Origin of the sequence: Pseudomonas sp. 58 R 12 (genome assembly GCF_900005865.1) — a bacterium.
Classification (GTDB): domain Bacteria; phylum Pseudomonadota; class Gammaproteobacteria; order Pseudomonadales; family Pseudomonadaceae; genus Aquipseudomonas; species Aquipseudomonas tritici.
In genome coordinates, this window is sequence record NZ_CVTP01000017.1 from 168850 (window position 1) to 397642 (window position 228793).

Genomic DNA, 228793 nt, shown 5'->3' on the forward strand with positions numbered 1-228793 from the left:
CCCTCAAATAAAAAAATCAAAGTGGAAAACAAGCATGAGCCACGACTATTCGAACATTGCCCGCGAGATCCTCGAAAACCTCGGGGGCCGTGACAACCTTGAGCAAGCTGCCCACTGCGTGACCCGCCTGCGCCTGGCGCTCAAGGACCCGAGCCTGGTCAATAGCGGCGCGCTGAACCAGGTCGATCTGGTCAAGGGTTCGTTCTTCACCGGCGGCCTGTTCCAGGTGGTGATCGGTCCCGGCGAAGTGGAAAAGGTCTACGCCGCCCTGCGCGAACAGACCGGTCTCGCCGCCGCCACCATCGCCGATGTGAAGAAGAAGGGCGCCGACAAGACCAACGCTATGCAGCGCCTGGTGCGGGTGTTTTCCGATGTGTTCATGCCGATCCTGCCCGCGCTGATCATCGCCGGCCTGTTGATGGGCGTGAACAACCTGATGGGCGCCAAGGGCATGTTCATCGAGGGCAAGACGCTGCTGGAGGCCTATCCGAACCTGGATGGGCTGTGGAGCTTGATCAACCTGATGGCCAACACCTCGTTCATGTTCCTGCCGGCGCTGGTCGGCTGGTCGGCGGCCAAGCGCTTCGGCGGCAGTGAAATCCTTGGCATTGTGCTTGGCCTGATGCTGGTGCACCCGGACCTGCTCAACGCTTGGAACTACGGCAAAGCCGTGGCCGGGCTCGACGGCCAGAGCCTGCCGTACTTCGATATTTTCGGCTGGTTCCAGATCGAAAAAGTCGGCTACCAAGGGCAAATCCTGCCGATCCTGATGGCGGCGTATGTGATGAGCGTGATCGAGAAATGGTTGCGGGCGCGGGTGCCCAATGCGATTCAACTGCTCGTCGTGCCGATCACCACCATCGTCGTTACCGGTGTGCTGGCCCTGGCGATTATCGGCCCGGTGACCCGTCACCTCGGCATCCTGATCACCGAAGGCGTGGTCACCCTGTTTGACCTGGCGCCGATGGTCGGCGGGGCGATTTTCGGCCTGCTGTATGCGCCGCTGGTGATCACCGGCATGCACCACATGTTCCTTGCCGTGGACCTGCAACTGATCTCCACCCAGGGCGGCACCTTTATCTGGCCGATGATCGTCATGTCCAACCTGGCCCAGGGCAGCGCCGCGCTCGCGGTGTTCTACATGAGCCGCAATGCGCGGGACAAAAGCATGGCTTCGACTTCGGCAATTTCGGCGTATTTCGGCATCACTGAACCGGCGATGTTCGGGGTGAATTTGCGCTTCAAGTTTCCGTTTTATGCGGCCCTTGTTGGCTCGGCGCTGGGCAGCATTTTCCTCGCGCTGAACAAGGTGCAGGCCTCGGCCATTGGGGTGGGGGGCTTGCCTGGATTTATCTCGATCGTGCCGCAATCCATCGCGGTGTTTGTGATCGGCATGGTCATCGCGATGGTGGTGCCGTTTGTTTTGACCTGTGCGTTGAGCATGAAGATTGTTCGGCCCGGATACAGGGTCGCCTGAACTACCTCCTTCGCGAGCAAGCCCGCTCCCACATTTGAAATGCGTTCCCCCTTGTGGGAGCGGGCTTGCTCGCGAAGAGGCCCTCAAGGCCAGCACAAAAATCAACTGAAGGAACCCACCATGCAAAACTGGCAACACTCGGTGATCTACCAGATCTACCCCAAAAGCTTCCACAGCCACGCGGGTAACGCCACCGGTGACCTGCTGGGCATCGTGGACAAACTCGATTACCTGAAATGGCTGGGCGTGGACTGCCTGTGGATCACCCCGTTCCTGCGCTCGCCGCAACGCGACAACGGCTATGACATCAGCGACTACTACGCCATCGACCCGAGCTACGGGACCATGGCCGACTGCGACCTGCTGATCAGCGAAGCGGCCAAACGTGGCATCAAGCTGATGCTGGATATCGTGGTCAACCACACCTCCATCGAGCACGAGTGGTTCCAGCAAGCGCGCAGCAGCCTCGACAACCCGTACCGGGACTTCTACATCTGGCGCGACCAGCCGAACAACTGGGAATCCAAGTTCGGCGGATCGGCCTGGGAATACGAGGCGCAAACCGGCCAGTACTTCCTGCACCTGTTCGACCACACCCAGGCCGACCTCAATTGGGACAACCCGCAGGTGCGCACCGAGGTGTTCAAGCTTATGCGCTTCTGGCGTGACAAGGGCGTGGGCGGTTTCCGCCTGGACGTGATCAACCTGATCTCCAAGCCCGTCGACTTTCCCGAAGACAACAGCGACGGCCGCCGTTTCTACACCGACGGCCCGAATGTGCACGAATACCTGCAGGAAATGCACCGCGAAGTCTTCGAAGGGCATGACCTGATCAATGTCGGCGAGATGTCATCCACCAGCCTCGAACACTGCATTCGCTACTCGCGGCCGGAGTCGAAAGAGCTGTCGATGACCTTCAACTTTCATCACCTGAAAGTGGATTACCCGAACCTGCAGAAGTGGGTGAAAGCTGACTTCGATTTCCTGCAACTCAAGCAGATCCTCTCCGACTGGCAAATGGGCATGCAAGCCGGTGGCGGCTGGAACGCGCTGTTCTGGTGTAACCACGACCAGCCACGGGTGGTTTCGCGTTTTGGCGATGACGGCGAGCATCGCGTGGTCTCTGCCAAGATGCTCGCCACCGCGCTGCACTTCCTCCAGGGCACGCCGTTCGTGTACCAGGGCGAAGAGCTGGGCATGACCAATCCGGGCTTCGACAGGATCGAGCAGTACCGCGATGTGGAGACGCTGAATATCTTCCGCCTCAAGCGCGATGCCGGCGAGTCCGAGGCGTCGAGCATGGCGGCGATTATGCAGAAGTCGCGGGACAACGGTCGCACGCCGATGCAATGGAATGCCGAGGAAAATGCGGGTTTCAGCGCCGGCGAGCCCTGGATCGGTATTCCGGCAAATGCTTCAACGATCAATGTCGAAAGCCAGCAGGATGACCCGGATTCAGTGCTGCATCACTACCGTGCGCTGATTGCCTTGCGGCGGCATGAGCCTCTGATCCAGGAAGGTGTTTACCGTCAACTGCTGCAAGACCACTTGCACGTCTGGGCGTACCTGCGCGAAGGCCATGGCGAGCGCCTGCTGGTGCTGAATAACTTCTACGGCACGCCCTGCGAAATCCAACTGCCGGACACCGTGATCAATCCGGCAAGTGAGCAACGCCTGCTGATCAGCAACTACCCCGACTGCCCGCAACGTACCGCCACGGTGACGCTGCGCCCTTACGAATCGTTTGTGCTGCACCTCAAGGACTGAGACCCGTTGTAACCCCGTGTGGGAGCACGGGGCGCTTTGAAAAAACATAATAAAAATATCGGAGTGCTTTATGAAAACAACAATAAAGCTGGGCCTCGTTGCGTCCTGTTTAAGCCTGCCTATTGGCGCTCAAGCTTTGGAATTTGCCGGTTACGTGCGCAGTGGCGCGGGGACTTCAACGGGCAGCGGCCCACAGCAGTGTTTCCAACTGCCGGGGGCGCAAACCAAATACCGCCTGGGTAACGAATGCGAGCAGTACGGCGAACTGGAGTTGCGCCAGGATCTGGTCACCCTCGACGACGGCTCGGTGCTCAGCGTCGATGCCATGGCGTCGCTCTACAACAAGTACGACCGTGAACTGAAGTTCCAGGGCGAGAACAACGGCACCGCGCGCATGCCGCAGATGTATGCGCAATGGTCCAACCTGCCCAGCCTCAATGGCGGCTCGCTGTGGGCCGGTCGGCGTTACTACAAGCGTAACGACATCCATATCTCCGACTTCTACTACTGGAACCAGAGCGCCACGGGCGGGGGCATCGAGGACGTGCTGATCGGCGACCTCAAGTACAGCTACGCGATTTCCCGCAAGGACAACCTGTACCAGAAGGAATACGCCACCCGTCACGACTTCAACGTCGCGGGCTTCAAGACCAACCCCGGCGGCGAGCTGGAACTGGGCTTGAGCTACATCGAAAAAGCGGGCGGGCGTGACACCAACAGCGGCTGGGCGATCACCGCGCAGCACGTGCAAAAGCCTTTCCTGGGCGGCAAGAACAAGTTTGCCTTGCAGTACGGCGAAGGCCCCGGTACTGGCTTGGGTTACACCGGCAATACCTTCCTGAATAAGAGCAGCAAAAGTTACCGCGCCGTCGAGTTTTTCGACTGGCAGGTGACTCCGCGTTTCGGTGGGCAGATCGAGGCGGTGTACCAGAAGGACATTCGTCCCGGCAGCCAGGATCAGACCTGGATGTCCCTCGGTGTGCGCCCGGCGTACGCCATCAGCGAGCAGTTCAAGCTGGTCACCGAGCTTGGGCATGATCAGGTCGACGCCAGCGGCGGCACGCGCAAGCTGAGCAAATTTACCTTCGCCCCAACCTGGTCGCCCAAAGGCCCGGATTTCTGGGCGCGGCCGGAAGTGCGCTTGTACTACACCTATGCAACGTGGAACGAAGCGGCCAAGCGCGCGGCGAATGAATGGGCGGCGGGGTCGGCGTTGTCCGATACCGGCTCCTACGGCACGGCACGGCATGGGTCGAACGTTGGTGTGCAAGTTGAATACTGGTGGAAATAGCGCGAACTCATGTGAATGCGCTTTGTGTGGGAGCTGGCTTGCCTGCGATGCGGGCGACTCGGTCTTTCAGGAAACTGAGGCGATGCTAGCGCAGGCAAGCCAGCTCCCACTTTGGAACGTCGTCGTCCTGGGGTTTGCATTAATCCAATGATTTTTACAGAACAAAACAGCAGGTGAAGCCATGACCACAACTCAACCCCTGGAACTGCTGGCGCCCTTGTCGGGTGTGCTGCTGGCGTTGGACAAGGTGCCCGACCCGGTATTCTCCAGTCGCCTGATCGGCGACGGCCTATGCATCGACCCCACGTCGCAGACCCTCTGCGCGCCACTAGCCGGGGTGATCAGCAATATCCAAGACAGTGGGCATGCCATCAGCGTCACCGACGACAACGGCGTCCAGGTGCTGATGCATATCGGCCTGGACACCGTGAACCTGGCGGGCCAGGGCTTCACCCGGCGGGTGCAGGAAGGCCAGCGGGTGGAGGCCGGGCAAGCGCTGATCGAATTCGATGCCGATTATGTGGCGCTCAATGCGCGCAGTTTGCTGACCTTGATGCTGGTGGTCAGCGGCGAGCCGTTTACCCTGTTGGCGAACGGTCTTGTGGAGGTCGGCCAGCCGTTGTTGCAGTTATCCCCAAGTGAAACGGTTGAAGCGCTGGACGAGGAGGCGGGCGATGCGCTGTTCTCCAAACCGCTGACCTTGCCCAACGCCAACGGTTTGCACGCCCGCCCTGCGGCGGTGTTCGCCCAGGCGGCGAAGGGTTTCAATGCGAGCATCTACCTGCACAAGCAAACCCAGAGCGCCAATGCGAAGTCGCTGGTGGCGATCATGGCGTTGCAAACCGTGCAGGGCGACACCTTGCAAGTGAGCGCGGCAGGGGAGGAGGCCGAGGCGGCGATCAACGCGCTGGTGGCCTTGTTGGCTGAAGGCTGTGGCGAGGCGGTTGCGACCGTTGCTGAGCCGGTTACGGCGGAATTGTCGGCAACGTTGTTGCTGGGCGTGTGTGCATCACCGGGTTCGGCGTTTGGCCAGGTCGTTCAAGTGACCGAGCCTGAGCTGGCTATCATTGAACAAGGCACGGGTGAAACGGCTGAGCATGCCGCTTTGGCGCGCGGCCTCCAGGCTGCAAACGAAGCGCTGCAAGCTCTGCAAGACAAGGCCGCCGGCAGTGCCCAGGCAGAGATCTTCCGCGCTCATCAGGAACTGCTCGAAGACCCGACCTTGCTGGAACAAGCCCACAGCCTGTTGGCTGACGGCAAGAGCGCCGCATTTGCCTGGAACAGTGCCACCGTCGCGACGGCCCAACTGTTCCAGGGCTCAGGCAATGCCCTGCTTGCCGAACGTGCGGCAGACCTGGCCGACGTCGGCCAGCGCGTGCTGAAACTGATCCTCGGCATTCAAGACAGCGCGTGGGACTTGCCGGAACGCGCGATCCTGATCGCTGAACAACTGACGCCGTCGCAGACCGCCAGCCTGGATACACGCAAGGTGTTGGGTTTTGTCACGGTCGGCGGCGGCGCGACCAGCCACGTCGCCATCCTCGCCCGCGCCCTGGGTATACCGGCGATTTGCGGCGTGTCGGCCCAAGTGCTGGCGTTGGCCAATGGCAAACAGGTCCTGCTCGACGCCGACAAAGGCGAGCTGCACCTGAACCCCAACCCGGCCGAGATCGAACACCTGGAAGTAACGCGCAAACAACAGGCTCTGCGCCATCAGCGCGACGTGGCGCACGCGTCTCTACCGGCAACCACTCGCGATGGCCATCACGTCGAAGTCACCGCTAACGTGGCTTCGTTGACGGAGGTGGAACAGTCCTTGAGCCTCGGCGGGGAAGGCGTCGGCCTGTTGCGCTCGGAATTTCTCTACCTGGGCCGCAACCGCGCACCGAGCCCCGACGAACAAGCGGCGACCTACACCGCGATCGCCCGTGCCCTGGGCCCCGAGCGCAACCTGGTGGTGCGCACCCTCGACGTTGGTGGCGACAAACCGTTGGCCTATGTGCCCATGGATGCCGAGACCAACCCTTTCCTTGGTTTGCGCGGCATCCGCCTGTGCCTGGAGCGCCCGGAGCTGCTGCGCGAACAGTTCCGCGCGATCCTCGCCAGTGCCGGTTTTGCGCGGCTGCATATCATGTTGCCGATGGTCAGCCTGCTGTCGGAACTGCACCTGGCGCGCGCAATCCTTAAAGAGGAAGCGCTGGCGCTCGGGCTCACTGAACTGCCGAAGCTGGGGATCATGATTGAAGTACCGTCCGCCGCGCTGATGGCGGATGTCTTCGCGCCCCATGTGGATTTTTTCTCCATTGGCACCAACGACCTGACTCAATACACCCTCGCCATGGACCGCGACCACCCGCGCCTGGCCAGTCAGGCCGACAGTCTCCACCCGGCGGTATTGCGCTTGATCGTCACCACGGTCAAGGCCGCGCATGCCCATGGCAAGTGGGTCGGCGTGTGCGGTGCGTTGGCGTCCGAAGCGCTGGCGGTGCCGGTGCTGATCGGGCTGGGTGTGGATGAGTTGTCGGTCAGCGTGCCGTTGATCCCCACCATCAAGGCCACCGTGCGTGAGCTGGACCTGGCTGACTGTCAGGCCATCGCCCGCCAGGTGTTGGGGCTGGAGGACGCCGTCCAAGTGCGTGAGGCCCTGCGCCAGTATCACGCGGCTACCGTTGAAACCTCACCTGTCGTGGAGCTTTGAGCATGTTCGAGAAATTGCAGCAGGCGTTCTGGAAGGCCCTGACGCCGGATTTGATTGCCGAGACGGTAGCGCCGCCGGGTTTGTTGTCGGCTGATGTGCTGAGGGCATTGGGTGGCGCGGATAATCTCAAGTCGCAGCAGCGGATGGCACTGACGCGGGTGCGGGTGCAGTTGCAGGATGCGGCGAAGCTTGATGCGCAGGCGCTGAAGGTGGCGGGTGTGCCGGGCGTGATGGTGTTGGCCGGTGGGGTTGTGCACCTGCTCACTGGCCTGAACTCGGTCTAGAGATCAAAGGAGATCAATGTGGGAGCCGGGCTTGCCCGCGATAGCGGTGTGTCAGGCGGCGGATATTTCGACTGACGGGCCGCCATCGCGGGCAAGCCCGGCTCCCACAGGATTTTGTGGCGTTTGGGAGAGTGTATTTACAACGGCTGGTTATCTTCCGGCGGCTTGGTCTTGTCCACACCCGGCACATGCAAATTGCCTTCGACCACCTGGTTGCCTTCCAGCTGCGGCTGGGTCACCCAGGTAAGAATGTCGTAATACCGCCGGATGTTCGCCACGAAATGCACCGGCTCACCGCCGCGCGCATAACCATAGCGCGTCTTGCTGTACCACTGCTTCTGCGACAGGCGCGGCAGCATCTTCTTCACATCCAGCCACTTGTTGGGGTTCAAACCTTCGCGCTTGGCCAGCGTGCGTGCGTCTTCCAGATGGCCGGTGCCGACGTTGTAGGCGGCGAGGGCGAACCAGGTGCGATCCGGCTCGGCGATGCTGTCGTCCAGTTCATCCTTGATCTTGGCCAGGTACTTGGCGCCGCCCATGATGCTTTGCTTGGGGTCCAGGCGGTTGGACACGCCCATCGCCTGGGCGGTGTTCTGGGTCAGCATCATCAGGCCGCGCACGCCAGTCTTGGAGGTGACGGCCGGTTGCCACAGCGATTCCTGATAGCCAATGGCTGCCAACAGGCGCCAATCGACCTTTTCTTCCTTGGCATAGGCCCGGAAGTGTTTCTCATACTTGGGTAAACGCTGCTGCAGATGCTGGGCAAAGGTGTAGGCGCCCACATAGCCGAGTACATCGACGTGCCCGTAATAGCGGTCTTTGAGACGCTGCAGGGTGCCGTTCTTCTCGACCTTGTCCAGGTAACTGTTGATCTCGTTGAGCAGGCTGTTGTCTTCACCCGCCGCCACGGCCCAGCTCTGATTGCTGGCATTGCCCAGGTCGAAGGCCACGCGCACGTTGGGGAAGTACACCTGGTTCATGGCGACTTCGTTGGAGTCCACCAGGGTCAGGTCGATCTGCCCCTCGTCCACCATGCGCAGCAGGTCGACGACTTCAACGGCGTCGGACTCTTCGTATTCAATCGCAGGGTTCTGTTTCTTGAGCGCCGCCAGTTGTTCGGCGTGGGTGCTGCCCTTGAGCACCATGATCTTCTTGCCCACCAGGTCTGCCGCGTTTGTCGGGCGGGACTGGCCATTGCGGTAGATGATCTGCGGGGTGACTTCTAAATAAGGGTGGGAGAAACGCACCTGCGTCTGGCGCTGTTCGCTGCTGACCAGGCCGGCCGCCGCGAGGACCGGGCCGTTGGGCTTGCCCAGTTGGCCGAACAGGTCATCGAGGTTGTCAGCGGTCTCGATCTCCAGCTTCACGCCCAGGTCGTCGGCAAAGCGCTTGACCAGTTCGTACTCGAAACCGGTTTCACCGTTGCGGTCCTGGAAATACGTGGCCGGACTGTTTCGGGTGATCACCCGCAATACGCCATCCTCCTTGATTCGCTCGAGCGTGCTGGGTTTATCAACACAGGCGCTGAGCATCAGGAAGAGTCCGGTTGCGATGAGCCATTTGGCGCATCGCGGGCGCAAAGCAGTTGGGGAGAACATCTGCGCAGTATACGCAAACGGCCCACGGCGCCATATCTCGACAGCGCGGGACTTGTCTGCTAGCGCTTGCAAAACTGTGCTGCAGCCCGCAGAAATGCGGCTTGGCGAGGGATTGTGACGGTTAAAATAACTGCGCGGAATACCCCGGATGGCCCCTCAAAAGCGGTGCAATCCGGGCAACTGACGTCTGGCAGCAGCCACCGGTAGCGTTTCGGGTGCCGTTGGCGGCGGTTTACGCTAGAATGCACGGCCTCAAAGCACACCCCTTCCCGAGGCTGTCCCGAAGATGTTGATCCTGCGCGGCGCTCCTGCCCTTTCTGCCTTTCGCCACAGCAAACTCCTTGAGCAACTGAGCCAGAAGGTTCCAGCGGTTACAGGCCTGTATGCTGAATTTGCTCACTTCGCCGACGTTACCGGCGTGTTGGCCGCCGACGAACAGCAAGTGCTCGCACGCCTTCTGAAGTACGGCCCAAGCGTCCCCGTTCAAGAGCCTAATGGCCGCTTGTTCCTGGTACTGCCACGGTTTGGCACCATTTCGCCCTGGTCGAGCAAGGCCAGCGATATCGCCCGCAACTGTGGCCTGGAAAAAATCCAGCGCCTGGAGCGCGGTATCGCCTTCTACGTCGCGGGCCAGTTCAGCGATGCCGACGCCGAGTTGATCGCCAGCAGCCTGCACGACCGCATGACCCAGATCATCGTCAGCCAGCTGGAACAGGCTGCCGGCCTGTTCAGCCACGCCGAGCCCAGGCCGCTGACCGCGATTGACGTGCTGGGCGGCGGCCGCGCCGCCCTCGAGAAGGCCAACACCGAGTTGGGCCTGGCCCTGGCCGAAGACGAGATCGACTACCTGGTCAACGCCTTCAACGGCTTGAAGCGCAACCCGCACGACATCGAACTGATGATGTTTGCCCAGGCCAACTCCGAGCACTGCCGTCACAAGATCTTCAACGCCAGTTGGGACATCGACGGCGAGAGCCAGGAAAAAAGCCTGTTCGGCATGATCAAGAACACCTACGTGATGCACAGTGAAGGCGTTCTGTCGGCTTATAAGGACAACGCCTCGGTCATCGTCGGCTCTGTTGCCGGCCGTTTCTTCCCGGACCCTGAGACCCGCCAGTACGGCGCGGTGCAGGAGCCGGTGCATATCCTGATGAAGGTTGAAACCCACAACCACCCGACCGCGATTGCCCCGTTCCCGGGCGCAGCCACCGGTTCCGGCGGCGAAATCCGCGACGAAGGTGCTACCGGCCGTGGCGCCAAGCCAAAGGCTGGCCTCACCGGTTTCACCGTGTCCAACCTGCAGATCCCCGGCTTCGAACAGCCGTGGGAAGTGCCGTACGGCAAGCCTGAGCGCATCGTGACCGCGCTGGACATCATGATCGAAGGCCCGCTGGGCGGCGCCGCGTTCAACAACGAATTCGGTCGTCCGGCGTTGACCGGTTATTTCCGTACCTTCGAACAGTCCATCACCACCCCGCGTGGCGATGAAGTGCGCGGCTACCACAAGCCAATCATGTTGGCCGGCGGCATGGGCAACATCCGTGAAGAACACGTCAAGAAAGGCGAGATCCTGGTCGGCTCCAAGCTGATCGTACTCGGCGGCCCGGCGATGTTGATCGGCCTGGGCGGCGGCGCCGCTTCCTCCATGGCCACCGGCACCAGCTCGGCGGACCTCGACTTCGCTTCGGTACAGCGCGAAAACCCAGAGATGGAGCGCCGCTGCCAGGAAGTCATCGACCGTTGCTGGCAGCTGGGTGACAAGAACCCGATCAGCTTCATCCACGACGTCGGCGCCGGCGGTTTGTCCAACGCCTTCCCGGAACTGGTCAACGATGGCGACCGCGGTGGCCGTTTCGAACTGCGCAACATTCCAAACGACGAGCCGGGCATGGCCCCGCACGAAATCTGGAGCAACGAATCCCAGGAACGCTACGTTCTGGCCGTTGGCCCTGAAGACTTCGCGCGCTTCCAGGCCATCTGCGAACGTGAGCGTTGCCCGTTTGCCGTGGTCGGCGAAGCCACGGCCGAGCCGCAGCTTACTGTTACAGATAGCCACTTCGGCAACAGCCCGGTGGACATGCCACTCGAAGTGCTGCTGGGCAAAGCCCCGCGCATGCACCGTTCGGCCGTGCGTGAAGCCGAGCTGGGCGATGATTTCGACCCAAGCGCGCTGGAACTGGCCGATAGCATCGAACGCGTGCTACACCACCCGGCCGTGGCGAGCAAAAGCTTCCTGATCACCATCGGCGACCGCACCATCACCGGCCTGGTTGCTCGTGACCAAATGGTCGGCCCGTGGCAGGTTCCAGTGGCTGACGTTGCCGTCACCGCCACCAGCTTCGACGTCTACACCGGTGAAGCCATGGCCATGGGCGAGCGCACGCCGCTGGCCCTGCTGGACGCTCCGGCGTCGGGCCGCATGGCGATTGGTGAAACCCTCACCAACATCGCTGCTTCGCGCATCGGTAAATTGTCCGACATCAAATTGTCGGCCAACTGGATGTCCGCTGCCGGTCACCCAGGTGAAGATGCACGCCTGTACGACACGGTTAAAGCAGTCGGCATGGAACTGTGCCCGGAGCTGGGCATTACCATTCCGGTAGGCAAGGACTCCATGTCCATGGCCACCCGCTGGAACGAAGACGGCACCGACAAGAGCGTCACCTCGCCGCTGTCGCTGATCGTTACCGGTTTTGCACCGGTCACCGACATCCGCCAGACCCTGACCCCGCAACTGCGCATGGACAAGGGCACCACCGACCTGATCCTGATCGACCTGGGCCGTGGCCAGAACCGCATGGGCGCGTCGATCCTGGCACAGACCCATGGCAAGCTCGGCAAGCACGCGCCGGACGTCGACGACGCCGAAGACCTCAAAGCCTTCTTCGCCGTGATCCAGGGCCTGAATGCCGACGGCCACCTGCTGGCTTACCACGACCGTTCCGATGGCGGCTTGCTGACCAGCGTCGTGGAAATGGCTTTCGCCGGTCACTGCGGCCTGAACATCGTGCTCGACAGCGTTGCCGAGGATGCGTCTGAAATCAACGGCATCCTGTTCAACGAAGAGCTGGGCGCCGTGATCCAGGTGCGCCAGGACGCGACCCCGGACGTACTCGCCCAATTCAGCGCCGCCGGCCTGGACGACTGCGTGGCGGTGATCGGCCAGCCGATCAACAACGGCGAGATCAACATCTCTTTCAATGGCGACACCGTGTTTGCCGGCCAGCGCCGCTTGCTGCAACGCCAGTGGGCCGAGACCAGCTTCCAGATCCAGCGTCTGCGCGACAACGTTGAATGCGCCGAGCAGGAATTCGACGTGATCCTGGAAGAAGACAACCCTGGCCTGAGCACCAAGCTCAGCTTCGACGTCAACCAGGACATCGCCGCGCCTTACATCAAGAAAGGCATCCGCCCACAAGTTGCGGTACTGCGTGAGCAGGGCGTCAACGGCCAGGTGGAAATGGCGGCCGCGTTCGACCGCGCCGGCTTCAATGCGATCGACGTGCACATGAGCGACATCCTCGCCGGTCGCGTTGACCTCAATGAGTTCAAAGGCCTCGTCGCCTGCGGCGGTTTCTCCTACGGCGACGTGCTGGGTGCCGGTGAAGGCTGGGCCAAATCGGCCCTGTTCAACAGCCGTGCCCGCGACGCGTTCCAGGGCTTCTTCGAACGCACCGACAGCTTCACCCTGGGTGTGTGCAACGGTTGCCAGATGATGTCCAACCTCAGCGAACTGATCCCGGGCAGCGAGTTCTGGCCGCACTTTGTGCGCAACCGTTCCGAGCAGTTCGAAGCCCGTGTTGCCATGGTGCAGGTGCAGGAGTCCAACTCGATCTTCCTGCAAGGCATGGCCGGTTCGCGCATGCCAATCGCCATCGCACACGGTGAAGGCCATGCCGAGTTCGCCAGCGAAGAAGCCCTGCTCGAAGCCGACCTGTCCGGCACGGTGGCGCTGCGCTTCGTCGACAACCACGGCAAGGTCACCGAGACCTACCCGGCCAACCCGAACGGCTCGCCGCGCGGGATCACCGGTCTCACCAGCCGCGACGGTCGCGTCACCATCATGATGCCGCACCCGGAGCGTGTATTCCGCGCCGTGCAGAACTCGTGGCGCCCGGAAGAGTGGAACGAAGACGGCGCCTGGATGCGCATGTTCCGCAACGCGCGCGTGTGGGTGAACTAAGACGGTGTACAAGCTCGCCTTCTTCGTGCCCGACAGCCATGTGGAGACGGTGAAAACCGCCGTCTTCGCCGCCGGCGGCGGACGCATCGGCAGCTACGATAGCTGCGCCTGGCAAGTGCTGGGCCAGGGCCAATTCCGCGCGATGGACGGCAGCCAGCCGTTTATTGGGCAGGTGGGCCAGGTTGAAGTGGTTGAGGAATGGAAGGTTGAGTTGGTGGTGGCGGATGAGTTGATTGTGGCTGTTGTGGCTGCACTCAAGCTTAGCCATCCGTATGAGACACCGGCGTATGAGGTGTGGCAGTTGGCGGATTTTTAACTCGCACGCTGCAAAAACAAGAAACCCGCTGAGCCAGTTTGGTCAGCGGGTTTTTTTTTGCTTCTAAATGCCTCATTTTGGGAGGATTTTTAATGGTCCGTACTAATAGATACTTCTGGTTCGACGGAGAGGGATATTAGATTGGCAATCTCTGTATATAGTTGTACGTCTTCTTCAGTTGATGAAATCGAAACTACAAGGCTATAGCGACTACGACTGTTACACCTCCCTAAATGAGGTCTATAACGCCACCAGCCAGCTACGGGATATATAGCAATTTTGTCTCGTGCGGCTAAATCAATAGCTGGGCCAGTCCAAACGTCGCTATGTATCGATCCAGCAGCGACATGTTTTGAACCAAAGGTCCAATTATTGTCTGATTCGGCAGGCGGAGGATTTTTCTCTAGGCGCTCCAGCTTATTTATACGGTGCCTGAAGGCTGCCTCAGTCTCAGATTTTCTTTTTAGGTCGAATCGTAGACCGAATGATTGATATCTGGCGGGAACAACTTGCGCCATCTCTCCTGGGCTCGGCTCTACAAAGTAAGATAACGTGATTTTAAGCTGAACTTCACTATTCTCTAAACGCTCCAGTTCAGCCTTTGGCCAGGGAAGATCGTAATAATGGACTTCGTTGAAATGTGGCTCACCCTTTTCTCGACCGTTATCATCACAATCCCTGATAAAAGGTTGTATATATGTTTCGGAAATTAGTGCTAGATCATTTTGCGCAGAGGCAAGGGCGCGTTGCAATTGTGGAACGCCGTATCCAAAGTGCCTGGCGAGTAACACACGATCCTTTTTGCTCTTTCCCTTCAGTCGGCTAAGCATTACAGGAGTCCATTGAGCACTATGAATAATTAGCGCTCGTATAGTCTCCGGCCAGAGTTTTGGATGATGGGCCATTATAGCAGCAGCCAGACCCGCTGCTTGGGCAGTAGCTGAGCTAGTCGCCCAAAACTCTTCCACAGGATTATTAGTAAAATCCTTTCCTGTAGTAAGGATAGATAGGGAAGGTATGCCTGAAATTATTTGTCGTCCATCAGGACTTATAGCTTTGTTCCCCGCTTCAAAAACTACTTCCGGTTTGATTGGCGTTTTGGAGTGCTCCCAGTCAATTGAGGCACGGCTATATGGGCTGTGATCGCCAACGTTAGCTACTGGGTGCCAATCTTCATATCCGGGTTGGCTTTGCAAATCTACTTTGTCTGTGAATCCGCCTACAGCTAAAGCATTCCAGGCTTGCGCGGGATCTTCAATTGGAAATTCGTATAGATCTGATACATCCTCAGGATTTGAAGAGTCAGGAATGTTTCCTGCCGAGAGAATGAACAGGCGCCTAGGTCCCAATTCTCCATCATCATCAAAATCGCCAACCATAGAACCGGAGCAAATTTGGTCGATTGAAGAGCTCCACGTCGTAGGTCTTATACCTGAAACATGCTCGTTGGATACTGCCATACAGTAAACGCGATTTCGTGTCGGTGCTCTTGTTTCAGCAAGGCTTACTGCGGACTGGGTAATCACTCCGTAGCTTGAGGGACTGTTTCGCTCCCATCCTCGTGGAGGTAGAAACTTAACAGACTCGATCTTTGCGTTTAGGTTAACGCTTCTCTGGTCCGCAAGCGAGTAAGTCAGATCCCCAAATAGCACCGCTCCTGCCATGTTGGTCCCATGACCATGGTGATCATCGCTGCCCCAGTCAAGATTAACAGACTGACAATCCTCAAGTGAGATCGCTGGTTGTAAAAGAGGATGTGCGTGATTTACTCCGTTATCGAGAATGCAGACCGAAGGGCTGTCAGCTGCTGGAGGTTTAATGCGTCCTGAGAGATCGGAGGTCCAATGAAATTTATCTTTGGGAGGTAACCGAGTAAAAAAATATGGGTTGTCAGTAGCTCCTCTAAGCTCCTCAACTCCATCAGAGTTATTTGTAAGAAGTGATATTTCCAATGTATTTGCGTAAATAAGTAGTACTTCTGTGTCTGGAAAGCTGAGATGGTTTTCACTTACTCGTAATTTGAGAGTTTGACAGATGCGACGTAGCTGGTCGACTCTTGTAGGAATGCACCAGCACTCCCACCACAATTGTTTAGAAAGCCCGGCTGGAAAGGGGCGCGAGTCTGTCCATAAAGTTTCAAGATTTCCAAGGGTAAATTCGTTTACTGATGAGAATTTGCTATCGTTTTTTGCGTTTCCTTTAGGTGTCTTTTCCTCCGCATATTCTCTTAGTTTTTCACCTAGGAAATCAACTGCATCTATTGGGACGTATAAGGCACCTATGGCGCCGCCATCCTCGGAAACTCTTAGCGCGGAAAGTCTAATGTTTTGAGTTTTCCAGTTAAGGTCTGAAGGTACGCTACCCGACTCAAAGATAACTTCAAGGTACAACCCAGGCGAGCCCTCACAAATATCGGAACTGAAATACCCGTTCTGCCCAGAAAACGCAGTTATTGCTAATTCGAATTTTTCCCTGAGACGGCTCCCATGACCCTCTCCGCGCTCTGAAGATAGGCCACTCATGTCCTTCTGTGGGCGTTGATAAGGACGACCACTTTGGAATTTTTCAAATCGGAAATGCGGAAGCTCGTACGACGCCATTTGGAATTTTCCATAAATCCATGGCTCTGCTCGCTTACTTCTGCTAGCTAGAGCTCAAGCCTGACAAAGTATTCTTAAGTGTGCGGCGTTGTTGTAGTGCGTTCGATATTTGTTCGGTAGACGCATTTTTAGCGTCATGAAGAACCAAGTCTTTAATGACTTCTGCTGCCGCTTGGCTTAACTCAGCCTGACTAAGCCCCGCTGCAGCGGATGCGATTTTTGCCCATGATATTCTTTTGGGTAGAAAAGCGTGCATACGCATTTCGAGAACTGCTTTAATACCATCTGAGTTGGGTAGCGCATATTCGATAATGTCATCAAATCTACGAAATAGCGCTTTGTCGAGTAGCTCTGGGTGATTGGTTGTTGCTAGTACTAAACTATCAGTGCTATTTGACTCTTCTAGAAACTGTAGAAAAGAGTTTAGTACTCTGCGCATCTCTCCGACGTCGTTATCAGCATTTCGACGACCGCCGATGGCATCAAATTCGTCAAATAAGTAAACGGCACGCACTGTTGCAATATGATCGAAGATTAACCGAAGCTTTGACGCGGTTTCACCCATGAATCGGGTGATTACCGACTCTAATCTGATAGTGAACAATGGTAACCGTAACTCTCCCGCTAAAACGGATGCAGTAAGCGTTTTACCTGAACCCGGAGGCCCAACTAGCAGTAGTTTTGAACTGGGGACTAAGCCGTGACTTCGAAGTTTGTCCCGTTGACGCTGCTGGTGTATAAGCCGGTCGAGGCGTGCTCGTTTCGGATCATCCAGAATCAAATCCTGAATTTGTGTTTTGGGATAAGCTACTGACAGTAAGTTTTCCAGATCTCCTCTCGGTTTGGAGATAGGAATCGCTACCTTCTGGTTTTGCAATGACTGAGCAGCCTTAGCGGGGCTGCGCTTTCGAGCCGTATCAACAAGTGTTTTCAACTCGTCCGCGACGTCTTTTCGTCCACGGCGCGCCTCTGCAGCAGCAACCTGTAGAGCGATAGATAGGAACTGCTCCTCGTCACCTTGATTATGGCTGCTTAGCAGAGCAATGATTTGTTGGGCCGTAGCCATTGGAGCGCCTTCCCTGTCTGGACGATGGGCTACTGGTTCTGGTTGGCATTCTAGTCCATCAATCAAATCTGGCCTACCTACGGTCGTCCGATTGCGATCGTTCCAGAGTCTTCCGACAAAATGGCGGGATTGCGGTTAGGAAACCAGTTCAATAGTCTCTTTACCTCATCTTAAAGTCGAGAAAGGCAATGGCGAAGTTTCTCAATAGCTCTCCCTGCCTTCACTCCGCCTTGAGGATTTTGGTCAAAAAGCCCCTGGACCATGCTGACGACGTTGCCCTGATCAGTGCGGCGAAAGCGGTGTGGTACTCCGACGAGGATCTTGTGGGTGAAGTGAAAATATTTCTGAAAGGGTGCTCCAGTGAATTGGAAGTGCGTCGCGCAGGCTATTTGCTTGAGCGCTTCACACGCTTTTCTTGTGCGACAGATAGTCGGGTAAAGGAAGCGTTGAAAGCGCTTGAACTGTTTTCAGCGTCCAAGCAATACGTGAAACCACAAGGTGCTGTTGCGTTACGTAGTCGTCGTGACGAACTGGCAATGTCCTGGGGGGTGAGTGAGGGACTGGGTTTGAAGGTTCAGACCTTAATGCCGTTTCAGACCCGCCACTACGCAGCCGAACAGCGGGTGGCGTCTGCCTAGGTATCGACAGCTATCAAAGAACCCGGCTTAGCCGGTTTTTTGCTGTCTGCGATGTCTTCAGCTCTAGGAGATTTCCGATAAGCCTTTCAGGTTGTCCGTCGGAACTCGCACAACTAACCTTCGTCAGTCGCTGCCAATTCAGTGACCGGGACTGCAAGCCCGAGTTAGTTACAAGCGCCTTTATAATTGCGGCGCTTTTTCATGGTCGCCATTTATGGCGGCTGTGTGCGGGAGACCTTCGGGTCTACCGAGACTTGCTGGTGACTCTCGGTCTTGCAGGCCCGCACACAGCTGCCACCCATCATCTGCAAGTGATGCTGGTAGTCCTTACTTCACACCAGAGGTTTACCATGATCAAAGACAGCCCAAACCCCCCGTCAGATTCCCAACCCACCGACCAAATTTTCACCGTCCTAACCAACCTGAACAGCGAAACCCTGCTCGCCAATGCTTCCCAAGACCTGGCATCCGTGCAGGCACTGGCGGGCAATCTGGCTTTTGACGTCGACGGCCCGCAGCGAGATGCAGTGCTGGGGATTCATCGGATGGTGGAAGGTATCCAGTTGATGGTCGATCGGGTGTTGGACCTACAGGAAGTACCGATCAGCAACTGACCTCACCCACTCTGTGGCGAGGGAGCTTGCTCCCGTTGGGGTGCGAAGCGCCCCCAAAACCTGCCACAGAGTTCTTCTGAAAGAATGGGTGTTCTGAGCGAAGGGCTGCTGCGCAGCCCAACGGGAGCAAGCTCCCTCGCCACAGGGTGGTCAGGCGTTGATTGGACGGGTAACCAACCGCTCTAACGCCTCACCCAATCCTGACGCCTTGTCACCAATCAACAAGTGCCAAACACCGCTTTCCAGCTGGCTGACACCCTGGCAGCCGAGTGCAGTAAGTTGAGCTTCGGACAATACAGAATCATCCCCCAACTCCACCCGCAACCGCGTCATCGCCACCGCTTCCAACTGCCGCACATTCCCCCGGCCGCCCAAGGCATTCAGCCATTTCTCAGCTTCCTGCATATTCACCGCCACCGGCTTATCCACAGGCGCAACCGTCGCCGGTGCATTGGCAACAAACGACGGCATCGCCAAGCGAATCTCATCAGCAATGCTATCTGCCATCGGCCCCACCACCACCTGCAAACTCCCGCCATTCCCCGGCCGGACAACAGCCATGGCGCCCAGCGCTTTCAACTCCGCATCCACCGCCTTGTTGCGATCCACCATGTCCAACCGCAGGCGCGTCGTACAGGCACCGACGCTCAGCAAATTCTCTGCACCACCCAAGGCCTGGATGTAGGCCGTGGCACGCTGGTTATCCGTCATTACCTCAGCCTGCACCACCTGAATATCTTCACGCCCCGGCGTCTTCAGGTTGAAGCGACGAATGCAGTAATTGAACACGCTGTAATAGATCACCGCGTAAGCCAACCCCACCGGGAACACCAACCAACCATTGGTGGACTTGCCCCAACCCAGCACCATGTCGATAAACCCACCGGAGAAGGTAAAGCCCAGGTGGATATTCAGCATATTGGTGACAGCCATCGACAGGCCTGTCAGCACGGCGTGAATCAGGTACAGAAACGGCGCGAGGAACATGAACGCAAATTCAATCGGCTCAGTCACCCCGGTCAAAAACGAGGTCAGCGCCATCGACAGGAAAATCCCGCCCATCACTTTACGGCGTTCCGGCAACGCGTTGCGGTACATCGCCAAACACGCCGCCGGCAGGCCAAACAGCATCACCGGGAACATGCCGGTCATGAACTGGCCGCCTTTCGGGTCGCCAGCGAAGTAGCGGGTGAGGTCGCCAGTGACCACGGCGCCGGTCACCGGATCGGTAAAGGTGCCAAACACAAACCACGCCATATTGTTGAGGATATGGTGCAGGCCTGTGACGATCAGCAGGCGGTTGAACACGCCGAACACAAACGCGCCGAGGCTGCCGCTCTCCATCAGCAACACGCCGAAACTGTTGATGCCGTGCTGGATCGGCGGCCAGATCAAACCAAAGATCACGCCCAATCCGACCGCGCTGAACCCCGTGACAATCGGCACAAACCTTCGCCCGCCAAAGAACGCGAGGTACTCCGGCAGCTTGATGTCCTTGAAGCGGTTGTACAGCCCGCCCGCCATCAAGCCGCTGGCGATACCGGCGAGCATGCCCATGTTGATAGAGGTGTCCATCACCTTGAGCGTGGAGACCATCACCAGGTAACCAATGGCGCCAGCCAACCCGGCTGTGCCGTTGTTGTCGCGGGCGAAACCCACGGCGATGCCGATGGCGAAGATCAGTGCCAGGTTGGCGAAGATCGCCTGCCCGGCGTCGTGCATCACCGCGATGTTCAGCAGGTCGGTGTCGCCCAGGCGCAGCAGCAGGCCGGCGATCGGCAGGATCGCAATCGGCAGCATGAGTGCACGGCCCAGGCGTTGCAGGCCTTCGATGAAATGTTGGTACATGGCGTGTCTCCTTTTGTTGTTGTTATCAGCTCAACGGCCAGTGGTGTTGACAGGCTTGGCGAACGGCCTTTGCGCTGCTCAGGTCGAGCAGGCCTTGGCTCAATTGCCGGCATTGCGCCGCGTCCAGGTGGCGGACGCGGTCCTTGATTTCGCCGATCTGCGGCGGGCTCACCGACAGTTCACTGACGCCCAGGCCGACCAGCACCGGCGTGGCGAGCGGGTCGGAGGCGAGGGCGCCACAGACGCCGACCCAACGGCCGTGCTTGGCTGCACCGGCACAGGTCTGGGCGATCAGCCGCAACAGCGCCGGGTGCAACGCGTCGACCCGCGCGGCGAGCCCGGCGTGGTCGCGGTCCATGGCCAGGGTGTACTGGGACAGGTCATTGGTGCCGATGGACAGGAAGTCTGCGTGCTTGGCCAACTGGTCGGCCATCAGCGCGGCGGCAGGCACTTCGATCATCACACCGAGTTCGGGGCGTTGGGTCAGCTTCAGCTCTACGCACAGCTCATCCAGGCGCTGGCGGATCTGCAGCAGTTCGTCGACTTCGCTGACCATCGGCAGCAGGATGCGGCAACGCGCCAGAGGGCTTACTTGCAGCAGGGCACGCAATTGTTGGTCGAGCACGTCAGGGCGCACTTGGGCCAGGCGAATACCGCGCAGGCCCAGCACTGGGTTGGCTTCGACAGGCAGTGGCAAGTAGTCGAGCTGCTTGTCGCCACCCACATCAATGGTGCGGATGATCACGGACTTGTCGCCCATGGCATCCAGCACTGCCTGGTAGGCGTGACGCTGTTCCTGCTCATCCGGCGCGGTGCGGCGGTCGACGAAGAGAAATTCGGTGCGCAGCAGGCCGACGCCATCAGCGCCGTTTTCAAAGGCCACCTGGGCTTCGGCACTGGAGGCGACATTGGCCGCGACTTCAATGGTCACGCCATCGCTGGTGCGCGCCGGCTCCTGGGCTTGGGCCTGTTGCTGTTGGCGACGCAGGTTCTGTGCGTCACGAATCTGGTGCACTTCGGCGTGACGCGCTTCGGTGGGCTCCAATTCCAGACGGCCGTTGACGGCGTCGAGTACCACGCGCTGGCCTTGGGGCACGTCGAGTACTTCGGCACCCAGCGCCACCACACACGGCAAGCCTTTGCCGCGGGCCAGGATCGCTACATGGGACGTCGCGCCGCCTTCGGCCATGCAGATGCCGGCAGCCTCCTGGGCACTCAATTGCAGCAGGTCAGACGGCGTCAACTCGTGGGCGCTGACGATCGCACCGGCAGGCAATTCGAAGTGCCAGGCTTCACCCAGCAACGCTCGTAATACGCGTTGTTGCAAATCCCGTAGATCATTTGAACGCTCGGCGAACAGGGGTTTGCCCAAGGCCAGCAGCACCGCGCATTGCGCCTGGATCGCATTGCGCCAGGCGTGGGTAGCGGCGCTGCCGTTTTCGATGGCGCCGGTAGCCGATTCCAGCAGTGTTGGGTCTTCCAGCAAGGCGAGATGCGCCGCGAAGATGTCCTCTTCCTCGACGTTCTTACGCTGGCGGGCGTGGTCCAGTGTCGTGCGGATTTCGCTGCGCACTTGCTCCAGCGCAGTGTCCAGGCGTTGCAGTTGTTCGTCGGCAGAATGGTTGCCGGTGTCGGCTGGCAGTTCGATACCGGTCAGGCGGAACAGTGGCCCGCAGACCAATCCCGGCGCAGCACACACGCCTTGCAATACGCCGACTTCGGTATTTGTCCGGCGTGGCGCGACGATGGCAGGGGCGTGGTGTTCTTCTTTGATAGCCGCGGACAAGGCCGCGACCAGCGCCTGCAATGCTGCCTCAGCATCCTTGCCGCGACAGCTCACACGGACTTCGTCACCCTCGCCAATGCCCAAACCCATCAAGCCAATCAGGCTGTCGCACGACGCCGACTTATCGCCGAACTGCAGCTGTGCCTGGCTGCTGAAACCCTGGGCGGCCTTGCGTACTAATGCCGCCGGGCGCGCGTGCAAACCGCCCCGGTGGGTAATGCGCACGTTGGCGCTGGTTTCAGCGTCCGAGTTATCCACAGGCGCTTGAGCCGACGCCGCCGAACGCGCCACGATCTGTACCAGCGGCTCGCCGACCTTGACCGTTTTCCCCGCTACCGCGCGCAATTCGAAGCGCTCGCCATTGGTCAGGATGATCAGGCTGACCAGGCTTTTGCACTGGCGCGCAATGCGGTCCAGGTCAAACTGCACCAACGCCTGGCCCTTGCTGACCCGCGCGCCGTCCTTCACCAACAAGGCAAAGCCTTCGCCATTCAGCTCGACCGTGTCGATGCCCACATGCATCAATACTTCGGCGCCGTTATCGGCGCGAAGGGTCAGCGCATGCCCGGTGCGGGCGACATGGATGATCACCCCGTCACACGGTGCGTGCAGGCAATCGTTCAACGGGTCGATGGCAATGCCGTCGCCCATCGCGCCGCTGGCGAACACTTCGTCGGGGACGTTGCCCAGGGCCAGCACCGGCCCACTGAGGGGAGCGCTGAGGGTCAGATCATTATTGTTGTTGGACATCGGCACGGTACTCATCAGGAAAACACGGCAATCGACTCAGTGAGTGCGAGTGACTTTGCTCAGGTGGCGTGGCTGGTCGGGATTCATGCCCCGGGCTTCGGCCAAACCTGCAGCCATGACGTAAAAACTCTGGATCGCCAGGATCGGGTCCAGGCTTGGGTGTTCGGCGCGGCTCAGGGTCAGGTCGCGTTCAGCGATATCGTCCGGCGCGGCCAGCAGCACACGGGCGCCGCGCTGGCGCATGTCGGCGGCCAGGCTCAATAGGCCGGCTTGTTCGGCACCGCGCGGGGCGAAGACCAGCAGGGGGTAGTTGTCGCCAATCAGGGCCATCGGGCCGTGACGCACCTCGGCGCTGCTGAAGGCTTCGGCCTGGATCGCCGAGGTTTCCTTGAGCTTGAGCGCGGCTTCCTGGGCGATGGCAAAACCGGCGCCGCGGCCGATGACCATCAGTTGCTGGCAGTCGCGCAGGGCGTCAATGGCAACCGTCCAATCTTGTTTGGCGGCGGCACGCAGGTCATCGGGCAGCGCACGACAGGCTTGCAGCAGCTCGGTTTCCTGATTCCAGTGGCCGATCAACTGCGCGCTGGCGCTGAGGGTGGCGATAAAACTCTTGGTCGCGGCCACGCTGTGTTCCGGCCCGGCGCACAGCGGTATATGAAACTCGCAGGCGGCTTCCAGCGGCGAGTCTTCGGCGTTGACCAGCGAAATGCTCAGGGCACCGCGCTTGCGCAGCAGGCGCAGGCTGTTCACCAAGTCTGGACTTTGTCCCGACTGGGAAAACCCAAACACCACCTGGCCGCTGACTTTCATCGGCGCTTGCAACAGGGTCACCACCGACATCGGCAGCGACGCCACCGGGATGCCCACGTGTTGCATGGCCAAATACGAAAAATAGCTGGCAGCGTGGTCCGAGCTGCCCCGTGCAATGGTCATCGCCACTTGTGGCGGCTGGCGGCGCAGGCGGCCGGCGATTTCTTCCAGCGGCGGATCCAGGCGTTGCAGTTGGGCGGCGACGGCGTCGCAGGAGGCCAGGGCCTCTTCAAGCATTTTTGAAGTCAATGGTTTCTCCTTCGACCATTACGTCGGTGAGTGTCAGGGAGCGGTCCAGGCGCACGCAGTCGGCAAAGCTGCCGGGTTGCAGGCGGCCGCGTTCTTCCAGGCCCAGGTAGTCCGCGGGAAATTGCGACAGGCGTTGTGAGGCTTCGCTGATGGGCAGGCCGATTTTCACCAGGTTGCGCAGCGCCTGGTCCATGGTCAGCGTGCTGCCGGCCAGGGTGCCGTCGGCCAGGCGTACGCCGCCCAGGCATTTGGTCACGGTGTGGCTGCCCAGCTTGTACTCGCCATCGGGCATGCCGGCGGCGGCGGTGGAATCGGTGACGCAATACAGGCATGGGATCGCACGCAGCGCCACGCGCATGGCGCCGGGGTGCACGTGGAGCAGATCCGGGATCAGTTCTGCATATTTCGCGTGAGCCAGGGCCGCGCCGACGATGCCGGGCTCGCGGTGATGCAGTGGGCTCATGGCGTTGTATAAATGGGTGAAGCTGGTGGCACCGGCGGCGAGGGCGGCGACGCCTTCTTCATAGCTGCCGAGGGTGTGGCCTATCTGCATGCGCACGCCGCGTTCGCTGAGGGCGCGGATCAGGGCGTCATGGCCGGCAATTTCAGGCGCGATGGTGATCACGCGGATCGGCGCCAAACGCAGGTAGGCTTCCACTTCCGCCATCAGCGCGGTGTGGGCGAAATTGGGTTGGGCACCGAGTTTTCCCGGATTGATGTAAGGCCCTTCCAGGTGCACGCCGAGTACGCGGGCACTGCCTGTCGGACGCTGTTCGCAGAAGCTGCCGAGCTGGCCGAGTACGCTGGAAATCTCGTCGACCGGCGCAGTCATGGTGGTAGCCAGCAGCGAGGTCGTACCAAAGCGCACGTGTGTGCGGGTAATCGTCTCGAAGGCCTCCAAGCCTTCCATGATGTCTTTGCCGCCACCGCCGTGCACGTGCAGGTCGATAAAGCCGGGCAGCAAGTAAGGCAGGTCGTTTTCCGCCGGGTCGCAGGGCACGCCTTCAATGGCGGTCACCTTGCCGTGTTCGTGCGCCAGGCGGCCGCGAATCCAGCCGCTGGGCGTGAGGATGTTGTCTTCGGACATGGGCAGTTCTCTAAATTCGCAGTTCAGCGGAATAGTCATGGCGGCGCAGTTCTGCGACGAAGTCGTAGTAGTCGTTGCGGCAGTAGGTGTCGGTGATTTCGATCGGGGTGTTGTCGGCGGTGTAGCCGACCCGGGTCATCAGCAACATGGCGGTGCCGGGCGCGATGCCCACCAGCTTGGCGAACTCATCCGAGGCGTTGATTGCCTGGATGTGCTGCAGGGCACGCACCACGGGTTTGCCGATGCCTTCCAGGTATTCGTACAGCGAGTTGCCAATGGCTTGCGGATGCGGCAGCACCGAGGCGGGCAGGGTGGTCATTTCAATTGCCATCACCGTGTCATCGGCCTTACGCAAACGCTTGAGGCGCGCCACTTTGTCGGCGGGCGACAACCCCAGGCGAATCAGCTCTTCGTGGGTCGGCTGGGTAATTTCACGCTCCAACCATTGGGAGCTGGGCACAAAGCCCTTGAGCCGCAACATCTCGCTGAACCCCGACAAGCGTGACAGCGGCTGTTCCAAGCGTGGCGAGATATAGGTGCCGGAGCCTTGATTGCGGCGAATCAGTCCTTGGGCAAACAACACTTCCAGCGCTTTGCGAGCGGTGACTCGCGAGATGCCCAATTGCTCGCTGAGCACGCGTTCCGACGGCAGTGCCTGTTCGGACGTCCACTGGCCGGCATGGATTGCCGCTTCCAGCTTGCGCGCCAATTGCAGGTACAGCGGCGTGGATTGTTTGTCGTCAGGGCGCAGGGCCAGGATGGGATTCATCTGTCAGGTTTCCGATGCGTTATTGGAGTGTTGTCGCCCGGTAATGGCCGGAAATTAATACCACTTAAATACCATGTCAATGCAACCAAAACGGTGCAAGCAATGGTTTATAGGCCCTGTAATGGGGCCTGGTATCAAGTGGTATTAGAGAGGTCTGTATCGCACGCAGAACCGCGCAGCCCGGCGCAGTGAACTGGTATTCACCGGCAGGCGCTGCCTGGGGCAGGAATTTTTTTTGAATTATTTTACGAACGGTACGAGATTACGGACGAATCTCGATCAGGGTGCCGTCTTTGACCAGGTTCCAGACCTCGCGCATATCCACGTTGCGCATGCCGATGCAGCCGTCGGTCCAGTCCAGGGTATGGAACCACTGTTCCGGGTAGTCCTCGGTGTCGGGGGTGCCGTGGATCATGATCATGCTGCCCGGCTTCACGCCTTCGCGGCGGGCACGGGCGGCGTCGCTGATATTCGGGTAGGAAATGTGCATGGCCAGGTTGAAGCGGTCGCTGGTCTTGCGCCAGTCGAGCCAGTAGAGGCCTTCTGGCGTGCGGCGGTCGCCTTCGATCAGCTTGTGGCCCTTGGGGTTCTTGCCCAGGGAAATGCGGTAGGTCTTGATGGGCTTGCCGTCGTTGATCAACTGCAATTGGTGGGCAGATTTGAGCACCAGGACTTTTTCGACGGTTTTGCCGCCCAGGGTTTCCACCGTGGAGGCCGACGACAGGGTCGCGAACGACAGGCAGATAAGCGCAAGCAACCAACGCATTGAAACGGGTATCCCTAGTGTCATGGGGCGGGCTTGCCCAGCGGCGGTACAGCCTCGCTGCGCACCGGGAAGGATTGCTGCCGGCGGTCAGCGAAAAAGTATTCCAGGGTCCGCCCGACCGTGCGGAAAGCCAGCTCTGACCATGGGATGTCGGCTTCGTCGAACAACTGCACTTCCAGGCTTTCGGGGCCTGCGGCAAAGTCCAGGTCGAGCAGGTCGGCGCGATAGAAGATATGCACCTGGTTGATGTGCGGCACGTCGATCAGGGTGTAGATGCTCATGTTGTGCACGCGCGCGCAGGCTTCTTCCAGGGTTTCGCGGGCGGCGGCCTGTTCCACCGTCTCGCCGTTCTCCATAAACCCTGCGGGCAGGGTCCAGTAACCCAGGCGCGGCTCGATGGCGCGGCGGCACAGCAGCACTTTTTCGCCCCACACTGGCACCGTGCCGGCAACGATGTTGGGGTTCTGATAGTGAATGGTCGAGCAGTGATCACACACAAAGCGCAGGCGGCCGTCGCCTTCGGGGATGCGCTGGGTAACCGGTTTACCGCACTGGCTGCAGAAGTTCATGCTGGGGTTCCTGGAAAGTGCGTCTATCTTGGCGTGACGGGCAGGGCGCTGCAAGTTGTCGTTTAGCGACACCACGCGGGTTTTGGGGTTGGGCACCCGCGAGCTTTGGTGCATGATGCAAGGTAGCCAACAGACCGAGATGACTCATGCTGGACGAGCTACTTCGCCGGGTAAGCAATCACACCCCCCATTCGCTGGAGACCGACGGGCGTTTCCCCGAGGCCGCGGTGCTGGTACCGATTACCCGCAGTGACGAACCTGAGCTGATCCTGACCCTGCGCGCCAGTGGCCTGTCGACCCATGGTGGCGAAGTGGCCTTTCCCGGCGGGCGCCGCGACCCCGAAGACCCGGACTTGATCTTCACCGCGTTGCGCGAGGCCGAAGAAGAAATCGGCCTGCCGCCCGGACTGGTCGAAGTGATCGGCCCGCTGAGCCCTTTGATCTCCCTGCACGGCATTCGGGTCACGCCTTACGTTGGTGTGATTCCCGATTACGTCGAATACCTGGCCAATGATGCCGAGATTGCCGCTGTTTTCAGCGTGCCTTTGGACTTTTTCCGACAGGACCCGCGCGAACATACCCACCGAATCGATTACCAGGGCCGCAGTTGGTACGTGCCCAGCTATCGGTTTGGTGAATACAAGATCTGGGGGCTGACGGCGATCATGATCGTCGAATTGATCAATTTGCTCTATGACGACGCCAACATCAGCCTGCATCAGCCACCCAAGAGCTTCATCAACATCTAAGCCATCGCTTGAATGGCAACGCCGTGAGGGAAAACCATGAAATACCGCCTGGGCGACGCCCGCGTCGAGACTCATCCACAGAGCTGGGTGGCACCGAATGCCACGCTGGTGGGCAAGGTCAAGCTGGAGGAGGGCGCCAACGTCTGGTTTAACGCGGTGTTGCGTGGCGACAACGAACTGATCCTGATCGGCAAGAACAGCAATGTGCAGGATGGCAGCGTAATGCACACCGACATGGGCTACCCGCTGACGCTGGGCACCGGCGTGACCATTGGTCATAACGCCATGCTGCACGGCTGCACGGTGGATGATTACAGCCTGATCGGTATCAACGCGGTGATCCTAAATGGCGCGAAGATCGGCAAGCACTGCATCATCGGCGCCAATTCGCTGATCGGTGAGGGCAAGGAAATTCCGGATGGTTCGCTGGTGGTGGGTTCACCGGGCAAGGTGGTGCGTGAGCTGACCGACGCGCAGAAACGCATGCTTGAAGCCAGCGCTGCGCACTATGTGCATAACTCGCAGCGTTATGCGCGGGATCTGGTTGAGCAGGAAGAATGAACCCGAGTGAACGCCCCGTTGCTTCGCCGTGCGTGAGCATTTGTGCGCTGGATGATGATGATATTTGCACCGGCTGTCAGCGCACCGTGGATGAGATTACGCGGTGGAGCCGCATGGACAATGCCGAGCGCCGGGTGGTGTTGGGGTTGTGCCATGAGCGGGCGGTGGCGGGTGGGTTGGTGTTTATGGTTTCTGGGAAACCTGGCGGCTGATAGACCGCTATCGCAGGCAAGCCAGCTCCCACATTTTGACCGCGTTCCAACAGGTTAAACGCGTTCAAAATGTGGGAGCTGGCTTGCCTGCGATGAGGCCCTCCCAGACGACATCTTTCTAATTGTGAAGTACGCTGTGCGCCATCATCCACAGGCCCATCCCCCATGCTCTTCCTGATCGCCTACATCAGCAGCGTCGTGCTGATCAACTTCGCCTTCTCCACCGCGCCGCACCTGGATGTCATCTGGTCCGCCTGGGGCGGCCTGGTATTTATCCTGCGCGACATGGTGCAAACCCGTTTTGGCCATGGTGCGATCATCGCCATGCTGGCGGCGCTGGTGCTGTCGTATATCACCTCCGACCCTTCTATCGCACTGGCCAGTGCCACAGCGTTTGCGGTCTCCGAGTGCATCGACTGGCTGGTGTTCAGCATCACCAAGCGCCCGCTCCACGATCGCCTGTGGATAAGTTCGGCGCTGAGCATTCCCCTCGATACCTTTATCTTTTTCGGCCTGATCGGCGCGCTCACTCCAGCGGTGGCGGGTACCGCACTGGTGTCGAAATTTGCCGGCGTCACGGTGGTGTGGCTGATCATGGCGTGGCGTATCCGCAAGCGTGCCGTCGCCAACTGAGGCCAATTTTTACAGTTCATGTAAAATGCCGGCCTTTCTCCCCCTGATCCGCTCCCCTGAGGACCTGAGATGACCCGAATCGGAACTCCATTGTCGCCAACCGCGACCCGCGTTTTGCTGTGTGGCTGCGGTGAGCTGGGCAAGGAAGTGGTAATCGAACTGCAGCGCCTGGGCGTTGAAGTGATTGCCGTGGATCGCTACGCCAACGCACCGGCCATGCAGGTGGCGCACCGTAGCCACGTGATCAACATGCTCGACGGCGCAGCCCTGCGCGCGGTGATCGAGGCCGAAAAGCCGCACTTCATCGTGCCGGAAATCGAAGCCATCGCCACCGCCACCCTGGTCGAGCTGGAAGCCGAAGGCTTCACCGTGATCCCGACCGCGCGCGCCACCTCGCTGACCATGAACCGTGAAGGCATCCGTCGCCTGGCCGCCGAAGAGCTGGACCTGCCGACTTCGCCGTACCACTTTGCCGACACCTTCGAAGACTACAGCAAGGCCGTGCAGGACCTGGGCTTCCCGTGTGTGGTCAAGCCGGTGATGAGTTCGTCGGGCAAGGGCCAGAGCCTGTTGCGCAGCGCTGACGACGTGCAGAAAGCCTGGGATTACGCCCAGGAAGGCGGGCGTGCCGGTAAGGGCCGGGTGATCATCGAAGGCTTTATCGACTTCGACTACGAAATCACCTTGCTGACGGTGCGTCACGTCGGTGGCACCACGTTCTGTGCACCGGTTGGCCATCGTCAGGAGAAGGGCGACTACCAGGAATCCTGGCAGCCGCAGGCCATGAGCCCGATTGCGCTGGCCGAATCCGAGCGCGTTGCAAAGGCCGTGACCGAGTCCCTTGGGGGCCGTGGCCTGTTTGGCGTGGAGTTGTTCATCAAGGGTGATCAGGTGTGGTTCAGCGAAGTATCGCCGCGTCCGCATGACACGGGCTTGGTGACCCTGATTTCTCAGGACTTGTCGCAGTTCGCGCTGCACGCTCGCGCAATCCTGGGCTTGCCGATTCCGTTGATCCGTCAGTTCGGGCCTTCGGCTTCGGCGGTGATCCTAGTGGAAGGGCAGTCGACCCAGACGGCGTTTGCCAACCTCGGTGCGGCGTTGAGCGAACCGGATACGGCGTTGCGTCTGTTTGGTAAGCCAGAAGTGAATGGCCAGCGCCGCATGGGCGTGGCGTTGGCGCGGGATGAGTCGATTGAAGCGGCTCGAGCCAAGGCTACCCGTGCTTCCAAGGCTGTTGTGGTAGAGCTGTAACCGAGGCGCGCCCTTCGCAGGCAAGCCAGTTCCCACATTGGAATGCATTTCCCTGTGGGAGCCGGGCTTGCCTGCGATAGCGGTCTATCAGGCGACCTTATTCAGATCATTATCCCGCGTCTCTTTCAGGCACAGCACAGCAATCAAGCTGAGCAACGCCGCCGCCGACACATACCCACCGACATAACTCAGCCCACCCATCGCCACCAGCTTGGTCGCGAAGAACGGTGCCGCTGAAGCCCCCACGATCCCACCCAGGTTATACGCCGCCGACGCGCCGGTATAACGCACGCGCGTCGGGAACAACTCCGGCAGCATGGCGCCCATCGGCGCGAAGGTCACGCCCATCAGGAACAGCTCCAGGGCCAGGAACAGCGCCACCGCCCAGGTCGAGCCGTGGGTCAGCAGCGGCTCCATGGTGAAGCCCGACAGGATCGCCAGGATCGCACCGACGATCAGCACGGGCCGGCGCCCGTAACGGTCACTCGCCAGGGCTGCCAGCGGCGTGGCCAGGCCCATGAACAGCACTGCGAAGCACAACAAGCCAAGGAAGGTCTCGCGGCTGTAGCCCAAGGTCGAAACGCCGTAGCTCAGCGAAAACGCGGTGGTGATGTAGAACAGCGCATAACACACCACCATCGATGCAGCGCCGAGCAAGACGGGCAGCCAATGCTGGCTGAACAGTTCCACCAACGGCACTTTTACCGGCGCTTCTTTGGCAACGGCGTTGGCGAAGACCGGCGTTTCATGCAGCTTCAGGCGCGCATACAGGCCGACCATCACCAGCGCGGCGCTGAGGATGAACGGGATGCGCCAGCCCCAGCTGCGGAACTGCTCGTCGTTCAGGCTCATGGCCAGGATCAGGAACAAGCCGTTAGCCGCGAGGAAGCCAATCGAAGGGCCCAGTTGCGGGAACATGCCGAACCAGGCGCGCTTGCCCTTGGGCGCATTCTCGGTGGCCAGCAGTGCCGCGCCGCCCCATTCCCCGCCAAGCCCCAGGCCCTGCCCAAAGCGCAGCACACACAACAGGATCGGGGCCCAGGCGCCAATGCTGTCGTAACCGGGCAGTAAGCCGATCAGCGTGGTGCACACGCCCATCAGCAGCAAGGACGCCACCAGTGTGGATTTGCGGCCGATGCGGTCGCCGAAGTGGCCGAACAGTGCCGAGCCCAGCGGGCGGGCGATAAAGGCGATGCCAAAGGTCAGGAACGACGCCAGCATCTGCGCGGTGCCGGAGGTCTGCGGGAAGAACACCGGGCCGATCACCAGCGCAGCAGCCGTGGCGTAGATATAGAAGTCGTAGAACTCGATGGCGGTGCCGACAATGCTCGCGGTGGCAACCCGTGCAGTCGAGTTGGTCGGGGCGGCGGGCGCGGCCTCGTTATAGGTGGTGCTCATGGCGGTATCCCTGACGGTCGTTGCGCGTTTGGACGCGGATTATTATTGGTCGAACACCCATGGATCAGGGTAGTGCGCGGGGCGGCTCGGGATGGGAGCGAACACCGGTCAGACAGGATGAAGCGGTGCCTTGACGCGTTGGGTGCGGGTAGCACACGGTCGGGCGGGGCTCTGGTAAGCCGCAGGGATTATAGGAAGGGGTTTGGAGATACAACAAGTGTGCTGACACGCCGCAAATCAAAATGTGGGAGCTTGAGTAGTATCAGGGATAGGTTAGGCAGCCACCGGCATCCTGCTGGTATGCCAGATCAGCACCTTGCTCACGCGGTTGTCCTCGGTCTCGAGGATTTCCAGGCGGTAGCGCCCGATTTTCAGGCACACCGCGCAGTCCGGGATGGTCTCCAGTGCTTCGGTGACCAGGCCATTGAGGGTCTTTGGACCGTCGCTGGGCAGGTGCCAGTTCAGGCTCTTATTCAGGTCGCGGATCGAGGCGGCACCGTCGATGATATAGCGGCCATCCGGTTGCGCGTCGATATGCGGGTTGTCGGCACTCTGTTCGCTCTCAAACTCACCGACGATTTCTTCGAGGATATCTTCCAGGGTGACAATGCCCAGCACTTCGCCGTACTCGTCCACCACCATGCCGAGGCGTCGCTGTTGCTTGTGGAAGTTCAGCAGTTGCAGTTGCAGCGGCGTACTTTCGGGGACGAAGTAGGGTTCGTGGCAGGCGGCGAGTAACGCTTCCTTGGTCAGGCTGGCGTCGGGCAGCAGGTGCTGGATCTGTCGCGTGTTCAGCACCGCCTGGACCTGGTTGATATCACTGTGGAACACCGGCAGGCGCGTGCGCTCGGAGGTGCGCAGTTGCTCGATGATCTCTTCGACTGAGTCATCCAGGTTGATGCCGTCCACTTCACTGCGCGGTACCAGGATGTCGTTGACCGTGATGTTGTCCAGGGCGTGGATGCCGGGCATCCCGGGGGTGCGGTCTTCGTCGGCTTCCGGTTCCGGTTCGTCGTCGTGGTCGGGCAGCGGTTCATCGCTCTTTTTCACCACGCCGGATTGACGTGCGAATGGACGCAACAGCAACAGGCTGATGCCATTGAGCAGCCAGGCAAGGGGGTAGAGGATTTTCAGCGGCACGCCCAAAAGCGTATTGCCGAAGCCCAACACCGCTTGCGGATAACGAACGGCGAGGGCACGAGGCAGGTAGTCGGCGAATATCAGCAGGAGCGCGCAGGCAATCATCCAGCCCAGCCAAGGTCCGTTCTGCGCCCAGGCGTAGATCGCCAGCAAGGTGCAGAGAATGACTACCGCGGCGCGACACAGGCTGTTGCACAGGATCAGGCTGTTACGCGGGAAGCTCAGGCGGGCAGCAGCCTTGTCACCCTGGCGTGTACCAGGGCGCAAGGCCAGCAAGTGCTGTTGCGCGGCTTCGATGGCGGTAAACAGCGCGGCCCATAACACCAGCAAGGCGATTACTGCGAGCATCGGCTCCAGCGGCAAGTTGTCCATGATCACGGCCCGTCAGATGTGCAGGATGTATTCGCGGACCAGCTTGCTGCCGAAATAGGCCAGCATCAGCAGGCAGAAACCGGCCAGGGTCCAGCGGATCGCCTTGTGCCCACGCCAGCCGAGGCGGTTGCGGCCCCACAGCAATACGCTGAACACTACCCATGCCAGGCACGCCAGCAACGTCTTGTGCACCAGGTGCTGGGCGAACAGGTTTTCGACGAATAGCCAGCCGGAAATCAGCGACAATGACAACAGCGTCCAGCCAGCCCAGAGGAAGCCGAACAGCAGGCTTTCCATGGTTTGCAGCGGCGGGAAGTTCTTGATCAGCCCTGAGGGGTGCTTGTGCTTGAGCTGGTGGTCCTGCAGCAGCAGGAGCAGGGATTGGAAGACGGCAATGGTGAACATGCCGTAGGCCAGGATGGAAAGCAGGATATGCGCGAGGATGCCCGGCTCTTCATCAATCACCTGCACCGTACCCGTGGGCGCGAATTGCGCCAGCAGCACCGTCAGCACGCCCAATGGGAATAGCAGCACCAGCAGGTTCTCGACGGGAATCCGATAACAGGCCAGCAGGGTCAGCGCGATGACGGCCGCCGCAATCAGGCTGGCGGCGCTGAAAAAATCCAGGCCCAGGCCGACTGGGGTCATCAGGTGGGTAAACAGGCTGGCAGCGTGAGCCAGCAGGGCTAGGACGCCAAGGCCGACCAGCAGGCGTTTGTCCGCCTTGGTGCCTTGGGCCAGACGAGTGCCCTGATAGAGAGTCGCAGCGGCATACAAAATGGCGGCGGCGAGGCTGGGTAGCAAACTGGGTGACAAAGGGAGCATAAATCCTGATAGGCAAGCCCGAAAGGCGCTGAGTTTGGCATACCCCCGCGTAACACGAAAGACTCTCAGGCCAGACAGCGGGTGTGCATGGCCGCAGTCTTCGCTATAATCCGCGACCTGCCCACGCCGCAGGCTCGCCGAGCGCTGTTTTTAATAGCGATTTACCACAGCCTCGGTCGCCACTACCTCGGTCTACCAATGCATTTTGTTGAATAGGGCCTGAAAGGATCGCGCATGTTTGAAAACCTGACTGACCGTCTCTCGCAGACGCTGCGCCATGTCACCGGCAAGGCCAAGCTGACCGAGGACAATATTAAAGACACCCTGCGTGAAGTGCGCATGGCGTTGCTGGAAGCCGACGTGGCTTTGCCGGTGGTGAAGGACTTCGTCAACTCGGTCAAAGAGCGCGCGGTAGGCACCGAAGTGTCCCGCAGCCTCACGCCGGGCCAGGCCTTTGTGAAGATCGTCCAGGCCGAGCTCGAAAGCCTGATGGGCGCGGCCAACGAAGACTTGAACCTGAGCGCCGTGCCGCCGGCCGTCGTATTGATGGCCGGTTTGCAGGGCGCGGGTAAAACCACCACCGCCGGCAAGCTGGCGCGCTTCCTTAAAGAGCGCAAGAAGAAGTCCGTCATGGTGGTGTCGGCCGACGTGTACCGTCCGGCGGCCATCAAGCAGTTGGAAATGCTCGCCGGCGAAGTCGGTGTGACCTTCTTCCCGTCCGACCTGAGCCAGAAGCCGGTCGACATCGCCAACGCAGCTATTAAAGAAGCCAAGCTGAAGTTCATCGACGTGGTCATCGTCGATACCGCCGGTCGCCTGCACATCGATGAAGAGATGATGGGCGAGATCAAGGCGTTGCACGCCGCGATCAACCCGGTCGAGACGCTGTTCGTGGTCGATGCCATGACCGGCCAGGATGCGGCCAACACCGCCAAGGCATTTGGTGACGCACTGCCGCTGACCGGCGTGATCCTGACCAAGGTCGACGGCGATGCCCGTGGCGGTGCTGCGCTGTCAGTACGTGCCATCACCGGCAAGCCGATCAAGTTCATCGGTATGGGCGAGAAGAGCGAAGCGCTCGAGCCGTTCCACCCCGAGCGTATTGCCTCGCGAATCCTCGGCATGGGCGACGTGCTCAGCCTGATCGAGCAGGCCGAAGCCACGCTCGACAAGGACAAGGCCGATAAACTGGCCAAGAAGCTGAAGAAGGGCAAGGGCTTCGACCTCGAAGACTTCCGCGACCAGCTGCAACAGATGAAGAACATGGGCGGCCTCGGCGGCCTGATGGACAAGCTGCCAAACATCGGCGGTGTGAACCTGGCGCAAATGGGCAATGCCCAGGGCGCGGCAGAGAAGCAGTTCAAGCAGATGGAAGCCATCATCAACTCCATGACCCCGGCCGAGCGCCGCGACCCTGAGCTGATCAGCGGTTCGCGCAAGCGTCGGATCGCCATGGGGTCCGGCACCCAGGTGCAGGACATCGGTCGCTTGATCAAGCAACACAAGCAGATGCAGAAGATGATGAAGAAATTCTCCGCCAAGGGCGGTATGGCCAAGATGATGCGCGGCATGGGCGGCATGTTGCCCGGCGGCGGCATGCCTAAAATGTAAAGTATTCGAGCGGGAGCCCAGCTCCTGCTCCGACCCACAGGGATGTGGGATCTCCAGCAAACCCGCTATTGGCGGGGGCTGACCTGCCGTTTTAACCGACGGCTCTATAGCAGATCTGAATGGCACACTGATAGGCGCCAAAAAAAGACATTTGCAAAAGTCCGGATATTCCTTAGAATATGCGGCCTTTCGGGCACCTATGCCCGCTGTGCATTTAGATTTGCAGCACCGACTACAGGAACGATGTTCACATGCTAACAATCCGTCTTGCCCTTGGCGGCTCCAAAAAGCGCCCGTTTTACCACTTGACCGTAACCGACAGCCGCAACCCGCGCGACGGTTCGCACAAGGAACAGGTTGGCTTCTTCAACCCTGTTGCTCGTGGTCAAGAAGTTCGTCTGTCCGTGAACCAAGAGCGCGTAGCCTACTGGCTGAGCGTGGGTGCACAGCCATCCGAGCGCGTTGCAAAGTTGTTGAAGGACTCGGCTAAGGCCGCAGCCTGAGCAATATGAACGCGACGCCAGCTGTTGCTGATGATTTGATCGTTATCGGCAAGATTTACTCTGTTCATGGCGTTCGCGGCGAAGTGAAGGTGTATTCCTTTACTGATCCGACTGAAAACCTGTTGCAGTACAAAACCTGGACGCTCAAGCGCGAAGGTAGTGTGAAACAGGTCGAGCTGGTCAGTGGACGCGGGAGCGATAAGTTCCTGGTCGCAAAGCTCAAGGGTCTTGATGACCGTGAAGAAGCTCGTCTTCTGGCCGGTTATGAGATCTGCGTGCCGCGCAACCTGTTCCCTGAATTGACCGACGGCGAGTACTACTGGTACCAGCTGGAAGGTCTGAAGGTTATTGATCAACTCGGGCAATTGTTCGGGAAAATCGATCATCTTCTGGAAACCGGCGCCAATGATGTAATGGTGGTCAAGCCTTGCGCTGGCAGCCTGGATGATCGCGAACGCTTGTTGCCCTATACAGAGCAATGCGTGTTGGCCATCGACCTGGCCGCGGGCGAGATGAAGGTGGAATGGGATGCGGACTTCTAAGCGTGGCTAATCTGCGCATTGAAGTGATCAGTTTGTTTCCCGAGATGTTTTCCGCTATCAGCGAGTACGGCATCACCAGTCGGGCGGTGAAACAGGGGCTGTTGCAGCTTACCTGTTGGAACCCGCGAGACTACACGACGGATCGACATCACACTGTGGATGACCGCCCATTTGGCGGTGGCCCGGGCATGGTGATGAAGATCAAGCCCCTGGAAGACGCGTTGGCTCAGGCCAAGGCCGCCGCCGGGGAGAAGGCGAAGGTAATTTACCTGTCCCCTCAAGGCCGTCAGCTGAAACAGGCTGGGGTCCGCGAACTGGCGAATGAGGAAGCACTGATCCTGATTGCCGGTCGCTATGAAGGCATTGACGAGCGTTTTATTGAAGCTCATGTCGATGAAGAGTGGTCGATTGGGGACTATGTGCTGTCTGGCGGCGAGCTGCCGGCGATGGTCCTGATAGATGCGGTTACACGACTGCTGCCTGGAGCTTTAGGGCATGCGGACTCCGCGGAGGAAGATTCCTTCACGGATGGTTTGCTGGATTGCCCGCACTACACCCGACCGGAGGTGTATGCGGATCAGCGTGTTCCCGACGTATTGCTAAGTGGCAATCACGCACACATCCGGCGTTGGCGTTTACAGCAGTCCCTTGGTCGGACCTATGAACGACGCGCCGATCTTCTGGATAGCCGCTCGCTTTCTGGAGAAGAGAAGAAGCTGCTCGAGGAATACATCCTCGCGCGGGACGATAGTTAACAACGTATCGATGGTAGGTCCATTGACTTACCTTAGGAGCACAGCATGACTAACAAAATCATCCTTGCACTCGAAGCAGAGCAGATGACCAAAGAGATCCCTACCTTTGCCCCGGGCGACACTATTGTCGTTCAGGTGAAAGTGAAGGAAGGCGACCGTTCGCGTCTGCAAGCGTTCGAAGGCGTGGTAATTGCCAAGCGTAACCGTGGTGTGAACAGTGCTTTCACTGTTCGTAAAATCTCCAACGGTGTTGGCGTAGAGCGTACTTTCCAGACCTACAGCCCGCAAATCGACAGCATGGCCGTCAAGCGTCGCGGTGACGTACGTAAAGCCAAGCTGTACTACCTGCGTGACCTGTCCGGTAAAGCAGCTCGCATCAAGGAAAAACTGGCTTAAGCCCAGCTTCCCGATGCAGAAAAAAGCAGCCTACGGGCTGCTTTTTTGTGCCTGCGATTTGTGCGGATCGCAGGGTGGCAGTTGTGGCTAGGACTGCCCTGGCTGGATGACTGCCAATAACGCCCACCCCGCCACTGGTTTCAAGCCGCTCTCTGGTGTTACCACATGCACCCAGCCACTGTTGTCACGGGCAAACAACAGGATCGCCCGTTCACCATGCAGTGCCTGATAGTCGTTCCAGCCAAACCCATCGGTCAGGTGGGTGGTGTACAGCTCGGCGCCTTGCCCCAGCAGGCTGGCGAGCTTGGAATAACTCAAGGGTTGGCTGCCCAGCAAGTGCCCGCGGTGTTCATGGCTGGCCCGGTGCTTGTCCGTGCGACGGCTCTCCTGGCTGCTGGTCAAGGTAAACAGGCGATGCCCGAAGTCGTGGCGAAAGCGCATGGCGGCCAGCGTGTTCAGTTCGCCCGAGGGCGACAGTGCCAGCAAATGTCCGAGCCCCACCAGGTCCAGGTGCGATTCGGCATGCTGCGAGGCCGGGTTGCCGAAGTAGGTTGGTAGCCCCTCCATACGGCTGGCGCGGATGTTCTCCCAGCTGGAGTCGGTCAACAGCACGCGGCTGCCCAGTTGCTGCAGGGCCTTGCCCAAGATGCGCGCCGGGCCATTTGCACCGACGATCAGAAAGCCACTGGGCGCAGGCTCGGCGACTTTCAGCAGGCGGGCCAGGGGGCGGGCGGTGGCGCTTTGCAGCACCACGGTGCCGATAATTACCGCAAAGGTCAGCGGCACCAGCAGCAATGCACCTTCGTGACCGGCTTCATCCAGGCGAATCGCAAATATCGCCGACACCGCTGCGGCCACAATGCCGCGTGGGGCGATCCACGCCAGCAGCGCACGTTCTCGCCAGTTCAGCTTCGAACCAACGGTCGACAGCGCGACATTGAGGGGGCGGGCAATAAACTGAATGATCAGCAACAGGATCAGGACGAAGGGCCCCAGGGCAATCAAGGCATTCAGGTCCAGGCGCGCCGCCAGCAGGATAAACAGACCGGAAATCAGCAGTACGCTGAGGTTTTCCTTGAAGTGCAGGATGTGTCGCACATCCACGCCTTTCATGTTGGCCATCCACATGCCCATCAGCGTCACCGCCAACAGGCCGGACTCGTGCATGACTTCATTGGCGGCGATGAACACGCCCAGCACCCCGGCCAGGGTCGCCAGGTTGTGCAGGTATTCCGGCAACCACTGTCGCCGCATGATCTGCCCCAGCAGCCAGCCGCCGGCAACCCCGAACAGGCTACCGCAGGCAATCACGCCGCCGAAAGTCAGCAGGCTATGGCTCAAGCCATCTCCGGAGGCGCGGCTGATGATGAAGCTGTAGACCACCACGGCCAGCAGTGCGCCAATCGGGTCTATGACGATACCTTCCCAGCGCAGGATGTTGGCGATGGAGGCTTTGGGGCGCACCACGCGTAGCATCGGGACGATCACCGTGGGGCCCGTCACCAGCGTCAGCGTGCCGAACAGCAGCGCCAGCATCCAGTCGAAACCCAGCAGCCAGTGGGTTGCCAGCGTGATCACCGCCCAGGTCGAAAGCGCGCCGAGGGTCACCAGGCGGTGGACCACGCTGCCAATCTCCTTCCATTCCGATAGGTGCAGCGTCAGGCTGCCCTCAAACAGGATCAGCGCCACCGCCAACGACACAAGTGGCATCAGCAAGGGGCCGAACATTTCTTGCGGGTCGAGCCAGCCCAGTACCGGTCCGGCCAGAATCCCGCTCAGCAAAAGAAACAGAATTGCTGGCAGTTTCAGGCGCCAGGCCAGCCATTGGCAGCCGAGTGCGGCCACACCAATGCCGCCAAAGGCCAACAAAATCTGTTGTTCGTTCATTAAAGCTCCCTGTTCCTTGAAGTAGCGGGCTATGAAAGACTAGTGACCCTAATCACAGTTCACTAATTAATTGCCGCAAAGCCCCGTGCCGCGTCGCTTGAGTGCCCATGCCCGCCATTGACCACCCCCTTATCGACCGTTTTCTCGACGCCCTTTGGCTGGAAAAAGGCCTGTCGGACAACACGCGCCAGGCTTACCGCAGTGACCTGGCCCTGTTCAACGGTTGGCTGCAGGAGAAAAACCTCGAGCTGATCAATGCTGGACGTGAGCTGATCCTCGATCACTTGGCCTGGCGTCTGGAGCAACACTACAAGCCACGTTCCACTGCGAGATTTCTCTCCGGCGTGCGTGGCTTTTATCGCTATTTGCTGCGCGAAAAGCTGATCGCAGTCGATCCGACTCTACAAGTCGACATGCCACAATTAGGTAGGCCTCTTCCTAAGTCTTTGTCGGAAAGCGACGTGGAGGCTTTGCTTGCTGCTCCCGATCTCAGTGAAGCCATCGGCCAGCGCGACCGCGCCATGCTCGAGGTTCTGTACGCGTGCGGCCTGCGGGTCACCGAGTTGATCAGCCTGACCCTGGAACAAGTGAACCTGCGCCAGGGTGTATTGCGGGTGATGGGCAAGGGCAGTAAGGAGCGGTTGGTACCGATGGGGGAGGAGGCAATAGTGTGGGTCGAGCGCTATATGCGTGATGCCCGCGGCGAACTGCTTGGCGGACGCCCCAGTGATGTGTTGTTCCCCAGCCTGCGCGGTGAGCAGATGACCCGCCAGACCTTCTGGCACCGCATCAAGCATCAGGCCAAGGTCGCCGGGATCAGCAAGTCCCTGTCGCCCCACACGTTGCGCCATGCCTTCGCCACCCATTTGCTCAACCACGGTGCGGATTTGCGCGTGGTGCAAATGCTGCTCGGCCACAGCGACTTATCCACCACCCAGATCTACACCCACGTGGCGCGCGCGCGTTTGCAGGAAATGCACGCCAAGCACCACCCGAGAGGCTGAAAACCGCCAATTTATTCCGCCGCGGGCTGCCCTGCGGCCCAACTGTGGTAGGCTTTGCCGGTTAGCAAAGGGGACGGCTCAGACCTGTATTAACAGACCCATGTCTTGCCCCCGTCCCTGCATCTGCCTTCAGGAGTTCCCATGCGCTTGACCCAGATTATTGCCGCCGCAGCCATTGCGTTGGTTTCCACCTTTGTTGTCGCCGACGACGCCGCCGAGCAGACCATCCGCAAGAGCCTGGCCAACCTGCAGCTCGACACCCCGATCGAAAGTATCAGTGCCAGCCCGATGGCCGGCCTGTACGAAGTCAAGCTCAAGGGCAGCCGCGTGCTGTACGCCAGTGCCGACGGCCAGTACATCGTCCAGGGTTACCTGTTCCAATTGAAGGACGGCAAACCGGTCAACCTGACCGAGAAAGCCGAGCGCCTGGGCGTGTCCAAGCTGATCAATGGCATCCCTGTGGCTGAAACCGTGGTCTACCCGGCGATCGGCGAGACCAAGACCCACATCACGGTGTTCACCGACACCACGTGCCCGTACTGCCACAAGTTGCACGCTGAAGTGCCTGCGCTGAACAAGCTGGGCGTGGAAGTGCGCTACGTAGCGTTCCCGCGCCAGGGCCTGGGTTCGCCGGGTGACGAGCAGTTGCAAGCCGTATGGTGCTCGGCCGACAAAAAAGCGGCCATGGACAAGATGGTCGATGGCAAGGAAATCAAGGCCGCCAAGTGCGCCAACCCGGTTTCCAAGCAGTTCGCGCTGGGCCAGTCCATTGGCGTGAACGGTACACCGGCCATCGTTTTGGCTGACGGCCAAGTGATTCCGGGCTACCAGCCGGCGCCACAAGTTGCCAAACTGGCGCTGAGTGCCAAATAAACCAGCATCGTCGAACCTTTGACGATCATGGCCCGTGGATAAGTCGGCGGGCCATTAATTGAAAGCCGCAGTTATGCGGCTGTTTTCCACGGCCGACCTCGCGTCGGCCGTTTCATGGGGAGTTCTTCAGTGAAACCGGTCAAAGTAGGCATCTGTGGGTTAGGGACCGTCGGTGGCGGCACCTTTAACGTACTTCAGCGTAACGCTGAGGAAATTTCCCGCCGCGCAGGCCGTGGGATTGAAGTGGCGCAAATTGCCACGCGTTCGCCGAAGCCTCAGTTCGAAACGACCGGTATTGCGATTACCAACGATGTCTTCGCCGTTGCCACCAACCCTGAAATCGATATCGTCATCGAGCTGGTCGGCGGCTACACCGTGGCCCGCGAGCTGGTGCTCAAGGCCATCGAGAACGGCAAGCACGTGGTCACCGCCAACAAGGCGCTGATCGCCGTGCACGGCAACGAGATCTTCGCCAAGGCGCGTGAAAAGGGCGTGATCGTTGCGTTCGAAGCCGCTGTGGCCGGTGGCATCCCGGTGATCAAGGCGATCCGTGAAGGCCTGTCCGCCAACCGCATCAATTGGGTCGCCGGCATCATCAACGGCACCGGTAACTTCATCCTCACCGAAATGCGCGAGAAGGGCCGTACCTTCGAAGACGTGCTGGCCGAAGCCCAGGCCCTGGGTTACGCCGAAGCCGACCCGACCTTTGATGTGGAAGGTATCGACGCAGCACACAAGCTGACCATCCTGGCGTCCATCGCCTTTGGTATCCCGCTGCAGTTCGACAAGGCCTACACCGAAGGCATCACCAAGCTGACCACTGCTGACGTGAACTACGCCGAAGCCCTGGGCTACCGCATCAAGCACCTGGGCGTAGCGCGCAGCACGCCGGCCGGTATCGAGCTGCGTGTGCACCCGACGCTGATCCCGGCCGACCGCTTGATCGCCAACGTCAATGGCGTGATGAACGCTGTGATGGTCAACGGTGACGCCGCCGGTTCGACCCTGTTCTACGGCGCCGGCGCCGGCATGGAGCCAACGGCTTCGTCGGTGATCGCCGACCTGGTGGACGTGGTCCGCGCCATGACCAGCGACCCGGAGAACCGCGTGCCGCACCTGGCGTTCCAGCCGGACTCGCTGTCGGCCCACCCGATCTTGCCGATCGAAGCCTGCGAAAGTGCCTACTACCTGCGTATCCAGGCCCAGGACCATCCGGGCGTGTTGGCCCAGGTCGCCAGCATCCTGTCGGAGCGCGGGATCAACATCGAGTCGATCATGCAGAAGGAAGTCGAGGAGCAAAACGGCCAGGTGCCGATGATCCTGCTGACCCACCGGGTGCTCGAACAGCACATGAACGACGCGATCGCCGCCCTCGAAGCCTTGCAAGGCGTGGTTGGCCCGGTAGTCCGGATCCGCGTTGAGCACTTGAACTAACCGATATGTTCCGGGGGCCCCGTGCAGTCGGCGGCCTCTGGTCAAGAATGTTTTAGAGGAGCCAGTCATGCGCTACATCAGCACCCGCGGCCAGGCACCGGCCCTGAATTTCGAAGACGTTTTGCTGGCAGGTCTTGCCACTGACGGTGGCCTGTACGTGCCGGAAAACCTGCCATGCTTCACCCAGGAAGAAATCGCTTCCTGGGCCGGCCTGCCGTACCACGAATTGGCCTTCCGGGTGATGCGCCCGTTTGTCACCGGCAGCATTCCGGATGCGGACTTTAAGAAGATTCTGGAAGAGACGTACGGCGTGTTTTCCCACAGCGCCATCGCCCCGTTGCGTCAATTGAACGGCAACGAATGGGTGCTGGAGCTGTTCCACGGCCCAACGCTGGCGTTCAAAGACTTTGCCCTGCAATTGCTGGGTCGTCTGCTCGATTACGTATTGGAGAAGCGCGGCGAACGCGTGGTGATCATCGGCGCTACCTCCGGTGATACCGGCTCGGCCGCCATTGAAGGCTGCAAACACTGCGAAAACGTCGACATCTTCATCCTGCACCCGCACAAGCGCGTGTCGGAAGTGCAGCGTCGCCAGATGACCACCATTTTTGGTGAGAACATCCACAACATCGCCATTGAAGGCAACTTCGATGACTGCCAGGAAATGGTCAAGAACAGCTTTGCTGACCAGAGCTTCCTGAAAGGCACGCGTCTGGTGGCAGTGAACTCGATCAACTGGGCGCGGATCATGGCCCAGATCGTCTACTACTTCCACGCCTCCCTGCAGTTGGGCGGCCCGGCGCGTTCGGTGTCGTTCTCGGTGCCGACCGGCAACTTCGGCGACATTTTTGCCGGTTACCTGGCACGCAACATGGGCCTGCCGATCAACCAGTTGATCGTCGCCACCAATCGCAACGACATCCTGCACCGCTTCATGAGCGGCAACCAGTACGTCAAGGAAACCCTGCACGCCACGCTGTCGCCGTCGATGGACATCATGGTTTCTTCGAACTTCGAGCGCCTGCTGTTCGACATGCACGGTCGCAACGGTGCGGCCATCGCGGGCTTGATGGACACCTTCAAGAGCGGCGGCGGTTTCAGCGTTGACGAAGAGCGCTGGACCGAAACCCGCAAGCTCTTCGACTCCCTGGCTGTGGACGATGCGCAGACCTGCGAAACCATCGCAGAAGTCTATGCCCAGACCGGCGAGCTGCTCGACCCGCACACTGCCATTGGTGTGAAGGCCGCCCGCGAATGCCGTCGCAGCCTGGATATCCCGATGGTGATCCTGGGCACCGCGCACCCGGTGAAATTCCCGGAAGCGGTGGAGAAGGCCGGCGTTGGCAAGGCGCTGGAATTGCCGGTGCACTTGGCTGACCTGTTCAAGCGCGAAGAGCGTTGCACCGTATTGGCCAATGACCTGAAGGCTGTGCAGGCGTTTGTCAGCCAGCATGGCAATCGTGGTAAGCCGTTGTAAGGCAAACCGTGCAGGCAAAAACGCCGCTTTCCCTTCCTTGGGTCAGCGGCGTTTTTGTTTCTGGCAGGCCCGGTCTAGTGTTACGAGAATAGTTTCTGCGCGACGACTATGACGGTGCCTACGGCGGCATAGAACCCTGTCGCGATACCCACCGGGTACCAGAAAGTCTCACAGGTTATCTTCAGGGATTCTTTGTTGAGTTTGTTCTGCTCTGCGTTCATACGTGCGATTTCAGCAAAAATACGTGAGACCTCGGCGTGCATTCTGTCTGTCGATGTTTGCTGTTCATTGTGTTCCGCCATCATCTTCATCCTTCGCAATAAGGGCCTTTTGACATGCGCTTTTACCTGGGTAGCAGCGTGACCTGCGCTCAACGAGTATAGGATTCACCACCAGCCTCAGCCCCCGGCAACCCCCAAATCAGCCACCCATTGCGTAAGCAGTTATGTGCGGCCGTTTTTTCGTTGTCATGTTGCAAGCGCATGCTGGAATCCGTCACCCCCTGACGGCCCCATAAAGACGATAAAGCGAACTTTCCTACGTCACAAACAGTCACTTAGGATAGATGCAGCTCCCGTTGAAACGATTGTTCCCGAACTATTGAGTGGTGATCGAGATGGAAAGTATCAGCCTATTGCTCGAAGAAGCACTGAGCCCTTATCAGGTTACGCTGACCACCTCTGGTGTGCAGGGCGAGTGCCTGGTGACGGTGAAGCATCCTGCTGGCGCTATCGTGGTCGAGCGTGAAGTCGATCGCGCGCAATTGATGGATAAGCGCGTGCTGGTGGATGTAGTGGATTGCCTGTTGCGCGACATCAAGATTGCCGAGGGGCGCGTGGAACCCTCAGTCATTGCGGCCATGCGCAACGCCGCCCAGACCCGTGGCGCTGCCGTTGCATGAAGAATTGTTTAAATGTGGAAACTTCCTACAAGGTGGCCGGTCAGAGTTCGTAACAGCAAGAGCAGGCATTGTGCTCCGGTGTTTGTGCCTTGCTGTACTGGTCTTTGTAGGCCACGTTTAACCCCGAAGTGTCTCCCCATGCTTCGGGGTTTCTTTTTGCCTGCGATTTGTCAGGGTTCAGGTGAATCCAGGAAAAAGCTCGGGTTGTCCTGCAGATAGTGTTCGCGCATGACCGGGTCCAGCCACTCGGCGTAGGCTTGCTGTAGCTGTGCCTGTGGGATCTCGCGCAAGGCCTGGTCAATTCGCTGTATGGCCAGGCGACCTTCAGGCGTGGCCGAGCAACCGATATGCGTATGCTGGTACGGCGCTGAGCCCTTGATGGGGTAGAACATCAGGTCTTCAGGGGCAATGCCTTGTTGCATGGCGTGATAGCGGATCTCCGGCGCGTAACCCAGAACGGCTTCCAGCCGGCCCAGGCGCTGCATTTGCAGCAGGCTGCCCAGGGCGTCATTGCCGTAATGGAGTGCCAGTGTGTGAGGGTCGGCACCCTTGAGCTGTTCATCGATCAGCGGGCCGTAGCTACGTTCGGCGGTTGCGCCTATACGTGCTCTATGGGAGCCAAGAAAAGCGTGCAGGTCGAATTGGCCCTCACCAATAAAGGGGGCCAGTTCTTCCTGCTGGATGCGTCGCAGGGTCACCCCATTACTCACCGAGACGAATGCCTGGGCGGAAAATACAACGTACTTGGCTCGTTCCTCCGTCCACAGCAGCGACGGGTCGCACGTCAGGACAGTGGGGTCGCGCAGCATCTGAATACCCCGGGCACGATTGACGTGCATCACCTGGTGCCGATACTCCGGCAGGCGCTCGCTGAGTATGGGCAATAACTTGTCCAATACCCCTTGGCCCTTCTGCGGCCCCTCAAAGATGGTGACCGGTGGTAAGTCGCGCAGCAGCCAGGTCAGTGTTTCTTCTGCGTGGGCGGACAGCGGCCATTCGCTCGCTATCGCGCAGACAAGACAGAGTTGCAGTAGCCGGCGCCGAGCATGGTAAACCATCAAATCGCGCCATCCTCACGCAAGCGAGTAATGGCCGCGCTGTCGTATCCCAGTTTATTGAGTAGCACGTTGTTATGTTCACCCAGCTGCGGCCCGACCCATTCGCAGCTGCCTGGCGTGTCCGACAACTTGGGCACGATGCCGGGCATCTTGAAGTCCTTGCCGTCGGGAAGCTGGGCCTTGAGGAACATCTCCCGGGCGAGGAATTGCGGATCGCCGAGCATGTCCTCGGCACTGTAGATTCGACTGGCAGGCACTTCGGCTTTATTCAATATTGCGACCACTTCATCCAGTGGCAGCGAATTCACCCAGCGATCAATGACGCCATACAGCTCATAACGGCGGTCATCGCGTCCGTCATTGCTGGTTAACTCAGGATCGTTGGCCAAATCTTCACGGCCAATAGCCGACATAAAGCGCTTGAAGATCGCATCGCCGTTGGCGCCAATCTGTACATGCTTGCCGTCCGCGCTGGTGTGGATCGAGGACGGCGTAATACCGGGCATGATGTTGCCGGTGCGTTCGCGAATAAAGCCGAACACATCGAACTCCGGGATCATGCTTTCCATCATCGCGAAGATGGCTTCATACAGCGCTACATCGACCACCTGGCCCACGCCGCCGTTGACTTCACGATGACGCAGCGCCATCAGCGCGCCGATCACCGCCCACAGCGCAGCAATCGAGTCGCCGATGGAAATGCCGGTGCGCACCGGTGGGCGGTCTTCGAAGCCGGTGATATAGCGCAGGCCGCCCATGGATTCGCCCACCGCGCCAAACCCAGGCTGGTCTTTCATCGGGCCGGTCTGGCCAAAGCCGGAGAGACGCACCATCACCAGCTTGGGGTTGAGTGCGTGCAGTGTTTCCCAGTTCAGGCCGAGCTTCTCCAGCACGCCGGGGCGGAAGTTCTCGATCAGGATATCGGCGTCCGCCAGCAACTGCTTGAGGATGGCCAGGCCGTCCGGGTGCTTGAGGTTCAGCGTCAGCGACTGCTTATTGCGCGCCTGCACAAACCACCACAACGACGTGCCCTCGTACAGCTTGCGCCACTTGCGCAGCGGGTCGCCGCCGTCCGGCGATTCGACCTTGATCACCTCGGCGCCGAATTCGGCGCAGATACGTGAGGCGAACGGGCCGGCGATCAGGGTGCCGAGTTCGATAACTTTCAGGCCGGCAAGCGGTTTGGCATTAAACGACATGAGGATCCTTGTCTGCGCAGGGCGGTGGTGTGATGCCTTTTAACATAGGCGGGCGGCCCAGGGATAAGGATGATGCAGCGCAGGATTCGTTGAATGACCCCGCCATCGGTTAGACTGGCCGCCTTTCCCTGTCTCTAGAAGTCCGTTCATGGCCCAGCCGTCCACGACCTACAAATTCGAACTCAACCTTACTGACCTCGATCGTTCGGTGTACGAGAGCGTCAAACAGACCATCGCCCGCCACCCTTCGGAAACCGAAGAGCGCATGACCGTGCGTCTGTTGGCCTACGCCCTGTTTTACAACGAGCAACTGGCGTTCGGTCGTGGGCTGTCAGATGTAGACGAGCCAGCCCTGTGGGAAAAAAGCCTGGATGATCGGGTTTTGCACTGGATCGAAGTCGGCCAGCCCGATGCCGACCGCTTGACCTGGTGCTCGCGCCGCACCGAACGTACCAGCCTGCTGGCCTACGGCAGCCTGCGTGTATGGGAAGGCAAGGTGGTGCCGGTGGCGAATAACCTGAAAAACGTACACATCGCCGCCGTGCCCCAGGAAATCCTCGAAGTACTGGCCAAAGACATGCCCCGTGTTATCAAGTGGGACGTGATGATCAGCGAAGGCACGATCTTCGTCACCGACGACCGTGGCCAGCATGAAGTGCAACTGCAATGGCTGGTCGGCGAACGCGGCTGATAATGTGGGAGCTGGCTTGCCTGCGATGCAGGCGCCTCGGTGTAACAGTCACCCCGTGGTGATCCCATCGCAGGCAAGCCATCTCCCACATTTGAAGTGTGTTGTTTTCAAAATTCCTGTTTAACCGTTGTATTGCAGAGAAGTCTCCGTCACCCCATGCGTATCGATCCTCGCCCATTGCCCGCTATCCTGCCGTTCCTCGGAGATTTGCCACCGCTGTTGACCCGTCTCTACGCCGCACGCGGGGTGCAGTCGGAAGCCGAACTGGATAAAAGCCTGGCGCGGTTGATCCCTTACCAGCACCTCAAGGGCATCGACGCGGCCGTGGACTTGCTGGTGACGGCGCTGGAGCAACGCCAGCGCATCCTGATCGTCGGTGACTTCGACGCGGATGGCGCCACTGCCAGCACCGTGGGTACCTTGGGCCTGCGTTTGCTCGGAGCGGCGCATGTCGACTATCTGGTGCCCAACCGTTTCGAATACGGCTACGGCCTGACCCCGGAAATCGTCGCCGTGGCCCTGCAGCGCGAACCGCAGTTGCTGATCACCGTGGACAACGGCATCTCCAGTGTCGAAGGCGTGGCAGCCGCCAAAGCCGCGGGGTTGAAGGTGCTGGTGACCGACCACCATTTGCCCGGCGACGAATTGCCGGCTGCGGATGCCATCGTCAACCCGAACCAGCCGGGCTGTGAGTTCCCGAGCAAGGCCCTGGCCGGCGTGGGCGTGATCTTTTATGTGCTGATGGCCTTGCGTGCGCGCCTGCGCAGTTTGGGGTGGTACGAGAACACGCCGCAGCCGAACATCGGCGAGCTGCTCGACCTGGTCGCGCTGGGCAGCGTTGCCGACGTGGTGCCCCTGGATGCCAACAACCGCATCCTGGTGCATCAGGGCCTTGAGCGTATCCGTGCAGGTCGCGCACGGCCGGGGATCAAGGCGATCCTGGAGGTGGCCAAGCGCGACGCTGCACGCATCACCTCGACCGACCTGGGCTTTATCCTCGGGCCGCGCCTGAACGCCGCTGGGCGCCTGGATGATATGAGCCTGGGTATCGAATGCCTGCTCACCAGCGACTTCGCCGCCGCACGGGAAATGGCGGCGCAACTGGACGGCATGAACCAGGACCGCAAATCCATCGAGCAAGGCATGCAGCGCGAGGCCCTGGCCCAATTGAAAGATTTGCCGGTGGAGTCGATGCCTTACGGCTTGTGCCTGTTCGACCCGGAGTGGCACCAAGGCGTGATCGGGATTCTCGCGTCGCGCATGAAAGAGCGTTACTTCCGCCCGACCATCGCCTTTGCAGACGCCGGTGACGGCCTGCTCAAGGGCTCAGGGCGCTCCGTGCAGGGTTTTCACATCCGTGATGCCCTGGCAGTGGTCGCAAGCCAGCATCCCAACCTGATCGCCAAATACGGCGGCCACGCCATGGCGGCGGGGCTGACATTGCCCGAGTCGAATTTCCCACTGTTTGCCGAAGCATTTGATGCTGAAGTGCGCCGGCAACTGTGTGAGGAAGACCTGACCGGCAGGTTGTTGACCGACGGTACCCTGGCGGTAGAAGAGTTTCACCTGGAGCTGGCGCGGGCCTTACGGCATGCCGGCCCGTGGGGGCAACACTTTCCCGAGCCGTTGTTCCATGGCGTGTTTCAGTTAGTGGAGCAGCGTGTCGTGGGGGAGCGGCACCTGAAAGTGGTGCTCAAGAGCGAATGCGGCTCGGTGAAACTCGATGGCATTGCGTTTGGGGTCGACCGTGAGGTCTGGCCTAACCCGACCGTGCGTTGGGTGGAGTTGGCCTACAAGCTGGATGTGAACGAGTTTCGTGGGAATGAAACCGTGCAGTTGATGATTGCGCACATCGAACCGCGCTAGATTTCAGCAGCACTATAAATCCAATGTGGGAGCGGGCTTGCTCGCGAATGCGGTGTGTTAGTCAAAGATGATGTGACTGATCTACCGCTTTCGCGAGCAAGCCCGCTCCCACATTTTTAATCCGTGTACAGCCTGAAGTTACTCGGCTTTATCCTTGGCCTGGTGCTTCACAATGATATCCACCAAGCGCTTGGCCAGCGCCGGGTAGTTCTCATCGAAGTGATGCCCACCTGGCAGCTTCAGCGCTTCACCCACGGCAGTCTTGTCTGTGCAGCCGCTCTCATCGACTTCTTCCGCACCGTAGATGCACACCACTTTCTCCGGCGGCAGCTTGGCCATTTCCGGGCCCGTAGCGGCCTCTTTACCGGCGTTACCCAGCCAACCTTCCACTTCGATTTCAAAGCTGCCGGTGCGTGCGAAAGCCAGCAAGATAATCGCATCGACCCGCTGCTGTTCGTTTTCCGGCATACGGTTGTAGATGGCCGGCAATACATCGGCACCGAATGAATAACCGGTCAGTACGAAGCGCTTGGTGCCCCACTTCTGACGGTAGTGTTGCATCAGCTCGGTGAGGTCCTTGGCGCTTTGTTCCGGGGTCTTGTGCTGCCAGTAGTAGCGCAGGGTGTCGATGCCGACGACGGGGTAGCCGATCTTGGCCATTTCGCCGGCCACGTCGCGGTCCAGGTCACGCCAGCCGCCATCACCGGAGAGGAACAGGGTGACGGTGTCCTTTGCCTGACCGGCCGGCACTTCAACCACCGGAATCGCCAGACCGCCGTTGTCCGAGCCCACCAGTTGCTTGCGCAGCTCGTTGTTCAGCACTTGCGGGTAGTGAATGTCGTAGTCGCTGATGCTGGTGGTGGCGCGCGGTGTATCGCGTACGAAACTGGCGCTTTCATCGTCAGGGTTGTCGTTCCAGGCCACCAACCAATTGCCGTGCGCGGCGGTTTTCGGCAGTGGGTCCTTGCAACCTTCCTGCACCAAAGCGAAGCCGACGGAGATGGCATTGGCCTTGTCGTCATTCTGGGTCGCCAGCCAGCGCCAGGCGAGGGCTGCGCCTGGGCCGATGCCACTGACCAGAGTGGCCGGGCCCTTGAGCTGGCCCAGGGCGCTTTGCAGCGCTTGTTCCTGCAGCTTGCAGTCATCCTTGGGCAAGATCACCTGAACAATCTGCGCCTTGCCGCCCTGGCTCAGAGCGATCAGTTGGCTGTCGGTCAGGATTTCGTCGGCCATTACGGCCACGGCCACACGGGCTTTCGGCGTGCCATTGGGCGTCACGCGGGTCATCACCGAGCCATCGGCCTGGGGCAGTTGCTCCAGGGTCGGCTGCGGGGCAGGGCGGTTCCAGTACCAAAAGCCGCCGCCTGCGATCAAGGCGAGCAGCACTACAGAGGCCAATACATACCGCCAGGAACGTCGAATCATCAGCGTTTCACCAATCCAGTCAAGCCGCCCGCGATCAGGGCGGCGGTATCGGCCAGTGCCACCAGCGGATCAAGTCCTGCAGGCACGGCCATGTAACGGGGTTCCCAGTCAGGCTGGAACTTGTCTTTGAAGCGGCGCAAACCTTGGAAGTTATACAGTTGCTCGCCACGGCGGAACACCATCGAACCCAGGCGTTGGGTCAACGGCGCGCCGCGGCGTGGCTGCAGGCCTGACAACGGCACCATGCCGAGGCTGAAGCGGGCGTAGCCGTGACTCTTATAATGTTGAATCAGGCCGACCATCATGAACTCCATGGTCAGCTTGGGTGCGTCAGGGTGGGCGCGCATCAGGTCGAGACTGGCCAGATCGTGGTTGTAGGTCTCGAGCAAGTTGGCGAAGGCCACCGGGTTCCCTTCGAAGCGAATGATCGCGATGCGAAAGTGCTTGAGGTAGTCGTCGCTGAAGCGTCCCAGGGAAAAGCCTTTTTCCCGTACGTTCTTGCCGGTCAGCCAGGCATCCGAGATCACTTTGAGCGCGTCCATCGGTGCCGTGCCCGGTTCAAAGATCTCCAGGGACAGGCCGTCGCGGGTGCCACGGTTCCAGGTATAGCGCAGGTCCTTCATCTCTTTGCCCTTGGCTTCCAGGTCAAAGCGTTTCAGGTCGACGCGGGCTTCTTCACCCAGTTTGATCGCGGTAAGGCCGATGTCCATGTAGTACGGCAGGTTCTCTGCGCGCACTTGATAGAACACTGGGCGCGCGTGATGGATGTCGCACAGGTCGCGGAACTGCCAGATCATCTCGGCGCGTGGCTGGGTCGGGCCGATCGGGTCGTACAAGGCTACCAGGCTGCGCCCGCGACGGGCGTACATGAGGAAAGCTTCATCATTGGGATGGAACAGCAGCGCCTTGTCGCCGGTGAGCGCCAGGCCGCCGTCGGGTTGGGACGAGGCCATCAGGATCTTGCTGGCGCGCTCGAGCTCGTCGGGCGTCGGCAGGTGGATCACCGGGCGCGCGGTGCGTAACAGCCAGGTCAGGGACACGATCACCAGCAGGACGGCGGCGCCCAACAGCGAGCGCAAACCACGGGGCGCGTTGGCGTCCAGGGTGAACTGCCACCACAACTGGTGGCTGTACGGCACGTCTTGATAAGCGAACAGCAGCAGCCAGATCGAAGCCCCCAGCACGCACACGCTTGCCACCAGGTACAGCGGCGAGAAGGGCAGCTCGGTGAGGCGGCTGGCGCGGTAGAACGAGCGTCGGAAAATCGCCAGCAGGATCGCGGTCATGGTCATCAAGCTGGCTTCTTCCCAGTCGAAACCCTTGAGCAGCGAGAGCAACGCACCGGTCAGCAGCAGCACCATGGTCAGCATCCAGGCGGCTGACAAGCGTCGACGCAGGCCCTGGGCCAGCAACAGGCACAGCACGCCGATCAGGCTGGCGCCAAAGTGCGAGGCGTCAATCAGGCGGTGGGGAATCAGGAAGCCGATGTTTTCCAGGCGTGAGTCGATTTCGGGCGTGGCGCCAGAAAACAGCAGGACCACGCCGGACAAAAAAACCAGTACGGCCAGTACTGGCGCTGCCAGCCCCGAGGCGACCCGCAGGCTTTGCTGGGTCTGGAACAGACGCTGCGCTTCGTTGACCAGCAGGAACACACAGGCAATCAACAGCGGCAGCACCACGTAGATCATGCGGTACAGCAGCAGGGCCGCGGCCAATGGCGCGGCGCCCAGTTTGTCGGCGAAGGCGGCGAGCAGAATCGCTTCGAATACGCCAACCCCGCCCGGTACATGACTGAGTACGCCGGCTGCCAGGGCCAGCAGGTACACCAACAGGAAGGGGCCGAAGGGCGGCGCTTCCGGCAACAACAGATAAAGGACGGTGGCAGCGGCGGCGACGTCCAGTGCGGTGATGATCAGTTGCAGGAAGGTCAAACGCCGGCCCGGCAGACGCAGGGTACGGCGGCCAGCTTTTACCAGCAGGTTATCCGGGTAGGGTTGCTCCGGCAGGCGACGGCGATAAATGCCGATGCACAGCGCGGCCGACAACAGCAACACGGCGCCGGCAATGCCGCCCAGCAACCCTTGCGACAGATGCAAATAAGTGGAGGCCGCCGGCAAGTTACTCAAGGTGGCCAGTGCCGCCAGCGGCGGCAGGGCGCAGCCCAGGGCCAGGCTGGCGAACACGGTCATGTGCGCCACTTCTGAAGCCCCGATGCCATGGCGCGCATATAAACGATAACGCACCGAACCGCCCGAGAGCATGGACAGGCCAATCGCATTGCCGATGGCAAACGCGGTAAAGCCGCCCAAGGCCAGGGTCTTGGCGGGCAGTTGTACGCCCGCGTAGCGCGCGCCGGAAAATTCGTAGCCTAATAGAATGACGAAGCCGGCGACACCTGCGGCAAACGCACCGAGCAGGGCGGGCCTGGGCACTTCCAGGATCGAATCGTGGAGGGCGTAAAGATCCAGTTCCAGCAGCAGGTGTCGGCAGGCGATCAACGCGATGGCGAACAGCAATAGTGTGACGGCCAGCCCGATGGGTTGCCGGTATTTGCTCACCAGATCCAGCCAACGCAAACGAGCGGGAGGGATCGGTTGTTCTGCTGTAACAGTGTCTTGTGGTTCAGACGAGTTGGCGCGCATCAATCACCTCGTGGATTGTGCGCGACAGGATGGAGGTATCCAGCCAAGTTACCAATCCCTATGGACAAAATAATTACAAATATTAACGCGTATCACCGGGGGCGGCGACAGCGGCCATTGGTCGTAGAGGGGAGCACTGAGCATTGAGCATAGCTCGCAATGAGATGGACTCTACAAACCGTGTACGGTTTCATGAAAGATGCCATGCCATTGTTTCAGAAGAACTTTTTCACCGGATACAAAAAAGGCCACTCTTTCGAGTAGCCTTTTTTGATGTTTGGTTGCGGGAGCCGGATTTGAACCGACGACCTTCGGGTTATGAGCCCGACGAGCTACCAGACTGCTCCATCCCGCGTCTGTGGGCGGCATTCTACAGCCCAGCGGCGGGGTGTCAACCGTTAATGGATGTATCGGTCAAATAAGTGTGAATTAATCCACTGAGCCGCCGCCAAGTACGATAAGTGTGCGATAGGCTTGAATTTTTGTCCGACAATCAAAAAACTGACAGGCACAAAAAAGGCCACTCTTTCGAGTAGCCTTTTTTGATGTTTGGTTGCGGGAGCCGGATTTGAACCGACGACCTTCGGGTTATGAGCCCGACGAGCTACCAGACTGCTCCATCCCGCGTCTGTGGGCGGCATTCTACAGCCCAGCGGCGGGGTGTCAACCGTTAATGGATGTATCGGTCAAATAAGTGTGAATTAATCCACTGAGCCGCCGCCAAGTACGATAAGTGTGCGATAGGCTTGAATTTTTGTCCGACAATCAAAAAACTGACAGGCACAAAAAAGGCCACTCTTTCGAGTAGCCTTTTTTGATGTTTGGTTGCGGGAGCCGGATTTGAACCGACGACCTTCGGGTTATGAGCCCGACGAGCTACCAGACTGCTCCATCCCGCGTCTGTGTGTCGGCATTCTACAGAGGATCGCGAGTGTGTCAACCCGTGTTCTGAAGAAAAGCGCTTGTGGTTCAATCGGTTAGCTCTCCATCGCTGTACGTGGATGCGCTGGAAGCCAGTCTGGCCAAGGGTTTCGGCTCTATCGGAATGCCAAATTCGATTGAGAAAATAAATTCATCTACGAATTTTCCTACCGTTCAAACGGAAGAATCAAACTACTGGTGCTATATACAGGTGTGAGTGCGATACTGGCCACCCGTAGTTTCACACCCTGTTTATATGACGCAGCGCAAAATCATCCACGTTGACTGTGATTGCTTCTACGCCGCCATCGAGATGCGCGATGACCCGAGCCTTGCGCAAAACCCGCTGGCGGTGGGTGGCTCGGCTGACCGGCGCGGGGTGATCGCTACCTGCAACTATGAGGCGCGGGCCTATGGCGTGCGCTCGGCCATGTCGTCACGCCACGCGTTGAAGCTTTGCCCGGACCTGACCATCGTCAAGCCGCGCATGGACGCCTATAAGGAAGCGTCGAAGGAAATCCAGACGATCTTTCGCGACTACACCGACCTGATCGAACCGCTGTCGCTGGATGAAGCCTATCTGGACGTGTCTGACTGTACGCATTTCGGCGGCAGTGCCACGCGCATCGCCCAGGACATTCGCCGCCGCGTCTCCAACCAGTTGCATATCACCGTGTCTGCCGGTGTCGCGCCGAATAAATTCCTGGCCAAGATCGCCAGCGACTGGAAGAAACCCAATGGGTTGTTTGTGATTACCCCGGACCAGGTCGAAGACTTTGTCTCGCAGTTGCGTGTGAGCAAATTGCACGGCGTGGGTAAAGTCACGGCAGACAAACTGGCGCGCCTGGGAATTGAAGACTGCCTGCAACTGCGTGAGTGGAACAAGCTGGCGCTGGTGCGGGAATTTGGCAGCTTTGGCGAGCGACTGTGGAGCCTGGCGCGTGGGGTTGATGACCGCGCAGTGCACAACGATAGCCGTCGGCAATCCATCAGTGTGGAAAATACCTACGATGTGGACCTGCCGGATCTTTCAAGCTGCCTGGCAAAGCTTCCCGAACTGATGGAAACCCTGGCCGGGCGTATGGCGCGAATCGACAGCAGTTATCGGGCGGGCAAGCCGTTCGTTAAAGTGAAGTTTCATGACTTTACCCAGACGACACTGGAGCAGGCAGGGGCAGGGCGGGATTTGGAGGGTTATCAACAGCTGCTGACGCAGGCGTTTAACCGGGGTGGGAAGCCGGTGCGGTTGTTGGGGATTGGGGTGCGGTTGATGGATTTAAGCAACGGCAACGAACAACTCGAGTTCTCCTGGTAGTAACCCAAAACCAAATGTGGGAGCGGGCTTGCTCGCGAATGCGGTAGATCAGTCAATACATCTGGTGACTGGCACTCCGTATTCGCGAGCAAGCCCGCTCCCACATTTAGATCTGCGACATTTGTGGAGTCTCAGCGTGCGCCTGGATCGGCAACGAGACGCCCCGCATCCTTGGTCAGCGCCTGCAGGAATTCCTGCTGCAACTCGGGATCATTGCGGGTCAGTTCGATCAGGCTTTGTTCCAGTTCGCTGGCTTCTTCTTCCAGGCCCAGCTCTGACAGACGCTTGACCCGGTGGACCCACTGGCTGACTTCATCGTCTTCCAGATCGTCGTAGATCAGGCCGTGGGCTTCCAGCAACTTGCCGCGCAGCGTGCTGCTGATCGCCAGTGTCGAGTCCGAATGCACGTCGTCCTGGCCATCTTCCACGCTGATCTTCAAGGTCGTGACGCGGTTAAGGTCCTGCTCGGCAAACGGGCTGTCCAACAGGTTCAGGCGCAAGACGCCGTTGCGGTCGGTGGTCAACTCGTGCACTTGCTTGCCCGCAGTAACCTGCACCGGGCGTTCGCTCCAGGGCAGGCTCGAATACTCCACGCGCTTGTCGCGCTGGACTTCATCGATACCGGCCAGGTTCTGTTGCGCACGGCCATGGGATTGTACGTTCATGAACGGGTTGAGGCCGTCTACGCCGTAGGTCAGCCATTCGTGGGTCATGCTGGTAGGCAGGTTGCCGAGGGCGAAGATATTCGCCACGTTAGCCCCCGCACCCGCCACCAAGGCGACCGTGCCCAAAGGCACTTCATAGAGTTCGCGCCAGGGTTGGTAGGGGGTGTAGCGGTCGTAACGACGGGTGACTTCGAACTCGGTGACCTCGAAGGTCTTTTGCTCGTGAATGCGCACTCGGCGTTGCGGCAGCTCCAGCACTTTGGGGTCGCCTACATCGATCTGCAGGCTGTGGTCGAGCAACTTACGCTCGACCCGCTCCTCGTGCTCACTGCGTTGCGACATCTGGTTGGCGCAGCCGCTGACCAGCAAGGCGCCGCACAAGGCGGCGCCCCCCAGGGCTCTGGTGTTTCGCTTGAACATGACTTCTCTTGATCTGGTTTTCAGCGACGAATACGCGCCTGAAGGAAAGACAGCACGTCAGCCACCGGCAACGGTTGGGCTTCGGCTTCGGTCCGGCTCTTGTATTCCAGATTGCCATCCGCCAGGCCGCGGTCACTGACCACGATCCGGTGTGGGATGCCAATCAGTTCCATGTCGGCGAACTTGATGCCCGGGCTGGTTTTCTTGTCCCGGTCATCCAGCAACACTTCAAAACCGGCGGCCGTCAGTTCGGCATACAGTTTGTCGGTGGCTTCGCGTACTTGCTCGGTTTCATAGCGCAGCGGTACCAGGGCGACCTGGAACGGCGCCAGGGCGTCACTCCAGATGATGCCTTTCTCGTCGTTGTTCTGCTCGATGGCAGCTGCAACCACGCGCGAAACGCCAATGCCGTAGCAGCCCATTTCCAGGGTGATCGGCTTGCCGTTCTCGCCCAGCACTTCGCACTTCATGGCCTTGCTGTACTTATTGCCCAGCTGGAAGATGTGCCCGACTTCGATGCCGCGCTTGATCTCCAGGGTACCTTTGCCATCCGGGCTCGGGTCACCAGCGACCACATTACGCAGGTCGGCCACGGTCGGAACCGGCAGGTCACGCTCCCAGTTCACACCGAAGTAATGCTTGTCGTCGATGTTCGCGCCAATACCGAAGTCGCTCATCAGCTCGACCGAACGGTCGATGATAATTGGCAACGGCAGGTTCAGTGGGCCCAGGGAACCAGCACCAGCGCCAATGGCGTCGCGCAGTTCGGCATCACTGGCCATGACCAGTGGGTTGGCCACGCCAGGTTGCTGGGCGGCTTTGATTTCGTTGAGTTCGTGGTCGCCACGGATCACCAGGGCGATCAGCTTGCCTTCTTCTTCGGCGCGCACGATCAGGGTCTTGATGGTCTTTTCAATCGGCAGATTGAATTTTTCCACCAGGGCCGCGATGGTCTTGGTCTCTGGCGTGTCTACCAAGCGCAGCTCTTCGGCCGGTGCAGGGCGGGACGTTTCCCGTGGCACGGCTTCGGCTTTCTCGATGTTTGCTGCGTAGTCGGAACCGTTGCTGAACACGATATCGTCTTCGCCGGATTCGGCCAGTACGTGGAATTCGTGGGAGCCGGCACCACCGATGGAACCGTTGTCCGCTTCTACCGGACGGAATTTCAGGCCCAGGCGCGTGAACACGTTGCAATAGGCCTGGTGCATGCGGTCGTAAGTGACCTGCAGGGAAGCCTGGTCGGCGTGGAACGAATACGCGTCCTTCATAATGAATTCACGGCCGCGCATCAAGCCGAAGCGTGGGCGGATTTCATCACGGAATTTGGTCTGGATCTGATACAGGTTCAGCGGCAGCTGTTTATAGCTGCTCAGCTCGTTGCGCATCAGGTCGGTGATCACTTCTTCATGGGTCGGGCCGGCGCAGAAATCGCGGCCATGACGGTCCTTGAAGCGCAGCAACTCAGGGCCGTACTCTTCCCAGCGCCCGGATTCCTGCCACAGTTCAGCCGGTTGGGTGCTCGGCATCAACACTTCCAGAGAGCCGGCAGCGTTCATTTCTTCACGAACGATGGCTTCGACCTTGCGCATCACCTTCAAGCCCATGGGCAGCCAGGTGTACAGGCCCGAGGCCAGTTTGCGGATCATGCCGGCGCGCAGCATCAGCTGATGGCTGATCACGACCGCATCGGAAGGCGTTTCTTTCTGTGTGGCGAGCAAATATTGACTGGTGCGCATGGTAGGCCGTTGTCGGTTGCTTGGACTTGAAATGACGCTGGATTGTACGGGCGGTTGCCGCCGGAGTACAGGCATCAGGTTGCGGGGTGTTTCTGTCGGAACCGTGCTTGTGTGGGAGCTGGCTTGCCTGCGATTCAGGCGACGCGGTGTATCTGTAGCACCGAGGCGACATCATCGCAGGCAAGCCAGCTCCCACATAGATCGAGGTGTATCAGTCGTCTACCGGGGGATTCAACCGAATCCGCCGATTCTCCTGATACCAATGCAGTGCAATCAGCAGCAGTGTCGGTACACCCAGCATGCAGGTGATCAGGAAGAAATTATGGTAGCCGAACTTCTCCACCATTACCCCCGAATACCCGCCGATCAGGCGCGGCAGCAACAGCATGATCGAGCTGAGCAGCGCGTATTGGGTGGCGGAGAACTTGAGGTTGGTCAGGCTCGACAAATAGGCCACAAACGCCGATGTGGCCATGCCCGAGCTGAAGTTATCCAGGGAAATCGTGAAAATCAGCATCTGCAGGTCCGGGCCCATGTCGGCGAGCGCCACGAACAGCAGGTTGGTGCCGGCAGAGAACACGCCGCCGATGAACAGGATTGGCAGGATACCGAAGCGCACAATCAGCAGGCCGCCCATGCCGGCGCCGACCAGGGTCATGATCAGGCCGAAGATCTTGCTGACCCCGGCGATCTGGTCCTTGGTAAAGCCTTGGTCGATGTAGAACACGTTGGCCATCACGCCCATCACGGTGTCAGACATGCGATAGGTGGCGATCAGCCCCAGCAGCAGTAATGCTTGCCAGCGATAGCGCAGGATGAAGTCGTTGACCGGCGTCAACACCGGCGCCAGGCCCCGGCGACCCATGGCCGAGAGGCACAGTGCGGTGAGCGTGATATAGAGAATGGCGCGCAGGAACGCACGGTCATCCATCAGCAGGTCCCACAGGCTCATGCCGTGGAACAGCACGCTTGCGAAATCAGTGTTGAACAGCTGGGTGAACATCGCCGGCACCGACACCAGCAATACGATCAGCACAAATACCGAGACCAGTTGATGCACGAAACTGTAGCGCCCGGCCTGCAGCTGGGTGCGCAGTGGCACATTGGGTTCGCGCATGAACAGCGTGGTCAGCAACGCAGGAACCATCAATACGCCGAACAGCACATAGGTGCCGGTCCAGGCCGAGTGTTTATAGTTGAAACCGGTGGAGCCGAAACCTTCAGCAAAAAACAGTGCACCTGCCGTGGCGAGCAGGGCGGCGATGCGATAGCCGGACATATAGCTGGCGGCCAACGCGGCCTGGCGGCTGTCATCGGCGATTTCCAGACGGTAGGCGTCGACCGCAATATCCTGGGTGGCGGACGCGAAGGCCACGACGACGGCGATAGCGATCAGCCAGGACAAATGTTTCTGCGGGTCGCAAAAGCCCATGCCGATCAATCCGAGGATCACCAGCGACTGGGCAAGGACCAGCCAGGACCGGCGTCGCCCGAGTTTACCGAGCAACGGCAGGCGCCATTGGTCGAGCAGCGGCGACCAGACCCATTTAAAGGCATAGGCCAAACCAATCAGGCTTGCATAGCCGATGGTCTCGCGGGCCACACCGGCCTCACGCAACCACACCGACAGCGTCGAGAACACCAACATGTAAGGCAAGCCGGCGGCAAAGCCGAGCAACAACAGCACTAACGTCGAGGGGCTGGCATAGGCAGCGAGCGCGGCGCGCCAGGTTTTACGGGGCATGGGCTGGAGTCTGCCTCAGGTTTGCGGAAACAAAGCGCGCACTCTAACCGCTGTGCTCTACCGGGCGCCAGCCATGGCGCTGAATATCCACGCGATTGTTGCGGACCGTGATGCCTTCATCGCGCAAACGCGCGCGTTGCTCGTCACCCGAGGCACTGCCCACCGGCAGACTTATCCGACCACCGGCACCCAGCACGCGATGCCAGGGAAGTTTGGTGTCTGCAGGCAGTTGACTCAGGGTGCGGCCTACCCAGCGCGCCGCACGCCCCAGCCCAGCCAGGTGAGCCAGCTCGCCGTAGCTGACCACGCACCCTGCGGGCACTTGCGCCAGGGTCAGGTACAGCGCAGTGCGGCGCATTTCGGCAGGGCTTTGCGGGGGCTCGGCGGGTTGATTCACTGTGCGCATATCCGTTGAGATCGGCTGACTTATTGTAAGAAACGTCTGTAACCATGGCATCGAGGATTGAACTGAATATAAATCCTTGAGTCAGTCGTATCTATCACGATAATGCCCTCTTTTCGCCAACCTCGAGCCCCGAATCCGCTTATGTTGTCCAGAACCCTGTTGTGCCTCGCTGTTTTCAGCGCCTCCACGCCCTTGCTGGCCGATACCGTCTGGTTGAAGAACGGTGACCGTCTGACTGGCAAGATCAAGGTCTTCGACGGTGGCAAGTTGCTGATCCAGACCGATTACGCGGGCGCCATTCCTGTGGACTGGAAACAGGTGAAAACCCTGGAAAGCGACCAGGAGCTGCTGGTCAAGCAAGATGCCTACACCGGCGAAAAGGCCAAGTCCCTGAAACCGGCGGATGAAGGCAAAGTGGTGCTGGCCAATGGCGAGGCGCCAAAGACCGTCGAGCTGGCAAGCATTCAGCAGATCCTCAAGCCCAAGCCTGTGATCGAAGACTTGGTGTGGAAGGGCAATGTCGACATGGCTCTGGACTACAAGCGCGCCGAAAAAGATACCAACGACTATGACATCGACTTCAAGACCACCGCGCGGCATGGCCAATGGCGCCACACCGGGCAGGGCGAGTACAACCGCGAGTTCCAGGACGACGTGACCACCACCGACAACTGGGCGTTGGAATATGACCTGGACCGCTTCCTGACCGAGCATTGGTTCTGGCAGGGACGCTTGACTTACAAGCGTGACAAGGTTGAAGACCTGGCTCGCCAGCGTACCGTCGGTACCGGCCCTGGCTACCAGTTCTGGGATGATGAGCTGGGGGCATTCTCCCTGGGGTCGCTCGTCAACCGCACCGATTACGAATACGCCGAAGGCGGCAAGGACAACTTCTATTCCCTGGCCATGAAGTGGAACTACAACCGCTACCTGGTGGGCAAGACCGTTGAATTCTTCACGAATGGCGAATTGGGCAAACCTATCGATGGCCCAGCGGAATACTCCCTGGATGCGGAAATGGGCCTGCGCTACAAAGTCACCGAGTGGGCTTCGCTCAACCTCAAGGCTGAACGCGACGTCATCAGTGGCGACTCGGAAAGCAGCCTGAGCAAAACCCGCTACACCGCAGGGTTCGGCGTGGCCTGGTAACACCCTTCGACAAATCCCGGCAGGGGGGGCTCTGGCAACCGGCGCGTAGATTGATTACCTTGTGTTGAGATCCATTCCCATAAGTCATGGGCGGCTGAATACCCGAGGAGTCAACGTTGAGCGCACAGGTTGCCAAGAACGCCCGAGAGCTGTTGCTCAAGGAATACCGTGGGGCTCTCGCCACACAGTCCAAAGCCATGCCGGGTTTCCCTTTTGGTTCGGTCGTGCCGTATTGCCTGGACGAGCAGGGCCGTCCGCTGATCCTCATCAGCCGTATTGCCCAGCACACCCACAACCTGCAAAAAGACCCAAAGTGTTCGTTGCTGGTAGGTGAGCGTGAGGCGGATGACGTGCAGGCCGTCGGGCGCCTCACCTACCTCGCTGAGGCCGTAAAACTCCAGGAGGGCGCTGCCATCGAGGCAGCGGCCGAGCGTTATTACCGCTACTTCCCCGATTCGGCCAACTACCACCAAGCCCACGACTTCGACTTCTGGGTGCTCAAGCCGGTGCGCCACCGTTACATCGGCGGCTTTGGGGCGATTCACTGGGTCGACCAGTTGACCCTGGCCAACCCGTTCGCGGGTGCGGCTGAGCGCAGCATGATCGAACACATGAACAGCGATCACACCAAAGCCATTGCCCACTACGTCGACTTGGCCGGTTTGCCGACTTCCGAGCCTGCGCAGTTGGCCGGTATCGACAGCGAAGGCATGCACCTGCGTATCGGCCAATCCTTATATTGGTTACCGTTCGCAGAGCCTTGCAACACTCCGACACAAGTGCGCGAAGCCCTGGTTTCATTGGCGCACGCTGACGTCTGGCCGAAAAAAGACGCCGCTGACGCTTGAATTCACGAAATGGCGACGTCATCTAAGGTGGACTGGCAAGGCATTCTTGCGTTGAGGAACCATTTGATGCGCCCTTTTTTATTGCTCTTTCTGCTGTTCCCGGTGTTGGAGCTGTTCGTATTCGTTCAAGTCAGCAGTGCGATCGGGTTTTTCCCGGCCCTGCTGTTGATCATTCTCGGCTCGATGCTCGGCGTATTGGTGCTGCGCGTCGCCGGCCTGGCCACGGCGCTGCGTGCCCGTGAAAGCCTGAATCGTGGCGAGCTGCCCGCACAGACCATGCTTGAAGGCCTGATGATGGCCCTGGCCGGTGGCCTGTTGATCCTGCCGGGATTTATCAGCGATGTGGTCGGCCTGGTGATGTTGCTGCCAGTCACTCGCAAGCTGCTTGCCGGCAAGATGCGTCAGCGTGCCGAAGAGGCGGCGATTCGCCAGCGTGCGTTCGCCGATGACCTGCAACCTCGTGGCGGTCCGGCTCCGCGCCAGCCACTGGGGCGTGAAGGTGATGTGATCGAAGGCGAATTCGAACACCGCGACAGCAAATAACCGCTTCACTGGCACGGCACCTCTGGGTGCCGTGTTGCTTTGAGCCGTCGACACACTCAAAAAATTTCCGTCGAGGCCCTTGTAATAAGCTTATGCGCCCTTATGTAACGGTCACCGCAAGGTTTCTGGTGGTGACATCAGACAGACTTCCGCGTCTTGCTTGGCGAGGCGCGACCGGCACCGCCGGAATACAACCTGCCGGTACTGATACCGGCCGATGAAAAACACAATTAGGAGAGATCGACAATGAGCAAGCTTCGTCCTCTGCACGACCGCGTCGTAATCCGTCGCAGCGAAGAAGAAAAGAAAACCGCTGGCGGTATCGTTCTGCCAGGTTCGGCTGCTGAAAAAGCCAACCACGGTGTGATCGTCGCTGCAGGCCCAGGCAAGACCCTGGAAAACGGTGACGTGCGTGCGCTGGCCGTTAAAGTCGGTGACAAGGTTGTATTTGGTCCTTACTCCGGCAGCAACACTGTGAAAGTCGACGGCGAAGACCTGCTGGTTATGGCTGAGAACGAGATTCTCGCTGTTCTGGAAGACTGATTTCCCCGCTCATTTTCCCGTTACTCCAAAGTATTTAAGGAATATCGATCATGGCTGCTAAAGAAGTTAAATTCGGCGATTCCGCCCGCAAAAAAATGCTCACCGGTGTCAACATCCTGGCTGACGCAGTAAAAGCGACCTTGGGCCCTAAAGGCCGTAACGTGATCATCGAGAAGAGCTTCGGCGCTCCGACCATCACCAAGGACGGCGTTTCGGTAGCAAAAGAAATCGAACTCGAAGACCGTTTCGAAAACATGGGCGCGCAGCTGGTCAAAGACGTTGCCTCCCGTGCCAACGATGACGCAGGCGACGGCACCACCACCGCTACCGTTCTGGCTCAGGCAATCGTCAACGAAGGCTACAAAGCCGTCGCTGCCGGCATGAACCCGATGGACCTCAAGCGCGGCATCGACAAGGCGACCATCGCCATCGTTGCTGAGCTGAAAAACCTGTCCAAGCCATGCGCTGACACCAAGGCTATTGCCCAGGTAGGTACCATCTCTGCCAACTCCGACAGCTCCATCGGCGACATCATTGCCGAAGCCATGGAAAAAGTCGGCAAAGAAGGCGTGATCACCGTTGAAGAAGGCACTGGCCTGGAAAACGAACTGTCGGTTGTAGAAGGCATGCAGTTCGACCGTGGCTACCTGTCCCCGTACTTCGTCAACAAGCCTGAAACCATGGTTGCCGAGCTGGACAGCCCGCTGATCCTGCTGGTCGACAAGAAGATCTCCAACATCCGCGAAATGCTGCCAGTACTGGAAGCCGTTGCCAAAGCCGGCCGCCCACTGCTGATCGTTTCCGAAGACGTTGAAGGCGAAGCCCTGGCGACGCTGGTTGTGAACAACATGCGCGGCATCGTTAAAGTCGCAGCCGTCAAGGCTCCAGGCTTCGGCGACCGTCGCAAGGCCATGCTGCAGGACATCGCTGTTCTGACCGGCGGTACCGTTATCTCCGAAGAGATCGGCCTGAGCCTGGAAAGCGCCACCCTGGAAAACCTGGGCAGTGCCAAGCGCGTGACCATCTCCAAGGAAAACACCATCATCGTTGACGGTGCTGGCGTTGAAGGCGACATCCAATCGCGCATCACTCAGATCCGCGCCCAGGTTGCCGAGACTTCGTCCGACTACGACCGTGAAAAACTGCAAGAGCGTCTGGCCAAGCTGTCCGGCGGCGTTGCAGTGATCAAGGTTGGCGCGGGTTCCGAAGTTGAAATGAAAGAGAAGAAAGCCCGCGTTGAAGACGCCCTGCACGCAACCCGTGCAGCCGTTGAAGAAGGCGTGGTACCTGGCGGTGGCGTTGCGCTGATCCGTGCACTGGAAGCCCTGACTAACCTGACCGGCGACAACGCTGACCAGAACGTCGGTATTGCTGTGCTGCGTCGTGCTGTTGAAGCACCGCTGCGCCAGATCGCTGCCAACTCCGGCGACGAGCCAAGCGTTGTGGTCAACGAAGTCAAGAACGGCAAAGGTAACTACGGTTACAACGCTGCGACTGGCGTCTACGGCGACATGATCGAAATGGGCATCCTGGACCCTACCAAGGTGACTCGTTCGGCATTGCAAGCTGCTGCCTCCATCGGTGGCCTGATCCTGACCACCGAAGCTGCCATTGCTGACAAGCCTAAGGCTGAAGGCGCTGGCGGTGGCGGTATGCCAGACATGGGCGGCATGGGTGGCATGGGCGGCATGATGTAAGCCAGCCTTACCCCCGTACTGAAAAAGCCCCGCCTGCAGTGATGCAGGCGGGGCTTTTTTATTGTTTGAGTTTGAATTGCAGTCAACTGTGGGAGCTGACTTGCCTGCGATGGCGCACTGCGAACCGATGAAACGTTGAATTAACCGCAAATTTTCGCCCTGGCACTGTCGCCACTGTGTGAAGCCATAGTGAAAATCTCGTTCACTATAAATCTTGGTTGAAAAGCTTTATCAGCATGCCCTCCAGGCCTATCCCTGAGCCACACTTGGCCTTAAGCTGCGCGAGCCAACACGGCCGCTACCGCGTACGGAGACACTCCCATGCGAATTTTATTGGTTGAAGACAACCGCGATATCCTCGCCAACTTGGCGGATTACCTGGGGTTGAAGGGTTATACCGTTGACTGTGCGCAGGACGGTTTGTCGGGCCTGCACTTGGCTGCCACTGAACATTACGATTTGATCGTGCTCGACATCATGCTGCCCGGCATCGATGGCTACACCCTGTGCAAGCGCCTGCGCGAAGATGCGCGCCGTGACACGCCGGTGATCATGCTCACCGCCCGCGATCAACTGGATGATCGGCTGCAAGGCTTCAAGTCTGGCGCCGACGATTACCTGCTCAAACCCTTTGCCCTGTCGGAATTGGCGGCGCGGATCGAAGCCGTACTGCGCCGTGCACAGGGCGGCGGTCGTCGCACACTGCAGGTGGCTGACCTGAGCTACGACCTCGACACCCTGGAAGTCACCCGCGAAGGGCGCCTGCTCAAGCTCAACCCGGTCGGCCTGAAACTGCTGGCGGTGCTGATGCAGAAGAGCCCGCACGTGCTGCGCCGCGAAATCCTTGAAGAAGCGCTGTGGGGCGATGACTGCCCGGACAGCGACAGTCTGCGCAGCCACGTCCACCAATTGCGCCAAGTGATCGATAAACCGTTCGCCAAGCCATTGCTGCAAACCGTGCACGGTGTCGGTTATCGCTTGGCCGAGGGGCGTGATGGAGTTTAAGCAGAGCCTTGCCCAACGGATCATCATTGCCTTTGCCTTGATGAGTGCATTGGTGGCGGGCGCCTTCGCCATGGGCATCGTCGCGACTGTGCACCTGGTGGAAGAAAAACTGATCTCGGCCGGCCTGGGCGGTGACCTGCAGCGCCTGTTGCTGATGGATACCGTCGAGGACTGGCGCCACCGGCCCGAGCCGGACCAGCTGTTTTACTTCAGCGGAGGTCCCGGCGATTTTGAATTGCCCAAGGATCTGCGTCACCTCGAACCCGGTTTCCACGAAGTATTCCGCGAGTCGCTGTCTTACCACGCCATGGTTGAAGTGGTCGACGGCCGGCGCTACGTGTTGTTGCAGGACCAAAGCGATTTCGAAGAGCGCGAACGCGTGCTGTTTGCCGTGGTGCTGGTGGGTTTCGTACTCAGTCTGGCGCTGGCGGTTTTCCTGGGGTGGGTGTTGGCGCGCAAAGTGATGGCACCGGTGGTGCGCCTGGCTCGCCAAGTACGTCACCGTGACCAATTGCTGGGTTTGGCACCCCCTCTGGCGCCAGATTACGCGGCTGACGAAGTGGGTGAGCTGGCCGTGGCCTTCGATGCCACGCTGGGCCGCCTGCGTCAGGCCCTGTCTCGAGAGCAGATGTTCACCAGTGATGTCAGCCACGAGTTGCGCACCCCGTTGATGGTGCTGGCCAGTTCCTGCGAACTGCTGCTGGAAAACCCGGCCATCGATCAGCGTGGGCGTAACCAGGTCGAGCGGATCGCCCGTGCCTGTGAGGAAATGCGTGAACTGGTGCAGACCTTCCTGATGCTGGCCCGCGCGGAGCATGACGACGGCACCATGTCGCCCCAGGTCAGCCTGGAGCAGGTCGCCGATGATCTGCTCGGTATCTGGCGCGAGCCCATTGAGCGCAAGGGCCTGGAGTTGATCTACCAGCCGGGCAACCCCTTGGATACCCGGTACAACGCGACGTTCCTGCACGCGGTAATGGGCAACCTGCTGCGCAATGCCTTGCATTACACCGAACACGGTTTTATCCGCCTGACCCTGGAGCCCAGTGGTTTTGTGGTGGAAGACTCCGGTGTGGGGATTCCCGAAGACAAGCGCGAAGCGATGTTCGAGCCGTTCGTGCGCGGCAACGAGAAGCGCGGTGACGGCTTGGGCCTGGGTTTGTCTCTGGTCCAGCGCATCTGCGAGAACCAGGGCTGGAGCGTGAGCCTCAGCACCATGGAGCCCAACGGCTGCCGCTTTCATGTGCAACTGAGTCAGGTCAACGCCTGACTCCACCCCCTACCGTTATCCTGCCAGACATCACCGTAATTCGGCGAAAATGGCCCGATGCTATTGCTTGTGTCTGTAAAGTCTTGAAATGTATGGGATTGGACAGGACAAGTTTTTCACAACGGGTTGACCTGTTGATCACAGATTGCTGCTTAAGGTTGTAGGCATCAGCAACTGGAGATCCGTAGATGTCTACCCCGATAAAGCTCGAATTTTCGAAAAAGTACGACGACGAGCACGCCCACGAATATTTGCTCAAGCATCAGGACAATCTGGCACGCCGGCTGTCCCATAAGCGCGACGAGCAATTGGCCCGTGGCGCGCTGGCGATGGCCGGTGAGCCTGGCTTGGTGCTGGACCTGCCCTGCGGTGCCGGGCGCTTCTGGCCGCTGCTGGCCGAAAAACCCAACCGTGTGATCATCGGTGCTGACAATTCCGCCTCGATGTTGAAGGTGGCAACGGTCGCCCAGCCCGCCGAAGTGGTGAAACGGGTACGGCCTTTGCAAACGTCTGCGTTTGATATCGATCTGCCGGATAACGCCGTCGATAGTATTTTTTGTATGCGCCTGTTGCACCACATTGGTGATCCGGCGCATCGGCTGGCGATATTGCGGGAGTTTCAGCGTGTTACCCGTGACAGCGTGATCATTTCGCTGTGGGTCGATGGCAATTTCAAAGCCTGGAAACGCAAGCGTCTCGAAGGGCAGCGTCGCAAGAACGGTGAGCAGGAAGGTTACCAAAACAGATTTGTGTTACCGGCTGCTACTGTCGAAGCGGAGTTCGAGGAAGCCGGCTTTCGCGTTCAGGAATCCCTGGACTTCATACCGCTCTACGCCATGTGGCGGGTGTACGTATTACGCAAGAGGTAACAGGATGGCAGTTGAGTGCGTAGCAGGCAGTCACGTAGCGCCCGAAGAGCGATTCGATTATTTCTGGCGCCAGCAGGGCGAATGGGTCGAAGAGCCCAACCGCCGGCGCGGCGGTGAAAGTGGCGTGCAGCGCGTGACAAGCTCCAATGGACGTTTGCTCTATAGCAAGCGCCAGACCGGGCATATCTACCGCAGTTGGCTGCACCCCTTCGGCCGTCCCACCGTGCTGCGTGAACGCGATGCCATCAAAGGCCTGCGCCTGTTGGACGTACGCGTTCCGGAAATGGTCTTTTGCGAGGCGCGCCGCGACCCCGAGCACCGTTGGCAGGCACTGCTGGTGACCGCAGCCCTTGATGGCTTTGACGAAATTGAAAACTGGTACGCCGCCGGTGGCCGCGAGCAATACGGCGAGCAGGTGCATGAACGCGTGCTCAAGGAATTGGCTGGCACCCTGGCGCGCATGCACAAGGGGCGTTGGCAGCATGGCTGTCTGTACATCAAGCATATTTTTGTGCGGGTGACAGGCGAAGGTGATTCGGCCAATGTTGAAGTGGCGCTGCTGGATTTCGAGAAATGCCGCCAGCGCTTGACCGCTTATCGGGCAGCCTCCCATGACATGCTGCAATTGCGCCGCCATTCGTCGTGGAGCGATGCCGACTGGAAAAAACTCAGCTACTTTTACGAGACGGCGTTTGGCAGCGCTATCAAGGGTTTAACCAGATGAAGCTAGAAATAGCACGAGGTTTGTTTTTGGTCGGGGCGCTGGGCGTTGCAGCCTTGGCGCTGGCGGCGTGGGAGCAGCCTCGCACACAGGTGCTCAGCGCAATGCAGGGTGGCGCGCAATGCCCGTTGCCGCGCGTCGCCAAGGCGAGCACGGCGGTAAAGCCTGATCACGAGTTGTTGCTGTTTATGTTTGGAATGTCTCAAGGGATGAGGCCACAGAGTTGAAACGATTCAAACCCCCAGAAAAGGGCCTTGCGATGCGAGGCCCTTTTTTTGCTTTGTAGGTTCAAGGCGTATCCGGTTTGGCTAGCAGGGTGTACACGCAGGGCAATACAAACAGCGTAAACAGTGTGCCGATCGACATCCCCGTGGCAATCACCATTCCGATATCAAACCGGCTCACCGCACCTGCCCCTGTCGCGAAAATCAACGGCACCATGCCGAATACCATTGCCGCGGTGGTCATCAACACCGGCCGCAAGCGAATCGCCGCCGCTTCCTCCACTGCCTGCCGTGGTGTCAGGCCCTTGTCTTTGCGCAGTTGGTTGGCGAATTCCACGATCAGGATGCCGTGTTTGCTGATCAGGCCGATCAGTGTCACCAGGCCGACCTGGGTGTAGATGTTCATGCTCGACCAGCCCAGGAATAGCGGAATCAGCGCTCCGCAGATCGACAACGGCACTGTCACCAGGATCACCAGAGGGTCACGAAAGCTCTCGAATTGCGCCGCCAGCACCAGGAAGATGATCGCCAAGGCCAGGCCAAACGTGACCCACAGCGCCGTGCCTTCCTGGATGAATTGCCGTGACGCACCGCTGTAGTCGAACGCATAGCCGGGTGGGGTTTCTTCAAGGGCGATCTGGCGCACCGTGTCGATGGCCTCGCCCATGCTCACGATGGGAAACCCCGAGATCAGTGCCGAATTGAGTTGCTGGAACTGGTTCAATTGCCGAGGACGAGCGCGGTCGGTGAGGGTGATCAAGGTCGACAACGGCAGCAGTTCGCCCTGGTTATTCTTTACGTAGTAGTTGTTCAGCCAGTCGGGGTTGTCGCGGTAGGCGCGCTCTACCTGGGCGATCACTTTGTAGCTGCGTCCATCGAGGGTGAATCGGTTGATTTCCGCCTCGGCCAATAGCGTTGCGAGGGTGCCGCCGAGGTCTTGCATCGACACGCCCATCTGCGCGGCCTTGGCGCGGTCGATATCCACCACCACTTCGGGTTTGTCGAATGCCAAGTCGATATCGACGAAGGCAAATTTGCCTGACTCCATCGCGCGTTTCTTCACGCGGTTGGCCACTTCGAGCAACGAGGCATAATCGTTGGCCGTGTTGATCACAAAGCCAAACGGCAACCCTTCGCCCGTGCCCGGCAGGGAGGGCAGGTTGAAGCCGAATACTTGCAGGCCCGGAATCTGCTCCAGGCGGCTTTGTACCTCGGGGAGTATCTGCATCTGGGTGCGGTCGCGCTCGTTCCACGGTTTGAGCAGGAAGCCACCGATGCCCGATTGCACACCGTTGAAACCGTTGATCTGGAACGACGAGTAGTACTCCGGGAACTCCTTGAAAATCTTGATGAACTCGTCGGTGTAGGTGTTGAGGTATTCCAGGTTGGTCGGCTGCGGTGCGCTGGCCATCATGAAGATGATGCCCTGGTCTTCGTCGGGGGCCAGTTGCGACTGGGTAAACTTGAGGAACACCGGGATCAGGCACAGTACGATCAACGCAAACACGATCACCACCGGCCGCGTGTTCAGGGTGCCATGCAGCATGCGCTGGTAGCGGCGCTTGAGGCTGTCGAAAATCCGGTCGAGGCGATGGGCCAGGCCCGAAGGGTTTTCATCGTGGCGCAATAGCAGCGCGCACATCATCGGCGACAAGGTCAGGGCAACAATGCCGGAGATGATCACCGCTCCCGCCAGGGTCAGGGCGAACTCCTTGAACAGTGCGCCGGTGAGCCCTTCGAGAAAACCAATGGGCGCATACACTGCCGCCAGGGTGACGGTCATCGACACCACCGGCAGGGCAATCTCCCGCGCGCCTTCCAGTGCCGCATCCAGCGGTGTCTTGCCGTCCTCGATATGCCGGTGAATGTTTTCCACCACCACGATGGCATCGTCCACCACCAGGCCGATGGCCAGCACCATCGCCAACAGTGTCAGCAGGTTGATCGAGTAGCCCATCAACTGCATGAAAAACAGCACACCGATCATCGACAACGGGATGGTAATCACTGGGATCACCACCGATCGCAGGGCGCCCAGGAACAGGAATACCACTACGATCACGATCAATACGGCTTCAAACAGGGTCTTGACCACCTCGTTGATGGACGCCTGGATAAACAGCGTGGCGTCGTAGGCAATTTCCGCCTTGAGGTTGGGTGGGAGCTGGGATTCCAACTCCGGCATGATCTTGCGCACTTCCTTGATCACATCCAGCGGGTTGGCGCTGGGCGTGGCCTTGATGCCGATGTACACCGACGGCGTTCCGCCAAACGAGCTGATGGCGTTGTAGTTCTCTGCGCCCATTTCCACCCGGGCCACGTCGCGCAACAGGACGCGGCTGTCGCCGTCGGTTTTGACGGTGATCGCACCAAAGGCGTCGGCGGACTTGAGGTCGGTGTTGGCGTTGACGCTGGTGACCACGAACTCGCCCTTCACCTCGCCGGCGGCGGACAGGAAGTTGTAGCGGCGCACGGCGTCGGTGATGTCACTGGCGCTGAGGCCGAAGCCTGCCAGTTTCACCGGGTCGAGCCAGATGCGCATGGCGAACACCTGGTTGCCAAGGATCTCCGCCTCGGCCATGCCCGGCAGTGTGGCGAGCTTGGGCTGGATCACCCGTGACAGGTAATCGGTGATCTGCGGGTTGCTCAACTGCTGGCTGGAGAAACTGATGTACATCAGCGCCGAGGCGTCAGCGGCCTCTTTGCTTAACACTGGGTCTTCGGTGTCTTGCGGCAGTTTATTCTTCACCTCGTTGGCCTTGGCCAGCAATTCGGTGAACAGGCGGTCGCTGTTGGAACCGATGCGCGCGTAGATCGAGATCACCGAAAAGTTCTGGCGACTCACCGAGGTCATGTAGTCGATGCCTTCGGCGCTGGCCAGGCTTTGCTGCAGCGGTTGGGTGATATAGCCCTGGATGGTGTCGGCATTCGCGCCGGGGTAGGCGGTGGTCACCGTGATCAGGGCGTTTTCCATACTCGGGTATTGGCGCAGCGGCAGCTTGCTGTAGGCCTGGAAACCCAGCAGCACAATCAGCAGGCTGACCACCATGGCCAGCACCGGACGGCGGATAAAGGCGTCTGTGAACTTCATGGCCTAGTGCCCTGCCGGCTGGTTTTTGTCCGGGCTGATGGCGATGGGTGTGCCGTTATCCAGTTTCAACTGGCCGGCGCTGACCACCTGCTCACCGGCTCTCAGGCCTTTGCTCACCAGCACCAGGCCGCCGCGCCGCTCACCGGTCTCGACGAACCGCCGTTCGGCGATCAGCAGCGGCTTGCCACCGGTGTCTTTTTCGACCTCACCACGCTCGGTTTTTTTCTCGGCCACGGCGTACACCGAGTTGCCGTAGAGGGTGTAGGTGATCGCGCCTTCCGGTACCACGATTTGCGGAGCGGGATTGGGCAGCAGCACGTCCAGGCTGGTGAACATGCCGGGCAGCAGCTTGCCGTCAGGGTTGGCCAGGGTGGCGCGCACCAGCACGTTGCGGGTGCTGTTCTCGACCTTGGGGTTGATTGCACTGACCTTGCCGGAGAATGGCTGGCCTGGGTAAGCCGACACTTGCACCTGCACGGCTTGCCCGAGGGCGAGCTTGGGCACGGCATGTTCGGGGATGTAGAAGTCGACGTAGAGGCTGCTGATGTCCTGCAAGGTAGCGATCACCGTGCCACTGGCCAGGTAGTCACCCACATCCACCTGGCGAATGCCGATGGTGCCGCTGAAGGGCGCGACAATGTGTTTTTTCGCCAGCGAAGCCTTGAGCTGATTGACCGTGGCCTTGTTCTTTTGCAGTTGCGCGGAGAGGCGGTCGAACTCGCCTTTGGAAATCGCCTGGCTGCCCACCAGTTGGCTGCCGCGACCATAATCCAGCTGGGCCAGCCCGAGGTCAGCCTGGGCGGTTTCCAGCAGGGCGCTTTCCACTGCGCTGTCGAGTTGCACCAGCGGTTGTCCGGCCTTGACCTTCTGCCCGGACTCGAACTGCACCTCCTTGACCGTGCCGGCCACCTCCAGGCTCAGGTTCACACCTTGCAGGGCTTTGAGTGAGCCGACGGATGGAAGGCGCTGTTGCCAGGGTTGTTCGACCACCGTCGCGACCGCCACGCTGACCGCCGGTTTTGGCGTGGAAAAGACCTGGATCTGCTGGTAGATGGAAAAGGCTTTGTAGCCCCCCAGCAGCAGGACGATTAACAGGACGATACCCAACATGATCAGCATGCGACGGCGCAGCATATTCCGGTTCCCTGGAAAACTTTGGCAGACGATTTTTTTGTAGAAGTGTAGTGGGTATTCCAGACGGTGTTTATCACCGGGAACAGGGCCAGGACTGGCCCTGTTCAGAGGGGTGCGTCAGATCAGATGCAGATGGTTATCCCAGAGCCCTGCCGGCAATTCCAACGGTTTTGCTGCCAACTGTTTCTGACGGCAATCGTAGAACCGGCAACGGCCTTGGCCCGAGGTCACGACAAAGCCATCCTCGACGGCGCCGACACCGGCACAGTCGGGCAATGGTCCATCCAGGCGCAGCTCGCCACTGTCCATGTCCCAGATAAAGAAGCGGTTGCCCCGTGGGGCGGTCAACGCCACCAGGCGCAATTCGCTGTGCACCGCGACGCTGGCGGTGTAGTGCCCCATCGCCTGCAACTGCTCGTCGGCCACTGGGAACGCGACGAAAGGCTGGCCCGGTCGCTTGATCGCCAACAACTCGGAACGCTCCTGGGACGGCCCCATGAACTGCTGCCCGGTAAGGATGGTGCCATCGCTGGCGATCCCCATATGGCGCACGCTGTTCATCTGCTGGCCGAGGGTTTCCTTACTGATCAGCGTACCGTCGCGGTGCATCAGCACGAGGCTCGGTTCCATGGCGTTGAGGTTCATCTCCACGCGGCTTTCGGCTTCGGTACGAATGCCGCCGTTGGCCACCACCAGGGTTTCGCCGTCGGGCATCCACGACACCTGATGCGGGCCGATCCCATGGGTGGAAATCTCGCCACTGTGCACCAGCCGCTCGCCTTCGAACCTGTACACGCCGAGCAGGCCACGGCCGGGGTCGGACGTGTCGTTTTCGGTGGCGTACAGCCAGTCGCCGCTCTTGTGAATGACCGCATGGCCATAGAAGTGGCGATTGGCATGGGAGGTGATGGTTTGCAGCAGCGCACCACTGCGCAGGTCGATCAGATAACTCTCAGTGCCCGGGCGACGGGCAACAAACAGCGCAATGGGCAGCGTCGGGTGGTTGATGATGTCGTGACAGCGCTGGCCGACCTGGGTGGCGAACACTTGCTTGCCGTCCAGGCGATAGCCCACAGCGTAGTGCTTGCCGTCCGCATCATCGCGCGCCGAGAGCAGCAGCGGGCTTTTGTCTTTGCTTTTGAACAGCGTCCAGCCACCCAAGGTGAGCGCGCTGAGCAGCATGCTGCCAACCGCCAAAGCCTGTCGCCTGAGCATCATCAGTCACCGTCGTTGGCATTGAAGCCCAGTTGGATGCCCAGCGCCTTGGCCAGTTCGCCTTCGTGCAGGCGGTGGACAACGTTGAGGCTGTCATAAATGTCGTTGAGCTGCTGGCGCCCGGCGTCGTCGGCCAGCAGTTCGTTGAGGGTACGCTGGTTGCTGTCGAACAGCTTCAGCGAGGCGGCATAGGCGGCATCGATCTTGTCGGCCAACGGCTTCTGCTCGGCAGGCAACAGGCCGCGCAGGCCTTTGTTGTCGACGCCGACCCACACAGTCTGGGCCGCCGCGAGGCTGGCCTCGAGGCTTTGCAGGGACGACTGGCTGCGCCACGCATCGGCCTGGAATGGCTGCGGGATACCCTTGGTCTGGCGGCCCATCGGCGTACCGAGTTTTTTCTTCAGGGTGTCCAGCGCAGTCACCTGGACGCGCAGCAGATCAGCGATGGCTTCGTGGGAATCGGCGTAGCGCTGGTTAGGAAACTTGGTCATCTGCGCAAGCATGCCGTCGGTGCTGTTCCAGCTGGCCAGGATTTCTTCGGCCAGGGCCTTCTGACGGTCGCCGATAGCCACCAGCAGCGGGCAGTAACGGGCTTTTTGGGCGTCGTCGGCGATGTCGGTCTTGGCGTCGTAGAGGATGTATTCGTAGGCCGACAGGCCTTGCACGACCACGCTGGACTTGGCCAGGGCCGCGCCGTCGATCTGTGGCTGGCTGGCGACCAGTTGTTCGACTTGGCGGCCGACCAGGTTCTTCTTGTCCGGCCAGAACTGCACCTGCCACGCACGGTTGCCCTCGGCCAGCGGGCCGATCAGCAGCGGTTGCAACTCGGCCCAGGCCTTTTGCGCATGCAGGAAGTCGGCGCGCGCGGTGTCCAGGCTTTCCTTGCCTTGGCAGTAAGCCAGGGCGCTGACGGCCAGTTGGCGGTCGGCTTCAACCCAACGGCTGTAGGTCGGCAAAATCACTTGCTTGGCGATAGCCGCCGAGGTCACTGCTTGCGGGTCTTGCGGTGAGCAAGCGCCGAGGGCGAGAGCGGCCAGGCTGGTGAACAACAACTTGGGACGGAACATGTCGAGCTCCCTTCTGTAATTGGGACAAGGCTTATAAAGAATTCAGGAACGCCAGCAACGCAGCGCGCTGCTCGGCATTGAAAGACAACACATGCTGCTGCGCCGCTTGTGCTTCGCCGCCGTGCCACAGCACGGCTTCGAGCAGGTTGCGCGCGCGGCCGTCATGCAAGAACTGGGTGTGGCCACTCACGGTTTGCGTCAGGCCAATGCCCCACAACGGCGGCGTGCGCCAGTCGCGGCCACCGGCCTTGAATTCGCTACGGTTGTCGGCCAATCCGTCGCCCATATCGTGCAACAGCAGGTCGCTGTAGGGGCGAATCACTTGGCTGGCTAGTTCAGGTTCGGAGGCAGAGGCGGCCGTGGTGAACGCGGGTGTGTGGCAACCCTGGCAGCCCGCTTGATAGAACAGGTTTTTACCGGCCAGCACTTGCGGCGAGTTGACGTCGCGGCGCACTGGCACCGCCAGGTTGCGCGTGTAGAACAGCACCAGGCGCAGGATATTGTCGCTGACTTCAGGCTCGCCGTCGGGCCCATTGCCGTTGGGCGCCTGCTTGCAGGCGACTTGAGCATCGGTGCAGTCATCGAACGGTCTCAGGGACGTGGTGAGGCCCATATCACCAGAAAACGCGTGAACATTTTGTTGATTGAGGTTGGGTTGCCCGGCTTTCCAGCCGAAACGCCCAAGCACGGTTTTTTGCTGGGCGTCGTCCCAGACCCAATTGGCGCGGCCGACGATGGCTTCTTTGTCGGCGGTCTTCGGGTCGGTGTTGCGCAGGATATCGGCGTCGCTGATGGCTTCCAGCAGGCCCAGGCCGATCATCGGCGGGGCGATGCGCGCGGAGAAGCGTGTATCCGGATGCATCGGGCCGTAGCCAAGCTGGGTGATTTGCAGGTCCGGCTTGCGTAGTTCGACTACCGTGCCGTCCTTGAAGGTAACGTTGACCGGCGTGTAGTCGACCCGCACCTTGCCTTCGGGCACAACGCCGGGCACGGCCATGTCTTGCAGTTGCCCGCCGTAGACCGGTTCAGGGACTACGCCGATCTGTTCGATCAGCTTGGCATACGCAGGGCTATTCTCAATGGACAGGCGCACCAGCATCGACACCGCATTCGGTGCATCGGGCAACGGGGGGTGCCCACGGCCGTCTTTTATATGGCAGTTCTGGCAGGCATTCGTATTGAACAACGGGCCCAGGCCATCACGCGCCGTGGTGGTGGACGGCGCGATCACCCAGGGGCTGCGAAAGAAGCTGTTGCCCACGCTGAAATCCAGGCGCCGCGTGGCCGACAGGTTGGCCGAGGGCAGGGAAAACGCGTTCTGGTCACGCTTGTTCACCGTCGCTGCGCCGCCCGCCCGTGATTCACCCGGCTCGGCCTTGGTGAACCTGGGCGCGTCATCGCAGGCAGCCAAGCTCAAGGCCAGCAGTGCTGCGGACAGGCGAAAAAACGGACGGAACATCGGAAACCCTGAGCGAATGCGCAAATTATGGGCGCAAAGTCTAACAGGGCAGGGCGCAATGAATAAGAGCAATTATCGTTTGGTGGCATCCCGATTCATTCCCGCTAGAATGACCGCACATTTTTCTCTGGAGGTGGCCAATGCAGGCTCTCGACGCTTTGCTCAACCGTGTTTCCGTGCCGCGCTTGCTGGAACCGGCACCGACCCAGGAGCAGCGCGACGTGCTGTTCGCCGCCGCCATGCGGGCGCCCGACCACGGGCAGTTGCGCCCTTGGCGTTTCCTGACGGTGGAAGGCGCCGCCCGCGAGCAAATGGGCACGTTGCTGGCTGAGGCGGCGCGCCTGCAAGACGCTGAAGCGCCGCAAGCCGCCATCGACAAAGCCCAGAATGGCCCGCTGCGTGCGCCGTTGGTGGTGGTGGTGATTGCCCGCTTGCAGGAACATTCCAAGGTGCCGAAGTCCGAGCAACTGCTGGCTGCGGCCTGCGCTGCCCATGGGATCCTGTTGGCGGCCTACGCCCAGGGCATTGGTGCGGTGTGGCGCACTGGCGAATTGTCCTACTCGGCGCACGTTGCTAAAGGCTTGGGGCTGACGGCGGATGAGGAAGTGATTGGTTTCCTGTATTTGGGTACGCCGCAAAATCCGCCGCGTACTGCGCCGAAAGAGGATGTGGCGGCGTTTGTTCAAGCCTGGCCCGGTCGTTAAGCCGATGCAAATCTGCTTTATGTGGGAGCTGGCTTGCCTGCGATGGCGGTGGGTCAGTCAATGATGTGTTGCTGATGCACCGCCATCGCGGGCAAGCCCGCTCCCACAGGGGCCCGCATTGAATTCAGGATCTGTTACACCCTGAACTGATCCATCAACTTCATCTGCTGGCTGGCCAATGCATTCAGTTGGCTGCTGATCGCCGCCGACTCGGTGGCCTGCCCGGTGAGGGTTTCGGTCACGGTACGAATTGCCGAGACGTTGCGGTTGACCTCTTCGGCCACGGCGCTTTGTTGCTCGGCGGCGCTGGCGATCTGCAGGTTCATGTCGCTGATCACCGTGACGGCATCGCTGATCTTGCCCAGGGCCTGCACCGCTTGATGGATCTGCCCGGCATTGCTCTGGGCCTGGCTTTGGCTCGAATGCATGGTCGCCACTACGCCACGGGTGCCGCTCTGGATGCGTTCGATCACCAGGCGGATTTCCTCCACGGAATCCTGGGTGCGCTTGGCCAGGTTGCGTACTTCGTCGGCCACCACCGCAAACCCGCGCCCGCTTTCCCCGGCGCGCGCAGCTTCGATGGCAGCGTTGAGTGCCAGCAGGTTGGTTTGCTCGGCGATGCTGCGGATCACTTCGAGTACCGAGCCGATCTGTTCGCTGTTGACCGCCAGGGCTTCGACTTCCGTCACCGCCTTGCTGACTTCCTCGGCCAGGGTGGTGATGTCCCGTGTGCTCTTTTCAATGATCTGCATGCCTTCACGTGCCGACTGGTCGGCGCCGCGTGCCGCGCTGGCGGCATTGGACGCGCTGTTGGCGACGTCATGGGCGGTGGCGCTCATTTCATTGGACGCCGTGGCCACCTGGTCGATTTCGCGGAACTGCACCTGCATGCCTTCGCTGGTCTGGCGCGCGATGGCCGAGGACTGATCGGCAGTGCCCCGCGCTTCGGTGATGCTTTGCTTGATCTGCGCGATAGTCGGCTGCAGCTTGTCGAGGAAGCGGTTGAACCAGTTCACCAGTTCGCCCAGCTCGTCTTTCTTGGCATAGGCCAGGCGCTGGGTGAGGTCGCCGTCACCGCTGGCGATGTCCTTGAGCATGGCGGCCACGCTGTTGATCGGACGGGTCACACCGGTGGCGGTCAGCCAGATCAGCAGCAAGCCGAGCAAGCCGGCGGCGGCGCCCACCAGCAAGGCTTTGAGGGTGCCGCTGGCCTGGGCTTTGTCGAGCACACCTTGGAGTTTCGTGGCGTCGGCAAGCATGACGTGTTTGGGCAGCTTGACCACCACGCCCCAGGCTTTTGCATCGGCGATAGGTTTGACCGCGTAGACCGCACGGATCGTGTCGCCCTGTTCGCGGTTGACGTGGCTGTTACTGGCCAGCAGTTGCACGATTTCCTTGCCTTCGGCGCCGAGCGTGTCGACCAGGTTTTTGCCGACCCTGGCCGGCTCGCCGCTGTGGGCGGCAATCAGGCCGGTGCTGGAAATGACTTCCAACTGCGCGGCGCCTTCGAACAATTCCTTTTGTGCAGCATCGGCGAGGGTTTGCAGGCTGTTGAGGGCGATATCGACACCGACTACGCCGATCACTTTACCGTCCACGATCAGCGGCAGGGAGATGGTGGTCATCAGCACCGGCTTGCCGCCCACGGTGTCTTCGTACGGGTCCAGCAGGCATGTGCTGCGGGTGTCTCGTGGGCAGGTGTACCAAATGTTGTAGGGCGTGCCGCTGAGGTTGAGGGCGGTCTTGGTCAGGTCATCCTCGACCATTATGGTGTTCAGGCCTTCGCCACCGGCACGGCTCCAGTAGCTGGAGAAGCGGCCTTTTTCGTTGGACACGCGAGCCTTGTCGCCGATGAATTCGCTGTCCTTGCCATCCAGCCCATTGGGCTCGAACGACAACCAGATACCGAGCACCTTGCTGTTGCGTTCGAAGGTGGTTTTAAGACTCTGGTTGAGTTCCTCTCGCAGCGCGCCGGGGTCCAGTGAGCGCTTGGCGGCGAGGTTGCGCAAGTCCTTGACTTGGTCGGCGAGGGCAGTCACCACCAACAGGTTCTCGCCAAAGGTTTTCTGCAGTTGCACCGCCTGTTCGGCAGCCTTGGCTTGCAGCAGGTTCTGCACACTGCTGGTGAGCATTCGCGAGCTTGAATCGCTGATCAGGTGATCGTTCTGATCAGTCTCGTACAGGTTGATACTGATGATCAGCGCTATCACCCCCAACAGGCAAAGGCCTGACAACAGCACGATTTTCAAGCGGATGGAGAGGGTGTCGAACATAGGTTCACTCGCGAATGGACGTATTGGTATGCAAGCAGCAGAGCCAAGTCCATTCGGCGCTATGTCTGAAACATCGGCGTCATAAATCAATTCATGAGAAGCAAGCGATGAGCGGTAGGAGAATGCCTACAGGCAGCGTTCTGTGGGGTGTGCAAGCCGTTCCGGGCGTGACCAGATCCACAGGTTGCCCAGGCTCATGCCGGCAATCGCCAGGTAGATCGGCCAGCCGTGGTCGAGCATCACCAGCATCAGGATCGCGCAGAGCAGCATGCTCACGGTGGCGCTCACCTTGGCCCGCCGCGCGATGATCTTGCCGTTGCGCCAGTTGGACAGGATCGGCCCGAACAGCCGGTGGTTTTCCAGCCAGGCGCTGAGGCGCGGCGAACTTTTGGTGGCGGCCCAGGCGGCCAAGAGGATGAATTCGGTGGTGGGCAAACCCGGGATGACAATCGCCACTAATCCGATGCCCAGGCTGACGTAGGCCAGCAGGCCGAAGAGGATCTGCGCGATTTTCGAGGTGGATTGGGGTTTGCGGGTCATGGTGAAGCTTATCTGGTGGAAAGAGAGACAGATTGCTTGAGTTGAAATGCAATCAAGGGTGGGAGCTGGCTAGGCAAGCCAGCTCCCACATTGATCCGGTTTCTACCGGAGCATTACGCCAGTTCAGGGGCGCTAGCGTACGCCTGTTCCAACAAGACGGTGAAGCGTACAAACGCGTCGACCGCGCCTTTTTCCACTGCGGCTTCCTCTTCGGCGCTGAACGCCAAGGCGTCGAGGGTGCGGGTGAAGCGCTTCCAGCCTTCGGCACGACCGCCGGCCGGTTCACTTAGGTGACGGGCACCGAAGGTTTCGCTCAGGCCCAGGCCCACGGCGCGCTTGATCAGGAACGCAGCGCCGAGCTTTGAGCCCTCGGAAACGAACAGCCAGCCGAGGGCTTCGGCCTTGCTCGGGTTCTTCACGGCGCCCGCCACCGGCGCAGGCACTTCGGTGTCCAGGTCGGCCAGGTCCAGCTTGGCGGCGTCCGCACGGCAGCGCTCCGCCAGGTCCGGCACGATCTTGATCAGTTCGGCATCGTTGTAGAGGGCCACCAATTCCGACTGGAACAGATACTGCGCCACCACGAAACGCGCGAAGTTGGCCTGTGTCTCGAACGGCGCGTGGGCTTTGACCAATGCGTCGAGCTTGGTGTGCGGCTCGTTCGTGATCTGGTTCAGGCGCTGGGAGCGCAGGCTTGGACGTTCTGCGGTAGGAGAAGCGGTCATGAATAAGTCCTTGAGAAGGGGAGCGCCTTATTGCTCTTAAAGAGAGCGGTTATCAACTAGACGAACAAGAAGACGCGGCACAGTAAAAAATCCTCACCCCGGCGATGAAATTTCGACGAGGTGAGTGGTGCGCGCTAGATGTCCCAGACCACGTTGATCGCAAAGTTGCGACCCGGCTGGGTCAGGCGGTCGAGGTTGGCGGGCGAGGTCACACCGGCCTCGCCGACGCCGTCGTAGCTGCGCACGTCATCCCAGTTCCAGTACTTCTTGTCGGTCAGGTTGTAGAGACCACCGTTGAGGGTCACGTCGTGGGTGACCTTATAGAAGGCGGTCAGGTCGACAATGCCGAAGCCTGGGGTCTTGAAGGGGCCAGTGGTGCTGCCGTCAGGCGCATGGAAGGTGGTGCTGTCGACGCGATTCTGTTTTTTCACCAGGGTCCAGCTCAGCAGGCCACCGTAGTTGTCCTGGTCGTAGCCCAGGCCGAATACGCCCTTGAGCGGGTTGACGCTGTTGAGCGCCTCGCCATTATCGTCGTTGCGGCCATAGGTGTAGCCAACCGAACCCTGGGTGTACAGGCCTTGCGGTGCGCCAAACGCATCAAGGTTCAGGCGCCCTTTGGCTTCGATCCCCTTGATGGTGGCGTGCTTGATGTTGTTGGCTTCGAATTGCTGTGAGGTACTGCCGGCGACGGAGGCGTCCTCGTCGATGAAATTGCGGTATTTGTTGTAGAACACGGCGATATCAAACGAGCCGGAATCGAAGTTGCCACGAATCCCGGTTTCCATGCCTTTGCTGCTTTCCGGCTTGAGGTCCGGGTTGGGCTCGACGGTGTAGCCCTGCTGCAGGTTTTCGAAGCGGCCGTACAAGGCTTTGGCTGACGGTGTGCGGAAACCTTCAGCGTATTGACCAAACCAGGTGTAGTGATCGGTCAGCGCGTAGGTCAGGCCGAATTTGGGCGTCACACGGTGCCAGGTTTTTTCCTTGTCACTGTGGGCGTAGATCCGCGTCGGGTCGACGGTGTTGAGGAACTCTTCAGTCAACTTGGGCTTGAGTTGGGTGTAGTCATAGCGCACCGCGGGCAGGAAGGTCCACTTGTCCCAGGTGATCTGGTCCTGCGCGAACAGCGAGTAAGTGTTGATAGTCGGGTCCGGGAAGTCGCTGGCTTTTTTCACGCTGTCGCTGGCAATCGGGCTGGGCGCGCCGATGGCCGTGCAACCGCTGCCGACCGCCAGGCAGGTCGCCGCGCCTTCGCGGGAGCCGGTAACCTTCTGTTGTTTGAGGGTGGTGCCATAGGTCAGTTGGTGATCGGTTTCACCCAGGCTGAAGGCCTTGTCCAACTGTGCGTCGAACACCCACTGTTTTTCTTCATAAAGGGTTTCGCGGGTGCGCAAGACACGCCGTGATGGCTGGTAGATCTCGGCAGTGGTCTGGTCGGTCTTGGCGATCTGGTAGTTGAGGCTAGTCTTGATGTGATCGGCAATCGGCGATTCGAGGGCGAAGCGGTTTTCGATACCGAAACGTTCGCGGGTGATGGTGTCGTTGCCCGACCGCGCCCGGTAGAAGTTGAAGCCGCGCCCGCCTGTGAATGGGCCGCCCACTGCATTCTTGAGGTTGACGTCGCGATCGTCCTTGAACTTCTCGTAAGTCAGGCCCAGTCGGTTGTCATCGCCATAATTCCAACCCAGCTTGGCCAGCACGTTGGTGGTGCGCGCATCTTCGGGGTTGGCGCCGGTACGCGCCAGGCCCGTGGCGTTGTTGCCGTCGTAGGATTCCATTTCGTGACCATTACGCTGGCTCAAGTGCAGCAAGCCGTCGAAGTCCTGCACGCGCCCGGCGACGGTGCCAGAGGTCAACCAGCTCTCGTCGGCGGAGCTGTAGCCGGTCTTCAGGCGGGCGCCGAAGTCCTGGCCGGGCTTGATGATGTCATCCGGGTCGAGGGTGAAATAGCTGACGGCGCCACCAATGGCGCTGCTGCCATACAGGGCCGAGGCCGGGCCGCGCAGGATTTCCACGCGCTTGACGATTTCCGGGTCCACGTAATTGCGGCGGGTCTTGGCGTAAGGGCCGTTGAAGAAATTGTCCGGCACTTCCACGCCATCCACCTGGGTGAGGATGCGGTCGCCGTCAATGCCACGAATGTTGTAGCCCGAGTTGCTCGCACGGCCGCCGGCGCCGCCTACTGAGACGTTGGGCTCGTAACGCACCAGCTCGCGAATGGTGTTCACGTTCTGGCGGTCCAGCTCCTCACGTTCATGCACGCTGACGCTGCTCGGCACGCTGTTTACATCCTGCTCGTTACGGGTGGCGCTGATAGTCACCTGCTGCAGGTTGAGGGTGCTTCCCGTTGCGCGCTTTTCCAGGACGATGTTGTTGTTGCCCAGTTTGCGGTAGCTCAGGTTGGTCCCCACCAACAGCCGATCCAGGGCTTTTTCCGGCGACAACGGGCCGCGTGCGCCAGGGGACGATACGCCCTGGCCGAGTTCCGCCGGCAGGCCGACTTGCCAGCCGGTGACGGCGGTAAAGGCGTTGAGTGCCGAGACGAGCGGCTGCTGCTCGATGTTGAAGGTGTAGTTGCCATGGCTGCGCGGCGCAGGTTCGGCAGCAGCGGCCGTCATCACTGGCGCAGCTGCCAGCAGGATAGCCGCCGTCAGCACGGACAGGACGGGCGAGGAGGACCGGCGGTTGAAACAAGAGGACATCGAGAGCGCTCCGGGATACGAATCTTATAGTTGCGAACTGAAACAAATAGGAATCAGTTGCATTGGCTAAGACGAGACGTACCACCGTCAGCTATCGAGTAAAAATAATTCTCATTTAGTTCAAGATCACCAGCGCCGGGTATTCCGACAGCTTGGCCGAGGTGATGTGAGCCAGTGAACGCACTACATCCAGGGGCTGGTCGAGGCGGTAATTGCCGGTGACGGCGACGCTGGCGAGCCGGTCGTTGGTGTTGACGATCCAGCCGGGGTAATAGCGGCGCAGTTCGGCGAGCACTTCGCTCATCGGGCAGTTTTCGAAGATCAGCCGGCCTTGCACCCAGGCCAGGTCTTTGTTGGCGTCCAGCTTGGCAGGTTGGCCGAAGCCCTTGGGCCCGATGCGGATACTTTCACCGGCGCTCAGGCGCACGCGGGCATCGTCGAAGGTATTGCTCAGGTCGACATCGCCGCGCTGCACTTGCACCTGGGCTTCACCGTTGAGGTAACGCACGGCGAAAGCGGTGTCGCGCACGCTGGCACGCACGGGGCCGGCGTCGATTTCCAGGGGCAAGCCATGACTGGGCACCACTTCAAAAAACGCCTCGCCCTGGTACAGGCGGGCGATGCGCTGGTGGTCCTTGATGCTGCTGGAAAACGCCGAGTTGGTGTTGAGCAACACCTTCGAGCCGTCGTCCAATTGCAGGCGCTGGCGTTCGCCCACCACGGTGAGGTGGTCGGCTTGCAGGCGTACCGGCAGGTTGCTGAAGCTGAACAGGCCGATCAACAGCACGGCGGCGGTGGCCAATGGTTTCCAATGCGGTTTGACCCGGCGCCAGGCGCTGGGCTTGCGTGGCACGGCCAGTGCAACGGCGGCGCTGTGTACCGGCGCGCCACCCCAGGCGGCCTGGGCTTTGCCGAAAGCCTGGACGTGGGCCGGGTCACTCGCCAGCCAGGCTTCGAATTCGGCCTGCTGCCCAGGCTGCGGGCACTGCAAGGCGATCAGCCAGTCGAGGGCTTGGTCCATAGCCGTGTCTTGCAACACCTCATGAGCCAGCTCGTGGGGGCGCAGTTTATTCGGGTCCGTCACGGTGTTCCTCGGGTCTTCGCCACGTTCTAATCAACTTTCCTACAGCTCGGGTCGACGTTTCTGTCGGGTGAAGCTTAAGGCCGATCCAGCCGTTCGGCCACACCTACACAGATGGCCATGATCAACTTCAGTTCCTTTTGCACGGTGCTCAAGGACACGTGCAACTGATCGGCAATCTCCTGATAGCTGCAACCATGCAGGCGGCTGAGGATGAAAATCTGCTGCTGACGGGCGCTCAACTGGCCCAGGCTGACGCTCAGGGCCTCAAGCATTTGCTCGGCCTGGGTGGCGTCCTCTGGTGTACTGATAGGGGCGGCGACGCTTTGCAGAACGTCCAGCGGGACATCTTCCTGCAACGTGCGGGCCTGGATCCGACGCGCGCGCAGGTGATCCAGCGCCAGGTTGCGCGCCGTCTGATAGACAAAGGGTTCAAGGTGATCGATCGGCCGCTCGCTCAGGGCCCGGGTGACGCGCAGGTAGGTTTCCTGCAACAGGTCCTCGGCGGTGCTGTGGTTATTCACCATCCGCTGCAAGGTGCGAAGCAGAATCACCCGTTGGGTGAGAAAGACATGGTTGAAGCGAGATTGGCTCACAGTGATACCAGACCGATATGCAGTTAATGATAATGCTTATCATCAACTCAAATGGCAAGGGGCACTTTGAGCGGGTTTACGGATCCCTGTGCGAACCAGGCTTATGTGGGAGCTGGCTTGCCCGCGATAGCATCACCTCGGTCTGACTGAAACACCGAGTTGCCTGCATCGCGGGCAAGTCCGACTCTCACAAAAAACCGGCTCCCACAAGCGACCTGCGTTGCCCGATTACTCGGCGTTGCACAGCGCCAGGCAGTTATCCAGCATACGGTTGGAGAAGCCCCACTCGTTGTCGTACCACGCCAGCACTTTCAGCAACTTGCCACTGACCTTGGTGTGATTGGCATCGAAGATCGACGACAGCGGGTTGTGGTTGAAGTCACTGGAAACCAGCGGCAGGGTGTTGTAGCCGAGGATCTTCGAGTGCTGGCTGGCTTCTTTGAGCAGCGCGTTGACCTGTTCGGCAGTGGCTTCTTTCTTCAGCTGTACGGTGAGGTCCACCAGCGATACGTTGATCACCGGTACCCGCACGGCCATGCCGGTCAGCTTGCCCGCCAGTTCCGGCAGCACCAGGCCGACCGCTTCAGCCGCGCCGGTCTTGCTTGGGATCATGTTCTGGGTGGCCGAACGCGCGCGGTACGGGTCGGTGTGGTAGACGTCGGTGAGGTTCTGATCGTTGGTGTAGGCGTGAATCGTGGTCATCAGGCCGCTTTCGATACCCAACTCGCGGTGCAGCACTTGGGCCACAGGCGCCAGGCAGTTGGTGGTGCATGAGGCGTTGGAGATGATCTGGTGGGATTGACGCAAAATGTCATGGTTCACGCCGTAGACCACGGTGGCGTCCGCGCCCTTGGCCGGTGCAGAGATGATCACCTTGCGCGCGCCAGCGGTAATATGGGCGGCAGCCTTGTCACGGTCAGTGAACAGACCGGTGCATTCGAACACCACGTCGATCTTGTGTGCAGCCCATGGCAGATCGGCCGGGTTGCGAATGGCACTGACGGCAATCCGGTCACCATTGACGGTCAGGCTTTCCTGATCGTGGGCGACCTCTGCTTCGAAAGTGCCATGCACGGTGTCGTATTTGAGCAGGTGGGCGTTGATCGAACTGTCGCCAAGATCATTGATGGCGACGATCTGCAAATCCTGGCGGTAGCCTTGGGTATACAGTGCGCGCAGGACATTACGGCCGATACGGCCAAAACCATTGATTGCGATACGAAGAGTCATTGGAGAGTGCCTGTCGTCGATTTGTTGTAAGAATTACAAGATTATTCGCATAAAAATAGAAAACAAGCCTTTTTAGTGGCAATATTTTGTTCAATCTACAACGAGTGACCTGAATCAACTGGTCCGATGATCCAAATGCCTCCCTGCTATCCCATGCGCTGCGGGCGTTTGATCAACCCAGGAACGAGGGTCGCCACATCCGTTAGCCTGGAGTTCTACACATGCATCCCCGCGTTCTTGAGGTCACCGAACGGCTTATCGCCCGCAGCCGCGCCACTCGCGAGGCTTACCTTGCGCTCATTCGCGGTGCAGCCATCGACGGTCCGATGCGCGGTAAGCTGCAATGCGCCAACTTCGCCCACGGCGTGGCCGGTTGCGGCACTGAAGATAAAAATAGCCTGCGTATGATGAATGCCGCCAACGTGGCAATTGTTTCGTCATATAACGACATGCTCTCGGCGCATCAGCCGTACGAACACTTCCCGGAACAGATCAAGAAAGCCCTGCGCGAAGTCGGTTCGGTCGGCCAGTTCGCCGGTGGCACCCCCGCCATGTGCGACGGCGTGACCCAAGGCGAGCCCGGTATGGAGCTGAGCCTGCTCAGCCGTGAAGTGATTGCCATGTCCACGGCGGTAGCGCTGTCCCACAACATGTTCGATGCCGCGCTGATGCTCGGCATCTGCGACAAGATCGTCCCCGGCCTGATGATGGGCGCACTGCGCTACGGCCACCTGCCGATGATCTTCGTCCCGGGCGGCCCGATGCCGTCGGGCATCTCCAACAAACAGAAAGCCGATGTGCGCCAGCGCTATGCCGAAGGCAAGGCGACCCGCGAAGAGCTGCTGGAATCGGAGATGAAGTCCTACCACAGCCCTGGCACCTGCACCTTCTACGGCACTGCCAACACCAACCAGTTGCTGATGGAAGTGATGGGCCTGCACTTGCCAGGCGCCTCGTTCGTCAACCCGTACACGCCGCTGCGTGACGCACTGACCCGCGAAGCCGCGCACCAGGTCACGCGCCTGACCAAGGCCAACGGCAGCTTCACGCCGATCGGCGAGATCGTCGACGAGAAGTCCATCGTCAACTCCATCGTCGCCCTCAACGCCACCGGCGGTTCCACCAACCACACGCTGCACATGCCGGCTATCGCCATGTCGGCGGGCATTATTCTCACCTGGCAGGACATGGCCGACCTCTCCGAGGTGGTGCCGACCCTGTCCCACGTGTATCCGAACGGCAAGGCGGACATCAACCACTTCCAGGCGGCGGGCGGCATGTCGTTCCTGATCCGTGAACTGCTTGAAGCCGGCCTGCTCCATGAAGACGTCAACACCGTGGCCGGCAAGGGCCTGAGCCGTTATATCCAGGAACCGTTCCTGGTGGATGGCGAGCTGGTCTGGCGCGACGGTCCGATCGAAAGCCTCGACGAAACCATCCTGCGCCCCGTGGCCCGTGCGTTCTCGCCGGAAGGTGGTTTGCGTGTGATGGAAGGCAACCTCGGCCGTGGCGTAATGAAAGTCTCGGCGGTAGCCCTCGAGCATCAAATTGTCGAAGCACCCGCCGTGGTGTTCCAGGATCAGCAGGACCTGGCCGACGCCTTCAAGGCCGGCCAGCTGGAAAAAGACTTTGTCGCGGTGATGCGCTTCCAGGGCCCGCGCTCCAACGGCATGCCGGAACTGCACAAGATGACGCCATTCCTCGGCGTGTTGCAGGACCGCGGTTTCAAAGTTGCGCTGGTGACAGACGGGCGTATGTCCGGCGCGTCGGGTAAGATCCCCGCCGCGATTCACGTTAACCCCGAAGCCCACAGCGGCGGGCCACTGGCGCGGGTGCGCGATGGCGATATCATTCGCGTGGATGGCGTGAAAGGCATCTTGGAGCTTAAGGTAGACGCCGAAGAATTTGCAGCGCGCGCACCTGCCACGGGCCTGTTGGGCAATAACGTGGGAGCCGGTCGTGAGCTGTTTGCATTTATGCGCTTGGCCGCAAGCTCCGCAGAGCAGGGCGCCAGCGCCTTTACCTCTGCCCTGGAGACGCTTAAGTGAAGCTAGCGCTGGTCGGTGATATCGGTGGAACCAACGCGCGTTTCGCGTTGTGGCGGGACCAGGCGCTGCATTCGATCCGCGTGCATGCCACGGCGGATCATTCCAGCCCCGAAGAGGCGATCAAGGTTTATCTCAAGGAAGAAGGCCTGGAAATCGGTGACATCGGTGCGGTGTGCCTGTCGGTGGCCGGGCCGGTGAGTGGGGATGAATTTAAATTCACCAACAATCACTGGCGCCTGAGCAAGACTGCTTTCTGTAAAGCCTTGCAGGTGGATGAGCTGCTACTGGTCAACGACTTCTCGGCCATGGCCCTAGGCATGACGCGCTTGCAGCCCGACGAGTTTCGTGTGGTCTGCGAAGGCACGCCGGAGCCGTTGCGCCCGGCGGTGGTGATTGGTCCTGGCACCGGCCTGGGTGTTGGCACATTGCTGGATTTGGGGGGCGGGCGTTTCGCCGCATTGCCGGGCGAGGGCGGCCATGTCGACCTGCCTTTGAGCAGCCCGCGGGAAACCCAGTTGTGGCAGCACATCTACAGCGAGATCGGCCACGTCAGCGCCGAAACCGCCTTGAGCGGAGGCGGCTTGCCGCGCCTGTATCGAGCGATTTGTGCAGTGGACGGTCACACCCCGGTGCTGGACACGCCCGAAGCCATCACGGCCGCAGGCCTGGCCGGCGACCCGGTGGCGATGGAAGTGTTAGACCAGTTCAGCATCTGGCTGGGCCGAGTAGCCGGCAACAACGTGCTGACCACCGGCGGGCGCGGTGGCGTGTACATCGTGGGCGGCGTGATACCGAGGTTTGCCGACTTCTTTATCCGCAGCGGTTTCGCCAAGAGCTTTGCGGACAAAGGCTGCATGAGCGACTACTTCAAGGGCATTCCGGTGTGGTTGGTCACAGCCCCGTATTCCGGGTTGACCGGGGCTGGCGTGGCGTTGGAGCAGGCGTTTGCGTAGGCCGTGATGGCCCCATCGCAGGCAAGCCAGCTCCCACATTTGGAGTGCATTCTCCTGTGGGAGCTGGCTTGCCCGCGATCAGGGCCTCAAGAGCAACAAATGACTTAAGCTTGGCCATAACAACAAGGAGGACCCCGTGAGCGTAATCAGTAAATCCATTCTCCTCGTCGACGACGACCAGGAAATCCGCGAGTTGCTGCAGACCTACCTCAGTCGCGCCGGTTTCCAGGTGCGTGGCGTGCCGGATGGCGCGGGGTTCCGCCAGGCGATGAACGAGGCGCCATGCGACCTGGTCATCCTTGATGTGATGTTGCCGGACGAAGACGGTTTCAGTCTCTGCCGCTGGATCCGCCAGCACCCGCGCCAGGCGCAGGTGCCGATCATCATGCTCACCGCCAGCTCTGACGAAGCCGACCGCGTGATCGGCCTGGAGCTGGGTGCCGATGACTACATCGGCAAACCCTTCAGCCCCCGTGAGCTGCAGGCGCGGATCAAAGCGCTGTTGCGCCGTTGCCAGTTTGGCCAGGAACGCAGCGTAGGCGGGGATGTGCTGGTGTTTGATGAGTGGCGCCTGGACATGATCAGCCACCGGCTGTTTCATGTGGATGGCGAAGAAGTGATCCTTTCCGGTGCCGACTTTGCCCTGCTCAAATTGTTTCTCGACCACCCCCAACAAATCCTCGACCGTGACACCATCGGCAACGCCACCCGTGGTCGCGACTTGATGCCGCTGGACCGTATCGTCGACATGGCTGTCAGCCGCCTGCGCCAACGCCTGCGCGATACCGAAAAACCCCCGAGGCTGATCCGCACCGTGCGCGGCAGCGGTTATCAACTGGCAGCCAGCGTGGTTGCCGGCAATGCCCACTGAACATGTGACCGAGCGCCGCCGCCGTTTCCCGGTGCCGCGCTCGCTGCTGGGGCGCATGCTGCTGCTGACGCTGCTGGCGGTGTTGTTTGCCCAGGCGCTGTCCAGCGTGATCTGGGTGTCGCAGTTGCGCGCCACCCAGCTCGAGGGCCTGGTCACCAGCGCCCGTAGCCTGGCGCATTCGATGACCGCCAGCGTGAGCTACTTCCGTTCGTTGCCGGTGGCGTATCGCCCGTTGGTCCTGGACCAATTGCGCAGCATGGGCGGCACCCGCTTCGTGGTAACCCTCAACGACCGACCGCTGGACATGGAGGTCTTGCCGGAGACCCCGCGCAAGCATGCCGTGCTGGTGGCCGTGGATGAAGTGCTGCGCCAGACCCTCGGCGCCGACGTGCACATCTCGGTGGAGTTTGTCAGCGCCGAAGACCTGCGCATCTTCAATGCTGGCCTGAAACTCGACGAGTTGCCGCGTTCCTGGGCGCATTACGCGTTGACCCTGGAACCGGTGAACCCGCCCGTGCTGGTGACCCAGATCCAGCTCGCCCCGGGCGAATGGCTGTACATTGCTTCGCTGCTGCCCGAGCCCTACACCAGTCTTGAGGAACAAGGCCTGCCGTCCCAGCAAGTGTGGTTTATCGTGCTGACCAGCGGTTTCCTGCTGCTGTTTATCGGCTTGCTGGTGCACTGGCAGAGTCGGCCCCTTAAACGCCTGGCGCGGGCGGCGCGGGATATGTCCCTGGGGGCTGACGTAGAGCCGGTAGCCGAAGGCGGCGGCAGCGAAGTGGTGGAAGTGGGCCGTGCGTTCAACGCGATGCGCGAACGTATCAGCCGCTACCTGACCGAGCGCAGCCAGTTGTTCAGCGCCATTTCCCATGATTTGCGCACACCGATTACCCGTCTGCGCCTGCGCGTGGAACTGCTTGAAGACGAAAACCTGCAAACCAAATTCGGCCGCGATCTTGATGAACTAGAGTTGCTGGTGAAAGGCGCGCTGCAATGCGTGAAAGACACCGATATTCACGAAAATATCGAGCCGGTGGACCTGAACCACGTGCTCGACTGCCTGGTGGAACCGTACCTGGCGCCCAACGGCAATGGCCGCGTCACCCAGCATGGCCGCGCACTGACCCCTTATCCGGGCAAGCCGCTGGCGCTCAAGCGTTGCATCGGCAACCTGATCGACAACGCGTTGAAGTACGGGCAGAACGCGCATTTGCACATCGAGGACAACGGCGCGGAGTTCATCCTGCATGTGGATGACGAGGGGCCTGGGGTTCCGGAGCAGCGGCTGGAGCAAGTGTTTGAACCGCACTTTCGTCTGGCCGGGCACCAGCAGGGTTACGGCTTGGGACTAGGGATTGCGCGCAACATTGCCCACAGCCATGGCGGTGAAGTGAGTTTGCAGAACCTGCGTGAGGGCGGGTTGCGCGTGACCCTGCAGCTCCCCCGCGGCCTCGATTGAACACACGCGAGGCCAATGTGGGAGCAGGCAAGCCAGCTCCCACATGTTGATCTTCATCCGGTCAGATGCTTTGGCGCAATCTAGCCAAATCCCTCAACGGCGGCGCACCAAACAACCGGCTGTATTCGCGGCTGAACTGTGACGGGCTTTCATACCCCACGCGATACCCCGCTGCCGACGCTTCCAACCCTTCGGCAATCATCAACCGCCGCGCTTCCTGCAAGCGCAATTGCTTCTGGTACTGCAACGGGCTCATGGCTGTAATTGCCTTGAAGCGGTGGTGCAAGGTCGAGACGCTCAGGTTCACTTCCCTGGCCAAGTCGTCGATGCGCAGTGGTTGCTCGTAGTTGCTGTTCAACCACTTGATCGCCTGGCTCACTCGGTGGCTCTGGCTGTTGGCAACGGCAATTTCATACAGCCGATAACCCTGCGGACCCCGCAACAGGCGATAAAGAATTTCCCGATTGATCAGCGGCGCAAGCATGGCGATGTCTTTGGGCGTATCCAGCAACCGCGCCAGGCGCAGCACCGCGTCGAGCAGTTGGTTGTCGATGCGGTCGACGTACATGCCACGGGAGGTTGGGCGCGACGGCACACCCATCGGGCCGGCTTCCGCGATCAGTGCAGTGAGTTGGGCCGGGTCGATGTTGATCCTGATCGACAGGTTGGGGTCTTGCGGCGTGGCCTCCATGATCCGGCCAGCCACCGGCATCGCTACCGAGAACACCAGGTAATTGAGCGGGTCATAGGCAAACACTTCATCGGCGAGGCGCACTTCCTTGCTGCCGCTGGCCAGAATGCACAGGGCCGGCTCCACCAGTACCGGCATGAAGTCGCGCGGTGCGTTGTGGCGGTTCAGGTACAGCGAGGTGATTGCCGTACCGTAGGAGCCGTCTTCCCAGGTATGCCGCTGCACAATGCTCGCCAGTTCGGCGCGCTGCTTTTCCATCTCGGCATCGAGGGGGAGGGATCGGGGTTCGGGCGACGGCATGGGGCGTCCTCTACAGGCTACTTCGATGGGGTCAGCTTAGCGGCGGCCGTGCAAACAGTGTTACGTCGATTCTGCACAATCCTTGCCTGATCCTGCGACACATCGTGAATCAGGCAATCGTGGGGGCTGTCATCTCCCTGAAACAAGGCGGTTGCCCTTGGAATAAATGCCGGGGCCAAACGTCCTATCTGCGCTTCTCGCAGGATTGTGCAATAAGCCAGCAGGAATCGACTAACCGCGCCCGCACCCGCGCCGTTATCTTTGACCCTGTGGCAACACGCCCCTACAGTGCTTGCCGAGCATCACTTCTCAACGGGAGAGTCGAACATGTCCACCCCCATTCCCGCGAGCCATATGGCCTTTATCCGCGCCCGCACCGGGTGCAGCACCGAACTCGGTGCACGCTTGAGCAGTTTGATCGAACCGGGCCGCCAGGCTCAGGGTTGCCTGCAATTCTCGTTGCAGCATTCCCAGGTCGACCCTGATGTCTGGCTGGTCTCGGGCTTCTGGAGCAGCGAGCAGGCGATGAGCGCCTACTTCAATTCTCCGGCCCTGATGATCTTTACCGAGCTGTTGAACGACATGGTGGTTCGCAGCATGGACTTCCAGACCTTTACCGATGCCTCAGCCGCCAATGCCTATGGCGAGTACCTGCAACTCGCCGGTTAGGGTTTAGAATGGCCGACTTTCTATTGGCTAGGACCTGCAACATGGCACGTAAACAATTTGCTCACCACGAAGCCGTTTCCGCCGTCGTACCCGGAGAAGGTGGCTACAGCGCCGCCGTTGCCGTCAAGGCACTCGATGGCATGGGCGCACCGCGGTTTCACAAGATCCTTGATGGGCAGACGTTCAAGACTGCTTCTGATGCGGATGATGCCGCTACTGTGCAATTGGAGCGATTGGTCGATGTGGACCAAGAGGGTCAGCTGACGTGGGCAACAGCCGAAAACTAGGGAACGCTGCCGCTCCCACATTTAGACCTCATTCCATTCAGGGTTTTGTGGCACCAGGGCGATACATCTTGAACAGCGCCTCAGGCCCCAGCTGGAAGTAATCCGCCGGCCCGCCGCCACGTAAAATCGGCTCGGCGGCGGCGGTGTCGTAGATGCCATCCTTGAGCAGCCACTTGGCGATATGCACCGCGACCACCTCGCCCAGCACCAGCCAGCTCGGCACCAGCGCCTTGTCGGCACGCTGCAGTTGGATAATCTGCGTCACCTTGCACTCGAACGACACCGGGCTCTCGCCCACCCGAGGCACGCCAACGATCTTCGAGGCCACCGGCGTCAAGCCGGACAACTCGAATTCGTTTACCTCTGGCGATACGGCGGCGCAGCTCTGGTTCATCTGCTCGGCCAACGGGCGGGTCGCCAGGTTCCACACAAACTCGCCGGTCTGCTCGATGTTGTTCAGGCTGTCTTTGCGTCCGACACTGGAAAACCCAATGATCGGCGGAATGTAGTTGAACGCATTGAAGAAGCTATAGGGCGCCAGGTTCAAGCGGCCTTCGCTGTCGTGGGACGAGATCCAGCCGATCGGCCGTGGACCGACGATGGCATTGAACGGATCATGGGGCAGGCCGTGGCCGTTGGCGGGTTCGTAGAAATGGATATCGTCGGACATGGCCGGGTTCTGTTCTCAATTCTCGGGAGCACATCATACCCAATGTGGGAGCGGGCTTGCCCGCGATAGCTTTCGGTCAGTGAATACAACTTCGACTGAACCACCGCTATCGCGGGCAAGTCGAATCGTCGCACCGCCGCTCCCACATTTTTTAGTCCGTGGTGATACGCGAGTGTTTGCGCGTGTCTTTCATCGTCACGTAGACCACCAATGACACCGCAATACACGCCGTCACATACCAGTAGTAACCGGTTTCCATGCCGATGCTCTTGAACCACAGCGCGATGTATTCAGCGGTACCGCCGAAGATCGACACCGTCAGGGCATACGGCAGGCCCACACCCAGGGCGCGGATTTCGGTCGGGAACAGCTCGGCCTTCACCACGGCGTTGATCGAGGTGTAGCCGCTGACGATGATCAGGGCTGCCATGATCAGGAAGAACGCGCCCCACCAGCTCTGGATGGTGTGCAGGGTGGTGAGGATCGGCACGGTGAACAGCGTGCCGAGGATACCGAAGGCGATCAGGATTGGCCGACGACCGACTTTATCCGACAGCCCGCCGACGATCGGTTGCAGGCACATGAACAGAAACAGCGTCGCCGCCGAGATGGTGGTGGAGTCGGAAATGCTCATGCCGACGGTGTTCACCAGGTATTTCTGCATGTAGGTGGTGTAGGTGTAGAACGCCAGGGTACCGCCCATGGTCAGGCCGACCACGGTCATCAGTTCCTTGGGGTGGCGCATCAAGGTGCGCATCGCGCTTTCCTTGGCTTTTTCCTTCTTGGTGAACGACTCGGTTTCTTCCATACCGCGACGCAGGTACAGCGCGACGACTGCGCACAGGGCGCCGATGGCGAACGGGATACGCCAGCCCCACGCGTACAGCTGCTCGGTGGTCAATACCTGTTGCAGCACGATCAGTACGGCCAGGGCGATGAGCTGGCCCGAAATCAGGGTCACGTACTGGAAGCTGGAGTAGAAACCACGACGTTCCTTGGTTGCCATCTCGCTGAGGTAAGTGGCGGAGGTGCCGTATTCGCCGCCGACCGACAGCCCCTGCAGTAAACGGGCAAACACCAGCAGGATCGGCGCACCGATGCCAATCATTTCATAACCTGGGCTCAGGGCAATCAGCAGCGAGCCGAAGCACATCAGGTAGACCGAGGCCATCAGGGCTTTTTTACGCCCGACTTTGTCGGCGTACAGGCCCATCAGCCAGCCACCGATCGGGCGCATCAGGAAACCCACAGCGAAGATCGCGGCGGTGTTGAGCAATTGGGCGGTGGTGTCGCCTTTCGGGAAGAAGGCTTTGGCGAAGTACAGCGAGAAGGCGGCGTAGACGTACCAGTCGTACCACTCGACCATGTTGCCGACCGATCCGCTGAAGATCGATTTGATCCGGCTGGACGTGGTGCGTGCTTTTGCCGGCGCAGCCGCCGACCCCAGAGGCAGGGAGTTGGAGTTATCCATTAAAGGATCCTTCATCTAATTGTTTTTGTGGAGCGTGCTTGAGCACTGCCTGGCTTGGGCTATAGCAGGAGCTGTGCCAGGTAGATGAAGGCCCGGAATAGAAGGGTTACAGGATTTTTTTGAGCGGAAAGTCGCTGATGATTTTCAGGTGATGAGCGGAAAACCGCTTATGGACACGGGCCTCATCGCAGGCAAGCCAGCTCCCACATTGGAAATGTATTCACAGTTCAAAATGTGGGAGCTGGCTTGCCTGCGACGGCGGCCTGAAGGTCGCTAGAGAAACATCTCCCGCACCAACCCATGCCGCTGCATCTTTTCATTCAAGGTTCGCCGAGGCAGTTGCAATTCCGCCAGCACCGCCTTGATATCGCCCTTGTGCCGCGCCAGCGCAGCTTTAAGGCAATGCGCTTCAAACGCCTCCTGCTGCGCCGCCAACGATTGCCCGGCCTCGACGCCTTCCGGCTCCGGCTCGCCAAGGCCAAGTACCTGGCGCTCGGCGACGTTGGCCAATTCACGCACATTGCCCGGCCAGTCATGGCTGAGCAGGCGCCCCAGTTGCGCACCGCTCAGCGGTTCAACACGGCGGCCCAGGCGTTCGGCGGCACTCTGTGAGAAGTGGTCAAACAGCAACGGGATATCTTCACGGCGCTCACGCAAGGGCGGCAGGCGCAATTGCGCGACGTTCAATCGGTAGGCCAAGTCTTCGCGAAAACGCCCGGCGCGGGCCTCTTCCAGCAGGTCCGGCTTGGTGGCGGCGATGATGCGCAGGTCCACGTGGATACTTTGGTTGGAGCCGAGTCGCTCAAGCTTCTGCTCCTGCAACACGCGCAGCAGTTTGACTTGCTGGGCCAACGGCATGCTTTCGATTTCATCGAGGAACAGCGTGCCGCCGTGGGCGTATTCCAGTTTGCCAATGCGCTTGCCTTGGGCACCGGTGAACGCGCCGCTTTCGTGGCCGAACAGCTCGGCCTCGAACAACTGCTCGGGGATCGCCGCGCAGTTGAGTGCCACAAAGGGCTTTTTCGCCCGTGGGCCGAAGTCATGCAGGCAACGGGCAACCAGCTCCTTGCCACTGCCGGTCTCGCCACGGATCAGTACATTGACCGGCAGGCTCGCCAAATCCAGCACCTGGCGGCGCAGGGTCTGCAACCCTCGAGACACGCCTAAAAGGGTCGACTCCAACTGTGCGCGATGATCGGCCTGTTGGTGCAGACGACGGTTTTCCAGGATCAAGCCACGCTTGTCCAGGGCGCGGCGCAGGCTGTTGAGCAGGGCGTCGGGGCTGAAGGGTTTTTCCAGGAAGTCGTAGGCACCGTCGCGCATGGCGTCGACGGCCATCGGCACATCGCCGTGGCCGGTCAGCAATATCACCGGCAAATCCGCATCACGGCGCTGCACCTCGGCCAACAGTTCCAGGCCGCTGAGACCCGGCATGCGTACGTCGCTCAGGATCACCCCGGGAAAGTCCTTGGGCAGTTTCGCCAGGCATTCTTCGGCGCGGCTGAACAACTGCACCTCAAACCCAGACAGGCTCAACCACTGCTCGACCGCCGTTCGGATGCTGGCTTCGTCGTCGACCACAATCACCGCGTTCAACATAGGTCGGGCGTCTCCAGCGCGATAGGCAGGGTCAGGGTGAAAACCGCGCCGTCGCCACGGTTGGCGGCGACCAGGCGGCCGCCCAGTTCGTGCACGATAGCGTAGGACACTGCCAGCCCCAAGCCGAGCCCGTCACCCACCGGCTTGGTGGTGAAGAACGGGTCGAACACGCTGTTCAGGTGTTCTTCGGCAATCCCGCCGCCGCTGTCGCTGACGGTGAGTTGCCACAGTTGTTCATCGGCGTGCAGGCGGATTTCCAGACGTTTGCGTGGTTTGTCGGCCATGGCGTCGAGCGCGTTGCGCAGCAGGTTGATCAGCACCTGTTCCAGGCGGATTGCATCGCCACGGACCCAGGCGGGGCGGGTCAGGTCCAGCACGACGCCGATGGCTTCATCACGCAAGCGTGCGTCGAGCAGGTGCAAGGACTGATCGACCACGGTGGCCAAGTCCAGGCGCTCACGCAGGCCGCTCGGGCTTTTGCGCGCGAAGGTCTTGAGGTGGCCGGTGAGCGCGGCCATGCGCGTGAGCATGTCGTCCAGCGGCGTGAGCGCCTTGTAGGCGTCGTTGACGCGGCCGTGATCCAGCAGCAGGCGCAAGGTGGCCAACTGCATGCGCTGGGCCGTCAGCGGCTGATTGATTTCATGGGCGAGGGCGGCGGACATTTGCCCCAGTGCCGCCAATTTGGCCGACTGCACCAGGCCATCCTGGGCGGTGCGCAGCGCCTGGGTGCGTTCTTCCACCAGTTGCTCAAGCTCTTCGCGGCTGCGCTGGCGCAGGCGAGCCAGGCGCCAGCGTTGGGTCAGGAACAGCACCAGGAACACCAGCGCCAGCCAGGAGCCGGCGGCGGCGAGGCCGGCGTTGCGCTGGTCCTCAAAAGCGAACTGCGGTTTACGCAGCAGGTGCAGGGTCCAGCCTTCGGCCTTCAGCGGCAGGGATTCCCAAATGTAATTGGCGTTACCGTCCGGGCCGTTGACGCGCATCAAGTGGCTGTTTTCGTCAAAGCGTTGCAGCGTCTGGGTGTCCAGCGGCTGCAGGTGTTTTTTGTCGTATTGGCGGGTGGCCTTGAGTTCGGCGAGATCGCTGGCCGACAGCGGCCGCAGGTTGCGATAACGCCAGCCCTGTTGATTGGCGATAAACACGATGCCACGCGCGTCGCTGACCAGCAGCAGGTCATTGCCCTGGGCCCACTCACGCTCAAGTTCGGGGAACTCCAGCTTGACCACCATGGCGCCCAGGAACTGTTCGTGCTCATCCACCACGGCGCTGGAGAGAAAGTAACCCGGTATGCCAGTGGTCACGCCGACCGCGTAAAAACGCCCGGTGCCCTGGCTCAGGGTCTGGCTGAAATACGGCCGGAAGGCGTAGTTATGGCCGACATAGCTGCTCGGCAGGTTCCAGTTGCTGGCGGCAACGGCGAGGCCGGTGCGGTCCATCAATTCCAGGGTGGACGATTGCGCGGCACCGTTTATGCGTTCGAGCTTGCGGTTCAGTACGTCCTGGGTTTGAGCATCCACCGGCCTTTTCAAGGCATTGATCATCTCCGAGTCCAGCGCCAGCACAGCCGGCAGCGCGCGGTAGCGTTCGATCAGGGTATGCAGTGAGTTGGCATACAGCGCGAGTTGCTGATTGGCACGGGCCGCATCGTCCACCAAGGCCTGGCGTTCAGCATGGCGTGTGGCCAAGGCCGCGGCCAGCACCGCACCGGCGATGATCAGCAAGGAGTAGAAGGTCAGGCGCAGGGGGCGAGGGATCACGATCATACGGTGATGAGCAGGCGCAGAAAGGGGAGTGCACCATAGCATGCACGACGTTAATGTTGTGGCGAGCAAGCCCGCTCCCACATGACCGAGTTCACCATGACAAAACAGTCGGCCATAAAAAGGCGACTGGGCCATGAGCCGCAGTCGCCTTTGTCCCCGCGAAGGAAGCGCTTACTGCACTTCCACCGCCAGGCTTTCACTGATCTTTTTCTGCCAGATGGCAGGACCGGTGATGTGCACGGATTCGCCCTTGCTGTCCACCGCAACGGTGACCGGCATGTCTTTCACGTCGAACTCGTAGATCGCTTCCATGCCCAGTTCGGCGAAGGCGACAACGCGCGACTTCTTGATGGCTTGCGCCACCAGGTAAGCAGCACCGCCCACGGCCATCAGGTACACGGCTTTGTGGTCCTTGATCGCTTCAATCGCGGTAGGGCCGCGCTCGGATTTGCCGATCATGCCCAGCAGGCCGGTTTGCTCGAGGATCTGACGCGTGAACTTGTCCATCCGCGTTGCGGTGGTCGGGCCAGCCGGGCCAACCACTTCTTCGCGCACCGGATCAACCGGGCCAACGTAGTAGATGAAGCGACCCTTGAGGTCCACTGGCAAGGTTTCGCCCTTGTTCAGCATCTCGACCATGCGCTTGTGCGCCGCATCGCGACCGGTGAGCATCTTGCCGTTGAGCAACACGGTCTCGCCCGGCTTCCAGCTCTGCACTTCTTCCGGGGTCAGGGTATCGAGGTTGACGCGACGGGCCGATGGGCCAGCTTCCCAGACGATTTCCGGGTAGGCGTCCAGCGGTGGCGCTTCCAGCGACGCCGGGCCCGAACCGTCGAGCACAAAGTGTGCGTGACGGGTGGCGGCGCAGTTGGGGATCATGCACACCGGCAGCGAGGCGGCGTGGGTCGGGTAATCCATGATCTTCACGTCGAGCACGGTGGTCAGGCCACCCAGGCCCTGGGCGCCGATGCCCAGTTGGTTGACCTTCTCGAACAGCTCCAGGCGCATCTCTTCGATACGGTTCTGCGGGCCCCGCTTTTTCAGCTCGTGGATGTCGATGGATTCCATCAACACTTCCTTGGCCATCACGGCGGCTTTTTCGGCGGTACCGCCGATGCCAATGCCGAGCATGCCCGGTGGGCACCAGCCGGCACCCATGGTCGGAACGGTCTTCAGTACCCAGTCGACGATCGAGTCGGACGGGTTGAGCATGGCCATTTTCGACTTGTTCTCGGAACCGCCGCCCTTGGCCGCCACGTCCACTTCCACGGTGTTACCCGGGACGATGGAGTAGTGGATGACCGCCGGGGTGTTGTCCTTGGTGTTCTTACGCGCACCTGCCGGGTCGGCGAGGATGGATGCGCGCAGGACGTTTTCCGGCAGGTTGTAGGCGCGACGCACGCCCTCGTTGATCATGTCGTCCAGGCCCATGGTGGCGCCATCCCAACGTACGTCCATGCCCACGCGCACGAACACGGTAACGATACCGGTGTCCTGGCAGATCGGGCGATGGCCGGTGGCGCACATGCGCGAGTTGATCAGGATCTGGGCGATGGAGTCACGGGCCGCTGGCGATTCTTCGCGCAGGTAGGCTTCGTGCATGGCCTGGATGAAATCAACCGGATGGTAGTAGGAAATGAATTGCAGGGCGTCAGCAACGCTCTGAATCAGGTCGTCTTGCTTGATCACGGTCATGAGTCGCGCTCCTCTATAAGGGAACATTCAATAAGGTGGCTTCAGTGGGGTGCATCGGTCGGCTGAAACCACCTTTCCAAGGCACGCCACTGGTGCAGGCGCGACGCTAAAAAGGCGCGGCAGTATAACCCGACACGGTGGCCGATACACCCGACTATGGTCAAACTGTCGCAGGCATGATTCCCTGTGTGCGCCTCTTGTGATTGAGTCCTTATATGCCTGAACTGTACGTCGGCGAACGCCATTGGTCGGTATCTACCGGCATAAACCTGCTGGATGCCCTGAACCAGGCCGGTGTGGCTGTGCCTTACAGTTGCCGCGCTGGGAGCTGCCATGCCTGCCTGGTGCGTTGCCAAGGTGATGTCGAGGACAAGCAACCCGAGGCCTTGAGCCCGGCGCAACGCCAGGATGGCTGGCGGTTGGCCTGCCAATGCCAGGTCAGCGCGGACCTGCGCGTCGAGGCGTTTGACCCGGCGCGTGACGGTTTGGCGGCTCAGGTGGTCGGTGTCGATTGGTTGAACCCAACCGTGCTGCGCCTGCGCTTGCAGCCGGAGCGTGGCCTGCGTTATCGCGCCGGGCAGCACCTGGTGTTGTGGGCGGGGCAGGTGGCGAGGCCGTATTCTCTGGCGAGTTTGCCCCAGGAAGATGCATTCCTGGAGTTTCATCTCGACTGCCGCCAGCCTGGCGAATTCAGTGATCTAGCCCGGCAGTTGCAGGTTGGCGACCGCCTGCGTTTGGGCGAATTGCGCGGCGGCGCGCTGCAATACGACCCGGACTGGCAATCCCGACCGCTGTGGCTGCTGGCTTCCGGTACCGGGTTAGGGCCGTTGTGGGGTGTATTGCGTGAGGCGCTGCGCCAGGATCATCAGGGCGACATTCGCCTGATTCACCTGGCCCATGATACTGAAGGCCATTATCTCGCCGAGCCCTTGGGGGCGTTGGCTGCGCAGCATCCCAACCTCACGGTGGAGCTATGGACGGCGGCCGGGTCGGCACAGGCATTGGCGCAACTGCGGCTTGTTTCGCGGCAAACGCTGGCTTTACTCTGCGGACACCCCATCAGCGTAGAAGCCTTCTCAAAGCGCTTGTTTCTGGCGGGACTGCCGCGTAATCAACTGCTGGCCGATGTGTTCCTGCCCCGTGGTTGAGCGCTGAACTCTACAGCCGCGAGATCTGCCATGACTGACGCTATCCTGCAGCAACGTGAACGCGGGCTGCTGATCCTGCAGCTCAATCGTCCCGAGAAGAAAAATGCGCTGACTCGGGCCATGTATACCCAGTTGGCCGAGGCGTTCGAGCAGGCCGATGCGGACGCGGATATCCGCTGCGTGCTGATCCAGGGCAGCAGTGGCTGTTTCACTGCGGGCAACGACATCGGCGACTTTCTCGAACAACCGCCCAGCGACCTCGATAGCCCACCGTTTCATTTCATGAAGAGCCTGCTCAACTGCCGCAAGCCGGTGATCGCCGCGGTAGCAGGTGCAGCCGTGGGTATCGGTACAACCCTGCTGCTGCATTGCGACCTTGTGTATGTCAGCCGTGATGCGCGATTGCGCATGCCGTTCGTCAATCTGGGGCTGTGCCCGGAGTTTGGTTCGAGCCTGATCCTGCCGAGGTTGTTGGGGCACGCCAAGGCGGCTGAGTTATTGCTGCTGGGCGAGGGCTTCAGCGGCGAACAGGCGGCGGCGTTGGGGATTGCCACCGAGGCGTTGTGCAGCGGTGAGGCGGCGTTGGCCAGGGCGCGGGAAATGGCCGAGCGGTTTGAAACCCTGGCGCCGGGGGCGGTGCAGGTGACCAAGCAACTCATGAAAAGTGTGGATCGCGAGCAATTGCGGCAGGTGATTGAGGAGGAGGGCGCGTTGTTTACCCAGCGATTGAGGTCGCCGGAGGCGATTGCGGCGTTGTCGGCTTTCATTTCTCGCTAATGAATGTGCGTTGACTGCGCTGGCGCTATCGCAGGCAAGCCAGCTCCCACATTGGAATGCGATCCACTGGGGGAGCCGGGCTTGCCCGCGATGAGGCCCTCAGGGCACTACAAAACCCACAGGCATAAAAAAGCCCCGAACCAGTCGGGGCTTTTTCACTTACCGGTCACTCAGACCATTGGGTCGCCAACGTGCAGGATCTTCATGCCGTTGGTGCCGCCGATGGTGTGATAGCTGTCGCCCTTGGTCAGGATGACCCAGTCACCTTTCTCCACGACGCCGCGCTTGATCAACTCGTCGATGGCCGCCTGGCTGACTTCATGCGGTGGCAACGAAGCCGGGTCGAACGGGACGGTGTACACGCCACGGAACATGGCCGCGCGGGCCTGGGTTTCGCGGTGCGGGGAGAACGCGTAGATCGGCACCGACGAACGGATGCGCGACATGATCAACGGCGTATAGCCACTTTCGGTCAAGGCGATGATTGCCTTCACACCCGGGAAGTGGTTGGCGGTGTACATGGCGGCCAGGGCGATACTCTGGTCGCAGCTTTCGAACTCTTTGCCAATGCGGTGGCTGGAGGTCTTGCTGGTGGGGTGCTTTTCGGCGCCGAGGCAGATACGCGCCATGGCTTGCACAGCTTCCAGCGGATACGGGCCCGCGGCACTTTCAGCCGAGAGCATCACGGCATCGGTGTAGTCGAGCACAGCGTTGGCTACGTCGGACACTTCGGCGCGGGTCGGCATCGGGTTCTGGATCATCGACTCCATCATCTGGGTCGCTACGATCACCGCTTTGTTGTGGCGGCGCGCGTGCAGGATGATCTTCTTCTGGATACCGATCAGTTCGGCGTCACCGATTTCCACGCCCAGGTCGCCACGGGCAACCATCACTGCGTCGGAAGCCTTGATCAGGCCGTCGAGGGTTTCGTCATCGGCCACAGCTTCGGCGCGTTCGATCTTCGCCACCAGCCAGGCAGTACCGCCGGCCTCGTCGCGCAGCTTACGTGCGTATTCCATGTCGGCGGCGTCACGCGGGAACGATACCGCGAGGTAGTCCACTTCCATTTCGGCGGCGAGCTTGATGTCGGCCTTGTCTTTTTCCGTCAGGGCCGGGGCGGTCAGGCCACCACCGCGACGGTTGATGCCTTTGTGGTCGGACAGCGGGCCGCCAATGAGCACGGTGCAGTTCAGCTCAGTTGGGGTGGCGGTGTCGACGCGCATGACCACGCGGCCGTCGTCCAGCAGCAGTTCGTCACCGACGCCGCAGTCCTTGACCAGGTCCGGGTAGTCGATGCCGACGACGTCCTGGGTACCTTCGGTCAGCGGGTGGCTGGTGGAGAAGGTGAATTTGTCACCGATCTTCAGCTCAATGCGCTTGTTGGCGAATTTGGCGATACGAATTTTCGGGCCTTGCAGGTCACCCAGCAATGCGACGAAGCGGCCATGCTTGGCGGCCAGGTCACGCACCAGCTTGGCGCGAGCCTTGTGCTCGTCCGGGGTGCCGTGGGAGAAGTTCAGACGGGCGACGTCCAAACCAGCCAGAATCAGCTGTTCGAGGACTTCCGGCGAGTTGCTGGCCGGGCCAAGGGTGGCGACGATTTTGGTGCGACGGACGGACATGCACAGACTCCTGAGTTCAAGCGCTGGGGAAGGCTACTATGCTCTTTCGTTGTAGTCATTGTTCGTTTGCACTACTTATCGACGATTGACTTGTTTTCGCTGCGGCTGAATACGAACATCCTTGAAGATTTTCGACGATGGGTCGATACACTGCACAAGACAGGAGAACCCTCATGCGAATTTTGCTCATTGCTGCCCTGGCCGTTAGTGTTGTCGGCTGCACCCGCTGGTCGATGGACCACCATTTGAACAACGCCTACCGCGCCTACAAGGTCGGTGATTGCGAGCGCGTTACCCTGGAATTGTCCCAGGTCGACCGCGAAAGTCGTACCCGGCGTTATGTACAGCCGGAGGTCTCGATGTTGCGGGGCCAATGCCTGGAACGGCAAAAGCTGTTTGTCGACGCGGCACAGACTTATCAATTCATCATTAATCAGTTTCCGTCGAGTGAGTACGCCTACCGTGCTCGCGCGAGGCTCGATACCCTGCAACAACTGGGGCATTACCCCGGAGCACGCGTCGCCCAGCCGCGCCCAGCCTCTCTATGATGATATTCGTCATTTCATAACTGGCCCGTTGTCAGTCTTGAGCTATCCTTTGGATGTTCGTTTGTACAAGTTTCTATTCAAACGAATGCAGGTCCGGACTCGGCGGCCGTCCAGCGGCAAATATTGCCTGTTGTCGCACCGAGATCCAGGGAGAGCGAGCGGTTTTCTCGTTCCGAATCACTGGCACGGCCGCAGTCATGGCCATTGGATGGCGATCTCACCATGTTTACCGACCGACGGATTGAGCGGCATCAGTTGCCTTACTTTCTGCAAGTGTTTAACCGGCGCACCGATAAGCCCATCGGCTTCTTGGGCAATGTCTCGGAAGATGGGCTGATGTTAATCAGCCAATTGCCCATGATGGTCGACGTGGACTTCGAGCTGCGCTTGAAGATTCCCAATGCTGACGGCACCTTCCATCCAATCGATCTGACGGCAACCTGCCTGTGGAGCCACGAGGATATCAACCCGCAGCAGTACGATTCAGGTTTCAGTGTGCTCCACGCTCCCGAGGAATATGGGCAACTGATCAACGTGTTGCTGCACTACTTCAGTTTTGATCCCTTGCAGGCTTCGGCCTAGACACAGTGCATTGTCTACCCGGTTTGGGTGGAGTGCCCCTGCCGTGTGCGCGTGCTTCTTTCAGAGCACACCCGCTTTCTTCCAGCCCAGGTAACGTGTCACCAGGGCCGGTCCCAGTTCACACGGCAAGGTGTCCAATACGGATAGGCCTTGGGCGGCGAGGCGGTCATGCAATTCGTCGCGGGTATTCAGGTAGTCGATGGTGCCGCTGTAGGCCAAGGCTTCAGGCAAGGTTTGCACGGGCGCTTGGCGCAGTTGATCGAGTACCTCCTCGCGCAAACTGGCGACCAGCACCCTGTGCTGGCGGCTGATACGCTTGACTGCAGTCAGCAGTGCCTCATCGTCCTCATCGCGCAGGTTGGTCACCACGATCACCAACGCGCGCCGCTTTTGTCGAGCCAGCAAATCACTTGCCGCGGTCTGGTAATCGGCAGTCCGTCGGGTGGTATCGAGGTCGTACACGGCGTTGAGTAATAGGTTCAGCTGGCCGCTGCCCTTGACCGGTGCCAGGTAGCGTGGCTGTTCACCGGCAAAGGTGCACAGGCCCACCGCATCACCCTGGCGCAAGGCAACGTAGCTGAGCAACAGGCAGGCATTGAGGGCGTGGTCAAAATGCGACAGCTCGTCATCCTGGCTACGCATGCGTCGTCCACAATCAAGCATGAACACGATCTGTTGGTCGCGCTCATCCTCATATTCGCGGGCGATGGGCGTGCGCTGTCGGGCGGTGGCCTTCCAATCGATCTGCCTTAGGCTGTCACCGTCGCGAAACTCGCGCAGTTGATGAAACTCCTGCCCCAATCCACGTCGTTGACGTTGACGTACACCCAGTTGGCTCAGCCAGTTGTCCACCCCCAGCAATTGCGCGCCGTACAGTCGGGCGAAATCCGGGTAGACGCGTGTGGCATCGCTCACTTCGATAATTCGCCGCGCCGACCACAGGCCCATCGGGCTGGGCAGCTGAATTTCACAGTGGCTGAAACTGAAATGCCCGCGCCGCAAAGGGCGAAGGCGATAACCCAGCTCACTGCTTTCACCGGGGCGCAGCGCTATGGACTGGGGCATGTTCTCGACACTCAATCCGTCGGGGACATGATCGAATACCTGCACCGTCAGTGGCTGTGGGAAGTCATGCTCCAAGGCCAGGCGTACTTCGCCCCACCTTCCGAGCGCCAGGCTGCCGGGCATCTGTCGTTGCACGCGGGGGGATGGGCGTCGACGCATACGCATCGCATCCAGCGTAGCCAGCAGCAACAGTGCAAGAAGCAACCCCCATGCGATTGAGTGCAAGGTGTCGGGCACCTTGAACTGCAACGCCGTTGCGGTGCCCAGCAATATGCCCAAGCCCAGCAATACGCCGAGCCAGTTCAGCAGCAGACGGGTCGGTTTCATGGGCGAGTCATTGCCGGGGCGCCGGTATCTGATCGAGCATTTGCTTGAGCACCTGGTCGACCTCCAGCCCGTCGATGTCCAACTCTGGCGCTATACGCACCCGATGACGCAGTACCGCCAAGGCGCATCCCTTGATGTCGTCCGGGGTGACGAATTCACCACCGCGCAACAGGGCGCGAGCACGCGCGCCACGCACCAGGGCGATGGAGGCCCGCGGCCCGGCGCCGATGGTCAGCCCCGGCCAACTACGGGTGGCGCGCGCCAGGCGCACGGCATAGTCGAGCACCTGTTCATCCAGGGCCAGTTCACTGGCAATCCGCTGCAGTTGCAGCACGTCCTCGGCCTGCAACACGGTGCGCAATGGGTGTACATCCAGCATGTCGGCCCGGGACGAGCGCGTGACTTCGCGCACCATGTCCAGCTCCTGCTGCGCGTCGGGATAATCCATGCGCACCTTGAGCATAAAACGATCCAGTTCCGCTTCCGGTAGGGGGTAGGTGCCTTCCTGTTCGATGGGGTTCTGGGTCGCGAGTACCATGAACGGTTGGCCGATAGGCAGCGCCTCGCCTTCAAGGGTGACTTGCCGTTCCTGCATGGCCTCAAGCAAGGCCGCCTGGGTCTTGGCCGGGGCGCGGTTGATTTCGTCGGCCAGCAACAAGTGGGTGAACACCGGGCCTTTGCGCAATTTGAATTGCTCGGTGTGCAGGTCATACACGGCGTGGCCGGTGACATCGCTGGGCATCAGGTCCGGGGTGAACTGGATACGCGCGAAATCGCCATCAAAGCAACGTGCGAGGGCGCGTACCAGCAGGGTTTTGCCCAGCCCTGGCACCCCTTCGAGCAGCACGTGGCCGCCGGCGATCAGTGCGGTCAGGACATCGTCGATCACCTGGTCCTGGCCAATCACTGCCTTGCGCAATTCAGTGCCTAGAGCCTGGGCTTGCCCGCTGGCACGCTGCAAGGTTTCGCTGGTCAGGGCAGTGGCGCTTGGAATTTCGCTCATAGGGCATTCCTGAGGGTTTGCAGGCACGCCACCTGCCGGCTGAAATCGGCGCTGGAAAGCCGTTTTGCCGGAAGTGGGCCAAGGGCCTGGCTGATGACGTGAGAGGGTTGGTGCGTCAGGTGTTCAAGTACCCGCCACTGTTCTGCATTGTCGAGGTGTTCAAAACCGGTGTGACGACGCCGGGCGGCACGCAAGACATCGCGCTGCAGGGCACGCAGCAGCGTGCCTTGGCCACTGCGGCGCAGCAGGAAGTCGGCGCTGGCTTTCAGGTGTTCCTGCAACTGGCGGCGTGCGTTGGGTGGGGGAGACTGGATCGGGCCTTGACGCATCCCGGCCCGCCACAGTGCCAGGGCGACCAGGGCAATGAGTGCGACCAGGGCCTGGGGGAAGTACCGCACCAGCAGGGTAAACAAGTCGTCGAAGTCACTGTTGAACAGCAGGGTCACGGCTGTGCCCTGGGTCAGATACCACAGCAGCCAGGCATTGTCGTGCCTACCAATACTCGGGTTTTTCCATAGGTCACTGTCGGTGATCACCGTGACGCGGCCTCTCCCAAGGTCGAGTTGCATCAGGTGGCTCGACCTTGCGCTGTTGGCAGAAAATTGAGCCAGGTGCTTGGGGTCGGTAAGGTTGAAGTCCGTGTCGAAACTGAAATAAGCCGGTGCGGTTTCATTGTCGACGTAGAATTTGGTCAGGTCCGAGGCTTTCTTTTTGAGAGGCTTCTTCTCGGTAGGCGCAAGCTCTTCAGGTTCATCACTCAAGGCCTGGTGGATATCCAGGCGATCGAGCAGCAGGTCGCCGCTTTTGCCAGTCTCTTCATCCCACAGCGCCTCGGCCACCAGTAACAGATGGCCGCCGGATTTGGCCCAAGCCAGCAGTTGCTCTACCTGGCGTGGTGACATGTTGCTGCGCTCGCCAAGCAATAACAGGCTGTGGCCCTTGGCGGGCAGCGTCGTCAACCGTTCCACGCTGTTGGCATGGTCCACGGCCAGGCCTTGTTGGCTCAGAAAGTGTTCTGCCGCCAGGTAGGGGTTCGCCAGGGCTTCTGGAGAAGGGCCGCGATCCACCACTTCGTCGTAGGGGATCGCCTTGCTCCACACGAAGTAACCACCCGCGCCAAGCAGGCACGCCAGCAATAATCCCACCCATATCAAAGGCCGGTTCATGAGGCGTTCCCCGAGCTGAACAGGGTGCGCCAATCACTGCAGAGTTTTTGCTGGGCTGAAAGGGGGGGAAGGTGATGGCCGTAGGCAAGGTTTTGCCAATGTCGGGTCAATTCGTCACTGAAGGCCAGCAGCTGCGGTTGTTGCAGCTGGTGCACGCGCGCCAGGACCTGGCCTTCTGTGTCAGCGCTTTTAAGCGGCAGATTGAAATCATGCAGCAGTCGGCTTAACAGGCCTCGGTACAGCAGGCCGAGGGCTTCCCTTGGTTGGGTGGCCCATAGGTGCTCGGCGGCGCTGGCAACGTCGTCGGGCAAGGTTTCGGTGCCCAGTTCGAGACCGAATAATTGTGTCGGCACGGGTTTCATGACGTTGGGCTTGCGCGGCCCGCGCCGGCTTACAAACGTGCTCAACCATTCGCGATAACGCCATGCCAGCATGATCAAGACGCCGATCAGCAGTCCCCATAACAGTACCTCCAAGCCCTGGGCGATGTGCTTGAAGGTATTGCTGTTGAGGTTGTTCAGCAGCGCCTTCAACCAGTCCGGGAGTTTACCGTCGCTGTGAGCCTTGTTTTTAACAGGGGTCTTGTCTTCGCCAAAGCGATAGCGGGTTACGGTTTCCGGATTTTTGAAGGGAGGCTTATCCAGCAGCGACTTGATGGATTGGCTCGCGTCCTGGGTGTTCAGTGGCTTGGCGGGGTTGGAAGCATCGGCCATGGCGGGTGGGCTGAATGGCAGAAGCGTCAGCCCTATTATCAGTAATAATAGCGGCGCTACGCTGCTCAGGCGCTGACGAAGGCGTCGGAACGCCAGTTCCAGGTCCCAGGCCTCGAGTACGGTGCGGCGGTTAAGGTAAAGGCTGAAACCGCAGGCGACATAGATGGGCTCCCAAAACACCAGGATCAATGCATAGAACGCGTTACTCAGGTGTTCCAGCCACAATTTTTCCGAGCTTGTCGCCAGTGCCAGACGTTGCCAGTCCCAATCCATCTCGACGTTCTGGGGAATGAACAGATAGAGCAGTGCCATGCAACCAAACCACAGGCCGATTTCCAGGTGCACCCCGATGGTTGTCAACCAACGTGCGGCTCCTGCGTTACGTTGCTGCAGCACGCCCAGGCGTTTTTGGCGTGCCGGGCCATTCAGGCCTTCGAGTTGACTCACCGGCATCACAAAGCTGCGGCTCAGGCTGAGTCGTCGCCAGGTCAGGCTGGCCAGCAGCTGGCCTTTCAGCAGTTTCGGCCACTCGTGCACGGCCTGCTTGATGCTGGGTGTTTCGCCAAACAAGGTCTTGGACAGGATGTAAAGCGGCAAACGGTCAAAGGCCGGTTTGAGCCACCAGAACACGAATAGTGCAGTAGACGGGTACTGCCACAGCAGTGCAGTCAGTAAGACGAACACTGGCAGGCTCACCAGCGCCCAACTGCCCATCAGTAGCAGGCGATATTCGCGGGCCATCAATACGCCAAGGTCCATGGCTTCCCAGGCAGTACGTGGGCGGATTACCACGCTTGCATCACTCAGGCGCATGGCGAGTCCTTCCGGCAAAGCCCAGGTAAGCCGCCACCAGCAGCCACAGAGCAGCGCCCACCAAGTATTTGACCCAAGGGGCGATGGCGGTGGTGGACGACCAATAAGCTTCGATAAAGGCAGCGATCAGCAGGAATATCATGACACCGCACAACATCTGCACGCTCTTGCGCGCTGCCCGCCGCAATGATTCGCCACGGGTCAATTGCCCGGGAGCGATCATCGCCCAGCCCAGTTGCAAGCCTGCGGCACCGGCGAGTGCGATTGCTGTCAGCTCGAATGCACCATGGCCTATGACGAATGACCAGAAGGTCTGCCCGTAGCCGATTTCAGTCAGGTGCCCGGAGACTGCACCGATGACCAGGCCGTTGAAAATCAGAAAGAACACACTGCCCAGCCCGAACAATAAACCGGCGGCGAACGTCTGGAACGCAATACCGGTGTTGTGCATCACGTAGTAGCCGAACATCATCCAGTCTTCGCTTGACGCACGCTCGGCGGCGCGGCCCAGGCGGCTGGCGTCGGGGTCATACATGCCCTGCATCTCGGCCACTTGCTGCGGGCTGACGACGCTATAAATCAAGTCGGGGAACAGGTAGACCAAGAGCGCGATACCTACCAGGCTGCCAAAAAACAGCAGGCTGGCGATCAGTACGAAACGCCATTGTTCTCGCACCAACCGAGGAAAATCGGCGAGTACGAACCCCAGCACATTTGCCGCCAATTGGCTGCGATGCCGGTAGAGCTGTTGGTGGCCGCGCAGGGCCAGTTGTTGCAACGGATCTACCAGATAGCTGCTGTAGCCGCGCGCCTGGGCCAGGGCCAGGTGTTGGCACAATCGTCGGTATTGATGGGGGAAGTCGGCCACGTCACTGGCTTTGGCCTTGCCTTGCTCCAACTGTTTCAGGTGTTCGGCAAAGGCTTGCCATTGAGGCTGGTAGCGGCTTTCGAAAAGGCTCTGTTTCATGTCGGCCCCAATAGGCCACGGGCCACACCATTGAGTTGCTCCACGGCGCGAGCCGGGGATACCTGCAAGGGCGCGGCGAGAATCGAGGCCAACTCATGAACGCGTTCGGTGGACAGTTCACCCTGACGTTCCGCGAAGCCAAGGATGGCCCGCTGTTCACTCAAATCCAGGGCGAAGGGCAGGCGCAAGGCCGCCGCTTGCGGGATTTGAGGGCGCACCAACGGCTGTTCCCGGTAGATCACCAGTGTGCCGGCGGCCAAGTCACCTAGGCGCTTGAAGTGAGGGTGTTGCAGGCAACTGATCGCGCCGAGAAAGTAGCCGAATGGCAGCATGTCGACAAACCGCAGCAGGTTACGGATCAGTGATGCGGACCAGCCAACCGGAGTGCCATCATCTTGGACGACACGCAGCCCCATGACCTGTTTGCCGGGTGAGCAGCCCTGGTTGAGTACTTCGAACAGCACCATGTACCACCAACTGATCAGGAACAGCAGCAGCGAACCCAGGCCGATGCCGACGTTGCCGAGCAAGGCCAATGGCACCAGCAGAATGCCCATGACGATCCCGCGCAAACCAAGGTCGAAGGCAAAGGCCAGCACGCGTGGCACCAGGCCGGCCGGGCGCAGGGGCAGATCGATGCCCTCCGGGGTTTCGATCTGGTAGCGGGTGTCCAATGGGGTTGACGGCATCGCGATCCTTGGCAGTGCGCAGAGGCTGGGAGACACGGATGCTAGCAGTGTCGGCGATGGAAGCAACCACTCAAGGTTTTACTGGATGTTTGTACAGTGCATTTGGTGCTGGTCGCGGACGCGGTTCAGCGCCTAGACTTTGTCGATCTTCAGTACAGGAATAGCCCGTGACCTCCATTTTCTGGTACGACTATGAAACCACCGGCATCAACCCGCGTAGCGATCGCCCACTCCAGGTAGCCGGCATCCGGACGGACTTTGAACTCAATGAGATTGGCGCCCCGGTCAATCTTTACTGCCGGCCCAGCGACGATATCCTGCCGCATCCCGTCGCCTGCGCGATTACCGGTATCACGCCCGCGATACTCGCGGAAAAAGGCCTGGCCGAGGCCGACTTCATGACGCGAGTGCATGCTGAACTGGCCGCGCCGGGTACTTGTGGCGCCGGCTACAACACCTTGCGATTTGACGATGAAATGACGCGCTACAGCCTGTACCGCAATTTTTTCGACCCTTACGCGCGGGAGTGGCAGGGCGGTAACAGTCGTTGGGATTTGATCGACGTGGTCCGCACGGCCTACGCCCTGCGCCCGGAAGGTATTGAATGGCCGCAACAGGATGGGCGTGTCACGCTCAAGCTGGAGCGCCTGACCGAAGCCAACGGTATCGACCATGGCCAGGCTCATGATGCGTTGTCCGATGTACGCGCCACGATTGCGTTGGCTCGACGGGTCCGTGAGAAGCAGCCCAAGCTGTATGAATGGTTGTTTCAACTGCGCAGCAAGCAACGGGTGATGGACCAGGTACGCTTGCTGCAACCGATGGTGCATATCTCCGGGCGGTTTTCCGCCGAGCGCCATTACCTGGGGGTGGTGCTGCCGCTGGCGTGGCACCCGCGCAATCGTAATGCATTGATCGTCTGCGATCTTGGGCTTGATCCACAAGGGTTGCTGGACCTTGATGCGGATGCCTTGCGCCAACGCCTTTATACCCGCCGTGACGATCTTGCCGAGGGTGAGCTGCCGGTACCGCTCAAGTTGGTACATATCAACCGCTGCCCGGTGGTTGCCCCGTTGAATGTGCTACGGGCTGAAGATCGTGAACGCTTGCACTTGGATATGAATATCTATCAGGAACGAGCGCTGCGGCTAACTGACGCACAGGAACTTTGGCGCGATAAGTTGGCGATCATTTACGCCGAAGATGATTTCGTCCCGAGTTCAGACCCGGAGCAACAGCTTTATGATGGTTTTATCGGAGATCGTGATCGGCGCTTATGCGAACAAGTCCGGACGGCCGAGCCTGCGCAATTAGCTCGCCAGCAATGGCCTTTTGATGATCAGCGTTTGCCTGAATTATTGTTTCGCTACCGCGCGCGTAACTTCCCCGATACCTTGAACAATGAGGAGCAACAACGCTGGACACTTTTCTGTCAGCAACGTTTGTCTGACCCGCAGTGGGGCGCGCCGAATACCCTTGGGGCATTTAAGCAGGCTCGGCAAGAGTTTGCCGTTAGTGCAACGCCGTTTCAGGCCGAGGTACTGGAGCAGTGGCAGGAGTATGCGGACTCTCTGGCCGCCAAGGTAAACCTGTAGTCGACTTTGACAAAACAGGCAGGCAATAAAAAACGCCAGCAGGCTGGCGTTTTTAAGGTGTTGCGTATAAGGCGCAGGAGGCCTGGCGAAGCTTAGCCCAGCAGGGTAGCCCAGCCTTCAACCACGTCACCGCCCCACTTGGCTTTCCACTCTTTCAGGGTTTTGTGGTTGCCGCCTTTGGTTTCAATCACTTCACCGTTGTGCGGGTTTTTGTATTGCTTGACTTTGCGAGCGCGCTTGGTGCCAGTAGTTTTTACAGCGCCGCGCGGTGCTTTAACTTTCGAATCTGGATCCAGCAGCGCGATGATGTCACGCAGGGATTTGGAGTATTCACCCATCAGGGTGCGCAATTTGCCTTCGAATTCCAGCTCGGTTTGCAGTTTGTCGTCTTGGGACAGATTCTTCAAACGGGCTTGCAGCTCTTTGATAGCTTCTTCGGTGGCACGGTATTCGTTGATCAGAGACATGTGGACTACCTTATGTAGAGCGCTGATTGACAGGGATAGTGGCCCAATAATAGTCAGGCGGTTTCCCCAAGTAAACATTTAAGGTCGTATTTATGTGAATTACTTTGAATGTTTGTAGCATTGCTATGCATTCGAGTTAATTACTAGGGCGTGAACCTAAGACAATCTGCTTGAAATGCGAGGAACACCCATAGGGTAACGCAGTAGATTCATATAAAGGTGGTAAAACCATAGGCTATTAAGGGGCATGGTACGGGCCGGCGATCAGAATAAGCCTCAACGAATACTGCAGTTTTCTCGCGCAATGGCTAGAATGGCGGCCTTTGTGAAGTTCTGGAGTTTCCCCCTAATGCGCACTTTTCGGCTGGTGATTGCTTGCCCGGACCGGGTCGGCATCGTTGCCAAAGTCAGTAACTTTCTGGCCTCCCACAATGGTTGGATCACCGAAGCGAGTCATCACTCGGACGATCTCAGCGGTTGGTTCTTCATGCGTCACGAGATTCGTGCCGACTCGCTGCCTTTTGGTCTTGATGCCTTCCGCGAAGCGTTTGCGCCGATCGCCGAAGAGTTTTCGATGACCTGGCACATCACTGACACCGAGCAGAAAAAACGTGTGGTATTGATGGCCAGCCGCGAATCCCACTGCCTGGCTGATTTGCTGCACCGCTGGCACAGCGATGAGCTGGACTGCGAGATCGCTTGCGTGATTTCCAACCATGATGACCTGCGCAGCATGGTTGAATGGCATGGCATCCCGTATTACCACGTGCCTGTCAACCCGCAGGACAAGGAGCCGGCGTTCGCTGAAGTCTCGCGTCTGGTCAAGCAACATGAGGCCGACGTTGTGGTGCTGGCGCGCTACATGCAGATCCTGCCGCCGGAGCTCTGCCGCGAATACGCTGGCAAGGTGATCAACATCCACCACAGCTTCCTGCCGTCCTTCGTAGGGGCCAAGCCGTACCACCAGGCTTCCCTGCGCGGCGTGAAGTTGATCGGCGCGACCTGCCACTACGTCACCGAAGAGCTGGACGCCGGCCCGATCATCGAGCAGGACGTGGTGCGTGTCAGCCACAGCGACAGCATTGAAGACATGGTGCGTTTCGGCCGTGATGTCGAGAAGATGGTCCTGGCCCGTGGCCTGCGTTACCACTTGGAAGACCGCGTGCTGGTGCACGGCAACAAGACGGTCGTGTTCTGACCGACGTGCTGTGATTGAAGAATGAAGGGCCTGGGCGTTAAATCGCTCCAGGCCCTTTTTCGTTGTGCGTTGTTGAGGATTGAGTCATGAGTGACCCGCTGGACAAAGCCACGTCAAAAGCCCCGGCGACCCTGGGGGAAGGGTGTTTGAGTCGATATGACCCGGATGACCTCGACAGTGAGGACGGCACCGAATTTCCCGGTGCCGCCGAGTTGTGGGAGCAGGAGCAGGGTAAGCCCGAGCCCGAGGACGCGTAATCGCCCGCCTGGATCAGATGCGGAAACTGCCCACCAATTGCTTCAATCGTGACGCTTGCCGCTCAAGGTCGCCACAGGCGCGCAGCGTGGACTGCAGGTTTTCCACGCCCTCCTGATTGAGGGTGTTGATCTCGGTAATGTCCATGTTGATCGACTCCACCACCGAGGTTTGTTCTTCAGTGGCAGTGGCGACCGACTGGTTCATGCCATCGATCTCACCGATACGCTGGGTCACGCTGTTCAAGCGTTCTCCGGCCAGGTTGGCGATGTCCACACTGTCGAGGCTGTGACGCTGGCTTTCACTCATGGTGCTGACCGAATCCCGGGCGCCGATTTGCAGTTCCTCAATCATCGTTTGCACTTGTTGCGCCGATTCCTGGGTGCGATGAGCCAGGTTGCGCACTTCATCCGCGACCACCGCAAACCCACGTCCGGCTTCCCCTGCGCGGGCCGCTTCGATGGCGGCGTTCAGTGCCAGCAGGTTGGTTTGCTGGGAAATACTGGTGATCACCTCAAGAATCTGCCCGATATTCACCGTCTTGCTATTGAGCGCTTCGATGTTGCTGCTGGAGGCGCTGATCATCGCCGACAGTTGGTTCATCGCCTTGATATTGCGCTCCACCACTTGCTGGCCGTCTTCAGCCAAGTGTCGCGCGTCGCTGGCCTGGCTCGACGCTTGAGCAGCATTGCGCGCGATTTCCTGGGCGGCAGCGCCCAGTTCGTTGATGGCGGCCGCCACGCTATTGGTGCGATTGGCCTGTTCGTCGGAGTTGACCATCGACGAATTGGACGCGCTGACGACCCGCAGCGCCACCTCATTGACCTGTTCGGTGGCCGAAGACACTTCACGGATCGAGGTATGAATACGTTCCACAAACCGATTGAATGCGATACCCAGCGTGCCGAATTCATCATTGTTCTGGATGCTCAGGCGACGGGTCAGGTCGCCTTCGCCGTCGGCTATGTCCTGCATGGCGCGCGTCATCACATGCAAGGGTTGCAACAGCACGCGGATCAGCATGCCGAGCAGGGCGATGATGATCACCACGGCAATGATCGTAGCGATGACCGCGGAAGTGCGGAATTCGCTGAGCATGGCGAAGGATTTGTCTTTATCTACCGAGATGCCGAGGTACCAGTTCACCGAGGGCAGTCCCTTGATCGGTGTGAAGGTCACGATAGCGTCTTTGCCGTTGGCCTCGACTTCGCTGAAGTCTGCGCTGATCTTCGGGGTGTTTTTCGGGTACACGTCGGCGAGGGTCTTCATCACCAGGTTTTTGTCCGGGTGTACCAATACTTTGCCATCGGCACTGACCAGGAAGGCATAGCCCATGCCGCCAAAGTTCAGCGCGCCAATGTTATCCACCAGCGTTTGCAGGCTCAGGTCGCCACCGACCACGCCGATGCTCTGGGTGCCCTGGGTGCTGGGGGTGGCAACGGAAATGATCAATTTGCCGGTGGCGGCATCGATGTAGGGTTCGGTCAGGGTTGAACCGTTGCTGCTCTGGGCGCCTTTGTACCAAGGGCGCACACGCGGATCGAAGCCGTCCGGCATCTTGGCGTCGGGGCGGATGGTGAAGGCGCCCTTGCTGTCGCCGACGTAGGTTGCCATGAACGAAGAGGTCAGTGCTTTTTGTTCCAGCAGGCTGGCAACGGCGGCAGGCTCGGGGTTGATAGCGATGTTTTGCGCGGCGTTTTCAACCAGTGCAATGCGCCCGGTCAGCCAGGTTTGAATGTTGCTAGCGGTGACATCGCCCATTTCATGCAGGTAGTTGTTGAGGTCGTCACGAATCGCGTTGCGTTGCAGGTAATCGTTGTAGAGGGTAAACAGCGCGAAAGCGGCGATGACGATAAGGGAGGCTGCAAGCAGGATTTTATGGCTGAAGCGCAGATTTTTATTCATGGCTTGTAGGGTCCGCTATGGTCTTAATATCCGAGGCGCGTCCTCGTGGGATACGCAAAATGGTAGCGTCAAAAAAGGTGTAATAATTCGGGTGATAGCTCTGTGGGTCACTGTAGGAACTATCCGACCTGTTTTAGACTTTGTGGGTCTCACATAGGCCTGTATCGACCTGGCGACACTAAAGATTAACCATGGGTGACGAAATGCCTGATTCCACGCAACTCCTTATCGGTGCTGACCTTTCTGGCCAGCCTATCGCCCAGGCCATGCGCCTGGCCAACCGTCACGGGTTGATCGCCGGCGCCACCGGCACGGGCAAGACCGTCACGTTGCAACGTCTGGCTGAAGCCTTCAGTGATGCAGGCGTGGCAGTGTTTGCTGCCGACATCAAGGGTGACCTGTGCGGCCTCGGCGCCGCGGCGAACCCCCAAGGCAAGGTCGCCGAGCGCATCGCCGGCATGCCTTTCCTGAACTACACGGCCAAGGCTTATCCGGTCACGCTGTGGGACATCCACGGGCAGTCTGGCCATCCGTTGCGCACCACCATCAGCGAAATGGGGCCGTTGTTGCTCGGTAGCCTGCTGGAACTTACCGACAGCCAGCAGTCGGCGCTCTATGCCGCCTTCAAGGTGGCGGATCGCGAAGGCCTGTTGCTTCTGGACCTCAAAGACCTCAAAGCACTGCTTAACCATCTGCGCTATCACCCGCAATTGCTGGGCGAAGACGCAGCGCTGATGACCACGGGTTCCAGCCAGGCATTGTTACGACGCCTGGCGGTGTTGGAACAGCAGGGCGCCGAAGCCTTGTTTGGCGAGCCGGCCTTGCAATTGGAAGATATCCTGCAGCCCACCAGCGACGGGCGCGGGCGCATCCACCTGCTGGACGCCAGCCGCCTGGTGCACGAAGCGCCGAAGGTATACGCGACGTTCCTGCTGTGGCTGTTGGCGGAATTGTTCGAGCAACTGCCCGAGCGCGGTGACGCCGACAAACCGCTGCTCGCACTGTTTTTTGACGAAGCGCATTTGCTGTTCGCCGACACGCCCAAGGCGTTGCAAGAGCGTTTGGAGCAGGTGGTGCGGCTGATTCGTTCGAAAGGCGTTGGCGTGTATTTTGTCACCCAGTCGCCAGGCGACCTGCCGGACAGCGTACTGGCCCAACTCGGCCTGCGCATCCAGCATGGCCTGCGGGCGTTTACCACTAAAGAACAGAAATCTTTGCGCGCCGTAGCGGACGGCTTCCGGCCAAACCCGGCCTTCGACGCGTTGTCGGTATTGACCGAACTGGGCACGGGTGAGGCTTTGGTGGGCACCTTGCAGGAAAAGGGCACGCCGGAGGTGGTCCAGCGCGTACTGGTCGCACCGCCACAATCACGGATCGGGCCGCTCAGCGAAGCCGAGCGCGCTGCCTTGGTCGCCAGTTCGCCATTGCAGGGCCGGTATGACAAACCGATCGATCGGGAATCCGCTTATGAAGTGCTTATGTCACGCAAGGAGCTTGGGCCGACCGAAGAGGCCAAGCCAGCCACCGATGAGCCAAGCTTTACCGACAGGGCCGGGGCGTTTCTCGGCACGACGGCGGGCAAGGCGCTGAAGTCAGCGATGCAGCAAGCCGCCAATCAGATGGGCCGGCAACTGGTGCGTGGTTTGTTGGGGTCGTTATTGGGCGGGAGCAAGCGCAAATAGCGAATCAGGGTTTGGGCTTGGCATGGGCAGCCAACCGCTCAAGCGCCGCGCGCAAGCCGGGGTCGCTGATGCCGTCGGCCGTTGCCTGAATGGTTTCGGCCGCATTTGTCGAGAGGTCCAGGGTATGACCCGCCACGCCGGGTAGGGGGGTGGGCGGTTGTACTTTGAATTGGATGCGCGTCAAACCAGCAAACTCATCAAAGGTCATCAATTGACGCTGCAGGCGTTTTTGCTGATAACGCAAACGCGTTGCCCAGTGGCCATCTGTGACAATAAGCAGCAGGTTCCCCTCACGCCACGACGCCACGCGGCAGTGTTCGCGCGCGGCGGGTTGCAGCTGGCTTTCGAGAAGGCGTTGCAGATGGCCCAAGCGTTGTGCATGGCCAAAGATAGCTTTCAACGGCTTGGCTTCGCGCAGCAACACGGCAGGCGCGCGGGCTGTTAGTGGGCGAAATGCCATTATTGGACACCTTAAGTAACAGAGCGGCCATCTTAGCAGAAAGCGCCTGTATGCCCTCAGGCCATGCCTCCATGGGGTTTTGTGCGTGAAATCAATCAGTAACTTCTTCGCTCCATGGGTTGAAGTTCCAGCAAAAGCCCTTATTTTAAACAAGCCCTCTCACAGCGCCGCACCAGCATCGGGGAACAACGCCACTTTCCTCACCCACGAATCCGGGTAGAATGCGCGTTCGCATGCGGCCGTGAGGGCTGCTCGGGCCACTCACGGTGCGCCCTCCATCCCTATGTGTGGAAGAACCTGCCGATATGTTTGCGCCTTTGTTAAAGAAACTTTTTGGAAGCAAGAATGAGCGCGAAGTCAAACGCATGCTCAAGACGGTGCAGCTGGTCAATGCCTTCGAAGAGCAGATGGTTGCCCTTTCGGACGAGCAATTGCGCGCCAAGACCGAAGAGTTCAAGGCCCGCATAGCCAAAGGTGAAACCCTCGACAAGCTGCTTCCCGAAGCCTTTGCGGTCGCCCGCGAAGCCGGCAAGCGTGTCATGGGCATGCGCCACTTCGACGTCCAGTTGATCGGGGGCATGACCTTGCATGAAGGCATGATTGCCGAAATGCGTACCGGTGAAGGCAAGACCCTGGTGGCAACCCTGGGCGTTTACCTCAACGCACTGTCCGGCAAGGGCGTGCACGTTGTGACGGTGAACGACTACCTGGCTCGCCGGGACGCCAACTGGATGCGCCCGCTCTATGAATTCCTTGGCCTGACCGTCGGCGTGGTAACGCCGTTCCAGCCGCCGGAAGAGAAGCGCGCCGCCTACGCTGCCGACATCACCTACGGCACCAACAACGAATTCGGTTTCGACTACCTGCGCGACAACATGGCGTTCAGCATGGAAGAAAAATTCCAGCGCGAACTCAACTTTGCCGTGATCGACGAAGTCGACTCCATCCTGATCGACGAAGCCCGTACCCCACTGATCATCTCCGGCCAGGCCGAAGACAGCTCGCGCCTGTACACCGAGATCAACAAGTTGATCCCGCGTCTGGAGCAGCACATCGAAGAAGTGGAAGGCGTAGTGACCAAAGAAGGTCACTTCACCATCGATGAGAAGACCCGCCAGGTCGAACTCAACGAAGCCGGTCACCAGTTCGTCGAAGACATGCTCACCCAGATCGGCCTGCTGGCCGAAGGCGAAAGCCTGTACTCGGCGCACAACCTGGGCCTGTTGACCCACGTGTATGCCGGTCTGCGCGCGCACAAACTGTTCCATCGCAACGTTGAATACATCGTGCAGGACGGCCAGGTCGTTCTGGTTGACGAACACACCGGTCGTACCATGCCGGGTCGTCGTCTGTCCGAAGGCCTGCACCAGGCCATCGAAGCCAAGGAAGTGCTCAACATCCAGGCTGAAAGCCAGACGTTGGCCTCAACCACGTTCCAGAACTACTTCCGTCTGTACAACAAACTGTCCGGCATGACCGGTACGGCTGACACTGAAGCGTTCGAATTCCACCAGATCTATGGCCTGTCGGTCGTCGTTATCCCGCCGAACAAGCCGCTGGCGCGTAAAGACTTCAACGACCTGGTGTTCCTGACTGCCGAAGAGAAATACGCGGCAATCATCAACGACATCAAGGATGGCATGGCCCAGGGTCGTCCGATCCTGGTGGGTACCGCCACCATCGAAACTTCCGAGCACGTGTCCAACCTGCTCAACAAGGAAGGTATCGAGCACAAGGTCCTCAACGCCAAGTTCCACGAAAAAGAAGCCGAGATCATCGCCCAGGCCGGTCGCCCAGGCGCGCTGACCATCGCCACCAACATGGCCGGTCGTGGTACCGACATCCTGTTGGGCGGTAACTGGGAAGTGGAAGTGGCTTCGCTGGAAGACCCGACTCCAGAGCAGATCGCACAGATCAAGGCGGATTGGCAGAAACGCCACCAGGCCGTGCTGGAGTCCGGTGGCTTGCAGGTAATCGCCTCCGAGCGTCACGAATCGCGCCGTATCGACAACCAGTTGCGTGGTCGTGCTGGTCGTCAGGGTGACGCCGGTTCCAGCCGCTTCTACCTGTCGCTGGAAGACAGCCTGATGCGCATCTTCGCCTCGGACCGCGTGAAGAACTTCATGAAGGCCCTGGGCATGCAGTCCGGTGAAGCGATTGAGCACCGCATGGTGACCAATGCCATCGAGAAGGCACAGCGCAAGGTTGAAGGGCGTAACTTCGATATTCGTAAGCAACTGCTCGAGTTCGATGACGTCAACAACGAGCAGCGTAAAGTGATCTATCACATGCGTAACACGTTGCTGGCCGCCGACAACATTGGCGAGACCATTGCTGACTTCCGTCAGGACGTGCTCAATGCCACCGTCAGCGCTCACATCCCGCCACAATCCCTGCCAGAGCAGTGGGATGTTGCCGGCCTGGAAGCCGCGTTGAAGAACGACTTCGGTGTCGAGTTGCCGGTTCAGCAGTGGTTGGACGAAGACGATCACCTCTACGAAGAGACCCTGCGCGAGAAGCTCATGACCGAGCTGCTGGCTGCGTACAACGAGAAAGAAGAGCAGGCGAGTGCCGAAGCACTGCGCACGTTCGAGAAGCAAATCGTGCTGCGCGTGCTGGACGACCTGTGGAAAGACCACCTGTCGACCATGGACCACCTGCGTCACGGCATCCACCTGCGTGGCTACGCCCAGAAGAACCCGAAGCAGGAGTACAAGCGCGAGTCGTTCACGTTGTTCTCCGAACTGCTGGATTCGATCAAGCGCGATTCGATCCGCGTGCTGTCCCACGTTCAGGTGCGTCGCGAAGACCCGATCGAGGAAGAAGCCCGCCTGCGCCAGGAGGCCGAGGCACTGGCGGCACGCATGCAGTTCCAGCATGACGAGGCGCCAGGTCTGGAAGCCCCTGAAGTACTGGGCGAAGAGATTGATGTGGCGCTGGCTCAAACCCCGGTTCGCAACGACCAGAAGCTGGGTCGCAACGAGCTGTGCTATTGCGGTTCGGGCAAGAAGTTCAAACACTGCCACGGCCAGATCGAATAAGATTTCCGCCTGACGCTGCAACACCCTGCGCCGCGACCGGCCTCTGCCGTCGCGGCGTTTTGCCATTAATTTCGCCGTCGATCATGACGGTACAGACATCACCGATTTTTAAGGAGCGCATTCATGGCTGTTGGTCTTGGTCCTTTGCCCACATTGCACCCGGTTGCCGGTTTTGAACTGGGTATCGCTTCGGCCGGCATCAAGCGCCCGGGGCGCAAGGATGTGGTGGTGATGCGTTGCGCCGAAGGCTCGACCGTCGCCGGGGTATTCACCCTCAATGCGTTCTGTGCCGCGCCGGTGATCCTGGCCAAGCAACGCGTGGCTGGCACCATCCGTTACTTGCTGACCAACACCGGCAATGCCAACGCCGGCACCGGCGAGCCTGGCCTGGTGGCCGCCGCGCGCACCTGCGCCAAGCTGGCCCAGTTGACCGGCGTCGACGCCAGCCAAGTGCTGCCGTACTCCACTGGCGTAATCGGTGAGCCGCTGCCCGTGGAAAAAATCGAAGGCGCACTGCAAGCCGCACTCGATGACCTGTCTGTGGATAACTGGGCGGCAGCGGCTACCGGCATCATGACCACCGACACCCTGCCAAAAGGCGCGAGCCGCCAGTTCGTGCACGGCGGCGTGACCGTCACCGTGACGGGCATCAGTAAGGGCGCGGGCATGATCCGCCCGAACATGGCCACCATGCTCGGTTACATCGCCACCGACGCCAAAGTCTCTCGCGATGTGCTGCACAGCTTGATCCTGGACGGCGCCAACAAGTCGTTCAACCGCATCACCATCGATGGCGATACCTCGACCAACGACTGCTGCATGCTGATCGCCACCGGCCAGGCCAACCTGCCGGAAATCACCGAGGCCAGCGGCCCGCTGTTCGCGGCGTTGAAGCAGGCCGTGTTCGAGGTGTGCATGGACGTGGCCCAGGCCATCGTGCGTGACGGCGAGGGCGCGACCAAGTTTGTGACGGTTGAAGTCAACGGCGGCGGCAACCACCAGGAATGCCTGGATGTCGGTTACACCGTGGCTCACTCGCCACTGATCAAGACCGCATTGTTCGCCTCTGACCCTAACTGGGGCCGTATCCTGGCGGCAGTCGGCCGTGCTGGCGTGCCAGACCTGGACGTGAGCAAGATCGACGTGTTCCTCGGTGATGTGTGCATTGCCAGCCGTGGCGCCCGCGCCGAGACCTACACCGAAGCCCAAGGCTCGGCGGTGATGCAGCAGGAAGAAATCACCATCCGCATCGAGCTGGGTCGCGGCGAGTGCAGCGAAACCATCTGGACCACCGACCTGTCCCACGAATACGTGAAGATCAACGCGGAATACCGTACCTGATCGCAGAGAGGAAAAGCGCGGTGAAACGAGTGCATGTAGCAGCAGCGGTAATCCGAGGTGTCGACGGCAGGATCCTGCTCGCGCGCCGCGCCGATACCCAGCATCAGGGCGGCCTCTGGGAGTTTCCCGGTGGCAAGGTGGAGGCTGATGAATCGGTCGCCAGTGCGCTGACCCGCGAATTGCAGGAAGAGCTGGGCATCCAGGTCATCACGGCGCGGCCGCTGATCAAGGTGCAGCATGATTACCCGGACAAGCAGGTGTTGCTGGATGTCTGGGAAGTCTCGGCCTTTACCGGCGAACCTCACGGCGCCGAAGGGCAGCCGCTGGAATGGGTTGCCCCTCGGGATCTTCTCAACTATGAGTTCCCGGCAGCCAATGCTCCGATTGTGGCGGCTGCGCGTTTGCCTGCTGAATACCTGATCACCCCTGGCGAGCTGGAAACCCCGACACTGTTGCGCGGTATCCAGCAAGCCATCGCCGGCGGCATCAAGCTGGTTCAGCTGCGCGCACCCAACGGCTACGACCCCAAATACCGCGATCTTGCGGTGGATGCGGTGGGTTTGTGTGCGGGCAAGGCCCAGCTGATGCTCAAGGGACCGTTTGAATGGTTGGGGGACTTTCCTGCAGCCGGCTGGCACATGACGGCGGCGCAACTGCGTAAATACGCGAGCAAGGGCCGCCCACTGCCGAAGGATCGCTGGCTGGCGGCTTCGTGCCACAACGCTGAAGAGCTGGCGTTGGCGCAAATGATGGACGTGGATTTTGTCACGCTGTCGCCAGTGCAGCCGACGCAGACTCATCCTGATGCACAGCCGTTGGGTTGGGAGCAGGCGGCTGAGTTGATCAGCGGGTTCAGCAAACCGGTATTTCTGTTGGGTGGGGTTGGGCCTGCTGAGCGGGAAAAAGCTTGGGAGGCTGGGGCTCAAGGTGTCGCTGGGATCAGGGCGTTTTGGCCGGAAGTTTGATGGGGTTCTGACGGGCCTCTTCGCGAGCAAGCCCGCTCCCACAGTTGACCGGGTTTCACCTTTGGAATGCAGTCAAATGTGGGAGCGGGCTTGCTCGCGAAGGCGTCAGGTCAGACGCCTCATAATTAATGAGGCTTGGCCGCGGCCTGCCACAACACCTCAGCAACACCCTGACGCTTGGCAATCACCCGCGCCGCCACAAACAACAAATCCGATAGCCGATTGATATACGCCAACCCAACCCCTTCCAACGGCTCTACCGCATTCAAGTGCTGACACCGCCGCTCCGCACTGCGCGCCAGGCTGCGGCATACATGGGCCTGGGCGATCAGCGCTGAGCCACCGGGCAGGATGAAGTTCTCCAGCGGCCCCACGTCCTCATTCCAGCGATCAATCGCAGCTTCCAGCCGGTCCACTTCCGCTGCATTCAACGCCTTGTACTCCGGCATCGCCAACTCGCCCCCCAGATCGAACAACCGATGCTGGCAAGGGCTCAGCACCTCGATCACGTCTTGCAGGCCCGGATGCTGGCCGCCCAGTCCTTCGAGATAGGCCAACAGCAACCCGAGCTGACTGTTGAGCGAGTCGACTTCGCCAATCGCCTCTATGCGCGGGTGGTCCTTGGGGACGCGGCGGCCGTCGCCGAGGCCGGTTTCGCCTTTGTCGCCGGTACGGGTGTAGATCTTCGACAGGCGAAAGCCCATGGTCAGTGCTCCAGTTGGTTCAATTCGTAGGGGGCAGTTGGCTGCCGGCCAAGGGTAGGCGCAGGGTGAAGCAGGTGCCTTGGCCGAGGGTGGAGTGCACCTCCATCTGGCCCTTGTGGTTGTTGGTGATGATGAAATACGACACCGACAGCCCAAGCCCGGTGCCCTGGCCGATTTCCTTGGTGGTAAAGAACGGTTCGAAGGTGCGCTTACGCACGTTCTCGCTCATGCCGATGCCGTTGTCTTCCACCTGGATCTCTGCCCACGGCGGGTTGAGGCGGGTACGCAGGATAATGCGACCCGGCTCGCTACCGTCTGCACGCAGGTGGATGGCCTGGGCGGCATTTTTCAGCAGGTTGAGCAGCACCTGTTCCAACTCGTTGGCGGTGCCCGGAACCGGGCCCAGTTGGGGGTCGAACTGGCGGGTGATCGCCTGGCCCTTGAAGTCAAAGCCGATGGCCAGGTCGAAGTCGTTACCGGCGATTTCCACGGCTTGGTCGATCAGCGCCGGCAAATCGCAAGGCGCCATTTGCCGGTTGCTACGGCGGCTGAAACTGAGCATATGGGTGACGATCTTCGCCGCCCGCGCTCCGGCCTGCTGAATACCATCGAGCAGCTGCGGCACTTCGCGGCCTTCGAGATAGCGGTTGACCGTATCCAGTTCGATGCCAGCCTGTTCAGCGTGCTCCAGGTTCTTGGGCAGGTCGGGAGACAAGCGGCGGCGGATGTTCTGCACGTTATGCAGGATCGCCCCCAGCGGGTTGTTGATCTCATGGGCCATACCAGCGGCCAGGCCACCCACAGACAGCATTTTTTCCGACTGCACCATCATTTCTTCCAGGGACAGGCGCTGGGTGATGTCATCGATACGGATCACCACGCCACGCCCGGCACCGCCCATCAGCGGGTAGAAGGTCAAGGCGTAATGCTTGGGTTCATCGTCCTTGAACCAGGTGACGCGCTCGATGCGCTCCACGGTGTGCTGTTCGACGGCTGCCCTGATCTGCGGCAGGTACGGTTTGAGCGGCTGGAAGGCCAGGTAGATCGGCTGGTTCAGGGCTTCATCCAGGCGCGTACCGGAGAGGGCGCTGGCCTCCTGGTTCCATTGGGTGACGTAGAGCTGTTCATCCAGGGCGATCAGCGCCGAGGGCATCGAGTCGATGATGCTGTTCAGATAGTTCTGAAACCCGGTGAGCTTTTTCTCGATCTTGCTGCGAACCTGAACTTCCAGTTCGAGCTTGCGATTGGTGTGGCGCGTTTCTTCGGCCAGGCCCTGGGCTTGGTCGTAGGCGGCCTGGGAGTCGTCCCGCGCACGCTTGAGTTGCTGCTCGCGCGCTTCGATACGCGACAGCATGGTGTTGAAGGCTTCGGCCAGGCTGCCGATTTCATCGTGATTGCCACGGCCGGCACGCAGGGCGTAGTTCTCTTCGCGGGTGACTTGGCGCGAGAGTTCTTCCAGTTCATGGATCGGCCGGGTGATCAGGCGTTTGATCTGGCGGGCAATGACCAGCCACAGCAGCACGCTGAAAATCAGGATGCCCAGGCTGGCCGTGAGCGTGCCGGTATAGAACGCCACCGGCAATTCACTGCTGGCTACCAGCAACAGATGCCCGGACGGTTGGCCCGCACGGGGCAGGGTGATGATCTGATTACTGCGAAACTCGGTGACACGCCAGGCTTCGATATGCCGGTAGTGGTCCGGCAGGTGCAGGCGGTCGCCGTGTTGCATCTGCGCCAAGAGATTGCCAGCACCGTCGTACAGGGCGGCGGCACGCAGGGGGGAATAGCTGGTCAGTTCATTGAGCAGGGCGTCAGCTTTCGCGGGCGACTCAAGGGCCTCGGCGGCGAGCGCGGGGTTGGACACAAGGCGGCCAATGGCCTGCAACGCCTGGGGCGCCATGCTTTCCTGGGAGATCCAGTAGGCGGCGCTGATAAAGGTCAGGTTGGCCACCAGCAAGACGGTGGTCAGCAGCACCAGCAGGGCGGCCAGCAGTTTCTGCCCGACCGGTAGGTTTTCAAGACGCTGGCGCAGCGGCATCAGGGTTTTCCCAGGTAATAGACAGACGGGCAGGGTAGCGCGTGGCTCAGCCGCGGGGCAATCCGCGTGCAAGTAACTGCTCGACCAGGCGTACTTGCAGCTGTTGCAAATGCGGCAGGCTCAACTGATGACGGGTGGCCGCCTGGCAAGCATAGCCCAATAGATAGCTGATTTCGGTGCGTCGGCCGGCAGCCACGTCCTGGAACATGGAGGAGTAATTGGCGGCCGTGGCGTGGATTACCCTTTCTACTTCGTGCTGCAGGTCCTGCGCCGCAGCGGGTTGGCCGCAGCATTCCAGCAGTTCACCCAGTTCGGCGCAAAGGGTGGCGACTTCGCAGTGATGGGCTTGCAGTTCCCCATTGCGGCACTGGTACAGCACCGTCAGTGGGTTGATCGCACAATTGAGTGCCAATTTGCGCCACAGCCGCGTGAGGATATCGGTGCTCCAATCGTGGGGGATGCCGGCAGCGTTCAAATCATCGAGCCAAAGTGGCGGGGTAGGGTGGCTTACATCGCCCAGCCAAGTGTAGCCATGGCCGGCGAACACCACGCGCCAGTCGCCATCGCGAAATGCGCCTTCGGTGCTGGAGGCAAAGATGCAGCGAGCCTGGGGCAGTTGCGCGGCCACTGCGTCTTGGCTGCCAAGGCCGTTCTGCAACAGGATCAGCTCGGCATCGGGTGTCAGCCGATGTTGCAACTGTGCGACAGCGTCTTGGGCGTCGTAGGCTTTGCATGCCACTAGCAGGCGGTGAATCGGTTCGGGGCTGTCGGGTATTTCGCCGATCACCGGGTAGGTGTGTTCGACGCCCTGTTCTACCAGGGTCAGCCCCTTGGCAGCCTGATAACTGGCCAGGCGTGCCTCGTCGCGCAGGATCAACCTTACGGGCACGCCCGCGCGCGCCAGGCGAGTGGCCCAGAGTGTGCCCAGGCTGCCAGCGCCGAGAATATGCCAGGTGGTCGACATCAGTTTGTGCTCCGTAGGGTCGCTCACAGTGAACGGGGCGAAAGAACCGCTATAATGCTCCGGCATTTTAGCTCGGGCGCGCCCCATCTCTACTGAGCCCGCCCCTTATATTGGAGAAATGACATGCCTTCGTTCGACGTGGTATCCGAACTGGACAAACACGAAGTCACCAACGCCGTCGAGAACGCCGTCAAGGAGCTGGATCGCCGCTATGACTTGAAAGGCAAGGGCAGCTTCGAATTCAAGGAAAAGGAACTGACCGTCAACCTGACCGCTGAAGCCGATTTCCAGCTGGAAGCGATGATCGAAATCCTCAAGCTGTCGCTGGTCAAGCGCAAGATCGATGCGCAATGCCTTGAAATCAAGGACGCCTACGCCTCCGGCAAGTTGATGAAGCAGGAAGCCGTGCTCAAGGAAGGCATCGATAAGGAGCTGGCGAAGAAGATCGTGGCCCACGTCAAGGACGCCAAGCTGAAAGTCCAGGCCGCCATCCAGGGTGAGCAGGTGCGTATCACTGGCAAGAAGCGTGACGACCTCCAAGAGGCCATTGCGGCCTTGCGTGCCAAGACGTTCGATATGCCGCTGCAGTTCAATAACTTCCGCGACTGATGGCACATTGGGGAACCCGCGGGCGTTTTTGACGTCCCACGCCCCATAAACCTACGCCTGCTCTTGAGCCCTACGGGGCTCAATTGCATTGGTGGCCACCGAATACGCCGAACATCCGGTAACCAGGAGAATGTAGATGGATTTGAACGCTGAAATGGATCACTTGATCAAGACCTCACAGTCGTGGATCCCGATGATCATGGAATACGGCAGCCGGGTATTGCTCGCTGTCATCACCCTGGCCATTGGTTGGTGGCTGATCAACGTATTTACCCACCGAGTGGGGCGTTTGCTGGCCATCCGTAACGCGGACCTGGCACTGCAGCACTTCGTCACCAGCCTGGCGAACATTGCGCTCAAAGTCATGCTGATTGTCAGCGTGGCCTCAATGATCGGCGTGGCGACCACCTCGTTCGTTGCTGCGATCGGTGCCGCTACCCTGGCCATCGGCCTGGCGTTGCAAGGCAGCCTGGCCAACTTTGCCGGCGGCGTATTGATTCTGTTGTTCCGTCCGTTCCGTATTGGTGACTGGATCGAAGCTCAGGGCACCTCGGGTACCGTCGACAGCATCCAGATCTTCCACACTGTGCTGCGTACCGGCGACAACAAGACGGTAATCGTACCTAACGGCATCCTGTCCAACGGCATCATTACCAATACCAATCGCCAGCCGACTCGCAAGGTGGTGTTTGACGTAGGTGTGGACTATGACGCTGACCTGCAGAAAGCCCGCGAAGTGCTGCTGGAACTGGCGAAAGATCCGCGCGTGCTGGCGGACCCGGAAGCTGTGGCCGTGGTTTCAACCCTGGGTGACAGCTCAATCACTGTGTCCTTGCGCTGCTGGACGAAGACGTCGGATTACTGGGATGTGATGTTCCTGTTCAATGAACTGGCACGTGACCGTTTGAAAGCGGCGGGGATTGATATTCCGTTTCCGCAGCGCGTTATTCGTGTAATGCAGGAAACCGCCGCTAAGTAATGTCGAGCAATAACCGTGGACTTGGCCATTAGGTCAGGTTCAAGGTGCTGGTGTTAATCTAGTTAGTTAGCTTGCTAGTTATTCTGGCGCTGAAACATTACAGCCATAAAAAAGCCGCTCCTTTGTTAACAAGGGAGCGGCTTTTTTTGTTTAAGGCCGAAGCCTTAAGTCATCGTTGTAATCAAACCGTCAATTACAAGATGTTCAGCGGGTATTGCGCGATCAGACGCAGTTCGTCGATCGAAGGCGAACCGTAGTAAACGCCATCACCGGAACGGTAGGTCGCTTGACGCAGACGCAGGCTCAGGTCTTTAGCCGGGCCATTCTGAATCACGTACTTGGCTTCGATGTCGCGTTCCCACTCTTTACCGTTCGAGGTGGTGGCGGTGTTTGCGCCGCTACCGGTCACGTAACGAGTCATGAAGCTCAGGCCAGGAATGCCAAAGGTTGCCATGTTGATGTCATAACGAGCCTGGTAGGACTTCTCGCCTTCGGCGTTGAAGTCGGAACGGGCGATGGAGTTGGCCAGGAACACTGTGCCGCCGCCGTCTACGCCATAGCCGTAGTCGCCGTCACCGGTAACTTTCTGGGCTGCCAGAGTGAAGGTATGTGCACCAATGGTGTAGGCACCCTGCAAGCTGAACGCGCGGTTGTCGAGCTTAGTGCGCTCTGCGAAAGGCAGGGCACTGTCTTTGGAAGCACGTTGCAGGCCTTCACCTTCGCTCTTGGTGTCGTAGATGTTGAAGTCCAAGGCAAACGACTGATCGTCGCTCAGCGCGTGGGTCCAGTTCAGGTTGCTGTAGTACTTACGGAAGTAATCTTCGGTCTTCGCGTAGTACAGGCTACCGGTGAACTCTGGAGTGAAGGAGTACACACCACCGACAAAGTCGGTTTTGGTCAGGCCCAGGCTGTCATGGTAAGTCTGGTTCTGCGCAACGCTGGAGGTGAAGTGACCGCCTTCCAGCTTCAGGCCCTTGATCTCGCTGCTGGTGATCGAGATACCTTGTGGCAGCTCTGGCAGCAAGCGGCTGTCGTCAGAGGCGAACACAGGTGCTGTGGTGTACTGGTCACCGATTTTCAGGACCGTATCAGAGATACGGAACTTAACGGCGCCACCGCCTTTGGAGTAATCGTCTTGCGAGCGACCGTCGGAACCGGTTGGGAACAGACCGGTACCAGCGCGACCCTTGCCGCTGTCAAGCTTGACACCCAGCAGGCCAATCACGTCAACACCGACACCGATGGTGCCTTGGGTGAAGCCCGACTGGTACAGGGCGTTGAAGCCAAGACCGGACTCTTCGGCACGGCTCTGAGAGCCCGGGCCCGACGGGTTGTTACGGAAGTCGCGACTGAAGTACAGAGCGCGGGTATTAATGCTGAAAGTGCTGTCTTCAACAAAGCCTTTGGAATCGCTTTGGGCGGACGCCATTGCGAACTGCGTAGTGCCTGCTGAAACAGCCAGGGCGATCATGCTCCACTTCATCACGCGCATCGTGATTTGCTCCTTTGGTTTTAGGAAGAGTACTGCCGTCCCACCTGTATTTTTGTCTGGGCGGCTCTTTCTTTTTGTGTCGGCGCAAAGTTATATCACGCTGACATTGTTGGCGATACTTGCCCCACTTTCCTTTCAGCTTCTTTACGAGCTGGTCGTAAATTGCTAGATCCATGTCGCAATTTCACAGCCTCACTGTAACGAGACTGACAACTTCAATGCTGTTTCCAAACCATTAAAAGAGCGTAGAAAACGTACTTTAAAGTTTGAAATCTTCCTGGTGCACATTGAACCGCTGTTGTTTTTCATCGCGAAACACCTGGGTCCCTTTAGGTGCCGTTGCCGACGATAGAGGGATGAATGCAACAAGCGCGCCCAAACCGTAAACCGAATGTCATTTTTTCGTGAAAAACGTTGCAGCTTCGTGAAAACCGCATAAGCACGGGGTTTTTACGCCGATCGGTTTGAGCGTGATGCCCATGCTCCTTAGCTGTCCGCGGGTGCATAAATCCTCAACCTTGCAAAAACGTTACCCGTTCACCCCATTCAGTGGGTAGACGGAGGCTCGCTTTGAGGCATGAGTGGGTCATTTTGGTGCAACAACCCTCATGGCTCGGTTTGCCGTGATAGCTCAATGCCTGTATTTGTTGAGGCCTCTGTACCGAGGGTCTCGTCGCAATGGTTCGACCAGCATCTGACCAATCGCTGAAGTATTGGTCATTGAGCGTAGTCGAAATAATCGACTGTCTCGAAATGGTGCGCTTTTTTTTGCCATGCGTTGCCAATGCGCATAGGGCGCCGCGTGAAGCGGTACCGATTCGCAGGTATGCTATCGGCCTTGAACCTGTCCTGCCGAACGGAGTGCCTGCGGTGTTCGCTTTAGATCAACGCCTTCAACAAGACACGCTGGTGATGGGGGATTTCCCCCTCTGTCGCCTGCTGCTGTCTAATGACTCGAACTACCCTTGGTTCATCCTGGTGCCGCGTATCAACGGTATCAGCGAAGTGTTTCAGCTGGATGTCACCGACCAGCAGCGGTTATGGCAAGAAACCACCGCCTTGGCGCAATTGCTGAATGAAGGCCTTGCGGCTGACAAGATGAATATCGGCGCACTGGGCAACGTCGTCAGTCAGTTGCACGTGCACGTGATCGTGCGCAAGCGCGACGATGCCGCTTGGCCGGCGCCTGTGTGGGGCAGGCACCCGGCTCAGCCATATACCGATGAGCAAGTTGCAGCCCTCCGCACTCGCCTGCGTGAGCTGCTACCTGCCGACTTCATCTTTACCCAGGGCTGAATTATGGATTTGCAAGACCGTGTTACCGACTTGGAAAGCCGCCTGGCCTTCCAGGATGACACCATCGAGACCCTGAACGACATTCTCGTCACGCAGCAACGTGCGGTAGAGCGCCTGCAGTTGCAGATGACCGCGCTGCTCAAACGCCAGGAAGAGATGGGCGGCCAATTCGAGACCTCCGAAGAAGAAGCGCCGCCGCCGCACTATTGATAGCCGCGCATAAAAAAACCGCGATCCAGCAATGCTGGCTCGCGGTTTTTTTTTGCTGCGAAGGCGGGTATTAGCGACGCGGCAGTGCAGCGATCACGTCTTCGGCTTGCAGGCCTTTGTCGCGATTCATGACGGAGAACTCCACGCGCTGGCCTTCCACCAGGACGCGATGGCCTTCGCCGCGAATGGCCCGGAAGTGGACGAAGATATCGTCGCCCGAATCACGGGAAATAAAGCCGAAGCCTTTGGACGTGTTGAACCACTTGACGGTACCGGTATCCCGATTGGTCATGTCGTAGGTTTGCGACGAGGCCGCAGGAGACGAACGGTAGAAGCTGATGGCCAGGTGAAGAACGATGGCGACCACAGCAATCACCAGGCTGAGCAGGATGGCCGGGTGGCCGCCGACTTCAGGCATGGGTGCCAGGAGGGTGAGGGTTTGTACGACAACGGTCAGCACCAGCAGCGCGCTGACCAGGTTTTGCAGTTGATGACGTGTGCCTTTGTTCCAGTAAGGGATCACAGGTGCCAGCGTCAGGTTAAGAAGGCCGAACAAGGCCAGGTACAGAGCGTCGTGTTGTTCCAGGTAGGGAGGGCTTCCCTGTTGCAAGCTCGGTATAAAGGACAGCAGCAAAGCTGCAACGCCCGTTAGCAGGTGGACGATTTTCAACATTTTGATTAACTCACGTTAAGACGGATCACGAGGAAGAGCTGACTGGCACGGTTCGCTTCTGAACAATGGGAGGCGTTGGGCACGTGCGCGGGTATCAGCCTATGTCGGTGCCGCAGAAAGTAACGGCGACGACACGCCGCCTATTTAACAGCAAAGGCTGTGCCTACTCAAATCAAGCATTTCGGGGTGTTGCAAGGAGGGCGGCATTTCTGCGTCAAACGCTTGTCCTAGACACGTGCAGGCTTTTTAAACGGCAGGTAGAGATATTTCCCACATGGCTCGAAGGCTGCGGCTGCGCTGTCTGACACGTTACACCGGGGCGAATTGCCGCGGCGGGCTGCGCATCACCGGCACTCTTGCTAGAGTGGTCCTGCACCTGATCAATGAATGCTGGTCAACTGAAGGGGATAAACATGGCAATCGATATCGGTATCAGTGAAGAAGATCGTAAATCCATCGTCGATGGGCTTTCGCGACTGCTTTCCGATACCTACGTACTGTATCTGAAGACCCACAACTTCCATTGGAACGTCACGGGCCCCATGTTCCGTACGTTGCACCTGATGTTTGAAGAGCAGTACAACGAGTTGGCCCTGGCAGTGGACTCCATTGCCGAGCGTATCCGTGCCCTGGGTTTCCCGGCGCCGGGTGCCTACTCGATCTATGCCCGTCTTTCTTCTATCAAGGAAGAAGAGGGCGTACCCAGTGCCGAAGAGATGATCAAGCAACTGGTGGCCGGTCAGGAAGCCGTCACGCGCACAGCGCGCGGCATCTTCCCATTGCTCGACAAGGTCAGCGATGAGCCCACGGCCGACCTGTTGACCCAGCGTATGCAGGTTCACGAGAAAACCGCGTGGATGCTGCGTTCGCTGCTCGAAAATCAGTAAACACCGACCCTGAGTGGCGCCGTCCTGGCGCCGCTTGCTTGTTTCCGCGCATTTCCTGGCGTTGTCCTACGCCGATCAACTCCCGCGTCTTCTGGCTGCCCGTCGCTCGCTGCTGTTTTATAGGGCCATTGCCCAAGGGGATAGCCCGTGGGCTGCTGTTTGGCAATGGAGTGTCAGGTGTATGTCACGTGGAGTGGGTAGTGGAGTGATGGAAACCGGTGGTTTTCATAAGATACAGGTCGACCCTTTTGCAAAAGGGTTCGATATGGGGCTGGCCAAGCCATTGTCCCGGTCGGTGAGGCTCAACGGGTTTTCCACTTGCCTGCGGCTGGAGCAGATCTATTGGAATATCCTCACGGAAATAGCCAGGATCAACGCCTGTTCAGTCAGTGCGTTGCTGTCTTACGTCGATCGGGAAGTGCACTTGCGTTATGGCGGTGTGAAGAACTTCAGTGGGTTGGTCAGGGTGGTGTGCGTGGTTCACGTCTTGAAAGGGCGTATTGAACCTTCATACTCACCGCAATAGTCACCGGGCACCGGGGCCGGCCCTTGTAGTGAGCGGGCTTGCCCCGCGCTGGGTGGCGAAGCCACCCCAATAAGGACACCGCGAGTTCCAGGATACGCCTAGGCCGCCTGGTTTGGGGCGGCTACGCCACCCAGCGCGGGGCAAGCCCGCTCACTACGGGTTGTCCGCTGAAGTGAGTTTGGCCCAGGGCAGAAAGCCGGCTGCGCTGCCCCGATTTACCAGATATAATCCCGCGCTTTGCTACGCATGCTGCGAACCCGCAGGGCAGGCGTGGCGCAGTAACGATCTGATCGCCGAGACATCTCCATGCCCATGTACGACTATCAATGCGCTTCCTGTGGTCATCAGTTGGAAGCCATTCAGAAGATCAGCGCCGCGCCGTTGGTCGATTGCCCGGCCTGCCAGGCTCCGGAGCTCAAGAAGATGTTGTCCATGCCGGGCTTCCGCTTGAGCGGCAGCGGCTGGTACGAGACCGACTTCAAGACCGGCTCGAAGAAGAACCTGGCCGGCGGCGACAAAGCAGACTGAGTTGAACTCTACGCGCAGGCTCCTGCATTATCCGTCCCCTGCTTTAATGTACGGTGACGAGGCGGGCCTCCACCGAATTTCGAATTACGAGAAGTGAAACCACTACCATGATGCGCAGCCACTATTGCGGCCAACTGAACGAGACCCTGGAAGGTCAGGAAATCACCCTTTGCGGATGGGTTCACCGTCGCCGCGACCACGGCGGGGTCATCTTCCTCGATATCCGTGATCGTGATGGTCTGGCCCAAGTGGTGTTCGACCCGGACCGCGCCGAGAGCTTCGCCGCCGCCGACCGCGTGCGCAGCGAATACGTTGTGAAGGTCACCGGCAAGGTTCGCCTGCGTCCGGCTGGCGCTGTGAACAAGAACATGGCGTCCGGCGGCATTGAAGTGCTGGGCTACGAGCTGGAAGTGCTGAACGAGTCGGAAACCCCGCCGTTCCCACTCAACGAATACTCCGACGTGGGCGAAGAAACCCGCCTGCGCTACCGCTTCCTGGACCTGCGCCGTCCGGAAATGGCCGAGAAGCTGCGCCTGCGTTCGCGCATGACCACCAGCATCCGCCGCTTCCTCGACGAAAACGGCTTCCTCGACGTCGAAACGCCGATCCTGACCCGGGCCACCCCGGAAGGTGCGCGTGACTACCTGGTGCCGAGCCGTACTCACGCCGGCAGCTTCTTCGCCTTGCCGCAATCGCCGCAGCTGTTCAAGCAACTGCTGATGGTGGCCGGCTTCGACCGTTACTACCAGATCGCCAAGTGCTTCCGCGACGAAGACCTGCGCGCCGACCGCCAGCCGGAATTCACCCAGATCGACATCGAGACCAGTTTCCTCGATGAAAAAGAGATCATGGGCATCACCGAACAAATGATCCGTAACCTGTTCAAGGAAGTGCTGGACCTGGAGTTCGGCGAATTCCCGCACATGACCTTCGAAGAGGCCATGCGCCGCTACGGTTCCGACAAGCCAGACCTGCGTAACCCGCTGGAACTGGTAGACGTGGCCGACCAGCTCAAGGAAGTCGACTTCAAGGTGTTCAGCGGCCCGGCCAACGACCCTAAATGCCGCATCGCCGCCTTGCGCGTGCCTGGCGGCGCGAGCATGCCGCGCAAGCAGATCGACGACTACACCAAGTTCGTCGGCATCTACGGTGCCAAGGGCCTGGCGTACATCAAGGTCAACGAGCGCGCCAATGGCGTTGAGGGTCTGCAATCGCCGATCGTCAAGAACATCCCGCTGGACAACCTGAACGCGATCCTTGATCGCGTCGGTGCGGTCGATGGCGACATCGTGTTCTTCGGCGCCGACAAATCCAAGATCGTCAGCGAAGCCTTGGGCGCACTGCGCATCAAGCTGGGCCACGACCTCGACCTGCTGACCTGCAAGTGGGCACCGATGTGGGTTGTCGACTTCCCGATGTTCGAAGAGAACGACGACGGCAGCTTCAGCGCCTTGCACCACCCGTTCACCGCGCCGAAGTGCTCCCCGGCTGAGCTGGAAGCCAACCCGGCTGGCGCTCTGTCCCGCGCCTACGACATGGTGCTCAACGGCACCGAGCTGGGTGGCGGTTCGATCCGTATCCACCGCAAAGAGATGCAGCAAGCGGTCTTCCGCCTGTTGGGTATCAACGAAGCAGAACAGGAAGAGAAGTTTGGCTTCCTGCTCGACGCCCTGAAATACGGCGCACCGCCGCACGGTGGCCTGGCTTTCGGCCTGGACCGCCTGGTGATGCTGATGACTGGCGCCCAGTCGATCCGTGAAGTGATCGCCTTCCCGAAAACCCAGAGTGCTGCGGACGTCATGACCCAGGCTCCAGGTGTGGTGGATGCCAAGGCATTGCGCGAACTGCACATTCGTCTGCGCGAGACGCCGAAGGCTGAGTAAGGCCGCTGCGTGAAAGCGCACTGAGGTTTACGCAGTCTAAAAAGGCGCATCTTCGGATGCGCCTTTGCGTTACAAGGGATGTGCTTTAAAGAGGGAAGTCCTGCCAGGGGTGGGATTGTTAAGGTTTCTACAGAATTTCGGAGTTGTGTTATGGCTGGCCATTCCAAGTGGGCGAACATCAAGCACCGCAAAGAGCGTCAGGATGCCAAGAAAGGCAAGATATTCACCAAGTGGATCCGCGAGCTGACCGTCGCTGCCCGCCAAGGCGGCGGTGACCCAGGCTCCAACCCGCGCCTGCGCCTGGCGCTGGACAAGGCCCTCGGCGCGAACATGAGCCGTGACATCATCGACCGTGCCGTGGCTCGTGGCGCCGGTGCCGCCGATACCGACGACATGGTCGAGCTGAGCTACGAAGGCTACGGCCCGGGCGGCGTGGCGGTGATGGTCGAGTGCATGACCGACAACCGCAACCGCACCGCAGCAGCTGTGCGCCATGCGTTCAGCAAGTGCGGCGGCAACCTCGGCACTGACGGTTCGGTGGCCTACCTGTTCGAGCGCAAGGGGCAGATTTCCTTCGCACCGGGTGTGGATGAAGATGCACTGATCGAAGCCGCGATGGAGGCGGATGCCGACGACGTGGTGACCAACGACGATGGCTCCATCGACGTGTTCACCTCGTTTGCCGGGTTCTATGCCGTGCGCAATGCGCTGGAAGCCGCTGGTTTCAAAGGCACTGACGCGGAAATCGTGATGCTGCCGACCACCAGCGCCGAGCTGGACCTGGACGGTGCGCAGAAAGTGCTGAAGATGCTGGACATGCTCGAAGACCTGGATGATGTTCAGAACGTGTATTCGAATGCCGATATTCCAGAGTCCGTAGCCGAACAACTCGCTTAAGCACGATAGGGATCCAATGTGGGAGCTGGCTTGCCTGCGATGGCATCACCACGGTGTAACTCACACACCGAGGTGTCTGCATCGCAGGCAAGCCAGCTCCCACAGGGTTCTATGCTGTTACGCAAATGTGTGTAAACCCAACCTGCAGGCGTTATGACTTTAATCCTAGGTATCGACCCCGGTTCGCGCATCACCGGTTTTGGCGTGGTGCAGCACACCCCGCGCGGCTGCATCTATGTCGCTTCGGGTTGCATCCGTACCGGCGCGGGCGAGTTGGCCGAGCGCTTGCAGATTGTCTATCGCGGCGTGCGTGAAGTGATCCAGACGTACGGGCCGGTGACCATGGGCATCGAAAAAGTGTTCATGGCAAAGAACGCCGACTCAGCCCTTAAACTTGGCCAGGCCCGTGGCGCGGCCATCGTGGCCGGCGCGGAGGAGGGCATGGAGATTGCGGAGTACACCGCGACCCAGGTCAAGCAGGCCGTGGTCGGCACTGGTGCGGCCAACAAAGAACAGGTGCAGATGATGGTCATGCACATGCTCAAACTCACCGCCAAGCCGCAGATTGATGCCTCCGACGCCCTGGCCATCGCCATTTGCCATGCGCACACCCGATCCAGTCTGCTACCGCACGGCCTCGGTACGGCACGCAGTCGTGGCGGGCGCCTGCGTCTCTGATAGCATCAGCGCAATCGTTATTTCCGGTCAGGCCTTGATCTGACCCCAAGCTTTAAGGATCGAACCGTGATTGGACGCTTGCGCGGCACCCTGGCTGAGAAACAGCCGCCGCACCTGATTCTGGATGTAAATGGGTTGGGGTATGAGCTGGAAGTGCCCATGACCACCTTGTATCGCCTGCCGTCGGTCGGTGAGCCGATAACGCTGCACACTCATTTGGTGGTGCGCGAAGACGCACAACTGCTTTATGGTTTCATTGGCAAGCGCGACCGTGACTTCTTCCGCGAGCTGATCCGCCTTAATGGTGTGGGGCCGAAACTGGCCCTGGCCTTGATGTCGAGCCTGGAAGTGGATGAACTGGTGCGAGCCGTTTCGGCCCAGGATACCTCTGCGTTGACCAAGGTGCCTGGCGTCGGCAAGAAGACCGCCGAGCGCCTGCTGGTGGAGCTCAAGGACCGCTTCAAGGCCTGGGAAGTCGTGCCGAGCATGTTTGCCCTGGTGCCAAACCAGCCGGATATGCCGGCAGGTCAGGTCGCCAGCGCCGAAAGTGATGCGGTCAGCGCGCTGATCTCCCTGGGCTACAAGCCGCAGGAAGCCAGCAAGGCTGTATCGGCCATCAAGGATAAAAACCTGAGCAGTGAAGACATGATCCGCCGTGCCCTGAAGGGAATGATTTAAGTGATTGAAGCTGATCGTCTGATCGCGGCCACCGGCCCGCGCGACCGTGAAGAAATCCAGGACCGCGCCATCCGTCCACTGAGCCTGGCGGACTATATCGGCCAGCCTACCGTGCGCGAGCAGATGGAGCTGTTTATCCAGGCCGCGCGCGGGCGCAGTGAATCCCTGGATCACACGTTGATCTTTGGCCCACCGGGTCTGGGCAAGACCACTCTGGCCAACATCATTGCCCAGGAAATGGGTGTGTCGATCAAGTCGACCTCCGGCCCTGTGCTGGAGCGCCCGGGCGACCTGGCAGCGTTGCTGACCAACCTTGAACCGCACGATGTGCTGTTTATCGACGAGATCCACCGACTCTCGCCGATTGTCGAGGAAGTGCTGTATCCCGCGATGGAAGACTTCCAGCTCGATATCATGATCGGCGAAGGCCCTGCGGCGCGTTCGATCAAGCTCGACCTGCCACCTTTCACGCTGGTCGGCGCCACCACCCGCGCCGGCATGTTGACCAACCCGTTGCGAGACCGTTTCGGCATTGTTCAACGTCTAGAGTTCTATAGCACAGCGGATTTGGCGACCATCGTCAGCCGTTCGGCAGGCATTCTTGGCTTGCCGCTGGACCCGGAAGGCGCGTTTGAAATTGCCCGTCGGGCCCGTGGCACGCCACGGATTGCCAACCGGTTGCTGCGTCGCGTGAGGGATTTTGCCGAAGTGCGCGCCAAGGGCCATATCACCAAGCCCGTAGCCGACCTGGCCTTGAACCTGCTGGATGTGGATGAGCACGGCTTTGATCACCAGGATCGACGTCTGCTCTTGACCATGATCGAGAAGTTCGACGGGGGGCCGGTGGGCGTCGACAGCCTGGCGGCGGCGATCAGTGAGGAGCGCCATACCATTGAAGATGTGCTGGAGCCGTACCTGATCCAACAGGGCTATATCATGCGTACACCAAGGGGCCGGGTGGTTACACGCCATGCCTACCTGCACTTTGGGTTAAACATTCCGTCACGATTGGGTGAGATGCCCGTGGTAGACGAATTCCTCGATGCAGTGGACGATTAAAAGCTTCACGCAAGTCGATTTATTCGATGTTTGTGCTGTCCTAGTGGCTGGCGTCGTCTTTCAGTCACTGGATATGGTTCAGAGAATGAAAAAACAGTTGCCTGGCCGGATTGGCAACCTGAGGAGTAAGCACTAGAGTATGCGCGCGCAAAACGGGGATCAGTCGTTCGCACATCGCTGTCGCGTTTATTACGAGGACACCGATGCGGGCGGCATCGTGTATTACGTCAATTACCTCAAGTTCATGGAGCGGGCTCGAACCGAGCGGCTACGGGAGCTGGGCTTTGCCCAATCCGAGCTGGCAGGGGAGGACCTGTTATTCGTCGTGCATTCCAGCGAGGCGCGTTATCACGCGCCGGCGCGGCTGGACGATGAATTGCTGGTAAGCGCTGAAGTAATCGAATTGAACCGTGTCAGCCTGCGTTTCAAGCAGCAGGTCAGGCGGGCAACGGATGCAACGCTGCTCTGTGAGGGGCAGTTCCTGGTGGCCTGTGTGCGCACCAATAGTTTGAAACCCCGGGCCATTCCCGAAGCTCTACGTGCGGCCTTTGCCGGCGTAAGCGGCGCGGGTAAACAATCAACGCAGGAGATTTAGCGTGGAACCTACCGTCGTCGACCATTCCTCCATGTGGAGCCTGGTCAGTAATGCCAGTGTTGTGGTTCAACTGGTGATGCTGACCCTGGTAGCCGCATCGGTTACCTCTTGGGTCATGATTTTTCAGCGCAGCAACCTGCTGCGTGCCGGTCGACGTGCCCTGGAGAGCTTTGAAGAGCGCTTCTGGTCGGGTATCGACCTGTCCAAGCTGTACCGCCAGGCCGGCAGCAACCCGGACCCGGATTCGGGCGTCGAACAGATCTTCCGCGCGGGCTTCAAGGAATTCTCCCGTCTGCGCCAGCAGCCAGGCGTTGACCCGGAAGCGGTCATGGAAGGTGTGGCCCGTGCCATGCGCGTCGCCATTTCCCGTGAAGAAGAGAAGCTTGAGCAAAGCTTGCCGTTCCTCGCCACCGTCGGTTCCGTGAGCCCGTACATCGGTCTGTTCGGTACCGTGTGGGGGATCATGAACTCCTTCCGCGGCCTGGCCCAGGCCCAGCAAGCGACCCTGGCCACCGTGGCCCCGGGTATCGCTGAAGCCCTGATCGCTACCGCTATCGGCCTGTTCGCTGCGATCCCGGCAGTAATCGCCTACAACCGTTTCGCCGCTACCAGCGAGACGTTGATTGGCCGTTACTACACCTTCGCCGATGAGTTCCAGGCGATCCTGCACCGTAAAGTGCACACCAGCGAAGAATAAGCAGGTAATTCCCAATGGCTTTAATCGCTCGAGCTCGCAAAAAGCGCAAGCCGGTCGCCGAGATGAACGTAGTGCCTTACATCGACGTGATGCTGGTGCTGCTGGTTATCTTCATGGTGACCGCGCCGATGCTCAACCAGGGCGTGAAGGTTGATCTGCCCAAGGTTTCCAGTGAAGCCTTGCCGCAAGACAACAACACTCAGGTCCTGACCATTTCGATCAAGGCTGACAAGACCTACTACTGGAACCTTGGCAGCGAAGTCGACACCCAGAAGCAGCAGGACAAGGCCCTGACCTTGCCGGCGATGACTGATGCCGTGACCAAGATCATTCGCTCCGGCAACGAAGGCGGCAAGCACACCCAGGTGTTCATTCGCGGCGACAAGTCGGTCGACTACGGTTCCGTCATGGGCGCCATGGGCGGGCTGCAGAAGGCCGGCGTCGGTAACGTTGGCTTGATTACCGAGGCGCCCTGATGCAGCAACAGCGAGAGCCGTCCGCCTCGGAAAGCTTCTTCTGGCCTAGCGTCTGGGCAATTGCCCTGCACGTCCTGGTGTTTGGCATGCTGTTCGTCAGCTTTGCCATGACCCCGGACCTGCCGCCAGCCAAGCCGATCGTGCAGGCGACCCTGTATCAGCTGAAATCGAAAAGTCAGGCCACCACCCAGACCAATCAGAAGATTGCGGGTGAGGCCCAGAAGTCGGCTGCGCGCCAGACTGAAGTCGAACAGATGGAACAGAAGAAGGTCGAGCAGGAAGCGGTGAAGGCTGCTGCGGAACAAAAGAAAGAAGAGGCGGCTCAAAAGGCCGAGGAATCGAAAAAGGCTGACGAAGCCAAGAAAGCTGACGAGGCGAAAAAGGCTGATGAAGCCAAGAAGTCCGAGAAAGCTGCCGAAGCTAAAAAGGCTGAAGAGAAACAATTGGCTGATATAGCCAAGAAGAAATCTGAAGAAGAAGCCAAGAAAGCTGCTGAAGAAGAGGCCAAGAAAAAGGCCGCTGAAGACGCCAAGAAGAAAATAGTCGAAGACGCGAAGAAAAAAGCCGCCGAAGACGCCAAGAAAAAAGCTGAAGCAGACGAGGCGAAGAAGAAAATCGCCGACGACGCGAAGAAGAAAGCTGCCGCCGACGCCACCAAGAAAAAGGCCCAGGAAGCAGCGCGTAAATCCGCCGAAGAGAAAAAGGCCCAGGCCTTGGCAGATTTGCTTTCCGACACGCCTCAGCGTCAGCAAGCCTTGGCCGATGAGCAGGGTGATGATGTCGCGGGCAGTTTCGACGACCTGATTCGGGCGCGGGCAGCAGAAGGCTGGACACGTCCACCTTCGGCGCGTAAAGGCATGACAGTAGTGCTGCAGATCGGCATGTTGCCGGACGGTACGGTGACTTCGGTCAGCGTGGCCAAGTCCAGTGGTGACGGTTCGTTCGACAGTTCGGCGGTTGCCGCGGTCAAGAATATTGGCCGGTTGACCGAGATGCAGGGAATGAAACCAAGCGACTTCGCTCCCTATCGATCATTCAAGATGACATTCACACCTGAGGATCTAGCCTTGTGAGAAACCTTCTTCGAGGAATGCTTGTCGTTATTTGCTGTATGGCAGGGATAGCGGCGGCGGATGAAAAGAACATCCTAGTCACCAGCGGTAGCGATCGGGCCACCCCGATCGCGGTAGTACCGTTCGGCTGGCAGGGCGGCAGCGTGCTGCCGGACGACATGGCCCAGATCGTCAGTGACGACCTGCGCAACTCCGGCTACTACGCACCGATTCCAAAGGGCAACATGATCAGCCAGCCGAACCAGGCCAGCGAAGTTGTGTTCCGTGACTGGAAGGCTGTTGGCGCCCAGTACCTGATGGTCGGCAACATCACGCCGGCCGGCGGTCGCCTGCAAATCACCTACACCTTGTTCAACGTGGCGACCGAGCAGCAGGTCTTGACCGGCAGCGTTTCGGGCACCGCCGAACAACTGCGGGACATGGCCCACTACATCTCGGACCAGTCGTTTGAAAAACTCACCGGCATCAAGGGTGCGTTCTCGACGCGTCTGCTTTATGTAACGGCCGAACGTTTTTCCGTGGATAACACTCGCTACACGCTGCAGCGCTCGGACTACGACGGTGCACGCGCAGTGACCCTGCTGCAATCGCGTGAGCCAATCCTGTCGCCGCGCTTTGCGCCGGACGGCAAGCGTATTGCCTATGTGTCGTTTGAACAGCGTCGTCCACGGATTTTCGTGCAGCACATTGATACTGGCCGTCGTGAGCAGATCACTAACTTTGAAGGCCTCAACGGTGCACCAGCGTGGTCGCCGGATGGTTCGCGCCTGGCGTTCGTGCTGTCCAAAGATGGCAACCCGGATATCTACGTGATGAACATGGCTTCGCGCCAGATCAGCCGCGTGACCAATGGCCCTGGCATCAATACCGAGCCGTTCTGGGGTAAGGATGGTTCGACCATTTACTTCACCTCTGACCGTGGCGGCAAGCCACAGGTCTACAAGGCAAACGTGAATGGCGGCGGTGCGGAACGTGTGACCTTTATTGGTAACTACAACGCCAACCCTAAGCTTTCGGCCGATGAAAAGACGTTGGTGATGATTCACCGTCAGGATGGTTTCACTAATTTCCGGGTTGCGGCCCAGGATTTGCAGCGCGGAACCGTAAAAATCCTCACAGATACCAACCTTGATGAGTCAGCCACTGTTGCGCCCAACGGCACCATGGTAATCTACGCCACCCGCCAGCAGGGCCGGGGAGTCTTGATGCTCGTGTCCATTAATGGACGCGTAAGGCTCCCGCTTCCTACCGCACAAGGCGAAGTCAGAGAACCATCCTGGTCCCCTTACCTGAACTGACGCGGCGCTACAAAAAGAAGTACTTAACACACTGGGGTTCATTAGGAGTTTCACGATGGAAATGCTGAAGTTTGGTAAGTTTGCTGCTCTGGCTCTGGCTCTGTCCGTAGCCGTTGGTTGCTCGTCTAAAGGCGGCGACAATGCCGGTGAAGGCGCAGCTGTTGATCCAAACGCTGGTTACGGCGCTAACACTGGTGCAGTTGACGGCTCCCTGAGCGAAGAAGCTGCTCTGCGCGCGATCACCACTTTCTACTTCGAATACGACAGTTCGGACCTGAAACCAGAAGCCATGCGCGCTCTGGACGTTCACGCGAAGGACCTGAAAGCTAACGGCGCTCGCGTTGTTCTGGAAGGTAACACTGACGCCCGTGGTACTCGTGAGTACAACATGGCACTGGGCGAGCGTCGTGCGAAAGCCGTTCAGCGCTACCTGGTACTGCAAGGTGTTGCTCCAGGCCAACTGGAACTGGTTTCCTACGGTAAAGAGCGTCCAGTTGCCACCGGTAACGATGAGCAGTCCTGGGCTCAAAACCGTCGCGTCGAACTGCGTAAGTAATTCGTCATGCGAACGTGCCGTCGTGCTCTAACTGTATTGGCTCTCAGCCTAGCACCGCTTGCGGTGTGGGCTGCGGTTCCTGTGGAAGATAGCAACTCAGGCTATAACAATAGCGGGAGCAGCTATCCACCAGCGGGTTATGGTACGAACGGCGCCTATGCGGGGGGAGCGGCTACGTCCGCTCCCTCGGCACAGGGCGAACTGTTCAACCAGCTGCAACGCATGCAGGATCAATTGGCGCAGCAACAAGGCACCATTGAAGTACTGCAGAATCAAGTGAACCAGCTGAAGCAAGAAGGCCTGGAGCGTTACCAGGATCTTGATCGACGTATTGGAGCCGGTGTTGCACCTGCCGCCACTCCTGATAATTCTTCTGCCGGTGGCGCGCCTAGCGCTGCTGCCGGTGGTGCCGCAGCGGGGGCTGCAAGCCAAGCCCCTGCCAGCAGCGAGCCGGGTGATCCGGCGAAGGAAAAGCTGTATTACGATGCAGCCTTCGACCTGATCAAAGCCAAGGATTTCGATAAGGCCAGCCAGGCTTTTACCGCTTTCCTGCGCAAATACCCAAACAGCCAGTACGCGGGCAACGCCCAATACTGGTTGGGCGAAGTTAACCTGGCCAAAGGTGATCTGCAGGGGGCGGGCCAGGCATTTGCCAAGGTCAGCCAGCTGTACCCCAAGCACGCCAAGGTGCCGGATTCGCTGTACAAACTCGCTGACGTAGAACGCCGCCTGGGTCATACCGACAAGGTCAAAGGTATTCTGCAGCAGGTCGTGGCCCAATATCCGGGTACTTCCGCTGCCCAGTTGGCCCAGCGGGACCTGCAACGCTTGTAAGCGATGCCGCCCGTTTAGAAGAAACCCGCGCCTGGCGCGGGTTTTTTCGTTAGAATCCACGCCCTTTTATGAAACACGCTTCCTGGGGTCTACGCGTTGGCGAGGTCTCTTGAAGTGCCTGACGGAGGCGGACAGCCTGTTTAGCTGTTACGCCCGTGGCGACTATGCAAGACACATTACGAATTACCGAAGTTTTTTACTCGTTGCAGGGTGAAACGCGAACGGCCGGCCTGCCCACAGTATTCGTGCGGCTGACCGGTTGCCCTTTGCGTTGCCAATACTGCGACAGCGCCTACGCCTTCAGTGGCGGCACGGTGCGAACCCTTGATGACATCCTGGAGCAGGTTGCCGGCTACAAGCCGCGTTACGTCTGCGTGACCGGCGGTGAACCGCTGGCCCAGCCCAATGCCATCCCTTTGCTCAAGCAGCTGTGTGATGCCGGTTATGAAGTGTCGCTGGAGACCAGTGGCGCTTTAGACATCTCTGCGGTTGACCCCCGTGTAAGCCGTGTGGTCGACCTCAAGACCCCAGGCTCCAAGGAAGCGCATCGCAACCGCTACGAGAACATCGATCTGCTGACGGCGAACGACCAGGTTAAGTTCGTTATCTGTTCCCGCGACGATTACGACTGGGCAAACTCCAAGCTGATTCAATATGGCCTGGACCGTCGAGCGGGCGAGGTGCTGTTCTCGCCAAGCCACCATGACCTGAACGCACGTGACCTTGCCGATTGGGTCGTGGCGGACAATCTACCGGTGCGCCTGCAATTGCAGTTGCATAAATACCTTTGGAACGACGAGCCAGGACGCTGATATGACAGAACAAACAATGGATCAAAAACGCGCGGTAATTCTGCTTTCCGGTGGCCTTGATTCCGCCACAGTGGTTGCCATGGCACAAGCGCAAGGCTACAGCTGCTACACCATGAGCTTCGACTACGGCCAGCGCCACCGTGCCGAGCTGAACGCCGCCGCCCGCGTTGCTCGTGAGATGGGCGTGGTCGAGCACAAGGTGATCGGCCTCAATCTCAACGGCATTGGCGGCTCTGCACTGACCGACAGCAGCATCGATGTGCCGGAAGCACCCAGCGAAGGCATCCCGGTGACTTATGTGCCTGCACGTAACACCGTGTTCCTGTCCCTGGCCCTCGGTTGGGCAGAAGTGCTCAACGCCCGTGATATTTTTATCGGCGTCAATGCGGTGGATTACTCCGGCTACCCGGACTGCCGCCCAGAGTTCGTCGAGTCGTTCGAACGCATGGCCAACCTGGCGACAAAGGCCGGTGTAGAAGGGCTGGGCTTCCGTATCCTCGCGCCACTGCAAAACCTGAGCAAGGCCGATATCGTCAAGGCTGGCGTAGGACTTGGCGTCGATTATTCGCTGACTGTTTCCTGCTACCAGGCAGACGATGACGGCCGTGCTTGTGGGAAATGCGATAGCTGCCGACTGCGTGCAGAAGGCTTCCAAGCGGCCGGAATTGCTGACCCAACGCGTTATTTCTGATTTATTTCAAATAAGGTGTTGAATAATCCTTAGAAATCAGTATTATACGCGCCACCACACAGCGGGTCGTTAGCTCAGTTGGTAGAGCAGTTGGCTTTTAACCAATTGGTCGTAGGTTCGAATCCCACACGACCCACCATTTTTGGCGGTTTAGAAAATCCGGAAGGCCCACGCAAGTGAGGATTTCCGGGTTTTTTTTTGCCTGTTTGAAAATACCCAAAGCCCCAGGCGGACCAGAAGCCTGGGGCTTTTTTGTATCTGTTCGATGGCAAGCGTAAGCGCAGGGGCTAGGCTTTTGCTCCCATTTGTTGTCAAAGCATCCGAAACGCGGGTAGATTGAGTGCTATACAGCTCAGGACAAGGATCGTCATGACCACGCTTTCGCCTATCACCTCCGCCACTACGCTTGTGTCCCGTCCGGCCGAAACGCCGACCGCCGCCCACGCACAAAGCACGGACGTCAGCGTAAAGCGACCGTCCCTGGTCGTCAGCCTGGGCAATGTTGTCTCCGATACGCTTTCCGACACGTATTCGCGCCGTGGGCAATTACCGGGTCAAGAGACCGTGCGCGCCTGGGAAAGCGACAGCCAGGATGCGCTCAGCAAAACCCTGAATACCAACTTCAACTCGTTGTCGACAGCCAGCCGCTTCAGTGGCCTTGGCACCGGTTTGATTGCGCAATTCGTCAAGGGCGGCGGGGTGGCGCTTTCCCAGTCTGTTTTGTACGCGAGTGCCGATCGGGCGCAAAACACTGGCGAGCTGAAGATCGATCAAAGTCTGCTGCACACTAAGGCCGACAATCTTTTGAGCCTCAGCATCCAGACCGCCAGCGGCAAGACCGTGACCTTCAGCCTCTCCAGCCAGGCCGATGGCCTGGGTGTGCAGGCCACGGTGGATGGCGGCACCTTGAGCGATGACGAACTCGAAGCGGTCGGCAAATTGGGCAGCGCCTTCCAGGCCGCCGTGGATGGGGTGACTGCGACGCCGCCGAAGCTCGACCTGAGCCAGCTGACGCAGTTTGATTCCAGGCTGCTGGCCTCGGTGGACCTCAACGCCAAGCTAAAGGGCCTGGACGGCCAAGACCTGAGCCTGGCCTTCCATGCCGACAGTCAAAGCCGCACGACACGCATGAGCAGCCCGCTGGGCGAACTTAATGTGGCAGTGGACCTGAAAAACAGCGCGATCCTGGGCGACGCCAAGCAGCAGGCCAATGCGCTGAAAAGCTACCTCACCCAGTTTGATCGCGCGCAGGAACGCGGCAGTGCCAAGCCGGAGTTGATGGCGATGTTCAAGGACGCGTTCCGCGCCATGAACAGCAACTATCCACAGGCCATTTCCCTGCCGGAAGCGCTGACCCGCAACCCGACCGACCAGGGGTTGCTGACCGGCCTTGCTGATTTCAAGGCGTCGATCAAGCAGGCCACTGACTCGCCCAACCCGATGCGCCCGTCCGAGGTGGACGGCTTTGCCTATGAAGTGTCGCAAAAGACCCGCGTCGGCGGCAGCAGCGCATTGGACCGCAGCGTCAGCCAGGACCAGCAGTCGAGCCTTTCCGCGAGTTTCCATAAAGGCCTCAAGGGTGGAAAGGCACCGGCCCTGGATGGCAGCCCGGAGTCGCAGAACTATCTTTATGTGCAAGTGCAGGACAAGGCCAGCAGTTCGGCCAGTCTCTCCTACAAGGACGGCCTGCTGGTCAACGCATCCGTCGAGCAGAGTGCCAGCCAGAACACTCGTACGCAGAAGTACGTGATGGGCAAGCTGACGGAGGACACCACTGTGCCGAAAGACGCCTCGGTTAAACGCGATTACCTCGTCCTTCTCGAGTACGCGGCCAAGGAAAGCAAGAAGTCCAAAGACGCACTGCAGGCGTCCACATTGAAAGATGCCCTGGCCGACCTGCATGCCTCGGTGATGTTGCAGGAAGATCCATCCGCACTGGTGCGCTGACACCGCTTGCGAGAACGGGAAACCCCGCCCTGGGGTTTCCCGTTTTTTTTGCCCGACAGACGCGCCCGCAGATGCCAGATTAGGCTTTTGAATCCATTCGATATTCTGTAGCCTTGCCGAGCTTCACCTTTACCCGTGCTTGATGAACACAATCACTTCGTCCGGCGGCGCCCGAAGGGCTCCAGAGCCGGTGGTACACTCGACTTTCGCGCTACTGCGCCTGCAGGTCTTGCGAACATGACGCAAATTTCTGAACGCCTTCTGGTTCAAGCCCATCTCGACGCCAAGCAGCCCAAGGCCCTTAGCGCTGATGAAGAGGCGAGCCTGCGCACTGCCATCGCCGCTGAGCTCAAAGCTCAAGACGCGGTGCTGGTTGCCCACTTCTATTGTGACCCGGTGATCCAGGCCTTGGCCGAGGAAACCGGTGGCTGTGTCTCCGACTCGCTGGAAATGGCCCGCTTCGGCGCCGCGCATCCGGCCAAGACCGTGCTGGTCGCCGGTGTGCGCTTCATGGGCGAGACCGCCAAAATCCTTACGCCCGAAAAACGCATTCTCATGCCGACGCTGGAAGCCACGTGTTCCCTGGACCTGGGTTGCCCGGTGGAGGAGTTTTCGGCGTTCTGTGATCAGCATCCCGAGCGCACCGTGGTGGTGTACGCCAACACGTCGGCGGCGGTCAAAGCCCGGGCGGATTGGGTGGTGACCTCCAGCTGTGCGCTGGAAATTGTCGAAAGCCTGATGGACAACGGCGAGACGATCATCTGGGGCCCGGACAAGCACCTGGGTACTTACATCCAGCGCCAGACCGGTGCCGATATGCTGTTGTGGGACGGTGCCTGCATCGTCCACGAAGAATTCAAGTCCAAACAGTTGGAAGACATGAAGGCGCTGTACCCGGATGCAGCCATCCTGGTACACCCGGAGTCGCCGACGGCGGTGATCGAACTGGCGGACGCCGTGGGCTCAACCAGCCAACTGATCGCGGCTGCCCAACGCTTGCCGAACAAGACCTTTATCGTCGCCACCGACCGCGGCATCTTCTACAAGATGCAGCAGCTGTGCCCGGACAAGGTTTTTGTCGAAGCGCCTACCGCCGGCAACGGCGCCGCGTGCCGCAGTTGCGCACACTGCCCGTGGATGGCGATGAATACGCTGGAGCGCACGCTGCAGTGCCTGCGTGAGGGCAGCAACGAGATCTTCGTCGAGCCGTCGGTGATCCCGCATGCGGTGCGCCCGCTCAAGCGCATGCTGGACTTCACCCAGGCAGCGCGCCTGAAGCTGGCCGGCAACGCCTGACCCCGTTGTGAACACTGTCAAACTGTGGGAGCTGGTTTGCCTGCGATATCGGTCTATCAGTCAATGTTGCAGTGACTGAACCAGCGCTATCGCAGGCAAGCCAGCTCCCACAGTTGATGTGTGTCGTCTGCAATTACTTCTTCTGCTTCGGAACCCGCACCAGCTGGGTATCCGAATAGATGTCATGCCAGCTGCGCTTTTGCTTATCGAACAGCGACCAGATAAACCCCAGCCCCACGCACAGCCACGACGCAATCGACACCACAAAGCGTAACAGCGCCTGCCACAGGCTGATCCGCGAGCCGTCGGCGTTCTGCACGCGCACGCCCCACACCTGCATGCCCAGGGTCTGCCCGGAATGGGTCCAGAACTTGGCGAAGAAACCAAACAGTACAAACAACAGAATCGTCGACAGCAGAGGATCACCATCCAGTGCGCCGGACTCAGTGAGCGTGCGCATCCTGGCTTCGCCTACAAACGCGATCCAGATCAGCTTGTAGATGAACGCAGTAACGATCAGCAGCGCGGTGCACAACAGGAAGTCGTAGAACATCGCTGCCAAGCGACGGCCCAGGCCAACGGCGGGGAAATCGCCTGTGGGGCTCAGCAGGGGTTTCGACATGGCAGGGCTCTCTAATGGAAAAAGCCATTTTACGAGCAATCGCACATAAAAAAGCCCCTGATGTCAGCATCAGGGGCTTTTTGTCGCAGTTGGGATCAGCCTTCTGCTTGTACTTCGTCAGCCTGCATGCCTTTCTGGCCTTGCACAGCAACGAACGTCACTTTCTGGCCTTCTTTCAGGCTCTTGAAGCCGTTGCCCTGAATGGCGCGGAAATGCACGAACAGATCCGGACCGCTTTCTGGCGTGATAAAACCAAACCCTTTCTCGTCGTTAAACCACTTGACGGTACCGCTCTGACGTTCAGCCATTTTCTTATTTCCTTGACGCTAAAATTAATGACAGCCTCTTTCACATGAAAGAGTACTGGGCTGGGTTGCAGGAAAGTAAGAGACGTCGAACGGGTTGTAGCACAACTACTTCAGCTACTGCCCAGGTCCAGGTTCCAAGCGACCCATGCAAACACAGTGCGCAAACTCTACGCCAACTAATAGATAAAAAACAAGCCCTGGCAAATGCCCCGTGTTTGCTGGGCTTTATGACACTTTGGCGAATAATGAGGCGTCGACTTATTCGATAGAGTTGGTCACTTGTTATCGGTTAAAACACTTGATAAAGACTATCGGTGATGCACTGTTTTGTGGCGGTTGCGTTACAGATTAGTGCACGCTGGCGCAACCGCGTTACTTATAGAAACAGTCAATCAACCGCGGTAGTAACGTTGCGGCACAAATGGCATTTTACTTACACGTAGTGGCACTTTTTTCCCACGCACCAGCGCAGACACTTCGGTATCCAGCGCGATGAATGCACTGTCCAGGTAACCCATAGCCAGCGGGCCACCCAGCGTCGGACCGAAACCACCGCTGCACACGCTGCCGATCACTGTGCCGTGTTCGTCAACGATCTCCGCGCCTTCACGCACTGGCGTGCGCTCCTGTGGCAACAGGCCGACACGTTTACGGCTTACGCCGGCTTGCTGCTGGGTGAAGACCTTGTCGGCGCCCGGGAAGCCACCGGCACGTGCGCCGTCGGCGCGGCGGGCCTTGGAGATCGCCCACAACAGGCTGGCTTCGATGGGTGTGGTGTCGGTGTTCATATCGTGGCCATACAGGCACAGGCCGGCTTCCAGGCGCAGTGAGTCGCGGGCGCCCAGGCCGATGGCCTGTACTTCGGTCTCAGCGAGCAGGCTGCGGGCCAGGCTTTCGGCGTTGGCGGCCGGCACGGAGATTTCAAAGCCGTCCTCACCGGTGTAGCCCGAACGACTGACGTAGCAGTCCACACCCAGCAGGCGCAGGGTGGTGAACTGCATGAAGGTCATCTTGGTGACTTCCGGTGCCAGGCGCGCCAGTACTTTCACCGCCGCCGGACCCTGCAGGGCCAGCAATGCACGCTCTTCGAACAGCGGTTCGATGCTGCACTGGTCGCCGATATGCTGGCGCAGGTGCGCCAGATCCTGATCCTTGCAGGCGGCGTTGACCACCAGGAACAGCTCGTCGTTACCCAGGTTGGCCACCATCAGGTCGTCGAGAATACCGCCCTGGTCATTGGTAAACATCGCGTAGCGCTGCATGCCCACCGGCAAGTCGATGATGTCGACCGGTACCAAGGTTTCCAAGGCTTTGGCCGCATTGGCGCCGGTGAGGCGGATCTGGCCCATGTGGGACACGTCGAACAGCCCGGCTTGATCACGGGTGTGCAGGTGTTCCTTCATCACACCCAGAGGGTATTGCACCGGCATGTCGTAGCCGGCGAAGGGCACCATGCGCGCGCCCAGCTCAATGTGCAGGGCGTGCAGTGGGGTTTTCAACAGGGTTTCGGTGGACATATTCAGCTCCTGAAAAACGTGCTGGCGCGCCGTTAGGCGTCAGCACTCGATAATGTTGACCGCCAAACCGCCACGGGCGGTTTCCTTGTATTTGCTTTTCATGTCGGCGCCGGTCTGGCGCATGGTGCGGATGACTTTATCCAGCGAGACGAAATGTTGGCCGTCGCCGCGCAAGGCCATGCGCACCGCATTGATCGCCTTGACCGAACCCATGGCATTGCGCTCGATGCAGGGCACCTGCACCAGCCCGCCAATCGGGTCGCAAGTCAGGCCGAGGTTGTGTTCCATGCCGATTTCGGCCGCGTTTTCCACTTGCGAGACGCTGCCGCCCAACACTTCGCACAGTGCGCCCGCCGCCATGGAACAGGCCACGCCAACTTCACCCTGGCAACCGACTTCGGCGCCGGAAATCGAGGCGTTTTCCTTGTACAGAATGCCGATGGCAGCGGCGGTGAGCAGAAAACGCACCACGCCGTCTTCGTTCGCGCCGGGGATAAAGCGCATGTAGTAATGCAGTACGGCGGGCACGATCCCCGCCGCGCCGTTGGTCGGCGCCGTGACTACGCGCCCGCCGTTGGCGTTTTCTTCGTTGACTGCCAGGGCGTAAAGGTTGACCCAATCCAGCACCGACAACGGGTCGCGCAGCGCCGATTCCGGGTGCTTGCACAGCTGGCGATGCAGCGCAGCAGCGCGCCGCTTGACCTTCAAGCCGCCCGGCAAAATCCCCTCATTGCGGCAGCCTGCGTCGACGCAGTCCTGCATCACTTGCCAGATTTTCAGCAGGCCTGCGCGGGTCTCCGCTTCGGGGCGCCAGGCACTTTCATTGGTCAGCATCACCTGGCTGATGGACAACCCATAGGTGGTGCAATGACCGAGCAGGTCTTTGGCGTGTTTGAAGGGGAAGGTCAGCGGCGTGGCGTCTTCGACAATCCGGTCAGCGCCTGCGGCGTCTTCATCCACCACAAACCCGCCACCGACCGAGTAGTACTCGCGGCTGCGGATCTGGATGTTGGCGGCGTCGAAGGCACGAAAGATCATGCCGTTGGGGTGGTAGGCGAGGGGTTTGCGAATCATCGCCAGGTGTTCTTTCTCATTGAACTCAATGCTGTGTTCGCCGAGCAAATTCAGGCAGCCGTCCTTGCGCATCTGCGCCAGGCGCGTCGCCACGGTTTCGGTGTTGACGGTGTCCGGGTGTTCGCCTTCCAGTCCGAGCAGCACGGCCTTGTCGCTGCCGTGGCCTTTGCCGGTGGCGCCCAGCGATCCATAGAGTTCCACCTTGACGGTGGTGGTGGCGCTCAGCAGGTTGTCACGCTTGAGGCCCTCGACGAATCGAGCTGCCGCGCGCATCGGGCCGACGGTGTGGGAACTGGAGGGGCCGATGCCAATCTTGAACAGGTCGAACACGCTTAAAGACATGAGTTGTTCTCCGGTTTCTTATTATTTATCAGGTGTACTCGGCCAAATGTGGGAGCGGGCTTGCTCGCGAAAGCGGTCTCTCAGTTGATACACCTGGTGACTGATCCACCGCATTCGCGAGCAAGCCCGCTCCCACATTTACACCGAGTACATCCTCAAGTTACGCGTAGCTCTCGATCGACGGGCATGCACACACGAGGTTGCGATCGCCAAATACGTTATCGACCCGGCCAACCGGCGGCCAGTATTTGCCTTCGATCAACGAAGCCACCGGGTACACAGCCTGTTCACGGCTGTACGGGTGTGTCCACTCGCCCACCAGCTCGGCTGCGGTGTGCGGCGCGTTCTTCAGCGGGTTGTCATCCTTGTCCAGGGTGCCGTTTTCCACCGCGCGGATTTCTTCGCGGATGGCGATCATGGCGTCGCAGAAGCGGTCCAGTTCTTCCTTGGATTCGCTCTCGGTCGGCTCGATCATCAAGGTGCCTGCCACCGGGAACGACATGGTCGGCGCATGGAAGCCAAAGTCGATCAGGCGCTTGGCCACGTCATCGACGCTGATACCGCTGCTGTCTTTGAGTGGGCGCAGGTCGAGGATACATTCATGCGCCACCAGGCCGTTGCTGCCGGTGTAGAGCACGGGGTAGTGCTCCTCCAGGCGACGGGAAATGTAGTTGGCATTCAGGATCGCCAGTTGCGAAGCGCGCTTGAGGCCCGCGCCGCCCATCATGCTGATGTACATCCAGGTGATCGGCAGAATGCTTGCGCTGCCGAACGGTGCCGCGCAGACCGCGCCTTCCTTGCGTTCCATGGCTGCGTGGCCTGGCAGGAACGGCGTGAGGTGCGACTTGACGCCAATCGGGCCGACGCCCGGGCCGCCACCGCCGTGGGGAATGCAGAAGGTCTTATGCAGGTTCAGGTGGGACACGTCGCCGCCGAACTTGCCCGGGGCGCACAGGCCGACCATGGCGTTCATGTTGGCGCCGTCGATGTACACCTGGCCGCCGTTGTCGTGAATGATGCCGCAGATTTCGCGGATACCTTCTTCGAACACACCATGGGTGGACGGGTAGGTAATCATCAGCGCGGCGAGGTGGTCGCGGTGCTCGATGGCCTTGGCACGCAGGTCTTCGATATCGACGTTGCCACGCGCATCGCAGGCTGTGACGACAACGCGCATGCCAGCCATGTTGGCGGTGGCAGGGTTGGTGCCGTGGGCCGACGATGGGATCAGGCAGATGTCGCGGCGTTCATCGCCACGGCTCTGGTGGTAAGCACGGATGGCCAACAGCCCCGCGTACTCGCCTTGGGAGCCGGCGTTCGGCTGCAGGGAGATCGCGTCGTAACCGGTGGCCGCGCAGAGCATGGCTTCCAAGTCGGAGGTCAGTTCCAGGTAACCGGTGCTTTGCTCGGCCGGGGCGAAGGGGTGCAGGGCACCGAACTCGGCCCAGGTCACCGGGATCATTTCGCTGGCGGCATTGAGCTTCATGGTGCACGAGCCCAGCGGGATCATGGTGCGGTCCAGCGCCAGGTCCTTGTCGGCCAGCTTGCGCAGGTAGCGCATCAGCTCGGTTTCCGAGTGATAACGGTTGAACACCGGGTGGCTGAGGACGGGCGACTGGCGCAGCAGTGCGGCCGGCAGGGCGCTGTCAACGTTGGCAGTGAAGACTGGCAGTGCCTTGCCGTCGGCGAAGAGGCTCCACAGCGTTTCGATATCCGCCTGGGTGGTGGTTTCGTCCACCGACACGCCAAGGCGCTCAGCGTCCACCACACGCAGGTTGATGCGCTGGGCGCGGGCCTTGTCGTGCAGGGCGGCGGTGTTGGCGCCGGTGTTGAGGGTGATGGTGTCGAAGAAGTTGGCTTGCTCGACTTTCAGGCCCAGTGCGGTCAAGCCCTTGGCCAGGATCGCGGTCAACTGGTGCACCCGTTGGGCGATCTGGGTCAGGCCTTTGGGGCCGTGGTACACGGCGTACATGCTGGCGATGTTGGCCAGCAGCACTTGGGCGGTGCAGATGTTGCTGGTGGCCTTCTCGCGGCGGATATGCTGCTCGCGGGTCTGCATCGCCAGGCGCAGGGCCGGCTTGCCGAAACGGTCGACGGAGACACCGACCAGGCGGCCCGGCATGTCGCGCTTGAACGCATCCTTAGTGGAGAAGTACGCCGCGTGCGGGCCACCGAAGCCCAGCGGCACGCCGAAGCGTTGCGCGCTGCCGATGGCCACGTCGGCGCCGAATTCACCCGGTGGGGTCAGCAGGGTCAGGGCCAGCAGATCAGCGGCTACCGCGACCAGTGCGTTGGCGGCGTGGAAGCGCTCGGTGAGCTCGCGGTAGTCGAAGACGTCACCGTTGCTGGCTGGATATTGCAGCAGGGCGCCGAAAAACGGGGTGACGTCGGTCAGTTCGCGCTCATCGCCTACCACCACCTCGATACCCAGCGGCTCGGCACGTGTGCGCAGCACGTCGAGGGTTTGCGGGTGGCTGTGGATCGAGGCGAAGAAGGCATTACTGCCCTTGTTCTTGCTCAGGCGTTTGCAGAAGGTCATGGCTTCGGCGGCAGCGGTGGCTTCGTCGAGCAGGGAGGCGTTGGCGATCGGCAGGCCGGTGAGGTCGCTGATCAGGGTCTGGAAATTCAGCAGCGCTTCCAGGCGGCCTTGGGAAATCTCTGGCTGGTACGGCGTGTAGGCGGTGTACCAGGCCGGGTTTTCCAGCAGGTTGCGCAGGATCGGCGACGGCGTGTGGCAGTTGTAGTAGCCCTGGCCGATGTAGGTTTTGAACAGTTGGTTCTTGCCGGCGATGGCCTTGATCCTGGCCAGGGCCTCGGCTTCGCTCAGGCCGTCTTCCAGGCCGAGCACGCTGGTGCCCTTGATGCTTTCCGGGATCACGCTGGCGCTCAGGGCTTCCAGGGAGTCGAAACCCAGGCTGGCGAGCATGTGCTGCTCGTCTTCCTGGCGCGGGCCGATGTGGCGGGCGATGAATTCGTTGGCGGTGTTCAGTTGAACGGTCATTGCGCGCTCCTCAAGCTTCAGCGTTGGCTTTGATCAGGCGGTCGTACGCGTCCTGATCCAACAGTTTAGGCACCGCCTCGGCGTCGGCCGGTTTAAAGCGGAAAAACCAACCTTCGCCCATTGGGTCTTCGTTGACCAGTTCCGGGCTGCCATCGAGTTTTTCGTTCACTTCGAGCACTTCACCGTCCAACGGCATGTACACGCCGCTGGCGGCTTTTACGGACTCGACGGTGGACGCTTCGGCGCCCTTGTCGTAAGCCTGCAACTCCGGCAGTTGCACGAAAACCACATCACCCAGCGCGTTCTGCGCGAAAGCGGTGATACCCACGGTGACGCTGCCGTCGGCTTCGGCGCGCAGCCATTCGTGATCTTCAGTGAAACGCAACTCGCTCATGGAAACTCCTCGGGGCCAGATTCGTCTGGTGGACGGGATTGGAATAATGGGGAGTTACTTAGCAATATCGCGGCCAAGCTTGTTAAAGCCTTGTAAATCAATGGCTTAATAAAAATGGTCATGACGATATGGAATTCGGCTGTAGCGATTTCGCTACACTCCGACGCGCGAAAAAAAGCCTATGCGGATCAAAGCCTTGCATGGCGAGAAAAAAACAAGGTTGTAGCGATATCGTTCCACTGTAGCGCTTTCAGTACAGCCGATGTCGTTCTCAGACCAAATTTTGAAATACGGTCCTGTGGGAGCTGGGTTTGTTCAGTCAGGGTTTGTTGGGAATGCCGTACTTGCGCAGGCGATGGGCAATCGCCGTGTGGGAAGTCTGCAAGCGGCTGGCCAGTTGGCGCGTCGAGGGGTAGCTGCTGTAGAGCTTTTCCAGCAGGCTGCGCTCGAAATCTTCCATGGCCTGTTCCAGGCTGTCGACTTCACCGTCGCCCTGGCGCGCGACTGACGTGCCGGCGATGTCGAGGTCGCCAATGTCCACCAGGCTGCTTTCACAGATGGCGGCGGCGCGGAAGATCACGTTTTGCAACTGGCGCACATTGCCCGGCCAGCGGTTGCCCAACAGCGCCGGGTAAGTGCCGGGCGCCAGGCGGCAGACCGGACGCTGGATCTGCGCACAAGCCTGCTGCATGAAATAGCGCGCCAGCAGCAGGATGTCCTGGCCGCGTTCGCGCAGCGGCGGTACTTCGACGTTGAGCACATTGAGGCGGTAGAACAAGTCTTCGCGAAAGGTGCCCTCGCTGACCATCTTTTCCAGGTCGCGGTGGGTGGCGCTGAGGATGCGCACATTGACCTTCACTTCACGGTCGCCACCGACGCGACGGAAGCTGCCGTCATTGAGAAAACGCAGCAGCTTGGCCTGCAGGTACGGCGACATCTCACCGATCTCATCCAGGAACACCGTGCCCTGGTTGGCCAACTCCATCAGCCCCGGCTTGCCGCCGCGCTGCGCGCCGGTAAAGGCGCCCGGTGCATAACCGAACAGCTCACTTTCGGCGAGGTTTTCCGGCAGCGCCGCGCAGTTCAATGCCAAAAAGGGCGCGCTGTGACGCGCGCTGATGGCGTGGCAGGCACGTGCCACCAGCTCCTTGCCGGTGCCGGTTTCGCCTTGAATCAATAACGGTGCATCCAATGCCGCCACCCGCTGCGCGCGCGCCTTGAGCGTACGGATGACAGGGGATTCGCCGAGCAGCGCATCAAACCCTTCGGCATGGTCGTGGTGCAGCGCCGACAGTTGTTCGCCGATACGGTTGGGTGGGTAGAGGGTGAGCAGGGCGCCGGCGTCGGTGATCGGCGTGGCGTCCAGCAGCAAGGTCTGGCCGTTGACGCTGATCTCACGCAGCGGCAGGCGAAAGCCGTGTTCGAGCAACGTGTCCAACAGCGTCGGGTCGTTGAACAGCTCGCTGATGCTTTCCCCTGCCGGTTCGCGGCCATACAGGGCGATCAGTGCCGGGTTGGCCAACAGAATCTTGCCCGCGCTGTCCAGGGCCAGCACCGGGTCGGTCATGGCGGCCAGCAGGGCATCGAGTTGCAGGTGGCGGCGTTGACCGGGGAGGATATCCACCACCGTGACCGCCTGTACGCCGTGCACGCTGAAGAGGGCGTCGCGCAGCTCTTCCAGCACCTCGGCGCTCAGGGTTGGCGCATCGATGTAGACGTTGGGCGGCACCATTTCTACCGCATCCAAGTTGAGATTACGCCCACCGAGCAAGGCCAGGACTTCCTGGGTGATGCCGACGCGGTCGATGAAGCTGACGTGGATACGCATGGGGCGGATCTTGATTCTAGAGTGCGGAGGGTGGCCAGTATGCCTTGGAGATGATGGAGATCAAAATGTGGGAGCGGGCTTGCTCGCGAATGCGTTGGGTCAGTCGATAAATTAAGTGACTGACACTCCGTCTTCGCGAGCAAGCCCGCTTCCACAGGGGATTTGCGGTGTTATTACTCCAGGTGCTCGGGCTTGACTGGATCACCTGACTTCACATCCAGTTGATGGCGCACATCCTCGAACATCAAGTCGTACTGCTTGTGCATCGAGCCGTTCAGCACCGCGACCTTGGGCATTCCATACTTCTGCGCAATGTTCATCGCATGCCGCGCAAAGTCGAACGCCTGGTCCTTGGGCAGGAAGAACTCTTCCTTGAGGTCCTTGCCCTGCACCGAGCCATGCAGCTTGAACAGCATCCCCTTGCCTTCCTTGGGGTCCTGGCTGACTTCATAGTCGATGCACAGGTTGTAGCTGTAGTCCTGGGCATTCAGTGCGTGACGTTCAACGTGCAAGTGACCCGGTTCAAAAGTGGCCATAGGCGTATCTCCTCTACTTCACAGATAGGTGATGCCAGGTTTTGCCGTACTGATGCGTGTACCGGCACTGCCCTGGACGATGGCTTCGATGTCCGAGAGTGAACCGATGACGGCGGTTTTGCCAGTCTGGCGGGCGAACTCGCAGGCGGCTTGGACCTTGGGGCCCATGGAGCCGGCGGCGAAGCCGAGTTTTTCCATTTCGTCAGGGTGGGCCTGGCCGATGGCTTTTTGGCTGGGCTTGCCGTAGTCGATGAAAGCGGCGTTGACGTCAGTGGCGATCACCAGCAAATCGGCGTCCAGTTGCGCAGCCAGCAAGGATGAGCAGAGGTCTTTGTCGATCACCGCTTCGATGCCTTGGAGCTTGCCGTCTTCGCCGTACATTGTCGGGATGCCGCCACCGCCCGCACAGATCACGATGGCGCTTTTTTCCAGTAGCCATTTGATCGGGCGGATTTCAAAGATGCGTTTCGGCCGTGGGCTGGCGACCACGCGGCGGTATTTATCGCCGTCTGGTGCAATCGCCCAGCCTTTTTCGGCGGCGAGCTTTTCCGCTTCGGCCTTGGAATACACCGGGCCGATGGGCTTGGTCGGGTTCTGGAACGCTGGGTCCTTGGCGTCGACTTCCACCTGGGTGAGCAAGGTGGCGAACGGCACTTCGAAGTCCAACAGATTGCCCAGTTCCTGCTCGATGATGTAGCCGATCATGCCTTCGGTCTCGGCGCCGAGCACGTCCAGTGGGTAGGGTGAAACCTGGGTGTAGGCCGCCGCCTGCAATGACAGCAGGCCGACTTGCGGGCCATTGCCGTGGGCGATCACCAGCTCGTTGCCAGCATGGATCTTGGCGATCTGCTCGGTGGCGATGCGGATGTTGGCGCGTTGGTTGTCCGCCGTCATGGGTTCACCACGGCGGAGCAGGGCGTTGCCGCCCAAGGCTACGACGATGCGCATACAGAGTGTCCTTCTGAAAGTTCTGATGAAGGAACGCGGTCAATGTGGGAGCCGGCTTGCCTGCGATAGCATCACCGCGGTCTGCTTGATGGACCGAGGTGCCTGCATCGCGGGCAAGCCCGGCTCCCACATTTGTCCTCATTGCCAACTTAAGGGTTAGATATCTGCCAACGCCGACACCAAGATCGCCTTGATGGTATGCATGCGGTTTTCCGCCTGCTCAAACGCGATGTTGGCCGGCGATTCAAACACCTCTTCAGTCACTTCCACGCCATTGGCCAGGTTCGGATAACGCGCGGCGATGTCCTTGCCGACCTTGGTTTCGCTGTTATGGAACGCCGGCAGGCAGTGCATGAACTTCACCCGCGGGTTGCCCGAGGCTTTCATCATCTTGGCGTTGACTTGGTACGGCAGCAGTTGCTCGATGCGCTCGTCCCACGCTTCCACCGGCTCACCCATCGACACCCAGATATCGGTGTGGATGAAATCCACGCCTTTCACGGCTTCTTTCGGGTCTTCGGTGATGGTGATGCGCGCGCCGCTTTCTTCGGCGAACGCCTGGCATTGCTTGATGAAATCTTCGTGCGGCCACAGGGCTTTCGGCGCGCCGATGCGTACGTCCATGCCCAGCTTGGCGCCGATCATCAGCAGCGAGTTGCCCATGTTGTAACGGGCATCGCCGAGGTAGGCGTAGCTGATGTCATGCAGTGGCTTGTCGCTGTGTTCGCGCATGGTCAGGGTGTCAGCGATCATTTGCGTGGGGTGGAATTCGGCGGTGAGTCCGTTGAACACCGGCACGCCGGCGAATTTGGCCAGCTCTTCGACGATTTCCTGCTCGAAGCCACGGTACTCAATGGCATCGAACATGCGCCCGAGCACACGGGCGGTGTCTTTCATGCTTTCTTTGTGGCCGATCTGCGATGAAACCGGATCGATATAGGTGACGTGGGCACCCTGGTCATGGGCCGCGACTTCGAAAGCGCAACGGGTGCGGGTCGAAGTTTTTTCGAAGATCAGCGCGATGTTCTTGCCTTTCAGGTGCGGACGCTCGGTGCCGGTGTATTTGGCGCGTTTGAGGTCGCGGGACAGGTCCAGCAAGTAGTTGAGCTCGCGGGTGGTGTGGTGCATCAGCGAGAGCAGGCTGCGGTTGCGCATGTTGAAAGCCATGATGGATCTCCTTAATAGTCGATTGGGTCGCGGATGATCGGGCAGGTCATGCAGTGGCCGCCGCCACGGCCGCGGCCGAGTTCACCGGCGCTGATGGTGATGACTTCCACACCGGCCTTGCGCAGCAAGGTGTTGGTGTAGGTGTTGCGGTCGTAACCGATCACCACGCCTGGCTCCACGGCGACCACGTTGTTGCCGTCGTCCCACTGCTCGCGTTCGGCGGCGAAGCTGTTGCCACCGGTTTCAACCACACGCAGGGCCTTGAGGTTGAGCGCTGCGGCTACGGTCTCAAGGAAGTTGGTTTTCTCGCGTTGGATATCGATACCGTGCGGCTTGCTTTCGTCAGGGCGCAGGGTGAACGGGACGATCTGGTTGACCACTTCGGGGAAGATGGTGACCAGGTCGCGGTCGCAGAAGCTGAACACGGTATCCAGGTGCATCGCCGCGCGGGATTTCGGCAGGCCGGCAACGATCACGCGTTCCACGGCTTTGTTTTTGAACAGGTTGCGCGCCAATTGGCCGATGGCCTGGTGGGACGAGCGTTCGCCCATACCGATCAAGACCACGCCATTACCAATCGGCATCACGTCGCCGCCCTCCAGCGTGGCGGCACCGTGTTCCTGGTCGGGGTCGCCGTACCAGATCTGGAAGTCCGCGTTGGTGAACTCAGGGTGGAATTTATAAATGGCGCTGGCCAACAGGGTTTCCTGGCGTCGCGCCGGCCAGTACATCGGGTTCAGCGTCACGCCGCCGTAGATCCAGCAGGTGGTGTCACGGGTGAACTGGGTGTTGGGCAGCGGGGGCAGGATGAAACTGGCGTGACCGAGGAAGTCGCGGAACATCTCGATGGTTTTGCCACCAAAGCTGCTCGGCAGGTCATCCGCCGATACCCCGCCGATCAGGAACTCAGCGGTCTTGCGCGGCTCCAGGCTGCGCAGCCAGGAGCTGACTTCATCAACCAGGCCCAGGCCAACCGTGTTGGAGGTGATCTTGCGCGCCAGGATCCAGTCGAGCGCTTCAGGGATGGCAACGATGTCGGTCAGCAGGTTGTGCATTTCCAGCACATCAATGTCCCGCTCGCGCATCTTGGTCACGAAGTCGAAATGGTCGCGCTTGGCCTGGGCCACCCACAACACGTCATCGAACAGCAGTTCATCGCAGTTGTTGGGCGTCAGCCGCTGGTGGGCCAAGCCTGGGGAGCACACCATGACTTTGCGCAGTTTGCCGGCTTCGGAATGTACGCCGTATTTCACTTTTTCCGTGGTCATTACACATCCTCCAGAGAATACAATTACAGAGTCAGGAAGCCGTCGTAGAGCCCATATGCCGCCACCAGGGCGCCAATGACCACTGCGGCGAAAATCAGCTTCTCGACGTGGGTGAAAATCGGTTTGCCCAGTTCACGCTTGGCTTTGGCGAACAGGATCGCGCCAGGGGCGTAGAGCAGGGCGGAGAGCAGCAGGTATTTGGTGCCGCCGGCGTAGAGCAGCCAGATCGCGTAGATCAGGGCGACAGCGCCAATGAACAGGTCTTTCTTGCGTTCGGCCAGGGCGGTTTCGTAGGTTTCGCCGCGCACTGCCAACAGCAGGGCGTAGGCCGCCGACCACAGGTAAGGCACCAGGATCATCGAGGTGGCGAGGTAGATGAGCGACAGGTAAGTGCTGGCGGAAAACAGCGTGATCACCAGGAAAACCTGCACCATCGCGTTAGTCAGCCACAGGGCATTGACCGGCACGTGGTTGGCGTTTTCCTTGCGCAGGAACTCCGGCATGGTGTGGTCCTTGGCGGCGGCGAACATGATCTCCGCACACAGCAGCACCCACGACAGCAACGCCCCGAGCAGCGAGATGATCAAGCCGACGCTGATCAGCACCGCGCCCCAGTGACCCACCACATGCTCCAGCACGGCGGCCATCGACGGGTTCTGCAGCTTGGCCAGTTCTGGCTGAGTCATGATCCCCAGGGACAGTACGTTCACCAGCATCAGGAACAGGAGCACCGTGATGAAACCAATCACGGTGGCCTTGCCCACGTCGGAACGTTTTTCCGCACGGGAGGAGAAAATGCTCGCGCCTTCGATGCCGATGAACACCCACACGGTGACCAGCATCATGTTGCGCACCTGGTTCATCACACTGCCCAGGTCCGGGTTTTTCACGCCCCAGATGTCCGCGGTGAAGATGTCCAGCTTGAACGCGAACACTGCGATCAACACGAACAGCACCAGCGGCACGACCTTGGCGACGGTGGTCACCAGGTTGATGAACGCCGCTTCCTTGATTCCGCGCAGTACCAGGAAATGTACGGCCCACAGCAGTACCGACGCACCGATCACTGCGGCCGGCGTATTGCCTTCGCCAAAGATCGGGAAGAAGTAGCCGAGGGTGCTGAACAGCAACACGAAGTAACCGACGTTGCCCAGCCAGGCGCTGATCCAGTAGCCCCAGGCGGAGGAGAACCCCATGTAGTCGCCGAAACCGGCCTTGGCATAGGCGTACACCCCACCGTCGAGGTCGGGCTTGCGGTTGGCGAGAGTTTGGAAGACAAACGCGAGGGTCAGCATGCCGATGGCGGTAATCACCCAACCAATCAACACCGCACCGACATCGGCGCTGGCGGCCATGTTTTGCGGCAGTGAGAAGATCCCGCCACCAATCATTGAACCGACGACAAGTGCAACCAGCGCGCCTAATCGAAGTTTTCCGGGAGATTCAGACATTGCATAACTCCAATGCAGGAGAAGAGAGACCACAGAATAATTCCGTGCGCTAATCAATCAGCTGACTCAGATCACTTCATTGGCACATTCCATTGTGAATTAATAACTTGGGGTGGAAAGCCTCAGGCGATATTTTTCCGCGCAAAGACGCTCTCCAGAGCGGCCCCTGCGTTTTGGTTAATCATTTAGTGTTGCGTAAGGACGTTTGAAACTAGACTGTTTTGTCGATTATGCAAACTTTTCGAAAATGCGACAGCAAGTAGCTTGGAAGCGACAACGTATTTGCCGTATTTAAATTATAAATAAGCTCAATCATACAAGCTGCCATGCCGTTGGGTTATGAGTGTGTTGTTTTTATCGCAGTCTCTAATAAACGTTATACTCGCTGAGTTAATTAGTTGAGTTTACGGCTGTCAGCTCAAGCTGTTATTTATTCAGGAGTCCACATGTCCCAGCCGGCCCAGAAACTTCGACTCAGTGCTTTGATTGCCTTGGTAGTGGGCTCGATGATCGGTGGTGGGATCTTCTCCCTACCGCAAAACATGGCCGCGCGCGCCGAGGTTGGTGCCGTATTGATCGGCTGGGCGATCACCGCCGTCGGCATGCTGACCCTTGCCTTTGTGTTCCAGACCCTGGCCAATCGCAAACCCGATCTGGACTCGGGGGTGTACGCCTACGCCAAGGCGGGTTTTGGCGATTACATGGGGTTCTCGTCTGCCTGGGGCTATTGGATCAGCGCGTGGATGGGCAACGTCGGCTACTTCGTGTTGTTGTTCAGCACCCTGGGTTACTTTTTTCCGGTGTTTGGCCAGGGCAACACGCCGGTGGCCATTGGCTGTGCGTCGCTGCTGCTGTGGGCAGTGCATTTCCTGGTGATGCGCGGAATCAAGGAGGCGGCGTTCATCAACCAGATCACCACGGTGGCCAAGATCGTGCCGTTGCTGATGTTCATCGTGATCGCTGCCGTAGCGTTCAAGGCAGATATTTTCACCCGGGATATCTGGGGCCTGGGCAATCCGGACATCGGCAATGTGGTGGACCAGGTGCGCAACATGATGCTGGTCACCGTGTTTGTGTTTATCGGCATCGAAGGCGCCAGCGTGTATTCGGCGCGCGCCGAGAAACGCTCGGACGTGGGCCGCGCCACGCTGATTGGTTTCCTTGGCGTGCTGGCGTTGCTGGTGCTGGTGAATGTGCTGTCCTTGGGAATCATGAGCCAGCCGGAGCTCGCGCAGTTGCAAAACCCGTCCCTGGCCGGTGTGCTGGAGCACATCGTCGGGCCCTGGGGGGCGATGGCAATCAGCATTGGCCTGGCGGTATCGCTGCTCGGCGCCTTACTGTCCTGGGCGCTGCTCTGCGCGGAAATCCTTTACGCCACCGCCCATGACAAGACCATGCCGGCCTTCCTGAAAAAGGAAAATGCCAACCAGGTGCCGGTCAACGCGCTCTGGCTGACCAATGTGATGATCCAGGCCTTCCTGGTGATCACGCTGTTTTCCCACAGCACCTACACCACGCTGATTTACCTGGCCTCATCGATGATCCTGGTGCCTTACCTATGGTCGGCGGCCTATGCCGTGCTATTGAGCGGACGCGGCGAAACCTACGAAGGCGCTCACGGCCAGCGCATGAAAGACTTGCTGGTGGGCTTGATCGCCCTCGGCTATGCGGTGTGGCTGCTCTACGCTGGCGGCTTGAAGTACCTGCTGCTGTCGGCGCTGCTGTATGCACCGGGCGTGATCCTGTTTGCCCTCGCCAAGCGTGAGCAGGGCCAGCCCCTGTTTACCCACTTGGAAAAAGGCATTTTCAGCTGCGTGATCGCAGGCGCCGGGTTGGCGGCGTATGGGTTGTATAGCGGGGTGTTGTCGCTGTGAGACTGGCGTATCAGCCGCCTTATGACTGGGCGGCGATGGTGGGTTTTCTATCGGCGCGCGCTATCGCTGGGATGGAGACGGTCGAAGCCGGCCTGTACCGGCGCAGTATCAGCGTGAGCGGCCAGCACGGCTGGATCAGCGTGACGCCGGGGGCTGGCGATTGGTTGGACGTGGGGGTGGAGTTTCCAGAGGCTGCGGCGCTGCCTGAGATCGAACGGCGCCTGCGCAGGATGTTTGATCTGGATGCCCAGCCTCAGTTGATCAACGCGCAATTGGCGACGGACCCATTGATGGCGCAACTGGTTGCAGCGCGTCCCGGCCTGCGCGTGCCGGGCACTTGGGATGGCCTGGAACTGGCGATTCGGGCAGTGCTGGGCCAGCAGATCACGGTGGTGGCCGCGATTCGTTTGGCGGGCAAGCTGGTGGCGCAATACGGTCAGCCGCTGGATACGCCGCACGCCGGTATCACGCATGTTTTTCCCACGCCCGAGGTATTGGCGGCGGCGGACCTGGCGACCCTGGGCATGCCCAAGGCGCGCGGGCGCACGTTGTCGGGTGTCGCACAAGCGTTGCTGGATGATCCTGAAGTGTTCGAACCCAAGGCCAGCCTCAAGGAAGGCGTGGCACGGCTGGTGGCCTTGCCGGGGATTGGCGATTGGACGGCGCAGTACATCGCGATGCGCCAGATGCGCGAGGCGGATGCGTTTGCGACGGGGGATATCGGCTTGATCAATGCGCTGGCAGCCTTGGAGGGTGGGCCGGTTTCGGCGCGGCAGTTGGGTGGGCGGGCTGAGGCTTGGCGGCCGCTCAGGGCTTATGCGGCGCAGCATTTGTGGACGTCGTTGCAACGGTCAGATTGATAGTGTCTGTACTGGCCTCATCGCAGGTCAGGTCACCACTGCGGCCGGTGCGACCCCAATTCCCCAGCCGCCAAATCCCACTGCAACGGCGTGCCGCTGAGGGTCAGCGGCGCCAACAACCGATGAGCCTGGCCCCAGGCTGTTTGCTCCGCCACCAAACCCTGATCGCTCAATTCCTCGGCACGCAACGCCGGTTGCTCCGGTACCTGTCCCGCCTCCACCAACAGCTTCGCCGTACGCGCCAACGACAACCGCGCCGAACCGCCACGCCCGGTTTTCAGCCGCTCACTCAATGCTTGAATCGCACTGGCCGCCATCAAATACCCGGTCGCGTGATCCAGCGCCTGCAACGGCAGCGGCACCGGTTTATCCGATTGTTTCCAGGCCATGCCCGCGTCGGCAATCCCGCTGCTCATTTGCACCAGGCTGTCGAAACCCCGGCGATTTCGCCACGGGCCGCTCCAGCCGTAGGCGTTGAGACTCACGTCGATCAGGCCGGGGGTGAGGGTTTGCAGTTCGTTGGCGGTGTAACCCAATTGCTCCAAGGCGTCGGCACGGTAGCCGTGGAACAGAATGTCGGCCTCCTTGAGCAGGCTTTCGAAAATCCGGCGGTCTTCGGGGGTCTTCAAGTCGAGACGGGCACAGCGTTTGCCGAGGGTCATTTCCGGTACTACGCCGGGTTCGTTCCAGGTCGGCGAGTCGATACGCAGCACGTCGGCGCCCAGGCCCGCGAGAAAACGACTGGCCACGGGGCCGGCCAGCACGCGAGTCAGGTCCAGCACCTTGATGCCCGCCAGTGGCCGCGTCACCGAGCCGAGCCAGGGTTTGTCGGCGCCGGTTTCAAAGGTCTGGCGCTGCACCAGGTCTTCAGCATTCACCGCCAACCCTTGCGGATGCCCTTGCCAGGCCTGCCAGGCACGCATCTGCGCCGCACAGCCACCTTCATCGACAATCGCCTGTTCCAGTTCAGCGGCGCTCCATGGGGCAACGCGGGCAGCCATCTCGGCACGGTCAGTGACGTTGCCCAACACTCGCTCGGCGGCGGCACGGTGATGGGGGGCGTTGGTGTGCAAGCGAATCCAGCCATCGGCGCTGGCATAGTCACCGGCTACCGGGTCCCACAGCGGCGGCACTTGCCAGCCCACCGGGCGAATCGAGGATGAAAACCAGAAAGAGGCGAGGCGCCGGTCCACGCTGATGCCGGGCAAGCGCCCGGTCTGTTGCTGGATCAACTGGGCCACGGCCTGGCCGGCAGCGCCGATACTGGCGCTGGCCAGCTCGGTCACGGCGAAGGTCGAGGGCAGGGCGCCGGCTTCGGTAAAGGTCAGGGGCGTTTGCGGTAGGTTGAGTGCAGCTTGGATGGGAGTCAGCAGGTCAGTCATCGAAGGCCCTCCGTAAGAGAAGGGCCACTATAAGAGATGATCAGCCCGGTGTGACAACCCCAGGCACCAACGGCAGGTCGATGCTGGCGATAAAGCCACCCTCTGCATGGTTGGCCAGAATCAGGCTGCCACCGTGGCGTTCGGCGGCGCGACGGGCAATCGCCAGGCCCAGGCCGTGGCCTTGTGCTGTTTGGCCGGGAGCGCGATAGAACGGTTCGCCCAACTGGCTCAAGTATTCGGCTTCAACGCCGGGGCCGTGGTCGCGCACGCTGATCAGGATGCGCTCGCCCAGGCGCTGGGCCTGCAACTCGATCGGCAATCCCGGCGGGTTAAAGCGCTGGGCATTGCGCAGCAAGTTATCCACAGCACGTTCGATCATGGTCGGCCAGCCCTTGAGGTGCAGGTCGGTGTCGGCGATCAGGTTCACTGCTTGGTCCGGCGCACCGAGTTGCGCGTCTTTCTGCAGGGTCTTGAGCAGTGGGTTGAGGTCGACGTCTTCGGCGCTGGCATTGTCGGCGTCGACGCGGGCCAATACCAGGATTTCGCTGATCAGCGCTTCCAGTCGATCGCATTCGCGGGTCAGGCGTGGCCAGAGTTTTTCCCGCTCTTCGGGGGTGGCGCGTTCGGCCAGGGCCAGGGCGATGCGCAAGCGGGCCAGGGGCGAACGCAGTTCGTGGGACACGTCCCGCAGCAATTGGCGCTGACTGCCGATCAGGCTTTGCAGGCGTGCGCCCATGCGGTTGAAGTCGGTGGCCAACACGCCGAACTCATCGCGCCGGTTAGCCAGTTGCGCCAAGCTGTTTTGCTGGTAGGTGGCCTGGCCGAGGTCATGCACTGCACCGCGCAGACGGCTGAGCGGGCGAGTGATGGACAACGTCACCAGCAGGCTGAACAGGGTCAGCACTATCAGCGCAATCACCAGTGCACTCAACGGCCACGTCAGGCTACTGCGGTGCCATTCGTCCAGTTCCGGGTGCGGGATGCGGTAGATCAACAGGTAGGTGTCGCCGGTTTTTTCGCTGGTGTATTCGGCAGTCAGGCGGCGCCAGGGCAGGTGGCCGTCCTGGCTGTCATTCTGGCGGGCTTCGAAGGCGGCGGCGCGACGTGGGAAAGTACCGCGCACCACCGGGTCGCCACTTTCGTTGAGCACTTGCACGTCGATGTGGTACTGGCGTTTGCGCTGTTGCAGCAGATCCTGCGCAGCCTCCTCACCCTGGGCTTCGTAGAGTTGGGTCCACTCTTGCGCCAGGTTATTGAGGCCGGGGTGACGGCTGAGAATCCAGGCATCTTGATTGAGCATGTGCCCAATCAGGATCGACAACCCGGCAACCAGGGCGATGGCCAGCCAGAAACTGGCCAGGATGCGCCAGAACAATGAACGCACAGGAAACCCTCAAACAGGAAAAGCCCAGTGGCGGGGGCCACTGGGCTGGGAACGTTAACGCGAGGGCATTATTGCGCTTTTTGCGGTTGTTGCGCTTTCCAGGCTTGGAATTCCCTCCATTCGGCACGACGCTGTTCTTGCTTCTTGACGATCTCGTCGAACTTTTTCTGCTGGTCAGGCTTGAGTACCGCGCGGATATCGGCCTGGGTTTTCTGCTTGCCGGCGGCGATTTCGTCCTGCATGGCTTTCTGGTCAGCGGCTGGCAGTTTGTCCAAGTACTTCTTGGTCAGGTCTTTGCGAGCGTGCCATTGGTCGCCCATCAGTTTGCCGATTTGCTGGCGCTGTTCCTTGCTCAGGTCCAGCTGGCTGAAGGGGCCGCCTTTGCCACGCGGACCGTGTTCACCGCCGTGGCCCGGGCCACCCATCATGTGACCTTCCGGGCCACCCATCGGCCCTGGGCCTGGGCCTTCTGGCATTGCTGCCATGGCAACGGTCGGCAGGGCAGCGGCGAACATCAAAGCGATAAGGGTCTTGCGCATGGTGATTCTCCTGTCTCTATTCCGGTGATTCCGGATGTGAGTAGATTACGGAGATCAAGGTCAGCGGCGGTCAGGTGTGGGTAAAGCTTCGGTAAAGAGGATTTTGTCGGTAACTGACAAAACTATCAGCGCTGGGTGTATCGCCTGTGGGAGCTGGTTTGCCTGCGATGGGATCGGCTCGGTATCACAGATGCACCGAGTCGATCCCATCGCAGCCTCGCTAAAGCTCGACAGCTCCCACAGGGTTAGCGCTTAGAGGCTGTAATAGTAACCACGGCTACGCAACGCCACGATCCGCGGCCGGCCATCCGGGTGCGGGCCGATCTTTTTGCGCAGGTTGCTGACGTGCATGTCCAGGCTGCGATCGTAAAGGGTCAACTTGCGGCCCAGGGCGATCTGCGCCAGTTCCTGTTTGTCCAGCGGCTCGCCGGGCTGGCGTAGCAGGGCTTCCAGCAGACGACTTTCGGAGACGGTGAGGGTGAATTCCTGTTCATCGATGCTGACCACGCCGCGCACCGGGCTGAAGCACAAGTCGCCCAGTTCCAGCTGTGAGGACACGGCGGCCGGGTGGCTGCGGCGCAGAACGGCGCGCAGGCGAGCGGTAAGCTCGCGTGGGTCGCAGGGTTTGGCCAGGTAATCGTCGGCGCCCAGTTCCAGGCCGAGGATGCGGTCCAGGGGTTCGCCGCGGGCCGAGAGCATCAGCACCGGCAGCTCCGGGTGGTCGTTGCGCAATTGCTTGAGCAGCTCCAGCCCGCTGCCGTCGGGCAGCATCACGTCGAGCACCACCGCTGCCGGGGCGCTGTCGGCCAAGGCTTTGCGGGCGCTCAAGCCGTCATGGCAGGCGCGCACCTGGAAGCCTTCCTGGCTCAGCCAACTGGTCAGCAGCTCGCAGAGCTCCTGGTCATCATCTATCAGTAACAGCTCGCTCATGACTCACTCAATTTAGCCATTGTCGACGGCGACGGTGCCCACCGCTGGCGAAGATCCCGCACAGCAGTGCGATCAGAGCGACGGCCCCTCCGGTGACAAACCATTGCTGTTGCTCGGTCAGCCAGCGGTTCAAGGCGCCGCCCTGTGAATCTTTGAGTTGCTGGGCCAGGCGTTGGTTCTCTTGGCGAAGGCGACTCAATTGGGCGCTTTCGCGGGAGGCATCCGCACTTTGCAGCTGCTTGCCCAGTTCTTCACGCTGGCGTTCGCTTTCTTTCAAACGTTGCTGCAACTCGGTGATCTGGGCGCCGGCACTCAGGGACAGGGGCGTGGAACTGCCGGTGTTCGAGGTTTCTTCAGCGTGGGCCGTAGCCCCGATCATTAACACTACCAACAGACACAACTGACGTAAGCGCATCGGAACTCCTGATTCCACACGAATATTCAGAACGTTGTCGGCAGGTTACCCAGAATAATGAGCAATTAGGAGCGCGCCGAACTGAAATGGTTCGGCGCGACCTGAGTCAAGGCAGGACTTGCTTGAACGGCTTGATCACGACGTCAGCGTAAACGCCTGCTGCAACATAAGGATCGGCCTTGGCCCAAGCCTGGGCATCGGCCAGGGAGGCGAACTCGGCGACGATCAGGCTACCGGTGAAACCGGCATCGCCCGGGTCATTGCTGTCCACTGCCGGATGCGGGCCGGCCAATACGATACGGCCTTCGGCTTGCAGCTGTTTGAGGCGCTCGACGTGAGCCGGGCGTACGGAAAGGCGCTTTTCCAGCGAGTTGGCAACGTCGGTAGCAATGATGGCGTAGAGCATGTCAGTCCTCGGTTTTTGGCGTGGTAGGGTCGGTGTCATGCAGATGGCGCGACAGGTAAATACCCTGGGCAACCAGGAACAGCACGGTCATGCCAAGGCTGCCGAAGACTTTGAAGTCGACCCAGTAGTCCTGGAAGGTGAACGCCACGAACAGGTTGGCAGCACCGCAGAACAGGAAAAACACGATCCAGGCCACGTTCAAACGCACCCACACCGGCTCCGGGAGGGTCAGCGCATGGCCCATGATCCGCTTGATCAGCAGGCGGTCACCGATGAAGTGGCTGCCGATGAACGCGAGGGCGAACAGCCAGTTCACCACCGGGGCTTTCCATTTAAGGAAGGTTTCACTGTGGAAGGCCAGGGTCAGGCTGCCGAAGACCAGGCACGCGACTAAGGTCAGCCATTGGCTTTTTTCCAGTTTGCGCTGGGAGATGAAGAGGGCGCCGTAGACCACGAGGGAACTGATGATAAGCACGGCGGTGGCGCTGTAGATGCCCCCGAACGTCAGCTCATGGCCGGCCAGATCAATGACCCTGGGGTCGAGTTTGTAAACGATGAAAAACAGCAACAGCGGGATGAAGTCGATGAATTGTTTCACAGTAAGAGCCAGAAGCTGGATGTGGCGGCATAATAACAAACATCCTTGGTAGCGAAAGCGCCAGCTGACTTGAGGTTACAAAGCCCCGTGAATGTTGATTTGCACTGCCACAGCACGGCCTCCGACGGCGCCCTGGCGCCTGCGGTACTGGTTGCGCGTGCGTTTGAAAAAGGCGTGCGAGTCCTTTCGTTGACCGACCACGACACCCTCGAAGGGCTGGACGAAGCCCGCGAAACCGCGCACGCGCTGGGCATGCAGCTGGTCAACGGCGTGGAATTGTCCTGCACCTGGGGCGGCGCCACCATTCATGTGCTTGGCTACGGGTTTGATCAGAAAGCCCCGGCACTGGTGCAGGCCATCGCTAATTTGCACGATGGCCGTTGGCTGCGGTCCGAAGAAATAAGCCGAAAACTCAGCCTTAAAGGCATGCCCAATGCCCTCGACGGCGCCCGCGCCATCCAGCAGGAACTGGGCGACAGCGGCAACGCACCGGCCCGGCCGCATTTTGCCGACTGGATGGTACGTGAAGGTTTTGTTAAAGACCGTGCCGAAGCCTTTCGCAAATGGCTGGGCGCCGGCAAGTTGGGGGATGTGAAGTTGCACTGGCCGACCCTGGAAGACACCGTCGAGACCCTGCGCGCCTCCGGGGCCTGGGTCAGCCTGGCGCACCCTTGGCATTACGATTTCACCCGCAGCAAGCGCCGCAAGCTGATCAGCGACTATATTGGTGCGGGTGGTCACGCGATTGAAGTGGTCAACGGGCATCAACCCGCCGAACAGGTGGGCAGCCTGGCGATTCTTGCTCGCGAATTTGGTCTGCTGGTCAGTGCCGGCAGTGACTTTCATGGCCCAGGCGGCTGGTCCGAGATCGGCGAGTATCGCCAGGTCCCGGAGGATTTGCCGCTCTTGTGGGGGCGATTCAAGCATGACCCCATTATTGCCACCGTCTGAACAGGTAGAACACGTGAGTCAATTTTTCCAGATTCATCCGGAAAACCCCCAGGCGCGCCTGATCAAACAGGCCGTCGAGATCATTCGCGCCGGCGGCGTGGTGATCTACCCAACGGATTCGTCCTACGCTATTGGTTGCCAGATCGGCGACAAGGGCGCGGTAGAACGTGTAAGACGCCTGCGTGACCTGGACAAGAACCACAACTTTGCGCTGATCTGCAGCGACTTGTCCCAACTGGGGCTGTTCGCCAAGGTCGACACCGGCACCTTCCGCCTGCTCAAGGCTCACACGCCTGGACCCTACACCTTCATTCTCAACGCCACCCGCGAAGTGCCGCGCCTGCTGCTGCACCCGAAGAAACGTACCATCGGTCTGCGCGTGCCGGAGCATCCGATTGCCCTGGCGCTGCTGGCCGAGCTGGGTGAGCCACTGATGAGCGTGTCGTTGATCATGCCCGGCGACAGCGAACCGCTGGAAGACCCGTACGAAATGCGCCAGCTCCTGGAAAAACAGGTGGACCTGATCATCGACGGCGGCTTCGGCGGTGGCAAAGCCTCTACGGTGATCAACCTGGCCGACGGCGAACCCGAGGTCATCCGTGTGGGTTGCGGCGACCCTGCTCCATTTATGGTTGAGGCCTGAATGTCGTCTGTGGAAACCGTCGACAGCCAGGCCGGCGCCCAGCAGGAACTGCCATTTGCAATGGTGTACGGCCAGGCCGTGCTGGAAATGCCGCTGGACTTGTACATCCCGCCGGACGCCCTGGAAGTCTTCCTTGAAGCCTTCGAAGGCCCGCTGGACTTGCTGCTCTACCTGATCCGCAAGCAGAACATCAACATCCTCGACATCCCGGTGGCGGAAATCACCCGTCAGTACATGGGCTATGTAGAGTTGATGCAGTCGGTGCGCCTGGAACTGGCCGCCGAGTACCTGGTGATGGCCGCCATGCTTGCCGAGATTAAGTCGCGCATGCTGCTGCCGCGCTCGGAGACGGTTGAGGCCGAAGAAGACGACCCGCGCGCCGAACTGATCCGTCGCCTGCAAGAGTACGAGCGCTTCAAGGCGGCCGCCGAAGGTATCGATGGCTTGAGCCGGGTGGGCCGCGACGTGGTCGTGCCCAAACTCGACGCGCCCGAGGCCCGCGCGCGCAAGTTGCTGCCGGACGTGAGCCTGGAAGAATTATTGATGTCCATGGCCGAGGTACTGCGCCGTGGCGATATGTTTGAAAGCCACCAGGTCAGCCGCGAAGCGTTGTCGACCCGCGAGCGCATGAGCGATGTGCTGGATCGCCTCAAAGGTGGCGGGTTTGTGCCTTTTGTCGAACTGTTTACGAAAGAAGAAGGGCGCCTGGGGGTGGTGGTGACTTTTATGGCGATCCTTGAATTGGTCAAGGAATCCTTGGTCGAGCTGGTCCAGAATGAGCCTTTTGCGGCTATCCACGTGCGGGCGCGAGCCGAATAAAGAGCTGAATCGATGAATCTGACTGAACCCCGCGAACTGGCGCCGCTGCTGGAGGCCTTTCTCCTGGCCTCGGGTAAACCGCAATCCCTGGAGCGCTTGTTCGAACTCTTTGAAGAAGCCGAGCGCCCTGAGCCGCCGGTGTTCAAGAAGGCGCTGGAGATATTGCGCAAATCCTGCGACGGCCGTGCCTTTGAACTGCGCGAGGTGGCGTCGGGTTATCGCCTGCAGATCCGTGAGAAGTTTTCCCCGTGGGTTGGGCGTTTGTGGGAAGAGCGCCCGCAACGTTATTCGCGGGCAATGCTGGAAACCATGGCGCTGATCGCCTACCGCCAGCCCATCACCCGGGGCGAGATCGAGGACGTACGTGGCGTGGCGGTCAACAGCCATATCGTCAAGACCTTGCTGGAGCGCGAGTGGATCCGCATCGTTGGCTACCGTGACGTTCCCGGCAAACCGGCGATGTTTGCCACCACCAAGGTGTTCCTCGACCACTTTAACCTGAAAAACCTCGACGACCTGCCGCCGCTCGCCGAACTGCGCGAAATGGAACCCGACCCGGTGCTGGACTTCGACGACGCCCCCGTGCCCGCCAGCCTGCAAGAGTTGGCGGATGCCAGCGCCGAGCCGGAAGAACCGAAGGACGAGACCAGTTTCCACACGTTGTTGCTTGAGCTGGACGACATGGAGCAGGGCATCAAGACCGACTTCGACGACCTGTTGCGTGATGGCGCGGCAGAGCCTGAAGCCCAAGTGAACGTGGACGTTGAGCCCGAGGTCGAACCTGAATCCGAGCCTGAGCCCGAAGAAGATGTCCTCGGCGTGGCCGAAGCCCGCGAGAAACTCCTGGCCGCCGTCGCCGCCCTCGAACAGCCGCCGCTGAGCGACGAAGAAGACGAAGCCAGGGCCCTGGCCGAAGCCATCGAGAACGAGCGCCGCGAGTTTGAAGACTAACGCGATCCGCCAGGCCCGCTCCCACATTTGATTATTGTTGCCAGGGAGAAATCATATGAGTTCAACCAAAGACCCCTGCATCAGCGTCTGCAAATTCAGCGACGACATCTGCCTTGGCTGTGGCCGCAACAAGCGCGAAATCCGTGCCTGGAAGAAACTCGACAAGGTCGACAAGCGCACAGTGTTGGCCGAGGCCGAGCTCCGATTGCTGGCCCTGGGCGCCACCGGTCGGCGGAAAAGCAAATGACTTGGGCCATATCGACTAGTCTCTGATGCGCAACGCGCGTCATGCGCGTATGATTCGCGACCCTTTGCCGAGCTATTCGGCCAAAGCCCCGCTTTCAACACTCTTCAGGCCACGCCTGAATCGACCCACCGGGAGGTGCTTAAGATGAACGACAAAGACCAGAACGACAGCCAGGAAATCGGCCCAGCAGGTGAAAAACTGCAAAAGGTGCTGGCGCGTATCGGCGTGGGCTCGCGCCGCGACGTCGAAGCCTGGATCACCCAGAAGCGCATCAAGGTCAACGGCGTCGAGGCTACCCTCGGCCAGCGCGTCGACCTGCACGATGCAATCACCATTGATGGCAAGGTCATCAAGCGTGAAGAGGCCGCCGAATCGGTGCGCCGCGTGATCATGTACAACAAGCCCGATGGCGAGATCTGCACCCGTGACGACCCGGAAGGCCGTCCGACCGTGTTCGACAAGATGCCTAAGCCGAAAGAAGGCCGTTGGATCAACATCGGTCGTCTCGACATCAACACCACCGGCTTGCTGATGTTCACCACTGACGGTGAATTGGCCAACCGCCTGATGCACCCGTCCTACGAGATGGACCGCGAATACGCTGTGCGTGTGCGTGGCGAAGTCGATGACGAGATGATCGAGCGCTTGAAAGCCGGCGTGGTGCTGGAAGACGGCCCGGCCAAGTTCACCGATATCAAGCAGGCCCCAGGCGGCGAAGGTTTCAACCACTGGTACCACTGCGTGGTGATGGAAGGCCGTAACCGTGAAGTGCGTCGCCTGTGGGAATCCCAGGGCCTGGTGGTCAGCCGCCTGAAGCGCGTGCGTTTCGGCCCGGTGTTCTTGAACTCCGACCTGCCGATGGGCCGCTGGCGCGAAATGAGCCAGTACGAAGTCGACATCCTCAGCGCCGAAGTCGGCCTGACGCCAGTCGCGATGCCGCAGATGAACGCCAAGAGCAAAGACAAGCTTGAGCGTATGCAGCGTAAATCGTCGCGTCCGGTTGCTCGTACCGAGCGCGTTGCCCGCACCCTGCGCCCTGCGCTGAATGCACCGGCTACCGGCGGTCGTATTTCCCGTGAGCCGCAGATCGAAGGCGAGCGTCGTCCGACCGCGCCATCGCGCCAGGAAGGCGAGCGTGCTCCACGCACGCCGCGCCCAGCTCCGGCCGGTGGTCGCAGCAATCGCGGTGAAGCGGATCGCCCCGCCGACAACGCCAGCACCAAGCGTCCAGCCAAGCCGGCGGCAAATAAGCGCCCCGGCCCCAAACTGGTCGCGGACGAGCCGTCGGGCAAGCGCCGTGGCGCCCCGGCCGGTTCGGGTCAGCGTCCTGGTTTTGGTCGCAAGAAGCCGCAGTGATTTGCTAAGCGCTGCATAAAAAAACGCCAACCTTCGGGTTGGCGTTTTTTTTGGTCTGAATTTGAAATGCGTTCAACTGTGGGAGCTGGCTTGCCTGCGATGGCATCACTGCGGTCTGTCTGATAGACCGAGGTGTCTGCATCGCAGGCAAGCCAGCTCCCACATTTAGAGCCTCAGCGTTCATGAGGTCAGTGGTTAGAACGCAAACCTGCCATCAAACACCGGCTTGTCATCCAGCGCCAACACCCCGCTGGCAAAGATCAGGTCCAGGTGATGGCTGCCTTTCTGCCCACCCCCCAAGCCCAAATGCAACCCACAATGGCGCTCCTCAAACCCGGCATTGCGCGCATACAAATCCTTGACCCCTTCATTGGTCCCAATCCCTAATTCCTCCACGCGCCGGTTGGACGGGTTGGCATTCAGGTACTTGTTGAAGTCATCGGCCAACCCCGGCACCTCACTGGCTACGCTGCAGACGGTCGAGTTCTCGATCCACAGTTCCAGCGGTGATTGCAGCACGCCATATTTGCGTGCAAACGGGATGGTGCTGAGAAAGGTGCCGACAAACCGCACCTGGCCATTGATGGCTTCGCTGTGGGTCGCGATCTCGCCGGGTGCCAGGTCGTGGTTGCCGATGCCGTTGATATTGGTCCATTTCTTGATGCTGCTCAGCGGCGCCTCTAGCCGCGAGCCGTGCTTGTCGGTGAAGCTCAGCACATTGGCCTGGGACATGCGCCGGATCAACGTGGCATTGAGGTCGGCAATGCGCTGCGGCTCGACGCTGAAGGTGTCGTAGAAATAGTCGCCGTAGTCCTTGAACAGCAGGGATTTTTTCCAGTGCTCGGCCATCACACCCTGCAGCGCACGGATAAAGTCCGGGCCTTCGGCGCGTGGATTGGGCAAGGTGGAGGAATCGTAGAGGAACAGGTACAGGTCGCAGGTTTCGATGGCCTGGGCGAGTGTGTCGCTGGCCGCCAGGTCCAGGCGCTGCACCTGAAAGTTGAAGCGGGCGGCGCTGCTGTGGGTGATCGCCTGGGCAATGGCGTCGTAGCGCTCGGTATGGCCCAGTAACACGGTGGGACAATTCAGGCCGCTGAGGGCCGGGTGGTGCGCAAGGTAGTAGAGAAAGTGTTCGACGGCGCGGGCCTTGTCCATGACGTACATCCTATTGTGCCTTGGGTAAGGGTGGCAGGTGCCGTGCACAGCACCTGCCGGATACCTGCCGATTTTTAGAAAGGCCACATCGCGGTGCCGAACGGCACGACGGCATCGGCTTGCATCATTTCAACGGCGGCCTCATGGGTCGGCGCTTCAAACCAATCGTCGAGTTGCAGTTCGGTTTCCAGGTCGTTTTCCAGTGCTTGCATGGTGTATCTCCTAGAGGACGTTGTTTGAGAACGGCTTGCCAACGGGCTGCGCTGGGCAAGTGGAATGAACCTAGGAGAGCCTGTTTCAGAATGCAAAATATTTATTGACACGGTTCCAATTGCACAATTTTTTCTATTTAGGCCCGTTAGCTTTTTTTTCATAAAAAACAGCAGGCTGATCATGGGGATTTGTAGGACGTTTCCCGCCGCCAATTTTCCGTGAGTTCACGCCTGTAACGTAGATTTTCCGCGCTGTAACGATTAATTGACGATAAAGCCGCGCGCTTGTTGAGCGGTGAAGCCCTGTAAGAAATGCCTGACAGATCGTCGCATGCACCGTTGCGGGGCGGCCCCAAGCTGTCGAGCGGTGTACAATCCGCCGCGTTTTACTGTGACGCCCCTTGCGTACCCACGCAAAAGGCCAAGACCTCAGGGTTATCGACCCTGATCACTCCGCCCGGCCACGAGCCAGACGGGTTCGATTTCGTCACAGATAAAAATAAACAGGTGACGCATGACCGTTAGAAAGACGCTGTATTCCTGGTGCCTGCGCTGGGGTTTGAGCAGCGCTGCTTGAGTCGAGATTCAAGGCAGCAACGTGCATTCAACATCATCAAACCTTGCGTGAGACCCTTTTCATGAGTGGACCCCATTCCTCTTCAGGCGAGCTGAAACGCGGCTTGAAAAATCGGCATATCCAGTTGATCGCCCTCGGGGGCGCCATCGGCACCGGCCTGTTCCTGGGCTCTGCCGGGGTGCTCAAATCCGCCGGCCCTTCGATGATCCTGGGTTATGCCATCTGCGGCTTCATTGCCTTCATGATCATGCGCCAGCTCGGCGAAATGATCGTTGAAGAGCCGGTCGCCGGCTCCTTCAGTCACTTTGCCCACAAGTACTGGGGCGGTTTCGCTGGCTTCCTGTCGGGCTGGAACTGCTGGATCCTGTACATTTTGGTGGGCATGTCGGAGCTGACGGCTGTCGGCAAATACGTGCATTACTGGTGGCCGGAGATTCCGACCTGGGTCTCGGCGGCGGCGTTCTTCGTGCTGATCAACCTGATCAATCTGGCCAACGTCAAAGTCTTTGGTGAGGCTGAGTTCTGGTTCGCCATCATCAAGGTGGTGGCTATCGTCGGCATGATCGCCCTGGGCAGCTACATGCTGGTCAGCGGCAGCGGCGGGCCGCAGGCTTCGGTGACTAACCTATGGGCGCACGGTGGGTTCTTCCCTCACGGCGTCGGCGGTTTGGTGATGGCCATGGCGATCATCATGTTCTCCTTCGGTGGCCTGGAAATGCTTGGCTTCACTGCCGCCGAAGCGGACCAGCCACGCACTGTGATCCCGAAAGCGATCAACCAAGTGATCTACCGCATCCTGATTTTCTACATCGGTGCACTGGTCGTGCTGTTGTCGCTGACACCGTGGGACAGCCTGCTGACAACCCTCAACGCCTCGGGCGATGCCTACAGCGGCAGCCCGTTCGTGCAGGTGTTCTCGATGCTAGGCAGCAACACCGCCGCGCATATTCTTAACTTCGTGGTCCTGACGGCGGCGCTGTCGGTGTACAACAGCGGCACTTACTGTAACAGCCGCATGCTGCTGGGTATGGCCGAACAGGGTGATGCGCCCAAAGCACTGGCGAAGATCGACAAGCGCGGCGTACCAGTGCGCTCTATCCTCGCCTCGGCGGCGATCACCCTGGTGGCGGTGTTGATGAACTACCTGATCCCGCAACACGCACTGGAACTGCTGATGTCTCTGGTCGTGGCGACGCTGGTGATCAACTGGGCGATGATCAGCTTCTCCCACTTCAAGTTCCGCCAGCACATGAACCGCACCGGTCAGGTGCCGTTGTTCAAGGCGTTGTGGTACCCGTACGGCAACTATGTGTGCTTGGCGTTCGTGGTGTTTATCCTGGTGATCATGCTGATGATTCCAGGGATTCAGGTGTCGGTGTTCGCGATCCCGGTGTGGGTGGCGTTTATGGCGGTGTGCTACTGGATCAAGAATAAGCGCAGTGCCCGTGTGGTCGCGAGCACAACGCGGACAGTTTTGGAGTAGGACCTTTCCGCAAATAGAAAACCCGGCACCTTGCCGGGTTTTTTGTTTGCGGCAGCAGGTTAGAATCGCCCCTCGTTTTTTCCAGCGCTCGCCCGGAGGTCCCATGCAACACACCGACATCGACGGCGGCGCTTTACAGCGCTTTGATCTGGAAGACCTCATCGACCAGCACGGCGGGCCCTTACGCCTGATCGGCGTCGACCTGAGTGGCGCCGATCTGTCGCGCATGGTGCTGGATCACTGGGTGTTTGAACGCTGCATCCTCGTCCAGACCTCCTTCCTCGGTTCGCGCCTGGAAGGTACCCAGTGGAAAAGCTGTCGGGCCGGCCACGCCATATTTGAGGCGGCAAACCTACTGGAGGCGCAGTTCCACAGCTGCGACCTGAACAACACCCGCTGGCAGCGCAGCAAGCTGTCCCAGGCGAGCTTTGAACACTGCAAGTTGACCGGGGCCAACTTCACCCATTGCGCTTCCCTGGGCCTGAGCTTCAGCGAGACTCGACTGAACAGCGCTTTCCTGTCCGGGCTGTCGTTTGCGCGCACCGTACTGAATAACCTGGACTTCTCCGACAGCGATTTGTCGGACGCCGACTTTCGCAAGGCCGAACTGATCGACTGCAGCCTCGCCCACGCCCGTATCAACGGTGCCAATTTCGCCGGCGCCGATTTGCGCGGTGCGGATTTAAGCGGTTTCCGTCTCAATGATGCCAAACTGTTCAAAGGCGCTGTGATTTCCAAAGCCCAGGCCTCGATGTTGTTGTCCGAGTTGGGCTTGTCCGTTGCGTAAGGGTTTTGATTGATGCTGGTGATTTCCAACAACGTGCACTTGCCCGACGCCGAGATCGAGCTGACCGCCATTCGCGCCCAGGGCGCAGGTGGGCAGAACGTGAATAAGGTGTCGAGCGCGGTGCACCTGCGTTTTGACATTCCGGCGTCGTCGCTGCCGGAATTCTATAAGGAGCGGCTGCTGGCGCTGCGCGATAGCCGTATCACCAGCGAAGGCGTGCTGGTGCTCAAGGCCCAGCAATACCGGACCCAGGAGCAGAATCGCACGGATGCGCTGGAGCGTTTGGTGGAGTTGATTCTCAGCGCCACCAAGGTCGAGAAGAAGCGCCGCCCGACCAAGCCGACCCTGGGCTCGAAAAAGCGTCGCCTCGAATCCAAGACCAAGCGTGGCAGCATCAAGGCCGGGCGCGGCAAGGTCGACTTTTAGTCGCCGCGCGCTTCACGGGCCTTGGGGGCTTGGCGGTACAAGCACACGCTCAGTAGCAAACCACCCAGGGCGGCGAGGGCGGCGAACAGGAAGATCGACGCAAAGCCGAAGCCAGCCGCCACGGCGCCGGCGAGCGGGCCGGTGATGCCCAGCGATAAATCGATAAACAGCGAATAGGCCCCCACCGCCGAGCCACGGCTGGACGCCGGTACCAGGTTAACTGCCTCCACCCCCAGCGCCGGAAACACCAGGGAAAAGCCGAAGCCGCTCAACGCCGCGCCGGCCAAGGCCAGGTTGGCGTCCGGCGCCAGCCACAGCAACAGCAGCCCTAGGATTTCCACGGATAGGCAGGCAATCGCCACGCGAAAACCGCCGATGCGGTTGATCAGGTTACCGAACAGCAAGCGCGCGCCGATGAAACTGGCGCCGAACAGGCTCAGGGCCCACACCGCGTTGTCCCAGTGCTGGGTGGTGTAATACAAGGTGATAAACGTGGCGATGGTGCCAAAGCCGATGGAGCCCAGCGCGAGGGCGCAGCCGTGGGGCAATACCCGGCCCAGCACATTCATGAACGGCAGGCGCACGCCAGTGACGATCGGCGCTGCGACTTTGTTCCAGGCCAGCAACAAGCCGACGACCGCCAGCAGGATGATGCTGACGCCCATGCTCCACAGCCCGAAGTTTCTCACCAGTAATACGCCCAATGGCGCGCCGACGGCCAAGGCGCCGTAGCTGGCAATGCCGTTCCAGGAGATGACTTTGGCGGTATTTGCCGCACCGACCCGGCCGATGCCCCAGCCGATGGCGCCCGAACCCACCAGGCTTTCAGCGCTGCCCAGCACCAGTCGGCCAATCAGCAGGCTGCAGAGGCTCACGGCAGGCACGCTTGAAAACCACGCCGCGAGCAGCATGAACACGCCGCTCAGGCCACAGCCCGCCAAACCGATCAGCACCGCACGCTTGCTGCCCAAGTTGTCGATGATTTTGCCCGCATAGGGGCGGCTCAGCAGGGTGGCCAGGTATTGCACGCTGATCACCAGGCCGGCAATCACCGCGCCGTAGCCCAGCTCACTGTGGACATAGCCTGGCAATACGGCCAGGGGAATGCCGATATTCAGGTAGCCGATAAAGGTGAACAGCACGATGGAAACAACTTGCAGCGTGACCGCCATGGGGCGCTGGGTATCTGGCATGGGGAGAGGTCCACTGTCGCAGCAGGTAAAGATAGGCTGCTAATGATACCGGTGGTTTGGCCCGCGCAGGGCGGTAAAACGCAAAAACCTCAGGTCACAAAGACCTCAGGTTTGCGCAGGGGCCAGCAATTGCGTGGTGACCAGGGCGGCCAGCGCGTTTTCCTGGGTGCCGAAGCGCTTGAGCAGCACGGCTTGCTTGTCGGCGCTGAGGCGGTTCCAGACCTCGACCATCTGCAGGGCAGCATCGAGTACGGCGGTGTCCGGGGGAGTGGGGGAGGAGTCAGTCATGGCAGGTATCTCGGATAATTCAGGCAGTGTGGAAAGCGCTCAAAGCTGCGCTTTCCACACGGTCTGGTACGGCGTCAGTCCTGGCTTTTGCTGTCGACTGGTTTTGCTTCTCTGGCCTCAGGCTGCTTGTCGCTGGCCTGCTGCGGTGTTGGCTGCTCTGTAGGGTGCAGGCTTGGGAAGGGGAGATTAGGTATCTCGTGCATCGTCGTCGCTCCTCGCAAGGTCTGTTTTTTCAATCGCAGGTGATTCCGCGCTCTCAAAAAGCCTTGGCAGGATACAGCACTGTAAATGACAAATAGACTTTTATCTCGACGGATAGGCGACCCTTCATCCTGCAAACGCAAGTGACATGGGGTCACACTTACCTTTAGAACGGCACTTTGCCCAGGATCATGTCGCGATACATCACAAAATCCCCGAGCAAGCTGTAGAACGGGTGCTGAAACGTCGCCGGGCGATTTTTTTCGAAGAAGAAGTGGCCGATCCACGCAAAGCTGTAGCCGGCAATCGGCACGGCAATCAGTAGGCCCAGCGAGCCTCTGCCGATGGCGTACGCCAAAATTCCGATCACCAGCGTGGTGCCGATAAAATGCAGGCGCCGGCACGTGCTGTTGCCGTGCTCGCTCAGGTAATAAGGATAGAACTCAGCAAAGCTATTGAATTGCTTGACGTTTTCCACAGTGACCGGCCCTTTGATTGTTATGCCGCCCAACAGGTGTTCGGCGGGGAGCTTATTTGAGTCTAGAGTGATCAGTAGTAACAGCCAGTGACAATAGACGCCACTTTAGTATCCTTGGCTTCCTGGCTGCCATTTGAACCTGCTTTTTTAAGAAGACGCCATGAGCGAACGAACAACTTCTGCAAGCTGGGCGATGGGGATCGTCAAGGCATTGGAAATGGACGGCCTGGATTGCCGCGCCTTGTTCAAGCAGCTCGGCCTGGACTACGCCGCCCTGAGTGAACCCGATGCGCGGTTTCCGCAAGACTCCATGACGCGCCTGTGGCAACGGGCGGTGGAGCTTTCAGGCAACCCGGCGATCGGCTTGAACATGGGTAAAGTGGTGCGCCCGGCGTCGTTTCATGTGGCTGGCTATGCACTGATGTCCAGCAATACCCTTGCCGAGGGCTTTATGCGCCTGGTGCGCTACCAGCGCATCATCGCCGAAAGTGCCGACCTGAGTTTCCGACTGATCCCCGAAGGTTATGCGCTGATTCTGACGGTGCATGGCGATCACCTGCCGCCCACCCGACAAAGCGCCGAAGCGTCGCTGGCCAGTGCCCTGGCCCTGTGCGGTTGGCTGACCGGCCGTACCCTGCAGCCGCGCAAGGTAGTGTTGCAGGGTGATCAACCGGCGGACCTGTCGCCCTACAAACAAGCCTTCCATGCACCTTTGGAATTCAACGCGCCCTATGACGCGCTGATTTTCGAGCGGGCCGACATGGACGCGCCGCTGCCCACGGCCAACGAGGCCATGGCGCTGCTGCATGATCGATTTGCCGGCGAATACCTGGCGCGTTTTTCGGAAAGCCGCGTGACCCACAAGGCACGGCAGGTGTTGTGCCGCCTGTTGCCCCAAGGTGAGCCCAAGCGAGAAGTGGTGGCCCAGACGTTGCACCTTTCCCAGCGCACGTTGCAGCGGCGTCTACAGGAGGAGGGCACCAGCTTCCAGACCCTGCTCGATGACACCCGCCGCGAACTGGCCGAGCAGTACCTGGCGCAGCCCAGCATGACGTTATTGGAAATCGCCTACCTGTTGGGTTTTGCCGACCCGAGCAACTTCTTTCGCGCGTTTCGTCGTTGGTTCGACGCCACGCCCGGCGAATACCGGGCGCGGTTGCTGGAAGCGTCAGCCGTCAGTGACGCCAAAACGCCGGAATGCACAGAACAAAGACTGTAATGATCTCCAGCCGGCCCAACAGCATGCCGAGTGACAGAATCCACTTGGCCGCATCCGGCAGGCTGGCGAAGTTGCCCGCCGGGCCAATGGTTTCCCCCAGGCCCGGGCCGACGCCGGACACGGTACTGGCTGCGCCGGTCAAGGCGGTCATCCAGTCCAGTCCCAGCAGCGACAAGGCCAGGGCGATGGCGCAGATGGTGATGGCGAAGAAAAACGAGAACGTCAGGATCGAACGCACGATCTCTTCGTCAAGGCGATGGCCGTTGTACTTCTGCTTGATCACCGCGCGCGGGTGAATCAACTGGTTCAAGTTGGCCTTGAGCAGGATATAGGCGACCTGAAAGCGGAAGATCTTGATCCCACCCGCCGTAGAGCCTGAACAACCACCGATAAAGCCCAGGTAAAAGAACAGCATCAGTGAGAAGTTGCCCCACAGGCTGTAGTCCCCCAATGCAAAACCTGTGGTGGTGACCACCGAGGTCACGTTCAACGCCACATGACGTAGGGCGTCCAGCCAATGCAGGTTGGTGGTCCACCAGTACCAGGTGCCCAGTACCAGCCAGGTCACCAGCAACAATCCGAGCAAGCCTTGTACCTGCTGGTCCTTGATCAACGCCCGGCGGTTGCCGCGCAACGTGGCCACGTACAGGGTGAACGGCAAGCTGCCGAGGATCATCACCACCACCGCCACCCAGTGCACCGCCGGTTGTTTCCAGTGGGCCAGGGATTCATCGGAGGTGGAGAACCCCCCGGTGGAAATCGCCGACATCGCGTGGTTGATCGCATCGAACAGGCCCATCCCGGCCCACCAGAACGCCAGGCTGCCGAGGATGGTGATACCGACGTAGGCCGCCACGATCAGCCGCGCCACCATGTGCGAGCGGGGCATGACCTTTTCCGAGCGGTCCGAGGATTCGGTCTGGAACAGGCGCATGCCACCGATACGCAGCAGTGGCAGGATCGCCACCGCCATGCCGATAAAGCCGATGCCACCCAGCCAGTGCAGCAGCGAGCGCCACATCAGGATGCCTGGCGACATGGCGTCCAGGCCGCTTAATACGGTGGAGCCGGTGGCGGTGATGCCGGACATGCTTTCAAAAAACGAGTCGGTGTAGCTGATGTGCTGGGTCAACAGAAACGGCAGCGCAGCAAAGATGCATACCACCACCCAGCTTGTAACGGTGAGTAGGTACATGTCCCGCGGGCGCAGGTGCACATGCTCGGGGCGACCCGGGATCACCAGGGCCAGGCCGGCGAGAAAGGTGATCATGCTGGCCCACAGGAAAGAGGGTAGGTCACGGGTGCGTTCGAAGATCACCAGGGTCGCCATTGGCACGACCATGGCGATCGCGAGGGTGATCAGGAAGATGCCGATGATGAAACCGATGATGCGTAGGGTCGGCAACGCCATGAAGTGAGCTCGGGGTTATTGGGTAGAGGCGCCATTCTACCTGCGGTGCAGGTCTTGTAAACCGGGGCGTCCGAGGCGAAACCGGTCAAGTGTGGGAGCCGGCTTGCCTGCGATAGCGGTGGGTCTGCGAAACATTCGTCAACTGACAGCTCGCTATCGCAGGCAAGCCAGCTCCCACAGGAGTTGTGTGGTAGCAGGTAGCGCGCACAAAAAAGGCGACCCGAAGGTCGCCTTTTTTAACGCGCTACTGATCAGAACTCGTGATCAGCGCTGTCCGGGTTCAAGTCGCTGATGCCCAGCTTGCCTGCCGCCGCTTCGATCGAACCGGTCTGCTTGACCAGCGCAGCGATGGCGTCACGCACGATCTGGTTGCCCGCATCGTTACCCGCAGCGATCAACTGGTCGTAGTGCTCACCCTTGTTGGCGTGGTCAACCATGACCTGGATCTTCGCTTCGGTGGCTGCCAGGTCCGCTTTCAGCGCGGTATCGGCAGCTGGATCGGCCTTGGCCACCAGGGACGACAGGCTGGCGCCGGTCATTTTGGTGCCGTCAACACGGGTGTACTCGCCCAGGTAGACGTTGCGGATACCCTTGGCGTCGTAGAAGTGCGAGTTGTGGGTGTTGTCGCTGAAGCAGTCCTGCTCGTCTTCCGGCGAGTTGGCTTCCAGGGAAACCTTCATGCGCTCACCGGCCAGCTCGCCCAGGGACAGGCTGCCCATGCCGAACAGCATCTTGCGCAGGCCGTCGGTGGCAGGTTCTGCCTCCAGGGTGGCGCGGTAGTTGTCTTCGACGTTGGGTTTCCAGTTGCCGACCATTTCTTCCAGGTCGCTGACCAGCAGTTGAGTCACAGCGCTCAGGTAGGCACGGCGACGCTCGTTGTGGCCGCCGGTGGCACCGTCGCCGGTCAGGTAGTCCGACGCAGGACGGTTGCCGGCGCCTGGGCCGGTGCCGTTCAGGTCTTGGCCCCAGAGCAGGAATTCGATGGCGTGGTAACCGGTGGCGACGTTGGCCTCGGAACCGCCCAGCTCATTGAGGCTGGCGAGTTTTTCCGGGGTGATGTCCTTCACGTCGACCTTGTCTTCGCCGACCTGGATCTCGGTATTGGCGATGATGTTGGCGGTAGCGCCTGGGTTACCCAGGGCGTGTTCGTAGGACTTGTCGGTGTAGTCGATCAGGCCTTCGTCGAGCGGCCATGCGTTCACCTGGCCTTCCCAGTCGTCGATGATGGTGTTGCCGAAGCGGAACACTTCGCTCTGCAGGTACGGAACGCGGGCGGCCACCCAGGCGGTACGCGCGGCTTTCAGGGTTTCGTCGTTCGGCTTGGCGAGAAACGCGTCGATCGCGGTTTGCAGGGTTTTAGCGGTGGACTCGGCGTCGCTGTAGACCGCAAACACCATTTCTGCGTAATGCGCGACCACGGCCTTGGCGGCTGCTTCGTCGACCTGGCCGGCAGGGGTGGCAGCGGCTGGAGCGGTGGTGCTGGCAGCCGGGGTCGGCGCCTGGTTTGCAGGGGCCTTGTCTTTACCTTCGCCGCAACCGGCGAGAGAAATGGCAATGGCCAGCAGACTGGCGGTGGCCAGGGGCATACGAATCATGGCGAACATCCTGCTTCGGTTGTTGAGAGGGCGCGCGGGGGCGCGCAAAACTGCGACATAATGCGAAAGATTTGCATTTTGTGTAAAGGGTTATACGCGGGAAATATTCAGTATCGTTATGCCAAGTCAGAGAATGGCGGCGTTATTGCGCTCCGACTGCTTCAAAAAAGCCGCCAGCTCTCGGGCCTGCAAGGGTTTGCTGTAGTGGTATCCCTGACCTTCATGGCAGCCTTCGGAGATGATGTAGGCCTCTTGCTCAGCGGTTTCCACGCCTTCGGCGATCACCTGCATGCCCAGGCTTTTGCCCAGCTGGATGATCGCGCGCACGATGGTGGCGTCGTCGTCATCGTCCAGCAGGTCCTGGACGAAGCTCTTGTCGATCTTGATCTTGTCCAAGGGCAGGCTTTTCAAATAGCTGAGGGATGAGTAGCCGGTGCCGAAGTCATCAATCGCGATCAACGCACCGGACCGGCGCAGGCTCAGCAGGTGCTGGGCGGCGGTGCTGATGTCTTCCATCAGGCCGGTTTCCGTGACTTCCAGTTCCAGGCTGCGCGGCGGCAAGCGGTAGATTTGCATCAGGTTATTAACCACCCGCGGCAATTCGGTGTGGTGCAACTGCACGGTGGACAGGTTGACCGCCATGCGCAGATCGGTAAAGCCCAGGTCGTGCCATTCGCGCAATTGGCGGCAGGCTTGGTCGAGTACCCATTCGCCTATCGGGATAATCGTGCCGTTCTGCTCCGCCAGCGGGATAAACAGGTCCGGCGGGACCAGGCCGTGTTCCGGATGCTCCCAGCGCAACAGGGCTTCCACGCCCACCACACGGTGGTCGCGGTAACTGATCTGCGGCTGGTACACCAGGTGGAATTGGTTGCGGCTGAGGGCGTCGCGCAGGTCTTTTTCCAGCTCCCGGCGGCGGCGCATCTCACTGTCGACGCTGGCGATATAGAACTGATAGCGGTTGCGCGAGCGGGTCTTGGCCAGGGTCATGGTCTGTTCGGCTTTTTGCAGCAGCTTTTCAGTGCTGTCGCCGTCTTCTGGGAATAAGGTGATGCCGATGGTGGCGCGCAGGCGGATCCGTTCGTGGTCGAGGACGAAGTCTGCTTCCAGGTCATCAAGGATGCTTTGTGCCAGCTCGGCGGCCTCGTAAGGCTGTTCGATATCGGCTTGGACCAGCGCGAACTGGTCTCCGCCCAGACGGGCCAGGGTACCGAGGCGCCCACTGTGCGCGCGTAAACGGTCGGCCAGCGCCAGCAGCAGTTTGTCACCGGCCTGGTAGGTGAACTGTTCGTTGACGCTTTTGAAATCATCCAGCCCCACGCACAACACCGCTACGCGCCGTTGTCGGCGGCCTGCGTCAATGAGGATCTTGTCCAGTTGCTCCTGCAGTTTCTGGCGGTTCGGTAAACCGGTCAGGAAGTCATACTGGGCCATGCGCAGCAGGCTGGTTTCGGCTTCATGGCGCAGGTGGGTATTGCGCTCGATGGACTCGAGCAGCTGGTTGGCGGTGTTGATCCACAGCCCCAATTCGTCGCGTTCGTGACCCTTGAGCTGCGGGATCTTGTGTTCGCTGGGCCGGTCCGGGTTGATCGACGTCAGGTGTTCGATAATCCGCGACAGCGGCTTGGTCAGCAGCCAGTGATAAACCAGGTAGAGCACCAGGCCCATGGCCAGGGCGCGCAATACACCGGAAATAAAGATGATCACCGAATTGACGATAAATCCCTGGCCATAGGTGGCCGTGTCGAGGGTGATACTCAGGTCGCCGTAATACTCGCTGTAGGGGCCTTTGCCGACCAGAGGCGTGGTAAACGTGCGTTCCTGGCCAAGAATCAGGTCGGTCAGCCAGCGGCTCGGGGCGTGCTGCAAGGCGCGGCTCTTCTCGGCCAGCATGGTTTCGTTGGGGTGGCCGATGGACGCCATGCGCACCGCGTCATCCTGGAACAGGCCCTCAATCACTTGCATGCCCATTTCGCGGTCCAGGCTGTAGACGGCCTGGGTCGAGGGGTCGCGAAACATGTCGAGGATGCGCTGGGCATCGCCGGCCACGGCCTGGCGCGTCTTGTAGGCATCGAAAACGATCTGCGCCACGCTCAGCGCTACGCCCACGATCAATGCCGACAGCAGCACAACCCGTAGTAACTTCACCGACAAGCTGTTCTTGAGTTCCAGCTTCAAAGGGGCATTCCTTGTCTCATGCGGGTGGCCTTCAATATGCCATGAGTATTGGCAATCCCGTGAGGCCAGTCAAAGGAACATTAGGGCTGGAGACGTCTTGGCGGTGGGGAGGGAGAAAAAACCAGAAAAAACGGCGGATTTGCTCCGCCGCGTGAGGGGCTCGGCGTACGTATGGTCAGGCAAATGCCTTTCCTACCGTGGCCGCTTTTATTGATAGGCTGAAATCTCGATCTTTGGTGGCGCCGGCGGCATCATGTCCTCGCCTGGTTTGCTGGGAGGGCTGGCAGCAGCGCCATCACCGCCATCCGCCCCGCCGGCGAGGCCTTTCATAAGTCCGGTGATTAATTGCATCGCCATCTGTGCGCCTGCTTTTCCGATTTCTTCCATCATTGATTCTCCAGAAGCGTGTGGGAGGGGTATTCCTCTCGCTGGATGGGTGGCACATTCCCTTCCGCGCGTTCCACGATTCTGGGCAGGTCGACGTTGTGGAACACCCACAAAAAAGCCCGGCAATCGCCGGGCTCTTTCTGCTGCAAGCGGTGCTTAGGCAGTGAAGGTTTTGCCTTCGAACTGCTCAGCCACGAACTTCCAGTTGACCAGGTTCCAGAACGCTTCCACATACTTTGGACGCACGTTACGGTAGTCGATGTAGTAGGCGTGTTCCCACACGTCGCAGGTCAGCAGCGGGGTGTCGCCGCTGGTCAGCGGGTTGCCGGCGCCGATAGTGCTGGCCAGGGCCAGGGAACCGTCAGCCTTTTTCACCAGCCAGCCCCAACCGGAACCGAAGGTGCCGACGGACGTTTTGGTGAACTCTTCCTTGAACTTGTCGAACGAACCAAACGCAGCGTTGATGGCTTCAGCCAGCGCGCCGGTAGGTTGGCCGCCGGCGTTTGGCGCCAGGCAGTTCCAGTAGAAAGTGTGGTTCCAGACCTGAGCAGCGTTGTTGAAGATGCCGCCCGAAGAGGATTTAACGATCTCTTCCAGGGTCTTGCCTTCGAACTCGGTGCCTGGCACCAGGTTGTTCAGGTTCACGACATAGGTGTTGTGGTGCTTGTCGTGGTGAAATTCCAAGGTTTCCTTGGAGATGTGCGGCTGCAGGGCATCGTGTGCGTAGGGCAGCGGCGGCAATTCGAAAGCCATGATGATTCTCCTAATCAGGTCAGTTGCGGTGAGCGCAAGGCCGATCACGGGCGGCCAAACAAGCGCCGGGGAGTTTGTACTCTTTGCGGCGCAGGGTCCGGATCATAGCACCGGGGGTGCGGCAAAACCACGCAACAACTGTGTGGGATAGAGGTTCCAGAGCGTTTTGGAATATTCCTCAGGCGCTGATCAATTGGTAGGCCACGCTGAACATCATCACCGCTACCAATAGGTCCAGCAGGCGCCAGGTGGCGGGGCGCGCCAGCCAGGGGGCCAGCCAGGCCGCGCCGAGTGCCAACGTGGCGAACCACAGGAACGAGGCGCTGGCGGCACCGGCCACATAGGCGCCGGGCTCGGTTTGCTGCGCGCCGAGAGAGCCGATCAGCAAAACAGTGTCCAGGTACACGTGAGGGTTGAGCAGCGTCACCGCCAAGGCACTGAGCAACACGGCGCGCAAGGAGCGCACCTTGAGGTTGTCGCCTTGTTCCAGGCTCTGTTTTGAACAGGCCCGACGCAGTGCGCAAGCCCCGTACCAGATCAGGAACGCTGCGCCGCCCCAACGGGCAATCGCCAGCAGCAATGGGCTTTGTGCCAGCACCGTCGCTAATCCGAACACCCCGGCGGCTACCAGCAGGGCATCGCACACTACGCACAACGCCGCGACCGGCAAGTGATGCTCGCGACGCAGGCTTTGCGCCAATACAAAGGCATTCTGGGAGCCGATGGCCATGATCAGGCCGAGCGCGACCAGCAGGCCATTCAGATAACTTTGCCACATAGGGATTACTCCGTGTCCGCTGCCAAGAGAAGCGATGCTGGCTATTCTCTTGGCACAGGCTGTATAAGAAAAACAAATATTGCTGATCGCTCATTAGAGAAACTGATGTTCGACTATAAATTGCTTTCTGCCCTGGCGGCGGTGGTGGAACAGGCTGGCTTCGAGCGCGCCGCGCAAGTGTTGGGGCTCTCGCAATCGGCGATCTCCCAGCGCATCAAGTTGCTCGAGGCGCGCATCGGCCAGCCGGTGCTGGTGCGGGCCACGCCGCCGACGCCTACCGAGATCGGCCGTCGCCTGCTCAACCATGTGCAACAGGTGCGCCTGTTGGAACGCGACCTGCAAAGTCAGGTGCCGGCACTGGACGAGGAAGGCATGCCCGAGCGCCTGCGCATCGCGTTGAACGCCGATAGCCTGGCCACTTGGTGGGCAGAGGCCGTCAGCGATTTTTGCGCCGAACACCATTTGCTGCTGGATTTGGTGGTGGAAGACCAGACCGTGGGCCTCAAACGCATGCGTGCTGGCGAAGTGGCCGCCTGCATCTGCGCCAGCGAGCGCCCGGTTGCCGGGGCACGCAGCCTGTTGCTGGGCGCTATGCGCTACCGGGCGCTGGCCAGCCCGGCTTTTATAACCCGGCACTTTCCGGATGGCGTACGCGCTGATCAACTGGCGCGCACACCAGCACTGGTGTTCGGCCCGGATGATTTCCTGCAACACCGTTACCTGGCGTCCCTCGGCGTGGACGGTGGTTTCGAGCACCATTTGTGCCCTTCGTCCGAAGGCTTCATCCGTTTGACAGAAGCAGGCCTGGGCTGGGGGCTGGTGCCGGAATTGCAGGTGCGCGACCAACTGGAAAAGGGCGTATTGGTCGAGTTATTGCCAGATAAGCCCATCGACGTGCCGTTGTACTGGCATCATTGGCGCAGTGGCGGGCAACTGCTGGGCTTGTTGACCGATCACCTGGCCCAGGCATGTGGCCAATGGTTGGTGCCGTTGGAGTAATGGCGCGCGTCAAGGCAACAGCGATGAAAAACGAAAGCACACGGGGTAACACATGAAGATTCTGGTCACCGGCGCAAGCGGCTTCATTGGCGGGCGCTTCGCGCGTTTCGCCTTGGAGCAGGGCCTGGACGTGCGGGTCAACGGGCGGCGCGCTGAAGGTGTGGAACACCTGGTGAGGCGCGGCGCCGAGTTTATCCAGGGTGATCTGAATGACGCCGACCTGGTGCGCGGGCTGTGCCGCGATGTCGAAGCCGTGGTGCATTGCGCGGGTGCTGTCGGGCTGTGGGGGCGCTATCAGGACTTTCATCAAGGCAACGTGCAGGTCACTGAGAACGTGGTCGAGGCCTGCCTCAAGCAACGGGTCGGCCGACTGGTGCACTTGTCGTCGCCATCAATCTATTTTGACGGCCGCGACCACCTGGGCCTGACCGAAGAGCAAGTCCCCAAGCGCTTCAAGCATCCCTATGCCGCCACCAAATACTTGGCGGAACAAAAGGTGTTCGGCGCCCAGGAGTTCGGCCTCGAAGTGCTGGCCCTGCGCCCGCGCTTCGTTACCGGCGCCGGCGACATGAGCATCTTCCCACGCCTGCTGAAAATGCAGCGCAAGAACCGCCTGGCTATCGTCGGCGACGGCCTGAACAAGGTCGATTTCACCAGCGTGCACAACCTCAATGAAGCGCTGCTCAGCAGCCTGCTCGCCACCGGTTCAGCACTGGGTAAGGCCTACAACATCAGCAACGGCACGCCAGTGCCGGTGTGGGATGTGGTGAACTACGTGATGCGCCAAATGGAGTTGCCGCAGGTAACGCGGTATCGGTCCTACGGTTTGTCCTACAGCGTGGCGGCCCTCAACGAGGCCTTCTGCGCGATGTGGCCCGGGCGTCCGGAGCCAGCATTGTCGCGCCTGGGCATGCAAGTCATGAACAAAGATTTCACGTTAGACATCAGCCGCGCCAGGCATTATCTGGACTACGAGCCCAAGGTCAGCCTGTGGACCGCCCTCGACGAGTTCTGCAGTTGGTGTAAGGCCCAGGACCCAGGGTTCAAGTGAGCACACAACAGGCAACACTTGGGGAACCGAATCTGGCCTTCCAGGTCGACCAGTGCGCCGGGAAGGCGGTTTATACTCCCGTCGCTCGCCATTTCACCGATTCAGGGTTGATTCATGCGCAACGATGCTAAAGACGACTTCGACAACGTTCCCAGCCTGCGGGCCGATGTCGGGGATGACGATGATTTCGAACCGACCCCGGCCACCTCGGTGCGTTCGCGCAACACGAAGGTAGTCAAGGTCAAGGGCGCCAGCACCGGCCCGTTATGGGCGTTGATCGGCGCGCTGCTGATCGCTTTTGCGGGCCTGGCCTGGTGGAGCTTCCAGCAGATTTCCCTGATGGGCCAGCAATTGGTTGCCACCCAGGAAAGTTTTGCGCGCATCAGCGAAGAAGCGGCGGGGCGCCTGCAGGATATTTCCGGCAAGGTGGTGGCCAGTGAAGCCAGCGTCAACAACGGCAGCGAAGCGTTGAAACTGCAGATCAAGCAGCTCGAAAGCCAGTTGTTGGAGCAGGGCAAACAGCAGGTCGGCGTGGCCGGCCAGGCCACCGAGTTGGATAAGCGGCTGGCGCAAATGACGGCCAGCACCACTGAACTCTCCAACGCCAACAGCAAGCTGCAAGGCCAGGTCCAGGCCCTGACCGACGCCGTGGCGACGCTTAAGGCGGCGCAAGGTGACGCAGGTAAGCGCGATGCCGAAATCAAGGAGCTTTCCGCTGACGTGGCCGCGTTGAAGAAACAGGGCAACCCAAGTGCGGCCATCGCCCGGATTGAGCAGGATCTGGTAGTGCTCAAAAGCGCGCAGGATAACCAGCCGGCCAACAGCGACGCGCCAACCAATAAAGAGTTCGACGTGTTCCGTATCCAGACCACGCGCAACATCACCACGTTGCAGAGCCAGGTGCAGAACCTGCAACGACAGATCGCAACGCCGACGCAATAACCTCAGTAATCAGTCGAGCCACTCTGGCGGGGGAGTGGCTCTTGTGGCGAGCGGCCTCAAGAATCCCTTCCTATTCTGTTATCAAGGGTGCCATCGGCTTGCCGACCATTGAAACGCGGATTGAGACTTGCCAGTCTGCAAAGCTGGCATAGGAGACCACTCCATTCTCGTGCAAGCGGTAGCGGGTGTCTTGCTCGATTCCGGGCATAAGGTCTGCTTGCTGATAATCGGCAGCGATAGCGATCCATTTTATCGGCTGTTTATAGGTCACCAGCGCCTGCATCGGCCAAGCGCCCGCGAAACTCATTACAAGAGACACCACGATAGCGCCCGCCCAGTGTTTGATCATGCGTCCTGCGAACTCTCTTCGGCCGGCCTGCATGAAGGCCTTGGCTGACCCATCAGGAAAGGCCAGGGCTAACAGCCTGAAGATGTCGTCAATAATTGGAAACGTGGAAATATGGACGAGAACGCCTAACAGTATCGCAACTAAGGCATTGCATAGAATAATGAGGGAAGCAGCCATTAACCAAAGGCTGGGATAAATCAGTGCGCTGACCACGCTGACCGTTATATCGAAATCCTGTGCTGGAAGCCCCATCACGCTGGATACACACCAGCGCGCAGGTATAAACGCAATAAAGAATATCGCGGTGTGGGCGACAGTCAGGTATACCTTGCCGAAGGATGAAGCCCAGCGATGCTTGATGAAGTTGAACAAAAAGGTGAGGTAGCCGATGCCGAATAATCCACCTGCGCAAAGAATAAGTGTCTCTGTCAGCCAAATCTTTTGGAATATTAGTTGAGCGACCAGTCCGGCAATGCCAAGCCCTAAACCAATATTATAAAATATGCTGCCGGAAGAAAGTTTCGTCGTTGTGGTGTGTTGTTGCATGTCAGTCCTTTGTTTGCGGCAGTTGAGTGATGGGTTCCGACGCTTGAAACGGACGCGTCGGTGGTGACACGTTGCTCTGGGCGGGCATCATAAATACAATCGCGCGCTCATGGGTCGATGAATGACCTGTAAAGTGGTAATTACGTTATTAGTTTTGCGCAAAAAAAGGAATTGATGCGAATGTCATTTGAAACAAAATTGTCTGAATGCTGGGTCTGGCTTCAAGCGTTGAAGCACACCGTTGCAAAATTCACACTCTGTTTAATTCTTGTTTATATTTTAGTAGGCCTGTCTGTCTGGTTTGAGTTGCCCGCGCCCATCATTTTCCTCAGCCTGCTTTGCACGTTGCTTGTTCCTTTTGCTTTGATCGTAATGCTGCTGACCGAAAATATTCTATATAAAAAACTTTCCGATACGGTCTGGGGCAAGGCTGTCATTGGCGTCGGGGTAACGTTCTACGGAGCGTTGGCGTACATATGGGCCGCCAGCGAGGTGAACCAGGTATTTGCCGAGGCGGCCGGGAATTTTCCCTGGGCGGTTACTGCTCTTGCTATCGTATATTTTTTCAAGAATGTGGTGTTGGTGTTCGCGTTAGTGCTGCTGACGGGCATGATCTTCTACGTACCACTGTGGCTGTTACTGGTGCTCATAAACGAAGAGCAATCGGCCAAGGGTTTTTTTCGGAAACTTGCGGGCGGCATTTTACTGTTGCTAGGCGTCAGCATGCTCATGGGAACTGCCAATGCTGTAACATTGCAGGCGCGGGAGCTTGCCATACACGTGGCGTTGTATGCTGATTTCAGCAGTAAGTACCATTGTAATGGCGCGGTTTTCAACGGTGTAGGTCAGGTGTTGTTCTTACCGTCCGGTAGCGTTTTGATACCTGAAAAGGTCTCAATTGATCAACATCAAGTTGAATGGCGGTTTCCAAGGGTCAAGTGTGGGGAGTGATGCGAATCTTGAATGTCACCACTCGGTGACATTTCCCATCCCCTTCGTTACATGCCCCCACCGCGCCCTTGTTTAGACTCCGGTCACCCCACAAAAAATAATAAGGGCCACCCATGACCACGCAACCACTGCCTGCCAGCAGTTGGCTGAACGCGCCTGCCCATCACGCTTGGCTTGCCGCCGAAGGCCAGCGTCTGCTGGCATTCGCCAAGGCGTCTCGACTGCCTGACGGTTTCGGCAACCTCGACGACAAAGGCCAACTGCCGGCCAATGCCCACGCCGAAACCATGAACACCGCCCGCATGACCCACAGCTTTGCCATGGCCCACGCCCTGGGTTTGCCAGGGTATGCCGAGTTGGTCGCACACGGTGTCGCAGCCCTCAGTGGCCCGCTGCGCGACGCTGAGCACGGAGGCTGGTTCGCCGCACCCCACGCCCTCGATGGCAACCGTGGCAAGGCTGCTTACCTGCACGCCTTTGTCGCCCTGGCCGCCAGCTCGGCGGTGGTAGCCGGCGCTCCCGGCGCACAAAACCTGTTGAACGACGCCATCCATATCATCGACCAGTTTTTCTGGAGCGAGGAGGAGGGCGTGATGCTTGAGTCGTTCGCCCAAGACTGGAGCGGCATCGAGGCCTACCGCGGCGCCAACAGCAACATGCACGCTACCGAAGCCTTCCTCGCCTTGGCCGATGTCACCGGCGATACACGCTGGCTGGACCGCGCGCTGCGGATCGTCGAGCGTGTGATCCACACCCACGCCGCCGGTAACCAGTTCATGGTGATCGAGCATTTCGACATTCATTGGCAACCTTTGCTCGGCTACAACGAAGACAACCCCGCCGATGGCTTTCGTCCCTATGGCATTACCCCCGGCCACGGCTTCGAGTGGGCGCGGCTGGTGCTGCACCTGGAGGCAGCGCGCCTGCAAGCCGGGCTCGTCACACCAGAATGGTTGGTGACCGACGCCAAGGGCCTGTTCGCCAGCGCCTGCGAATATGCCTGGTCCGTGGATGGCGCCCCCGGCATCGTCTACACGCTGGACTGGAACCACCGCCCGGTGGTGCGCGAACGCCTGCACTGGACCCACGCCGAAGCCAGCGCCGCTGCCCAGGCGCTGCTCAAGCGTACCGGCGAGTTGCACTACGAAACGTGGTACCGGCGCTTCTGGGAGTTTTGCGAGGCCCACTTTATCGATCGTCTCCACGGCAGTTGGCACCACGAACTCAGCCCGCACAACCAACCCAGCAGCAACATCTGGGGCGGCAAGCCAGACCTGTACCATGCTTGGCAAGCGGTCGTGCTGCCTGCACTGCCCTTGGCACCGAGTATGGCCAGTGCCATCGGGGCTGGGTGTTATGTCACCAGTTGGTGACATTTGTGCATCCCTTTGTTACCTGCGCCTCAAAAATCCATGTTTAAACTCCGTGCAGCGCAAGCTTAAGACTTGCATGCATAACAACAAGAAAGGTATTCAGATGAACGCGATTAATCGCCTCGCCGTAGCTATTTCCATTGCCTCGTTGTTTCCCCTCAGTGCATTTGCCGCCGACTCGAAAGGGACGGTTGAAGTTGTGCATTGGTGGACCTCGGGCGGTGAAAAAGCGGCTGTAGATGTCCTGAAGGCCCAAGTTGAGAAAGACGGTTTCATCTGGAAAGACGGTGCCGTCGCAGGTGGCGGTGGCGCAACGGCCATGACCGTGCTGAAAAGCCGCGCGGTCGCCGGCAACCCGCCCGGCGTTGCCCAGATCAAAGGTCCCGACATCCAGGAATGGGCGTCCACCGGCCTGCTCGACACCGACGTTCTGAAATCTGTCGCCAAAGACGAAAAATGGGACTCCCTGCTCGACAAGAAAGTCTCCGACACCGTGAAGTACGACGGTGACTACGTTGCCGTACCGGTCAACATCCACCGCGTGAACTGGCTGTGGATCAACCCGGAAGTCTTCAAGAAAGCCGGCATCACCAAGAACCCAACCACCCTCGAAGAATTCTACGCAGCGGGCGACAAGCTCAAGGCCGCGGGCTTCATTCCGCTCGCCCATGGTGGCCAGCCGTGGCAGGACAGCACCGTTTTCGAAGCCGTCGTCCTGTCGGTGATGGGGGCCGATGGCTACAAGAAAGCCCTGGTCGACCTGGATAACGCTGCACTGACCGGTCCGGAAATGGTCAAGTCGCTGACCGAGCTGAAGAAAGTCGCGACCTACATGGACGTCGACGGCAAAGGCCAGGACTGGAACCTCGAAGCGGGCAAAGTCATCAACGGCAAGGCTGGCATGCAGATCATGGGTGACTGGGCCAAGTCCGAGTGGACCGCCGCCAAGAAAGTCGCCGGCAAGGACTACGAGTGCGTAGCTTTCCCAGGCACCGACAAAGCCTTCACCTACAACATCGACTCCCTGGCGGTATTCAAGCAGAAAGACAAAGGCACTGCGGCGGGTCAGCAGGATATTGCCAAGGTCGTGCTGGGTGAAAACTTCCAGAAAGTGTTCAGCATCAACAAGGGTTCGATCCCTGTGCGTAACGACATGCTGACCAAAATGGATTCGTACGGCTTCGACTCGTGCGCCCAGACCGCTGCCAAGGACTTCCTGGCAGACGCCAAGACCGGCGGCCTGCAGCCAAGCATGGCGCACAACATGGCCACGACCCTGGCTGTGCAAGGTGCGTTCTTTGACGTCGTGACCAACTACATCAACGACCCGAAAGCTGACCCGGCCGACACCGCCAAGAAACTCGGCGCTGCGATCAAGTCGGCTAAGTAAGGCCAAGTAGCGGCTTTTTGTAGGAGCCGGGCTTGTGTGGGAGCGGGCTTGCTCGCGAAGGCATCACCGCGGTGTAACGGTTACACCGCGTCGCCTGCTTCGCGAGCAAGCCCGCTCCCACAAAGCCAGCGTCACAAGGTTTATTGGCTGGTCCTTTTTCCCTGTATTGGATTTCCCCATGAGTTCTGTTGCTGTCTTCAGCAAAGCCTCGCCGTTCGATGCACTGCAGCGCTGGCTACCCAAACTGGTGCTGGCGCCCAGCATGTTCATCGTGTTGGTGGGCTTCTACGGCTACATCCTGTGGACGTTTGTACTGTCGTTCACGACGTCTACGTTCCTGCCAAGCTACAAATGGGCGGGTCTCGCGCAGTATGAGCGTTTGTTCGACAACGACCGCTGGTGGGTCGCGAGCAAGAACCTGGCCCTGTTTGGCGGGATGTTTATCGGCATCACCCTGGTGATCGGCGTGACACTGGCGATCTTCCTCGACCAGAAAATCCGTCGCGAAGGCTTTATCCGAACCATTTACCTGTACCCGATGGCGCTCTCTATGATCGTCACCGGTACGGCCTGGAAATGGCTGCTCAACCCGGGCATGGGCCTGGACAAACTCCTGCGTGACTGGGGCTGGGAAGGCTTCCGTCTCGACTGGCTGATCGACCCGGACCGCGTGGTCTATTGCCTGGTGATCGCCGCGGTATGGCAAGCCTCGGGCTTCATCATGGCGATGTTCCTTGCGGGCCTGCGTGGCGTTGATCAGTCGATCATCCGCGCTGCGCAGATCGACGGCGCAAGCCTGCCGCGCATCTACTGGAGCGTGGTGCTGCCAAGCCTGCGTCCGGTGTTCTTCAGTGCGGTGATGATCCTGGCGCACATTGCGATCAAGAGTTTCGACCTGGTGGCGGCGATGACGGCTGGCGGCCCCGGCTACTCGTCCGACCTGCCTGCGATGTTCATGTACTCGTTCACCTTCAGCCGTGGCCAGATGGGCATGGGCTCGGCCAGTGCAATCCTGATGCTCGGTGCGATCCTCGCGATCATCGTGCCTTACCTCTACTCCGAGCTGAGGACCAAACGTAATGACTAGTCTCGTCTCCAAATCGCCCATCAGCCTGAGTCGCATCGCGATCTATGCGGTGTTGATTCTCGCCGTGCTGCTGTACCTGGTGCCGCTGGTGGTGATGTTGCTCACCAGCTTCAAGACCCCGGAAGACATCAGCACCGGCAACCTGCTGAGCTGGCCGACCGTGGTCTCCGGCATCGGCTGGGTCAAGGCCTGGGCCACCGTGGATGGCTACTTCTGGAACTCGATCAAGATCACCGTGCCCGCTGTGCTGATCTCCACCGCCATCGGTGCGTTGAACGGCTACGTGCTGTCGTTCTGGCGCTTCCGGGGTTCGCAGTTGTTCTTCGGTCTGTTGTTGTTCGGTTGCTTCCTGCCGTTCCAGACCGTGCTGCTGCCGGCTTCCTTCACCCTCGGCAAGATGGGCCTCGCCAGCACCACCACCGGCCTGGTGTTTATCCATGTGGTCTACGGCCTGGCGTTCACCACGCTGTTTTTCCGTAATTACTACGTCAGCATTCCGGATGCGCTGATCAAGGCGGCACGCCTGGACGGTGCCGGTTTCTTCACCATTTTCCGCCTGATCATCCTGCCGATGTCGACCCCGATCATCATGGTCTGCCTGATCTGGCAGTTCACCCAGATCTGGAACGACTTTCTGTTCGGCGTGGTGTTCTCCAGTGGCGACTCCCAGCCCATCACGGTGGCGCTGAACAACCTGGTCAACACCAGCACCGGGGCCAAGGAATATAACGTGGATATGGCGGCGGCGATGATCGCCGGGCTGCCGACCCTGCTGGTCTATGTGATCGCAGGCAAGTATTTCGTGCGCGGCCTCACGGCCGGCGCGGTCAAGGGGTAATCATGGCTACGCTTGAACTTCGCAATGTAAACAAGACCTATGGCGCCGGCCTGCCCGACACCTTGAAGAACATCGAACTGTCGATCAAGGAAGGCGAATTCCTGATCCTGGTCGGCCCTTCGGGGTGCGGTAAATCCACGCTGATGAACTGCATCGCGGGCCTGGAAACCATCACCGGCGGCGCGATCATGATCGGTGATCAAGACGTGAGCGGCATGAGCCCCAAGGATCGCGACATCGCCATGGTGTTCCAGTCCTACGCGCTGTACCCGACCATGAGCGTGCGCGAGAACATCGAGTTCGGCCTCAAGATCCGCAAGATGCCCCAGGCCGAGATCGACACTGAAGTGGCGCGCGTGTCCAAGCTGCTGCAGATCGAACACCTGCTCAACCGCAAGCCGGGCCAGCTCTCTGGCGGGCAGCAACAGCGTGTTGCGATGGGCCGTGCGTTGGCGCGCCGGCCGAAGATCTACCTGTTCGACGAACCGCTGTCCAACCTCGACGCCAAGCTGCGCGTTGAGATGCGCACCGAAATGAAACTGATGCACCAGCGCCTCAAGACCACCACGGTCTACGTGACCCACGACCAGATCGAAGCGATGACCCTGGGCGACAAAGTGGCGGTGATGAAGGACGGCATCATCCAACAATTCGGCACGCCGAAAGAAATTTACAACGACCCGGCCAACCTGTTTGTGGCAAGCTTTATCGGTTCACCACCAATGAACTTCGTTCCTATGCGCCTAAAACGCAAGGAAGGTCGTTTGGTCGCGCTGCTCGACAGCGGCCAGGCCCGTTGCGAATTGCCGTTAGGCATGAACGACGCAGGCCTGGAGGACCGTGATGTGATTCTGGGCCTGCGCCCGGAACAGATCGTGTTGGCGGCGGGTGAGGGCAACGGTTCGTCGAGCATTCGCGCTGAAGTCCAGGTCACCGAACCGACCGGTCCGGACACCCTGGTGTTCGTGCAGCTCAATGACACCAAGGTCTGCTGCCGTTTGGCGCCGGATGTGGCGCCCCAGGTCGGCGAGACCCTGACCCTGCAATTTGATCCGGCCAAGGTATTGCTGTTCGACGCCAACACTGGCGAACGCCTAGGCACTGCTTCTTCATTGCCCGCACAGGGGCATGCCGACAACGTGGCCCAATTCAAAGGCCGCTGAAGCAGCTAAGTTGTTGTTTTAAATAAAAAAGTAACCCGCGTTAGATAAAAACAGTTTAATAACAATAAAGACGAGGATGTAGGGATGAAAAAGCAACACAACAACACTCGGCTGATCTGCCAAATGTCAGCTGCAGCAGCCCTGGTTTTGTCCGCCAATGCGATGGCGGCCGATGCATTCAGTGCCGACTCCAAGTGGATGACCGGCGATTGGGGTGGTGAGCGTACCAAGCTGATCGAGCAAGGTATCGACATCAAGGCTGACTACGTAGGGGAAATGGGCGCCAACCTGCGCGGCGGCTATAACGACGACAGGACCGGCCGTTACTCTGACCAGTTCGGTCTGGGCGTAGCGCTGGACCTGCAAAAGCTGTGGGGCTGGGACAACACCCAGGCCAAGATCCAGTTCACCAACCGTAATGGCCAGAACATCTCCAACGACCGCATCGGCGACCCACGTGCCGGCACGCTCAGTTCGTCGATGGAAGTCTACGGCCGTGGCCACATGGTGCGTCTGACCCAGTTCTGGATTCAGCACCAGATGTTCGACAACAAGCTGGACGTCAAACTCGGCTACTTCGGTGAAGGCGAAGACTTCAACACCTTCCCGTGCGACTTCCAGAACCTGTCGTTCTGCGGCTCCCAGGTCGGTAACTATGTAAACACCTGGTACAACTGGCCCGTCAGCCAGGCCGCGATCCGCGTGAAGTACAACATCACGCCTGAGCTGTATGCGCAAATCGGTGCCTACAACCAGAACCCATCGCAGCTTGAGCACGGCAACGGCTTCAAGCTCAGCGGCAGCGGCACCAAGGGCACCGTGATTCCGGTGGAATTGGTCTGGTCGCCGAAGGTCAACAACCTGCCGGGCGAATACCGTGTGGGTTACTACAAGAGCGCGGCTGATGCTGCCGACGTACGTGAAGACGTGAACGGCAACGATGCGGCTACCACTGGCGCCGCGTACCGTACCCGCAGCAGCAAGAAAGGCTACTGGTTTGTTGCCCAACAGCAACTCACCACGCATAACGGCGACGCTTCCCGCGGCTTGAATATCGCGGCCAACGCCACCTTCCACGACAAAGAGACCAACCTGGTCGACAACTATCAGTCGTTGATGCTGGTGTACAAAGGCCCATTCGACGCGCGTCCAAAAGATGACGTCGGCATTGGTGCTGCTCGCCTGCACGTCAACGATGACGTGAAGAAAAACGCTGAGCTGCTGAACGTCGCCAATGGCGTGAATGATTACGACAATGCGCTGTTCTCGCCCATTCGCGAGACCGAGTACAACTTCGAAATCAACTACGGCTTCCACGTTACCAACTGGCTGACCGTGCGTCCTAACCTGCAATACGTCGTCCAGCCTGGCGGCGTGGATAAAGTCGACAACGCGCTCGTGGCGGGTCTGAAAATTCAGTCTACGTTCTAACGCTGTTGCGATAAGCTCCTCTCTCTGTGCGCATTTTGCGGGTAGCCATGGCTATCCGCTTTTTTTTGGGTCGCATTGTGAAGATATTCAGGACCGTGGCACATGCATGAGCAACCGCTGCAACGCTTTTTCAAATCCCTGCGCGAGCGTCCGGTGTTCGCCTGGGAGCGCTTTCAGATGCGCGACGTGTTGGTGATCGACCATCCGCTGTGCCAGGCGGTGTTCAGTCGCCAGGGCGCGCAGCTGTTGCACTTCCAACCCCGTGGCCAGAAACCCTGGCTGTGGTGTGCAGCCAAATGGCCACAGGTCGGTGCCATTCGTGGTGGCGTACCGGTGTGCTGGCCGTGGTATGGCCGCCACCCGAGCGAAAATGCGTGGCCGTCCCATGGCTGGGCGCGGCTGATCGACTGGAAGCTGCTCGACAGCAGCACCGACGATGAGGGCGTGCGCCTGCATTGGCAATTGCAGTTGTGCGACTGGCAGGTCGACCTGCACGCGCACCTCGGGGAGACCCTGGAACTGCGCCTGAGCACCGAGCACCAGGACGAGCTCCCGTGCCAGCTGAGCCATGCTTTGCACGCTTATTGGCGTATTGGTCACGTTGATGAGGTAGCGCTGTCTGGGCTTGATGGCGCGCAAGGTTACGACCAGCTCAATCGCCAGGTTTGCCAGCAGGAAGGTGAGCTAAGGGTAGAGGGCGGGTGCCAGCGGGTGTTCCAGCACGAGGGTGAGTTGCAGCTCAAGGATCACGCCTGGCAGCGTGAACTGTGCATTGATACGGGTGACAGCGCTGACACGGTGGTGTGGCATCCCGGCAGCCGGCCGCTGTTGGGGGTGAGCTTTAACGAGGCGTCGGGGTTTGTGTGCGTGGAGTCGGCGATGGCCGGGGCCAGTTTGGCGCCGGGGGAGAGGGCGCATTTGAGTTTGCAGGCTAGAGCCGGGGTTTAACGGTGTGGCTGATGGCACCATCGCGGGCAAGCCCGCTCCCACAGGGGAGTGCATTCCAAATGTGGGAGCGGGCTTGCCCGCGATTAGGCCAGTAGTGCCACCTCAAATGTGTGTTTAGTTAAACTCATCGCCCACCGGATACCGGCTGTCATTCAAGCTTTCCTTGATCTTGCGCAAATGCGGCTGGAAATCCACGCCACGACGCAAAGTCATGCCGGTCGCCAACACATCCAGCACTGTCAACTGGATGATCCGCGAGGTCATCGGCATGTAGATGTCGGTGTCTTCGGGCAGCGGAATGTTCAGGCTTACCGTACTGGCCTTGGCCAGCGGCGAATTCTCAGCCGTCACGCCCAGCACGGAAGCGCCGTTTTCCCGTGCGATCCGCGCCACTTCCACCAGCTCACGGGTACGCCCGGTGTAGGAAATGATCACGAACAACTCGCCTGTGTGCGCCACCGAGGCGATCATGCGCTGCATCAGCACGTCGGCGTGGGCGGTAACAGCCAAGTTGAAACGGAAGAACTTGTGCAGCGCATCCATGGCCACCGGGGCCGAAGCGCCCAGGCCGAAGAAGTGGATCTGCCGTGCCTGGATCAACAAATCCACGGCTTTGCTGATCAGGGCAGGGTCCAGCGCCTGGCAGGCACTGTCCAGCGAGGCGATGGCGCTGCCGAAGATTTTCTGGGTGTAGGCCTCAGGGTTATCATCGGCCTCCACCGCGCGGCTGACATACGCCGCGCCACTGGCCAGGCTTTGCGCCAGCTGCAATTTCAGTTCAGGGTAACCGCTCACGCCGAACGAACGGCAGAAACGGTTGACCGTCGGTTCACTGACCGAGGCAGCCTGGGCGAGGGCGGCAATGGAGAAGCGGGTCGCCTGCTGCGGGTTGAGCAGGATGACCTCGGCGACTTTTTTCTCGGCCTTGTTTAATTCTTCGAGGCGGTTCCGGATCTGTTCCAGAAGATTTCGCACGCGGTCCATTCAGTCTTTCCTTCGGGCGACGATGCAAATAAAAGGTGGCGACCAATCGATGAGTGGTCTTTTGCGGTGGCCTATCCTACTGAGGGTAGCTGAACACCACCACTCGCAATGCGTATTTCGGGAAAATGTTGTGGTTATTACTACATTTTTCCTTGAGTGATGCCTTGAAAAAAGGTATTTGTAGCTTAACTTGATAAAAGAACAAACATCATGCCTTCGATAACCGTAGAACCCTGCACCTTTGCCCTGTTTGGCGCCTTGGGTGATCTGGCGCTGCGCAAGTTATTTCCTGCTCTCTATCAACTCGATGGCGCCGGGTTGCTGCACGACGACACGCGCATCCTGGCACTGGCCCGTGAAGCCGGTTCCGAGCAACAGCACCTGGCCCACATCGAGCAAGCACTGCGCAAATACGTCGGCAAGGAACTGGACGAAGCCATCGCCCAGCGTTTCCTCGCGCGCCTGACTTACGTTCACGTCGACTTCATGAAGGCTGATGACTACGTGGCCCTGGCGGAAATCGCCGGCACCGAGCAGCGTCTGATCGCCTATTTCGCTACGCCTGCAGCGGTCTACGGCGCGATCTGCGAAAACCTGTCCAAGGTCGGCCTGGCGGAAAACACCCGCGTCGTGCTGGAAAAGCCAATCGGTTCGGACCTGGAGTCCTCGCGCAAGGTCAATGACGCCGTGGCGCAGTATTTTCCGGAAAACCGCACCTACCGCATCGACCACTATCTGGGCAAGGAAACCGTCCAGAACCTGATCGCGCTGCGTTTCGCCAACAGCCTGTTCGAAACCCAGTGGAACCAGAATTACATTTCCCACGTGGAAATCACCGTGGCCGAGCAGGTCGGTATCGAGGGCCGTTGGGGCTACTTCGACAAGGCCGGCCAGTTGCGCGACATGATCCAGAACCACCTGTTGCAACTGCTTTGCCTGATCGCCATGGACCCGCCGGCCGACCTGTCCGCCGACAGCATCCGCGACGAGAAGGTCAAGGTGCTCAAGGCCCTGGCGCCCATCAGCCCGGACGGCCTGACCACCCAAGTGGTGCGCGGCCAGTACATTGCCGGCTACAGCGCTGGCAAGCCAGTGCCGGGCTACCTGGAAGAAGAGAACTCCAACACCCAGAGCGACACTGAAACATTCGTCGCCCTGCGCGCCGATATCCGCAACTGGCGTTGGGCCGGCGTGCCGTTCTACCTGCGCACCGGCAAGCGGATGCCGCAAAAGCTGTCGCAGATCGTCATCCACTTCAAGGAACCGTCCCACTACATCTTCGCCCCCGAGCAGCGCTTGCAGATCAGCAACAAACTGATCATCCGCCTGCAACCGGACGAAGGTATTTCCTTGCGCGTGATGACCAAGGAGCAGGGCCTGGACAAAGGCATGCAACTGCGCAGCGGGCCACTGCAACTGAATTTTTCCGACACCTACCGCAGCGCACGGATTCCCGATGCCTATGAGCGGTTGTTGCTGGAAGTCATGCGCGGCAATCAGAACCTGTTTGTTCGCAAAGATGAAATCGAAGCCGCGTGGAAGTGGTGTGACCAGTTGATTGCCGGGTGGAAAAAATCTGGTGATGCGCCCAAGCCGTACGCGGCGGGTTCCTGGGGGCCGATGAGCTCAATTGCACTGATCACGCGGGATGGGAGGTCGTGGTATGGCGATATCTGAATTGAAACTGCCGCAGGGCGTAATCCCCCACGAGTACCGCACGCCGGTGCTGTTGGCGGAAGGCCTGGCGAATGATGTGGCCGAGCAACTGCGCGGAGCCATCAGTGCCCGTGGCGAAGCGACCCTGGTGGTGTCCGGTGGCCGCAGCCCCGTGGCGTTTTTCCAGCACTTGGCCAAGCAAGGCCTGGACTGGTCCAAGGTCACCATCACCCTGGCCGACGAACGCTGGGTGCCGGTGGAACACGCCGACAGCAATGCCGGCCTGTTGAAGCAACACCTGCTGCAGGGCCCGGCGGCCAAGGCCAAGTTTCTCAGCCTGTACAGCGCCGCGGCCAACCTTGAAGACGCTGCCGAGCAGGCTGATCGCCTGCTGGGCGAGTTGCCAGCCATCGATGTGCTGGTGCTCGGGATGGGCGATGACGGCCACACCGCATCGCTGTTCCCCAACAGCCCGAACCTGACTGAAGCCTTGCAGGCCGACGGTACCCGCCGTTGCTGGCCGATGCTGGCGCCGACCGTGCCCCATCAGCGCCTGACCATGAGTCGCGCGCTGCTTGCCACTGCCCACTACACCGTACTGTCGATTTCCGGCAGTTCGAAGTTGACCACCTTGAGCGCCGCGCTGGCCAGTGACGATGTCGCTGCCATGCCGATTCGCGCGTTTTTGCAACCTACATTAGAGATTTACTGGTGCCCATGAGCCAAGGATCAGCCGCTATGAAAAGCCCTCAACCGACCGTGTCCATGGCGGATAAAGTTGCCCTGATCGACAGCCTCTGCGCGAAGGCGCGGATCCTGCCGGTGATCACCATCGCCCGCGAACAGGACATCCTGCCGCTGGCCGATGCCTTGGCAGCCGGCGGTTTGACCGCATTGGAAGTGACCCTGCGTTCCGAGTTCGGCCTCAAGGCCATTCAGGTATTGCGCGAGCAACGCCCTGAACTGTGCACCGGTGCCGGCACTGTGCTGGATCGCCACATGCTCGAAGCGGCCGAAGTGGCGGGCTCGCAATTCATCGTCACCCCCGGCATTACACGCGACCTGCTGGAAGCGTCGGTGCACAGCCCGATTCCGCTGCTGCCGGGCATCAGTAATGCTTCGGGCATCATGGAAGGCTATGGCCTGGGCTATCGCCGCTTCAAGCTGTTCCCAGCCGAAGTCAGCGGTGGCGTTGCTGCCATCAAGGCCCTCGGTGGCCCGTTTGGCGAAGTGAAGTTCTGCCCGACTGGCGGCGTTAGCCCGGCCAATATCAAAAGCTACATGGCGTTGAAAAACGTGATGTGCGTAGGTGGTAGCTGGATGCTCGATCCTGAGTGGATCAAGAACGGCGACTGGGCCCGTATCCAGGAAGTCACCGCCGAAGCGCTGGCGCTGTTGGATTGATCTGATTTATCGAATCGTTGTTGCTGTGCTTAACGGCATTTTTGCGGTGCACTTGGTCGGTGTGCCGCTTTTTTTTGCCTGTAGAAAACTTGAATTCAACGCCGATCAAATGTGGGAGCGGGCTTGCTCGCGAATGCGGTGGATCAGTCACCAAATGCATCGACTGACCCACCGCATTCGCGAGCAAGCCCGCTCCCACATTTTTAGTCTGCGTTCAGTTGGGTAATCGCGTTCAACAACACGCTGATATCCGCAGCTGAAGTCACTAGCCCCGGTGTCACCCGAATGCACGTCCCGAACGACGCACCCACGCGCGTGGTGGTAAACAAGTCAAAGTCCCTGAGCAACCGATCCACCATCACTTGCTGATCCCGTCCGACAAACTTGAACGCCGTAATCCCGCAATACAGCCTCGGATCATCCGGCGTCAGCACTTCAATCCCCGGCAACGCCCGCACCTGGTTCACCCACAAATCCCGCAGGTAATTAACCCGCGCACCCTTGGCCGCCGAGCCACCCAATTCCCGGTGCTCTTCAAACACCAATGGCAAGGTCATCAGCGCTGGAAAGTTCGGCGTGCTGTAGGACGTCCGCGCGCGTACGTCGGTAGCCGGGTAGTGAAACTCGCCCATGTCCGGGTCGATATCGGCCAGGCGCTCCGGGGCGATGTACAGAAAGCCCAGGGTCAGCGGCGCGCCGATCCATTTGTGCAGGTTGAAACCGGCAAACTGAATGCCCAACTCGGCGAGGTTGAACTCGATCTGGCCCAGGGCATGGGCGCCATCGAGGATCACGTCGATATCATGCTCGCGCGCCGCCAGGGCAATCGCGGCGACGGGCATGACCAGCCCGGTGCGGTGGGTAACGTGGGTCAGCGCCATCAGTTTGAGGCGTGGGTACTTAACGAACGCCTCGCGATAAGTCTGCACCAGGCTGTCGAAACTGGCCGGGTGAGTGTGGGACAGTTCGATCACCTCCACGCCGCGATAGCCTGCCAGCCAGCGCATGGCACCTTTCACGGTGTCGTACTCCAGGTCACTGATCAGCACTTGATCGCCCGGTTGCAGGCGGTTGTAGTTGCGGATCAGCGATTGCAGGGCTTCAGTGGCGTTACGGGTAAAGGCCACTGACTCCGGGTCGACATCCATCAGCCCGGCCAGTTGCCGACGAATCTCGACGTTTTCGCCTGTTTCGAACGTCTGGCGCACATACAGCGAGTTGCTGCGGTTGATAAACGCAACGTGTTCCAGGTACTGCGTTTGCACCGCTTGGCTCATGCGGCCGAAGTAGCCGTTTTCCAGATTGATCGGGCCGGGTTCCAGGGCGTAGCGCTGGGCGATGGCCTGCCAGTGACGTTCGTTGTCTGCATTCCGTGGCATAGGGCGCTCTTAATGACGAGGGGCGGGTTTACCGTGTTTGGCGCGCAGCGGTTCGAGCAATTCGGACAATCCGTTGCTGTCGATTTCCTGCATCAATGCCAGCAACCCGCCTAGTTCGCCGTGAGGGAAACCTTCACGGGCAAACCAGTTCAAGTAGGGACCTGGCAGGTCGGCGATGATCCGTCCCTTGTATTTGCCGAAGGGCATTTCGCGGGTGATCAGCAGTTCGAGTTTTTCGGGGTTCATGGGCGCTTCGTGAAGGTCAGTCGTAGCAGTGGAAAATACAGGCATTCTGCATGAAGGCCAAATGACAGATCATGCAAAAAACGCACATACAGAAGGTTCAAGAATTTTTAAACTTTTGATTTATAACGGAAAATAGTTTTTCAAAAAGCTGGCACGGACGCTGCAATTCTTATTGCAACCTTCTAACCTGCCAAAGGAATTGAAAAATGACTGACATCAATAAAGAATCCATCTCCGTACTCAACGACCTGATCGAGACCAGCATTGACGGTCAGAAAGGTTTCAAAGAGTGCGCTGAAGACATCAAGCACCCAGAACTCAAAGCACTGTTCGCCAAGCGTTCCGCTGATTGCGCGACAGCTGCAGCTGAACTGAAAACCGCCGTACGTGCCCTGGGTGGCGATCCGGAAGATTCCGGTAGCGTTGCTGGTGCTCTGCACCGCGGCTGGGTCGATGTTAAGTCGATGGTTACCGGTAAAGATGAAGAAGCTGTGCTGAACGAAGCCGAGCGCGGTGAAGACCACGCACTGAAGGCTTACCGTGAAGCGATCGAGAAGATCAACAAGCACAACCTGCTGGGCATTCGTGACCTGGTTGAGCGTCAGTACCACGGCGTACAACGCAACCACGACCAGGTAAAAGCCCTGCGTAACCAGGCTCGCGCTCAGTCGTAAGCCCTGTGCTTTAAATGCTGTAAGAAATGTGGGAGGGGGCTTGCCCCCGATTGCGGAGTGTCAATCACTGCATCTTGTGACTGATCTACCGCTATCGGGGCAAGCCCCCTCCCACATTCGTATTGCATAAGTGTTAGCCAATGCTGATTGGCGGCAACTCGGTCAGCGTCACGACTTGCTGCTTACGCGGCGCAAGAATTTCCGCTTCACCGTCCACCACCAACTCATCACGCTGGTTGAATACACGGGTGGCAATGCGCACACGAAACTTCGGCAACTTCTCAAGAATTTCCAGGCGCACCGTGAGGGTGTCGCCGATCTTCACCGGCTTCTGGAAGCTCATCTGCTGGCCAATGTAGATCGTGCCCGGCCCAGGCAACTCGCAGGCAACCGCCGCGCTGATCAGGGCGCCGCTGAACATGCCGTGGGCGATACGCTCCTTGAACATGGTGGCCTTGGCGTATTCGGCGTCCAGGTGCACCGGGTTGTGGTCACCGGACATGGCGGCGAACAGCTGGATATCGCGCTCTTCCACCAGCTTGCTGTAGCTGGCGGTCTGGCCGACTTCGAGGGCTTCGTACGGGGTGTTGGTTACCTGGGTCATCTAAAGGTGCATCCTGTGGCTAATCGGTAATTTAAATATTTGATTTTAAATAAAAAATCATTCGCAACGGGTCGGCCTGCGTAATGTCAGCGCCTGGTCGAGCCATGCCAGCACATCCGCTGTGACATCGTCGCGGTTGGTTTCATTGAACACTTCATGGCGCGCCTGCGGGTAGATATTCAGGTGCAGGTGCTGGCAGCCGGCTTCACGCAACGCATGGGCCAGGCTTTTGAGACGCTTGCCTTCACTCACCGGATCACATTCGCCGCCCATCACCAGGATTGGCAGGCCCGGATCGATCTGCGCGAGATTGGACGCTTTGCTGATTTGCTGCAAGCCGCCGAGCAGGTCGATCCACAGCTGGTTGGTGCAGCGGAACCCGCACAGCGGGTCATTGATGTAATTATCAACTTCAGCCGGGTCACGGCTGAGCCAGTCGAAAGCGGTGCGATTGGGTTTGAACGCCTTGTTGAACGATCCAAACGACAGGAATTCGATCAGCGCACTGCGCCCGCGCAAGCCCTGGCGCAAGCGTTCGGCCCGGGCAATCACCCGTGCGGCGCGATACAGCGCCACCGGCTGGAAATTCGAACCGCAGAGAATCACCCCATGCAGGCTGGCGCTGTGGTGCAGCAAGTACGCTTGGGCAATATAACTGCCCATGCTGTGGCCCAGCAGAATGATCGGCAGCCCCGGCTGCTGTTGGCCTATATGCTGGTTGAGGCTGGCGAGGTCGCCCACCACTTTGTTCCAGCCGTCCTTTTCGGCGTAGAGGCCCAAGGTGCCTTCATCGGCAGTACGGCCATGGCCCCGCTGGTCCAGCGCATATAAACCGTAGCCGGCGCCGCACAAGGCTTCAGCCAGGCGTGCATAACGACCGCTGTGCTCGGCCATGCCATGGGACAGCATCACCAGGGCCTTGGCGGGGCCGTCGGGCATCCATTGATTGACGTACAGGCGGCTGCGGTCATTCGCGGTCAGCCAGAAGGTGCTGTGGTTCATGGCGGTTCCTTTGCTCACGTTCTGCTCAAGGTCTGCGTTGCAGTGTATCGCTCATCCCACGCAAGCGTCTGATCAGTGCGGGCACGTGTAGGAAGATTCACGCAATCAATGAAGTGCCTTCCTGTATTTGCCTGTTTGGCCATAGCTGCTAACGTCCCCAAAGCTCCGCTTTTTATAGCTGTACACTTTTGCAGCAGCAGCGGCCGGACACACTCAGGTAAGAGGACAAGAATAATGCAACCTGATTTCTGGAATGACAAACGCGCGGCGGGCGTTCCCAATGACATCGACCTCGGGGCCTACAAGTCGGTGATCGAAGTCTTCGAGCGCTCGTGCAAGACTTTTGCCGACCGTCCGGCATTCAGCAACATGGGCATCACCCTGACCTACGCCGAGCTTGAACGCCAAAGCGCGGCGTTTGCCGGCTACCTGCAACAGCACACCGACCTCAAGCCGGGCGAGCGTATCGCGGTGCAAATGCCCAACGTGCTGCATTACCCGATTGCCGTGTTCGGCGCACTGCGCGCCGGGCTGATCGTGGTCAACACCAACCCGCTGTACACCCCGCGCGAGATGCGTCACCAGTTCAAGGACGCTGGCGTGCGGGCGCTGGTCTACCTCAACCTGTTCGGTTCGCGGGTGCAGGAAGTGTGCAGCGACACCGAGATCGACTACCTGATCGAAGCCAAGATGGGCGACTTCATGCCCGCCGCCAAGGGCTGGCTGGTCAACACCTTGGTCGATAAGGTCAAGAAGATGGTCCCGGCCTACAGTCTGCCGCGCGCCGTCTCCTTCAAGCGCGCGTTGCGCATGGGCGCGGGCCTGGGTCTTACCCGTCACCCGGTGACCCTGGACGACATCGCCGTGCTGCAATACACCGGCGGCACCACCGGCCTGGCCAAGGGCGCGATGCTCACCCACGGCAACCTGGTGGCCAACATGCAACAAGTGCGCGCCTGCATGTCCCAGACCGGCGAGGACGGCCACCCGCTGATCAAGGAAGGGCAGGAGGTGATGATCGCGCCGCTGCCGCTGTACCACATCTATGCATTCACCGCGAACTGCATGTGCATGATGGTCTCCGGCAACCATAACGTGCTGATCACCAATCCACGGGACATCGGCGGCTTTATCAAAGAGCTGAAGAAGTGGCGGTTCACCGGATTGCTGGGGCTAAACACGCTGTTTGTCGCGTTGATGGACCACCCGGACTTCAAGACCCTGGATTTCTCCCACCTCAAGCTCACCAACTCCGGCGGCACCGCGTTGATCAAGGCTACAGCCGAGCGTTGGGAGCAAATCACCGGCTGTGCGATTGGTGAGGGCTATGGCCTTACGGAAACCTCCCCGGTGGCCAGCACCAACCCCTATGGCAACAAATCCCGCCTGGGGACCGTGGGCATCCCAGTGCCGGCCACGGCGATGAAGGTGATTGATGATCAGGGCGTCGAGCTGCCGTTGGGCGAGCGCGGCGAGCTGTGCATCAAAGGCCCGCAGGTGATGAAGGGCTACTGGCAGCAACCGGCCGCCACCGCCGAGGCCCTGGACGCCGAAGGGTGGCTGAAGACCGGTGACATCGCGGTGATCGATGACGATGGCTTCGTGCGCATCGTCGACCGCAAGAAAGACCTGATCATTGTCTCGGGCTTCAACGTGTACCCCAACGAAATCGAAGACGTGGTGATGGCGCATCCAGCGGTGGCCAATTGTGCGGTGATCGGCGTGCCGGATGAACGCACGGGGGAGGCGGTGAAGCTGTTTGTGGTGGCGCGTGCGGAGGGTGTGAGCCTTGAGGAATTGAAGGCGTACTGCAAGACCAACTTCACGGGGTACAAAGTGCCTAAGCATATTGTGTTGCGCGAATCGCTGCCGATGACGCCGGTGGGGAAAATTTTGCGCAGGGAGCTGCGCGACATCGCCTGACCCGGAATTGAAATGCAATCAAACAGGTGGGAGCTGGCTTGCCTGCGATAGCGGTTTATCAGTCGATACATTGGGTGACTGAAACACCGCTATCGCAGGCAAGCCAGCTCCCACATTATTATTTATTGTTCTGGAATGCCCATTCCAGAGCCGTTTTTAATGATCTAGAATCTTTGCTCTAAAAATGACCACTGGCTGTTCTTGAGTCATGTTTATGACCGTAGGGCCCTCGTTTGGCTCTAGGCGGCCCTTGGCAAAGCTGCTACTCTCGGCGCGCTTTGTGACGTCTCGGCCTGCTTTAAAGCGCCAGATTCACCTAAAAAAACACACACCAATAATAATCGCATCAAATGCGATGATGAATTCGCGTCGCTGAGGAGTGGGCTTCCATGAACGAAGACTTTTGGAAGGATAAGTACCCCGCCGGGATTGCTGCAGAAATCAATCCAGACGAGTATCCGAATATTCAGGCGGTACTGAAGCAGTCCTGCCAGCGCTTCGCCAACAAACCGGCTTTCAGCAACCTGGGCAAGACAATCACCTACGGTGAATTGTACGAACTGTCCGGCGCCTTCGCCGCCTATCTGCAACAGCATACCGACTTGAAGCCCGGCGATCGAATTGCCGTGCAATTGCCTAACGTCCTGCAATACCCGGTCGCGGTGTTCGGCGCCATCCGTGCTGGCCTGATCGTGGTCAACACCAACCCGCTGTACACCGCGCGGGAAATGGAACACCAATTCAATGACTCCGGTGCCAAGGCCCTGATCTGCCTGGCCAACATGGCGCACCTGGCGGAAAAGGTCGTGCCCAAGACCGCCGTCAAGCATGTGATCGTCACCGAGGTCGCCGACCTGTTGCCGCCGCTCAAGCGTCTGCTGATCAACAGCGTCATCAAGTACGTGAAGAAAATGGTCCCGGCTTATCACTTGCCACAGGCGATCAAGTTCAACGACGTGCTCGCCAAGGGCCATGGCCAGGCGGTCAACGAAGTCAGCCCGGCCAGCAGTGATGTGGCCGTGCTGCAATACACCGGCGGCACCACCGGCGTGGCCAAGGGCGCGATGCTCACCCACCGCAACCTGGTCGCCAACATGTTGCAATGCAAGGCGCTGATGGGTTCCAACCTCAACGAAGGCTGCGAGATCCTGATCACGCCGCTGCCGCTGTACCACATCTATGCGTTCACCTTTCATTGCATGGCGATGATGCTGATCGGTAACCACAACATCCTGATCAGCAACCCGCGTGACCTGCCGGCGATGGTCAAGGAACTGTCGAAGTGGAAGTTCAGCGGCTTTGTCGGCCTGAACACCCTGTTCGTGGCGCTGTGCAACAACGAGGCGTTCCGCAAGCTCGACTTCTCTGCGCTGAAAGTCACCTTGTCGGGCGGTATGGCCCTGCAACTGGCGGCGGCCGAGCGTTGGAAGGCCGTGACCGGCTGTGGCATCTGCGAAGGTTATGGCATGACCGAAACCAGCCCGGTGGCGACTGTGAACCCGATCCAGCATATCCAGTTGGGTACCATCGGGATTCCGGTGCCGTCCACGGTGTGTAAAGTCATTTCCGACGACGGCACCGAGCTGGCGCTGGGCGAAACCGGCGAGTTGTGCGTCAAGGGCCCACAGGTCATGAAGGGCTACTGGCAGCGCCAGGACGCCACCGACGAGATGCTCGACAGCGAAGGTTGGCTGAAGACCGGTGACATCGCGATCATCCAGCCCGACGGCTACATGCGCATTGTCGACCGCAAGAAGGACATGATCCTGGTCTCGGGCTTCAACGTGTACCCCAACGAGCTGGAAGACGTACTGGCGGGCCTGCCGGGCGTGCTGCAGTGCGCGGCCATCGGCGTGCCGGACGAGAAGTCCGGGGAGCACATCAAGCTGTTTATCGTGGTAAAGCCGGGCGCAACCCTGACCAAGGAGCAGGTGATGGAGCATATGCGCGCCAACGTCACCGCCTACAAAGTGCCCAAGGCTGTGGAGTTCCGTGATGCGTTGCCGACCACCAACGTGGGCAAGATCCTGCGGCGTGAGTTGCGCGATGAAGAGCTGAAGAAGCTCGGTCTGAAAAAGTAACCTGGCCTGAAACAAAAAGCCCCGCAGATGCGGGGCTTTTTGTTGCCTGCGGATTTGCGGGCGTTGAAATGCAATCCAATGTGGGAGCGGGCTTAACCGCGTTCTTACAGGGAGAACTGCGCGAAACTGACACCAGCGCCTGCTGGGCGTACGTCCTTTAGAAACGAATCCTTATCCGCACTCAACTCCAGGGTGATCTCCGGCTTGCGCTTGCCCGCATTACGCACCACCAAACCCTCGAGCTTTTCACGCAAAAACACCGTCGGCACCTTCAGGTGCAGCAACTGGTCAGTCTCGGCATTGTGCATCAACAAATGAATCCACTCGTACTGGCCCACGGCGATACGGCCCAGCGGCAGGTCGAACCACCAGATGTTGCGTTTCTGGTCCAGGTCGGTGAAGTGGCAGTTGTTGACGCCGAGTACGGCACCGCCCAGTTCAGTGTTTCTGCGGGCGATAGCCTGTGCTTTATTGAGTTTCATAACCTTCCTACGGGATCTGTTATTCAGCGTTGTAGCCTGAATGTGCCGGGCATTCTCGTGGGTTGGCCACAAAACATAAAGCCCAACCTGCGGCTGGCGATGAAATGCACAGGCAAAAATAATTGAAACTCTGCCAAACCGCCTCGGGTCAATCTTTACGTAGTGACCAAAAACCATCGATTGTTCCAGGAGAAATACCATGAGCAGCACATCGGACAAGGTAAAAGGTACAGCCAACGAAGTGGCCGGCAACGTGAAGCAAGGTGTCGGTAAAGTGACTGGCAACGACAAACTGCGCGCTGAAGGTGTGGTACAGGAAAAGAAAGGCGAAGTGCAGAAAGCGGTCGGCGATACCAAAGACGCCGTGAAAAAAGCGACCAAGTAATTTCGAATCGCTGGCTGGTTTTACCCGCCCGACGGCCATCCACGGATGGCCGTTTTTGTATCCTCCGCTGCAACTAAACTTTCGAAATTGTTTCAAAGTCGCCAAATGGGCTACTTTGATGTAGAAAACGGCCCCTGAGTCGCCCACGAACTCAACCTTTTGCGGCGAAAGGAGACGCTATGCTTTTTCCGGTATTACAAGGCCTCAAGCTGCACAAAGTGCTGGTGCGCACCGTGACCGAGTTCCTCGATGACGAGATGCCCACCTACGCCTCGGCGCTGGCCTACCAGATGCTGTTCTCGCTGTTTCCTTTTCTGCTGTTTCTGATCGCGCTGATCGGCTTCCTGCACCTGCCGGATTTCTTCTCCTGGCTGCGCCTGCAGTCGGAGCTGGTGTTGCCGCCCCAGGCGCTGGAGCAGGTCAACCCGGTCATCGACCAGTTGCAGCAATCCAAGGGTGGCCTGCTGTCCGTGGGTATCGTGATTGCGCTGTGGACGGCTTCAGCTGGCGTGCGCCTGATGATGAGCGCGATGAACGCCGCCTACGACGTGGTTGAAGGCCGGCCGATCTGGAAGCGCTTCCCGCTGTCGATTTTCTACACCATCGGTATTGCCGGCATGCTGTTGGCCGCCGCCGCGCTGATGGTGCTTGGCCCGCAGGTGATGGAGTGGATCGCCGCGCAGATCGGCATGCAGGAATTCGTGGTCACCCTGTGGACCATCCTGCGCTGGCCGCTGATCGTGATCCTGCTGATGTTCGCCGTGGCCCTCATGTACTACGTGATGCCCGACGTCGAACAGAAATTCCGCTTTATCACGCCCGGCTCGGTGCTGGCGGTGGTGGTGTGGATCGTCGCGTCCCTGGGCTTTGGCTATTACGTTAAAACCTTTGCCGACTACAACGCCATGTATGGCAGTATCGGCGCAATTATCGTACTGCTCCTCTACTTCTATATTTCCGCCGCGGTGCTGCTGCTGGGTGCGGAGATGAATGCAGTGATCGAACACATGTCCGCCGAAGGTAAGGAACCGGGTGAAAAAGAGTTTGATGCACCGGCTCATACCACTGAAAAACAGCACGTCTCAGGCCTCGGCCGGGACCATTCCAAGCCCACCCCTGACGAAGTCTGATCGATGATCCGTGAAATCCTGAAAATGGGCGACGAGCGCCTGCTGCGTATCGCGCCGCCGGTTCCGCCGGAAATGTTCGACAGCCCCGAGCTGTGGCAATTGATCGATGACATGTTCCAGACCATGGAACACGTGGGCGGCGTCGGCCTGGCCGCACCGCAGATTGGTGTCGACCTGCAATTGGTGATCTTTGGTTTCGAGTCCAGCGAACGCTACCCGGACGCGCCGCCGGTGCCGCAGACCATCCTGATCAACCCGCTGATCACCCCACTGAGCCCGGTGCTGGAGGAGGGCTACGAAGGTTGTCTGTCTGTGTCGGGCCTGCGTGGCGCGGTGAACCGTTACCAGCAGATTCGTTATGAGGGCTTCGATCCGAAGGGTGAGCCTATCGTGCGTTTTGCCGATGGTTTTCATGCGCGGGTGGTGCAGCATGAGTGCGATCACTTGATCGGCCGGTTGTACCCGTCACGGGTTACGGATTTCAGTAAGTTCGGGTTTATTGACGTGATGTTCCCGGAGTTGGAACCCACTGCTGACGAATAGCTTTCAGATCCAATGAAGTCCAAATGTGGGAGCGGGCTTGCTCGCGAATGCGGAGTGTCAGTCAATATATTTGGCGACTGATTCACCGCATTCGCGAGCAAGCCCGCTCCCACATTTTCAGACCGCGTTCTGGCCAGATTATCTAGCAGGCTTTACGAACCGCAACGTCATCCGATCCGACTCCCTGACCGCCACATACCTGGCCCGGTGGTCTTCCACACCGAGCACGGCATCCGCCGACGCCGGTTTGCCGAACACTGGCGCGCGCTGATCACACATTATTCGAGATCGACCTCACCAAGCGATCTAAGCCCATCGCGATCATGGGTTTGTTGCGTTTGTAGCGCACCAACCGCTCGCTAAGCGATTGCGGCAGCAGCGTGTCCTGAGTGAATCCCATGCGCTGGTATAGCCCTTCCAGATCCGGATGACACAACAACCAAACGGTTCCCTCGCAAGCAGCCACCGCCGTAAGAATCAACCGCGCCGCCAACCCCTGGCCGCGATACGCGGGTGCCACATACACACCGGTCAACCACTGCCCACCCACCACCGGCGTGAGGCACAGCCCCGCGACGATCTCACCCTCCCGGGCCACCCACAAACGGCCGCCCTTGAGCGCCTTCATCGGCGAATTATGGCTGCGGTAAAACTTGTTCAGCAGCGGCCACAACGGTTCTGCCAGCGGTTCGATGTGTAATTCGGGCATGGTGTTCAGGCAGCGTTATCAGGGGCTGGGGATTATAAGCGCCTTCTACGTCGCAATAGGTGGTATACCCAGTGTTACATCCCCTGTTAAGTGGAGCATGCATCATGGCCAAAGGTATGGATTCAAAGAAAGCCGCGAAGAAAAAACCGGCAAAGACCGCCGATGAAAAACGCGCTGACAAGAAAGCCAAGAAAACCGAGACAGGTCTGTTCGGTCACTGAGACCCGTTTTTGAATGAACTCAGCTTTCGGGGGATTCGGCGGCCAACGAGGCAATCACTGCTGGCCGCTCACCCACCCGCTGCTGAAACGCCGCCAGCGCCGGCCACTCGCTCAGATCAATCGCGTGAAAGGCCGCCCAGCGCAGCACCACGAACAGATACGCATCCGCCACCGAGTATTGCGCGCCCAGCAAATAGTCCTGGCGTTCCAGCGTCTGCACCAGCACCGCAAAACGCTTGAACAACGTGGCCTGGAACATGGCTCGCACCTCGCCCTGAATCGCATCGTTGAAGAACACCGCCAAGCCACCATGCACTTCGGTGGCGATAAAATTCAGCCATTCCTGCAAACGCACACGCTCCCAGCTGCCATTGGCCGGCGCGAGATTTGCTGTGGGTTTCAGGTCAGCCAGGTACTGCAGGATCGCGCTGGCTTCGGTCAGCACCTGGCCGTTGTCCAGTTTCAGCGCTGCAACGTAGCCCTTGGGGTTGATCTGCAGGAAGTCTTCGCCGTCGGCAGTGGTCTTGGCCTGGTTATCGACCCGCACCAGGTCGAACGGCAACGCCAGTTCGCGCAGCACGATATGCGGGGCGAGGGAGCAGGCGTGGGGAAAGAAATACAGTTTCATCTTGAACAGCTCCGTTGAATTTGCGCCAGTCTCGCGGGCATGGCACCGTGCGTAAAATTAAACCTTCAGACCCCTGCCATAAGGACAGCGAATGCCATGATGAACCTGATGCACTGGCGCCTGCTGGTGGCTGTGGCCGATCACGGCAGCATCACTGCCGCCGCCGAGCGCGTCGGTATGACTCAATCCGCCGCCAGCCAGGCCATGGCCGGCATGGAGGCGACGCTGGGCGCGCAGCTGTTTACCCGTGCACCGCGCAAGACCTTGCCCACCGCCCTGGGTTTGAGTGTGATCGAACAGGCGCGGGTGATGCTCAAAGCCTTGCAGACCATTCGCAGCACCGTGGATGAAGCCCGCCCAATGCTGCGTGGGACGATTCGCATCGCCAGTTTTCCCATGGTGCTGGCGAGGTTCCTGACACCGTTGTTGCAGCGCTTTGCCCAGCTTTATCCGGGGATCGAGGTGACCACCCTGGATGTCACCGACAACGAAGTGCTCACTTTGCTCGATGCGGAGCTGATCGACCTGGGTGTAGTGCTTAACCCCACGCCCGAACGCAATGCCACGGTATTGGGCCGGGACTTCTGGATGGCCGTGCTACCGGTGGATCATGCGTTGGCGCAACGTCCGGCCGATGCCAGTGTGTCGCTTGAGGAATTACTTGAGCAGCCGTTCGTGCTCGCCACCGGTGGGTGTACCGCGAATGCGCGCAGCCTGGGCGCCGCAGCGGGGCTGACGCTGCGCGATATCCGCGTGGAAGTGCGCGAATGGAACAGCGCGTTCAGCCTGGTACGCGAGGGCGTTGGCGTCACGCTGGTGCCGGAAATGGCTCTGCCGGCCCAGCGCAAAGGCTTGCGCGTGATGCCGCTGACGGTGCCGCTGCACCGTGAGTTTGCCTTGGTCGGCTCGCCCACCCGTGACCCGTCAGCCGCTGCCCGCGCTTTATTAGAAATGCTGGCTGATTAGTGGCCTTGCATAGCGCCTAGCCCTGTCTATGCTCACCCAGAACCGTTGATGACGCTTGGGATATAAAGCGATTTGGATGGTTACATATGAAATGGAATGCGCCTTCCGGGCGCCGGGAATCCAGGGTGATCTGACCATGTTCAACCGCCATCACAAATCCGACCTGCTTGAAATCCAACGCTTTTCCTGCGCACTGACCGAAACCAACGCCAAACTCGCGGCCATCAGCCGCTCCATGGCCATGATCGAGTTCGACGCCACTGGCGTGATCCTCGACGCCAACGACAACTTCTGCAAAACCATGGGCTACAGCGCCGAGGAGATTCGCGGCAAGCATCACCGCCTCTTTTGCGACGAGGCCTATACCCATACCGACGGTTACGCCAAGCTATGGCGCAACTTGGCGCGGGGCGAGGCGCTGAGTGGCACCTTCATGCGCTTGAACAAGCACGGCCAGGAGGTGTGGCTTGAAGCCAGCTACATGCCGGTGCTGGACAAGGACAATCAGGTGCAGAGCGTGATCAAAGTCGCGTCGGATATTTCTGCGCGGGTTCACCACGAACATGAAAACCAGAGCCTGATCGACGCCATCGGCCGTTCCATGGCAGTGATCGAATTCACGCCCCAGGGCCAGATTCTCAATGCCAACGAAAACTTCCTGAAGACCGTGCAGTATTCCCTGGATGAAATCGTCGGCCAGCACCACAGCATGTTCTGCCACCGCAACGAAGTGGAATCGCCGGCCTACACAGCATTCTGGGCGTCCCTCAATCGCGGCGAATACCATTCACACCGCTTCGAGCGCAAAGACAAATACGGCAAGACCCTGTTCCTGGAAGCCTCCTACAACCCGATCTTCGATCCCAATGGCCGCCTGTACAAAGTGGTGAAGTTCGCCAGCGACATCACCGACCATGTCACCACCCTGCGCACCGCTGCCGACTCGGCCCACGCCACCTCGGTGCAAAACGATGCCTGCGCGCGCAAGGGCTCGGAGGTGGTGCAGCAAACCGTGCAGATCATCGAACAGATTTCCCACGACTTGAACCAGGCCGCCGAGAGCATTGATGCGGTCAACAAGCAGTCGGACATCATCGGCGCCATCGTGCAGACCATCCGCGGCATTGCCGAGCAAACCAATATGCTCGCGCTGAACGCTGCGATTGAAGCGGCGCGGGCCGGTGAGCACGGGCGCGGCTTTGCAGTGGTGGCCGACGAAGTACGCAGCCTCGCGGCGCGCACCAGCCAGGCGACGGTGGAGATAGTGGATGTAGTGCGCAAGAACCACGACCTGTCGCTGAGCGCCGTGTCGAGCATGCAATCGAGCTTGAGCCGCACGGGGCTCGGGGTGGAGCTGGCGAATGAAGCGGGGCAAGTGATCCTGGAGATTCAGGAAGGCTCACGGCACGTGGTGGATGCGATCGGTCAGTTCAACTCGACCCTACAACTGCAATAACGCCACTGCGGATTTGGTAACCCGAATCAATGTGGGAGCTGGCTTGCCTGCGATGCAGACACCTCGGTCTATCAGGTCGGCCGAGGTGATGCTATCGCAGGCAAGCCAGCTCTCACACACGTCTGCTTTCACATTTGATCAGTGGTGTGGCTTAGATCGCGGCCAGGGTTTCTTTCACCGCCCGCGCCTGCGGCTCAGCTGTCTTCGCCGCTACCTGCTGCTCTTGTTGCTGCTTCAAACGCTCAGCCACTTGCTTGGAAATAGCGTCCTGCTTTTCCTGCGACATGTTCTGCACATCCGCCTCGGTCAAACCCTGTTCCTTGAGCAATTGCTCACGGATACGCTCGGCCGGCGTCTTGCTCATGTAGTCGGTAAAATCCGCCCGCGCGCCGGAGGTAGCGCTGGTCGCGGGCACATCGGAGGCCGAAGCGGAGGTCTGCAGTTGCACGCGGGTCTTGGCGAAGGCTTCGTCGATACGGTCGGTGGCCTTGTCCAGTTCCTTTTGCGCGGCCGGCACGGTCACGCTTTGCTGCGCCGCCTGCAGGGCACCGCTGTACAGCGCGCTGGCAGCGGCGTTGGCAGGGGCCCTATCAGGCCGTTTGATCTGTTGAACGGTCGACACGGCTTGGGTGTTGTTGTTAACCAGCATGATCGGTCACCTGTGGAATGTTCGGTGCCACAGGT

The 228793-nt window shown here is 59.7% G+C and carries 207 protein-coding genes, 4 tRNA genes and 4 pseudogenes; 114 read left to right on the forward strand and 101 right to left on the reverse strand.

All coding sequences use genetic code 11. The annotated features are described in order from the left end of the window. The first annotated feature begins 34 nt into the window (after positions 1 to 34). The 5 genes from treP to BFP95_RS13695 all read left to right on the forward strand — a co-directional run bounded on the left by treP (position 35) and on the right by BFP95_RS13695 (position 7517). Positions 35 to 1477, forward strand: a complete 1443-nt coding sequence (gene treP, locus BFP95_RS13675) for a PTS system trehalose-specific EIIBC component (RefSeq protein ID WP_065910307.1) — start codon at positions 35 to 37, stop codon at positions 1475 to 1477. A 120-nt stretch (positions 1478 to 1597) separates the two neighbouring features. Next, positions 1598 to 3244, forward strand: a complete 1647-nt coding sequence (treC, locus tag BFP95_RS13680) for an alpha,alpha-phosphotrehalase (RefSeq protein WP_065874541.1) — start codon at positions 1598 to 1600, stop codon at positions 3242 to 3244. A 70-nt stretch (positions 3245 to 3314) separates the two neighbouring features. Next, positions 3315 to 4535, forward strand: coding sequence for a maltoporin (locus BFP95_RS13685; protein ID WP_065874542.1), 1221 nt, complete (start codon positions 3315 to 3317; stop codon positions 4533 to 4535). A gap of 181 nt (positions 4536 to 4716) precedes the next feature. After that, positions 4717 to 7233 (forward strand): phosphoenolpyruvate--protein phosphotransferase, encoded by a 2517-nt coding sequence (gene ptsP, locus BFP95_RS13690; RefSeq protein WP_065874543.1) that lies wholly within the window; start codon positions 4717 to 4719, stop codon positions 7231 to 7233. Between the two features lie 2 nt (positions 7234 to 7235). Then, positions 7236 to 7517, forward strand: coding sequence for a PTS transporter subunit EIIB (locus BFP95_RS13695; RefSeq protein ID WP_065874544.1), 282 nt, complete (start codon positions 7236 to 7238; stop codon positions 7515 to 7517). A gap of 137 nt (positions 7518 to 7654) precedes the next feature. Here the strand turns inward: BFP95_RS13695 and mltF are convergent, their stop codons facing one another. Continuing rightward, positions 7655 to 9115: a membrane-bound lytic murein transglycosylase MltF gene (mltF, locus tag BFP95_RS13700; protein ID WP_065874545.1), complete on the reverse strand. Its 1461-nt coding sequence runs from the start codon at positions 9113 to 9115 to the stop codon at positions 7655 to 7657. Between the two features lie 286 nt (positions 9116 to 9401). Between mltF and purL the strand changes: the two genes are divergently transcribed. Further along, complete coding sequence (gene purL, locus BFP95_RS13705) at positions 9402 to 13298, forward strand: phosphoribosylformylglycinamidine synthase (protein ID WP_065910309.1); 3897 nt, start codon at positions 9402 to 9404, stop codon at positions 13296 to 13298. Positions 13299 to 13302: 4 nt separating this feature from the next. Continuing rightward, entirely contained in the window at positions 13303 to 13614 is a 312-nt protein-coding gene (locus tag BFP95_RS13710; protein ID WP_065874547.1) for an NGG1p interacting factor NIF3, read from the forward strand. 89 nt (positions 13615 to 13703) lie between these two features. Here BFP95_RS13710 and BFP95_RS28995 read toward each other — a convergent pair whose 3' ends face one another. Both BFP95_RS28995 and BFP95_RS13720 read right to left on the reverse strand, forming a co-directional pair. Continuing rightward, positions 13704 to 16214 carry a S8 family peptidase gene (locus BFP95_RS28995; RefSeq protein ID WP_083207109.1) on the reverse strand — a complete coding sequence of 837 codons (2511 nt, stop codon included), beginning with the start codon at positions 16212 to 16214 and terminating at the stop codon, positions 13704 to 13706. A 43-nt stretch (positions 16215 to 16257) separates the two neighbouring features. Beyond that, complete coding sequence (locus BFP95_RS13720; RefSeq protein WP_065874549.1) at positions 16258 to 17280, reverse strand: AAA family ATPase; 1023 nt, start codon at positions 17278 to 17280, stop codon at positions 16258 to 16260. Between the two features lie 188 nt (positions 17281 to 17468). Here BFP95_RS13720 and BFP95_RS13725 point away from each other — a divergent pair, with 188 nt between their 5' ends. Continuing rightward, positions 17469 to 17918 (forward strand): hypothetical protein, encoded by a 450-nt coding sequence (locus BFP95_RS13725; RefSeq protein ID WP_065874550.1) that lies wholly within the window; start codon positions 17469 to 17471, stop codon positions 17916 to 17918. Between the two features lie 350 nt (positions 17919 to 18268). Beyond that, positions 18269 to 18532 carry a DUF6124 family protein gene (locus BFP95_RS13730; RefSeq protein WP_065874551.1) on the forward strand — a complete coding sequence of 88 codons (264 nt, stop codon included), beginning with the start codon at positions 18269 to 18271 and terminating at the stop codon, positions 18530 to 18532. Between the two features lie 150 nt (positions 18533 to 18682). Here BFP95_RS13730 and nagE read toward each other — a convergent pair whose 3' ends face one another. The 7 genes from nagE to BFP95_RS13765 form a co-directional block, all read right to left on the reverse strand. Continuing rightward, the gene (gene nagE, locus BFP95_RS13735; RefSeq protein ID WP_065874552.1) at positions 18683 to 20380 is read right to left on the reverse strand and encodes an N-acetylglucosamine-specific PTS transporter subunit IIBC; all 1698 of its coding nucleotides are present in this window, start codon (positions 20378 to 20380) and stop codon (positions 18683 to 18685) included. Between the two features lie 25 nt (positions 20381 to 20405). After that, complete coding sequence (gene ptsP, locus BFP95_RS13740) at positions 20406 to 22916, reverse strand: phosphoenolpyruvate--protein phosphotransferase (RefSeq protein ID WP_065910311.1); 2511 nt, start codon at positions 22914 to 22916, stop codon at positions 20406 to 20408. 36 nt (positions 22917 to 22952) lie between these two features. Then, a complete protein-coding gene (locus tag BFP95_RS13745; protein WP_065874554.1) occupies positions 22953 to 23963 on the reverse strand; it encodes an SIS domain-containing protein in 1011 nt (336 codons plus the stop codon). After that, complete coding sequence (nagA, locus tag BFP95_RS13750; RefSeq protein ID WP_065874555.1) at positions 23956 to 25062, reverse strand: N-acetylglucosamine-6-phosphate deacetylase; 1107 nt, start codon at positions 25060 to 25062, stop codon at positions 23956 to 23958. The genes BFP95_RS13745 and nagA overlap by 8 nt, the downstream gene beginning before the upstream one ends. Positions 25063 to 25072: 10 nt before the next feature. After that, on the reverse strand, positions 25073 to 25831 hold the full coding sequence (locus BFP95_RS13755) for a GntR family transcriptional regulator (protein WP_065874556.1): 759 nt from the start codon (positions 25829 to 25831) through the stop codon (positions 25073 to 25075). Positions 25832 to 26093: 262 nt separating this feature from the next. Continuing rightward, positions 26094 to 26597, reverse strand: coding sequence for a L,D-transpeptidase family protein (locus tag BFP95_RS13760; protein ID WP_049711666.1), 504 nt, complete (start codon positions 26595 to 26597; stop codon positions 26094 to 26096). A 20-nt stretch (positions 26598 to 26617) separates the two neighbouring features. Beyond that, entirely contained in the window at positions 26618 to 27166 is a 549-nt protein-coding gene (locus BFP95_RS13765) for an NUDIX hydrolase (protein WP_065874557.1), read from the reverse strand. Between the two features lie 146 nt (positions 27167 to 27312). Between BFP95_RS13765 and BFP95_RS13770 the strand changes: the two genes are divergently transcribed. The 5 genes from BFP95_RS13770 (at position 27313) to purT (ending at position 30572) form a co-directional block, all read left to right on the forward strand. After that, positions 27313 to 27915: a CoA pyrophosphatase gene (locus tag BFP95_RS13770; RefSeq protein ID WP_065874558.1), complete on the forward strand. Its 603-nt coding sequence runs from the start codon at positions 27313 to 27315 to the stop codon at positions 27913 to 27915. Positions 27916 to 27951: 36 nt separating this feature from the next. Beyond that, the gene (locus tag BFP95_RS13775; protein WP_065874559.1) at positions 27952 to 28476 is read left to right on the forward strand and encodes a gamma carbonic anhydrase family protein; all 525 of its coding nucleotides are present in this window, start codon (positions 27952 to 27954) and stop codon (positions 28474 to 28476) included. Continuing rightward, positions 28473 to 28688, forward strand: a complete 216-nt coding sequence (locus tag BFP95_RS13780) for a DUF1289 domain-containing protein (protein WP_065874560.1) — start codon at positions 28473 to 28475, stop codon at positions 28686 to 28688. Before BFP95_RS13775 ends, BFP95_RS13780 begins: the two co-directional genes overlap by 4 nt. 165 nt (positions 28689 to 28853) lie before the next feature. Then, the gene (locus tag BFP95_RS13785) at positions 28854 to 29321 is read left to right on the forward strand and encodes a VUT family protein (protein WP_065874561.1); all 468 of its coding nucleotides are present in this window, start codon (positions 28854 to 28856) and stop codon (positions 29319 to 29321) included. Between the two features lie 69 nt (positions 29322 to 29390). Then, complete coding sequence (gene purT / locus BFP95_RS13790) at positions 29391 to 30572, forward strand: formate-dependent phosphoribosylglycinamide formyltransferase (protein ID WP_065874562.1); 1182 nt, start codon at positions 29391 to 29393, stop codon at positions 30570 to 30572. A gap of 87 nt (positions 30573 to 30659) precedes the next feature. Here purT and BFP95_RS13795 read toward each other — a convergent pair whose 3' ends face one another. The 3 genes from BFP95_RS13795 to BFP95_RS13805 form a co-directional block, all read right to left on the reverse strand. Next, the gene (locus tag BFP95_RS13795) at positions 30660 to 31970 is read right to left on the reverse strand and encodes an MFS transporter (protein ID WP_065874563.1); all 1311 of its coding nucleotides are present in this window, start codon (positions 31968 to 31970) and stop codon (positions 30660 to 30662) included. Positions 31971 to 32243: 273 nt separating this feature from the next. Further along, complete coding sequence (locus BFP95_RS13800; protein ID WP_065889959.1) at positions 32244 to 33482, reverse strand: transporter associated domain-containing protein; 1239 nt, start codon at positions 33480 to 33482, stop codon at positions 32244 to 32246. A 12-nt stretch (positions 33483 to 33494) separates the two neighbouring features. After that, positions 33495 to 34307 (reverse strand): cytochrome C assembly family protein, encoded by an 813-nt coding sequence (locus BFP95_RS13805; protein WP_065889957.1) that lies wholly within the window; start codon positions 34305 to 34307, stop codon positions 33495 to 33497. A 234-nt stretch (positions 34308 to 34541) separates the two neighbouring features. Between BFP95_RS13805 and ffh the strand changes: the two genes are divergently transcribed. The 5 genes from ffh to rplS all read left to right on the forward strand — a co-directional run bounded on the left by ffh (position 34542) and on the right by rplS (position 38114). Then, positions 34542 to 35918: a signal recognition particle protein gene (gene ffh, locus BFP95_RS13810; RefSeq protein ID WP_003193965.1), complete on the forward strand. Its 1377-nt coding sequence runs from the start codon at positions 34542 to 34544 to the stop codon at positions 35916 to 35918. A 251-nt stretch (positions 35919 to 36169) separates the two neighbouring features. Then, positions 36170 to 36421, forward strand: coding sequence for a 30S ribosomal protein S16 (gene rpsP / locus BFP95_RS13815; RefSeq protein WP_003175899.1), 252 nt, complete (start codon positions 36170 to 36172; stop codon positions 36419 to 36421). A 5-nt stretch (positions 36422 to 36426) separates the two neighbouring features. Next, the gene (rimM, locus tag BFP95_RS13820) at positions 36427 to 36963 is read left to right on the forward strand and encodes a ribosome maturation factor RimM (protein WP_049711676.1); all 537 of its coding nucleotides are present in this window, start codon (positions 36427 to 36429) and stop codon (positions 36961 to 36963) included. After that, positions 36945 to 37718 carry a tRNA (guanosine(37)-N1)-methyltransferase TrmD gene (gene trmD, locus BFP95_RS13825; protein ID WP_175403014.1) on the forward strand — a complete coding sequence of 258 codons (774 nt, stop codon included), beginning with the start codon at positions 36945 to 36947 and terminating at the stop codon, positions 37716 to 37718. The genes rimM and trmD overlap by 19 nt, the downstream gene beginning before the upstream one ends. Before the next feature lie 45 nt (positions 37719 to 37763). Next, positions 37764 to 38114: a 50S ribosomal protein L19 gene (rplS, locus tag BFP95_RS13830; protein WP_003175895.1), complete on the forward strand. Its 351-nt coding sequence runs from the start codon at positions 37764 to 37766 to the stop codon at positions 38112 to 38114. Positions 38115 to 38201: 87 nt separating this feature from the next. On the opposite strand, the gene BFP95_RS13835 is transcribed toward rplS, so the two are convergent. After that, positions 38202 to 40001, reverse strand: coding sequence for a cation:proton antiporter (locus BFP95_RS13835; RefSeq protein ID WP_065874566.1), 1800 nt, complete (start codon positions 39999 to 40001; stop codon positions 38202 to 38204). Between the two features lie 107 nt (positions 40002 to 40108). Between BFP95_RS13835 and xerD the strand changes: the two genes are divergently transcribed. The 4 genes from xerD (at position 40109) to thrC (ending at position 44789) form a co-directional block, all read left to right on the forward strand. After that, entirely contained in the window at positions 40109 to 41005 is an 897-nt protein-coding gene (gene xerD, locus BFP95_RS13840; RefSeq protein ID WP_065874567.1) for a site-specific tyrosine recombinase XerD, read from the forward strand. Positions 41006 to 41146: 141 nt separating this feature from the next. Further along, positions 41147 to 41878 carry a thioredoxin fold domain-containing protein gene (locus BFP95_RS13845; RefSeq protein WP_064053737.1) on the forward strand — a complete coding sequence of 244 codons (732 nt, stop codon included), beginning with the start codon at positions 41147 to 41149 and terminating at the stop codon, positions 41876 to 41878. A gap of 129 nt (positions 41879 to 42007) precedes the next feature. Beyond that, positions 42008 to 43312, forward strand: coding sequence for a homoserine dehydrogenase (locus BFP95_RS13850; protein ID WP_049711679.1), 1305 nt, complete (start codon positions 42008 to 42010; stop codon positions 43310 to 43312). A 67-nt stretch (positions 43313 to 43379) separates the two neighbouring features. Continuing rightward, positions 43380 to 44789, forward strand: coding sequence for a threonine synthase (thrC, locus tag BFP95_RS13855; RefSeq protein WP_065874568.1), 1410 nt, complete (start codon positions 43380 to 43382; stop codon positions 44787 to 44789). 80 nt (positions 44790 to 44869) lie between these two features. On the opposite strand, the gene BFP95_RS13860 is transcribed toward thrC, so the two are convergent. Continuing rightward, complete coding sequence (locus BFP95_RS13860; RefSeq protein WP_049711681.1) at positions 44870 to 45091, reverse strand: hypothetical protein; 222 nt, start codon at positions 45089 to 45091, stop codon at positions 44870 to 44872. A gap of 314 nt (positions 45092 to 45405) precedes the next feature. On the opposite strand from BFP95_RS13860, the gene BFP95_RS13865 reads away from it, so the two are divergent. Beyond that, positions 45406 to 45690, forward strand: a complete 285-nt coding sequence (locus BFP95_RS13865; RefSeq protein WP_065874570.1) for a DUF3509 domain-containing protein — start codon at positions 45406 to 45408, stop codon at positions 45688 to 45690. A gap of 170 nt (positions 45691 to 45860) precedes the next feature. On the opposite strand, the gene BFP95_RS13870 is transcribed toward BFP95_RS13865, so the two are convergent. Continuing rightward, on the reverse strand, positions 45861 to 46748 hold the full coding sequence (locus tag BFP95_RS13870) for a TIGR02285 family protein (protein WP_065874571.1): 888 nt from the start codon (positions 46746 to 46748) through the stop codon (positions 45861 to 45863). Further along, on the reverse strand, positions 46748 to 47947 hold the full coding sequence (locus BFP95_RS13875) for a CaiB/BaiF CoA transferase family protein (RefSeq protein WP_065910313.1): 1200 nt from the start codon (positions 47945 to 47947) through the stop codon (positions 46748 to 46750). The genes BFP95_RS13870 and BFP95_RS13875 overlap by 1 nt, the downstream gene beginning before the upstream one ends. A gap of 148 nt (positions 47948 to 48095) precedes the next feature. Here BFP95_RS13875 and BFP95_RS13880 point away from each other — a divergent pair, with 148 nt between their 5' ends. Both BFP95_RS13880 and recJ read left to right on the forward strand, forming a co-directional pair. Further along, complete coding sequence (locus BFP95_RS13880; RefSeq protein WP_032890801.1) at positions 48096 to 48638, forward strand: YaeQ family protein; 543 nt, start codon at positions 48096 to 48098, stop codon at positions 48636 to 48638. Between the two features lie 156 nt (positions 48639 to 48794). After that, positions 48795 to 50504, forward strand: a complete 1710-nt coding sequence (gene recJ, locus BFP95_RS13885; protein WP_065874573.1) for a single-stranded-DNA-specific exonuclease RecJ — start codon at positions 48795 to 48797, stop codon at positions 50502 to 50504. 138 nt (positions 50505 to 50642) lie between these two features. Here recJ and BFP95_RS13890 read toward each other — a convergent pair whose 3' ends face one another. The 5 genes from BFP95_RS13890 to BFP95_RS13910 all read right to left on the reverse strand — a co-directional run bounded on the left by BFP95_RS13890 (position 50643) and on the right by BFP95_RS13910 (position 55470). Continuing rightward, positions 50643 to 51929, reverse strand: coding sequence for a virulence factor family protein (locus BFP95_RS13890; RefSeq protein ID WP_065874574.1), 1287 nt, complete (start codon positions 51927 to 51929; stop codon positions 50643 to 50645). Next, positions 51929 to 54571 (reverse strand): bifunctional lysylphosphatidylglycerol flippase/synthetase MprF, encoded by a 2643-nt coding sequence (gene mprF, locus BFP95_RS13895; protein ID WP_065874575.1) that lies wholly within the window; start codon positions 54569 to 54571, stop codon positions 51929 to 51931. Before mprF ends, BFP95_RS13890 begins: the two co-directional genes overlap by 1 nt. A 278-nt stretch (positions 54572 to 54849) precedes the next feature. Then, positions 54850 to 54926: transfer RNA gene (locus tag BFP95_RS13900), tRNA-Met, on the reverse strand. A 195-nt stretch (positions 54927 to 55121) separates the two neighbouring features. Continuing rightward, positions 55122 to 55198 (reverse strand) — tRNA-Met (locus BFP95_RS13905). Positions 55199 to 55393: 195 nt separating this feature from the next. After that, positions 55394 to 55470 (reverse strand) — tRNA-Met (locus BFP95_RS13910). A gap of 278 nt (positions 55471 to 55748) precedes the next feature. Between BFP95_RS13910 and dinB the strand changes: the two genes are divergently transcribed. Then, positions 55749 to 56807: a DNA polymerase IV gene (gene dinB, locus BFP95_RS13915; protein WP_065910315.1), complete on the forward strand. Its 1059-nt coding sequence runs from the start codon at positions 55749 to 55751 to the stop codon at positions 56805 to 56807. A gap of 131 nt (positions 56808 to 56938) precedes the next feature. Here dinB and BFP95_RS13920 read toward each other — a convergent pair whose 3' ends face one another. From BFP95_RS13920 to BFP95_RS13935, 4 genes are all read right to left on the reverse strand, one after another. After that, positions 56939 to 57892 (reverse strand): hypothetical protein, encoded by a 954-nt coding sequence (locus tag BFP95_RS13920; RefSeq protein ID WP_065910317.1) that lies wholly within the window; start codon positions 57890 to 57892, stop codon positions 56939 to 56941. 20 nt (positions 57893 to 57912) lie between these two features. Then, positions 57913 to 59628, reverse strand: a complete 1716-nt coding sequence (locus BFP95_RS13925; RefSeq protein WP_065874577.1) for a proline--tRNA ligase — start codon at positions 59626 to 59628, stop codon at positions 57913 to 57915. Between the two features lie 211 nt (positions 59629 to 59839). Next, positions 59840 to 61372, reverse strand: a complete 1533-nt coding sequence (locus BFP95_RS13930) for an AmpG family muropeptide MFS transporter (protein ID WP_065874578.1) — start codon at positions 61370 to 61372, stop codon at positions 59840 to 59842. A gap of 43 nt (positions 61373 to 61415) precedes the next feature. Next, the gene (locus BFP95_RS13935) at positions 61416 to 61778 is read right to left on the reverse strand and encodes an MGMT family protein (RefSeq protein ID WP_065874579.1); all 363 of its coding nucleotides are present in this window, start codon (positions 61776 to 61778) and stop codon (positions 61416 to 61418) included. Between the two features lie 141 nt (positions 61779 to 61919). On the opposite strand from BFP95_RS13935, the gene BFP95_RS13940 reads away from it, so the two are divergent. The 10 genes from BFP95_RS13940 to BFP95_RS13985 all read left to right on the forward strand — a co-directional run bounded on the left by BFP95_RS13940 (position 61920) and on the right by BFP95_RS13985 (position 70650). After that, a complete protein-coding gene (locus tag BFP95_RS13940; RefSeq protein ID WP_065889950.1) occupies positions 61920 to 62927 on the forward strand; it encodes a DUF481 domain-containing protein in 1008 nt (335 codons plus the stop codon). Between the two features lie 116 nt (positions 62928 to 63043). After that, complete coding sequence (locus tag BFP95_RS13945; RefSeq protein WP_065910319.1) at positions 63044 to 63775, forward strand: HugZ family pyridoxamine 5'-phosphate oxidase; 732 nt, start codon at positions 63044 to 63046, stop codon at positions 63773 to 63775. 66 nt (positions 63776 to 63841) lie between these two features. Continuing rightward, on the forward strand, positions 63842 to 64318 hold the full coding sequence (locus BFP95_RS13950) for an FxsA family protein (protein ID WP_016971150.1): 477 nt from the start codon (positions 63842 to 63844) through the stop codon (positions 64316 to 64318). Between the two features lie 246 nt (positions 64319 to 64564). Continuing rightward, the gene (groES, locus tag BFP95_RS13955; RefSeq protein ID WP_003175874.1) at positions 64565 to 64861 is read left to right on the forward strand and encodes a co-chaperone GroES; all 297 of its coding nucleotides are present in this window, start codon (positions 64565 to 64567) and stop codon (positions 64859 to 64861) included. Positions 64862 to 64911: 50 nt separating this feature from the next. After that, a complete protein-coding gene (groL, locus tag BFP95_RS13960; protein WP_049711696.1) occupies positions 64912 to 66558 on the forward strand; it encodes a chaperonin GroEL in 1647 nt (548 codons plus the stop codon). Between the two features lie 321 nt (positions 66559 to 66879). Next, complete coding sequence (gene colR, locus BFP95_RS13965) at positions 66880 to 67563, forward strand: two-component system response regulator ColR (RefSeq protein ID WP_049711697.1); 684 nt, start codon at positions 66880 to 66882, stop codon at positions 67561 to 67563. Next, the gene (locus BFP95_RS13970; protein WP_065874582.1) at positions 67553 to 68833 is read left to right on the forward strand and encodes a sensor histidine kinase; all 1281 of its coding nucleotides are present in this window, start codon (positions 67553 to 67555) and stop codon (positions 68831 to 68833) included. Before colR ends, BFP95_RS13970 begins: the two co-directional genes overlap by 11 nt. Positions 68834 to 69021: 188 nt before the next feature. Then, positions 69022 to 69702, forward strand: coding sequence for a class I SAM-dependent methyltransferase (locus BFP95_RS13975; protein WP_065874583.1), 681 nt, complete (start codon positions 69022 to 69024; stop codon positions 69700 to 69702). A 4-nt stretch (positions 69703 to 69706) separates the two neighbouring features. After that, positions 69707 to 70426, forward strand: a complete 720-nt coding sequence (locus tag BFP95_RS13980) for a lipopolysaccharide kinase InaA family protein (protein WP_065874584.1) — start codon at positions 69707 to 69709, stop codon at positions 70424 to 70426. Next, complete coding sequence (locus tag BFP95_RS13985) at positions 70423 to 70650, forward strand: hypothetical protein (RefSeq protein ID WP_049711701.1); 228 nt, start codon at positions 70423 to 70425, stop codon at positions 70648 to 70650. The genes BFP95_RS13980 and BFP95_RS13985 overlap by 4 nt, the downstream gene beginning before the upstream one ends. 61 nt (positions 70651 to 70711) lie before the next feature. Here the strand turns inward: BFP95_RS13985 and BFP95_RS13990 are convergent, their stop codons facing one another. The 5 genes from BFP95_RS13990 to BFP95_RS14010 all read right to left on the reverse strand — a co-directional run bounded on the left by BFP95_RS13990 (position 70712) and on the right by BFP95_RS14010 (position 78613). Beyond that, positions 70712 to 73738, reverse strand: coding sequence for a multidrug efflux RND transporter permease subunit (locus BFP95_RS13990; RefSeq protein WP_065910321.1), 3027 nt, complete (start codon positions 73736 to 73738; stop codon positions 70712 to 70714). A 3-nt stretch (positions 73739 to 73741) separates the two neighbouring features. Further along, on the reverse strand, positions 73742 to 74872 hold the full coding sequence (locus BFP95_RS13995) for an efflux RND transporter periplasmic adaptor subunit (RefSeq protein ID WP_065910323.1): 1131 nt from the start codon (positions 74870 to 74872) through the stop codon (positions 73742 to 73744). A gap of 117 nt (positions 74873 to 74989) precedes the next feature. Further along, positions 74990 to 76087 (reverse strand): DUF1513 domain-containing protein, encoded by a 1098-nt coding sequence (locus BFP95_RS14000; RefSeq protein ID WP_065874587.1) that lies wholly within the window; start codon positions 76085 to 76087, stop codon positions 74990 to 74992. 2 nt (positions 76088 to 76089) lie between these two features. After that, positions 76090 to 77154: an imelysin family protein gene (locus BFP95_RS14005; protein WP_065910325.1), complete on the reverse strand. Its 1065-nt coding sequence runs from the start codon at positions 77152 to 77154 to the stop codon at positions 76090 to 76092. Positions 77155 to 77185: 31 nt separating this feature from the next. After that, on the reverse strand, positions 77186 to 78613 hold the full coding sequence (locus tag BFP95_RS14010; RefSeq protein ID WP_065910327.1) for a di-heme oxidoreductase family protein: 1428 nt from the start codon (positions 78611 to 78613) through the stop codon (positions 77186 to 77188). A 140-nt stretch (positions 78614 to 78753) separates the two neighbouring features. Between BFP95_RS14010 and BFP95_RS14015 the strand changes: the two genes are divergently transcribed. Continuing rightward, complete coding sequence (locus tag BFP95_RS14015) at positions 78754 to 79317, forward strand: NAD(P)H nitroreductase (protein WP_065910329.1); 564 nt, start codon at positions 78754 to 78756, stop codon at positions 79315 to 79317. A 134-nt stretch (positions 79318 to 79451) separates the two neighbouring features. Here BFP95_RS14015 and BFP95_RS30335 read toward each other — a convergent pair whose 3' ends face one another. The 8 genes and pseudogenes from BFP95_RS30335 to gap all read right to left on the reverse strand — a co-directional run bounded on the left by BFP95_RS30335 (position 79452) and on the right by gap (position 88458). Further along, complete coding sequence (locus BFP95_RS30335; protein ID WP_371905445.1) at positions 79452 to 80207, reverse strand: methyl-accepting chemotaxis protein; 756 nt, start codon at positions 80205 to 80207, stop codon at positions 79452 to 79454. A 150-nt stretch (positions 80208 to 80357) separates the two neighbouring features. Further along, positions 80358 to 81590 (reverse strand): annotated as a pseudogene (locus BFP95_RS30340) (chemotaxis protein); the annotation flags it as partial. 126 nt (positions 81591 to 81716) lie between these two features. Further along, positions 81717 to 82130: a YbaN family protein gene (locus BFP95_RS14025; RefSeq protein WP_065880973.1), complete on the reverse strand. Its 414-nt coding sequence runs from the start codon at positions 82128 to 82130 to the stop codon at positions 81717 to 81719. 113 nt (positions 82131 to 82243) lie between these two features. After that, the gene (locus BFP95_RS14030) at positions 82244 to 82852 is read right to left on the reverse strand and encodes a biliverdin-producing heme oxygenase (protein ID WP_065873632.1); all 609 of its coding nucleotides are present in this window, start codon (positions 82850 to 82852) and stop codon (positions 82244 to 82246) included. 134 nt (positions 82853 to 82986) lie between these two features. Next, the gene (locus BFP95_RS14035; protein WP_065910331.1) at positions 82987 to 85551 is read right to left on the reverse strand and encodes a TonB-dependent receptor; all 2565 of its coding nucleotides are present in this window, start codon (positions 85549 to 85551) and stop codon (positions 82987 to 82989) included. 115 nt (positions 85552 to 85666) lie between these two features. Beyond that, the gene (locus tag BFP95_RS14040; RefSeq protein WP_049711711.1) at positions 85667 to 86635 is read right to left on the reverse strand and encodes a FecR family protein; all 969 of its coding nucleotides are present in this window, start codon (positions 86633 to 86635) and stop codon (positions 85667 to 85669) included. A gap of 74 nt (positions 86636 to 86709) precedes the next feature. Beyond that, positions 86710 to 87228, reverse strand: a complete 519-nt coding sequence (locus tag BFP95_RS14045) for an RNA polymerase sigma factor (RefSeq protein WP_065873629.1) — start codon at positions 87226 to 87228, stop codon at positions 86710 to 86712. Positions 87229 to 87456: 228 nt separating this feature from the next. Then, complete coding sequence (gene gap, locus BFP95_RS14050; RefSeq protein ID WP_049711713.1) at positions 87457 to 88458, reverse strand: type I glyceraldehyde-3-phosphate dehydrogenase; 1002 nt, start codon at positions 88456 to 88458, stop codon at positions 87457 to 87459. Between the two features lie 221 nt (positions 88459 to 88679). Between gap and edd the strand changes: the two genes are divergently transcribed. From edd to BFP95_RS14070, 4 genes are all read left to right on the forward strand, one after another. Beyond that, positions 88680 to 90506 (forward strand): phosphogluconate dehydratase, encoded by a 1827-nt coding sequence (gene edd / locus BFP95_RS14055; RefSeq protein WP_065873628.1) that lies wholly within the window; start codon positions 88680 to 88682, stop codon positions 90504 to 90506. Next, on the forward strand, positions 90503 to 91459 hold the full coding sequence (locus BFP95_RS14060) for a glucokinase (RefSeq protein ID WP_065873627.1): 957 nt from the start codon (positions 90503 to 90505) through the stop codon (positions 91457 to 91459). The genes edd and BFP95_RS14060 overlap by 4 nt, the downstream gene beginning before the upstream one ends. A 136-nt stretch (positions 91460 to 91595) precedes the next feature. After that, on the forward strand, positions 91596 to 92330 hold the full coding sequence (locus tag BFP95_RS14065; protein ID WP_025854798.1) for a response regulator: 735 nt from the start codon (positions 91596 to 91598) through the stop codon (positions 92328 to 92330). Between the two features lie 31 nt (positions 92331 to 92361). Then, the gene (locus BFP95_RS14070; RefSeq protein ID WP_210172768.1) at positions 92362 to 93789 is read left to right on the forward strand and encodes an ATP-binding protein; all 1428 of its coding nucleotides are present in this window, start codon (positions 92362 to 92364) and stop codon (positions 93787 to 93789) included. Between the two features lie 61 nt (positions 93790 to 93850). Here the strand turns inward: BFP95_RS14070 and BFP95_RS14075 are convergent, their stop codons facing one another. Then, complete coding sequence (locus tag BFP95_RS14075) at positions 93851 to 94780, reverse strand: AraC family transcriptional regulator (protein ID WP_065873625.1); 930 nt, start codon at positions 94778 to 94780, stop codon at positions 93851 to 93853. Between the two features lie 327 nt (positions 94781 to 95107). On the opposite strand from BFP95_RS14075, the gene BFP95_RS14080 reads away from it, so the two are divergent. Together BFP95_RS14080 and BFP95_RS14085 are read left to right on the forward strand one after the other, a co-directional pair. Next, the gene (locus tag BFP95_RS14080; RefSeq protein WP_049711718.1) at positions 95108 to 95449 is read left to right on the forward strand and encodes an antibiotic biosynthesis monooxygenase family protein; all 342 of its coding nucleotides are present in this window, start codon (positions 95108 to 95110) and stop codon (positions 95447 to 95449) included. Positions 95450 to 95490: 41 nt separating this feature from the next. Beyond that, positions 95491 to 95736 carry a hypothetical protein gene (locus BFP95_RS14085; RefSeq protein ID WP_065873624.1) on the forward strand — a complete coding sequence of 82 codons (246 nt, stop codon included), beginning with the start codon at positions 95491 to 95493 and terminating at the stop codon, positions 95734 to 95736. Between the two features lie 37 nt (positions 95737 to 95773). On the opposite strand, the gene BFP95_RS14090 is transcribed toward BFP95_RS14085, so the two are convergent. From BFP95_RS14090 to BFP95_RS14110, 5 genes are all read right to left on the reverse strand, one after another. Further along, a complete protein-coding gene (locus BFP95_RS14090; protein ID WP_065873623.1) occupies positions 95774 to 96406 on the reverse strand; it encodes a flavin reductase family protein in 633 nt (210 codons plus the stop codon). A gap of 151 nt (positions 96407 to 96557) precedes the next feature. Then, positions 96558 to 97877 carry an MFS transporter gene (locus tag BFP95_RS14095; RefSeq protein WP_065873622.1) on the reverse strand — a complete coding sequence of 440 codons (1320 nt, stop codon included), beginning with the start codon at positions 97875 to 97877 and terminating at the stop codon, positions 96558 to 96560. A gap of 273 nt (positions 97878 to 98150) precedes the next feature. Next, positions 98151 to 99476 carry a sigma-54-dependent transcriptional regulator gene (locus BFP95_RS14100; protein ID WP_065910333.1) on the reverse strand — a complete coding sequence of 442 codons (1326 nt, stop codon included), beginning with the start codon at positions 99474 to 99476 and terminating at the stop codon, positions 98151 to 98153. Next, positions 99470 to 101236: an ATP-binding protein gene (locus BFP95_RS14105; RefSeq protein WP_065873620.1), complete on the reverse strand. Its 1767-nt coding sequence runs from the start codon at positions 101234 to 101236 to the stop codon at positions 99470 to 99472. Before BFP95_RS14105 ends, BFP95_RS14100 begins: the two co-directional genes overlap by 7 nt. A 171-nt stretch (positions 101237 to 101407) precedes the next feature. Beyond that, positions 101408 to 102931 (reverse strand): fumarate hydratase, encoded by a 1524-nt coding sequence (locus BFP95_RS14110; RefSeq protein WP_010208051.1) that lies wholly within the window; start codon positions 102929 to 102931, stop codon positions 101408 to 101410. Between the two features lie 215 nt (positions 102932 to 103146). Here BFP95_RS14110 and BFP95_RS14115 point away from each other — a divergent pair, with 215 nt between their 5' ends. After that, positions 103147 to 104079, forward strand: a complete 933-nt coding sequence (locus BFP95_RS14115; protein WP_065910335.1) for an iron-sulfur-binding ferredoxin reductase — start codon at positions 103147 to 103149, stop codon at positions 104077 to 104079. 30 nt (positions 104080 to 104109) lie between these two features. Next, positions 104110 to 104856 carry an enoyl-CoA hydratase-related protein gene (locus BFP95_RS14120; RefSeq protein ID WP_065910337.1) on the forward strand — a complete coding sequence of 249 codons (747 nt, stop codon included), beginning with the start codon at positions 104110 to 104112 and terminating at the stop codon, positions 104854 to 104856. Between the two features lie 170 nt (positions 104857 to 105026). Here the strand turns inward: BFP95_RS14120 and pyk are convergent, their stop codons facing one another. Further along, the gene (gene pyk, locus BFP95_RS14125; RefSeq protein ID WP_065873617.1) at positions 105027 to 106478 is read right to left on the reverse strand and encodes a pyruvate kinase; all 1452 of its coding nucleotides are present in this window, start codon (positions 106476 to 106478) and stop codon (positions 105027 to 105029) included. Positions 106479 to 106651: 173 nt separating this feature from the next. On the opposite strand from pyk, the gene BFP95_RS14130 reads away from it, so the two are divergent. Both BFP95_RS14130 and BFP95_RS14135 read left to right on the forward strand, forming a co-directional pair. After that, positions 106652 to 107026 (forward strand): hypothetical protein, encoded by a 375-nt coding sequence (locus BFP95_RS14130; RefSeq protein ID WP_065880980.1) that lies wholly within the window; start codon positions 106652 to 106654, stop codon positions 107024 to 107026. A gap of 222 nt (positions 107027 to 107248) precedes the next feature. After that, complete coding sequence (locus tag BFP95_RS14135) at positions 107249 to 107608, forward strand: PilZ domain-containing protein (protein WP_065873615.1); 360 nt, start codon at positions 107249 to 107251, stop codon at positions 107606 to 107608. 60 nt (positions 107609 to 107668) lie between these two features. Here the strand turns inward: BFP95_RS14135 and BFP95_RS14140 are convergent, their stop codons facing one another. From BFP95_RS14140 to BFP95_RS14165, 6 genes are read right to left on the reverse strand one after another with little or no spacing between them, the layout of a single operon-like run. Beyond that, positions 107669 to 109000, reverse strand: coding sequence for a DUF58 domain-containing protein (locus BFP95_RS14140; protein ID WP_065873614.1), 1332 nt, complete (start codon positions 108998 to 109000; stop codon positions 107669 to 107671). 7 nt (positions 109001 to 109007) lie between these two features. Then, positions 109008 to 110003, reverse strand: coding sequence for an AAA family ATPase (locus BFP95_RS14145; RefSeq protein ID WP_065873613.1), 996 nt, complete (start codon positions 110001 to 110003; stop codon positions 109008 to 109010). After that, positions 110000 to 111169, reverse strand: a complete 1170-nt coding sequence (locus BFP95_RS14150) for a DUF4350 domain-containing protein (RefSeq protein WP_065910338.1) — start codon at positions 111167 to 111169, stop codon at positions 110000 to 110002. The genes BFP95_RS14145 and BFP95_RS14150 overlap by 4 nt, the downstream gene beginning before the upstream one ends. Continuing rightward, complete coding sequence (locus BFP95_RS14155; RefSeq protein WP_065873611.1) at positions 111166 to 112695, reverse strand: DUF4129 domain-containing protein; 1530 nt, start codon at positions 112693 to 112695, stop codon at positions 111166 to 111168. The genes BFP95_RS14150 and BFP95_RS14155 overlap by 4 nt, the downstream gene beginning before the upstream one ends. Next, complete coding sequence (locus tag BFP95_RS14160) at positions 112682 to 113662, reverse strand: stage II sporulation protein M (RefSeq protein ID WP_065873639.1); 981 nt, start codon at positions 113660 to 113662, stop codon at positions 112682 to 112684. Before BFP95_RS14160 ends, BFP95_RS14155 begins: the two co-directional genes overlap by 14 nt. Continuing rightward, on the reverse strand, positions 113659 to 114351 hold the full coding sequence (locus BFP95_RS14165) for an RDD family protein (RefSeq protein WP_065873610.1): 693 nt from the start codon (positions 114349 to 114351) through the stop codon (positions 113659 to 113661). Before BFP95_RS14165 ends, BFP95_RS14160 begins: the two co-directional genes overlap by 4 nt. A gap of 167 nt (positions 114352 to 114518) precedes the next feature. On the opposite strand from BFP95_RS14165, the gene sbcB reads away from it, so the two are divergent. After that, the gene (gene sbcB, locus BFP95_RS14170; RefSeq protein ID WP_065873609.1) at positions 114519 to 115946 is read left to right on the forward strand and encodes an exodeoxyribonuclease I; all 1428 of its coding nucleotides are present in this window, start codon (positions 114519 to 114521) and stop codon (positions 115944 to 115946) included. 92 nt (positions 115947 to 116038) lie between these two features. Here the strand turns inward: sbcB and mvaT are convergent, their stop codons facing one another. Further along, entirely contained in the window at positions 116039 to 116413 is a 375-nt protein-coding gene (gene mvaT / locus BFP95_RS14175) for a histone-like nucleoid-structuring protein MvaT (RefSeq protein WP_008432352.1), read from the reverse strand. Between the two features lie 349 nt (positions 116414 to 116762). On the opposite strand from mvaT, the gene purU reads away from it, so the two are divergent. Together purU and BFP95_RS29790 are read left to right on the forward strand one after the other, a co-directional pair. Then, on the forward strand, positions 116763 to 117611 hold the full coding sequence (gene purU / locus BFP95_RS14180) for a formyltetrahydrofolate deformylase (RefSeq protein ID WP_065873608.1): 849 nt from the start codon (positions 116763 to 116765) through the stop codon (positions 117609 to 117611). An 86-nt stretch (positions 117612 to 117697) separates the two neighbouring features. Beyond that, positions 117698 to 117868, forward strand: a complete 171-nt coding sequence (locus BFP95_RS29790; RefSeq protein WP_175403015.1) for a hypothetical protein — start codon at positions 117698 to 117700, stop codon at positions 117866 to 117868. Positions 117869 to 117881: 13 nt separating this feature from the next. Here the strand turns inward: BFP95_RS29790 and BFP95_RS30345 are convergent, their stop codons facing one another. Continuing rightward, on the reverse strand, positions 117882 to 118646 hold the full coding sequence (locus BFP95_RS30345) for a methyl-accepting chemotaxis protein (RefSeq protein WP_371905447.1): 765 nt from the start codon (positions 118644 to 118646) through the stop codon (positions 117882 to 117884). 93 nt (positions 118647 to 118739) lie between these two features. Then, positions 118740 to 119771, reverse strand: a pseudogene (locus tag BFP95_RS30350) (cache domain-containing protein); the annotation flags it as partial. 203 nt (positions 119772 to 119974) lie between these two features. Between BFP95_RS30350 and BFP95_RS14190 the strand changes: the two are divergent. Then, positions 119975 to 121453, forward strand: a complete 1479-nt coding sequence (locus BFP95_RS14190; RefSeq protein ID WP_065873638.1) for a helicase HerA-like domain-containing protein — start codon at positions 119975 to 119977, stop codon at positions 121451 to 121453. A gap of 4 nt (positions 121454 to 121457) precedes the next feature. Here the strand turns inward: BFP95_RS14190 and BFP95_RS14195 are convergent, their stop codons facing one another. Then, complete coding sequence (locus BFP95_RS14195) at positions 121458 to 121913, reverse strand: DUF721 domain-containing protein (protein WP_065873606.1); 456 nt, start codon at positions 121911 to 121913, stop codon at positions 121458 to 121460. A 305-nt stretch (positions 121914 to 122218) separates the two neighbouring features. On the opposite strand from BFP95_RS14195, the gene secA reads away from it, so the two are divergent. From secA to BFP95_RS14210, 3 genes are all read left to right on the forward strand, one after another. Beyond that, positions 122219 to 124954 carry a preprotein translocase subunit SecA gene (gene secA / locus BFP95_RS14200; protein WP_065873605.1) on the forward strand — a complete coding sequence of 912 codons (2736 nt, stop codon included), beginning with the start codon at positions 122219 to 122221 and terminating at the stop codon, positions 124952 to 124954. 123 nt (positions 124955 to 125077) lie between these two features. Continuing rightward, on the forward strand, positions 125078 to 126295 hold the full coding sequence (gene argJ / locus BFP95_RS14205) for a bifunctional glutamate N-acetyltransferase/amino-acid acetyltransferase ArgJ (RefSeq protein WP_065873604.1): 1218 nt from the start codon (positions 125078 to 125080) through the stop codon (positions 126293 to 126295). Between the two features lie 20 nt (positions 126296 to 126315). After that, positions 126316 to 127260, forward strand: a complete 945-nt coding sequence (locus BFP95_RS14210; protein WP_065873603.1) for a Nudix family hydrolase — start codon at positions 126316 to 126318, stop codon at positions 127258 to 127260. Between the two features lie 125 nt (positions 127261 to 127385). Here the strand turns inward: BFP95_RS14210 and BFP95_RS14215 are convergent, their stop codons facing one another. Genes BFP95_RS14215 through BFP95_RS14225 form a run of 3 tightly spaced genes read right to left on the reverse strand, consistent with a single transcriptional unit; the run spans position 127386 to position 130966 of the window. After that, positions 127386 to 127964, reverse strand: a complete 579-nt coding sequence (locus tag BFP95_RS14215) for a cob(I)yrinic acid a,c-diamide adenosyltransferase (protein WP_065873602.1) — start codon at positions 127962 to 127964, stop codon at positions 127386 to 127388. Between the two features lie 19 nt (positions 127965 to 127983). Then, positions 127984 to 130002 carry a sensor histidine kinase gene (locus tag BFP95_RS14220; protein WP_065880993.1) on the reverse strand — a complete coding sequence of 673 codons (2019 nt, stop codon included), beginning with the start codon at positions 130000 to 130002 and terminating at the stop codon, positions 127984 to 127986. 46 nt (positions 130003 to 130048) lie between these two features. Next, positions 130049 to 130966 (reverse strand): putative 2-dehydropantoate 2-reductase, encoded by a 918-nt coding sequence (locus BFP95_RS14225; protein WP_065873600.1) that lies wholly within the window; start codon positions 130964 to 130966, stop codon positions 130049 to 130051. A gap of 123 nt (positions 130967 to 131089) precedes the next feature. Here BFP95_RS14225 and BFP95_RS14230 point away from each other — a divergent pair, with 123 nt between their 5' ends. Continuing rightward, positions 131090 to 131575, forward strand: a complete 486-nt coding sequence (locus BFP95_RS14230) for a YajQ family cyclic di-GMP-binding protein (protein ID WP_003209785.1) — start codon at positions 131090 to 131092, stop codon at positions 131573 to 131575. 136 nt (positions 131576 to 131711) lie between these two features. Further along, complete coding sequence (locus BFP95_RS14235) at positions 131712 to 132554, forward strand: mechanosensitive ion channel family protein (RefSeq protein WP_049711744.1); 843 nt, start codon at positions 131712 to 131714, stop codon at positions 132552 to 132554. A gap of 193 nt (positions 132555 to 132747) precedes the next feature. Here the strand turns inward: BFP95_RS14235 and BFP95_RS14240 are convergent, their stop codons facing one another. Next, the gene (locus BFP95_RS14240) at positions 132748 to 134046 is read right to left on the reverse strand and encodes an OprD family porin (protein WP_065873599.1); all 1299 of its coding nucleotides are present in this window, start codon (positions 134044 to 134046) and stop codon (positions 132748 to 132750) included. A gap of 870 nt (positions 134047 to 134916) precedes the next feature. Between BFP95_RS14240 and BFP95_RS14245 the strand changes: the two genes are divergently transcribed. Continuing rightward, complete coding sequence (locus BFP95_RS14245) at positions 134917 to 135342, forward strand: HIT domain-containing protein (protein ID WP_065873637.1); 426 nt, start codon at positions 134917 to 134919, stop codon at positions 135340 to 135342. A 3-nt stretch (positions 135343 to 135345) separates the two neighbouring features. After that, positions 135346 to 135552 carry a SlyX family protein gene (locus BFP95_RS14250; protein ID WP_015885618.1) on the forward strand — a complete coding sequence of 69 codons (207 nt, stop codon included), beginning with the start codon at positions 135346 to 135348 and terminating at the stop codon, positions 135550 to 135552. Between the two features lie 70 nt (positions 135553 to 135622). On the opposite strand, the gene BFP95_RS30215 is transcribed toward BFP95_RS14250, so the two are convergent. Continuing rightward, positions 135623 to 136225 carry a cold-shock protein gene (locus BFP95_RS30215; protein WP_025854767.1) on the reverse strand — a complete coding sequence of 201 codons (603 nt, stop codon included), beginning with the start codon at positions 136223 to 136225 and terminating at the stop codon, positions 135623 to 135625. Positions 136226 to 136638: 413 nt separating this feature from the next. Here BFP95_RS30215 and BFP95_RS14260 point away from each other — a divergent pair, with 413 nt between their 5' ends. The 20 genes from BFP95_RS14260 to nadA all read left to right on the forward strand — a co-directional run bounded on the left by BFP95_RS14260 (position 136639) and on the right by nadA (position 153636). Beyond that, the gene (locus BFP95_RS14260; protein WP_003193874.1) at positions 136639 to 137112 is read left to right on the forward strand and encodes a Dps family protein; all 474 of its coding nucleotides are present in this window, start codon (positions 136639 to 136641) and stop codon (positions 137110 to 137112) included. Positions 137113 to 137293: 181 nt separating this feature from the next. Beyond that, on the forward strand, positions 137294 to 137638 hold the full coding sequence (locus tag BFP95_RS14265; protein WP_065873598.1) for a ribbon-helix-helix domain-containing protein: 345 nt from the start codon (positions 137294 to 137296) through the stop codon (positions 137636 to 137638). Between the two features lie 306 nt (positions 137639 to 137944). Continuing rightward, a complete protein-coding gene (locus BFP95_RS14270; protein WP_010208103.1) occupies positions 137945 to 138166 on the forward strand; it encodes an FmdB family zinc ribbon protein in 222 nt (73 codons plus the stop codon). Between the two features lie 107 nt (positions 138167 to 138273). After that, positions 138274 to 140049 carry an aspartate--tRNA ligase gene (aspS, locus tag BFP95_RS14275; protein WP_065873597.1) on the forward strand — a complete coding sequence of 592 codons (1776 nt, stop codon included), beginning with the start codon at positions 138274 to 138276 and terminating at the stop codon, positions 140047 to 140049. A gap of 150 nt (positions 140050 to 140199) precedes the next feature. Continuing rightward, the gene (locus tag BFP95_RS14280) at positions 140200 to 140946 is read left to right on the forward strand and encodes a YebC/PmpR family DNA-binding transcriptional regulator (protein WP_049711749.1); all 747 of its coding nucleotides are present in this window, start codon (positions 140200 to 140202) and stop codon (positions 140944 to 140946) included. A 153-nt stretch (positions 140947 to 141099) separates the two neighbouring features. After that, complete coding sequence (gene ruvC / locus BFP95_RS14285; RefSeq protein ID WP_049711750.1) at positions 141100 to 141624, forward strand: crossover junction endodeoxyribonuclease RuvC; 525 nt, start codon at positions 141100 to 141102, stop codon at positions 141622 to 141624. Between the two features lie 66 nt (positions 141625 to 141690). Further along, positions 141691 to 142302 carry a Holliday junction branch migration protein RuvA gene (gene ruvA / locus BFP95_RS14290; RefSeq protein WP_003175802.1) on the forward strand — a complete coding sequence of 204 codons (612 nt, stop codon included), beginning with the start codon at positions 141691 to 141693 and terminating at the stop codon, positions 142300 to 142302. Beyond that, a complete protein-coding gene (gene ruvB / locus BFP95_RS14295) occupies positions 142303 to 143361 on the forward strand; it encodes a Holliday junction branch migration DNA helicase RuvB (protein ID WP_024077146.1) in 1059 nt (352 codons plus the stop codon). 139 nt (positions 143362 to 143500) lie between these two features. Further along, positions 143501 to 143956, forward strand: coding sequence for a tol-pal system-associated acyl-CoA thioesterase (ybgC, locus tag BFP95_RS14300; protein ID WP_065873596.1), 456 nt, complete (start codon positions 143501 to 143503; stop codon positions 143954 to 143956). 1 nt (position 143957) lies between these two features. Then, positions 143958 to 144653 (forward strand): protein TolQ, encoded by a 696-nt coding sequence (gene tolQ / locus BFP95_RS14305; protein WP_015885609.1) that lies wholly within the window; start codon positions 143958 to 143960, stop codon positions 144651 to 144653. A 23-nt stretch (positions 144654 to 144676) separates the two neighbouring features. Further along, entirely contained in the window at positions 144677 to 145129 is a 453-nt protein-coding gene (gene tolR, locus BFP95_RS14310; protein WP_161793227.1) for a protein TolR, read from the forward strand. Then, a complete protein-coding gene (gene tolA, locus BFP95_RS14315) occupies positions 145129 to 146202 on the forward strand; it encodes a cell envelope integrity protein TolA (protein WP_015885608.1) in 1074 nt (357 codons plus the stop codon). The genes tolR and tolA overlap by 1 nt, the downstream gene beginning before the upstream one ends. A 17-nt stretch (positions 146203 to 146219) precedes the next feature. Then, a complete protein-coding gene (gene tolB / locus BFP95_RS14320; RefSeq protein WP_175403016.1) occupies positions 146220 to 147500 on the forward strand; it encodes a Tol-Pal system beta propeller repeat protein TolB in 1281 nt (426 codons plus the stop codon). 55 nt (positions 147501 to 147555) lie between these two features. Then, positions 147556 to 148056: a peptidoglycan-associated lipoprotein Pal gene (gene pal / locus BFP95_RS14325; RefSeq protein WP_003193861.1), complete on the forward strand. Its 501-nt coding sequence runs from the start codon at positions 147556 to 147558 to the stop codon at positions 148054 to 148056. 6 nt (positions 148057 to 148062) lie between these two features. Beyond that, entirely contained in the window at positions 148063 to 148890 is an 828-nt protein-coding gene (gene ybgF / locus BFP95_RS14330; protein ID WP_049711754.1) for a tol-pal system protein YbgF, read from the forward strand. Positions 148891 to 149054: 164 nt separating this feature from the next. Further along, positions 149055 to 149702, forward strand: a complete 648-nt coding sequence (gene queE / locus BFP95_RS14335) for a 7-carboxy-7-deazaguanine synthase QueE (RefSeq protein ID WP_065873595.1) — start codon at positions 149055 to 149057, stop codon at positions 149700 to 149702. 16 nt (positions 149703 to 149718) lie between these two features. Next, positions 149719 to 150393: a 7-cyano-7-deazaguanine synthase QueC gene (gene queC, locus BFP95_RS14340; protein WP_175405977.1), complete on the forward strand. Its 675-nt coding sequence runs from the start codon at positions 149719 to 149721 to the stop codon at positions 150391 to 150393. Positions 150394 to 150456: 63 nt separating this feature from the next. Then, positions 150457 to 150532, forward strand: a tRNA-Lys gene (locus BFP95_RS14345). A gap of 230 nt (positions 150533 to 150762) precedes the next feature. Further along, entirely contained in the window at positions 150763 to 152340 is a 1578-nt protein-coding gene (locus tag BFP95_RS14350; protein WP_256534211.1) for a lactate dehydrogenase, read from the forward strand. 237 nt (positions 152341 to 152577) lie between these two features. After that, complete coding sequence (gene nadA / locus BFP95_RS14355) at positions 152578 to 153636, forward strand: quinolinate synthase NadA (RefSeq protein ID WP_065873593.1); 1059 nt, start codon at positions 152578 to 152580, stop codon at positions 153634 to 153636. Positions 153637 to 153769: 133 nt separating this feature from the next. Here nadA and BFP95_RS14360 read toward each other — a convergent pair whose 3' ends face one another. The 12 genes from BFP95_RS14360 to arcD (BFP95_RS14415) form a co-directional block, all read right to left on the reverse strand. After that, the gene (locus BFP95_RS14360; protein WP_065873592.1) at positions 153770 to 154258 is read right to left on the reverse strand and encodes an RDD family protein; all 489 of its coding nucleotides are present in this window, start codon (positions 154256 to 154258) and stop codon (positions 153770 to 153772) included. A 95-nt stretch (positions 154259 to 154353) separates the two neighbouring features. Further along, the gene (locus BFP95_RS14365; RefSeq protein ID WP_003365337.1) at positions 154354 to 154566 is read right to left on the reverse strand and encodes a cold-shock protein; all 213 of its coding nucleotides are present in this window, start codon (positions 154564 to 154566) and stop codon (positions 154354 to 154356) included. Between the two features lie 392 nt (positions 154567 to 154958). Further along, on the reverse strand, positions 154959 to 156083 hold the full coding sequence (gcvT, locus tag BFP95_RS14370; protein WP_065873591.1) for a glycine cleavage system aminomethyltransferase GcvT: 1125 nt from the start codon (positions 156081 to 156083) through the stop codon (positions 154959 to 154961). 39 nt (positions 156084 to 156122) lie between these two features. After that, positions 156123 to 157499, reverse strand: a complete 1377-nt coding sequence (locus BFP95_RS14375) for an L-serine ammonia-lyase (RefSeq protein WP_065910340.1) — start codon at positions 157497 to 157499, stop codon at positions 156123 to 156125. A gap of 160 nt (positions 157500 to 157659) precedes the next feature. Continuing rightward, positions 157660 to 160500 (reverse strand): aminomethyl-transferring glycine dehydrogenase, encoded by a 2841-nt coding sequence (gene gcvP, locus BFP95_RS14380; protein WP_065873590.1) that lies wholly within the window; start codon positions 160498 to 160500, stop codon positions 157660 to 157662. Between the two features lie 10 nt (positions 160501 to 160510). Next, positions 160511 to 160894 carry a glycine cleavage system protein GcvH gene (gcvH, locus tag BFP95_RS14385; protein WP_065910343.1) on the reverse strand — a complete coding sequence of 128 codons (384 nt, stop codon included), beginning with the start codon at positions 160892 to 160894 and terminating at the stop codon, positions 160511 to 160513. Positions 160895 to 161213: 319 nt separating this feature from the next. Further along, complete coding sequence (locus BFP95_RS14390; protein ID WP_065873588.1) at positions 161214 to 162722, reverse strand: sigma-54-dependent transcriptional regulator; 1509 nt, start codon at positions 162720 to 162722, stop codon at positions 161214 to 161216. 173 nt (positions 162723 to 162895) lie between these two features. Beyond that, on the reverse strand, positions 162896 to 163258 hold the full coding sequence (locus BFP95_RS14395; RefSeq protein ID WP_065873587.1) for a DUF5064 family protein: 363 nt from the start codon (positions 163256 to 163258) through the stop codon (positions 162896 to 162898). An 18-nt stretch (positions 163259 to 163276) separates the two neighbouring features. After that, positions 163277 to 164206, reverse strand: coding sequence for a carbamate kinase (gene arcC / locus BFP95_RS14400; RefSeq protein ID WP_065873586.1), 930 nt, complete (start codon positions 164204 to 164206; stop codon positions 163277 to 163279). A 156-nt stretch (positions 164207 to 164362) separates the two neighbouring features. Further along, the gene (locus BFP95_RS14405; protein ID WP_032890962.1) at positions 164363 to 165373 is read right to left on the reverse strand and encodes an ornithine carbamoyltransferase; all 1011 of its coding nucleotides are present in this window, start codon (positions 165371 to 165373) and stop codon (positions 164363 to 164365) included. Between the two features lie 11 nt (positions 165374 to 165384). Then, complete coding sequence (gene arcA, locus BFP95_RS14410) at positions 165385 to 166641, reverse strand: arginine deiminase (RefSeq protein WP_065881016.1); 1257 nt, start codon at positions 166639 to 166641, stop codon at positions 165385 to 165387. 23 nt (positions 166642 to 166664) lie between these two features. After that, complete coding sequence (gene arcD, locus BFP95_RS14415; RefSeq protein WP_065873584.1) at positions 166665 to 168092, reverse strand: arginine-ornithine antiporter; 1428 nt, start codon at positions 168090 to 168092, stop codon at positions 166665 to 166667. Positions 168093 to 168538: 446 nt separating this feature from the next. Here arcD (BFP95_RS14415) and arcD (BFP95_RS14420) point away from each other — a divergent pair, with 446 nt between their 5' ends. Further along, positions 168539 to 169966, forward strand: coding sequence for an arginine-ornithine antiporter (arcD, locus tag BFP95_RS14420; protein WP_065873583.1), 1428 nt, complete (start codon positions 168539 to 168541; stop codon positions 169964 to 169966). Beyond that, on the forward strand, positions 169963 to 170826 hold the full coding sequence (locus BFP95_RS14425) for a DNA-3-methyladenine glycosylase family protein (RefSeq protein ID WP_065873582.1): 864 nt from the start codon (positions 169963 to 169965) through the stop codon (positions 170824 to 170826). The genes arcD (BFP95_RS14420) and BFP95_RS14425 overlap by 4 nt, the downstream gene beginning before the upstream one ends. Positions 170827 to 170858: 32 nt before the next feature. Here the strand turns inward: BFP95_RS14425 and BFP95_RS14430 are convergent, their stop codons facing one another. The 7 genes from BFP95_RS14430 to BFP95_RS14460 all read right to left on the reverse strand — a co-directional run bounded on the left by BFP95_RS14430 (position 170859) and on the right by BFP95_RS14460 (position 176480). Beyond that, positions 170859 to 172208 carry a CoA transferase gene (locus tag BFP95_RS14430; RefSeq protein ID WP_065873581.1) on the reverse strand — a complete coding sequence of 450 codons (1350 nt, stop codon included), beginning with the start codon at positions 172206 to 172208 and terminating at the stop codon, positions 170859 to 170861. Between the two features lie 40 nt (positions 172209 to 172248). After that, a complete protein-coding gene (locus BFP95_RS14435) occupies positions 172249 to 173592 on the reverse strand; it encodes a sensor histidine kinase (protein WP_065873580.1) in 1344 nt (447 codons plus the stop codon). 68 nt (positions 173593 to 173660) lie between these two features. Further along, entirely contained in the window at positions 173661 to 174131 is a 471-nt protein-coding gene (locus tag BFP95_RS14440) for an LTXXQ domain protein (protein ID WP_065873579.1), read from the reverse strand. 252 nt (positions 174132 to 174383) lie between these two features. Further along, a complete protein-coding gene (locus BFP95_RS14445) occupies positions 174384 to 175061 on the reverse strand; it encodes a response regulator transcription factor (RefSeq protein WP_049711772.1) in 678 nt (225 codons plus the stop codon). Positions 175062 to 175068: 7 nt separating this feature from the next. After that, positions 175069 to 175476 carry a translation initiation factor 2 gene (locus BFP95_RS14450; RefSeq protein WP_065873578.1) on the reverse strand — a complete coding sequence of 136 codons (408 nt, stop codon included), beginning with the start codon at positions 175474 to 175476 and terminating at the stop codon, positions 175069 to 175071. Positions 175477 to 175582: 106 nt separating this feature from the next. Beyond that, entirely contained in the window at positions 175583 to 175882 is a 300-nt protein-coding gene (locus tag BFP95_RS14455; protein ID WP_015885584.1) for a YciI family protein, read from the reverse strand. A gap of 1 nt (position 175883) precedes the next feature. After that, positions 175884 to 176480, reverse strand: a complete 597-nt coding sequence (locus BFP95_RS14460; protein WP_065873577.1) for a septation protein A — start codon at positions 176478 to 176480, stop codon at positions 175884 to 175886. An 87-nt stretch (positions 176481 to 176567) separates the two neighbouring features. Here BFP95_RS14460 and BFP95_RS14465 point away from each other — a divergent pair, with 87 nt between their 5' ends. From BFP95_RS14465 to rluB, 6 genes are all read left to right on the forward strand, one after another. After that, positions 176568 to 177431: a PHP domain-containing protein gene (locus BFP95_RS14465; RefSeq protein ID WP_065873576.1), complete on the forward strand. Its 864-nt coding sequence runs from the start codon at positions 176568 to 176570 to the stop codon at positions 177429 to 177431. A gap of 13 nt (positions 177432 to 177444) precedes the next feature. Beyond that, positions 177445 to 178074, forward strand: coding sequence for an L-threonylcarbamoyladenylate synthase (locus BFP95_RS14470; RefSeq protein ID WP_065873575.1), 630 nt, complete (start codon positions 177445 to 177447; stop codon positions 178072 to 178074). A 120-nt stretch (positions 178075 to 178194) separates the two neighbouring features. After that, positions 178195 to 178893 carry a segregation and condensation protein A gene (locus tag BFP95_RS14475; protein ID WP_175403020.1) on the forward strand — a complete coding sequence of 233 codons (699 nt, stop codon included), beginning with the start codon at positions 178195 to 178197 and terminating at the stop codon, positions 178891 to 178893. A gap of 12 nt (positions 178894 to 178905) precedes the next feature. Then, positions 178906 to 179844 carry an SMC-Scp complex subunit ScpB gene (scpB, locus tag BFP95_RS14480; protein ID WP_065873573.1) on the forward strand — a complete coding sequence of 313 codons (939 nt, stop codon included), beginning with the start codon at positions 178906 to 178908 and terminating at the stop codon, positions 179842 to 179844. Between the two features lie 55 nt (positions 179845 to 179899). Next, positions 179900 to 180091: a DUF1289 domain-containing protein gene (locus BFP95_RS14485; RefSeq protein ID WP_065873572.1), complete on the forward strand. Its 192-nt coding sequence runs from the start codon at positions 179900 to 179902 to the stop codon at positions 180089 to 180091. A gap of 144 nt (positions 180092 to 180235) precedes the next feature. Beyond that, complete coding sequence (gene rluB, locus BFP95_RS14490) at positions 180236 to 181447, forward strand: 23S rRNA pseudouridine(2605) synthase RluB (protein ID WP_015885577.1); 1212 nt, start codon at positions 180236 to 180238, stop codon at positions 181445 to 181447. A gap of 195 nt (positions 181448 to 181642) precedes the next feature. On the opposite strand, the gene BFP95_RS14495 is transcribed toward rluB, so the two are convergent. Together BFP95_RS14495 and BFP95_RS29795 are read right to left on the reverse strand one after the other, a co-directional pair. After that, positions 181643 to 182602, reverse strand: a complete 960-nt coding sequence (locus BFP95_RS14495) for a leucyl aminopeptidase (RefSeq protein ID WP_065910345.1) — start codon at positions 182600 to 182602, stop codon at positions 181643 to 181645. Between the two features lie 74 nt (positions 182603 to 182676). After that, positions 182677 to 182814: a hypothetical protein gene (locus BFP95_RS29795; RefSeq protein ID WP_003175756.1), complete on the reverse strand. Its 138-nt coding sequence runs from the start codon at positions 182812 to 182814 to the stop codon at positions 182677 to 182679. A gap of 638 nt (positions 182815 to 183452) precedes the next feature. Between BFP95_RS29795 and BFP95_RS14500 the strand changes: the two genes are divergently transcribed. From BFP95_RS14500 to arfB, 3 genes are all read left to right on the forward strand, one after another. Next, on the forward strand, positions 183453 to 184874 hold the full coding sequence (locus tag BFP95_RS14500) for an amino acid permease (protein ID WP_065873569.1): 1422 nt from the start codon (positions 183453 to 183455) through the stop codon (positions 184872 to 184874). Positions 184875 to 184977: 103 nt separating this feature from the next. After that, positions 184978 to 185661 carry a pentapeptide repeat-containing protein gene (locus tag BFP95_RS14505; RefSeq protein WP_065889922.1) on the forward strand — a complete coding sequence of 228 codons (684 nt, stop codon included), beginning with the start codon at positions 184978 to 184980 and terminating at the stop codon, positions 185659 to 185661. 12 nt (positions 185662 to 185673) lie between these two features. Next, a complete protein-coding gene (gene arfB / locus BFP95_RS14510; protein WP_065873567.1) occupies positions 185674 to 186087 on the forward strand; it encodes an alternative ribosome rescue aminoacyl-tRNA hydrolase ArfB in 414 nt (137 codons plus the stop codon). Here arfB and BFP95_RS14515 read toward each other — a convergent pair. From BFP95_RS14515 to BFP95_RS14525, 3 genes are all read right to left on the reverse strand, one after another. After that, positions 186084 to 187280, reverse strand: coding sequence for an MFS transporter (locus tag BFP95_RS14515; RefSeq protein ID WP_065873566.1), 1197 nt, complete (start codon positions 187278 to 187280; stop codon positions 186084 to 186086). The two genes, arfB and BFP95_RS14515, sit on opposite strands and share 4 nt — an antisense overlap. Positions 187281 to 187385: 105 nt before the next feature. Next, positions 187386 to 187568, reverse strand: coding sequence for a hypothetical protein (locus tag BFP95_RS14520; RefSeq protein ID WP_065873565.1), 183 nt, complete (start codon positions 187566 to 187568; stop codon positions 187386 to 187388). A 367-nt stretch (positions 187569 to 187935) separates the two neighbouring features. Continuing rightward, positions 187936 to 188247, reverse strand: coding sequence for a DUF962 domain-containing protein (locus tag BFP95_RS14525; protein ID WP_049711785.1), 312 nt, complete (start codon positions 188245 to 188247; stop codon positions 187936 to 187938). 160 nt (positions 188248 to 188407) lie between these two features. Between BFP95_RS14525 and BFP95_RS14530 the strand changes: the two genes are divergently transcribed. After that, a complete protein-coding gene (locus BFP95_RS14530) occupies positions 188408 to 189466 on the forward strand; it encodes an AraC family transcriptional regulator (protein ID WP_065873564.1) in 1059 nt (352 codons plus the stop codon). Here the strand turns inward: BFP95_RS14530 and BFP95_RS14535 are convergent. The 6 genes from BFP95_RS14535 to BFP95_RS14560 all read right to left on the reverse strand — a co-directional run bounded on the left by BFP95_RS14535 (position 189423) and on the right by BFP95_RS14560 (position 196568). Continuing rightward, positions 189423 to 190877: a TrkH family potassium uptake protein gene (locus BFP95_RS14535; protein WP_065873563.1), complete on the reverse strand. Its 1455-nt coding sequence runs from the start codon at positions 190875 to 190877 to the stop codon at positions 189423 to 189425. The two genes, BFP95_RS14530 and BFP95_RS14535, sit on opposite strands and share 44 nt — an antisense overlap. A gap of 251 nt (positions 190878 to 191128) precedes the next feature. Beyond that, positions 191129 to 192472, reverse strand: coding sequence for an imelysin family protein (locus tag BFP95_RS14540; RefSeq protein ID WP_065873562.1), 1344 nt, complete (start codon positions 192470 to 192472; stop codon positions 191129 to 191131). 126 nt (positions 192473 to 192598) lie between these two features. After that, complete coding sequence (locus BFP95_RS14545; RefSeq protein ID WP_065873561.1) at positions 192599 to 194650, reverse strand: putative bifunctional diguanylate cyclase/phosphodiesterase; 2052 nt, start codon at positions 194648 to 194650, stop codon at positions 192599 to 192601. 207 nt (positions 194651 to 194857) lie between these two features. After that, on the reverse strand, positions 194858 to 195040 hold the full coding sequence (locus tag BFP95_RS14550) for a hypothetical protein (RefSeq protein WP_065873560.1): 183 nt from the start codon (positions 195038 to 195040) through the stop codon (positions 194858 to 194860). Between the two features lie 153 nt (positions 195041 to 195193). Then, a complete protein-coding gene (locus tag BFP95_RS14555; protein ID WP_017125974.1) occupies positions 195194 to 195790 on the reverse strand; it encodes a superoxide dismutase in 597 nt (198 codons plus the stop codon). 178 nt (positions 195791 to 195968) lie between these two features. Then, positions 195969 to 196568: a LysE/ArgO family amino acid transporter gene (locus tag BFP95_RS14560; RefSeq protein ID WP_065873558.1), complete on the reverse strand. Its 600-nt coding sequence runs from the start codon at positions 196566 to 196568 to the stop codon at positions 195969 to 195971. A 105-nt stretch (positions 196569 to 196673) separates the two neighbouring features. Here BFP95_RS14560 and BFP95_RS14565 point away from each other — a divergent pair, with 105 nt between their 5' ends. The 3 genes from BFP95_RS14565 (at position 196674) to BFP95_RS14575 (ending at position 199560) form a co-directional block, all read left to right on the forward strand. Continuing rightward, the gene (locus BFP95_RS14565) at positions 196674 to 197567 is read left to right on the forward strand and encodes a LysR family transcriptional regulator ArgP (RefSeq protein ID WP_065873557.1); all 894 of its coding nucleotides are present in this window, start codon (positions 196674 to 196676) and stop codon (positions 197565 to 197567) included. A gap of 52 nt (positions 197568 to 197619) precedes the next feature. Beyond that, the gene (locus BFP95_RS14570) at positions 197620 to 198618 is read left to right on the forward strand and encodes an NAD-dependent epimerase/dehydratase family protein (protein WP_065910347.1); all 999 of its coding nucleotides are present in this window, start codon (positions 197620 to 197622) and stop codon (positions 198616 to 198618) included. A 114-nt stretch (positions 198619 to 198732) separates the two neighbouring features. After that, complete coding sequence (locus BFP95_RS14575) at positions 198733 to 199560, forward strand: ATPase (protein ID WP_065873555.1); 828 nt, start codon at positions 198733 to 198735, stop codon at positions 199558 to 199560. Positions 199561 to 199630: 70 nt separating this feature from the next. Here the strand turns inward: BFP95_RS14575 and BFP95_RS14580 are convergent, their stop codons facing one another. Further along, on the reverse strand, positions 199631 to 200455 hold the full coding sequence (locus BFP95_RS14580) for a hypothetical protein (RefSeq protein ID WP_065873554.1): 825 nt from the start codon (positions 200453 to 200455) through the stop codon (positions 199631 to 199633). A gap of 180 nt (positions 200456 to 200635) precedes the next feature. Between BFP95_RS14580 and BFP95_RS14585 the strand changes: the two genes are divergently transcribed. The 8 genes from BFP95_RS14585 to BFP95_RS14620 all read left to right on the forward strand — a co-directional run bounded on the left by BFP95_RS14585 (position 200636) and on the right by BFP95_RS14620 (position 209636). After that, the gene (locus tag BFP95_RS14585; protein WP_065873553.1) at positions 200636 to 201406 is read left to right on the forward strand and encodes a hypothetical protein; all 771 of its coding nucleotides are present in this window, start codon (positions 200636 to 200638) and stop codon (positions 201404 to 201406) included. Between the two features lie 113 nt (positions 201407 to 201519). Continuing rightward, complete coding sequence (locus BFP95_RS14590; RefSeq protein ID WP_065910349.1) at positions 201520 to 202779, forward strand: D-mannose isomerase; 1260 nt, start codon at positions 201520 to 201522, stop codon at positions 202777 to 202779. A 103-nt stretch (positions 202780 to 202882) separates the two neighbouring features. Beyond that, a complete protein-coding gene (locus BFP95_RS14595; protein WP_065873635.1) occupies positions 202883 to 204169 on the forward strand; it encodes an ABC transporter substrate-binding protein in 1287 nt (428 codons plus the stop codon). Positions 204170 to 204347: 178 nt separating this feature from the next. Continuing rightward, the gene (locus BFP95_RS14600) at positions 204348 to 205256 is read left to right on the forward strand and encodes a carbohydrate ABC transporter permease (RefSeq protein WP_003175732.1); all 909 of its coding nucleotides are present in this window, start codon (positions 204348 to 204350) and stop codon (positions 205254 to 205256) included. Beyond that, positions 205249 to 206094, forward strand: a complete 846-nt coding sequence (locus tag BFP95_RS14605) for a carbohydrate ABC transporter permease (RefSeq protein ID WP_065873551.1) — start codon at positions 205249 to 205251, stop codon at positions 206092 to 206094. Before BFP95_RS14600 ends, BFP95_RS14605 begins: the two co-directional genes overlap by 8 nt. A gap of 2 nt (positions 206095 to 206096) precedes the next feature. Then, the gene (locus tag BFP95_RS14610) at positions 206097 to 207257 is read left to right on the forward strand and encodes an ABC transporter ATP-binding protein (protein ID WP_065873550.1); all 1161 of its coding nucleotides are present in this window, start codon (positions 206097 to 206099) and stop codon (positions 207255 to 207257) included. A gap of 84 nt (positions 207258 to 207341) precedes the next feature. Next, positions 207342 to 208688, forward strand: a complete 1347-nt coding sequence (locus tag BFP95_RS14615) for a carbohydrate porin (RefSeq protein WP_015885551.1) — start codon at positions 207342 to 207344, stop codon at positions 208686 to 208688. Between the two features lie 102 nt (positions 208689 to 208790). Beyond that, a complete protein-coding gene (locus tag BFP95_RS14620) occupies positions 208791 to 209636 on the forward strand; it encodes a D-hexose-6-phosphate mutarotase (protein WP_065873549.1) in 846 nt (281 codons plus the stop codon). Between the two features lie 114 nt (positions 209637 to 209750). Here BFP95_RS14620 and BFP95_RS14625 read toward each other — a convergent pair whose 3' ends face one another. Then, positions 209751 to 210611 carry a MurR/RpiR family transcriptional regulator gene (locus tag BFP95_RS14625; RefSeq protein ID WP_170039859.1) on the reverse strand — a complete coding sequence of 287 codons (861 nt, stop codon included), beginning with the start codon at positions 210609 to 210611 and terminating at the stop codon, positions 209751 to 209753. A gap of 219 nt (positions 210612 to 210830) precedes the next feature. Here BFP95_RS14625 and zwf point away from each other — a divergent pair, with 219 nt between their 5' ends. The 3 genes from zwf to BFP95_RS14640 are packed head-to-tail and all read left to right on the forward strand — an operon-like array spanning position 210831 to position 213680. Further along, positions 210831 to 212297, forward strand: a complete 1467-nt coding sequence (gene zwf, locus BFP95_RS14630; protein WP_065873547.1) for a glucose-6-phosphate dehydrogenase — start codon at positions 210831 to 210833, stop codon at positions 212295 to 212297. After that, positions 212284 to 212997: a 6-phosphogluconolactonase gene (gene pgl / locus BFP95_RS14635; RefSeq protein ID WP_065873546.1), complete on the forward strand. Its 714-nt coding sequence runs from the start codon at positions 212284 to 212286 to the stop codon at positions 212995 to 212997. Before zwf ends, pgl begins: the two co-directional genes overlap by 14 nt. A gap of 17 nt (positions 212998 to 213014) precedes the next feature. Beyond that, positions 213015 to 213680 (forward strand): bifunctional 4-hydroxy-2-oxoglutarate aldolase/2-dehydro-3-deoxy-phosphogluconate aldolase, encoded by a 666-nt coding sequence (locus tag BFP95_RS14640; RefSeq protein ID WP_065873545.1) that lies wholly within the window; start codon positions 213015 to 213017, stop codon positions 213678 to 213680. A gap of 203 nt (positions 213681 to 213883) precedes the next feature. Here BFP95_RS14640 and BFP95_RS14645 read toward each other — a convergent pair whose 3' ends face one another. Together BFP95_RS14645 and BFP95_RS14650 are read right to left on the reverse strand one after the other, a co-directional pair. Next, positions 213884 to 215059 (reverse strand): aminotransferase class V-fold PLP-dependent enzyme, encoded by a 1176-nt coding sequence (locus BFP95_RS14645; protein WP_065873544.1) that lies wholly within the window; start codon positions 215057 to 215059, stop codon positions 213884 to 213886. A 9-nt stretch (positions 215060 to 215068) separates the two neighbouring features. Further along, a complete protein-coding gene (locus BFP95_RS14650) occupies positions 215069 to 215305 on the reverse strand; it encodes a DUF3820 family protein (protein WP_010208204.1) in 237 nt (78 codons plus the stop codon). Positions 215306 to 215511: 206 nt separating this feature from the next. Here BFP95_RS14650 and BFP95_RS14655 point away from each other — a divergent pair, with 206 nt between their 5' ends. Then, positions 215512 to 215979 carry a ferritin-like domain-containing protein gene (locus BFP95_RS14655; protein WP_003175720.1) on the forward strand — a complete coding sequence of 156 codons (468 nt, stop codon included), beginning with the start codon at positions 215512 to 215514 and terminating at the stop codon, positions 215977 to 215979. Between the two features lie 133 nt (positions 215980 to 216112). Here BFP95_RS14655 and BFP95_RS14660 read toward each other — a convergent pair whose 3' ends face one another. Next, a complete protein-coding gene (locus tag BFP95_RS14660; RefSeq protein ID WP_010208208.1) occupies positions 216113 to 216583 on the reverse strand; it encodes a MaoC family dehydratase in 471 nt (156 codons plus the stop codon). A gap of 57 nt (positions 216584 to 216640) precedes the next feature. After that, the gene (locus BFP95_RS14665) at positions 216641 to 217585 is read right to left on the reverse strand and encodes an alpha/beta hydrolase (RefSeq protein ID WP_065873543.1); all 945 of its coding nucleotides are present in this window, start codon (positions 217583 to 217585) and stop codon (positions 216641 to 216643) included. 234 nt (positions 217586 to 217819) lie between these two features. Between BFP95_RS14665 and fadD2 the strand changes: the two genes are divergently transcribed. Then, entirely contained in the window at positions 217820 to 219508 is a 1689-nt protein-coding gene (fadD2, locus tag BFP95_RS14670; RefSeq protein WP_065910351.1) for a long-chain-fatty-acid--CoA ligase FadD2, read from the forward strand. 389 nt (positions 219509 to 219897) lie between these two features. Next, the gene (gene fadD1 / locus BFP95_RS14675) at positions 219898 to 221589 is read left to right on the forward strand and encodes a long-chain-fatty-acid--CoA ligase FadD1 (RefSeq protein ID WP_065873541.1); all 1692 of its coding nucleotides are present in this window, start codon (positions 219898 to 219900) and stop codon (positions 221587 to 221589) included. Between the two features lie 104 nt (positions 221590 to 221693). On the opposite strand, the gene BFP95_RS14680 is transcribed toward fadD1, so the two are convergent. Next, the gene (locus tag BFP95_RS14680; protein WP_065875365.1) at positions 221694 to 222071 is read right to left on the reverse strand and encodes a hypothetical protein; all 378 of its coding nucleotides are present in this window, start codon (positions 222069 to 222071) and stop codon (positions 221694 to 221696) included. 199 nt (positions 222072 to 222270) lie between these two features. On the opposite strand from BFP95_RS14680, the gene BFP95_RS14685 reads away from it, so the two are divergent. The 3 genes from BFP95_RS14685 (at position 222271) to def (ending at position 224129) form a co-directional block, all read left to right on the forward strand. Then, on the forward strand, positions 222271 to 222456 hold the full coding sequence (locus BFP95_RS14685; protein WP_065881042.1) for a CsbD family protein: 186 nt from the start codon (positions 222271 to 222273) through the stop codon (positions 222454 to 222456). Between the two features lie 179 nt (positions 222457 to 222635). Beyond that, positions 222636 to 223586, forward strand: coding sequence for a YihY/virulence factor BrkB family protein (locus BFP95_RS14690; protein ID WP_065881044.1), 951 nt, complete (start codon positions 222636 to 222638; stop codon positions 223584 to 223586). A 3-nt stretch (positions 223587 to 223589) separates the two neighbouring features. Then, positions 223590 to 224129, forward strand: coding sequence for a peptide deformylase (def, locus tag BFP95_RS14695; RefSeq protein WP_065875368.1), 540 nt, complete (start codon positions 223590 to 223592; stop codon positions 224127 to 224129). Between the two features lie 271 nt (positions 224130 to 224400). Here the strand turns inward: def and BFP95_RS14700 are convergent, their stop codons facing one another. Together BFP95_RS14700 and gstA are read right to left on the reverse strand one after the other, a co-directional pair. Beyond that, entirely contained in the window at positions 224401 to 224838 is a 438-nt protein-coding gene (locus tag BFP95_RS14700; RefSeq protein WP_065875369.1) for a GNAT family N-acetyltransferase, read from the reverse strand. A 240-nt stretch (positions 224839 to 225078) separates the two neighbouring features. Continuing rightward, on the reverse strand, positions 225079 to 225687 hold the full coding sequence (gstA, locus tag BFP95_RS14705) for a glutathione transferase GstA (RefSeq protein WP_065875370.1): 609 nt from the start codon (positions 225685 to 225687) through the stop codon (positions 225079 to 225081). A gap of 96 nt (positions 225688 to 225783) precedes the next feature. On the opposite strand from gstA, the gene BFP95_RS14710 reads away from it, so the two are divergent. From BFP95_RS14710 to BFP95_RS30360, 3 genes and pseudogenes are all read left to right on the forward strand, one after another. Then, a complete protein-coding gene (locus BFP95_RS14710) occupies positions 225784 to 226653 on the forward strand; it encodes a LysR family transcriptional regulator (RefSeq protein ID WP_065875371.1) in 870 nt (289 codons plus the stop codon). Between the two features lie 136 nt (positions 226654 to 226789). After that, positions 226790 to 227566 (forward strand): annotated as a pseudogene (locus BFP95_RS30355) (PAS domain-containing protein); the annotation flags it as partial. Between the two features lie 123 nt (positions 227567 to 227689). Beyond that, a pseudogene (locus tag BFP95_RS30360) lies at positions 227690 to 228109 on the forward strand (methyl-accepting chemotaxis protein); the annotation flags it as partial. A 151-nt stretch (positions 228110 to 228260) separates the two neighbouring features. Here BFP95_RS30360 and BFP95_RS14720 read toward each other — a convergent pair. After that, positions 228261 to 228758: a hypothetical protein gene (locus BFP95_RS14720; RefSeq protein WP_065910353.1), complete on the reverse strand. Its 498-nt coding sequence runs from the start codon at positions 228756 to 228758 to the stop codon at positions 228261 to 228263. Positions 228759 to 228793 lie beyond the last annotated feature (35 nt).

Bases quoted from the DNA above. Each gene is read 5' to 3' on its own strand.
- xerD (WP_065874567.1), top strand. From the start codon at position 40,109: ATGCCCGCCATTGACCACCCCCTTATCGACCGTTTTCTCGACGCCCTT.
- BFP95_RS14605 (WP_065873551.1), top strand. From the start codon at position 205,249: ATGACTAGTCTCGTCTCCAAATCGCCCATCAGCCTGAGTCGCATCGCG.
- rpsP (WP_003175899.1), top strand. From the start codon at position 36,170: ATGCTAACAATCCGTCTTGCCCTTGGCGGCTCCAAAAAGCGCCCGTTT.
- colR (WP_049711697.1), top strand. From the start codon at position 66,880: ATGCGAATTTTATTGGTTGAAGACAACCGCGATATCCTCGCCAACTTG.
- ybgC (WP_065873596.1), top strand. From the start codon at position 143,501: ATGCGCGCGCAAAACGGGGATCAGTCGTTCGCACATCGCTGTCGCGTT.
- BFP95_RS14085 (WP_065873624.1), top strand. From the start codon at position 95,491: ATGGCACGTAAACAATTTGCTCACCACGAAGCCGTTTCCGCCGTCGTA.
- treP (WP_065910307.1), top strand. From the start codon at position 35: ATGAGCCACGACTATTCGAACATTGCCCGCGAGATCCTCGAAAACCTC.
- BFP95_RS14390 (WP_065873588.1), bottom strand. From the start codon at position 162,722: ATGCGTATCCACGTCAGCTTCATCGACCGCGTCGGCATCACCCAGGAA.
- BFP95_RS14645 (WP_065873544.1), bottom strand. From the start codon at position 215,059: ATGCCACGGAATGCAGACAACGAACGTCACTGGCAGGCCATCGCCCAG.
- nagA (WP_065874555.1), bottom strand. From the start codon at position 25,062: ATGTCCGAAGACAACATCCTCACGCCCAGCGGCTGGATTCGCGGCCGC.
- BFP95_RS13785 (WP_065874561.1), top strand. From the start codon at position 28,854: ATGCTCTTCCTGATCGCCTACATCAGCAGCGTCGTGCTGATCAACTTC.
- BFP95_RS13730 (WP_065874551.1), top strand. From the start codon at position 18,269: ATGATCAAAGACAGCCCAAACCCCCCGTCAGATTCCCAACCCACCGAC.
- BFP95_RS14495 (WP_065910345.1), bottom strand. From the start codon at position 182,602: ATGGACAAGGCCCGCGCCGTCGAACACTTTCTCTACTACCTTGCGCAC.
- BFP95_RS14610 (WP_065873550.1), top strand. From the start codon at position 206,097: ATGGCTACGCTTGAACTTCGCAATGTAAACAAGACCTATGGCGCCGGC.
- arcD (WP_065873583.1), top strand. From the start codon at position 168,539: ATGTCCCAGCCGGCCCAGAAACTTCGACTCAGTGCTTTGATTGCCTTG.
- BFP95_RS14230 (WP_003209785.1), top strand. From the start codon at position 131,090: ATGCCTTCGTTCGACGTGGTATCCGAACTGGACAAACACGAAGTCACC.
- arfB (WP_065873567.1), top strand. From the start codon at position 185,674: ATGCTGGTGATTTCCAACAACGTGCACTTGCCCGACGCCGAGATCGAG.
- BFP95_RS13720 (WP_065874549.1), bottom strand. From the start codon at position 17,280: ATGGCTACGGCCCAACAAATCATTGCTCTGCTAAGCAGCCATAATCAA.
- BFP95_RS14665 (WP_065873543.1), bottom strand. From the start codon at position 217,585: ATGAACCACAGCACCTTCTGGCTGACCGCGAATGACCGCAGCCGCCTG.
- BFP95_RS13980 (WP_065874584.1), top strand. From the start codon at position 69,707: ATGGCAGTTGAGTGCGTAGCAGGCAGTCACGTAGCGCCCGAAGAGCGA.
- BFP95_RS14590 (WP_065910349.1), top strand. From the start codon at position 201,520: ATGACCACGCAACCACTGCCTGCCAGCAGTTGGCTGAACGCGCCTGCC.
- BFP95_RS14350 (WP_256534211.1), top strand. From the start codon at position 150,763: ATGACCACGCTTTCGCCTATCACCTCCGCCACTACGCTTGTGTCCCGT.
- tolA (WP_015885608.1), top strand. From the start codon at position 145,129: ATGCAGCAACAGCGAGAGCCGTCCGCCTCGGAAAGCTTCTTCTGGCCT.
- BFP95_RS14135 (WP_065873615.1), top strand. From the start codon at position 107,249: ATGTTTACCGACCGACGGATTGAGCGGCATCAGTTGCCTTACTTTCTG.
- BFP95_RS14080 (WP_049711718.1), top strand. From the start codon at position 95,108: ATGTCCACCCCCATTCCCGCGAGCCATATGGCCTTTATCCGCGCCCGC.
- pyk (WP_065873617.1), bottom strand. From the start codon at position 106,478: ATGTCCGTCCGTCGCACCAAAATCGTCGCCACCCTTGGCCCGGCCAGC.
- ybgF (WP_049711754.1), top strand. From the start codon at position 148,063: ATGCGAACGTGCCGTCGTGCTCTAACTGTATTGGCTCTCAGCCTAGCA.
- BFP95_RS13755 (WP_065874556.1), bottom strand. From the start codon at position 25,831: ATGAATCCCATCCTGGCCCTGCGCCCTGACGACAAACAATCCACGCCG.
- BFP95_RS14505 (WP_065889922.1), top strand. From the start codon at position 184,978: ATGCAACACACCGACATCGACGGCGGCGCTTTACAGCGCTTTGATCTG.
- BFP95_RS13995 (WP_065910323.1), bottom strand. From the start codon at position 74,872: ATGCTGCGCCGTCGCATGCTGATCATGTTGGGTATCGTCCTGTTAATC.
- BFP95_RS13880 (WP_032890801.1), top strand. From the start codon at position 48,096: ATGGCCCAGCCGTCCACGACCTACAAATTCGAACTCAACCTTACTGAC.
- BFP95_RS14530 (WP_065873564.1), top strand. From the start codon at position 188,408: ATGAGCGAACGAACAACTTCTGCAAGCTGGGCGATGGGGATCGTCAAG.
- BFP95_RS14375 (WP_065910340.1), bottom strand. From the start codon at position 157,499: ATGTCTTTAAGCGTGTTCGACCTGTTCAAGATTGGCATCGGCCCCTCC.
- BFP95_RS14450 (WP_065873578.1), bottom strand. From the start codon at position 175,476: ATGCGCTTACGTCAGTTGTGTCTGTTGGTAGTGTTAATGATCGGGGCT.
- BFP95_RS14720 (WP_065910353.1), bottom strand. From the start codon at position 228,758: ATGCTGGTTAACAACAACACCCAAGCCGTGTCGACCGTTCAACAGATC.
- BFP95_RS29790 (WP_175403015.1), top strand. From the start codon at position 117,698: ATGAGTGACCCGCTGGACAAAGCCACGTCAAAAGCCCCGGCGACCCTG.
- BFP95_RS13780 (WP_065874560.1), top strand. From the start codon at position 28,473: ATGAACCCGAGTGAACGCCCCGTTGCTTCGCCGTGCGTGAGCATTTGT.
- BFP95_RS14500 (WP_065873569.1), top strand. From the start codon at position 183,453: ATGAGTGGACCCCATTCCTCTTCAGGCGAGCTGAAACGCGGCTTGAAA.
- BFP95_RS13940 (WP_065889950.1), top strand. From the start codon at position 61,920: ATGTTGTCCAGAACCCTGTTGTGCCTCGCTGTTTTCAGCGCCTCCACG.
- BFP95_RS14280 (WP_049711749.1), top strand. From the start codon at position 140,200: ATGGCTGGCCATTCCAAGTGGGCGAACATCAAGCACCGCAAAGAGCGT.
- BFP95_RS14030 (WP_065873632.1), bottom strand. From the start codon at position 82,852: ATGACCGCTTCTCCTACCGCAGAACGTCCAAGCCTGCGCTCCCAGCGC.
- BFP95_RS14540 (WP_065873562.1), bottom strand. From the start codon at position 192,472: ATGATTCGTATGCCCCTGGCCACCGCCAGTCTGCTGGCCATTGCCATT.
- mvaT (WP_008432352.1), bottom strand. From the start codon at position 116,413: ATGTCTCTGATCAACGAATACCGTGCCACCGAAGAAGCTATCAAAGAG.
- pal (WP_003193861.1), top strand. From the start codon at position 147,556: ATGGAAATGCTGAAGTTTGGTAAGTTTGCTGCTCTGGCTCTGGCTCTG.
- arcC (WP_065873586.1), bottom strand. From the start codon at position 164,206: ATGCGCATCGTCGTAGCCTTGGGCGGCAACGCCCTGCTCCGCCGTGGT.
- BFP95_RS13950 (WP_016971150.1), top strand. From the start codon at position 63,842: ATGCGCCCTTTTTTATTGCTCTTTCTGCTGTTCCCGGTGTTGGAGCTG.
- BFP95_RS13760 (WP_049711666.1), bottom strand. From the start codon at position 26,597: ATGCGTTGGTTGCTTGCGCTTATCTGCCTGTCGTTCGCGACCCTGTCG.
- thrC (WP_065874568.1), top strand. From the start codon at position 43,380: ATGCGCTACATCAGCACCCGCGGCCAGGCACCGGCCCTGAATTTCGAA.
- BFP95_RS14150 (WP_065910338.1), bottom strand. From the start codon at position 111,169: ATGAACCGGCCTTTGATATGGGTGGGATTATTGCTGGCGTGCCTGCTT.
- BFP95_RS14615 (WP_015885551.1), top strand. From the start codon at position 207,342: ATGAAAAAGCAACACAACAACACTCGGCTGATCTGCCAAATGTCAGCT.
- BFP95_RS13860 (WP_049711681.1), bottom strand. From the start codon at position 45,091: ATGGCGGAACACAATGAACAGCAAACATCGACAGACAGAATGCACGCC.
- BFP95_RS14105 (WP_065873620.1), bottom strand. From the start codon at position 101,236: ATGATCGTGATCCCTCGCCCCCTGCGCCTGACCTTCTACTCCTTGCTG.
- BFP95_RS14160 (WP_065873639.1), bottom strand. From the start codon at position 113,662: ATGAAACAGAGCCTTTTCGAAAGCCGCTACCAGCCTCAATGGCAAGCC.
- dinB (WP_065910315.1), top strand. From the start codon at position 55,749: ATGACGCAGCGCAAAATCATCCACGTTGACTGTGATTGCTTCTACGCC.
- BFP95_RS14090 (WP_065873623.1), bottom strand. From the start codon at position 96,406: ATGTCCGACGATATCCATTTCTACGAACCCGCCAACGGCCACGGCCTG.
- recJ (WP_065874573.1), top strand. From the start codon at position 48,795: ATGCGTATCGATCCTCGCCCATTGCCCGCTATCCTGCCGTTCCTCGGA.
- BFP95_RS13890 (WP_065874574.1), bottom strand. From the start codon at position 51,929: ATGATTCGACGTTCCTGGCGGTATGTATTGGCCTCTGTAGTGCTGCTC.
- BFP95_RS14000 (WP_065874587.1), bottom strand. From the start codon at position 76,087: ATGCTCAGGCGACAGGCTTTGGCGGTTGGCAGCATGCTGCTCAGCGCG.
- BFP95_RS14550 (WP_065873560.1), bottom strand. From the start codon at position 195,040: ATGATGGAAGAAATCGGAAAAGCAGGCGCACAGATGGCGATGCAATTA.
- BFP95_RS14270 (WP_010208103.1), top strand. From the start codon at position 137,945: ATGCCCATGTACGACTATCAATGCGCTTCCTGTGGTCATCAGTTGGAA.
- purL (WP_065910309.1), top strand. From the start codon at position 9,402: ATGTTGATCCTGCGCGGCGCTCCTGCCCTTTCTGCCTTTCGCCACAGC.
- BFP95_RS14035 (WP_065910331.1), bottom strand. From the start codon at position 85,551: ATGTCCTCTTGTTTCAACCGCCGGTCCTCCTCGCCCGTCCTGTCCGTG.
- BFP95_RS14240 (WP_065873599.1), bottom strand. From the start codon at position 134,046: ATGCGCGTGATGAAGTGGAGCATGATCGCCCTGGCTGTTTCAGCAGGC.
- BFP95_RS13745 (WP_065874554.1), bottom strand. From the start codon at position 23,963: ATGCTTGAAGAGGCCCTGGCCTCCTGCGACGCCGTCGCCGCCCAACTG.
- BFP95_RS14225 (WP_065873600.1), bottom strand. From the start codon at position 130,966: ATGTCGACCACCTGGCATATTCTCGGCGCTGGCAGCCTGGGCACACTC.
- BFP95_RS30345 (WP_371905447.1), bottom strand. From the start codon at position 118,646: ATGGTCAACTCCGACGAACAGGCCAATCGCACCAATAGCGTGGCGGCC.
- rplS (WP_003175895.1), top strand. From the start codon at position 37,764: ATGACTAACAAAATCATCCTTGCACTCGAAGCAGAGCAGATGACCAAA.
- BFP95_RS13925 (WP_065874577.1), bottom strand. From the start codon at position 59,628: ATGCGCACCAGTCAATATTTGCTCGCCACACAGAAAGAAACGCCTTCC.
- zwf (WP_065873547.1), top strand. From the start codon at position 210,831: ATGCCTTCGATAACCGTAGAACCCTGCACCTTTGCCCTGTTTGGCGCC.
- BFP95_RS14595 (WP_065873635.1), top strand. From the start codon at position 202,883: ATGAACGCGATTAATCGCCTCGCCGTAGCTATTTCCATTGCCTCGTTG.
- ptsP (WP_065910311.1), bottom strand. From the start codon at position 22,916: ATGTCCAACAACAATAATGATCTGACCCTCAGCGCTCCCCTCAGTGGG.
- rluB (WP_015885577.1), top strand. From the start codon at position 180,236: ATGAACGACAAAGACCAGAACGACAGCCAGGAAATCGGCCCAGCAGGT.
- BFP95_RS14010 (WP_065910327.1), bottom strand. From the start codon at position 78,613: ATGTTCCGTCCGTTTTTTCGCCTGTCCGCAGCACTGCTGGCCTTGAGC.
- BFP95_RS13805 (WP_065889957.1), bottom strand. From the start codon at position 34,307: ATGCTCCCTTTGTCACCCAGTTTGCTACCCAGCCTCGCCGCCGCCATT.
- BFP95_RS13800 (WP_065889959.1), bottom strand. From the start codon at position 33,482: ATGGACAACTTGCCGCTGGAGCCGATGCTCGCAGTAATCGCCTTGCTG.
- queC (WP_175405977.1), top strand. From the start codon at position 149,719: ATGGATCAAAAACGCGCGGTAATTCTGCTTTCCGGTGGCCTTGATTCC.
- BFP95_RS14660 (WP_010208208.1), bottom strand. From the start codon at position 216,583: ATGACCCAGGTAACCAACACCCCGTACGAAGCCCTCGAAGTCGGCCAG.
- groES (WP_003175874.1), top strand. From the start codon at position 64,565: ATGAGCAAGCTTCGTCCTCTGCACGACCGCGTCGTAATCCGTCGCAGC.
- BFP95_RS14015 (WP_065910329.1), top strand. From the start codon at position 78,754: ATGCAGGCTCTCGACGCTTTGCTCAACCGTGTTTCCGTGCCGCGCTTG.
- purT (WP_065874562.1), top strand. From the start codon at position 29,391: ATGACCCGAATCGGAACTCCATTGTCGCCAACCGCGACCCGCGTTTTG.
- BFP95_RS14120 (WP_065910337.1), top strand. From the start codon at position 104,110: ATGACTGACGCTATCCTGCAGCAACGTGAACGCGGGCTGCTGATCCTG.
- BFP95_RS13685 (WP_065874542.1), top strand. From the start codon at position 3,315: ATGAAAACAACAATAAAGCTGGGCCTCGTTGCGTCCTGTTTAAGCCTG.
- BFP95_RS13985 (WP_049711701.1), top strand. From the start codon at position 70,423: ATGAAGCTAGAAATAGCACGAGGTTTGTTTTTGGTCGGGGCGCTGGGC.
- BFP95_RS30335 (WP_371905445.1), bottom strand. From the start codon at position 80,207: ATGCAGGTGCAGTTCCGCGAAATCGACCAGGTGGCCACGGCGTCCAAT.
- BFP95_RS13970 (WP_065874582.1), top strand. From the start codon at position 67,553: ATGGAGTTTAAGCAGAGCCTTGCCCAACGGATCATCATTGCCTTTGCC.
- queE (WP_065873595.1), top strand. From the start codon at position 149,055: ATGCAAGACACATTACGAATTACCGAAGTTTTTTACTCGTTGCAGGGT.
- pgl (WP_065873546.1), top strand. From the start codon at position 212,284: ATGGCGATATCTGAATTGAAACTGCCGCAGGGCGTAATCCCCCACGAG.
- BFP95_RS13935 (WP_065874579.1), bottom strand. From the start codon at position 61,778: ATGCGCACAGTGAATCAACCCGCCGAGCCCCCGCAAAGCCCTGCCGAA.
- BFP95_RS13990 (WP_065910321.1), bottom strand. From the start codon at position 73,738: ATGAAGTTCACAGACGCCTTTATCCGCCGTCCGGTGCTGGCCATGGTG.
- BFP95_RS14165 (WP_065873610.1), bottom strand. From the start codon at position 114,351: ATGCCGTCAACCCCATTGGACACCCGCTACCAGATCGAAACCCCGGAG.
- BFP95_RS13870 (WP_065874571.1), bottom strand. From the start codon at position 46,748: ATGGTTTACCATGCTCGGCGCCGGCTACTGCAACTCTGTCTTGTCTGC.
- BFP95_RS14100 (WP_065910333.1), bottom strand. From the start codon at position 99,476: ATGTTGAACGCGGTGATTGTGGTCGACGACGAAGCCAGCATCCGAACG.
- BFP95_RS13835 (WP_065874566.1), bottom strand. From the start codon at position 40,001: ATGAACGAACAACAGATTTTGTTGGCCTTTGGCGGCATTGGTGTGGCC.
- BFP95_RS14095 (WP_065873622.1), bottom strand. From the start codon at position 97,877: ATGGATAACTCCAACTCCCTGCCTCTGGGGTCGGCGGCTGCGCCGGCA.
- purU (WP_065873608.1), top strand. From the start codon at position 116,763: ATGCGCACTTTTCGGCTGGTGATTGCTTGCCCGGACCGGGTCGGCATC.
- tolB (WP_175403016.1), top strand. From the start codon at position 146,220: ATGCTTGTCGTTATTTGCTGTATGGCAGGGATAGCGGCGGCGGATGAA.
- BFP95_RS14190 (WP_065873638.1), top strand. From the start codon at position 119,975: ATGCCTGATTCCACGCAACTCCTTATCGGTGCTGACCTTTCTGGCCAG.
- BFP95_RS14005 (WP_065910325.1), bottom strand. From the start codon at position 77,154: ATGTTCCGTCCCAAGTTGTTGTTCACCAGCCTGGCCGCTCTCGCCCTC.
- BFP95_RS14560 (WP_065873558.1), bottom strand. From the start codon at position 196,568: ATGTGGCAAAGTTATCTGAATGGCCTGCTGGTCGCGCTCGGCCTGATC.
- BFP95_RS13920 (WP_065910317.1), bottom strand. From the start codon at position 57,892: ATGTTCAAGCGAAACACCAGAGCCCTGGGGGGCGCCGCCTTGTGCGGC.
- ptsP (WP_065874543.1), top strand. From the start codon at position 4,717: ATGACCACAACTCAACCCCTGGAACTGCTGGCGCCCTTGTCGGGTGTG.
- BFP95_RS14690 (WP_065881044.1), top strand. From the start codon at position 222,636: ATGCTTTTTCCGGTATTACAAGGCCTCAAGCTGCACAAAGTGCTGGTG.
- BFP95_RS13845 (WP_064053737.1), top strand. From the start codon at position 41,147: ATGCGCTTGACCCAGATTATTGCCGCCGCAGCCATTGCGTTGGTTTCC.
- BFP95_RS14430 (WP_065873581.1), bottom strand. From the start codon at position 172,208: ATGACTGACCTGCTGACTCCCATCCAAGCTGCACTCAACCTACCGCAA.
- BFP95_RS14515 (WP_065873566.1), bottom strand. From the start codon at position 187,280: ATGCCAGATACCCAGCGCCCCATGGCGGTCACGCTGCAAGTTGTTTCC.
- BFP95_RS13795 (WP_065874563.1), bottom strand. From the start codon at position 31,970: ATGAGCACCACCTATAACGAGGCCGCGCCCGCCGCCCCGACCAACTCG.
- BFP95_RS14395 (WP_065873587.1), bottom strand. From the start codon at position 163,258: ATGGCCACTTTTGAACCGGGTCACTTGCACGTTGAACGTCACGCACTG.
- BFP95_RS14405 (WP_032890962.1), bottom strand. From the start codon at position 165,373: ATGGCTTTCAACATGCGCAACCGCAGCCTGCTCTCGCTGATGCACCAC.
- mprF (WP_065874575.1), bottom strand. From the start codon at position 54,571: ATGCGCGCCAACTCGTCTGAACCACAAGACACTGTTACAGCAGAACAA.
- BFP95_RS14575 (WP_065873555.1), top strand. From the start codon at position 198,733: ATGCGCAACGATGCTAAAGACGACTTCGACAACGTTCCCAGCCTGCGG.
- BFP95_RS14455 (WP_015885584.1), bottom strand. From the start codon at position 175,882: ATGCTCTACGCCATCATTGCTACCGACGTTGCCAACTCGCTGGAAAAG.
- BFP95_RS14265 (WP_065873598.1), top strand. From the start codon at position 137,294: ATGTCACGTGGAGTGGGTAGTGGAGTGATGGAAACCGGTGGTTTTCAT.
- BFP95_RS14075 (WP_065873625.1), bottom strand. From the start codon at position 94,780: ATGCCGTCGCCCGAACCCCGATCCCTCCCCCTCGATGCCGAGATGGAA.
- nagE (WP_065874552.1), bottom strand. From the start codon at position 20,380: ATGTACCAACATTTCATCGAAGGCCTGCAACGCCTGGGCCGTGCACTC.
- BFP95_RS14680 (WP_065875365.1), bottom strand. From the start codon at position 222,071: ATGAAACTCAATAAAGCACAGGCTATCGCCCGCAGAAACACTGAACTG.
- BFP95_RS14260 (WP_003193874.1), top strand. From the start codon at position 136,639: ATGGCAATCGATATCGGTATCAGTGAAGAAGATCGTAAATCCATCGTC.
- BFP95_RS14700 (WP_065875369.1), bottom strand. From the start codon at position 224,838: ATGCCCGAATTACACATCGAACCGCTGGCAGAACCGTTGTGGCCGCTG.
- BFP95_RS13695 (WP_065874544.1), top strand. From the start codon at position 7,236: ATGTTCGAGAAATTGCAGCAGGCGTTCTGGAAGGCCCTGACGCCGGAT.
- BFP95_RS13930 (WP_065874578.1), bottom strand. From the start codon at position 61,372: ATGCCCCGTAAAACCTGGCGCGCCGCGCTCGCTGCCTATGCCAGCCCC.
- gcvT (WP_065873591.1), bottom strand. From the start codon at position 156,083: ATGTCCACCGAAACCCTGTTGAAAACCCCACTGCACGCCCTGCACATT.
- BFP95_RS14650 (WP_010208204.1), bottom strand. From the start codon at position 215,305: ATGAACCCCGAAAAACTCGAACTGCTGATCACCCGCGAAATGCCCTTC.
- aspS (WP_065873597.1), top strand. From the start codon at position 138,274: ATGATGCGCAGCCACTATTGCGGCCAACTGAACGAGACCCTGGAAGGT.
- BFP95_RS14365 (WP_003365337.1), bottom strand. From the start codon at position 154,566: ATGGCTGAACGTCAGAGCGGTACCGTCAAGTGGTTTAACGACGAGAAA.
- gcvP (WP_065873590.1), bottom strand. From the start codon at position 160,500: ATGACCGTTCAACTGAACACCGCCAACGAATTCATCGCCCGCCACATC.
- ffh (WP_003193965.1), top strand. From the start codon at position 34,542: ATGTTTGAAAACCTGACTGACCGTCTCTCGCAGACGCTGCGCCATGTC.
- fadD2 (WP_065910351.1), top strand. From the start codon at position 217,820: ATGCAACCTGATTTCTGGAATGACAAACGCGCGGCGGGCGTTCCCAAT.
- BFP95_RS14140 (WP_065873614.1), bottom strand. From the start codon at position 109,000: ATGAAACCGACCCGTCTGCTGCTGAACTGGCTCGGCGTATTGCTGGGC.
- arcD (WP_065873584.1), bottom strand. From the start codon at position 168,092: ATGTCTGAATCTCCCGGAAAACTTCGATTAGGCGCGCTGGTTGCACTT.
- groL (WP_049711696.1), top strand. From the start codon at position 64,912: ATGGCTGCTAAAGAAGTTAAATTCGGCGATTCCGCCCGCAAAAAAATG.
- edd (WP_065873628.1), top strand. From the start codon at position 88,680: ATGCATCCCCGCGTTCTTGAGGTCACCGAACGGCTTATCGCCCGCAGC.
- BFP95_RS14620 (WP_065873549.1), top strand. From the start codon at position 208,791: ATGCATGAGCAACCGCTGCAACGCTTTTTCAAATCCCTGCGCGAGCGT.
- BFP95_RS14145 (WP_065873613.1), bottom strand. From the start codon at position 110,003: ATGAGCGAAATTCCAAGCGCCACTGCCCTGACCAGCGAAACCTTGCAG.
- BFP95_RS14250 (WP_015885618.1), top strand. From the start codon at position 135,346: ATGGATTTGCAAGACCGTGTTACCGACTTGGAAAGCCGCCTGGCCTTC.
- BFP95_RS13875 (WP_065910313.1), bottom strand. From the start codon at position 47,947: ATGTCGTTTAATGCCAAACCGCTTGCCGGCCTGAAAGTTATCGAACTC.
- gcvH (WP_065910343.1), bottom strand. From the start codon at position 160,894: ATGAGCGAGTTGCGTTTCACTGAAGATCACGAATGGCTGCGCGCCGAA.
- BFP95_RS14710 (WP_065875371.1), top strand. From the start codon at position 225,784: ATGATGAACCTGATGCACTGGCGCCTGCTGGTGGCTGTGGCCGATCAC.
- gap (WP_049711713.1), bottom strand. From the start codon at position 88,458: ATGACTCTTCGTATCGCAATCAATGGTTTTGGCCGTATCGGCCGTAAT.
- BFP95_RS28995 (WP_083207109.1), bottom strand. From the start codon at position 16,214: ATGGCGTCGTACGAGCTTCCGCATTTCCGATTTGAAAAATTCCAAAGT.
- BFP95_RS14440 (WP_065873579.1), bottom strand. From the start codon at position 174,131: ATGCGCAAGACCCTTATCGCTTTGATGTTCGCCGCTGCCCTGCCGACC.
- BFP95_RS14640 (WP_065873545.1), top strand. From the start codon at position 213,015: ATGAAAAGCCCTCAACCGACCGTGTCCATGGCGGATAAAGTTGCCCTG.
- BFP95_RS30215 (WP_025854767.1), bottom strand. From the start codon at position 136,225: ATGTTGAAAATCGTCCACCTGCTAACGGGCGTTGCAGCTTTGCTGCTG.
- BFP95_RS14535 (WP_065873563.1), bottom strand. From the start codon at position 190,877: ATGGCGTTGCCGACCCTACGCATCATCGGTTTCATCATCGGCATCTTC.
- BFP95_RS14195 (WP_065873606.1), bottom strand. From the start codon at position 121,913: ATGGCATTTCGCCCACTAACAGCCCGCGCGCCTGCCGTGTTGCTGCGC.
- ruvC (WP_049711750.1), top strand. From the start codon at position 141,100: ATGACTTTAATCCTAGGTATCGACCCCGGTTCGCGCATCACCGGTTTT.
- treC (WP_065874541.1), top strand. From the start codon at position 1,598: ATGCAAAACTGGCAACACTCGGTGATCTACCAGATCTACCCCAAAAGC.
- nadA (WP_065873593.1), top strand. From the start codon at position 152,578: ATGACGCAAATTTCTGAACGCCTTCTGGTTCAAGCCCATCTCGACGCC.
- BFP95_RS14155 (WP_065873611.1), bottom strand. From the start codon at position 112,695: ATGCGCCTGAGTGATGCAAGCGTGGTAATCCGCCCACGTACTGCCTGG.
- BFP95_RS14220 (WP_065880993.1), bottom strand. From the start codon at position 130,002: ATGCCGCTGCGCCAGCGTCTTGAAAACCTACCGGTCGGGCAGAAACTG.
- trmD (WP_175403014.1), top strand. From the start codon at position 36,945: ATGGGATGCGGACTTCTAAGCGTGGCTAATCTGCGCATTGAAGTGATC.
- BFP95_RS13765 (WP_065874557.1), bottom strand. From the start codon at position 27,166: ATGAACTTCTGCAGCCAGTGCGGTAAACCGGTTACCCAGCGCATCCCC.
- argJ (WP_065873604.1), top strand. From the start codon at position 125,078: ATGGCTGTTGGTCTTGGTCCTTTGCCCACATTGCACCCGGTTGCCGGT.
- mltF (WP_065874545.1), bottom strand. From the start codon at position 9,115: ATGTTCTCCCCAACTGCTTTGCGCCCGCGATGCGCCAAATGGCTCATC.
- BFP95_RS14580 (WP_065873554.1), bottom strand. From the start codon at position 200,455: ATGCAACAACACACCACAACGACGAAACTTTCTTCCGGCAGCATATTT.
- BFP95_RS14685 (WP_065881042.1), top strand. From the start codon at position 222,271: ATGAGCAGCACATCGGACAAGGTAAAAGGTACAGCCAACGAAGTGGCC.
- BFP95_RS14110 (WP_010208051.1), bottom strand. From the start codon at position 102,931: ATGACCGTGATCAAGCAAGACGACCTGATTCAGAGCGTTGCTGACGCC.
- rimM (WP_049711676.1), top strand. From the start codon at position 36,427: ATGAACGCGACGCCAGCTGTTGCTGATGATTTGATCGTTATCGGCAAG.
- gstA (WP_065875370.1), bottom strand. From the start codon at position 225,687: ATGAAACTGTATTTCTTTCCCCACGCCTGCTCCCTCGCCCCGCATATC.
- secA (WP_065873605.1), top strand. From the start codon at position 122,219: ATGTTTGCGCCTTTGTTAAAGAAACTTTTTGGAAGCAAGAATGAGCGC.
- BFP95_RS14520 (WP_065873565.1), bottom strand. From the start codon at position 187,568: ATGACTGACTCCTCCCCCACTCCCCCGGACACCGCCGTACTCGATGCT.
- BFP95_RS14570 (WP_065910347.1), top strand. From the start codon at position 197,620: ATGAAGATTCTGGTCACCGGCGCAAGCGGCTTCATTGGCGGGCGCTTC.
- BFP95_RS14600 (WP_003175732.1), top strand. From the start codon at position 204,348: ATGAGTTCTGTTGCTGTCTTCAGCAAAGCCTCGCCGTTCGATGCACTG.
- def (WP_065875368.1), top strand. From the start codon at position 223,590: ATGATCCGTGAAATCCTGAAAATGGGCGACGAGCGCCTGCTGCGTATC.
- BFP95_RS14215 (WP_065873602.1), bottom strand. From the start codon at position 127,964: ATGGGCTTTCGCCTGTCGAAGATCTACACCCGTACCGGCGACAAAGGC.
- BFP95_RS14655 (WP_003175720.1), top strand. From the start codon at position 215,512: ATGACTGACATCAATAAAGAATCCATCTCCGTACTCAACGACCTGATC.
- arcA (WP_065881016.1), bottom strand. From the start codon at position 166,641: ATGACCACGGAAAAAGTGAAATACGGCGTACATTCCGAAGCCGGCAAA.
- BFP95_RS14360 (WP_065873592.1), bottom strand. From the start codon at position 154,258: ATGTCGAAACCCCTGCTGAGCCCCACAGGCGATTTCCCCGCCGTTGGC.
- BFP95_RS14130 (WP_065880980.1), top strand. From the start codon at position 106,652: ATGCGAATTTTGCTCATTGCTGCCCTGGCCGTTAGTGTTGTCGGCTGC.
- BFP95_RS14235 (WP_049711744.1), top strand. From the start codon at position 131,712: ATGGATTTGAACGCTGAAATGGATCACTTGATCAAGACCTCACAGTCG.
- scpB (WP_065873573.1), top strand. From the start codon at position 178,906: ATGAATCTGACTGAACCCCGCGAACTGGCGCCGCTGCTGGAGGCCTTT.
- BFP95_RS29795 (WP_003175756.1), bottom strand. From the start codon at position 182,814: ATGCAAGCACTGGAAAACGACCTGGAAACCGAACTGCAACTCGACGAT.
- BFP95_RS14565 (WP_065873557.1), top strand. From the start codon at position 196,674: ATGTTCGACTATAAATTGCTTTCTGCCCTGGCGGCGGTGGTGGAACAG.
- fadD1 (WP_065873541.1), top strand. From the start codon at position 219,898: ATGAACGAAGACTTTTGGAAGGATAAGTACCCCGCCGGGATTGCTGCA.
- BFP95_RS14555 (WP_017125974.1), bottom strand. From the start codon at position 195,790: ATGGCTTTCGAATTGCCGCCGCTGCCCTACGCACACGATGCCCTGCAG.
- BFP95_RS14445 (WP_049711772.1), bottom strand. From the start codon at position 175,061: ATGAGCGAGCTGTTACTGATAGATGATGACCAGGAGCTCTGCGAGCTG.
- BFP95_RS13865 (WP_065874570.1), top strand. From the start codon at position 45,406: ATGGAAAGTATCAGCCTATTGCTCGAAGAAGCACTGAGCCCTTATCAG.
- BFP95_RS13775 (WP_065874559.1), top strand. From the start codon at position 27,952: ATGAAATACCGCCTGGGCGACGCCCGCGTCGAGACTCATCCACAGAGC.
- BFP95_RS14485 (WP_065873572.1), top strand. From the start codon at position 179,900: ATGAGTTCAACCAAAGACCCCTGCATCAGCGTCTGCAAATTCAGCGAC.
- BFP95_RS13975 (WP_065874583.1), top strand. From the start codon at position 69,022: ATGTCTACCCCGATAAAGCTCGAATTTTCGAAAAAGTACGACGACGAG.
- BFP95_RS13725 (WP_065874550.1), top strand. From the start codon at position 17,469: ATGGCGAAGTTTCTCAATAGCTCTCCCTGCCTTCACTCCGCCTTGAGG.
- BFP95_RS14025 (WP_065880973.1), bottom strand. From the start codon at position 82,130: ATGACCCGCAAACCCCAATCCACCTCGAAAATCGCGCAGATCCTCTTC.
- BFP95_RS13770 (WP_065874558.1), top strand. From the start codon at position 27,313: ATGCTGGACGAGCTACTTCGCCGGGTAAGCAATCACACCCCCCATTCG.
- BFP95_RS14585 (WP_065873553.1), top strand. From the start codon at position 200,636: ATGTCATTTGAAACAAAATTGTCTGAATGCTGGGTCTGGCTTCAAGCG.
- BFP95_RS14115 (WP_065910335.1), top strand. From the start codon at position 103,147: ATGCCTGAACTGTACGTCGGCGAACGCCATTGGTCGGTATCTACCGGC.